At 62.5% G+C, this 201968-nt stretch carries 201 protein-coding genes and 1 tRNA gene (1 of these 202 cut by a window edge); 88 read left to right on the forward strand and 114 right to left on the reverse strand.

Going from position 1 to position 201968, the window contains the following annotated elements:
- The 4 genes from AC3WWH_RS16935 to AC3WWH_RS16950 all read left to right on the forward strand — a co-directional run.
- Positions 1 to 747, forward strand: the 3' portion of a protein-coding gene (locus AC3WWH_RS16935) for a LysR substrate-binding domain-containing protein (protein WP_057252987.1). The gene continues 168 nt to the left of window position 1, outside the view; only the last 747 of its 915 coding nucleotides appear in the window; the start codon falls outside the window, past its left edge; it ends in the stop codon at positions 745 to 747.
- Between the two features lie 73 nt (positions 748 to 820).
- Positions 821 to 2059 carry a urate hydroxylase PuuD gene (puuD, locus tag AC3WWH_RS16940; protein WP_058321177.1) on the forward strand — a complete coding sequence of 413 codons (1239 nt, stop codon included), beginning with the start codon at positions 821 to 823 and terminating at the stop codon, positions 2057 to 2059.
- Positions 2056 to 3372 (forward strand): guanine deaminase, encoded by a 1317-nt coding sequence (guaD, locus tag AC3WWH_RS16945; protein WP_058321178.1) that lies wholly within the window; start codon positions 2056 to 2058, stop codon positions 3370 to 3372. The genes puuD and guaD overlap by 4 nt, the downstream gene beginning before the upstream one ends.
- Before the next feature lie 115 nt (positions 3373 to 3487).
- The gene (locus AC3WWH_RS16950) at positions 3488 to 4624 is read left to right on the forward strand and encodes an alpha-hydroxy acid oxidase (RefSeq protein WP_057252982.1); all 1137 of its coding nucleotides are present in this window, start codon (positions 3488 to 3490) and stop codon (positions 4622 to 4624) included.
- 194 nt (positions 4625 to 4818) lie between these two features.
- Here AC3WWH_RS16950 and uraH read toward each other — a convergent pair whose 3' ends face one another.
- The 5 genes from uraH to AC3WWH_RS16975 all read right to left on the reverse strand — a co-directional run bounded on the left by uraH (position 4819) and on the right by AC3WWH_RS16975 (position 8204).
- The gene (gene uraH, locus AC3WWH_RS16955; protein ID WP_058321179.1) at positions 4819 to 5181 is read right to left on the reverse strand and encodes a hydroxyisourate hydrolase; all 363 of its coding nucleotides are present in this window, start codon (positions 5179 to 5181) and stop codon (positions 4819 to 4821) included.
- A 59-nt stretch (positions 5182 to 5240) separates the two neighbouring features.
- Positions 5241 to 5747, reverse strand: coding sequence for an ureidoglycolate lyase (locus tag AC3WWH_RS16960; protein ID WP_058321180.1), 507 nt, complete (start codon positions 5745 to 5747; stop codon positions 5241 to 5243).
- A 96-nt stretch (positions 5748 to 5843) separates the two neighbouring features.
- On the reverse strand, positions 5844 to 6347 hold the full coding sequence (gene uraD, locus AC3WWH_RS16965) for a 2-oxo-4-hydroxy-4-carboxy-5-ureidoimidazoline decarboxylase (protein ID WP_057252976.1): 504 nt from the start codon (positions 6345 to 6347) through the stop codon (positions 5844 to 5846).
- A complete protein-coding gene (gene puuE, locus AC3WWH_RS16970; RefSeq protein ID WP_057254309.1) occupies positions 6347 to 7276 on the reverse strand; it encodes an allantoinase PuuE in 930 nt (309 codons plus the stop codon). The genes uraD and puuE overlap by 1 nt, the downstream gene beginning before the upstream one ends.
- A 127-nt stretch (positions 7277 to 7403) precedes the next feature.
- Positions 7404 to 8204, reverse strand: a complete 801-nt coding sequence (locus AC3WWH_RS16975; RefSeq protein WP_058321181.1) for a DUF1045 domain-containing protein — start codon at positions 8202 to 8204, stop codon at positions 7404 to 7406.
- 266 nt (positions 8205 to 8470) lie between these two features.
- Here AC3WWH_RS16975 and AC3WWH_RS16980 point away from each other — a divergent pair, with 266 nt between their 5' ends.
- Positions 8471 to 8860: a PRC-barrel domain-containing protein gene (locus tag AC3WWH_RS16980; RefSeq protein WP_058321182.1), complete on the forward strand. Its 390-nt coding sequence runs from the start codon at positions 8471 to 8473 to the stop codon at positions 8858 to 8860.
- A gap of 169 nt (positions 8861 to 9029) precedes the next feature.
- Here the strand turns inward: AC3WWH_RS16980 and AC3WWH_RS16985 are convergent, their stop codons facing one another.
- Positions 9030 to 10169: an NAD(P)/FAD-dependent oxidoreductase gene (locus AC3WWH_RS16985; RefSeq protein WP_058321183.1), complete on the reverse strand. Its 1140-nt coding sequence runs from the start codon at positions 10167 to 10169 to the stop codon at positions 9030 to 9032.
- A 39-nt stretch (positions 10170 to 10208) separates the two neighbouring features.
- Between AC3WWH_RS16985 and mnmC2 the strand changes: the two genes are divergently transcribed.
- On the forward strand, positions 10209 to 10940 hold the full coding sequence (gene mnmC2 / locus AC3WWH_RS16990) for a tRNA (5-methylaminomethyl-2-thiouridine)(34)-methyltransferase MnmC2 (protein WP_057254308.1): 732 nt from the start codon (positions 10209 to 10211) through the stop codon (positions 10938 to 10940).
- 254 nt (positions 10941 to 11194) lie between these two features.
- On the forward strand, positions 11195 to 12781 hold the full coding sequence (locus AC3WWH_RS16995) for a trimethylamine methyltransferase family protein (protein ID WP_058321184.1): 1587 nt from the start codon (positions 11195 to 11197) through the stop codon (positions 12779 to 12781).
- 66 nt (positions 12782 to 12847) lie between these two features.
- Here AC3WWH_RS16995 and AC3WWH_RS17000 read toward each other — a convergent pair whose 3' ends face one another.
- Entirely contained in the window at positions 12848 to 13297 is a 450-nt protein-coding gene (locus AC3WWH_RS17000; protein ID WP_058321185.1) for a host attachment protein, read from the reverse strand.
- Between the two features lie 126 nt (positions 13298 to 13423).
- Complete coding sequence (locus AC3WWH_RS17005; protein ID WP_058321186.1) at positions 13424 to 14098, reverse strand: helix-turn-helix transcriptional regulator; 675 nt, start codon at positions 14096 to 14098, stop codon at positions 13424 to 13426.
- 147 nt (positions 14099 to 14245) lie between these two features.
- On the opposite strand from AC3WWH_RS17005, the gene AC3WWH_RS17010 reads away from it, so the two are divergent.
- From AC3WWH_RS17010 to AC3WWH_RS17020, 3 genes are all read left to right on the forward strand, one after another.
- The gene (locus AC3WWH_RS17010) at positions 14246 to 14545 is read left to right on the forward strand and encodes a hypothetical protein (RefSeq protein ID WP_057252963.1); all 300 of its coding nucleotides are present in this window, start codon (positions 14246 to 14248) and stop codon (positions 14543 to 14545) included.
- Positions 14546 to 14579: 34 nt separating this feature from the next.
- Positions 14580 to 15680 (forward strand): DNA alkylation repair protein, encoded by a 1101-nt coding sequence (locus AC3WWH_RS17015; RefSeq protein WP_057252961.1) that lies wholly within the window; start codon positions 14580 to 14582, stop codon positions 15678 to 15680.
- Between the two features lie 295 nt (positions 15681 to 15975).
- Positions 15976 to 17526, forward strand: a complete 1551-nt coding sequence (locus AC3WWH_RS17020) for a DEAD/DEAH box helicase (protein WP_492377119.1) — start codon at positions 15976 to 15978, stop codon at positions 17524 to 17526.
- A gap of 50 nt (positions 17527 to 17576) precedes the next feature.
- Here the strand turns inward: AC3WWH_RS17020 and AC3WWH_RS17025 are convergent, their stop codons facing one another.
- The 3 genes from AC3WWH_RS17025 to AC3WWH_RS17035 form a co-directional block, all read right to left on the reverse strand.
- On the reverse strand, positions 17577 to 18455 hold the full coding sequence (locus AC3WWH_RS17025; protein WP_058321187.1) for a DMT family transporter: 879 nt from the start codon (positions 18453 to 18455) through the stop codon (positions 17577 to 17579).
- A 183-nt stretch (positions 18456 to 18638) separates the two neighbouring features.
- On the reverse strand, positions 18639 to 19094 hold the full coding sequence (locus AC3WWH_RS17030) for a GyrI-like domain-containing protein (protein WP_057252957.1): 456 nt from the start codon (positions 19092 to 19094) through the stop codon (positions 18639 to 18641).
- 80 nt (positions 19095 to 19174) lie between these two features.
- Entirely contained in the window at positions 19175 to 20044 is an 870-nt protein-coding gene (locus AC3WWH_RS17035) for a LysR family transcriptional regulator (protein WP_057252955.1), read from the reverse strand.
- 81 nt (positions 20045 to 20125) lie between these two features.
- Here AC3WWH_RS17035 and AC3WWH_RS17040 point away from each other — a divergent pair, with 81 nt between their 5' ends.
- From AC3WWH_RS17040 to AC3WWH_RS17055, 4 genes are all read left to right on the forward strand, one after another.
- A complete protein-coding gene (locus tag AC3WWH_RS17040) occupies positions 20126 to 21211 on the forward strand; it encodes a YeiH family protein (protein WP_192494802.1) in 1086 nt (361 codons plus the stop codon).
- A gap of 235 nt (positions 21212 to 21446) precedes the next feature.
- Positions 21447 to 22841, forward strand: a complete 1395-nt coding sequence (locus AC3WWH_RS17045) for a circularly permuted type 2 ATP-grasp protein (protein ID WP_058326564.1) — start codon at positions 21447 to 21449, stop codon at positions 22839 to 22841.
- A 4-nt stretch (positions 22842 to 22845) separates the two neighbouring features.
- Positions 22846 to 23784, forward strand: coding sequence for an alpha-E domain-containing protein (locus tag AC3WWH_RS17050; protein ID WP_057252951.1), 939 nt, complete (start codon positions 22846 to 22848; stop codon positions 23782 to 23784).
- Between the two features lie 15 nt (positions 23785 to 23799).
- Positions 23800 to 24633, forward strand: a complete 834-nt coding sequence (locus AC3WWH_RS17055) for a transglutaminase family protein (RefSeq protein ID WP_057252949.1) — start codon at positions 23800 to 23802, stop codon at positions 24631 to 24633.
- A gap of 103 nt (positions 24634 to 24736) precedes the next feature.
- On the opposite strand, the gene AC3WWH_RS17060 is transcribed toward AC3WWH_RS17055, so the two are convergent.
- From AC3WWH_RS17060 to chvE, 7 genes are all read right to left on the reverse strand, one after another.
- Positions 24737 to 25324, reverse strand: coding sequence for a hypothetical protein (locus tag AC3WWH_RS17060; RefSeq protein WP_113399041.1), 588 nt, complete (start codon positions 25322 to 25324; stop codon positions 24737 to 24739).
- A gap of 232 nt (positions 25325 to 25556) precedes the next feature.
- Positions 25557 to 27302: an L-arabinonate dehydratase gene (gene araD / locus AC3WWH_RS17065; protein ID WP_057252945.1), complete on the reverse strand. Its 1746-nt coding sequence runs from the start codon at positions 27300 to 27302 to the stop codon at positions 25557 to 25559.
- 53 nt (positions 27303 to 27355) lie between these two features.
- Positions 27356 to 28789 carry an aldehyde dehydrogenase family protein gene (locus AC3WWH_RS17070; protein ID WP_492377120.1) on the reverse strand — a complete coding sequence of 478 codons (1434 nt, stop codon included), beginning with the start codon at positions 28787 to 28789 and terminating at the stop codon, positions 27356 to 27358.
- Positions 28790 to 28855: 66 nt separating this feature from the next.
- Positions 28856 to 29851: an AraD1 family protein gene (araD1, locus tag AC3WWH_RS17075; protein ID WP_058320823.1), complete on the reverse strand. Its 996-nt coding sequence runs from the start codon at positions 29849 to 29851 to the stop codon at positions 28856 to 28858.
- Positions 29852 to 30021: 170 nt separating this feature from the next.
- Complete coding sequence (gene mmsB, locus AC3WWH_RS17080) at positions 30022 to 31230, reverse strand: multiple monosaccharide ABC transporter permease (protein WP_057249119.1); 1209 nt, start codon at positions 31228 to 31230, stop codon at positions 30022 to 30024.
- On the reverse strand, positions 31230 to 32765 hold the full coding sequence (mmsA, locus tag AC3WWH_RS17085; RefSeq protein WP_057249118.1) for a multiple monosaccharide ABC transporter ATP-binding protein: 1536 nt from the start codon (positions 32763 to 32765) through the stop codon (positions 31230 to 31232). Before mmsA ends, mmsB begins: the two co-directional genes overlap by 1 nt.
- A 98-nt stretch (positions 32766 to 32863) precedes the next feature.
- Positions 32864 to 33931 (reverse strand): multiple monosaccharide ABC transporter substrate-binding protein, encoded by a 1068-nt coding sequence (chvE, locus tag AC3WWH_RS17090; protein ID WP_057249117.1) that lies wholly within the window; start codon positions 33929 to 33931, stop codon positions 32864 to 32866.
- A 284-nt stretch (positions 33932 to 34215) separates the two neighbouring features.
- Between chvE and AC3WWH_RS17095 the strand changes: the two genes are divergently transcribed.
- On the forward strand, positions 34216 to 35196 hold the full coding sequence (locus AC3WWH_RS17095; RefSeq protein ID WP_058320822.1) for a LysR family transcriptional regulator: 981 nt from the start codon (positions 34216 to 34218) through the stop codon (positions 35194 to 35196).
- 119 nt (positions 35197 to 35315) lie between these two features.
- A complete protein-coding gene (locus tag AC3WWH_RS17100) occupies positions 35316 to 35765 on the forward strand; it encodes a hypothetical protein (RefSeq protein WP_058320821.1) in 450 nt (149 codons plus the stop codon).
- 3 nt (positions 35766 to 35768) lie between these two features.
- Here the strand turns inward: AC3WWH_RS17100 and AC3WWH_RS17105 are convergent, their stop codons facing one another.
- Positions 35769 to 36023, reverse strand: coding sequence for a hypothetical protein (locus AC3WWH_RS17105; protein ID WP_058320820.1), 255 nt, complete (start codon positions 36021 to 36023; stop codon positions 35769 to 35771).
- 338 nt (positions 36024 to 36361) lie between these two features.
- On the opposite strand from AC3WWH_RS17105, the gene iolG reads away from it, so the two are divergent.
- Positions 36362 to 37354, forward strand: a complete 993-nt coding sequence (gene iolG / locus AC3WWH_RS17110; RefSeq protein WP_057249113.1) for an inositol 2-dehydrogenase — start codon at positions 36362 to 36364, stop codon at positions 37352 to 37354.
- A 98-nt stretch (positions 37355 to 37452) separates the two neighbouring features.
- Here iolG and AC3WWH_RS17115 read toward each other — a convergent pair whose 3' ends face one another.
- The gene (locus tag AC3WWH_RS17115; RefSeq protein ID WP_113399499.1) at positions 37453 to 39813 is read right to left on the reverse strand and encodes an EAL domain-containing protein; all 2361 of its coding nucleotides are present in this window, start codon (positions 39811 to 39813) and stop codon (positions 37453 to 37455) included.
- A 129-nt stretch (positions 39814 to 39942) separates the two neighbouring features.
- Positions 39943 to 41157, reverse strand: coding sequence for an ROK family transcriptional regulator (locus tag AC3WWH_RS17120; protein ID WP_058320819.1), 1215 nt, complete (start codon positions 41155 to 41157; stop codon positions 39943 to 39945).
- Between the two features lie 347 nt (positions 41158 to 41504).
- Here AC3WWH_RS17120 and xylF point away from each other — a divergent pair, with 347 nt between their 5' ends.
- The 4 genes from xylF (at position 41505) to AC3WWH_RS17140 (ending at position 45166) form a co-directional block, all read left to right on the forward strand.
- Positions 41505 to 42542 carry a D-xylose ABC transporter substrate-binding protein gene (xylF, locus tag AC3WWH_RS17125; protein ID WP_058320818.1) on the forward strand — a complete coding sequence of 346 codons (1038 nt, stop codon included), beginning with the start codon at positions 41505 to 41507 and terminating at the stop codon, positions 42540 to 42542.
- Between the two features lie 227 nt (positions 42543 to 42769).
- Complete coding sequence (locus AC3WWH_RS17130) at positions 42770 to 44095, forward strand: sugar ABC transporter permease (RefSeq protein ID WP_057249109.1); 1326 nt, start codon at positions 42770 to 42772, stop codon at positions 44093 to 44095.
- 12 nt (positions 44096 to 44107) lie between these two features.
- Positions 44108 to 44893 (forward strand): ATP-binding cassette domain-containing protein, encoded by a 786-nt coding sequence (locus tag AC3WWH_RS17135; protein WP_034793927.1) that lies wholly within the window; start codon positions 44108 to 44110, stop codon positions 44891 to 44893.
- Positions 44894 to 45089: 196 nt separating this feature from the next.
- Positions 45090 to 45166 (forward strand) — tRNA-Arg (locus AC3WWH_RS17140).
- 394 nt (positions 45167 to 45560) lie between these two features.
- On the opposite strand, the gene AC3WWH_RS17145 is transcribed toward AC3WWH_RS17140, so the two are convergent.
- Entirely contained in the window at positions 45561 to 46760 is a 1200-nt protein-coding gene (locus tag AC3WWH_RS17145) for a M14 family metallopeptidase (protein ID WP_058320817.1), read from the reverse strand.
- Between the two features lie 398 nt (positions 46761 to 47158).
- On the opposite strand from AC3WWH_RS17145, the gene AC3WWH_RS17150 reads away from it, so the two are divergent.
- Positions 47159 to 47467, forward strand: coding sequence for a hypothetical protein (locus tag AC3WWH_RS17150; protein WP_156432995.1), 309 nt, complete (start codon positions 47159 to 47161; stop codon positions 47465 to 47467).
- Positions 47468 to 47487: 20 nt separating this feature from the next.
- Positions 47488 to 47907 carry a hypothetical protein gene (locus AC3WWH_RS17155; protein ID WP_058320815.1) on the forward strand — a complete coding sequence of 140 codons (420 nt, stop codon included), beginning with the start codon at positions 47488 to 47490 and terminating at the stop codon, positions 47905 to 47907.
- 79 nt (positions 47908 to 47986) lie between these two features.
- On the opposite strand, the gene AC3WWH_RS17160 is transcribed toward AC3WWH_RS17155, so the two are convergent.
- The 5 genes from AC3WWH_RS17160 to AC3WWH_RS17180 all read right to left on the reverse strand — a co-directional run bounded on the left by AC3WWH_RS17160 (position 47987) and on the right by AC3WWH_RS17180 (position 51372).
- On the reverse strand, positions 47987 to 48541 hold the full coding sequence (locus tag AC3WWH_RS17160) for an OmpA family protein (RefSeq protein WP_058320814.1): 555 nt from the start codon (positions 48539 to 48541) through the stop codon (positions 47987 to 47989).
- A complete protein-coding gene (locus tag AC3WWH_RS17165) occupies positions 48538 to 49215 on the reverse strand; it encodes a L,D-transpeptidase (RefSeq protein ID WP_057249107.1) in 678 nt (225 codons plus the stop codon). Before AC3WWH_RS17165 ends, AC3WWH_RS17160 begins: the two co-directional genes overlap by 4 nt.
- A gap of 510 nt (positions 49216 to 49725) precedes the next feature.
- A complete protein-coding gene (locus AC3WWH_RS17170; RefSeq protein ID WP_306341285.1) occupies positions 49726 to 50196 on the reverse strand; it encodes a hypothetical protein in 471 nt (156 codons plus the stop codon).
- Between the two features lie 74 nt (positions 50197 to 50270).
- Positions 50271 to 50741, reverse strand: coding sequence for an aminoacyl-tRNA deacylase (locus tag AC3WWH_RS17175; RefSeq protein WP_057249136.1), 471 nt, complete (start codon positions 50739 to 50741; stop codon positions 50271 to 50273).
- A gap of 85 nt (positions 50742 to 50826) precedes the next feature.
- A complete protein-coding gene (locus AC3WWH_RS17180) occupies positions 50827 to 51372 on the reverse strand; it encodes a dTDP-4-dehydrorhamnose 3,5-epimerase family protein (RefSeq protein ID WP_057249106.1) in 546 nt (181 codons plus the stop codon).
- Between the two features lie 172 nt (positions 51373 to 51544).
- On the opposite strand from AC3WWH_RS17180, the gene AC3WWH_RS17185 reads away from it, so the two are divergent.
- The 7 genes from AC3WWH_RS17185 to AC3WWH_RS17215 are packed head-to-tail and all read left to right on the forward strand — an operon-like array spanning position 51545 to position 57494.
- Positions 51545 to 52300, forward strand: a complete 756-nt coding sequence (locus AC3WWH_RS17185) for a cephalosporin hydroxylase family protein (protein WP_058320813.1) — start codon at positions 51545 to 51547, stop codon at positions 52298 to 52300.
- Positions 52301 to 52359: 59 nt separating this feature from the next.
- The gene (locus AC3WWH_RS17190; protein ID WP_058320812.1) at positions 52360 to 53073 is read left to right on the forward strand and encodes a WbqC family protein; all 714 of its coding nucleotides are present in this window, start codon (positions 52360 to 52362) and stop codon (positions 53071 to 53073) included.
- Entirely contained in the window at positions 53070 to 53795 is a 726-nt protein-coding gene (locus tag AC3WWH_RS17195) for a class I SAM-dependent methyltransferase (RefSeq protein WP_058320811.1), read from the forward strand. Before AC3WWH_RS17190 ends, AC3WWH_RS17195 begins: the two co-directional genes overlap by 4 nt.
- On the forward strand, positions 53792 to 54664 hold the full coding sequence (locus tag AC3WWH_RS17200; RefSeq protein ID WP_058320810.1) for an NAD-dependent epimerase/dehydratase family protein: 873 nt from the start codon (positions 53792 to 53794) through the stop codon (positions 54662 to 54664). Before AC3WWH_RS17195 ends, AC3WWH_RS17200 begins: the two co-directional genes overlap by 4 nt.
- Positions 54661 to 55659, forward strand: a complete 999-nt coding sequence (locus AC3WWH_RS17205; RefSeq protein WP_082640678.1) for an ATP-grasp domain-containing protein — start codon at positions 54661 to 54663, stop codon at positions 55657 to 55659. The genes AC3WWH_RS17200 and AC3WWH_RS17205 overlap by 4 nt, the downstream gene beginning before the upstream one ends.
- Positions 55656 to 56366, forward strand: coding sequence for a metallophosphoesterase family protein (locus AC3WWH_RS17210; protein ID WP_058320808.1), 711 nt, complete (start codon positions 55656 to 55658; stop codon positions 56364 to 56366). The genes AC3WWH_RS17205 and AC3WWH_RS17210 overlap by 4 nt, the downstream gene beginning before the upstream one ends.
- A gap of 15 nt (positions 56367 to 56381) precedes the next feature.
- Entirely contained in the window at positions 56382 to 57494 is a 1113-nt protein-coding gene (locus AC3WWH_RS17215) for a DegT/DnrJ/EryC1/StrS family aminotransferase (protein WP_058320807.1), read from the forward strand.
- 9 nt (positions 57495 to 57503) lie between these two features.
- Here AC3WWH_RS17215 and AC3WWH_RS17220 read toward each other — a convergent pair whose 3' ends face one another.
- Complete coding sequence (locus AC3WWH_RS17220; protein ID WP_245299044.1) at positions 57504 to 58496, reverse strand: glycosyltransferase family 2 protein; 993 nt, start codon at positions 58494 to 58496, stop codon at positions 57504 to 57506.
- A gap of 75 nt (positions 58497 to 58571) precedes the next feature.
- Between AC3WWH_RS17220 and rfbF the strand changes: the two genes are divergently transcribed.
- From rfbF to AC3WWH_RS17240, 4 genes are all read left to right on the forward strand, one after another.
- A complete protein-coding gene (gene rfbF / locus AC3WWH_RS17225; RefSeq protein ID WP_057249097.1) occupies positions 58572 to 59339 on the forward strand; it encodes a glucose-1-phosphate cytidylyltransferase in 768 nt (255 codons plus the stop codon).
- Positions 59336 to 60403 (forward strand): CDP-glucose 4,6-dehydratase, encoded by a 1068-nt coding sequence (gene rfbG, locus AC3WWH_RS17230; RefSeq protein WP_058320805.1) that lies wholly within the window; start codon positions 59336 to 59338, stop codon positions 60401 to 60403. The genes rfbF and rfbG overlap by 4 nt, the downstream gene beginning before the upstream one ends.
- Before the next feature lie 8 nt (positions 60404 to 60411).
- Positions 60412 to 61644 (forward strand): class I SAM-dependent methyltransferase, encoded by a 1233-nt coding sequence (locus tag AC3WWH_RS17235; protein WP_058320804.1) that lies wholly within the window; start codon positions 60412 to 60414, stop codon positions 61642 to 61644.
- Positions 61645 to 61823: 179 nt separating this feature from the next.
- Positions 61824 to 62561, forward strand: a complete 738-nt coding sequence (locus AC3WWH_RS17240; RefSeq protein WP_245299043.1) for a hypothetical protein — start codon at positions 61824 to 61826, stop codon at positions 62559 to 62561.
- 181 nt (positions 62562 to 62742) lie between these two features.
- On the opposite strand, the gene AC3WWH_RS17245 is transcribed toward AC3WWH_RS17240, so the two are convergent.
- Genes AC3WWH_RS17245 through AC3WWH_RS17270 form a run of 6 tightly spaced genes read right to left on the reverse strand, consistent with a single transcriptional unit; the run spans position 62743 to position 69126 of the window.
- Complete coding sequence (locus tag AC3WWH_RS17245) at positions 62743 to 63510, reverse strand: ABC transporter ATP-binding protein (protein ID WP_058320803.1); 768 nt, start codon at positions 63508 to 63510, stop codon at positions 62743 to 62745.
- Positions 63507 to 64340, reverse strand: coding sequence for an ABC transporter ATP-binding protein (locus tag AC3WWH_RS17250; RefSeq protein WP_058320802.1), 834 nt, complete (start codon positions 64338 to 64340; stop codon positions 63507 to 63509). The genes AC3WWH_RS17245 and AC3WWH_RS17250 overlap by 4 nt, the downstream gene beginning before the upstream one ends.
- The gene (gene nikC / locus AC3WWH_RS17255) at positions 64337 to 65281 is read right to left on the reverse strand and encodes a nickel transporter permease (protein WP_058320801.1); all 945 of its coding nucleotides are present in this window, start codon (positions 65279 to 65281) and stop codon (positions 64337 to 64339) included. Before nikC ends, AC3WWH_RS17250 begins: the two co-directional genes overlap by 4 nt.
- Positions 65278 to 66339, reverse strand: a complete 1062-nt coding sequence (locus AC3WWH_RS17260; RefSeq protein WP_058320800.1) for an ABC transporter permease — start codon at positions 66337 to 66339, stop codon at positions 65278 to 65280. The genes nikC and AC3WWH_RS17260 overlap by 4 nt, the downstream gene beginning before the upstream one ends.
- Positions 66340 to 66381: 42 nt before the next feature.
- Positions 66382 to 68022, reverse strand: coding sequence for an ABC transporter substrate-binding protein (locus tag AC3WWH_RS17265; RefSeq protein WP_058320799.1), 1641 nt, complete (start codon positions 68020 to 68022; stop codon positions 66382 to 66384).
- A 48-nt stretch (positions 68023 to 68070) separates the two neighbouring features.
- Positions 68071 to 69126 (reverse strand): dipeptidase, encoded by a 1056-nt coding sequence (locus AC3WWH_RS17270; protein WP_057249089.1) that lies wholly within the window; start codon positions 69124 to 69126, stop codon positions 68071 to 68073.
- Positions 69127 to 69472: 346 nt separating this feature from the next.
- Here AC3WWH_RS17270 and AC3WWH_RS17275 point away from each other — a divergent pair, with 346 nt between their 5' ends.
- Positions 69473 to 70747 (forward strand): alpha/beta hydrolase, encoded by a 1275-nt coding sequence (locus AC3WWH_RS17275; protein ID WP_373419813.1) that lies wholly within the window; start codon positions 69473 to 69475, stop codon positions 70745 to 70747.
- On the opposite strand, the gene AC3WWH_RS17280 is transcribed toward AC3WWH_RS17275, so the two are convergent.
- The 6 genes from AC3WWH_RS17280 to AC3WWH_RS17305 form a co-directional block, all read right to left on the reverse strand.
- Complete coding sequence (locus AC3WWH_RS17280) at positions 70744 to 71787, reverse strand: Gfo/Idh/MocA family protein (protein ID WP_057249133.1); 1044 nt, start codon at positions 71785 to 71787, stop codon at positions 70744 to 70746. The genes AC3WWH_RS17275 and AC3WWH_RS17280 overlap by 4 nt on opposite strands.
- Positions 71788 to 71792: 5 nt before the next feature.
- On the reverse strand, positions 71793 to 72584 hold the full coding sequence (locus tag AC3WWH_RS17285) for a ThuA domain-containing protein (protein ID WP_492377121.1): 792 nt from the start codon (positions 72582 to 72584) through the stop codon (positions 71793 to 71795).
- A 94-nt stretch (positions 72585 to 72678) separates the two neighbouring features.
- Positions 72679 to 73707, reverse strand: coding sequence for an ABC transporter ATP-binding protein (locus tag AC3WWH_RS17290; RefSeq protein WP_057249088.1), 1029 nt, complete (start codon positions 73705 to 73707; stop codon positions 72679 to 72681).
- An 11-nt stretch (positions 73708 to 73718) separates the two neighbouring features.
- Entirely contained in the window at positions 73719 to 74549 is an 831-nt protein-coding gene (locus AC3WWH_RS17295) for a carbohydrate ABC transporter permease (RefSeq protein WP_058320797.1), read from the reverse strand.
- A complete protein-coding gene (locus tag AC3WWH_RS17300; protein WP_058320796.1) occupies positions 74549 to 75532 on the reverse strand; it encodes a carbohydrate ABC transporter permease in 984 nt (327 codons plus the stop codon). The genes AC3WWH_RS17295 and AC3WWH_RS17300 overlap by 1 nt, the downstream gene beginning before the upstream one ends.
- 209 nt (positions 75533 to 75741) lie before the next feature.
- The gene (locus tag AC3WWH_RS17305) at positions 75742 to 77004 is read right to left on the reverse strand and encodes an ABC transporter substrate-binding protein (RefSeq protein ID WP_058320795.1); all 1263 of its coding nucleotides are present in this window, start codon (positions 77002 to 77004) and stop codon (positions 75742 to 75744) included.
- Positions 77005 to 77366: 362 nt separating this feature from the next.
- Here AC3WWH_RS17305 and AC3WWH_RS17310 point away from each other — a divergent pair, with 362 nt between their 5' ends.
- On the forward strand, positions 77367 to 78389 hold the full coding sequence (locus tag AC3WWH_RS17310) for a substrate-binding domain-containing protein (protein WP_058320794.1): 1023 nt from the start codon (positions 77367 to 77369) through the stop codon (positions 78387 to 78389).
- 19 nt (positions 78390 to 78408) lie between these two features.
- Here the strand turns inward: AC3WWH_RS17310 and AC3WWH_RS17315 are convergent, their stop codons facing one another.
- Positions 78409 to 78750 (reverse strand): DMT family transporter, encoded by a 342-nt coding sequence (locus AC3WWH_RS17315; protein WP_058320832.1) that lies wholly within the window; start codon positions 78748 to 78750, stop codon positions 78409 to 78411.
- Between the two features lie 17 nt (positions 78751 to 78767).
- A complete protein-coding gene (locus tag AC3WWH_RS17320; protein WP_058320793.1) occupies positions 78768 to 79328 on the reverse strand; it encodes a TetR/AcrR family transcriptional regulator in 561 nt (186 codons plus the stop codon).
- A 140-nt stretch (positions 79329 to 79468) separates the two neighbouring features.
- Between AC3WWH_RS17320 and AC3WWH_RS17325 the strand changes: the two genes are divergently transcribed.
- On the forward strand, positions 79469 to 79861 hold the full coding sequence (locus AC3WWH_RS17325; RefSeq protein ID WP_057249082.1) for a globin domain-containing protein: 393 nt from the start codon (positions 79469 to 79471) through the stop codon (positions 79859 to 79861).
- Between the two features lie 5 nt (positions 79862 to 79866).
- Positions 79867 to 80235 carry a DUF423 domain-containing protein gene (locus AC3WWH_RS17330; RefSeq protein WP_058320792.1) on the forward strand — a complete coding sequence of 123 codons (369 nt, stop codon included), beginning with the start codon at positions 79867 to 79869 and terminating at the stop codon, positions 80233 to 80235.
- A gap of 94 nt (positions 80236 to 80329) precedes the next feature.
- Here the strand turns inward: AC3WWH_RS17330 and hmuQ are convergent, their stop codons facing one another.
- From hmuQ to AC3WWH_RS17355, 5 genes are all read right to left on the reverse strand, one after another.
- Entirely contained in the window at positions 80330 to 80644 is a 315-nt protein-coding gene (gene hmuQ / locus AC3WWH_RS17335) for a heme-degrading protein HmuQ (protein WP_057249080.1), read from the reverse strand.
- Positions 80645 to 80723: 79 nt separating this feature from the next.
- A complete protein-coding gene (locus tag AC3WWH_RS17340; RefSeq protein ID WP_057249079.1) occupies positions 80724 to 80990 on the reverse strand; it encodes a hypothetical protein in 267 nt (88 codons plus the stop codon).
- Between the two features lie 28 nt (positions 80991 to 81018).
- Positions 81019 to 81432, reverse strand: coding sequence for a DUF2325 domain-containing protein (locus AC3WWH_RS17345; protein ID WP_057249078.1), 414 nt, complete (start codon positions 81430 to 81432; stop codon positions 81019 to 81021).
- Between the two features lie 209 nt (positions 81433 to 81641).
- Positions 81642 to 82556 (reverse strand): cell envelope integrity protein TolA, encoded by a 915-nt coding sequence (gene tolA, locus AC3WWH_RS17350; protein ID WP_058320791.1) that lies wholly within the window; start codon positions 82554 to 82556, stop codon positions 81642 to 81644.
- Positions 82557 to 82618: 62 nt separating this feature from the next.
- Entirely contained in the window at positions 82619 to 83056 is a 438-nt protein-coding gene (locus AC3WWH_RS17355) for a hypothetical protein (RefSeq protein ID WP_058320790.1), read from the reverse strand.
- A 208-nt stretch (positions 83057 to 83264) separates the two neighbouring features.
- On the opposite strand from AC3WWH_RS17355, the gene hemP reads away from it, so the two are divergent.
- From hemP to AC3WWH_RS17390, 7 genes are all read left to right on the forward strand, one after another.
- Positions 83265 to 83444 carry a hemin uptake protein HemP gene (hemP, locus tag AC3WWH_RS17360; protein ID WP_176907420.1) on the forward strand — a complete coding sequence of 60 codons (180 nt, stop codon included), beginning with the start codon at positions 83265 to 83267 and terminating at the stop codon, positions 83442 to 83444.
- Between the two features lie 10 nt (positions 83445 to 83454).
- Positions 83455 to 84516 carry a hemin-degrading factor gene (locus AC3WWH_RS17365; RefSeq protein WP_492377122.1) on the forward strand — a complete coding sequence of 354 codons (1062 nt, stop codon included), beginning with the start codon at positions 83455 to 83457 and terminating at the stop codon, positions 84514 to 84516.
- Positions 84517 to 84536: 20 nt separating this feature from the next.
- Positions 84537 to 85487, forward strand: coding sequence for a heme/hemin ABC transporter substrate-binding protein (locus AC3WWH_RS17370; protein WP_058320788.1), 951 nt, complete (start codon positions 84537 to 84539; stop codon positions 85485 to 85487).
- Entirely contained in the window at positions 85474 to 86592 is a 1119-nt protein-coding gene (locus tag AC3WWH_RS17375) for a FecCD family ABC transporter permease (protein ID WP_058320787.1), read from the forward strand. The genes AC3WWH_RS17370 and AC3WWH_RS17375 overlap by 14 nt, the downstream gene beginning before the upstream one ends.
- A gap of 8 nt (positions 86593 to 86600) precedes the next feature.
- The gene (locus tag AC3WWH_RS17380; RefSeq protein WP_058320786.1) at positions 86601 to 87392 is read left to right on the forward strand and encodes a heme ABC transporter ATP-binding protein; all 792 of its coding nucleotides are present in this window, start codon (positions 86601 to 86603) and stop codon (positions 87390 to 87392) included.
- Between the two features lie 201 nt (positions 87393 to 87593).
- Positions 87594 to 87962 carry an ElaB/YgaM/YqjD family protein gene (locus AC3WWH_RS17385; RefSeq protein WP_058320785.1) on the forward strand — a complete coding sequence of 123 codons (369 nt, stop codon included), beginning with the start codon at positions 87594 to 87596 and terminating at the stop codon, positions 87960 to 87962.
- A gap of 129 nt (positions 87963 to 88091) precedes the next feature.
- Positions 88092 to 88523 (forward strand): hypothetical protein, encoded by a 432-nt coding sequence (locus AC3WWH_RS17390; RefSeq protein WP_058320784.1) that lies wholly within the window; start codon positions 88092 to 88094, stop codon positions 88521 to 88523.
- 43 nt (positions 88524 to 88566) lie between these two features.
- Here AC3WWH_RS17390 and AC3WWH_RS17395 read toward each other — a convergent pair whose 3' ends face one another.
- The 3 genes from AC3WWH_RS17395 to AC3WWH_RS17405 form a co-directional block, all read right to left on the reverse strand.
- The gene (locus AC3WWH_RS17395; RefSeq protein ID WP_058320783.1) at positions 88567 to 90069 is read right to left on the reverse strand and encodes a sensor histidine kinase; all 1503 of its coding nucleotides are present in this window, start codon (positions 90067 to 90069) and stop codon (positions 88567 to 88569) included.
- A 212-nt stretch (positions 90070 to 90281) separates the two neighbouring features.
- A complete protein-coding gene (locus tag AC3WWH_RS17400; protein ID WP_057249069.1) occupies positions 90282 to 90836 on the reverse strand; it encodes an RNA polymerase sigma factor in 555 nt (184 codons plus the stop codon).
- Between the two features lie 8 nt (positions 90837 to 90844).
- Positions 90845 to 91039, reverse strand: a complete 195-nt coding sequence (locus AC3WWH_RS17405) for a NepR family anti-sigma factor (protein WP_058320782.1) — start codon at positions 91037 to 91039, stop codon at positions 90845 to 90847.
- Positions 91040 to 91174: 135 nt separating this feature from the next.
- Here AC3WWH_RS17405 and AC3WWH_RS17410 point away from each other — a divergent pair, with 135 nt between their 5' ends.
- Positions 91175 to 91969 (forward strand): response regulator, encoded by a 795-nt coding sequence (locus tag AC3WWH_RS17410; RefSeq protein ID WP_057249067.1) that lies wholly within the window; start codon positions 91175 to 91177, stop codon positions 91967 to 91969.
- Positions 91970 to 92444: 475 nt separating this feature from the next.
- On the opposite strand, the gene AC3WWH_RS17415 is transcribed toward AC3WWH_RS17410, so the two are convergent.
- The 9 genes from AC3WWH_RS17415 to AC3WWH_RS17455 form a co-directional block, all read right to left on the reverse strand.
- Positions 92445 to 94028 carry an FGGY-family carbohydrate kinase gene (locus AC3WWH_RS17415; protein ID WP_058320781.1) on the reverse strand — a complete coding sequence of 528 codons (1584 nt, stop codon included), beginning with the start codon at positions 94026 to 94028 and terminating at the stop codon, positions 92445 to 92447.
- 29 nt (positions 94029 to 94057) lie between these two features.
- On the reverse strand, positions 94058 to 94726 hold the full coding sequence (locus AC3WWH_RS17420; RefSeq protein WP_058320780.1) for an HAD family hydrolase: 669 nt from the start codon (positions 94724 to 94726) through the stop codon (positions 94058 to 94060).
- A 108-nt stretch (positions 94727 to 94834) separates the two neighbouring features.
- Positions 94835 to 96319 carry a mannitol dehydrogenase family protein gene (locus AC3WWH_RS17425; RefSeq protein WP_058320779.1) on the reverse strand — a complete coding sequence of 495 codons (1485 nt, stop codon included), beginning with the start codon at positions 96317 to 96319 and terminating at the stop codon, positions 94835 to 94837.
- A 40-nt stretch (positions 96320 to 96359) separates the two neighbouring features.
- The gene (locus AC3WWH_RS17430; RefSeq protein ID WP_058320778.1) at positions 96360 to 97133 is read right to left on the reverse strand and encodes an L-iditol 2-dehydrogenase; all 774 of its coding nucleotides are present in this window, start codon (positions 97131 to 97133) and stop codon (positions 96360 to 96362) included.
- Positions 97130 to 98134: an ABC transporter ATP-binding protein gene (locus tag AC3WWH_RS17435; RefSeq protein ID WP_057249062.1), complete on the reverse strand. Its 1005-nt coding sequence runs from the start codon at positions 98132 to 98134 to the stop codon at positions 97130 to 97132. Before AC3WWH_RS17435 ends, AC3WWH_RS17430 begins: the two co-directional genes overlap by 4 nt.
- 11 nt (positions 98135 to 98145) lie before the next feature.
- Entirely contained in the window at positions 98146 to 98976 is an 831-nt protein-coding gene (locus AC3WWH_RS17440; protein ID WP_057249061.1) for a carbohydrate ABC transporter permease, read from the reverse strand.
- A 5-nt stretch (positions 98977 to 98981) separates the two neighbouring features.
- Positions 98982 to 99854, reverse strand: coding sequence for a carbohydrate ABC transporter permease (locus AC3WWH_RS17445; RefSeq protein WP_057249060.1), 873 nt, complete (start codon positions 99852 to 99854; stop codon positions 98982 to 98984).
- Positions 99855 to 99996: 142 nt separating this feature from the next.
- On the reverse strand, positions 99997 to 101307 hold the full coding sequence (locus AC3WWH_RS17450) for an ABC transporter substrate-binding protein (protein WP_057249059.1): 1311 nt from the start codon (positions 101305 to 101307) through the stop codon (positions 99997 to 99999).
- Positions 101308 to 101505: 198 nt separating this feature from the next.
- The gene (locus AC3WWH_RS17455) at positions 101506 to 102459 is read right to left on the reverse strand and encodes a sugar-binding transcriptional regulator (protein ID WP_057249058.1); all 954 of its coding nucleotides are present in this window, start codon (positions 102457 to 102459) and stop codon (positions 101506 to 101508) included.
- Between the two features lie 312 nt (positions 102460 to 102771).
- On the opposite strand from AC3WWH_RS17455, the gene AC3WWH_RS17460 reads away from it, so the two are divergent.
- Positions 102772 to 104133, forward strand: a complete 1362-nt coding sequence (locus AC3WWH_RS17460) for an NAD(P)-dependent oxidoreductase (RefSeq protein ID WP_113399580.1) — start codon at positions 102772 to 102774, stop codon at positions 104131 to 104133.
- A gap of 20 nt (positions 104134 to 104153) precedes the next feature.
- Complete coding sequence (gene preA, locus AC3WWH_RS17465) at positions 104154 to 105467, forward strand: NAD-dependent dihydropyrimidine dehydrogenase subunit PreA (RefSeq protein ID WP_058320777.1); 1314 nt, start codon at positions 104154 to 104156, stop codon at positions 105465 to 105467.
- 72 nt (positions 105468 to 105539) lie between these two features.
- Here the strand turns inward: preA and AC3WWH_RS17470 are convergent, their stop codons facing one another.
- On the reverse strand, positions 105540 to 106568 hold the full coding sequence (locus AC3WWH_RS17470) for a zinc-dependent alcohol dehydrogenase family protein (RefSeq protein WP_058320776.1): 1029 nt from the start codon (positions 106566 to 106568) through the stop codon (positions 105540 to 105542).
- 106 nt (positions 106569 to 106674) lie between these two features.
- On the opposite strand from AC3WWH_RS17470, the gene AC3WWH_RS17475 reads away from it, so the two are divergent.
- The 3 genes from AC3WWH_RS17475 (at position 106675) to AC3WWH_RS17485 (ending at position 110524) form a co-directional block, all read left to right on the forward strand.
- A complete protein-coding gene (locus tag AC3WWH_RS17475) occupies positions 106675 to 107574 on the forward strand; it encodes a LysR family transcriptional regulator (RefSeq protein ID WP_058320775.1) in 900 nt (299 codons plus the stop codon).
- 306 nt (positions 107575 to 107880) lie between these two features.
- Positions 107881 to 109557, forward strand: a complete 1677-nt coding sequence (locus AC3WWH_RS17480; RefSeq protein WP_058320830.1) for an adenylate/guanylate cyclase domain-containing protein — start codon at positions 107881 to 107883, stop codon at positions 109555 to 109557.
- Positions 109558 to 109594: 37 nt separating this feature from the next.
- Positions 109595 to 110524, forward strand: coding sequence for a DMT family transporter (locus AC3WWH_RS17485; protein WP_058320774.1), 930 nt, complete (start codon positions 109595 to 109597; stop codon positions 110522 to 110524).
- Positions 110525 to 110539: 15 nt separating this feature from the next.
- Here AC3WWH_RS17485 and rutR read toward each other — a convergent pair whose 3' ends face one another.
- Positions 110540 to 111193: an HTH-type transcriptional regulator RutR gene (gene rutR / locus AC3WWH_RS17490; protein ID WP_057249052.1), complete on the reverse strand. Its 654-nt coding sequence runs from the start codon at positions 111191 to 111193 to the stop codon at positions 110540 to 110542.
- Positions 111194 to 111476: 283 nt separating this feature from the next.
- Between rutR and AC3WWH_RS17495 the strand changes: the two genes are divergently transcribed.
- The 3 genes from AC3WWH_RS17495 (at position 111477) to AC3WWH_RS17505 (ending at position 114810) form a co-directional block, all read left to right on the forward strand.
- Complete coding sequence (locus AC3WWH_RS17495) at positions 111477 to 112727, forward strand: Zn-dependent hydrolase (protein ID WP_093234882.1); 1251 nt, start codon at positions 111477 to 111479, stop codon at positions 112725 to 112727.
- 82 nt (positions 112728 to 112809) lie between these two features.
- Complete coding sequence (gene hydA / locus AC3WWH_RS17500) at positions 112810 to 114264, forward strand: dihydropyrimidinase (RefSeq protein ID WP_058320773.1); 1455 nt, start codon at positions 112810 to 112812, stop codon at positions 114262 to 114264.
- Entirely contained in the window at positions 114265 to 114810 is a 546-nt protein-coding gene (locus AC3WWH_RS17505; protein WP_058320772.1) for a hypothetical protein, read from the forward strand.
- A 129-nt stretch (positions 114811 to 114939) separates the two neighbouring features.
- On the opposite strand, the gene AC3WWH_RS17510 is transcribed toward AC3WWH_RS17505, so the two are convergent.
- Positions 114940 to 115353 carry a cupin domain-containing protein gene (locus tag AC3WWH_RS17510; protein WP_058320771.1) on the reverse strand — a complete coding sequence of 138 codons (414 nt, stop codon included), beginning with the start codon at positions 115351 to 115353 and terminating at the stop codon, positions 114940 to 114942.
- Positions 115354 to 115474: 121 nt separating this feature from the next.
- On the opposite strand from AC3WWH_RS17510, the gene AC3WWH_RS17515 reads away from it, so the two are divergent.
- The 9 genes from AC3WWH_RS17515 (at position 115475) to AC3WWH_RS17555 (ending at position 125774) form a co-directional block, all read left to right on the forward strand.
- Positions 115475 to 116266 carry an ABC transporter ATP-binding protein gene (locus AC3WWH_RS17515; RefSeq protein WP_058320829.1) on the forward strand — a complete coding sequence of 264 codons (792 nt, stop codon included), beginning with the start codon at positions 115475 to 115477 and terminating at the stop codon, positions 116264 to 116266.
- Positions 116256 to 116720 carry a GNAT family N-acetyltransferase gene (locus AC3WWH_RS17520; RefSeq protein ID WP_058326454.1) on the forward strand — a complete coding sequence of 155 codons (465 nt, stop codon included), beginning with the start codon at positions 116256 to 116258 and terminating at the stop codon, positions 116718 to 116720. Before AC3WWH_RS17515 ends, AC3WWH_RS17520 begins: the two co-directional genes overlap by 11 nt.
- A complete protein-coding gene (locus AC3WWH_RS17525; RefSeq protein ID WP_058320769.1) occupies positions 116717 to 117052 on the forward strand; it encodes a hypothetical protein in 336 nt (111 codons plus the stop codon). Before AC3WWH_RS17520 ends, AC3WWH_RS17525 begins: the two co-directional genes overlap by 4 nt.
- A gap of 2 nt (positions 117053 to 117054) precedes the next feature.
- A complete protein-coding gene (locus AC3WWH_RS17530) occupies positions 117055 to 117939 on the forward strand; it encodes an ABC transporter permease (RefSeq protein ID WP_058320768.1) in 885 nt (294 codons plus the stop codon).
- Complete coding sequence (locus AC3WWH_RS17535) at positions 117936 to 118805, forward strand: ABC transporter permease (protein WP_058320767.1); 870 nt, start codon at positions 117936 to 117938, stop codon at positions 118803 to 118805. Before AC3WWH_RS17530 ends, AC3WWH_RS17535 begins: the two co-directional genes overlap by 4 nt.
- A 99-nt stretch (positions 118806 to 118904) precedes the next feature.
- Positions 118905 to 119897 carry an ABC transporter substrate-binding protein gene (locus AC3WWH_RS17540; protein ID WP_058320766.1) on the forward strand — a complete coding sequence of 331 codons (993 nt, stop codon included), beginning with the start codon at positions 118905 to 118907 and terminating at the stop codon, positions 119895 to 119897.
- 516 nt (positions 119898 to 120413) lie between these two features.
- On the forward strand, positions 120414 to 121601 hold the full coding sequence (locus AC3WWH_RS17545) for an efflux RND transporter periplasmic adaptor subunit (protein WP_058320828.1): 1188 nt from the start codon (positions 120414 to 120416) through the stop codon (positions 121599 to 121601).
- A gap of 14 nt (positions 121602 to 121615) precedes the next feature.
- Positions 121616 to 124933 (forward strand): efflux RND transporter permease subunit, encoded by a 3318-nt coding sequence (locus AC3WWH_RS17550; protein WP_058320765.1) that lies wholly within the window; start codon positions 121616 to 121618, stop codon positions 124931 to 124933.
- Positions 124934 to 125093: 160 nt separating this feature from the next.
- Positions 125094 to 125774: a Crp/Fnr family transcriptional regulator gene (locus tag AC3WWH_RS17555; RefSeq protein WP_058320764.1), complete on the forward strand. Its 681-nt coding sequence runs from the start codon at positions 125094 to 125096 to the stop codon at positions 125772 to 125774.
- A 39-nt stretch (positions 125775 to 125813) separates the two neighbouring features.
- Here AC3WWH_RS17555 and ureG read toward each other — a convergent pair whose 3' ends face one another.
- The 15 genes from ureG to AC3WWH_RS17630 all read right to left on the reverse strand — a co-directional run bounded on the left by ureG (position 125814) and on the right by AC3WWH_RS17630 (position 136551).
- On the reverse strand, positions 125814 to 126425 hold the full coding sequence (ureG, locus tag AC3WWH_RS17560) for an urease accessory protein UreG (protein WP_057249040.1): 612 nt from the start codon (positions 126423 to 126425) through the stop codon (positions 125814 to 125816).
- Between the two features lie 27 nt (positions 126426 to 126452).
- Positions 126453 to 127124, reverse strand: a complete 672-nt coding sequence (locus tag AC3WWH_RS17565; RefSeq protein ID WP_058320827.1) for an urease accessory protein UreF — start codon at positions 127122 to 127124, stop codon at positions 126453 to 126455.
- Positions 127117 to 127590: an urease accessory protein UreE gene (gene ureE, locus AC3WWH_RS17570; protein WP_058320763.1), complete on the reverse strand. Its 474-nt coding sequence runs from the start codon at positions 127588 to 127590 to the stop codon at positions 127117 to 127119. Before ureE ends, AC3WWH_RS17565 begins: the two co-directional genes overlap by 8 nt.
- A gap of 2 nt (positions 127591 to 127592) precedes the next feature.
- Positions 127593 to 127889 (reverse strand): putative quinol monooxygenase, encoded by a 297-nt coding sequence (locus AC3WWH_RS17575; protein ID WP_082615759.1) that lies wholly within the window; start codon positions 127887 to 127889, stop codon positions 127593 to 127595.
- A gap of 171 nt (positions 127890 to 128060) precedes the next feature.
- A complete protein-coding gene (locus tag AC3WWH_RS17580) occupies positions 128061 to 128600 on the reverse strand; it encodes a peroxiredoxin (protein WP_057249037.1) in 540 nt (179 codons plus the stop codon).
- A gap of 283 nt (positions 128601 to 128883) precedes the next feature.
- A complete protein-coding gene (locus AC3WWH_RS17585; protein ID WP_058320762.1) occupies positions 128884 to 129555 on the reverse strand; it encodes a TIGR02117 family protein in 672 nt (223 codons plus the stop codon).
- 17 nt (positions 129556 to 129572) lie between these two features.
- The gene (gene ureC / locus AC3WWH_RS17590) at positions 129573 to 131285 is read right to left on the reverse strand and encodes an urease subunit alpha (RefSeq protein ID WP_058320761.1); all 1713 of its coding nucleotides are present in this window, start codon (positions 131283 to 131285) and stop codon (positions 129573 to 129575) included.
- Positions 131286 to 131288: 3 nt separating this feature from the next.
- A complete protein-coding gene (locus AC3WWH_RS17595; RefSeq protein WP_113399582.1) occupies positions 131289 to 131933 on the reverse strand; it encodes a Urease operon accessory protein in 645 nt (214 codons plus the stop codon).
- A gap of 3 nt (positions 131934 to 131936) precedes the next feature.
- Positions 131937 to 132356, reverse strand: coding sequence for a lysozyme inhibitor LprI family protein (locus AC3WWH_RS17600; protein ID WP_058320760.1), 420 nt, complete (start codon positions 132354 to 132356; stop codon positions 131937 to 131939).
- On the reverse strand, positions 132353 to 132658 hold the full coding sequence (locus tag AC3WWH_RS17605; protein ID WP_058320759.1) for an urease subunit beta: 306 nt from the start codon (positions 132656 to 132658) through the stop codon (positions 132353 to 132355). Before AC3WWH_RS17605 ends, AC3WWH_RS17600 begins: the two co-directional genes overlap by 4 nt.
- A 10-nt stretch (positions 132659 to 132668) precedes the next feature.
- Positions 132669 to 132923 (reverse strand): DUF1272 domain-containing protein, encoded by a 255-nt coding sequence (locus AC3WWH_RS17610; RefSeq protein WP_057249032.1) that lies wholly within the window; start codon positions 132921 to 132923, stop codon positions 132669 to 132671.
- 60 nt (positions 132924 to 132983) lie between these two features.
- Positions 132984 to 133286 (reverse strand): urease subunit gamma, encoded by a 303-nt coding sequence (locus tag AC3WWH_RS17615; RefSeq protein ID WP_034794185.1) that lies wholly within the window; start codon positions 133284 to 133286, stop codon positions 132984 to 132986.
- A gap of 122 nt (positions 133287 to 133408) precedes the next feature.
- Positions 133409 to 134242, reverse strand: coding sequence for an urease accessory protein UreD (locus AC3WWH_RS17620; RefSeq protein ID WP_058320758.1), 834 nt, complete (start codon positions 134240 to 134242; stop codon positions 133409 to 133411).
- A 176-nt stretch (positions 134243 to 134418) separates the two neighbouring features.
- Complete coding sequence (locus AC3WWH_RS17625) at positions 134419 to 135393, reverse strand: 2-hydroxyacid dehydrogenase (protein ID WP_058320757.1); 975 nt, start codon at positions 135391 to 135393, stop codon at positions 134419 to 134421.
- A 141-nt stretch (positions 135394 to 135534) separates the two neighbouring features.
- Positions 135535 to 136551, reverse strand: coding sequence for an alpha/beta fold hydrolase (locus AC3WWH_RS17630; protein ID WP_492377123.1), 1017 nt, complete (start codon positions 136549 to 136551; stop codon positions 135535 to 135537).
- A 196-nt stretch (positions 136552 to 136747) separates the two neighbouring features.
- On the opposite strand from AC3WWH_RS17630, the gene AC3WWH_RS17635 reads away from it, so the two are divergent.
- Complete coding sequence (locus tag AC3WWH_RS17635) at positions 136748 to 137200, forward strand: MarR family winged helix-turn-helix transcriptional regulator (protein WP_057249027.1); 453 nt, start codon at positions 136748 to 136750, stop codon at positions 137198 to 137200.
- 155 nt (positions 137201 to 137355) lie between these two features.
- Here the strand turns inward: AC3WWH_RS17635 and AC3WWH_RS17640 are convergent, their stop codons facing one another.
- The 11 genes from AC3WWH_RS17640 to AC3WWH_RS17690 all read right to left on the reverse strand — a co-directional run bounded on the left by AC3WWH_RS17640 (position 137356) and on the right by AC3WWH_RS17690 (position 150950).
- A complete protein-coding gene (locus AC3WWH_RS17640) occupies positions 137356 to 138474 on the reverse strand; it encodes a branched-chain amino acid ABC transporter substrate-binding protein (protein ID WP_058320754.1) in 1119 nt (372 codons plus the stop codon).
- Positions 138475 to 138590: 116 nt separating this feature from the next.
- Positions 138591 to 138935 (reverse strand): DUF6867 family protein, encoded by a 345-nt coding sequence (locus AC3WWH_RS17645; protein WP_057249025.1) that lies wholly within the window; start codon positions 138933 to 138935, stop codon positions 138591 to 138593.
- Between the two features lie 24 nt (positions 138936 to 138959).
- Positions 138960 to 139685, reverse strand: a complete 726-nt coding sequence (locus AC3WWH_RS17650; protein ID WP_057249024.1) for an ABC transporter ATP-binding protein — start codon at positions 139683 to 139685, stop codon at positions 138960 to 138962.
- Positions 139682 to 140575, reverse strand: coding sequence for an ABC transporter ATP-binding protein (locus AC3WWH_RS17655; protein ID WP_057249023.1), 894 nt, complete (start codon positions 140573 to 140575; stop codon positions 139682 to 139684). Before AC3WWH_RS17655 ends, AC3WWH_RS17650 begins: the two co-directional genes overlap by 4 nt.
- Complete coding sequence (gene livM / locus AC3WWH_RS17660; RefSeq protein ID WP_057249022.1) at positions 140575 to 141960, reverse strand: high-affinity branched-chain amino acid ABC transporter permease LivM; 1386 nt, start codon at positions 141958 to 141960, stop codon at positions 140575 to 140577. Before livM ends, AC3WWH_RS17655 begins: the two co-directional genes overlap by 1 nt.
- A gap of 4 nt (positions 141961 to 141964) precedes the next feature.
- Positions 141965 to 142867, reverse strand: coding sequence for a branched-chain amino acid ABC transporter permease (locus AC3WWH_RS17665; protein ID WP_053248038.1), 903 nt, complete (start codon positions 142865 to 142867; stop codon positions 141965 to 141967).
- A gap of 290 nt (positions 142868 to 143157) precedes the next feature.
- Positions 143158 to 145584, reverse strand: coding sequence for a GcvT family protein (locus tag AC3WWH_RS17670; protein WP_058320753.1), 2427 nt, complete (start codon positions 145582 to 145584; stop codon positions 143158 to 143160).
- Between the two features lie 245 nt (positions 145585 to 145829).
- Positions 145830 to 146384 carry a sarcosine oxidase subunit gamma gene (locus tag AC3WWH_RS17675; protein WP_057249020.1) on the reverse strand — a complete coding sequence of 185 codons (555 nt, stop codon included), beginning with the start codon at positions 146382 to 146384 and terminating at the stop codon, positions 145830 to 145832.
- Positions 146385 to 146394: 10 nt separating this feature from the next.
- Positions 146395 to 149352 carry a sarcosine oxidase subunit alpha family protein gene (locus tag AC3WWH_RS17680; protein ID WP_058320752.1) on the reverse strand — a complete coding sequence of 986 codons (2958 nt, stop codon included), beginning with the start codon at positions 149350 to 149352 and terminating at the stop codon, positions 146395 to 146397.
- Complete coding sequence (locus AC3WWH_RS17685) at positions 149349 to 149627, reverse strand: sarcosine oxidase subunit delta (RefSeq protein ID WP_058320751.1); 279 nt, start codon at positions 149625 to 149627, stop codon at positions 149349 to 149351. The genes AC3WWH_RS17680 and AC3WWH_RS17685 overlap by 4 nt, the downstream gene beginning before the upstream one ends.
- A 72-nt stretch (positions 149628 to 149699) precedes the next feature.
- Positions 149700 to 150950, reverse strand: coding sequence for a sarcosine oxidase subunit beta family protein (locus AC3WWH_RS17690; protein WP_057249017.1), 1251 nt, complete (start codon positions 150948 to 150950; stop codon positions 149700 to 149702).
- 231 nt (positions 150951 to 151181) lie between these two features.
- Here AC3WWH_RS17690 and cysQ point away from each other — a divergent pair, with 231 nt between their 5' ends.
- Positions 151182 to 151958 (forward strand): 3'(2'),5'-bisphosphate nucleotidase CysQ, encoded by a 777-nt coding sequence (gene cysQ, locus AC3WWH_RS17695; protein WP_058320750.1) that lies wholly within the window; start codon positions 151182 to 151184, stop codon positions 151956 to 151958.
- Between the two features lie 19 nt (positions 151959 to 151977).
- On the opposite strand, the gene AC3WWH_RS17700 is transcribed toward cysQ, so the two are convergent.
- Entirely contained in the window at positions 151978 to 152352 is a 375-nt protein-coding gene (locus AC3WWH_RS17700; RefSeq protein WP_058320749.1) for a response regulator, read from the reverse strand.
- A 223-nt stretch (positions 152353 to 152575) separates the two neighbouring features.
- On the opposite strand from AC3WWH_RS17700, the gene AC3WWH_RS17705 reads away from it, so the two are divergent.
- Entirely contained in the window at positions 152576 to 153088 is a 513-nt protein-coding gene (locus AC3WWH_RS17705; RefSeq protein ID WP_058320748.1) for a Dps family protein, read from the forward strand.
- A 78-nt stretch (positions 153089 to 153166) separates the two neighbouring features.
- Here the strand turns inward: AC3WWH_RS17705 and AC3WWH_RS17710 are convergent, their stop codons facing one another.
- A complete protein-coding gene (locus AC3WWH_RS17710) occupies positions 153167 to 153922 on the reverse strand; it encodes a Crp/Fnr family transcriptional regulator (protein ID WP_057249124.1) in 756 nt (251 codons plus the stop codon).
- A gap of 189 nt (positions 153923 to 154111) precedes the next feature.
- Between AC3WWH_RS17710 and AC3WWH_RS17715 the strand changes: the two genes are divergently transcribed.
- Positions 154112 to 154969: an SDR family NAD(P)-dependent oxidoreductase gene (locus AC3WWH_RS17715; RefSeq protein WP_058320747.1), complete on the forward strand. Its 858-nt coding sequence runs from the start codon at positions 154112 to 154114 to the stop codon at positions 154967 to 154969.
- Positions 154970 to 155061: 92 nt separating this feature from the next.
- Positions 155062 to 156618 carry a VOC family protein gene (locus AC3WWH_RS17720; protein ID WP_058320746.1) on the forward strand — a complete coding sequence of 519 codons (1557 nt, stop codon included), beginning with the start codon at positions 155062 to 155064 and terminating at the stop codon, positions 156616 to 156618.
- Positions 156619 to 156763: 145 nt separating this feature from the next.
- Here AC3WWH_RS17720 and AC3WWH_RS17725 read toward each other — a convergent pair whose 3' ends face one another.
- From AC3WWH_RS17725 to speB, 11 genes are all read right to left on the reverse strand, one after another.
- A complete protein-coding gene (locus AC3WWH_RS17725) occupies positions 156764 to 157327 on the reverse strand; it encodes an NADPH-dependent FMN reductase (protein ID WP_058320745.1) in 564 nt (187 codons plus the stop codon).
- 221 nt (positions 157328 to 157548) lie between these two features.
- Positions 157549 to 158502, reverse strand: a complete 954-nt coding sequence (locus AC3WWH_RS17730; RefSeq protein WP_058320744.1) for a ring-cleaving dioxygenase — start codon at positions 158500 to 158502, stop codon at positions 157549 to 157551.
- Positions 158503 to 158682: 180 nt separating this feature from the next.
- A complete protein-coding gene (locus tag AC3WWH_RS17735; RefSeq protein ID WP_058320743.1) occupies positions 158683 to 159462 on the reverse strand; it encodes a carbon-nitrogen hydrolase family protein in 780 nt (259 codons plus the stop codon).
- Complete coding sequence (locus AC3WWH_RS17740) at positions 159459 to 160259, reverse strand: ABC transporter permease (protein ID WP_057249008.1); 801 nt, start codon at positions 160257 to 160259, stop codon at positions 159459 to 159461. Before AC3WWH_RS17740 ends, AC3WWH_RS17735 begins: the two co-directional genes overlap by 4 nt.
- Entirely contained in the window at positions 160256 to 161110 is an 855-nt protein-coding gene (locus AC3WWH_RS17745) for an ABC transporter permease (RefSeq protein WP_058320742.1), read from the reverse strand. Before AC3WWH_RS17745 ends, AC3WWH_RS17740 begins: the two co-directional genes overlap by 4 nt.
- Positions 161107 to 162144, reverse strand: a complete 1038-nt coding sequence (locus AC3WWH_RS17750; RefSeq protein ID WP_058320741.1) for an ABC transporter ATP-binding protein — start codon at positions 162142 to 162144, stop codon at positions 161107 to 161109. The genes AC3WWH_RS17745 and AC3WWH_RS17750 overlap by 4 nt, the downstream gene beginning before the upstream one ends.
- 120 nt (positions 162145 to 162264) lie before the next feature.
- Positions 162265 to 163344, reverse strand: a complete 1080-nt coding sequence (locus tag AC3WWH_RS17755; RefSeq protein ID WP_058320740.1) for an ABC transporter substrate-binding protein — start codon at positions 163342 to 163344, stop codon at positions 162265 to 162267.
- 111 nt (positions 163345 to 163455) lie between these two features.
- Entirely contained in the window at positions 163456 to 164103 is a 648-nt protein-coding gene (locus AC3WWH_RS17760) for an amino acid ABC transporter permease (RefSeq protein ID WP_057249004.1), read from the reverse strand.
- The gene (locus tag AC3WWH_RS17765; RefSeq protein WP_057249003.1) at positions 164100 to 164768 is read right to left on the reverse strand and encodes an amino acid ABC transporter permease; all 669 of its coding nucleotides are present in this window, start codon (positions 164766 to 164768) and stop codon (positions 164100 to 164102) included. The genes AC3WWH_RS17760 and AC3WWH_RS17765 overlap by 4 nt, the downstream gene beginning before the upstream one ends.
- Positions 164769 to 164829: 61 nt before the next feature.
- The gene (locus AC3WWH_RS17770; RefSeq protein WP_057249002.1) at positions 164830 to 165624 is read right to left on the reverse strand and encodes a transporter substrate-binding domain-containing protein; all 795 of its coding nucleotides are present in this window, start codon (positions 165622 to 165624) and stop codon (positions 164830 to 164832) included.
- Between the two features lie 86 nt (positions 165625 to 165710).
- Entirely contained in the window at positions 165711 to 166772 is a 1062-nt protein-coding gene (gene speB, locus AC3WWH_RS17775; RefSeq protein WP_057249001.1) for an agmatinase, read from the reverse strand.
- Between the two features lie 223 nt (positions 166773 to 166995).
- On the opposite strand from speB, the gene AC3WWH_RS17780 reads away from it, so the two are divergent.
- The gene (locus AC3WWH_RS17780; RefSeq protein ID WP_057249123.1) at positions 166996 to 168042 is read left to right on the forward strand and encodes a LysR substrate-binding domain-containing protein; all 1047 of its coding nucleotides are present in this window, start codon (positions 166996 to 166998) and stop codon (positions 168040 to 168042) included.
- A gap of 80 nt (positions 168043 to 168122) precedes the next feature.
- Positions 168123 to 169301, forward strand: coding sequence for an aminotransferase (locus AC3WWH_RS17785; protein WP_113398984.1), 1179 nt, complete (start codon positions 168123 to 168125; stop codon positions 169299 to 169301).
- 24 nt (positions 169302 to 169325) lie between these two features.
- Here AC3WWH_RS17785 and AC3WWH_RS17790 read toward each other — a convergent pair whose 3' ends face one another.
- From AC3WWH_RS17790 to AC3WWH_RS17820, 7 genes are all read right to left on the reverse strand, one after another.
- Entirely contained in the window at positions 169326 to 170171 is an 846-nt protein-coding gene (locus AC3WWH_RS17790) for a DMT family transporter (RefSeq protein ID WP_082615760.1), read from the reverse strand.
- Positions 170172 to 170383: 212 nt separating this feature from the next.
- Entirely contained in the window at positions 170384 to 171817 is a 1434-nt protein-coding gene (locus AC3WWH_RS17795; RefSeq protein WP_057248998.1) for an aldehyde dehydrogenase family protein, read from the reverse strand.
- 16 nt (positions 171818 to 171833) lie between these two features.
- Positions 171834 to 172568, reverse strand: coding sequence for an MBL fold metallo-hydrolase (locus AC3WWH_RS17800; protein WP_058320825.1), 735 nt, complete (start codon positions 172566 to 172568; stop codon positions 171834 to 171836).
- A gap of 4 nt (positions 172569 to 172572) precedes the next feature.
- Positions 172573 to 173673 (reverse strand): ABC transporter ATP-binding protein, encoded by a 1101-nt coding sequence (locus AC3WWH_RS17805; protein WP_057248996.1) that lies wholly within the window; start codon positions 173671 to 173673, stop codon positions 172573 to 172575.
- Positions 173670 to 174461, reverse strand: coding sequence for an ABC transporter permease (locus tag AC3WWH_RS17810; RefSeq protein ID WP_058320739.1), 792 nt, complete (start codon positions 174459 to 174461; stop codon positions 173670 to 173672). The genes AC3WWH_RS17805 and AC3WWH_RS17810 overlap by 4 nt, the downstream gene beginning before the upstream one ends.
- Positions 174462 to 174463: 2 nt before the next feature.
- Positions 174464 to 175348: an ABC transporter permease gene (locus AC3WWH_RS17815; RefSeq protein WP_058320738.1), complete on the reverse strand. Its 885-nt coding sequence runs from the start codon at positions 175346 to 175348 to the stop codon at positions 174464 to 174466.
- Positions 175349 to 175452: 104 nt separating this feature from the next.
- Positions 175453 to 176547 carry an ABC transporter substrate-binding protein gene (locus AC3WWH_RS17820; RefSeq protein WP_057249122.1) on the reverse strand — a complete coding sequence of 365 codons (1095 nt, stop codon included), beginning with the start codon at positions 176545 to 176547 and terminating at the stop codon, positions 175453 to 175455.
- 119 nt (positions 176548 to 176666) lie between these two features.
- On the opposite strand from AC3WWH_RS17820, the gene AC3WWH_RS17825 reads away from it, so the two are divergent.
- Complete coding sequence (locus tag AC3WWH_RS17825; protein ID WP_058320737.1) at positions 176667 to 177284, forward strand: TetR/AcrR family transcriptional regulator; 618 nt, start codon at positions 176667 to 176669, stop codon at positions 177282 to 177284.
- Positions 177285 to 177339: 55 nt separating this feature from the next.
- A complete protein-coding gene (locus AC3WWH_RS17830; RefSeq protein WP_058320736.1) occupies positions 177340 to 177732 on the forward strand; it encodes a YybH family protein in 393 nt (130 codons plus the stop codon).
- A gap of 298 nt (positions 177733 to 178030) precedes the next feature.
- Here the strand turns inward: AC3WWH_RS17830 and AC3WWH_RS17835 are convergent, their stop codons facing one another.
- The 3 genes from AC3WWH_RS17835 to AC3WWH_RS17845 form a co-directional block, all read right to left on the reverse strand.
- Positions 178031 to 178945, reverse strand: a complete 915-nt coding sequence (locus AC3WWH_RS17835) for a transglutaminase-like domain-containing protein (protein WP_058320735.1) — start codon at positions 178943 to 178945, stop codon at positions 178031 to 178033.
- 396 nt (positions 178946 to 179341) lie between these two features.
- Positions 179342 to 180655: an NAD(P)/FAD-dependent oxidoreductase gene (locus AC3WWH_RS17840; protein ID WP_058320734.1), complete on the reverse strand. Its 1314-nt coding sequence runs from the start codon at positions 180653 to 180655 to the stop codon at positions 179342 to 179344.
- Complete coding sequence (locus AC3WWH_RS17845) at positions 180652 to 182019, reverse strand: glutamine synthetase family protein (protein ID WP_057248989.1); 1368 nt, start codon at positions 182017 to 182019, stop codon at positions 180652 to 180654. The genes AC3WWH_RS17840 and AC3WWH_RS17845 overlap by 4 nt, the downstream gene beginning before the upstream one ends.
- 119 nt (positions 182020 to 182138) lie before the next feature.
- On the opposite strand from AC3WWH_RS17845, the gene AC3WWH_RS17850 reads away from it, so the two are divergent.
- Entirely contained in the window at positions 182139 to 182831 is a 693-nt protein-coding gene (locus AC3WWH_RS17850) for a GntR family transcriptional regulator (protein ID WP_058320733.1), read from the forward strand.
- Between the two features lie 334 nt (positions 182832 to 183165).
- Positions 183166 to 184269 carry a M24 family metallopeptidase gene (locus AC3WWH_RS17855; RefSeq protein ID WP_082640677.1) on the forward strand — a complete coding sequence of 368 codons (1104 nt, stop codon included), beginning with the start codon at positions 183166 to 183168 and terminating at the stop codon, positions 184267 to 184269.
- An 81-nt stretch (positions 184270 to 184350) separates the two neighbouring features.
- Here AC3WWH_RS17855 and AC3WWH_RS17860 read toward each other — a convergent pair whose 3' ends face one another.
- Entirely contained in the window at positions 184351 to 184611 is a 261-nt protein-coding gene (locus AC3WWH_RS17860; RefSeq protein ID WP_058320732.1) for a hypothetical protein, read from the reverse strand.
- Positions 184612 to 184749: 138 nt separating this feature from the next.
- Here AC3WWH_RS17860 and AC3WWH_RS17865 point away from each other — a divergent pair, with 138 nt between their 5' ends.
- From AC3WWH_RS17865 to AC3WWH_RS17925, 13 genes are all read left to right on the forward strand, one after another.
- Positions 184750 to 185466, forward strand: a complete 717-nt coding sequence (locus AC3WWH_RS17865; RefSeq protein ID WP_058320731.1) for a FadR/GntR family transcriptional regulator — start codon at positions 184750 to 184752, stop codon at positions 185464 to 185466.
- The gene (locus AC3WWH_RS17870) at positions 185463 to 186635 is read left to right on the forward strand and encodes a PLP-dependent transferase (RefSeq protein ID WP_058320730.1); all 1173 of its coding nucleotides are present in this window, start codon (positions 185463 to 185465) and stop codon (positions 186633 to 186635) included. The genes AC3WWH_RS17865 and AC3WWH_RS17870 overlap by 4 nt, the downstream gene beginning before the upstream one ends.
- Before the next feature lie 41 nt (positions 186636 to 186676).
- A complete protein-coding gene (locus tag AC3WWH_RS17875) occupies positions 186677 to 187939 on the forward strand; it encodes an ABC transporter substrate-binding protein (RefSeq protein WP_058320729.1) in 1263 nt (420 codons plus the stop codon).
- A gap of 149 nt (positions 187940 to 188088) precedes the next feature.
- Positions 188089 to 189024, forward strand: coding sequence for a carbohydrate ABC transporter permease (locus AC3WWH_RS17880; RefSeq protein WP_057248982.1), 936 nt, complete (start codon positions 188089 to 188091; stop codon positions 189022 to 189024).
- A 5-nt stretch (positions 189025 to 189029) separates the two neighbouring features.
- Positions 189030 to 189863 carry a carbohydrate ABC transporter permease gene (locus AC3WWH_RS17885; protein WP_058320728.1) on the forward strand — a complete coding sequence of 278 codons (834 nt, stop codon included), beginning with the start codon at positions 189030 to 189032 and terminating at the stop codon, positions 189861 to 189863.
- A gap of 11 nt (positions 189864 to 189874) precedes the next feature.
- On the forward strand, positions 189875 to 190942 hold the full coding sequence (locus tag AC3WWH_RS17890; protein WP_058320727.1) for an ABC transporter ATP-binding protein: 1068 nt from the start codon (positions 189875 to 189877) through the stop codon (positions 190940 to 190942).
- A 204-nt stretch (positions 190943 to 191146) separates the two neighbouring features.
- A complete protein-coding gene (locus AC3WWH_RS17895; protein WP_058320726.1) occupies positions 191147 to 191533 on the forward strand; it encodes a c-type cytochrome in 387 nt (128 codons plus the stop codon).
- Between the two features lie 241 nt (positions 191534 to 191774).
- On the forward strand, positions 191775 to 192617 hold the full coding sequence (locus tag AC3WWH_RS17900; RefSeq protein ID WP_057248978.1) for a cytochrome c oxidase subunit II: 843 nt from the start codon (positions 191775 to 191777) through the stop codon (positions 192615 to 192617).
- 156 nt (positions 192618 to 192773) lie between these two features.
- On the forward strand, positions 192774 to 194549 hold the full coding sequence (gene ctaD, locus AC3WWH_RS17905) for a cytochrome c oxidase subunit I (protein WP_057248977.1): 1776 nt from the start codon (positions 192774 to 192776) through the stop codon (positions 194547 to 194549).
- Positions 194546 to 195250, forward strand: coding sequence for a cytochrome c oxidase subunit 3 (locus AC3WWH_RS17910; protein ID WP_058320725.1), 705 nt, complete (start codon positions 194546 to 194548; stop codon positions 195248 to 195250). The genes ctaD and AC3WWH_RS17910 overlap by 4 nt, the downstream gene beginning before the upstream one ends.
- A gap of 11 nt (positions 195251 to 195261) precedes the next feature.
- Positions 195262 to 195984: a heme-copper oxidase subunit III family protein gene (locus tag AC3WWH_RS17915; RefSeq protein WP_058320724.1), complete on the forward strand. Its 723-nt coding sequence runs from the start codon at positions 195262 to 195264 to the stop codon at positions 195982 to 195984.
- Between the two features lie 9 nt (positions 195985 to 195993).
- The gene (locus AC3WWH_RS17920; RefSeq protein WP_057248974.1) at positions 195994 to 196371 is read left to right on the forward strand and encodes a cytochrome C oxidase subunit IV family protein; all 378 of its coding nucleotides are present in this window, start codon (positions 195994 to 195996) and stop codon (positions 196369 to 196371) included.
- A gap of 329 nt (positions 196372 to 196700) precedes the next feature.
- On the forward strand, positions 196701 to 199262 hold the full coding sequence (locus AC3WWH_RS17925; RefSeq protein WP_058320723.1) for a GcvT family protein: 2562 nt from the start codon (positions 196701 to 196703) through the stop codon (positions 199260 to 199262).
- 83 nt (positions 199263 to 199345) lie between these two features.
- On the opposite strand, the gene AC3WWH_RS17930 is transcribed toward AC3WWH_RS17925, so the two are convergent.
- Positions 199346 to 200275 (reverse strand): aldo/keto reductase, encoded by a 930-nt coding sequence (locus tag AC3WWH_RS17930; RefSeq protein WP_057248972.1) that lies wholly within the window; start codon positions 200273 to 200275, stop codon positions 199346 to 199348.
- 253 nt (positions 200276 to 200528) lie between these two features.
- Positions 200529 to 201317 (reverse strand): SDR family NAD(P)-dependent oxidoreductase, encoded by a 789-nt coding sequence (locus tag AC3WWH_RS17935; protein WP_057248971.1) that lies wholly within the window; start codon positions 201315 to 201317, stop codon positions 200529 to 200531.
- Positions 201318 to 201413: 96 nt separating this feature from the next.
- On the opposite strand from AC3WWH_RS17935, the gene AC3WWH_RS17940 reads away from it, so the two are divergent.
- Positions 201414 to 201968 (forward strand): TetR/AcrR family transcriptional regulator (locus tag AC3WWH_RS17940; protein ID WP_492377124.1); only part of this gene is annotated, 555 nt, incomplete at its 3' end.

The following is a 201968-nucleotide window of genomic DNA, read 5'->3' on the forward strand; positions in this document are numbered from 1 at the left end:
CGCCCGCGTCAGATCTCGCTGACCGACGTCGGCCAGCGGCTGGCACCGCGTGTGACCGAAGCCTTCGAGATGCTGCAGGAAGCCGTCTCCAATGCCCGCGGCGATATCGACAGCGCGCTCCTCATCAGTTCGACCCCGACCTTCGCCTCGCAATGGCTTGCCCGCAACATCGGCAGCTTCCAGCTTGCCCATCCCAACATCGCCGTGCGGCTGACGACGAGCGACTCGCTCACCGATTTTAGCCGCGAGCCCGCGGACCTCGCGATCCGCTCCGGCGGGGGCGTCTGGCCCGGCCTCGACACCCATCCGCTCATGCGCGTCGAGTTCAGCCCGATGCTGAGCCCGGCGCTCGCCGAGACCATCGGCGGCGTACACGAACCACGCGACCTCTTGAAGCTTCGCATCATCGATGCCGGCGATCCCTGGTGGCCGATGTGGTTCAAGGCCGCCGGGGTCGACGATCCCGATCTCGAGGGACGGCCGCACAGCCGGCTTGGCGCACAGACCTTCGAGGCACGCGCAGCCGTCGCCGGCCAGGGCGTCGCCATCCTGACGCCGGAATTCTATCCGGATGATGTCGCGCTCGGCCGGCTCTACCAGCCCTTTGATCTGCGCTGCAGCGACGGCTGCGACTACTGGCTTGCCTATCCGCACGCGCGCCGCAACACGCCCAAGATCCGGATTTTCCGCGACTGGATCCTCGGCGAGCTTTGTCCGCCGAGCTTCCTGCACGCAAATAGCGCTTGACGAGAGCCCTGCCCCCTTTTCCCCTCCGTCGTTTTTGCGCAAGGTGCAGCGATAGAGACAAAAGGGGATCTGAATGTACGAGTTCGCCATTGCCTGGGAATGGCTGGCCTTTGCCGTCCGCTGGCTGCACGTGATCACGGCCATCGCCTGGATCGGCTCATCCTTCTATTTCATCGCGCTCGACCTCGGCCTCACGAAGCGCGACCACCTGCCGGTCGGCGCCTATGGCGAGGAGTGGCAGGTGCATGGCGGCGGCTTCTACCACATCCAGAAATACCTGGTGGCGCCGGCCTCGATGCCTGAGCATCTCACCTGGTTCAAATGGGAATCCTACATGACGTGGCTCTCGGGCTTCGCCATGCTCTGTCTCGTCTATTACGGCGGCGCCGATCTTTTCCTGATCGACCGCCATGTGCTCGATATCTCCGCAACCACAGCGATCCTGATCTCGCTTGCCTCGCTCGGCATCGGCTGGATCTTCTACGATCTGCTCTGCAAGTCGCCGATCGGGGGCAACACCTGGGGGCTGATGGCGCTGCTCTATGTGGCGCTCGTCGTCATGGCCTGGGGCTACACCCAGGTCTTCACCGGCCGCGCCGCCTTCCTGCATCTTGGCGCGTTTACCGCGACGATCATGTCGGCCAACGTCTTCTTCATCATCATCCCCAACCAGAAGATCGTCGTCGCGGATCTCATCGCCGGGCGCACGCCGGACCCGAAGCTCGGCGCCCAGGCGAAACAGCGCTCGCTGCACAACAACTATCTGACGCTGCCGGTCATCTTCTTCATGCTGTCGAACCATTATCCGCTGGCCTTCGCGACGGCATTCAACTGGATCATCGCAGCACTCGTCTTCCTGATGGGCGTCACTATTCGCCACTGGTTCAACACCACCCATGCCCGCAAGGGCAAGCCAACCTGGACCTGGCTTGTGACTGCGCTTCTCTTCATCCTGATCATGTGGCTTTCGACCGTGCCGAAGGTGCTGACCGGCGGCGAGAAGGCCGAGGTCGCACCGGTCTTTTCGCGCTTCGCCGCGAACGCGCACTTCCCCGCCGTCAAGGATACGATCTCGACCCGCTGTTCCATGTGCCACGCGGTAGAACCCGTTTATGAGGGCATCACCCAGGCGCCGAAGGGCGTGATGCTTGAAAGCGACGCGGAGATTGCCGCCCATGCCCGCGAAATCTATATCCAGGCCGGGCGCAGCCATGCGATGCCGCCCGGCAACGTGACAGACATGACGACGGACGAGCGCCAGCTGCTGACAGCCTGGTTCGAAAGCGCCGTCGAGGAAGGCAAGACACAATGACCACCACCCTCATCCGCGGCCGATTGCTGAGCTTCCACCGCGCCCCCACGTCGATCGACGACAGCGCCGCCTATGGCTATGAGAGCGACGGCGCACTTCTGGTCGAGGGTGGCCAGATCCTTGCGAGTGGCGCTTACGCCGCGGTGAAGGCAGACGCTCCTGAAGGTGTGGCGGAAATCGATCATCGCCCGCACCTGATCGTGCCCGGCTTCATCGACACGCACCTGCATTTCCCGCAGATGCAGGTGATGGCCTCCTATGCCGCCAACCTGCTCGAATGGCTGAACACCTACACCTTCCCGGAGGAGTGCCGTTTCGTCGAAACCGCCCATGCCGAGCGGATTGCGAAGCGCTTCTTCGACGAGATGGTCCGCCATGGCACGACGACGGCGACGGCCTATTGCTCGGTGCACAAGGCGTCCGCCGACGCTTTCTTCGCCGAGGCGCTGCGCCGCGACATGCGCATGGTCGCCGGCAAGGTGATGATGGACCGCAACGCCCCGCAAGGCCTGCTCGACACGCCGCAGATGGGCTACGACGAAACCCGCGCGGTGATCCGCGAATGGCACGGCAAGGGCCGCAACCACGTGGCGATCACGCCGCGCTTCGCCATCACTTCGACGCCGGAGCAGATGGACGTTGCCAAGTCGCTCGTACGCGAGTTTCCCGACCTGCACGTACAGACCCATCTGTCGGAAAATCGCGACGAGATCACCTTCACCTGCGAGCTCTATCCGGAAGCCAAGGACTATACCGACGTCTACGCCCGCTACGGCCTGCTCGGGCCGAAAAGCCTGTTCGGCCACTGCATCCATCTGTCCGAGCGCGAGGCGGATGTCATGAGCGAGACCGGCTCGGTCGCCGTCTTCTGCCCGACCTCCAACCTCTTCCTCGGCTCCGGCCTCTTTCCGCTGCGGGCGCTTACCCGCAGGGACAAGCCGGTGCGCGCCTCGGTCGCCTCCGATATCGGCGGCGGCACCAGCTATTCCATGCTGAAGACGCTCGATGAGGCCTACAAGATCCTGCAGTTGCAGGGCGAGCGGCTGAACCCCTTCGACAGCTTCTTCATGATGACCCGCGGCAATGCCGAGGCGCTCTCGCTCGTCGACAGGATCGGCACGCTCGAAGCCGGAACCGATGCCGACTTCATCGTGCTCGACACGGCGGCGACGCCGGCAATGGCGCTTCGGGCAGAAGTGGTCAATTCGCTCGCCGACGAGCTTTTCCTGCTACAGACCATGGGCGACGACCGCGCAATCGTCGAAACCTATGTCGCCGGCAAGCCGGTGAAATCGGCACTCGCCGCCGCGTGACCGTCCAAATCCAGAGAGGTCAAGAAAATTGACCTCTCTGCGTTCTGGCTATTAACAAGCCTCCGGCAAACATGGTAATGGCTCGTTCAATATCCGTTGGACGAAGGCCGTTTTCATGACGCAAATCCTCGAAATCAGCGATCTCAAGGCGCTCGCCAAACGTCGCGTGCCGAAGCTCTTCTTCGACTACGCCGACAGCGGCGCCTGGACCGAAGGCACCTATCGCGCCAACGAGGAGGATTTCGCCAAGGTCAAGCTGCGCCAGCGGGTGCTGGTCGACATGACCGACCGGTCGCTCGAAACGACGATGATCGGTCAAAAGGTTTCGATGCCGGTGGCGCTTGCCCCAACCGGCCTCACCGGCATGCAACACGCCGATGGCGAGATGCTGGCGGCCCAGGCCGCCGAAGCCTTTGGTGTCCCCTTCACGCTCTCGACCATGAGCATCTGCTCGATCGAGGACGTCGCCTCGGTCACCACCAAGCCCTTCTGGTTCCAGCTTTACGTCATGCGCGAGCGCGAATTCGTGCTGAACCTTATCGACCGCGCCAAGGCGGCGAAGTGCTCGGCGCTGGTGCTGACGCTCGACCTGCAGATCCTCGGCCAGCGTCACAAGGACCTGCGCAACGGCCTCTCCGCGCCGCCGAAGATGACGCCGAAGCATCTCTGGCAGATGGCGACGCGCCCCGGCTGGTGCATGAAGATGCTCGGCACCAAGCGCCGCACCTTCCGCAACATCGTCGGCCACGCAAAGAGCGTTACCGATCTTTCTTCGCTCGGCGCCTGGACGGCGGAACAGTTCGACCCGCAGCTTTCGTGGAAGGACGTCGAGTGGATCAAGGAGCGTTGGGGCGGACCGCTGATCCTCAAGGGCATTCTCGATCCCGAAGACGCCAAGATGGCGGCGGCGACCGGTGCCGATGCGATTATCGTCTCCAACCATGGCGGCCGCCAGCTCGACGGCGCCCACTCCTCCATCAGCATGCTGCCGCGCATCGTCGATGCGGTTGGCCACCAGATCGAAGTGCATCTCGACGGCGGCATCCGCTCCGGCCAGGATGTGCTGAAGGCCGTCGCCATGGGCGCCAAGGGCACCTATATCGGCCGCCCCTTCCTCTATGGCCTCGGCGCCATGGGCAAGGATGGGGTGACCAAGGCGTTGGAAATCATCCGCAAGGAGATGGACATCACCATGGCGCTCTGCGGCAAACGCAACATCAACGACGTCGACCGCAGCATCCTGGCGGAATAGGCCACGGCATCAGCCACTCCCGCCCTCATTCCTGTGCTTGTCACAGGAATCTAGCCAGCCCAAGTCCTTGGGCTGAAAGGTCTTTTGACCCGACAGACTTCGGGTCGCTGGATCCCCGCCACAAGGGCGAGGATGAGGGAGCTTGGAGTGACCCTTTCGGCAAAACGCGAAGCGAGCGCAAGACCCCTTACGCCTCAGCTCCCCCGATAGGTCGAGTACCCATAGGGCGAAAGCAGCAGCGGCACGTGATAGTGGCTCGCCGGATCGGCGATGCCGAAGCGCAATGGGATGCGGTCGAGGAAGGCCGGTTCCGGCAGCGTCGCGCCTGACCGGCGCAGATAGTCGCCGGCATAAAAGACCAGCTCGTAATTGCCGACCATGAAGCCGACGCCTTCGACCATCGGCCCGTCGACGCGCCCGTCGCTGTTGGTATGAACGGTGCGGATCAACTGCCGCTCCTCGCCTTCGAGCCAGTAGAGATCGATGCGCAGCCCCTCGGCCGGCTTGCCGAGCGCGGTGTCGAGAACGTGGGTCGTCAGTCTGCCGGTGCTGCTCATCCTATCCTCTCATTCATCAGTTGGCACGGGATGGGCGCGGAAGACCGCACACGATTTCCTCATACCGCCAGATTGGGGCTCTCAATGACGAAGGGCTCGTCGTAGAAGTATTCCTCAAGATTGTTGCCCGGCCCATCGCGATCGACGATCAGGAAATCGCTGACGGCGCCGATCGACATCAGCGGGTGATGCCAGACGTTGCGGCCGTAATTGACTCCTTGCTTGCCGCTCGCTTGGAATACCCGCGGCGTGCCCGGACGCCCGTCCTCGTCTTCCGCGACGACGACGACCCAGGGGCGATCGTCGAGCGGTGAAAAGCTCTGGCTGCCGAGCGGGTGGCGCTCCATCATCGTCACCGCATAGGGAAAAGCGCGCGGCTGACCGCGGAAGATATTGATGATGACATTGGCGCCGTCGCCGACCACATCGGCGCGCGCCAGCCCGTGGAAACGTTCCGTGTTGCCGCCGTTGATGTAGCGCATCGTCGCCGGATCGGCTTCGATGATGGTTCCGAAGGGTGCAAAGGCGTCGCGCGTCAGCGGTTCGATGGTAAGCAGGCGCGACATCAGGCGTGGACCTCGCAGGTTTCCACGGCATTCGACAATGTCAACTCCAGTTCGACGGTCCTCCGAAAGAGCGAGGACGCGTATCGAACGGTTTTGTCAGGCATTTTCGTCTCCAGGAAGCATCGACTGCAGCCGCAGGCGGGCGATTTTCTCCACCTGCGCGCAAGCGGTTTCAAATTCCTCTTCGGGCGAATTGTCAATGCGGCTTTCGAAGGAGGCGAGAATCTGACCCTTGGTGAGCCCCTTCACGGCGATGATGAAGGGGAAGCCGAATTTCTTCGTGTAGGCATCGTTCAGCGCCGTGAAGCGCTGATGTTCCTCGGGCGTCAACCGATCGAGGCCAGCAGACGCCTGCTCGGCGGTCGAGTCTGCCGTAAGCTTGCCCGCGATCGCCAGCTTTCCGGCGAGATCCGGGTGGGCGCGCAGCACTTGCAGCTTTTCGCGCGGCAACGCCGCACGAAAAGCCTGGCAGAGCGCCGAATGCACGTTGCCCGCCATCAAACCCGCCGCCGCGGCGCGATCGTAAGCGCGTTCGGCCACCCAGGGCGAATGCTCGAACACGCCGCCGAAACGGGCGACGAAGGCGTCGCGGTCGGACATCAGAGCGTCCCTTCCGGCTTGTGGTGCTGGTACCAGTGGTTGGCGATGTCGATGCGCCTGGGCACCCAGACCTTATCGTGCGACATCACGTAATCGATGAACCGGGCAAGGGCTGCGGCGCGGCCAGGGCGGCCGACGAGCCGGCAGTGCAGGCCGATGTTCATCATCTTGGCATCGCCCTGACGGCCTTCCTCATAGAGCACGTCGAAGCTGTCCTTGAGATAGGTGAAGAACTGGTCGCCGGAGTTGAAGCCCTGGTTGGTGGCAAAACGCATGTCGTTGGCATCGAGCGTATAGGGGATGATCAGATGCGGCTTGTCGGCCGGCAGCCCCGGCACCCAATAGGGCAGTTCGTCGGCGTAGCTGTCGCAGGAATAGAGGAAGCCGCCCTCCTCCAGCACCAGCTTCAGCGTATTGGCCGAAGGCTTGCCCTGGTAGATGCCGAGCGGGCGCTCGCCGGTCAGTTCCGTATGCAGACGGACGACTTCGCGGATATGCTCGCGCTCGACCTCCTCCGGAAAATCCTTGTATTCCAGCCAGCGCAGGCCGTGGCTGGCGATTTCCCAGCCGGCTTCCTTCATGGCCGCAACCGCTTCCGGATTGCGCGCCATGGCGAGCGTCACGCCGTAGACCGTCAGCGGAACGTTACGGCTCGTGAACATGCGCCACAGCCGCCAGAAACCGGAGCGTGCGCCATATTCGTAGATCGATTCCATGTTGAGATTACGCTGTCCCTGCCAGGGCTGCGCGCCGACGATCTCGGACAGCAGACATTCGGACGCCGCGTCGCCATCGAGAATGCAGCTCTCGCCGCCCTCCTCGTAGTTCAGCACGAACTGCACGGCAATGCGCGCATCGCCCGGCCAGTTTGCCTTCGGCGGATTGCGGCCGTAGCCAACGAGGTCGCGCGGATACTTAGTCTCAGACATCAAATCACCCTTCGATTTTTCCAGAACGGTATCACCGCCGACCGGATTGTCGATACCGAAATCTACCCGCGAAGGGTTGCTGGGCGACGAGTTCGGAATGAGACGAAGGCTGAATTCTGCGCTCTCACTAGCGATGCGCCATCAATGCCGCGACGATGAGCGGCAAGGGCCGGATCGATCCCGAACCAAGAGAGGGATCGGCGGCAACGCGCTTGGCGCGCTCGGCGCGCGCATTCGTGGAGATCTTGCCGAGCGGGTGCTGCGAATGCACGCGCAGGGGCGCGCCGGTCTCTTGCTCGACGAAGAGGGCAAGGCTGCCGATGGCAAGCGGCGTCGCCAGGCATGGCTCGAACAGGTCGCGAAGCGGCGCCTCGACCTGGCGTATCGCGTCCGACGCGAGCGGGCCAGTCAACATCATGTGAAAGCGGTACTCGTCCATCACATGAGGATCGCCCCAGCGGTGCAGGTTGGAAAACTGCGGTGCGGTCAGCCGATCCGGATCGGAGCGCTCGATCTCGTCTTCGCTGAGTGGCGCACGAAAAGCATCGAACTCCTGAACGATATTGGCGGCCAGCAGATGCATCGCGGTGCTCGGGACCTGCGGCATCAGGCCAAAGCACCGGCCGATGCGGGCGACCTCCAGGCGATCGATTTCGAACGGTGTCTGCGCGCCGGCAAAATGCATCAGCGCCTTCAGGAGCTGTGATTCCGTCATATCCGGATGCAGACGAAACGGCGACATCATCACCGCATGGAAACCGAAGCGGCGCGGTACGGCCGTATGGTAGGCGATGTCGGCAGAGCTCAGGCCCGCAACCGAAGGCAGTTCCGTCGGTTCGCCGGAATAGACGTTGCGCCCAAGCCAGCTTGCGGCAACCGCGGAAAGCGGGTCGGCCATCGGCGGCGTAAAACAAATGGCGTAGCGCATGTCTGGCTCCGGTATCCGTTCGAGCGGGATGAGGAAAAATGCCTGCGGTTTTCCGCCCCGCTCCAATGAGATCGATCACGCTTATGAGTGCCGATCCGGCTCGGGATCATCGTGATCTATTGGCCGCGTCTTAGGTGATTTGCGTGACAGATTGACGAAGTGGATCCTGCAAAACCACGCGATCCCGCCGGCTTGCGCCGGATTTTCGGAACCATCCAGCCCAACGGCCGTTCCCTCAAGGTAACAATCAAGGATGGAGAAGAAGCGTGAGCTATCACAACGCAAACCTGCAGGATGCCCGGATCAAGGAAACCCATGACCTGATCGGAAGCGACAAGGTTGAAGGCACGAAGGTCTATGGCTCCGACAACAAGCACATCGGCTCGATCGAGCGCGTGATCATCGAAAAACGCAGCGGTCGCGTTGCCTACGCCGTGCTCGGTTTCGGCGGTTTCCTCGGCCTCGGCGAAGACCACTATCCGCTGCCCTGGGCGAAGTTGACCTATGACGAAAACCTCGGCGGCTATCGCACCGACGTGACGCGCGATCAGGTCGAGCGCGCACCGAAATATCGCGGCAACGAGGAATACAACTGGAACGAGGAAAACGGCCGTCGCGTCTACGACTACTACGGCGTACCGCCCTACTGGATGTAAGGTCGGACTTTCGAATGTCTGAATATTCGAGGCTCCGCCAGCGGCGGGGCCTTTCCTATGCCCGATCCTAGAGCGCCGTGCGTTCAAGTGAACGCACAAAGGACGCTCTAGCACTTTGAATCTAGAGCATCTTTCCGCTTCCAGTGATTCCACTTGAGAGCGGGATGCTCTAGAGATGCTTCTCGCGAAGCGCCGCAATGTGGTTCCGGCACAGGAAGGATTCCGGCAGATCGAGCGTCGGGAGACCGGCGATCTCGTCGACAACGAAGCGCGCCAACCGATGCGCAATCCCGAAGCTCACCTTGAAGCCGCCGGTCAGCACGGAAATGTTCGAATGATCAGGGTGCCGCCCGACCATGGGTTCGCGCCCCGCCGACTTTGGCCTGAGCCCGGCCCAGCGCTCGACCACCTCCGCATCCGCCAGACACGGCGCCAGCAACGTGGCGCGTCGAAGGAGATCGTCGAGCTGTTCGTCCGTGGACAGTGGATCGGCAAAGCTGTTCTCGCTGGTGCTGCCGATCGCCACATGGCCATCGTCATGAGCGATGATGTAGACGCCATCGGTGAAAATAACCGGCAGGCCTGGATCGACATCCGCCCTCAAGAGCGCGGCCTGGCCCTTGACCGCCGTGCCGCTCGTCGCTTTCAGCGGCCCCGACACAGCATCGATCAGCGGGAAACTGCCGATGCCGGCAGCGATGATGCAATGGTCGAAGCTGAGCCGGCTGCCATCGTCACGCTCGGCCCTGCCGTGCGCCGGAAGGATGCGCACGCCCGAGCCTTCATCGATCTGAACATTCTGCAACTGCAACAGGGCGGCACGCAGGGCCGACAGCGTGCGGCGCGGCGACACCCGCGCGGCCAGCGTATCGAAAACGACGCCATGCGCCGTTGCCTCCGTGCCTGGCCAACCCTGCGGGCCTTCCTCCTGGACATGCCAGAAGAATTGCCGGTCGCCCGCGCGCCATTGCTGTCGTGCGTCCTGTTCATGCCGGAGCGCAATGTCGCGTAAGTGCGGCTTGGCGAGCGGCATCAGCCGCCCGGTGCGGCGATAGCCGGTCGACACCCCCGCCTCGGCTTCGAGCTGCGCGATCTCCTCTTCGAGGGACACCAGCGCTTCGAACTGGAATTGCTTCTTGGCATTCCAGCGGTCGGGCATATGCGGCATGAGCGCGCCCAGTAGGCCGCCGCTCGCGCCGGCACCGATGGCCTGTTGCTCGACGAGCCGCACCGTCATGCCCTTGCGCGCGGCGGAAAGGGCGGCCCACAGCCCCATGATACCGCCGCCGACGACCAAAAGCTCGCTCATCGATTGACCTTCTCCGGCCGGCGGATTATCGCCTTTGCCATGACAGGACCAGCAGACCCGATCGACCCGCCAGCGCACCAAAACCTTGATTGGCACGAGGGCGATATGCCCTATTCCCGGGAGTTTGGCGATCACTTTTATTGCCGCACCGATGGGCGGCTGGAATGCGGTCACGTCTTCCTTTCGGGCAACGGCCTGCCGGAGCGCTGGGTCGGTACGGGCACCTTCCGCATCGGCGAACTGGGCTTCGGCACCGGGCTCAATTTCTGCGAGACATGGCGCCAGTGGAAGGCAACCGCTGGAGCCGGCGACCGCCTGCATTTCGTCTCATTCGAGCGATTTCCCATGGCCGCCGACGAGATTTCCCGTGCGCTCAGCCACTGGCCGGAAATCGATGCGGAACGGCTGGCCCTGGTCTCCCGCTGGCCGGCAGACCCCGACGGTGACGTCCGCATCGACTTTGGCGACGGCGTCACCCTCACGGTCGTCTGCGGTCCGGCGCTCGAAGGTGTCGCCCGCACCGAACATCCGTTCGACGCCTGGTATCTCGACGGTTTCGCCCCCTCGCGCAATCCCGACATGTGGTCGGAAGAGCTGATGCGGCACGTCTTCGAAAAAACCGCGCCCAGCGGTAGCTTCGCGACCTATGCCGCCGCCGGTTTCGTCCGCCGCAATCTTCAGGCCGCCGGCTTCGTCGTCGAAAAACGCAAGGGTTTCGCCGGCAAGCGCGAGATGCTGCGGGGCGACCGCCCCTACTGCATGTCTCCCTAAATCGACCTCGATTTAAGGACAAAGACATGCAGAAAATCAAAGTGCTACAGCGGCCTTTGCGCGTCTGATAAGACGCGCGGCGCTGTAGGCGCTCCCCCCGATTTCAACGTGTCTTGAACGGTTGCGCCATCGCCCTGCGAAAATGCGTCAGCGGGAACGATTTACTCCACAAGAGAACTGAACTGTCGCAAATGGCGGGCCATCGCGCCTGCGGATCTGCGACACAACCCCATCGGCAACACGGTGGGTCCTTCATGAACGACGATCAGTTTCCCGATGCAGCAACCGGTGATGCGGCCTCGACCCCGCTGGAGCGGCGACGCAGGCCAGGCGGCCGCGGCGCCGAGCGGTCCCGCAAGTCCGCGGGCGGAAAATACCTCAATCTTGTCAATACGCTGGCGAAGTCCACGGTGCTTTCGGAAGATGCGCTCGAAGCGATCCATGACGCGTCGCTGACCATCCTCGAAGAGATCGGCATGGACATCATCCTGCCGGAAGCACGCGACCGGATGAAGGCCGCAGGCGCCGATGTGACGCCCGGCACCGACCGGGTGCGCTTCGACCGCGGGCTGATCATGGACATGATCGCCTCCGTGCCTCCGGCCTTCACGATGCACGCCCGCAACCCGGCGCGCAACGTCGCGATCGGCGGCAACAATCTCGTCTTCGCCCAGATCGCCAGCGCGCCCTTCGTCGCCGATCGTGATGGCGGCCGCCGCACCGGCAACCATGAAGACTTCCGCAAGCTGGTAAAGCTCGCCCAGTCCTACGACATCGTGCACACGACCGGCGGCTATCCGGTCGAGCCGGTCGATCTGCATGCCTCAGTCCGCCACCTCGACTGCCTCTCCGACATGGTGAAGCTTACCGACAAGGTCTTCCACGCCTATTCGCTTGGGAAGCAGCGCAACACCGACGGCATCGAGATCGCCCGCATCGGCCGCGGCATCTCCATGGAGCAGATGGAGCGCGAGCCTTCGCTGTTCACCATCATCAACACCTCCTCTCCGCTACGCCTCGACGGACCGATGCTGCAGGGCATAATCGAGATGTCCTCGCGCAATCAGGTGGTGGTGGTCACGCCCTTCACATTGGCCGGCGCGATGGCACCGGTGACGATCGCCGGCGCACTGGTTCAGCAGAACGCCGAGGCACTTTGCGGCATCGCCTTCACCCAGATGATCAGGCGCGGCGCGCCTGTCATGTATGGCGGCTTCACCTCGAACGTCGACATGAAGACCGGCGCACCCGCCTTCGGCACGCCGGAATACATGAAGGCGGTGGTCGCCGGCGGCCAGCTCGCTCGCCGGTACAACATCCCCTACCGCACCTCGAACACCAATGCCGCCAACACGCTCGACGCTCAAGCCGCCTACGAGTCCGCCATGTCGCTCTGGGCGCTGACGCAAGGGGGCGGCAACTTCGTCATGCATGCCGCCGGCTGGACCGAGGGCGGGCTCACGGCCTCCTTCGAGAAGTTCATTCTCGACGTCGACATGCTGCAGATGGTGGCGGAGTATTTGACGCCACTCGATGTCAGCGAGGATGCGCTCGGCCTCGATGCCGTGCGCGACGTCGGGCCGGGCGGCCACTACTTCGGCACGCTGCACACGCTGCAGCGCTACGAGACCGCCTTCTATTCGCCCATCCTTTCCGACTGGCGCAACTTCGAGACCTGGACAGAAGCCGGACGGCCGACCACGTACGATCATGCCAACCGGATCTTCAAGCAGAAGCTCAACGAATATGAGCGCCCGCCGCTCGATCCTGCGATCGAAGAGGAACTTGATGCCTTTGTCGCCAGACGCAAGGCAGAGGGCGGCGTCCCGACGGACTTCTGACGGAGCGCCGCGATGGCTGATTGCACGAGCAGCCGCTAGTATGGAGGCGAGCCCTACAAGCCGGGCTCAGGGAAAGACGGCAGCCCGCGCCGTAGCGATCAGTTGATCCGTGGTTGAGGCGACACAATTGCGGTCAATCTCAGCGACCGTCCGCTCCCTGACATGCGCAGACAGGTGTTTTCTGAAATCGCCGAGGGTCCTTGGGGCGGCGCAGATCACGAGGCTGTCGAAAGCGTGGTTGGCGGCGTAGCTTTCGAGCCTTTCAGCAACGTCGGCGACGAAGCGCTGCTGCTCCTCGCGAACGGGATCGCTCTTGTATTCCATGGCGGAGCGGCCGTGCCCGTCGGACGAGTGCGCTCTGCCCGGCTTATCCGCCATGATGTCCTGAACGCGTTTCGGTTCGGTGTGAAAAGTTTCCTCGTCCGGCCGCTGGCGTTCCTCCTTCAACAGGTTCACGCCCTTGACGATGCGCGCGGTGTTGCCATCCGCGACCAGTATCCATGTCCGGTTCTGCACGATTGTCTCCCAGTGAAAGGTGTTGATCGTGGCGGGCCGAAGAGGCCCTTGAAGGAAACGCGCGAGGCTCGGTTCGGTTCCATCAAAACGCCGCTCAGCACCAATTGTTTCGGCCTGTAACGGCGATCACATCCGTGCGACATAGGCCTCGAAGCTGCGCTCCGCTGTCACCTCGTAACGCTCACGCTCGACGTGAACGGAGCTGATCCTGTCGACGCGAAAATCGCGGAAATCCGACCTCAGCTCGCACCAGCCCGTCAGCAGCCAGAAGTGGCCGAAGACGCTGAGACCGAGCGGCCAGATGATCCGCTCGGAGTGCTCGTTCTTGAGGCTGTCATAGCTGAGGCGAAGCTTGCGCCGCTCCGCGATCGCCTGGCGCAGATCGCCCAGCAGTGCCGGCGGTTCCGGCTGGAGCGCCGAGCGGAAGGCGCGAAGTGGCGCCGCCATCAGCCGCTGCCGGTGTTCGGGAGGCAAGCCGTGGGCGATCTTCTCCATCGCCTCGCGCGCCGATCGAGCAAGTCGCCCGTCGCCCAGCATCTGCACGGCCCTGGCACCGAAGGCGAGCGCTTCGAGCTGCTCGAAGGTGAAGGCGAGCGGCGGCGCGTCGAAGGCCCCGCGCAGCAGATAGCCGACACCACGCTCGCCATCGATTGGCGCACCGGAAGCGATCAGATGCTCCATGTCGCGATAGATCGTCCGCTGCGCGACCTCCATCTTCTCGGCGATCTCCCGCGCCGTCATCGCCCGGCCGGTCGCGCGCAGGAGCTGGATAATGCGAAACAGCCTGTCGGCGGGTCTCATCCGTGGTCTCCCTTCGCCATTCTCTCCCACGTTTGAAAGGGCTATAGCGACCGTCCGGCAGGCACAAGCATGCCGGTGTCGACTATGGCCATAAGGCTGTCAGTTGCCCTATGCTAAATCAAGCTCCAACAGACATGGAGCATGAACATGACCAGCGACCACATCCTTGAGCTTGCCGTTTGCATCGTTCTCGACAAACCCGCGGCGACAGCCACGCGCCGCCGGGCGATGCAGGCCGTTTCCCGCTACCCCGGGTTCGTCTCCTGGCGCGCCGTCGATTCCTGCGAGACCTCGGGCATGTTTGCGGACCTGGTCGAATGGGAGACGCTGGAGGCCGCCCAATCGGCCGGTGAGCGCGTTCGGGTCGATCCGGAGTTTGCGCCTTACGCGGCGACGATCAGCGCGGTAATGCTGGTGCAGCATTTTACCGACGGCCAGAAGATCTGAGCGGCCAGAAAAACGAGCGAAGGACTGCCGAGCGATGGCCGAGCCACTGAAGAACCTGCTGCACCCCGGCGTCGTCACCGATATCGCCGACCGGATCGCCCGTGGCGCCAGCGTCTTCGATCGGGAGAAATTCCTGCGGCTCGCGGGCGATGGCCTCGAAACGCTGGAACTGATGCAGCGTTCGCTCAAGATCCGTGATGCGCTGGTCGAAACACTGCCGCAGCCGTTCGCCGAAGCGGCCGCCATTCTTGCGGCCTGCCTGCCCCGAGACGATGCGCCCGGTCTCAGCGGCTGGGCATTGCTCCCCCTCAGCCAGTACGTCGCCTTGCGCGGCCTTGGGGAGTTCGACCTGTCGCTGTCGCTGCTGCGTGCACTGACGCCGCATTTCACCGCCGAGTTCGGCATTCGCGTCTTCATCGACCGCGATCAGGACCGCGCTCTTGCCACGATCCACTCCTGGACCCAAGACACCAACCATCACGTCCGCCGGCTGGCGAGCGAAGGCACGCGCCCGCGCCTGCCCTGGGCAATGCGGCTGCCGAAACTCATCCGCGATCCGAAGCCAATCCTGCCGATCCTGACGGCCCTTCTCGACGACCCCGAGGACTATGTGCGCCGATCGGTCGCCAACAGCCTCAACGACATCGCCAAGGACCATCCGGATCTGGTGGTGGCTTTCGTCGCGGGGCATATCGTCGACGCATCACCGGAGCGCCGCCAGTTGCTGCGCCATGCCTCGCGCACGCTCCTGAAGCAGGGCCACCCGGACGCGCTTGGCAATTTCGGCTTCGCTCCCCCGGCCGGCATCAATGCCAGGTTCTCGCTCGACCGCTCCGAGATCGTGCTCGGCGAAAGCCTCGGCCTGCGCCTGGCCGTCAGTCATGACGCCGAGACGAGCCAGAAGGTGATGATCGATTACGCCGTGCATCACCGCAAGGCGAACGGCGCGTCATCGCCGAAAGTGTTCAAATGGACCTCGGCGACGCTTGCGCCCGGCCGCTCGATCGAGATCGAAAAACGCCATGCGATCCGACCGATCACCACCCGGCGTTACTATCCGGGCGCGCACCGCATCGTCATCCTCGTCAACGGCCAGGAAGCGGCTGAAGCCGGCTTTGATCTCGCGCTGGAGTAGATCTCATTTCGCACCTGCGAAAAGATGCACCTTGACTTTTTCGCCCAAAACGACGACATGGTGCCCAGCGTCACCTTCAGGCCGCCGCGTGAGCGCGCCCTCGGCAACACAGAAAGCCGTGAAGAAGGAAAAGCGCACCCATACGCCGTAAGCGGCGACAGCACAGGCGCTTGACGACTTTTTTCTTAACCCACAAGTTCCCAATTCACGCGGGGTTCTTGACGCCAAACGACACCGGAACAGCAAGGATGCGGTTCCGGCGAATGCGTTTGGCGCCCCCAAAAGGTATATGCATTTGTCCACCTTTAAAGATCTCGGCCTCTCCGAGCACATTCTGGAGACCCTGTCCGCCAACGGCTTCGAAAAACCGACGCCGATCCAGGCGCAGGCCATTCCTCAGGTGCTGAAGGGCAACGATCTCATCGGTCTCGCCCAGACCGGCACCGGCAAGACGGCCGCCTTCGGCCTGCCGATGATCGAAAAGCTCGTTGCCGAAGGCAGGCGCCCCGATCCGCGCAACATCCGCGCCCTCGTACTTGCCCCGACCCGCGAACTGGTCAACCAGATCGCTGCCAACCTCAAGCTCTTCGTCAAGAAGTCTCCGCTGAAAATCGGCGTTGTCGTCGGCGGTGTCTCGATCAACAAGCAGACCGAGCAGCTCGCCCGCGGCGTCGACATCCTGGTCGCAACACCGGGCCGCCTGCTCGATCTCGTCAACCGCAAGGCCGTGACGCTGACGCAAGGGCGCTACCTCGTCCTTGACGAAGCCGACCAGATGCTCGACCTCGGCTTCATCCACGACCTGCGCAAGATCTCCAAGCTCGTGCCGAAGAACCGCCAGACGCTGCTGTTCTCGGCCACCATGCCGAAGCAGATTGCCGAGCTTGCCGGCGAGTACCTGACCAACCCGATCAAGGTTGAAGTCACACCTCCGGGCAAGGCCGCCGACAAGGTCGAACAGTATGTTCACTTCGTTCCCGGCAAGGACCTGAAGACGACCATCCTCAAGAAGACGCTGACCGACAATCCGGACGGCCTGTCGCTGATCTTCAGCCGCACCAAGCATGGTGCCGAGAAGCTGATGAAGCACCTCGACCACGTGGGCTTCAAGGCCGCCTCGATCCACGGCAACAAGAGCCAGGGCCAGCGCGAGCGGGCACTGAAGGCCTTCCGTGATGGCGAGATCCGCGTGCTTGTCGCCACCGACGTCGCCGCCCGCGGCATCGACATCCCCGGCGTCACCCACGTCTACAACTATGACCTGCCGGAAGTGCCTGATGCCTATGTTCACCGCATCGGCCGCACCGCGCGCGCCGGCCGCGACGGCATCGCGATTGCCTTCTGCGCTCCGGACGAAATCCGCCTGCTGCGCGACATCGAGAAGCTGATGGGCATCAACATTGCTGTTGCCAGCGGCGAAGCGCCAGCCGACCAGGCCCGCCCCTCCAAGAGCCGCAGCGGCCGAGGCAATAACGGCGCCGGCCACCGCAAGGGCAATGGCGGCGGCCAGCACCAGAACGGCGGCCGTCCCGCGCGCCGCGAACGCCCCGCCGGCGAGCCGGTGGCAGCGACCAGCGGCTTTACCGGCGACGACCTGTTGCGCGACGATCGCCGCCCGGAGCGTCAGGAGCGCCGCGACCATGGCCATCCGCAAAACGACGGCCGTGGCGAAGGCAACCGCAATCACGAAGGCAAGAAGCACCACGGACGTCCCGGCCAGAAGCAGGGCGACCGTCGCGACCGCAACCATGGCGGCCGCAACGAAAACCGTGGTGGTGGCGAGCGTCGCGAAGGCGGCCAGGGCCAGCGTCGTGGCAACGGCGGCAACCGCGGCCACCAGGGCTGATTTCTAAAAATCGCTGAAATGAACGGCGGGCCTAAGCGACCCGCCGTTTTTTATGCCCGCTGCTTGCGGTTGGTAAGATAAACGCCCGCGACGGCGATCACCGTTCCGATGACCATCGGCAGCGTCAGCGCTTCGCCGAAGAAGAGCCACGCCTGCACTGCGGCAAGCGGCGGAACCAGATAGATCAGAGACGCCGCGCGGGACACCTGGCCGCGGCGGATGAGATAGAGCAGCAGCGCAATCGCCCCCATCGAAAGCCCTAGGACCGACCAGGCGAGTGCGAGCACGACCTGGAGGTTCCAGGTGACGTGCAGATCTTCCAGCAGCAGCGCCAGCGGGATCGTCACGATCAGCGCGCCGAGATATTGCAGTGCTGCGATGCTGCGGATGTCGCCGCTCTGGAGATGGCGCTTCTGATAGAGCGTGCCATAGGTGACGGCGGCCATGCCGAGCACGTTGACGATGACAGGCAGGAGGTGGATCGGCGTCGCGCCGGTATCTATCGCCAGCACCTTCGGCAGCACGGCTAGCGCAATGCCGAAGAAACCGAGCACCAGTCCGAGCTTCTGTTGGGTCGTCAGCTTTTCGTCGATCACGAAGGCCGCCGCGACGGCAGTCATCAACGGCTGCAGGCCGGCAATGATGCCGGAGATACCGGCGGGAACACCCTCACCGATCGCCCACCAGACGGCGCCGAGATAGAGCCCGTGCAAAAACATGCCTGACACCACGGCATGGCCGGCCACCGACCAGGACTTTGGCCACCGGGCGCCGGTGACGATGCAAAACAGGATGAAGAGCGCGATCGCCAGCGTGTAACGCAAAACCAGAAAGGTCAGCGGATCCGCGTAGGCAGCCGCATATTTCGCGACGACCCAGCCGGTCGACCAGAGCAGAACGAAGATGGCGGGAGCCAGGCGGGCGAGCATGATGGGCCTATCGGATAACGGCGGCAGAGCGGCGGCGTACAGCCCGCTCAACGGAAGGCGGCCTCAAGTCGCTGAATACTCTGATCTACCGGATGATTTCGAGCCTAATCATTGCGATTTAGGCATTGAGGCAAGTAGACGCGACCACACTGATGGTCAAAGCAATTTTTCTGATGGCAAGCATCAGCCAATCGGAACCATCAGCCGGAGCGAGGAAAGCGACAGCGAAACGAAGCCGGGCTCGTACTCCTCGCGATAGTGCAGCAAGGCGGTATCGGCCGCATGTCCTTCGGCCGCCATCCAATCGAACATTTTCTGGTAATGAGCAAAGGCGTCGCCGCTTTCCGGATGATGCAAGGCGGTGACGAAACGCATGGCCGGCAGGTCGACGTGTCCAGGGTGAACCGAGGTCTCGGCCTTGTCGGCGACATAACCGACAAGATAGCGGAAGCCGTCAGGGCGATCGTTCCAGGAAATACCGACGAGAGCTGCATGGTCCCCGGGATGAAGGTGTTGGTGGTGCCCCTGCATCTCGGCGATCAGTCGGCGCACGGCCCCTTCGGCCGCCTCGCCAAAGGTACCTTCCCAAAACGAGCCGGCTATGCGCTGGGCCGGTCTTTCAACGATTTCGAACGCCATGACCACCTCATCAAACGAAGGTCCTGCAATTTTTGGCCTGTCACACGAAGGCCAATCGCAGGAGTAGAACGGAATTTGCCTCAAAGCAGTTCCACGAAGGCGCGGGCCGCGTGGCTGAACTGCCTCTCGCGATGGGTCAAGAGTTCGAAATTGCGCTCCGCCAGTTCAAACGGCAACTCGACCAGCCGGCCGCTATCAACGAAGGGCTGGGCGGCAAGCCGGGAAACGGCCGTGACGAAGGGACCGCTTTCGACCGCCGTCAGCACCGCTTCGTTCGAGGGCAACTCGAGCTCGATCTTCAACCCGTCAAGCTCCGCTCCATGATCCCCCATCGATTGCAGGAACATTGCCCGCGTGCCGGAGCCCTCTTCACGCAGCACCCAGCGCGCTGCAAGCAGCATCTCCAGATTGACCGGGGCGCCAACAAGCGGATGCGCGGGCGAAGCATAGACCGCAATGCGATCGACCGCGACGCGGCGGTGGTCGAGCTTGGCACCATCGACCCGCCCTTCGACGAAGCCGAGCTGCACTGTCCCCTCCTCTACCGCCTCGGCAACGACGGCGGTGTTGCGCACGGTGAGTTTCACGTCGACCTGCGGATATTCGTGGGTGAAGCGCGCCAAACGCGCCGGCAGCCAGTAGCTCGCAACCGTCTGGCTGGCGGCGATCGACAGTTCGCCGCGGCGAAGCTGGGATAGATCGTTGAGGCAGGCGGTGGCCGCGGCCGCCCGGGCGAGAACCGCTTTTGCCTCCGGCAGGAAGACCTTGCCGGCATCGGTCAGCGTAAGACCGCGGCCGACACGATCGAACAACCGCACGTCGTGCTGGGTTTCAAGCGCGGCGATCGCGGCACTCGCGGCCGACTGGGTGACGTTCATCGCCTCGGCGGCTTTCGTCATGTGCAGCCGCTCGGCGACCGCGACGAAGATTCTAAGCTGATCGAGTGTCATGGCAAATCAATCGCAAAAATCGATCAGAATGACAAGAATAATCCGTTAGACTGATTCATGGATCGGCGTAGGTTGCCCGCCATGTCCAGATCGCATCCCACATTTCGCTCCGCATTTTGCTCCGCCTCCTCCCGCCTGACCTGCATTCTTCCGGGCCTTTTCCTCTGCTGCCTCGTCGCGCTCGCGGCCATCGGCCTTGAATTGATCGAGTGGCGCTGGACAGGTCGCGCATGGCTGGAGGCCCTCGTTCTTGCCATTCTGCTTGGCGCCACCGTCCGCACGATCTGGACGCCCAGCGCCCGCTTCCTCTCCGGCATCCATTTCTCCGCCAAGGTTCTACTGGAGACCGCAATCGTCCTGATCGGCGCCATGCTGAGCTTCGACGCGATCGCCGAAAGCGGGCCGACCCTGCTTGTCACCGTCGTCGCCATGGTTGTCATGTCGATCGCCACCGGTTACCTGATCGCCCGTCTACTCGGCCTGCCGAAGCGGCTCGCGACCTTGATCGCCTGCGGCAACGCCATCTGCGGCAATTCGGCGATTGCCGCCGTCGCTCCGGCAATCGGCGCCCGCGGCGAAGAGGTTGCCGCCGCCATCTCCTTTACCGCCATTCTCGGCATCGCCGTCGTCCTGTCTCTGCCCTTCGTCGGCGGCTGGCTCGGCATGACGCCACAGGGCTACGGTGTCTTTGCCGGCATGACCGTCTATGCCGTGCCGCAGGTTCTCGCCGCTGCCAGCCCTTTCAGTTCGCTCTCGGTTCAGGTCGGCACGCTCGTCAAGCTCGTGCGCGTGCTGATGCTCGGCCCCGTCGTCTTCTGTTTCTCGCTGATCGGCGGCCGCGATACTGAACCTGAAGCCGCGCCGGGCGAACGCCGCACAGTGGGATCGCGTCTCGCCACGGTCGCGCACTTCGTCCCCTGGTTCATCCTCGGTTTCCTGGTCGTCGCCATTGCCCGCAATAGCGGCGTAGTCCCCGACCCGGTCGCGACAGGCGCCGTGAAGGTCTCCACCTGGCTGACCGTCATCGCCATGGCCGCTCTCGGTCTCGAGGTCGACGTCCGCACGCTCGCCAATGCCGGCCCGCGCGCCAGTGCCGCTGCCCTGCTCTCGCTTCTCGTGCTCTGCATCCTGTCAGCGCTCGCGATCGCTTGCCTTGGCCTCGGCTAGCACCGAAAACCGGCGCCCAAATTTAGAGCATATGCATATTTTGCAGCCGCTCGGCCGCCACACCTTTCGGCGGCCGGATCCCGCTGCCGGGTTGTTGGGCAGTTTTCCCCGTGAATGGGCGAGAGGATCGATGCCAATTTTCTTTTCCGGCGACTGAGCACGCTTCTTGCATTGCAACCAGCGTTGTACTCAAATGGTCAAAAATAAGGGGACCACGCCTTTGGCATTTGACGAAATGATGAATGCGGACAGCAGTCCGCGCCAGCCATATTCGACCTATCATGAATGGTATGCCAGCCAGGACAAAAATCGGCTCATAGCCAAATCCAGGGAAGCCGAGAACATATTCCGGAAAACCGGCATCACCTTCGCGGTCTACGGACACGCAGACTCATCCGAAAAGCTCATCCCCTTCGACCTCATCCCCCGCATCATTTCCGGCCGCGAATGGCGCAAGCTCGCCCAAGGCATCGAACAGCGGGTCATCGCGCTCAACGCCTTTCTCGACGACATCTACCACAAGCAGGAAATCATCCGCGCCGGACGCGTGCCGCGAGAGCTGATCGAGAAGAACGTCGCCTTCCTGCCGCAGATGATCGGCTTCAGGCCGCCGGGCGGCGTCTACACCCATATCGTCGGCACCGACATCGTGAGAACAGGTGAAGATCAGTTCTACGTGCTCGAGGACAATGCGCGCACGCCATCCGGTGTCAGCTACATGCTGGAAAACCGGGAGACGATGATGCAGATGTTCCCCGAACTCTTCCATCAGAACCGCGTGCGCCCGGTGGAGAACTACCCGAATCTCTTGCGCCAGAGCCTGGCGTCGCTGGCACCCCCCGGCTGCAGCGGCAAGCCGCGCGTCGCCGTGCTCACGCCCGGTATCTACAACTCCGCCTACTATGAACATGCCTTCCTCGCCGACATGATGGGCGTCGAACTGGTCGAGGGTTCGGATCTGCGCGTCATCGACGGCAAGGTGAAGATGCGCACCACCCGCGGCTACGAGGCGATCGACGTGCTTTACCGCCGCGTCGACGACGACTTCCTCGATCCGCTCACCTTCCGTCCGGATTCGGCGCTTGGCATTCCCGGCATCATGGATGTCTACCGCGCCGGCAACATCACAATTGCCAATGCGCCCGGCACCGGGATTTCCGACGACAAGGCGATCTATTCCTATATGCCCGAGATCGTCGAGTTCTATACTGGCCGCAAGCCACTGCTTGAAAACGTGCCGACCTGGCGCTGTTCCGAGCCACAGAGCCTGAAATACGTGCTCGAACATCTGGAAGAGCTGGTGGTCAAGGAGGTGCACGGATCCGGCGGTTACGGCATGCTGGTCGGCCCGACCGCCAGCAAGAAGGAGCGCGCCTTCTTTGCCGAAAAGCTGAAGAGCCGCCCGACCAACTACATCGCCCAGCCGACGCTTTCGCTTTCCACCGTGCCGATCCTCGTCAACAAGGGTATCGCGCCCCGGCACGTCGACCTTCGCCCCTATGTCCTCGTCTCCGACAAGGTGCAGATCATTCCCGGCGGCCTGACGCGCGTGGCACTCAAGGCTGGTTCGCTCGTCGTGAACTCCAGCCAGGGTGGCGGGACCAAGGACACCTGGGTACTGGAGGACTGAGACCATGTTGGGAAGAACTGCAAACGGTCTCTACTGGATGTTCCGCTACATCGAACGCGCCGAAAACAGCGCCCGACTGATCGATGCCGGTCTGCGCATGGCGCTGACCCGCAGCGAAGCGACGGAGGGCGACTGGGACGGCGTGCTGCAAAGTGCGGGCGTGCGCGAACTCTACGACGAAGTGCACGAGACGCTGACGAGCATCGACGCGATCGATTTCCTTTTGCGCGACCGCGCCAATCCGTCGAGCGTGATGTCGTGCATCGAGGCGGGACGCCACAATGCGCGCATGGTCCGCACGGCGCTGACGCGCGAGACTTGGGAAGCGACGAACGAATGCTACCTCGAAATGAAGACGATCCTCTCCAGGAAGGCCCGTCCGACCGACATGCCCGAGATCATCGATACGATCAAGCGCCGCGCCGGCCTCATCCGTGGTGCCTTCCACGGCACGATGCTCCGGAACGAGATCTTCAACTTCTCGCGCATCGGCACTTTCATCGAGCGAGCCGACAACACCGCCCGCATCCTCGACGTGAAATACTACGTGCTCCTGCCGGCAGTCGCCGCCGTCGGCTCGTCGATGGACAATGTTCAGTGGGAATCGATCCTGCGCTCGGTCTCGGCCCACCGCGCCTATGGCTGGGTCTATGATGCCGAGCTCCGCCCCGCCAACATCGCCGACTTCCTGATTTCCAACGGCCGCATGCCGCGCTCACTTGCCTATTGCTACGAGAAGATCGCCAGTAATCTCGGTTACCTCGAACGAGAATATGGCGAGCGCCACGCCGCCCACGACACGGCCGACCGCACGCTCGCGTCGCTGCGCAGCCAGTCGATCAAGGACATCATGGATGTGGGCTTGCACGAATATCTCGAAGACTTCATCAGCCACAACAACCGTCTGGGACAGGAAATCTCCGACGGTTACCGGTTCAACTGAGTTCGGGAGGATGGCATGCACCTGAAGATCAGCCACACGACCGAATACCACTATGACGAACCCGTGCAATACGCGCTGCAGCGCCTGCGGTTGACGCCACTGACCCAGGCCGGCCAGACCGTTCTCGGCTGGGATACCCTTGTCGATGGCGCGGCAATCGAAGTGAGCTACGACGACCACTTCGGCAACCGGGTTCATCTCGTCAGCGTCGACGGCGACCGCGACGCGATCCGCATCACCGCCTCCGGCGAGGTCCATACGGAGGACCGCGCCGGCGTCTTCGGGCCGCACCAGTCCTACGTACCGCTCTGGCTCTATGCCCGCGAAACGCCTTTGACCAAGGCCGGCAAGCTGATCCGCGAACTCGCAAAATCCGCCGAAGGCGACACCGACCTTGCCCGCATGCATGCGCTGATGGAGACAATCTACAAGGCGGTGGAATACAAGCCCGGCGAGACCCACGCGGAGACGACGGCCGAGGATGCGCTCGAAAGCGGCAGCGGCGTCTGCCAGGACCACGCCCACATCCTGATCGCAGCGGCGCGCTCGCTCGACCTGCCGGCGCGCTACATCTCGGGCTATCTGATGATGGAAGGCCAGCCGGATCAGACGGCAAGCCACGCTTGGGCCGAAGTGCATCTGAACGGGCTCGGCTGGGTCGGCTTCGACGCCGCCAACAAGATCTGCCCCGACGATCGCTACGTTCGCATTGCTTCCGGCCTCTGCTACCGCGACGCCGCGCCGATCTCCGGCCTGATCCATGGGGAGGCCAAGGAGACGCTGAAAGTTTCGGTCACCGTCGAGCAAAAGCAGCAAAGCCAGAGTCAGAGCCAGTCACAAAGCCAGTAGCCTCTGCGCCAGTAACCTCTTCGATGGGGCGCCATCGACGCCCTATCGAAAGCTGGATCTCCCGGCATGAAAGCCGCAGACACCCGCCCGGTCGTTTGTATTTCTAGCGCGAGGCGCTCGCCTGCAGGATGCGGCAGAGCGAAACCAGTCCGCCGTCATAGCCGCCACTGACCACGTCGCGGCAACGCTTGATGAGCTTGACCCGTTCGGCGCTCGACAGCTTGTTGAACGCTGTGAGCGGGGCGCCTGGAGAAACTGCGCCACCGGAACCAACACCTGCACCGCCACCGCCGGTATTGACGTCGAGGCCGGCAGTCAGGCCACGTCGGCCACCAACACTGGCGTCAACGGAAGAGTTGAGCCCGTTGTCACCGAGACCGATATCGGCATCCGCGTTGATGCCATTGCTGCCACCGACGCTCGCCTGCGCATCGGCGTTGACGCCGCGCGAACCGCCGACCGTGGCATTGGCGGCGGCGTTGACGCCGTTGGCACCGCCCAGCGACGCGTCGACGTCGGCATTCACGCCGTCCGATCCTCCGAGCCCCACACTGGTGTTCAGCCCGTTCGCTGCGCCGACGGACAGCCCGACACCGAGACCATCGCGCTCCGCGCTTTGGCCAAATGCCGGCGCGGATAACGCCACCGTCGCAAGAAGACCCAGCGACAACGCAAGCACATTCTTCCGCATGATCGTCCTCCTTCTCAAGCGTAGGGCCGGAATGACCCAGGCTAGAGGAGACGTCGGAAGATCAAGTCTGGTTGCGCTGACTCTACCGGAAGCCAAACGTTTCGGAGGTTGTAGATAATACAAACCGAAGACGTGCAAAGATTGCGCTTCTTTTTGAAACGACTGGCCGGAGCGCGAATGGAAATGCCGCACCGACGAGCGGTGCGGCATTGCACGCCAGCAAACAGAAAAGTCAGTGGCTGTCGCGGTTCATCGGGATTTCCGAGCCGCGCGGGCCGACGAGGAAGTCGAGATCCGCCCCCGTATCGGCCTGCATGACCGTCTTGACGTAGAGACCGCCATAGCCGCCGGCAAGCGGCTTGACCGGCGACACCCAGGCCGCACGACGACGGGCGAGTTCCTCGTCCGAAATGTCGAGGTGAATGGTGCGGGCCGGCACGTCGACGGCGATCATGTCGCCGTTCTCGACCAGCGCCAGCGGGCCACCATCGGCCGCTTCCGGTGCCGTGTGCAGGATGACCGTGCCATAGGCCGTGCCGGACATACGCGCGTCCGAAATGCGGATCATGTCGGTGATGCCCTTCTTCAGCACCTTCGGCGGCAGGCCCATATTGCCGACCTCGGCCATGCCCGGATAACCCTTCGGGCCACAATATTTCAGCACCATCACGCAGGTCTCGTCGATGTCGAGATCGTCGCGGTTGATGCGGGCGTGATAGTCCTCGATGCTCTCGAAGACGACCGCGCGGCCCTTGTGCTGCATCAGATGCGGCGAAGCGGCCGATGGCTTCAACACGCAGCCCTTCGGTGCCAGGTTGCCACGCAGAACAGCGATGCCGCCCGACTGCGTCAAGGCCTTTTCGCGCGGCACGATGACGTCGTCATTGTAGTTGGTGACGTCCTTGACGTCGTTCCAGATCGTGTCGCCGGTCACGGTCAAGGCATCCTTGTGCAGGAGACCCATTTCGCCGACCGCCTTGATCACGACCGGGAGACCGCCGGCGTAGTAGAACTCCTCCATCAGGTATTTGCCCGACGGCTGGAGGTTGACGATCGTCGGGACGTCGCGGCCGAGGCGATCCCAGTCATCGAGGCTGAGATCGACGCCGATGCGGCCGGCAAGCGCCAGGAGGTGCAGCACGGCGTTGGTCGAGCCGCCGACGGCGCCGTTGACGCGGATGGCATTCTCAAAGGCTTCCTTCGTCAGAATGTCGGACGGCTTCAGGTCCTCCTTCACCATGTCGACGATGCGGCGGCCGGAGAGCTGGGAGATCACTCGACGGCGTGCGTCGACGGCAGGAATGGCCGCGTTGCCGGGCAGCGTCATGCCGAGCGCTTCGGCCATCGAGGCCATGGTGGAAGCCGTGCCCATGGTCATGCAGCTTCCGGCCGAACGGGCCATGCCCTGCTCGGCGTCCATGAATTCTGCCAGCGACATCTCGCCGGACTTCACCATCTCGGAGAACTGCCAGATCGCCGTACCGGAGCCGACATCCTTGCCGCGCCATTTGCCGTTCAGCATCGGGCCGCCGGAGACGAGAATAACCGGGATATCGACGCTGGCAGCCCCCATCAGCAGGCTCGGCGTGGTCTTGTCGCAGCCGCCGAGCAGCACGACGCCATCGACCGGATTGCCGCGGATCGCCTCTTCGACGTCCATCGCTGCAAGGTTGCGGAACATCATCGCGGTCGGACGTAGCGTGCTCTCTCCGACGGAGAAGACCGGAAACTCCACCGGGAAACCGCCGGCCTCATAGACGCCACGCTTCACCCGCTCGGCGAGATCACGCAGATGCGCGTTACACGGCGTCAGCTCCGACCAGGTGTTACAGATGCCGATGATCGGCCGTCCATCGAACGTATCGGCCGGCAGACCCTGGTTCTTCATCCAGGAGCGGTGCATGATGGCATTCTTGCCGGTGCCGCCGAACCAATCCTGCGAACGCAGCTTGCGCGGCCATTCAGCTTTCTTCTTCATCTTATCCTTCCTTAGGCGGCCCGCGCAGTCATGCGGGCCTGTGACGGCGCCCGTTAAGCGAGCGTGTAGGCCGTCTTGACGGTTGTGTAGAACTCGGCGGCGTAGCGGCCCTGCTCGCGCGAGCCATGGGACGAGCCCTTGCGGCCGCCGAACGGCACGTGGAAATCGACGCCGGCCGTCGGCAGGTTGACCATCACCATGCCGGCCTCGGCATTGCGCTTGAAATGGGTCGCATGCTTGAGGCTGGTGGTGGCGATGCCCGAGGACAGGCCGAAGGGGGTGTCGTTGGCCACCGTGAGCGCCTCGTCGTAATCGCGGACGCGGATGACGGACGCCACCGGCCCGAAGATCTCTTCCCGCGAAATCCGCATCGCGTTCGTCGCCTCGGTGAACAGCGCCGGCTGCAGGTAGAAGCCGGGCGTGTCGCGCTTCAGCAGCTCGCCACCGAAGGCGAGTTTGGCGCCCTCCTGTTTGCCGATGGCGATGTAGTCGATGTCCTGGTTGAGCTGGCTCTCATCGACCACCGGGCCGATATGGGTGCCGGCCTTCAGCGCGTCGTCGATCGTCAGCCCCTTGATCCGTTCGCCCATTGCGGCCACGAAGCGATCGTGGATGCCCTCGGTGACGATGATGCGCGACGAGGCGGTGCAGCGCTGGCCGGTGGAGAAGAAGGCGGAATTGACCGCCGCCTCGACCGCCACCGACAGATCGGCATCGTCGAGCACGACGAAGGGGTTCTTGCCGCCCATCTCCAGCTGGTATTTGCGATTGTGCTCGACGGAGGCGAGCGCCACCCGTTTGCCGGTGCCGGTCGAGCCGGTGAAGGTGATGGCGTGGATATCGGGGCTGTCGAGCATCGCCTGGCCGACGACCGAGCCCTTGCCCATCACGAGGTTCAACACACCCTTCGGCAGGCCGGCGCGATGGAGGATGTCGACGATCGCCCAGGAGCTGCCGGGCACCAGTTCGGCCGGCTTGAAGACGACGGTGTTGCCGTAGCAAAGCGCCGGCGCGATCTTCCAGGCGGGAATGGCGATCGGGAAGTTCCACGGCGTGATGATGCCGACGACGCCGACCGGCTCGCGGGTGATCTCGACGCCGATATTGGGTCGCGCCGACGGCAGAACTTCGCCCGCCAGTCGCAGGCATTCGCCGGCGAAGAAGTCGAAGATCTGGCCGGCACGCACCGTCTCGCCGATGCCTTCGACAAGCGTCTTGCCTTCCTCGCGCGACAACAGCCTTCCGAGCTCGTCCTTGCGGGCAAGGATCTCGTCGGCGGTCTTCCTCAGGATCGCGTGGCGCTCGAGGATGCCGGAGCGCGACCAGGTCGGGAACGCAGCCTTGGCAGCGGCGATCGCGGCGCGGGCATCGTCGGCAGACGCACGGGCATATTCGCCCACAACGTCATTGGTGTCGGAAGGGTTGATGTTGGCAACCCCGTCACCGCCGACCCACTCGCCGGCAATCAGGTTCTGGTGCAATGTCATAGGCTTCGAGCCTCCTTCATAAACGCGCCTGACCGTCCCTCGCGAACGGTGCGCTTAGGAGATGTGTCAGAGCTGGCGAATGGCGACCTGTTCTTCCGCAGCGATCGCTAGCGTGTTGCGGAGCGGAAGGCCGAAACCATCAGCCTCGATCTCGAACACGTCGCCTCCTTCGGTGCGGATGCCGTCGCCGAAGGACAGCGTCGCCGTACCGAACATGTGAACATGAATATCGCCCGGCTGGCGGAACAGGCCGTACTTGAAATGATGGTGCTCAAGATTGGCAAAGCTGTGCGACATGTTGGCTTCGCCCGAAAGAAACGGCTTTTCCCAAAGCACTTTGCCGCCGCGCAGGATGCGAGACATGCCGCGGATGTCCTCGGGGGCGACCCCGATGCGGATTTCCGGGCCGAAGCTCGCCTGGCGCAGCTTCGAGTGCGCCAGCCAGAGATAGTTGACCCGCTCGGTCTTGTGGTCGGAAAACTCGTTGGCGACGGCGAAACCAATACGGAACGGAACGCCCGTGTCGGAGATCACGTAGATGCCGGCCATTTCCGGCTCCTCGCCGCCATCCCCAGCAAAGGCTGGCGAAACGAGTGCCGAACCTGGCGCCACGGCTGAGGTGCCGTTGCCCTTGTAGAACCACTCCGGCTGCGCGCCGGTCTCGCCGGCCTTCGGCTTGCCGCCTTCGAGCCCCATGCGGAACATCTTCATCGAGTCCGTCAGGGTTTCCTCGGCCGCCTCGCTCGTCTTCTTGTGCATGGCGTCGCGGGTTGCGGCCGAACCAAGATGGGTGAGGCCCGTGCCGGTCAGGTGCAGGTGCGCCGGATCCGGATGGGTGATCGGCGGCAGGAAACGTCCCTCCGCATAGGCCCTGTCGAGGTCGACGGCGGCGCCAAGACCCTTGGTCTCGATCGTCTCCTTCAGGCTGCGCCCGGCATTGGCCGCCTCCATCGCCAGAGCGTAGACGCTTGCAGCACCATTGACCGCATGCGCGGTTTCACCGGGCAAACGCACCGCAACCGTTATCGATCCGTCTTCGTTCCTGATCTGCGAAATCAGCACGATCCTGTCCTTCCTGTCGTCGTTCGGGTCGCGGTCCTCGCCCTTTCAAGGCAAAAGCGTCCCCGTGGCTGGCTTTCGCCACCCAATTCCGGCGGGCCAATCCGCCGATCCTGGCAGCCGCGGCTGCTGGTGAATGTTACTGGTTCGCGTCGGGTCTTATGGCTTTCGGCTCAACCCTTGTTCTTGTTGTAGACATCGAAGAACACGGCTGCGAGGAGCACGAGGCCCTTGATCAGCTGCTGGTAATCGATGCCAATGCCCATGATCGACATGCCGTTGTTCATCACGCCCATGATGAAGGCGCCGATCACCGCGCCGATGATCTTGCCGACGCCGCCGGACGCCGAGGCGCCGCCGATGAAGCATGCCGCAATGACGTCGAGTTCGAAGCCTTGGCCGGCCTTCGGCGTAGCCGAGTTGAGGCGGGCGGTGATGATCATGCCGGCGAGTGCCGCAAGCACACCCATGTTGACGAAGGTGTAGAAGGTCAGCCGTTCGGTGTTGATGCCCGAGAGCTTGGTCGCCTTGACGTTGCCGCCCATGGCGTAGATGCGGCGGCCGATGGTCGAGCGCGTGGTGATGAAGGTATAGAGCGCGATGAGAACGGCCATGGCGATCAGCACGTTCGGCAGGCCGCGATAGGTCGCCAGCTGGAAACCGATGAACAACGCCACGACGGCAATAACCGCCATCTGGATCGCGAAGAAGATGAAGGGTTCGTTCTCGGTGCCGTGCTGCTCGTTGATCCGGCGGTCGCGAATGCCGGCATAGATGGCATAGGCGACGAGCGCCACGACAGCCACGAGCGCGACCAGGTTCTGAATCATTTCCGGCGCCGGATTGAGGAAATAGAGGAAGTCGGGGACGAAACCGGTCGACAGCAGCTGGAACTCCTTCGGGAACGGTCCGATCGGACGACCGCCAAGCACCACATAGGTAAGCCCGCGGAAAACCAGCATGCCGGCGAGCGTGACGATGAACGACGGGATCTTCTGATAGGCGACCCAATAACCCTGCGCCGCACCCATGATGCCGCCGACGACGAGACAGGCGGGAATGACGACAAAGGCCGGCAGCCCCCACTTGACCAGCATGATCGCCGAGATCGCGCCGATGAAGGCGACGATCGAGCCGACCGATAGGTCGATATGGCCGGCGACGATGATCAGGAGCATGCCGAGCGCCATGATGACGATGAACGAGTTCTGCAGCACCAGGTTGGTGATGTTGACCGGCTTGAACAGCACGCCGTTGGTCACGAACTGGAAGAACAGCATGATCACCACGAGCGCGACGAGCAGGCCGTATTCGCGGATGTTGTTCTTGAGATAGTCCCCGATCGAGGGCTTGTTGTTTTGGGTGCTCGTATCGGCGACCATTAGTGTTTCTCCCCTGAACGCATGATGGCACGCATGATGGATTCCTGGCTCGCTTCCGCCTTCGAGAGCTCGGCGACGATGCGGCCCTCGTTCATGACGTAGATGCGATCGCAGGTTCCAAGCAGCTCCGGCATTTCCGATGAGATCATCAGGATGCCTTTACCCTCGGCGGCAAGCTGGTTGATGATGGTGTAGATCTCATACTTCGCGCCGATATCGATGCCGCGTGTCGGCTCGTCGAGAATGAGAACTTCCGGATTGGTGAACAGCCATTTGGACAGCACGACCTTCTGCTGGTTGCCGCCCGAGAGGTTGACCGTTTCCTGATAGATCGAGTGCGAACGGATGCGCAGCTTCGAGCGATAGTCGGAGGCGACCTTCGCTTCCTTGCGGTCGTCGATGACGCCGTTCGCGGCAACCGCCTTCAGGTTGGAGAGTGTCGTGTTCTCCTTGATGTTGTTGATCAGCACGAGGCCGAGCTGCTTGCGGTCTTCGGTGACGTAAGCGAGACCCGCATCGATCGCCCGCGGAATCGTGCTGACATCGACGGGCTTGCCGCGCATCGTCACGTCGCCGGTGATCTTGTGGCCCCAGGACTTGCCGAAGATGCTCATCGCCGTCTCGGTGCGCCCTGCCCCCATCAGCCCGGCAATGCCGACCACTTCGCCGGCGCGCACGGTGAAATTGACGTCGTGCAGGAACTGCCGGTCGCGGTGGTGCTGGTGAAAGACATTCCAGTTTTTCACCTCCAGCAGCGTCTCGCCGATCTTGGGCTCGCGCGGCGGGTAGCGGTCTTCCATAGCGCGGCCGACCATGCCTTTGATAATCCGGTCCTCGCCGACATCTTCGGTCTGACAGTCGAGCGTTTCGACGGTTCCGCCATCGCGCAGGATGGTGATTTGGTCGGCGACTTTGCGGATCTCGTTCAGCTTGTGCGAGATGATGATCGAGGTCATGCCCTGCGTGCGAAACTCCATCAGGAGCTTCAAAAGCGCATCGGAATCGGTTTCGTTGAGCGAGGCGGTCGGCTCGTCGAGGATCAAGAGCCGCACCTTCTTCGAAAGCGCCTTGGCGATCTCGACCAGTTGCTGCTTGCCGACGCCGATGTCGGTGATGAGCGTTGCCGGGCTCTCGCTGAGGCCCACCTTCTTCAGGAGCTCCTGGGTGCGGGCAAAGGTCTGCGGCCAGTGGATCACGCCGTTGCTGGCGATCTCGTTGCCGAGGAAGATGTTCTCGGCGATCGACAGCAGCGGCACCAGCGCCAGTTCCTGGTGGATGATGATGATGCCAAGGTCTTCGCTGTCGGAGATCGTCGAGAAGCGACGCGCTTCGCCACCGTAGTGGATCTCGCCTTCATAGGTGCCGGCGGGATAGACGCCGCTCAACACCTTCATCAGCGTCGACTTGCCGGCGCCGTTTTCGCCGACGAGCGCGTGGATCTCGCCTTCGCGGACCTTGAAGCTGACATTGTCCAGCGCCTTGACGCCCGGGAACGTCTTGGTGATGCCCCGCATTTCAAGAATGATATTGTCCATGTTCAGTCATTCCAGCGGCAGTCTGCGAGAGAGTACCGGCTCCGTCTTCTGGATAAAAGGGCCCGCGCGCTTGCACGGGCCCTTCCCGTTGAAAAAGATCAGTTGTTGATCTGGTCTTCGGTGTAGTAGCCCGAGCTGACGAGCACGTCCTTGACGTTGGACTTGTCGACGGCAACCGGCTTCAGCAGGTAGGACGGAACGACCTTGACGCCATTTTCATAGGTCTTGGTGTCGTTCACCTCAGGCTCCTTGCCTTCCATGATCGCGTTGACCATGCCGACCGTTACCTTGGCGAGTTCGCGCGTGTCCTTGAAGATCGACGAATACTGTTCGCCGGCAAGGATCGACTTGACCGACGGCAGCTCGGCGTCCTGGCCGGTGACAACCGGCATCGGCATGTCGCCCGAGCCGTAGCCGACGCCCTTCAGCGCCGAGATGATACCGATCGAGAGGCCGTCATAGGGCGAAAGCACGCCATCGACCTTGGCGTCGGTGTAGTTCGACGACAGCAGGTTTTCCATGCGGGCCTGGGCGACAGCACCGTCCCAACGCAGCGTGCCGACCTGGTCCATGCCCTTCTGGCCGGACTTGACGACGATCTTGCCGCTGTCGATCAGCGGCTGCAGAACCGACATCGCGCCGTCGTAGAAGAAGAAGGCGTTGTTGTCGTCAGGCGAACCACCGAAGAGCTCGATGTTCTTGGGCTCGGTTGCGCCATCGAGCTTGAGGCCCTGCACCAGCGACGTCGCCTGCTGCACGCCAACCTGGAAGTTGTCGAAGGTGGCGTAGTAGTCGACATTGCCAGAGTCACGGATCAGACGGTCATAGGCGATAACCTTGACGCCGGCGTCATGGGCCTTCTGCAGGATGTCGGAGAGCGTCGTGCCGTCGATGGCGCCGATGACCAGAACCTTGGCACCCTTGGTCACCATGTTCTCGATCTGGGCGAGCTGGTTCGGGATGTCGTCGTCAGCGAACTGCAGGTCCGGGGTGTAGCCGGCTTCCTTGAACAGCTTCTCCATCGTCTCGCCGTCGGAAATCCAGCGGGTCGACGTCTTCGTCGGCATGGAAATGCCGACCGTGCCCTTGTCCTGCGCAAATACGGGCGCAGCGAAGGACGCGATCGAAATCGCAGCGGCTGCGAGAAGCGAAGTCATCAATTTCATCAGTTCTCTCCCAAAAAAGTTGAAGCCGGCAGGCAGAGCCTTTCCGTCTATGCGCAGCAATCCGCGGACCGGGATCTCGTCTCCGGCCGCGGATCAAGGTGAAGGAGAGGCCTCCCCGCCTCGCATGCTCCTACATGCGCTGGCACATGAGCAAAAACTGGAATCAAAACATATAACTGTCAAATACAATATTACTTTGAACGCATATCAAAATTGTTATAGCACGTGCGAACAGTGTGATTTTTGAAAATATTTGAAAACCAAAAAAACCACAGGGGTTGGAAATGCGTGACCAGAAGGCAAGCGCCACCGGGACGGCCGGCGAACTCTTCGATTCAGCACTCTTTCGCTCCGGCTTGAAGATCAGCCACCTCCGGCTGATTCTTGCAATTGACGACCACAGGCGCATCAGCGCCGCCGCGGAAGCCCTCGGGACTTCGCAGCCGGCAGCCTCGCGTATGCTGTCGGAAATCGAGACGATGCTGAAGGCGCCGGTCTGCGAACGCATTGCCCGTGGCGTCGAACTGACGCCTTACGGCGAAGCGCTGGCACGGCGGGCGCGCACGATCTTTCTGGAGCTTCGAGAAGCCTCGCGCGAGATCAACGAGCTCAAGACGGGCAGCGGCGGCTCGGTCTCTCTGGGTTCCGTCACCGGCCCGGCGCTCAATCTCGCCGTCCCCGCCATTCGCCAGGTGATCACCGCCTATCCCGGCATCGAGATCAACGTCCAGATCGAAAACAGCAACGTTCTGGCAAGGGAGTTGCTTGCCGCGCGCCACGATTTCATCATCGGGCGCATCCCCGACGACCAGCCGCCGCGGCTCTTCAACATGGTGGAGATCGGGTTTGAAGAAGTCTGCCTGATCGTGCGCGACGGCCATCCGCTGCTCGACAAACCTGTGGTCGGCGCCGAGGATCTGCCCTCCTACGACTGGGTGTTCCAGCCGCCGGGCACGCTGCTCAGGCGCGCCGTCGAGGATAGTTTCGTGGCGGCCGGCGTGAGATTGCCGGCGACCGTCATCAACACCTCTTCGATCATCCTGACGCTGTCGATCGTGCGCCACACCAATGCGATCGCGCCGGTGGCGCTCGACGTCGCCAACCTGATTGCCGGCAACGGCACACCGGCCGGCGAGATCCGCATCCTCAAGACCGAAATCCCGATCCGCATCAAGCCCTATGGGCTGATCACCGCCGAGGGCCGCGCGCTGCCGCCGAGCGCCAAGCTGCTCTACGATCTCATCCTGAAGCAGGGCCGTGCGTGATCAGCCCGGCATGATCGAAACGTTCAGCCCGGCATGATCAAGTGATCAGCCCGGCATGATCATGTGATCAGCCCGGGATAACCTCCGCCTGTCATGGTTTCCTTCCAATTGGAGGCGTCATGTTTGGAATGTCGGTGTTTCAGTCGGTGCTCGAGCGACTGAAGACGGAAGAGGAAAGCGAGTTCGATGAAGAGGTCGAGGCCCGACAGGCGACGCCGCGCGTGCCGATCTTCACCGGCGCGTTCGCTGTCGAAAGCGCTGGCGTGGCGTCTTTTGGCACGGTCGAACGCGCCTACCTCGATGCGGCTTTCGTCGAGCCGCCTGCCCCGCCGGTCATGCCCGACTATCTCGATCGCACCAGTCTTGCCGAGGTTGCTGCGGAACTGGCGCTTGCCGACGACGAAACGATAATGACGCTCGCGGCAAAGCGGCGTGCCTTCGCCGCCCTGAACCATCCGGACCGCCTGCCGGCCGCTTTCCGCGCCAATGCGACCGTGCGCATGAAACTCGCCAACATGCTGATTGACGAAGCCTCGCAGCAGATACGCGCAATCAACCCGGCACCGTGATCCTCAGCCCGCGGTGCCACCCTCGTCGCTTTTGCCTTGCTCCTCGTCCGCGGCTTTTTCCTCGGCCTTCTCGCTCGGCTTGTAGAAGACCAGCAGCGCTGCCGAGGCATAGGCCGTGACCGCCAGGAAGATCATGCCCCACATCGCCTGTTCGCCCAGGAATTCGACCACCGTCCACCCGGCGCAGAAGACCACGATCAGCAGGCGGACCCATAGCGGGCGGTAAAAGGGGTGGTCCGGGTCGATGAACTTGAGCATTCTGTCCTCTGGTAACCTTTTCGTGCACCGCCCATTTACGAGAACTTCGCCTGAGACGGCAAGTCCAGCGGCGACTCACGCCCCTTGACGGAGACCACAAAAATGGAATAAAAATTCTGAAATAATCCACATCGGCTACTTCATTCCAAATGAATGGACGGGCCGACTGGGTGCGGAGGTACCAAGGGAGAGGCGCCGGCGCAGCGTTCCAACACGCGATTTTTCGTGGCAATTCTCCGATCGATTCGCGGAATCAGTGTTCCGCGGCGCCTTTGCGCGATGAGCGCCGATCATCACGCCCCTTCCCGGTCGCGAGCCGGAATTCGAGAGAAACTGAGATGACAGTCAGATTTGGTCTTCTGGGCGCCGGACGCATCGGCAAGGTTCACGCGAAAGCCGTCAGCGGCAATCCGGATGCCGTGCTCGTCGCCGTTGCCGACGCCTTCCCTGCCGCCGCCGAAACCATCGCCAAGCAATATGGCTGCGATGTGCGCACCATCGAGGCGATCGAAAAGGCTGACGACATCGACGCCGTCGTCATCTGCACCCCGACCGACACCCACGCCGACCTGATCGAGCGTTTCGCCCGCGCCGGCAAGGCGATCTTCTGCGAAAAGCCTGTCGATCTGGATGCCGAGCGCGTCAAGGCCTGCCTCAAGGTTGTCAACGAGACCAAGGCCAAGCTGATGGTCGGCTTCAACCGCCGCTTCGACCCGCATTTCATGGCCGTCAAAAAGGCGATCGACGCCGGCAAGATCGGCGACGTGGAAATGGTGACCATCACCTCGCGCGATCCGGGCGCCCCGCCGGTCGATTACATCAAGCGTTCGGGCGGTATCTTCCGCGACATGACGATCCATGACTTCGACATGGCCCGCTTCCTGCTCGGCGAGGAGCCGGTCTCCGTGACGGCAACCGCCGCCGTTCTCGTCGACAAGGCGATCGGCGAAGCCGGCGACTATGACAGCGTCTCGGTCATCCTGCAGACGGCTTCCGGCAAGCAAGCGATCATCTCCAACTCCCGCCGCGCCACCTATGGCTACGACCAGCGCATCGAGGTGCACGGCTCGAAGGGCGTCGTCTCGGCTGAAAACCAGCGTCCGGTCTCGATCGAGATCGCCAATGGCGAAGGCTACACCCGCCCGCCGCTGCACGACTTCTTCATGACGCGCTACACCGAAGCCTATGCCAACGAGATCGAGAGCTTCATCGCCGCGATCGAAAAGGGTGCGGAAATCACGCCGTCGGGCAAGGATGGTCTCGCAGCATTGGCGCTCGCCGACGCCGCCGTGAAGTCGGTTGTCGAGAAGCGTCAGATCAGCGTCGCCTGAGGCTACGGCCGGTAACACATCAAATGGAAAGGCCGGGCGCCACACGCCCGGCTTTTTTCATGCCACCACTCTGGCAAACCGGCATCCGCGCAGGTGCCTCAGCCCTCGGCGCACACCGGCATCTTCTCCCATCGCGGCGCTTCCCGGCCGGTGCTGGGCGCAGCGCCCGGTCGGCCGGAGAGATAACCTTGGATCTGCAGGCAGCCCTCCTCCGCCAGGATCTGCCTCTGCCGTTCGGTTTCGACGCCTTCGGTCACGACCGCGAGCCTGAGGCTGTGGCCGAGCGCGATGATGGCGCGGACGATCGCCTGTGCGGAAGGGTCCTTTTCGAGGGCAGCGGTGAAGCTACAATCAATCTTCAGCTTGTCGAAGGGGAAGGTCTGCAGGTTGCTCAGCGAAGAATGTCCGGTGCCGAAGTCGTCCATGACGATCCGGACGCCGAGGACGCGCAGGCGAACCAGCACCGCCAGCACATCCTCGCGATTGTGCATCAGCGCCGCCTCGGTGATTTCGAGCTCCAGCCGCCAGGGATCAAGGCCAGTCCGACGCAATATGCTCGCGACCTGGTCGAAGAGATTGGGCAGAAGGAACTGGACCGGCGAGATATTGACGGAAATCGGCAGCGGTTCATTCCATTTTGCCGCTTCCGTGCAGGCCTGTTCCAGAACCCACTCGCCGATCTGGATGATCGAGCCGCTTTCCTCTGCGATCGGGATGAACACGTCAGGGCCGATCAGCCCGCGCTGCGGATGGCTCCAGCGCAGCAGTGCCTCGTAGCCGATGATCCTGTCGCTCTGGACTTCGACCAGCGGCTGGTACTCGAGAAAGAACTGGCGGCGAAGCACCGCATGGCGCAGGTCGTTTTCGATCTGCCTGCGGGTGCGAACCGCCTCATCCATTCCCCGGTCGAAGAAGCAGGCGATGCCCTTGCCGCTCTGCTTGGCGCGGTAGAGTGCCGTGTCGGCATTGTTGCGCAACTGATCTGCCGTCTGCCCGTCGACCGGATAGAGCGCAGCACCAATGCTGACGCCGACGGCGGTCGGATCGCGATTGGTATCCATTTCCGCGGCAAACAGCGCCAGGATGCGGTCCGTCAATTGGCGCGCCGCCGCCGGCCGCTTGCCGCCCACGTGGATGATTGCGAACTCGTCACCGCCGAGCCGGGCGACCGTGTCGTGCTCTCCGGCAGCCTGGCGCAGGATATCGGCAACCTTCTTCAGGATGCGGTCGCCTTCGCCGTGGCCGAAGATATCGTTGACTGCCTTGAAGCGGTCGAGGTCGAGGCAGAGGATCGCCAACTCTTCGCCCCGCGCAGAGGCCGCCGCCAGCGTCTGGGCCAGCCTGCGGTCGAAGAAGGCGCGGTTCGGCAAATCGGTGAGCGCATCATGATGGGCCAGATGCTCGATCGTGCGCTCGGCTTCCTTCCGTGCCCTCAAGTCGCGCACGAAGATCACTTCGCATTCGCGGCCACGATACTCGATCGTCCGGCACATGAATTCCACCGGAATGGTGCGCCCATCGGCGTTGAGAAGATCGATCTCGCCGGGACCATCCCCGCGCCTGTGTCCCTCGAGCCCTTCCTCGCCGAAGACGAAGATCTCCGACGGGCGGCGCCCGGACAGATCGGAAAACGTCCGACCGGTGAGGCCGGAGAAGCGCTCGTTGGCTTCGACGATGAGGCCATCGAAAACGATCGCCATGCCTTCGAGCGAGGCGTTGGCGAGCCCTCTGAGATCGGTCAGCTGCCGATCGACGAAGAGGGCGCCGAAGGCGAGCACGATCAATGTCGTGGAGGCTGCGATGACCCCGCCGGCGAGCCAGGCGGGATGAATGGTGCCGGCGACAGCCACATTGGCCTCCGGCATGAGCGTCACGCCGCTCATCGACGTGAAGTGCATGGTGCAGATTGCCAGTACCAGCAGCAAGGACGAGACGACCAGCCGCCGGATGCTGCGCAGGGCATGAAAAGCATGAAGCGCGGCACCCGCCAGCAGCGTTCCCACGACGAGCGCCGAAACAGTCGCTTGCGGATCGTAGGTTATGTGCCCGTGAATCTCGATCGCCTGCATGCCGGTGAAATGCATCGCCGCGACGCCGGCGCCAAGCACGAAGCCGCCGCAGGACATCGAGAGACGCGAACCACCACCGAGGCCGATTGCAAAGGCGACCCACGACGCGGCTATGGCGACGACCACCGACAGAGCGGTGCCCCAGAGGCCGTAAGCAACCGGCACACCACCATCATAGGCCAGCATGGCGATGAAATGCGTCGACCAGACACCGACACCGCAGGCAAAACCGCTGGCCGCGATCCAGAGGCTGCGCTGGCTACCTTCGCTTCGCCGGGCGCGCAGCAACAGCAACATCGTTGCGACGCTACCCGCCAGGCAGACGATCGCGGCGGCCACGATAAGGCGCCAGTCATGGTCATCGCGTATGCATGCAATCACTGAAAACATGAGTGTCTCCCGCGTCACGGCCACATTGACAAGGAGTCGCTAAATAACTGTAAATTGTATTACTGGAGGTGCTCACCTTCGATACAACCCCAAAAAAGGTTGCGTCAGGCGTTGCACTTCAACCGCGCATCAGGAAACGCCGGTGGCGGTAATATCGCCGTCGATCGCGCCCAGCGCCCGCTCCAGATGTCCCTCGAAGACGAGGCGTTGCTCGTCGGGCGCGACCGATATTTCGGGAGCGCCCTGAAGGCGGACCTGCATGGACTGGGCAAGTCCTTCTTCGATCCCCGGCAGCATGAGATCGAAGTATCGGATGCCGGGCCCGGTGACGTGGACAGGCATGCGCTCGTAAAGGCTCAGCATGCGCGAGATGCCGTTGCCGAGCGCAATGCCCGCCTGGCGGAACGCGTAGCCGGCCATGCGATGTCCCTGCCGCGCGCTGGCCGCGATCTTGTCGAGCTCGGCGACGGGAACGAACTTGGCGGGGATGGTATCCGCCGGCACCTCGAAGGCGGCACGCAGAATCCCATAGAACCCGGCTGCCGCCTCGATGCAGCCATAGGCGCCGCAACGGCAAAGGCCCGCCGACGGCGCGTGCAGCATATGGCCGAAATTCGGCGCGCTGACATCCATCTCGCCGCTCTGGCTCTTGCGGGCAACGCCAAGGCCGATGCTGTGGCCGAGAGAGATCGCCGCAAGCGCCCTGAACCCACCTTCCGGCTTGCGTTCGGCTTGTGCTGCAAGCGCCTGCGCAACCAGCAGCGTCTCATTGCTGAGCATGACTTTCGCGCGCCATTGCGGCGCAAGCAGTGCTGCGAAATCCAGCTCTTCCCGACCGAAGACCGGCGACCACAAAAGCCGCGCCGTGTCGCTGTCGACCAGCCCCTTGCTGCTGATCGAAACGGCGAGCACGCGATCCCGCTCCAGCCTTGAGCGCTGCAGCAGACGTTCGAGCGCATCCACGAATGCGCGGGCGAAAGGGACCGTGCCGCGCTCGTCGTGGTTTCGCGATTCGTCGAAGCGGTCGAGAAGCGTGCCGCCGTAATCGATCAGCGAATATTGCACGATGTCGGAGGAGATCCTGACGACCACAAGATGGCCGTAGTCGCGCCGCGGCGTGAAGAGCACACGCGGCCGCCCTCGCCCACCCTGCACCTGGTGCTCGGCCTTGGCGAGCACCCCCGCCTTTTCCAACTCCGCCGTGATCGCGGAAACGGTCGCCGAGGCAAGCCCCGTATCAGCAGAAATTTCCGTATGGGAGAGATTGCCGGCGCGCCTGAGCGCCGCAAGGACCAGCGCGCTGTTTTGCTGACGCACGAGCTCAGTGCTGGACTTGGTCAGCATGAGACGTCCCTGTCAGTGGCGGATCCTTCGAACACATGCCCCTCCCAAAGCATCTGTTGAACGGCAAGACAAGGCGCCGGGCGCCTTGTCGACAGCCTTGTGGCACGGATTTTATCGGCGGCCGAGAAACAACGGACGCGACCGCTCGCGAAGCACTTTGTTGATGCCGCAACCACCGCATTCACGCCGTGTTGACAGCCTCAAAAATCCATGACATTCATTTTCTCGACTGTCGAGAAAATAATTCCGCACGGTGTAGCGGCACGATCTACGACAGCGTTCCAAGGCTGGCGGAGGATGGTGCGGGAGGTTCGCACGCTCGGCCGGCCCTCACTCGGGAGGATGAAATGAAATCCGTTTTGAAGCTGATGGCAGGTGTTGCCGTCATCGTTTCCCTGCATTCCGTTGCCCAGGCAAAGGACCTGGTCGTCGGCGTTTCCTGGTCCAACTTCCAGGAAGAGCGTTGGAAAACCGACGAAGCCGCCATCAAGGCCGCACTCGAAGCCTCCGGCGACAAGTACATCTCCGCTGACGCACAGTCGTCCGCCGCCAAGCAGCTGACCGACATCGAGTCGCTGATCGCCCAGGGCGCCAATGCACTGATCGTGCTTGCCCAGGACAGCGACGCCATCGGCCCGGCGATCGAAAAGGCCGCTGCCGAAGGCATTCCGGTCGTCGGCTACGACCGCCTGATCGAAAACCCGGCCGCCTTCTACATCACCTTCGACAACAAGGAAGTCGGCCGCATGCAGGCCCGCGAAGTGTTCAAGGTGAAGCCGGAAGGCAACTACGTCTTCATCAAGGGTTCTTCGGCTGACCCGAACGCCGACTTCCTCTTCTCCGGACAGATGGAAGTGCTGAAGGAAGCCGTCGATGCCGGCAAGATCAAGAATGTCGGCGAAGCCTACACGGATGGCTGGAAGCCTGAAAACGCCCAGAAGAACATGGAGCAGTTCCTGACCGCCAACGACAACAAGGTCGATGCGGTCGTCGCCTCCAACGACGGCACCGCGGGCGGCGCGATCGCTGCCCTCGATGCGCAGGGTCTCGCAGGCTCGGTTCCGGTCTCCGGCCAGGACGCCGACAAGGCGGCGCTGAACCGCGTTGCCTTGGGCACGCAGACCGTTTCGGTCTGGAAGGATAGCCGTGAACTCGGCAAGCGCGCCGCAGAAGTCGCCGTCGAACTTGCCGGCGGCAAGAAGATGGAAGAAGTCGCCAGCGTCACCACCTTCAACGGCGGGCCGAAGGGCGTGGCCATGCAGTCGGTCTTCCTCGCACCGCTGCCGATCACCAAGGACAACCTGAACGTCGTGATCGACGCAGGCTGGATCTCCAAGGAAGAAGCCTGCCAGGGCGTCAAGGGCGACGTCGCGGCTTGCAAATAAACCGCATCAGCAGAACTGAGCGCTGACTTCAGACAAGCGCCGCAACGCAACCCGTTGCGGCGCTTGCGCAAGGTGTGTGCCGGGCGGACAATGCCAGATGCACAACCAGCGCAGCTCAACGAAAACGCTCGATCTCTGCCGTCGCACCGGACTTGTCGCGTCGATCCCGGCTCTTGGTGCCGCCTGACGCGACGACATCAACACAAAAAGTGGGGGAAGGCACGTCCATGGCCGACATCACACAAGGCAATACGCAGGGCGCACAAGCAAACCGCGCCCGCACAGCGGACGAAAACCCGGTGAAGCGCTTCTTCCGCGCCACCGAAATCGACACCCGGCTGCTCGGCATGGTCGGCGCGCTCGTCATCATCTGGATCGGCTTTCAGATCATGACCGGCGGCCTGTTCCTGACGCCGCGCAACCTGTGGAACCTGACGGTCCAGACGTCTTCCGTCGCCGTGATGGCGACCGGCATGGTGCTGATCATCGTCACCCGCAACATCGACCTTTCCGTCGGCTCCGTGCTGGGCTTCTGCGGTATGGTCATGGGCGTCATGCAGGTAAAATTCCTGCCGCAGTATCTCGGCCTGGAACATCCGGCCATCTGGATCATCACGCTTTTGAGCGGCATCGCCGTCGGTGCCGCCATCGGCGCCCTCCAGGGCTCGATCGTCGCCTTCCTCAACGTGCCCGCCTTCATCGTCACGCTCGGAGGCCTGCTCGTCTGGCGCGGCGCCACCTGGTTCGTGACCAGCGGCCAGACGGTTGCGCCGATGAATACCACCTTCCGCCTGATGGGCGGCGGCACCGAAGGCTCGATCGGCGCAACGGCAAGCTGGATCGTCGGCATCCTCGCCTGCATTGCCATCGTCGCTGCCATCCTCAATTCGCGAAAGCAGCGCAAGCGCTTCCGCTTCCCGCTGCGCCCGGTCTGGGCGGAGTACTTCCTGGCGATCCTCGGTTGTATCCTGGTGCTGGGCGCAATCACCGTCGCCAATAGCTACTACTGGCCGACCAACATCGCCCGCAAATATGCCGACGCCAACGGCATCGCCTGGCCGGAAGGCGGACTGCAGATCTCGCACGGCATCGCCATTCCGGTTCTCGTCGCCATCGCCGTCGGCATCGTCATGACCTTCATCGCCACACGGCTGCGCTTCGGCCGCTACGTCTTCGCGCTCGGCGGCAACCCGGAAGCAGCCGAACTTGCCGGCATCAAGACGCGCTGGGTCACCGTCAAGATCTTCACGCTGATGGGCATTCTGTGCGCCATTGCCGCGGCAATCTCGACCGCCCGCCTCAATGCGGCGACCAATGCGCAAGGGGAACTCGACGAGCTCTACACGATCGCCGCCGCGGTCATCGGCGGCACCTCGCTTGCCGGCGGCGTCGGCACGATCGCCGGCGCCATGATCGGCGCGCTCGTCATGCAATCACTACAGTCGGGCATGGTGCTCCTGGGGATCGACAGTCCGTTCCAGCGCATCGTCGTCGGCGTGGTTCTCGTCGTCGCCGTCTGGCTCGACACCATCTACCGCGCCCGCGCCAAGTAAGGAGTACGATCCATGAAAGACCAACGCACTCCGCTCGTGGAAATGAAGAACATTTCCATCTCCTTCGGCGGCATCCACGCGGTGGACAACGCCTCCGTCGATCTCTACCCCGGCGAAGTCGTGGCGCTGCTCGGCCACAACGGCGCCGGCAAGTCGACCCTGATCAAGATCCTCTCCGGCGCCTACAAGCGCGATGCCGGCGAGATCCTGATCAATGGCGAGGCTGCGGACATCAACAACCCGCGCGACGCCAAGAAATACGGTATCGAGACGATCTACCAGACGCTCGCCGTCGCCGACAATGTCGATGCCGCCGCCAATCTCTATCTCGGTCGCGAGCTCAGGACCCCCTGGGGCACGCTCGACGACGTGGCGATGGAGGCCAAGGCCCGCGAGGTCATGGGACGCCTCAACCCCAACTTCCAGCGCTTCAAGGAGCCGGTGAAGGCGCTCTCCGGCGGTCAACGGCAATCGGTGGCGATCGCGCGCGCGATCCTCTTCGACGCCCGCATCCTGATCATGGACGAGCCAACGGCAGCGCTCGGGCCACAGGAAACCGCCCAGGTCGGCGACCTCATCAAGCAACTGAAGCGCGAAGGCATCGGCATCTTCCTGATCAGCCACGACATCCACGACGTCTTCGACCTCGCCGACCGCGTCTCGGTGATGAAGAACGGCCAGGTCGTCGGCCAGGCCCGCACCGAAGACGTGACCAAGGACGAGGTGCTCGGCATGATCATCATGGGCAAGGTACCCCCGAAAGCGATCCCCGGCCCCGGCGCCATGCAGGTGGCGTGACCCCTCACTCGGCGGCGCGCCTAACCGGCCCGCCGCCGAGCACGTTTGTCGACCGGCAGAGACAGGGCACGCGGTTGCATTTTCAGCAACAACCGCAAATTCCCCTGCGAACTCCGCCTTTTCACCATTGATGCGGCGCCAAAGCTAAGCTATGAACCGCTCACAGCCTACTTCGGCGGCCCTGCCGCCAACGGATGCACCCGTAGCTCAGCTGGATAGAGTGTTGGATTCCGATTCCAAAGGTCACAGGTTCGAATCCTGTCGGGTGCGCCATTTCCAAACAATTTGCCGTGGTGGCTCCGGTCTTGGTCACGGATTGGTCCATTCGCGTGGTGCTAGGTAGGCTGGCGCTGTGTCGCAACGAAATCTCCTCGACTGCACCCCACCGCTCTTACCGCCGCTTCTGAACACGGTATTTTTGAAGACTTTGGGATTCGCGCAAATCCGCCACGGCTGCCGCCTTCGACCTGGACAGACTGGGAATCGAAGGAGAACAACGCAATGCACTCCCGCAGGAACTTTCTCGGGCGCGAGAGCCGGGACACTGCTTGCGGTCGGGGACCGTTCAATGTGGCCGTCGAGATTGCCGAGACCGCAAAAGACGGGTTAGCCGTCGTGAACCGCCACATTGAAAGCCGCGTCACCGGCCTTGAGGTCGAGGCGGCGACTACTCAGGATAGGCTTGAACGTCCTCCGGCTCCGGCTTGTTGAACAGGATGAATACCAAGGGGTTGCCGGGCTCGGACATTGCATCGCTGCGCAGGCCGGTTATCTCTCCGGCCACGCCGCTTGCATACTCCGCAACCACCTCGCCGAAGCTATCGCGCTGGACGGCAACCTTCTGTCCAGCTCCGACCTTGTCGTTGAGTTTGACCAGATGCTCAACGAGCCCGCCCGCGGTCGCCAGGATCGGGAATGCGCTGTTGCCGACAAAGACAGTCACGTCCTTGCCTGTACGTCCCATTGGCCCGGCGACGATACCGTGATGCTTGAGGACGTTCATTGTGCCTTCGACGAAGAGCGAGATCATCTCGGGGCTCAGGACGCGCGCAGCGCCGATTTCCGGCGTGAAGGACGGGATGCCCACGTCCATAAATGCGTTGTGCAGGACACCGGGATAGACATGATTGTCGAAGATCTGGCCGACGGGATACAGCTCCATCATCGCCTTGACCTCGGGCACATCCATGCCGCCAATATTGAATGCAGTGACTTCAAATCCGGTTGTCCCGGTGTGGAAGTCGATCGCGAAGTCGGCGTTCGGCCGCAGCAGCCGGTTGAACAGAAGTCCGGCGTGTCGGCTGGGTGCGGTGGCGCCGTTCTCGTTCCCGGGCCACTCCCGGTTCATATCGATCAGATCGATACCTCTGCCCTGGTTGGGCCATCTGCGCTGCATGCTTTCCAGGGCCGGGCGCGACACGTCCGTGACCGCCATTACCGTGCCCGACATCTGCGCCGGGTCGAGCTGGTTCATCACGGTGTGGACCGTATGCACAGAACTCATCTCGTCGCCATGCACGCCACTGGTCAGGACACCGCGCTTGCCCGGCTTTGCTCCCTTGGCGACCGTCACGGACACATACCAGTGCTGTCCGGTCGGCATCTCAACGCCCTGGAAATACAAAAGGTGCTTTTTGCCGGGATCAAGGTCGTTGACGTCGAGCGCGCTGACGACCTTTTTGCCTTCGATAACATCGCCGGTATAGACCGTTCCTGATGTCGGATTGGCAGGAGGTTTCGCTGCGTCCTGGGCATGCGCAGCACCAGCGTTGACGGTGACAGCGGCCGCGGCTGCGGCGCCGACCGTGGCAATGGATGCCATTATCAGATCGCGGCGATCAATACCTTTCGCAGACTTGTCCGGCATGATGGGGTCCTTTGTGATTGTCAAAGGCACGTTCGTACGATGGCACGGCGCACATCGGTCGCAAAATCCCGAGAGACTTAAAATACGGGTATGCCGCTGAACTCGCAAGGTTGCATAATTTCTACGGGAACCATGTCCGGGCTTGCGATCTTGCGGTGTCGTATGCCCAGGGGCCAGAGACGGTGCAATGCAGAACTGCCGCTCAAAAGTCGGCAGCGATAACAATTACATACGAGTTCGCCGTTTCATCTCGTCCGGTGCGCCATTATTTTCAATTGCTTCATCAAGCCGATTTCAGACGCGACGATTCTGCGTGTTGTCTTGACTCGCGCGTGTAGCATGGCACCTTGCAAGGAGAAGTTTTAGCAAAAGGCGCCTGAGCTTTGCGGGAGACAACAATGGCGAGGTTTGTAGCGAGAATACTTTTGGCCGGCCTGTGCGCAGGCGCAACAGTGGGGGCTGCCTCCGCGCGCAGTTGGCACTCGGACGATACGGCGGCACTGGTCGGAGGGTTGCTTCTCGGCGGCGTCGCAGCGGCTGCATCCTCCCATGACCACCACCATCAGAACCAATATATTGCGCCCCGGCCAGCCTATGGCGGCGCACCCTTCAGCCCTTCCACCGGCGTGATTTGCTACCCGAACCAAGTCGCCTGCTACAACAACAACGGGACCTACCTTCCTGCCTGGACGAGCCGCGTATTCTGACCCTGTCGAAGGATTCCACCATGAAGTTCTGGCTGTCACTCGCCGTTGGCGCCTTCCTCTATCTGCCTTCGGTCCACGCAAGCGCCAAGGATCCCGCGACGAGCTTTGTGCGATTGCACGCCATCGACCTGTTGGAAGGCGCGCTGAATGCAGACCAAACCGCGAAACTGCAACTCATAGCACACCAAGCCGCCATCGCCGCTGTGTGCGATGGGTTCACCCTGGACGACAAGAAAGTCTCAAAGGCCTTCGAAGCACTCGCACCTGTCGGTGCTGACAAGATGACTGCAGAGCAGAAGGATTATCATGACAAGCACATCCTTGTCATATACGGGATGCTGGTCGGCGGAGAGCTGACGGCGATGTCCGAGGGCGCCTGCAAGCTGGCCGAGCAGTCAAAGGCTGACCCCGACTTCGCGAAGGAAATGGTGTGGCAATAGCATTTCGGCCATCGCATTCATTTGCCGGCTCCGGCCGCCTGTCGATGGGCCGCAAAAGCCGGTAGACCCGCTGCGTCTATCAAATCGCGTCGCGCTCCGTGCGCAGATTGGAGACGACGCGGCGGTTCTGTACCTTGCAGGAGCGCTCCGTGCAGTCGCGCACCTCGCGGTCGTTTCCATACCCCTTGGCCCACATGCGGTTTGGGTCCACGCCCTTCGAGGCGAGATAGGCCATCGCTGCATCGGCGCGCTGCTGCGACAACGTCGCCATCTTCGATGCGGAGCCGCTGTCGTCGGAAAAGCCCTGCAGCTTGACGAGCCAGCGCGGGTTGGTGTTGAGCCAGATGGCCTGCTTGTCCAAGGTTGCCTTGGCGACGGGATCGAGCGTGGCCGAGTCCTGGGTGAAATAGGTCCGGCGGCCGACATTGAGGATGAAATCCTCTTCGCTGCCGGCCGAGACAGTCTCGAAGCCGGGCGCCGGATCGTCGGTTTTTCCGGTCATCGGCACCACGGTCGGTTCTTCGACCGCGGCAATCTCGGTGGTGTTGCAGGCGGTCAGCGTCAGCAGAATGGCCGCAGCAGAAAGCAGCCTCGTATATCCGGGCGTAGCGGGCATCGGGGTGGTATTCCTCATTCGACCTGGGTTGCGACCGGGGTTGCTTGGCTGACCTCGGGGGCCTTGTCGGCAATGTGCGGCAGGACTTGCACGGCGGTGCCGATGGGGCACCGCTGATAAAGATCGATCGCGTCCTCGTTGAACATGCGGATGCAGCCGCTGGAAGCGTCCTTGCCGATGCTGCCCGGCTCCAGCGTACCGTGGAAGCGATAGCCGGTATCGACGCCATCACGAAGCAGGTACATGGCGCGCGGGCCAAGCGGGTTCTTCGGCGAGCCTCCCTCGACGAACTCAGGCAGTTCGGGGTGACGCTCGCGCATTTCCGGCGGCGGCGTCCAGCGCGGCCAGAGCGATTTGCGGTCGATCGTAGCGCGGCCATACCATTTGAAGCCCTCGCGCCCGACGCCGACGCCATAGCGGATAGCTGTCTTGTTCTCCATGATCAGGTAGAGAAAATGGTGCCGGGTATCGACGACGACCGTGCCGATCGGCTCGGTGCTGAAATACTTGACGACCTGACGCTGCCATTTCCTGTCGATCTTGGCGAAATTCGTGCTTCGGTAGGTCACGCCATTATCGACTGCGGGGTCGGAAAAATAGGACGCCGCGGCAGCGAAGGCCGGTTTCTGGGCTGCGCCTGCGCTAAGCAGCGCCAAACCACCAAGCATAATATCCCTGCGGGTGCATTCCATCGGCAATATCCCCCGAAAAGCCAAGCAGCGAGCCGCAGTAAATCAGATTTTTCATTTGCCACAACGGAAAATTATCAGGCACCGATTCTTTCAATGACTGTTTTGCAAGAAGCGTTTCGCCGATAGTTGCAGACTATCACGCGATTTTGCCTGCTCTGCAGGTCTAGGGGATAGGGTCTATCGCCGGATCGATCGCCCCCGTGAGCAACACCGGCAAGTGACGCTTGCGAAGCGCCATAATCGATTGGCTCTTCTCAGTAGTCGCAACAATGGCACATTGGTTATTGTCGAATTTCACAACATTGGGTGACGACAATTGGGCGAACATACCCTCGCGGCATCTTGGGAACCAAGGCAGCGGTTGTCGATCATGTCACCTGCAACAGGCTCGTTGGCGAGCGCGGTCCTAAAGCCTGTCGCGCAAAAGTGCGCAGCGGTTTTGCGATAACGACACGCGAAATATCAAAAACTTAAAGCGCAAGGAGCGAATCTGAAAGATCGCGACGCGCTTTAGTTGGCCCTGATGTCCCGCGCCTGGCCCGATTCTCTCAGCTCTTCGACCGTCTTGCCGAGGCAGCTTCCGCCCTGTTCGGTGCCCACGGCCTTTGCCCCTCCGCCCAGGGTAATCGTCCCGGCGAAGTTGTCCGAGGCCAAGTAGGTCGCCGTGCCATCGGCCGTTACCTTCGACAGGTAAAAGGCATGCTGCGTGCCCTTGTATTCGCAGGCGACAGCGAACGGAAACTGATCGAACAGATTGCCCTCCGCGAGGGCAACGGATCCGAAAGCTGGAGCGCTGGCCGCAACCAGCAGCAGTGTCAGAGACTTGGACATATTCGTAGAGCGTATGCGCACCATCGATCCCCCCAACCCGGTATAGATAAGGTGTCCGTCGAAAAGGATGGTGACGCCAAGCCCCCGCTTTGACAAGCCCGACAGGCTGCATTCGAACTCGGCAATGTTCGACCGCAGGTGGGCTGTCATCTCCGACCCAAGAGAACGGCGCGCGAAGGCGGCCGCCGGCGAACCGCCGGCTTGGCATATTCTCTGAGCGGCCGTCAGGCCGGGTGGCTGAAGCGGGCGATCTGCGCACCCTTCATCAGGTTGCGGAAGTTCGATCCGCTCATGTGCACCAGCGTCCTGTGGTCGCCGCCCTCGAAGTAGACGTCGTTTACGTCGCCCAGACTTTCGTCGAGCAACACCGGCACGTCATAGGCCGAGCCGATCGGCGGCACCGCGCCGATATCGCAATCGGCGAAGAGGTTGCAGACTTCCTCTTCCGAAGCGAGACCGAGGCGCCGGTCCATCACGTCCTGCAAGGTGGAGAGCTCAACCCGGTGCGTGCTCGGCACAACGGCAAGCACGTACCCCATCTCGTGGTGAACGACCACGGACTTGGCAAGCCTGCTGCCGGGCACATGTGCCGCTCTCGCCGTCTGGCTGGTGGTGGCTGTGCGGTGATGGGCGACGGTGTCATAGGCGACACCCGCACCATCGATATAGTCTTGTAGTTTTCTGGCGATCGTCATCGTCGACACCCCTTCTTCCGTGGTGGCGCGGAAAGGTTATTGTCCTCCCATCCACCACGAAGTCAACGACGGACGGGACCGACGATCAGCGCTCGTCCTTCAGCATCGCGAAGGCCTGGTCACGCGCCGACATCTGGGCCACCGGCAACGGCCAGGCGATCGCGAGCCTCGGATCCAGGGCATTGAGCCCGCCCTCGGCATCGGGCGCATGGGGCTTGTCGTGCAAATAAATCAGCTCACAATCAGCGGAAAGCGTCTGGAACCCGTGCGCGAAACCGCCGGGGATCATCATCGACCGGCCGTTTTCAGCGCTCAGGACCTCGCCATGCCACTGAAGATAGGTCAGGGAGTCCGGCCGCATGTCGACGGCGACATCGAAGATTGTGCCCGCGAGACAGGAGACAAATTTCGTCTCGTCATGCGGCGCGCGCTGGAAATGCATGCCGCGAACCGTGCCTGCCACCCGCGTAAGCGTATGATTGATCTGGGCAATAGAGCCGCCGGCGCCAAAATCGGCGAGTTCCTCGCGGCAGAAGAAACGTGAAAAGAAGCCGCGATCGTCGCCAAAGCGCTGGCGTTCGACAACAACGAGACCCGACAGGGGTGTAGGAATACGGTCAAAACGCGACATTGAAACTTCCACGAGTGAGCGAGGCGCCCCCGCTTTCCCCCCTTAAGAAACCGGCCTTGACCGTATTTGCAATTGTCGACATGAAAGCGTTCACAGGAAAGCGTTACGAATCGACGAGGCTGCAAGATCGCGAATCGTGACCTGCGGCGTATCCGAATAAAGGGTAGCAGTTATGGCAGCAGCAGACGATCGTCTCGCATTCGAGGCTCACAAGAAGGAAATGTCGCTCGCGCTCGGCAAGGACGAGGACGCCTTTCGCCAGTCGCTCGAGACATTGGTGACGCTCGACAAATACGACTATGCCTATCTCTGGTCGTTCATGGGCGTGCCGATCATCCAGATGCCGGCCGATGTCATGGCAACCCAGGAAGTGATCTGGAACAGCAAGCCGGACGTCATCATCGAAACGGGCGTCGCCCGCGGCGGTTCGGTGATCTTCATGGCCGCGATGCTGCAACTGATCGGCAAGGGCAAGGTCATCGGCGTCGATATCGACATCCGTGCGCACAATCGGGATTCGATCGAAAAGCATCCGATGTCGTCGCGCATCACACTGATCGAAGGCCCCTCGACGGCGGCCGAGACGCTGGCGAAGGTGAAGGCGGAAATTCCTGAGGGCGCCTCGGTCATGGTCGTGCTCGACAGCGACCACAGCCGCGACCACGTGCTGGATGAACTGCGCACCTATGGCCCGCTGGTCACCGAAGGCCAGTACATGGTGGTGGCGGATACGGTCCTTGGATGGGCCGATTCATCGCAAACACCCACCAAACGCTCGAAAATCTGGCGCGCCGGCGACGAGCCCTATGCGGCGCTCAAGGCGTATATGGAAGAATCGACCCGCTTCGAGACCGATGAGGCCCTGAACGGCAAGCTTGTCCTTTCAAGTTCGCCGCGCGGCTATCTTCGCTGCATCAAGGCCGCCTGACAACGGCAACTTTGGCCAAGGAAACCATCCCGACAGCAAGGCTAACGAACGAACAGCTCATGGACCGCACCATCGTTGTCTCGCAATCTATGTATTTCCCGTGGGTTGGGCTGCTTGAACAAGTCCGCCTCGCGGATGTCTTTGTGCACTACGACGATGTTCAATTTGCCCGAGGCTTCTTCAATCGGGTGCAGGTGAAAACCAGTGGCGGTCGGAACTGGATTACGGTTCCGTTGCGGGACCATCACCAGGGTGACCTGATCGACGAGGTCATCATCGATGACCGAGAGGACTGGCGAAGCAAGCACCGAAAGGTCCTGCAGCACGCCTACCAAAAGGCGCCATTCCGCGACGACATGCTGAAGATTGTGGACAAGGTCTTCAATCAGAAGGCACCGACCTTGGCCGAACTCGCCCGTCATTCGATCCTTGAACTTGTGCGCTATTTCGATCTCCCGGCCCCCGAGTTCTTGAACGCGCGCGCGCTCGGCATCGGCGGCTCAGGTAGCCAGAGGCTTTACGATATCGTCACCCGGCTCGACGGAACCATCTACGTCACGGGCCACGGGGCAAAAAACTATCTCGACCACGAACTCTTCGAGAGTAACGGCATCAACGTGCGCTACATGAGCTACGAGCTCACACCCTACCCGCAGCTCTATGGCGAATTCACCCCTTATGTCACCGGCCTGGATCTGGTTGCCAATTGTGGGCCGGAAGGTGCAAGTGTTGTGCGGTCGGGAGCGATCGATTGGAAGGAATTTACGCAATGACCTCCGAGAACCTAGATGCGGTCGCATCGGAATACCTTCCGAATGCACCGACCGCGATCGAAAACGACCTGATCCTCAACTGGTATCCGCAGCGTGTGGTCAAGCGGTTCGGGTCCTGCCATTCGTTGCTGGATCTCGGCATCGGCCATGGCTACACCCCGCATCTCTTCAATGCGGTTTGCGAGCGTCATTTAATCGTCGAAGGATCGCAGCTGGTGATCGACCTCTTCAAGGAGAAGAGCCCCGATTTTGCCGGTGAAATCGTCTTCTCCTACTTCGAGAATTTCGACACGGACGAGCGCTTCGATGTCATCGTGATGGGCTTCATCCTCGAGCACGTGGACGATCCCGGCTTCGTGCTGGATCGCTTCAGGCGCTTCCTCAAGCCTGGCGGTCGGCTGTTTGCTGCCGTGCCAAACGCAAAGTCCCTGAACCGCCGGCTCGGCCTAGAGCTCGGCAAGATCGATGACATATATAGCTTGAACGCCAACGATCTCGCGCTCGGACACAAGCGCCAGTACTGCCGCGACACGTTCCGCTCCGAGTTGCAAAATCATGGGTTCCGGGTCGTGCATGAGGAAGGTATCTATCTGAAGCCGTTACCGCTGCCCGTTCTTCAGACACTTCCCGACTTCCAAGCTAATCTGCAAGCCATGCTGCAGGTCGGCATAGAATTCCCGGATCTATGCGTCGGCCTTCTGATGGAAGCCGAGCCGGTATGAAGAAGGCTGCGGTCATCGGCGCACGATCGATGCTTGGCAGCCAGGTGGTTGCACAGCTTCGAGCGTGCGGCGTTGAAGCGCTAAGCGTCGGGCGTTCTCCCGAGGACGATCTCTTCTTTGATCTAGAAGGCGCTCTCGCCAGTACCTCCGACATGTCCGTCGATGTCGTATTCCACTGCGCTTCGAGCTTTGGCGACGACAGCGACGCCGGCCTGAGGCAGAATTACGCGACGAACACCACGAGTTCCCTGGGTGTTGCCGAACTCGTCCTTCGACTGAATGCCAGAGCCCTCGTTTATGCCGGCTCGATCTGGTCCTATGACGACGCGAACCGAGACAGGTTCACTTCCTATGGGCTCACCAAAGCGCTCGCCGAGCAGATGTTGAGCTGGCAGTTGCAAAAACAGGGCAAGCTCTTCTGCAGTCTTCGACTTTCACAACTGTACGATACCGAGGGTCGCTGCCGCGCACATCAGCCGTGGTTCGGCCGGATCATCGCCTACGCCTCTCGCGGTGCAACCATTCGGATGCCGGAATCGCGAGGCCCTCAAAATTTCCTCCATGTCGGCGATGCCGCAGATCTGATGATACGTGCGGTGGAAAAGGGGCTATCGGGAGTCCATGCTGCGGTACACTCCGATCCCTTGAGCTACCGCGATATCGCCAATATCGCTTACGACGTGTTCGGCCTCGGCGGAATGGTCGAAATCGCACCTGAAAAGACGCCCTTCCGGCCTGTTGACGCACCCGACGCGGCGGAAACGCTGAGGTCGTTGGGGAAGCGATATTTGATCACAATGCGCGAAGGCATCAGCGGCATCCGGGATGCCGGTACGGCCGGCGCATTCGGACCGATGGACGTGAAATGATGGACAAAGGCGGCAAGCAGTCGCAACGGACGATCACGGTTGTCGTAACGGCAGTCGGTGCGATCATCGGCCAAGGCATAGCCGCATCGCTACGAAAGCTGGATGCCCCGATTCGCATCATCGGCGTCGACAGGGACGCCGATGGCATCGGTCGGCATTGGTGCGACCATTTCGTTGCGAAGCCGGACTGCGATGAGGCTTCACCGGAGTATCTCGATTTCTGGCTGGAACTGCTGCTGCGCGAAGACGTCGCGTTGGTGCTGCCCGGCCTGGAACACGATGTACTGTTTTTCAACAACCATCGCGCCCAGTTCGACATGATGGCGACACGCATAGCGTTGAACACGGCCGACCTTATCGTCCTCGCCCAGGACAAATGGGATATGGGCACGGTACTGTCGCAGGCGGGACTTCCGGCAATCCCCAGCACGCTCAACCGCAACCTGGCCGACTGTGTAAACGAATTGGGCCCTTTGCCATTGCTCTTGAAGCCTCGCCGCGGAAATGGCTCGCGGGGCATCGTGTTGCTCCGTGACAAGGCGGATTTCGACTACTGGACGCACAAGAGCGCCGACGATTTCCTCATTCAAAAGCGTGTCGGCACGGACGATCAAGAGTACACCGTTGGCGCATTCGGCTTTGGGGACGGCACGATAGTGCCACCGATTGTCTTCCGTCGGAGATTGTCGGTTGCCGGCAACACGCAATACGCCGAGGTCGTCGACGCTCCCATTATCACGGGAGCGGTTCGAAAGCTCGCCGAACTCTTCAAGCCGCTCGGACCGACGAACTATCAGTTCCGGCTGGAAGGCACGATCCCCTACCTGCTCGAAATCAATCCTCGTTTCTCGAGCAGTACGTCCCTGCGTGCCGCCTTCGGCTACAACGAGGCGGCGATGGCGCTCGACTACTATGTTTACGGGAGAAAACCCGAGGCGCCCGAGATCAAGAGGGGCCGGGCCTGGCGCTACTCCGAGGATCTGGTGGTTCTATGATTGCCATCATTTCCGATATTCATGGCAACCTTCCCGCGCTCGAGGCGGTACTCGCCCGCATCGAAGAACTCGGCTGCAGCTCGATCCTGTCGCTGGGTGACGTCGTCGGATACTACGCTCAGCCGGGCGAGTGCGTCGACGTGCTGAAAGCACGCGGCATTGCGAACATCCTGGGCAATCACGATTATTACATCGTCAGCGGAGAAGGCTGCCCGCGATCGAAGATGGTCAATGACATCATCGAGTACCAGAGGGGCATCATTTCGGCCGATCAACGCGCCTGGCTCGCCGGATCGCAAACCTGCGTCGTCGATGGATCGACCTATTTCGTTCACGGCAGCTGGCAGGATCCGATCGACGAATATCTCTACAAGGTCTCGCAGGCGCAGTTTCCCGACGGCTGCGAACGGCTTTTTGCCGGACACACCCATGTGCAGGTGCGCCTGCAAATCGGCGGCAAGGTCTTCTGCAATCCCGGCTCGGTCGGGCAGCCGCGCGACGGCGACCCGCGCGCCGCCTTTGCGACGCTCTCGCCGACAGGCATCGAACTCCACCGTGTCGCCTACGACATCGACAGGACGGCCCACCACATGCGGCAGGCGGGCTTTCCGGAGCGCTTCTACGAAAACCTCTATCTCGGCGCGCAGATCGGCGGCCGGATTGACAAGATCGTTGCCGCAGACGCAACCAACGACCGATCGGCTTGAGCACAGGCGACCCACATGACGAAACCGCGCATTCTCTACACCAAGCCCTCAATCACCGAACGCGAAGTCGCCTATGCCACCGATGCAGCCGCGAACGGCTGGGGCGAGCGCTGCTACGATTACATCAATCGCTTCGAGTCCGCCTTTGCCGCACATCTCGATGTCACCCATGCGATTTCGACATCGAGCTGCACCGGCGCGCTGCACATGGGGCTTGCCGCCCTCGGCGTCGGGCCGGGTGATGAAGTCATCCTCGCAGACACGAACTGGACCGCATCCGCCGCCCCGATCGTCCACCTCGGCGCAAAACCGGTCTTCGTCGATGTGCTCGCCGACAGCTGGTGCATCGACCCGGACAAGGCCGAGGCGGCCATCACGCCGAAGACCAAGGTGATCATGGCCGTGCATATCTACGGCAATCTCTGCGACATGGATCGCCTGCTCGAAATCGGCGCGCGGCACAACATTCCCATTGTCGAAGACGCAGCCGAAGCACTCGGATCGGAATGGCGCGGACGCAAGGCCGGTTCGCTCGGTGCCTTCGGCGCATTTTCCTTCCACGGCACCAAGACCGTGACGACGGGCGAAGGCGGCATGTTCGTCACCAGCGACAGCAAGCTCTATGAAAAGGTGCTGACCCTTTCCAATCACGGCCGGGCACGCGGACAAAAGAAACAGTTCTGGCCGGACGAGGTCGGGTTCAAGTACAAGATGTCGAACCTTCAGGCGGCCGTCGGCCTGGCGCAGATCGAGCGCGTCAGCGAACTGGTCGAGCGCAAGCGCGAGATCTTCTACGCCTACCGGGAACAGCTCGCGGGCGTGAACGCCATCTCCATGAATCCGGAACCGGAAGACACGAAGAACGGCTTCTGGATGCCGACGGTCGTCTTCGCGCCAGAAACCGACGTCACGCGGGAGAAGCTTCAGGGTGCGTTCGCCGCCGAAAACATCGACGCCCGCGTCTTCTTCTGGCCGCTGAGTTCGCTGCCCCCCTTCGAGGGCGTGCCGGCAAACACTGTTGCCTATGACCTTCCCGGCCGGGCGATCAATTTGCCGAGCTATCACGACATGACGTCCGAAGAGATCACGCGGGTGGTGCAGGTATTGCGCGACTGCGCAGCACAGTGAGGGGCGAACTCAGCGAAGCGACAGGACTGATCGGAGCTTCTGTCGGAGCGCCCGTTTGTGCGTCTTGAACCATGGAGCGACCCGGCGGTCCATGTGCAGCTCAAGCGCGCGCTTCATTGCCTTCAGTTCGGCGGCCGACCATTGTCGTTCTGCAATCATCTCAAGTGCAATTCGTTTGTAGCGCCTGCGTGCTTCCAGCATGTCGAGCGGCGGCAGGTGGTAGTCGGCCTTGCGCTTGATGCGCTGAATGAAACGCCCTTCCGGTGACAGGGCGACTGCATTGTCGAAAATCGCAGGCAGCAGCGCGAGATGGTCCGCAGCCCACGCGAACCCGTAGTCGGGAAGACGCCGCAGTGCCATGGATGTGGCTTCTCGGCGCCATAGGCCGTAGAACCAGCTCGGGTGGCAACCGAGCAGGATGTCGCGGATGCGTAGCGCTCGCTCCCCCGATAGCTGAGACGGCAGGCCGTAAAGTCGCTCGATCCGCTCCGGCAACTCCACTATCCTCAACACCGGCGAAACGGCAAGCGAGGCATGCGGCTCCCTGTCCAACGCCGCGACGAGACCGGAAATGTGGTTCGGATCGGCAAGGTCATCGTCGGCACGCCAGCAGAAATAAGGAGCGCTGCTCATAGCGTGCGCTCTGTGGAAGTTCTCAGTTGCCGAAACCGTCTCCCGGTAGAACACATGCCGAAAGCGTGCGTCGGTCTTTGCGAAATCGGCACAGATGTCGGACGTGCCGTCGGTCGATCCATTGTCCGAAATGAAGACCTCAAAATCCTCGAACGTTTGGTCCCGAAGGCAGGCGAGGCACTCAGCGATGAAATCCGCGCCGTTATACGTTGGCAGCCCGATACCCACCCGCGCCATTTCCGTGTCCTTCCCGGCAATTGATTGAGCCGGCAAATCGTGCAATGAACCGTGCGCGTCCGCCCCGAAAGTCGCGTTTCCGGCTGTGATAATTCGATCGCCTGGATTGTCAACATCGCACGAGCGATCCACGCGCAAGGTAGCATGGGTTATCTCAACGGGAGGAATGCGTCGCGCGGCGTACGCGCGCCACTATGAGGTAGCTGCATGAAAGTCGTCATACTCGCCGGTGGTTACGGCACGCGCATCTCGGAAGAGAGCCATCTGAGACCCAAGCCGATGATCGAAATCGGCGGGCGGCCGATCCTCTGGCACATCATGAAGATCTATAGCCACTACGGGTTTTCGGATTTCGTGATCTGCCTCGGCTACCGCGGCTACATGATCAAGGAATACTTCTCCAACTACATCCTGCACTCTTCCGACGTCACCTATGACATGGCGACCGGCGAGACGCTGTTCCACTCCAACAAGGCCGAGCCGTGGCGCGTGACGCTGGTCGACACCGGCACGGATTCCATGACCGGCGGGCGCCTGAAGCGCGTCGCCGATCACCTGGGCGATACTTTCTGCCTCACCTACGGCGATGGCGTTGCCGACGTGAACATCAAGGCGCTTACCGATTTCCATCGCAGTCACGGCCGCGAAGCGACCGTGACCAGCGTGGTTCCGCCGGGACGTTACGGCGCGCTCGCCGTCAGCGACGGGCGGGTTCAGAGTTTCATCGAGAAGCCCGCCGGCGACAACAATCGCATCAATGGCGGCTTCTTCGTCCTCAACCGGTCCGTGCTCGACCGCATCGAGGGCGACCACACCTCGTTCGAAACCACGCCGCTCGAAGGCCTGGCCAGCGATGGCCAGTTGATGGCCTTCCCGCATGACGGTTTCTGGCGACCGATGGACACGCTGCGCGACAAGAACCAGCTCGAAGAACTCTGGCAACACGGTTCGGCGCCCTGGAAAGTCTGGTCATGAGCCGGCTTGCCAACCCCGCCTTCTGGGCCGGCAAGCGCGTGCTTCTGACGGGCCATACCGGCTTCAAGGGAAGCTGGGCGCGGCTCTGGCTGGCGCAGATGGGCGCCCGCGTTGCCGGCTATGCCTTGCCGCCTGCCGCTGAGCCGTCTCTGCACGCCCTGCTCGGGCCAGGCGAAACCGCAGGCGAACATCTGAGCGATATCCGCGACGGCGAAACGCTCGCGACGGCCATCCGACAGTTCGATCCGGAAATCATCCTGCATATGGCGGCCCAGCCGCTGGTACGCGAAAGCTACCGGACGCCGGCCGAGACCTTCGATGTCAACGTTATGGGCACGGTGCGGCTGCTGGAAGCCGCGCGCACGGCGCCCGCGGTCAAGACGATTGTCGTGGTGACCACCGACAAGGTCTACCGCAACGACGAAAGCGGCCGGCATTTTCCGGAAGAGGCCGTGCTTGGCGGCCATGACCCCTATTCCGGCTCGAAGGCGGCCTGCGAATTGGTCGTTTCGACCTGGCGGGATTCGTTCCTGCGCGAGCGCGGCATCCGGGTCGCGACCGCCCGCGGCGGCAATGTGCTGGGCGGTGGGGACTTCTCCGTCGACCGACTGGTCCCCGATATCGTCCGAGCTGCACTCTCGGGCGAGATGCTCGATATCCGCAGCCCCATGGCGACCCGGCCCTGGCAGCACGTGCTCGATTGCCTCAACGGTTACTTCGTCTATGCCGAAGCGCTGCACGAGGGCCAAACCGATGTTGCAGCACTGAATTTCGGCCCCTCCCCCGCAGAACGGCAGATCCCCGTGCGCGATGTCGCCGGCGCAATCCAGATCGCCATGGGTCTGCCGACGGAATGGCGCGACCGCTCGTCTGAGGATCGGCCGCGCGAGATGCAGGCGCTCGGCCTCGACCCCGCGCTTGCGCTGAAGGCCTTGTCCTGGACCGCGCGGCTCTCGCAGGATCAGGCGATCGCCTGGACCGCGCACTGGTATGACGGCTGGCGTCGCGGTGGCTCCGCCCGCGACCTGACGCTCGGCCAAATCGACGCTTTCATGAGAGGCTAACGACTTCGATGCCCTACAACTGCCGTTTCTGTTCGACGCCGCTCACGACCGTCGTCGCCGACCTGGGATCGACGCCCTGGTCGAATTCGTTCCTGGAGCCGACAGAGGAAGCGATCGCGCGCGAACGTTCGTTTCCGCTGAAGGCCATGGTCTGCTCCGAATGCCTGCTGGTGCAGACGACGGAGACCGTGCCGGCCGACGAGATCTTCACCGACGGCTACGCCTATCTCTCGTCGTTCTCGACCAGTTGGCTGGAGCACGCCCGCCGCTACGCCGAGACCATGACCGAGCGCTTCGGACTCGGGAACGCGTCGCAGGTCGTTGAGATCGCCTCGAATGACGGCTACCTGCTGCAATATTTCGTCGCCAAGGGCGTGCCCGTGCTCGGTGTCGAGCCCGCCGCCAATGCGGCACGGATCGCCGAAGACCGCAACGTTCCAACCGAGGTGGCCTTCTTCGGCCGCGAAACCGCGACGGCGCTCGTCAATCGCGGCATCCGCGCCGACCTGACGGCCGCCAACAACGTGCTGGCGCATGTGCCCGATATCGCGGATTTCGTCGGCGGCTTCGCCATCCTGTTGAAGCCTGACGGCGTGGCGACGTTCGAGTTCCCGCATCTGCTGCGCCTCATGGAAGGCGTGCAGTTCGACACGATCTACCACGAGCATTATTCCTATCTGTCGCTGGCCGCCGTCGAGCGCATCTTCGAAAACGCTGGCCTGAAGGTCTTCGACGTCGAGGAACTCACGACCCACGGCGGTTCGCTGCGTGTTTTTGCTCAACTTGCCTCCGGTGCGCGCGAAGCGACCGAAAGGCTCGCGGCCGTCCGCGAGAAGGAAGCCGCTGCCGGCCTGATGCGGATGGAAACCTATGCTGCCTTCGACGACCGGATCGCCGCCGTCTGCAAAGGGTTTCAGGAGTTCCTGGCGCGTGCCAAGGCCGAAGGCAAGACGGTGGCCGCCTATGGCGCCGCCGCCAAGGGAAACACCTTCCTCAATGTCTGCGGCGTGAAGCCGGGCGACATTGCCTTCGCGGTCGACCGCAACGATCTGAAGCAGGGCAAGCTGTTACCGGGCACCCATATCCCGGTGCACGCACCGGCCCACCTGCAGGTTGCGAAGCCCGATTATCTCGTCATCCTGCCGTGGAACCTGACCACGGAAATCGTTGCGGACAATGCCGCAATCCGCGACTGGGACGGACAGTTCGTCGTTGCAATTCCGGAGCTGAAAATCTTCTGATTCCCGGCGCCGGGCGGAGAAAATGTGGACATACTTCCGCCCGGACCGCACACGAAGCAGCGAAAATCCATAATGTATATCGCCTGGGGTTGGTCTGCCCCAAATTTGACGTGTTCAGATTGAAATTCGGCGATGGCGTGGGTTCCAACAGTTGCAAATTAGCACCCTAAGGAGGTGCAATGTCCACTATTGACCTATGCCTTGTCGCCACCCGGCGACCGGACCTGCTTGCCCAGACCCTGGCCAGCTTCCGGGACAAGATCTTTCTCACGCTCAAGCTGCGCGGCGCCTATCTCAACCTTGATCCGATCTTCGGATCGCCCGAGGATCACAGCGCTTGCGTCGAGATCTTCCGCAGCCACTTCCCCGACGGCATCGTCTTCCAGCCAGAGAACCCCAGCTTCTGCGCGGCTGTCGCGCCACTCTGGTCGGCGACCAGCGCCGACTGGGTCTTCCATCTTGAGGACGACTGGATCGTGCTGAGGGACATGGGAGAGGAATTGCTGGCACCCTTTGCCGATCCGGCGATCACCCAGGTGTCATTCCATACGGCGGACCAGAACTGGGATATCCGCCGCAAGGGTCACTTCCACCGGCGAAACGAGTATGCGCGTTTCCTCGGGATCAGGATCCCGCTGTTTCGCACCTTCCCGAAATTCACAACGTCTCCCTCCATCCTTCGCGGCGGCTTTGCGCGCCATTGCGCCGGGCTGATGGATTTTTCTCGTGACCCCGAGAAGCAGTTCTATTCCGGCGTAAATCCGGCAATGGAAACCTACGTCGCCCGGTGCCGGAACTACATCTTCTCGCCTGAGGCCCGCCCGGTCATCAAGGACATCGGACGGGAATGGCGCGAACAGCGCCGCATCCGGAAGGTGATCACCGACTCGGCCTCGAACTGGCGGCAAAGCGCGTAAACGTGCCGGCTCTACTGCATGTTTCCTTCAATCGTACCCGATTAAAGGACAAAAACATGCAGCACTTAAAAGTGCTACAGCGACCTTTGCGCGTCTGATAAGACGCGCGGCGCTGTAGGGCGCGGTTCCCCCTATCAAGGGTTACGCAAGCGGGACGCTCGTCCCGCTTGCGCTGGTGCCGTCACGCGGTCGCGGCAGCGTCCTTGCGCTGGAACCCCTTGCTCGCCACCATCAGGCTGCGCGTATAGTCCTCGCCGATGCGCCCGGCGACGAGATCGCCGGAAGACAGGTACTCGACGACGCGCCCGCCCTGCATGACCGCCAGCCGGTCGCACATATGGGTGACGACGCCGAGGTCATGGCTGACCATGATGAAGGTGAGCTTGCGGTCGCGCCTGACCTGCTCCAGCAGGTTCAGGACCTCTGCCTGCACCGAAGCGTCGAGCGCCGACGTCGGTTCGTCGAGAAGCAGGATCGAGGGCTCGAGGATCAGCGCCCGGGCAATGGCGATACGCTGGCGCTGCCCACCAGAAAGCTGATGCGGATAGCGGAAGCGGAACCCCGACCCGAGGCCGACTTCGTCGAGCGCCTTGAGGATGCGGCGTTCGCCGTCCGTCACGCCGTGGATCGCCAAAGGCTCAAGCAGTTGCCGGTCGATCGTCTGGCGCGGGTGCAGCGAGCCGTAGGGATCCTGGAACACCATCTGCACGGCGCGATAGAAGGCCTTGTCGCGCTTGGCCCCCTTGAGCACACGATCATGGACCCGGATGGTGCCGCCCGTGACCGGCGCAAGACCGGCGATTGCCCGGAGCAGCGTCGACTTGCCCGATCCGGACTCGCCGACGAGGCCGAAAGATTCGCCCGGCGCAATCTCGACGCTGACGTCGTTCAGCGCCTTGAACTCGTCATAGGTGACGGTGAGGTTCGAAACGGAAACAGCTGACGTCATTGAGCCCACTCCGGCTTGCGGTCGAGAACCGGCAGAGGATGGCGATCGGAGCCGATCGCCGGCATGCAGTTCAGCAAGCCTTGCGTATAGGGATGCTTGGCATTGGCGAGCTCGGACGCCGCCAGTTCCTCGACGATCCTGCCGGCATACATGACGATCACCCGGTCACAGAAGGACGAGACGAGCCTGAGATCGTGCGAGACGAAAATCAGGCCCATGCCGCGCTCGGCAACCAGCTTGTCGAGGATACCAAGCACTTCGAGCTGCACCGTCACGTCGAGCGCCGATGTCGGTTCGTCGGCGATCAGCAGTTCCGGCCCCGCAACCAGCATCATGGCGATCATCGCCCGCTGCCCCATGCCGCCCGACACCTCGTGCGGATAGAGATCGTAGACGCGCTTCGGATCGCGGATCTGCACGGCCGCCAGCATGTCGAGCGCCCGCTCCCGGGCTTCGCCGCGGCTGACACTCTCATGCTGCCTGAGCGTCTCGACGATCTGCCGGCCGATGCTCATGACCGGGTTCAGCGAATATTTCGGGTCCTGCAGGATCATCGCGATGCGCTTGCCCCGGAGGTCCCGACGGACCTTTGGCGATGCGGAGAGCAAATCGATACCGTCGAAGGACAGTTGCTTGGCCGTCACCTGCGCATAGCCCGGCGTCAACCCCATGATCGCCCGGCCCGTCTGCGACTTGCCGGAGCCGCTTTCGCCGACGATGCCGAGGCGTTCGCGGCCCAGTGTAAAGGAGACGCCACGCACCGCCTCGATGAGGCCGGTACGGGTCGGGAACGAGACCTTCAGGTCTTCTACCGTCAGAAGCGTACTCATTGGCCGCTCTCCCGGGGATCGAGCGCGTCGCGCAGGCCGTCGCCGAGCAGGTTGAAGCCGAGGCTGACGATCAGGATCGCAATGCCGGGCATGGTTGCAAGCCACCACTGATCAAGGATGAAGCGGCGGCCCGAGGCGATCATCGCACCCCACTCCGGCAAAGGCGGCTGGGCACCGAGGCCGAGGAAGCCGAGGCCAGCGGCCGTCAGAATGATGCCGGCCATGTCGAGCGTGACGCGCACGATCAGCGACGACATGCACATCGGCATCACGTGCCGGAAGACGATGCGGATCGGCGACGCGCCCATGAGCTGCACCGCCGAGATATAGTCCGAGTTGCGAACCGTCAGCGTCTCGGCGCGGGCAATGCGTGCATAGGGCGGCCAGGAGGTGATCGCGATCGCGATGACAGCGTTTTCGATCCCCGGTCCGAGCGCCGCGACGAAGGCGAGCGCCAGCACCAGCTTCGGGAAGGCAAGGAAGATATCGGTGATGCGCATCAGCACCGCATCGACCCAGCCACCGGCATAGCCGGCGACCGCGCCGACGATCAGGCCGATCGGCGCTGCAATAACAGCGACCAGCAGCACGACGGCAAGCGTCAGCCGCGAACCATGGATCAGCCGCGAAAGGATGTCGCGACCGAGATCGTCGGTGCCGAGCAGGTAGCCGGGGCTTCCTGGTGGCTGCAGCCGGGCGTTGGCAAGATCGCCGATATAGGGCGAGTGCGGCGCCAGGACATCGGCGAAGGCCGCAACGAAGACCAGCGCCAGCAGGATGATGAGGCCTAGAACGGCAAGCCTGTTGGCGGCAAAGCGCTGCCAGGTCATGTAGGCGCGGCCGAGACGGGCCTGGGTGCGCGACTGCGGGCGATCGGACAGCAGCCATTCGCGCCGCGTCATCGGGCGTGTCGGGGGACGTGTTTCGGTAACGGTGCTCATCGCTGGCGCGTCCTCGGGTCGAGCGTCCGGTAGAGAAGATCGGACAAAAGATTGATGCCGATGAAGACCGAACCGATGACGATGGTGCCACCAAGGACGGCGTTCATGTCGGCATTCTGCAGCGAGTTGGTGATGTAGAGGCCAAGGCCCGGCCAGGCGAAGACGGTTTCCGTCAGCACCGAGCCCTCAAGCAGGCCGGCATAGGAAAGCGCGATGACGGTCACGAGCGGCACGGCTGCGTTTCGCAGCGCATGTCCCCAGATGATGCGGGTCTCCGACAGGCCCTTGGCGCGCGCGGCGACGATATATTCCTGCTGCAGCTCATTGAGCATGAAGCTGCGCGTCATGCGGCTGATATAGGCGAGCGAGAAGTAGCCGAGCAGCGAGGCCGGCAGGATGATGTGGCGGAACACATCCCAGAGCACGTCCCACTGCCGCTGCCAGAGCGCGTCGAACAGGTAGAAGCCTGTGATCGGCGTGAACGTGTACTCGAAAACGATATCGATACGGCCGGGATAGGCGACCCACTTCAGCCGCGCGTAGAACACCAGCAGCGACAGCAGCGCCAGCCAGAAGATCGGCACGGAATAGCCGACGAGGCCGATGACGCGCACGATCTGGTCGGCAATGCTGCCGCGCTTGACGGCCGCAAGTACGCCGAGCGGAACGCCGAACAGGGCGCCGATGAGCGTGCCGAGCGTCGCGAGCTCCATGGTCGCCGGGAAGACGCGGCGGATGTCGGTCATGACGGGGTTCGTGGTCAGCACCGAAACGCCGAAATCGCCGGTCAGCGCCTGGCGGACATAGATGAAGAATTGTTGGTAGAGGGGCAGGTTCAGCCCCATCGCCTCGCGCGTCCTTTCGACGACGTGCGTCGGCGCCCGGTCGCCGAGGACGGCCAGAACCGGGTCGATCGGGATCACCCGGCCGATGAAGAAGGTGACGGCCAGAAGGCCGAGATAGGTGGTGACGACAACGACAAGAAAGCGCAGCACCGCTGCCACGATCTTACCGGGACGGGCGCGTTTGCGCCCGCCCACTGTCCCTGTTGCGCTCATGCTCAAGGGAACGATCCTTTCGGTTTATTCCTTCGAGACGGCTTATTCTTTGGTGATGCCGGCGACGAAGTTGGTGTCGAAGCTCGGACCGAGCTTCAGGCCCTTGACGTTGCCGCGGTAGCCGGCGACTTCGGTCTGCTGGAAGATGATGACGAACGGGCTTTCGCCCAGAACGGTCTTCTGCAGTTCCTTGTAGGTCTCGGCACGCTTGGCGCTGTCGCGCTCAAGCAGGGCGTCCTTGGTCTTCTTCGTCAGCTCCGGAACGTCCCAGGCATTGCGCCAGGCAAGCGTCTTGTTCTTGCCTTCGTCGGAATTGTCAGGGTTGCTGGTGAAGGTTTCAGCGTTGGAGTTCGGATCGAAATAGTCCATGCCCCACTGGCCGATATACATGTCGTGGTTACGAGCACGATACTTCGTCAGCGTCTGCTTGCCGTCGCCCGGGATGATTTCGAGCTTCACCCCGGCCTGGCCGAGCGTCTGCTGGAAGGATTCGGCAATACCGGTGACCGGCTGGCCGTTGCGAACGTCCATGGTGACGGTGAAGCCGTCGGCAAGGCCGGCCTTCGTCAGCAGTTCCTTCGCCTTGGCGACGTCGAGCTTGTAGGGGTTCTCGTCGAGGGCACCCAGAACGCCCTTCGGCAGGAAGCTCTGGTGGATCTCGCCGATGCCCTTGATGAGCGTCGAGCCGATCGCATCATAGTCGACCAGATACTTGAAGGCTTCACGCACTTCAGGCTTGGCGAGGTTGGCGTTCTTCTGGTTGAGGCTGATGTAGTAGACCGTGCCCTTCGGCGCATTCGTCGTGGCGAGGTCGGCGTTCTTCGAAACGGCGTCGTAATCGCCCGGCTCGAGGTTGCGTGCGACGTCGATATCGCCCGCTTCGAGCGCCAGGCGCTGGCCCGAGCTTTCCTTCATGTGGCGATAGATGACGCGGGCGAGCTTGGCCTGTTCGCCATAGTAGTTGTCGTTGCGCTCGAGCACGATAACCTCGTTGGCGCGCCACTCGCGCAGCTTGAACGGACCGGAGCCGGCGTAGCCGGTCTTCAGCCATTCGTTGCCGAAGTCGTTGTCGTACTTGAAGTCGTCGCTCGGCGTGACCGCTTTGACGTGTTCGAGAACGAGTTTCTTGTCGAGGACTGCGCCCACGGTCGCCGTCAGGCAATTCAGAACAAAGCTCGGAGCATAGGGCTGGTCGACGGTAAAGACGAAGGTCGTCTCGTCGGTAGCCTTGGCCTTTTCCGTCACGTTGTCGCCGTTGAGGCCAAACTGGGTGAGGATAAAGGCGGGGCTCTTGTCGAGCTTGACGGCGCGCTCGAACGACCAGGCGACGTCCTCGGCGGTTACCGGGTTGCCGGAGGCGAACTTAAGGCCGGACTTCAGCTTGAACGTATAGGTCAGGCCGTCATCGGACACGGTCCAGCTGTCGGCGAGGTCGCCGACGACCTTGGTTGTGTCGTTGATGTCGAGGCGCACCAGCATGCTGTAGGTGTTGCCGGTGATTTCGGCCGCGGTCAGCTCGAAGGCTTCGCCCGGATCCATGGAGATGACGTCGTCGATCGCAAAGGCTTCGACCAGCGTGTCCTTCGGCGTTTCGGCAAAGGCCGGTGCGGTCGCGGCCATCACCATGGCAAGCGCCGCAGAAGCGGTCAGAAGACGAAGACGTCCATTGAGCTTGTGCATCATTTTTTGCAGTTCCCTCGTTTGCGCCCTTTTGGGCCCTTCTTCATGGGTTCAGGCGGCCTCGTGCCAAGCCTGCCCCAGAACTCTCCACCAGTTCTCCCGGCATATCTTTGCCAGTTCGGCGTCACCATATCCGGCGCCTCTCAACGCAGTAACGAGCGCATGGTTACCGGCTGCGTCAGCGATCCCCACGGGGATCGTTGCGCCATCGAAATCCGATCCGAGCGCCACGCATTCGATGCCCATGCGCTCGACCATGTAGTCGACATGGCGAACCATGTCGGAAAGCGGCGTCGCGGCATTTTCCTGGCCGTCTGCGCGCAGCATCGTTGTCGCATAGTTGAGCCCGACGAGCCCCTTGCTTTCGCGGATGGCGTCCAGCTGCTTGTCCGTCAGGTTGCGCGCAACCGGCGTCAGCGCATGCGCGTTCGAATGGCTGGCAACCAGCGGCTGGTCCGTGGTTTTCGCGACGTCCCAGAAGCCCTGCTCTGTGATGTGGGCGAGGTCGATCAGGATGCCCAGCCGGTTGCAGGCACGCACGAGTTCGAAACCCGCATCCGTCAGCCCCGGCGCTGTGTCCGGCGACTTCGGATAGGAGAACGGCACGCCATGGCCGAAGACGTTGTGGCGGCTCCAGACCGGCCCAAGCGAGCGCAGGCCGGCGGCATAGAAGGTTTCGAGCGCCGACAGATCCGCACCAATCGCCTCGCAGCCTTCCATGTGGAGCACCGAGGCGAAGACACCTTTCTCGACCGCTCCGCGGATTTCGGCGGTCGAGCGGCAAAGCTTCCAGGCCCCTGCCCGGTCGAGGCGAACGGCGATGTCGGCGAGCTCGATGGCGATCGCCAGCGACGGCAAGTGTTCGAGGGGCGCGGAGAGCGGCGTTTCGTAATGGCCGTTTTCATCCGGCGGCTGCAGGACCAGATCGCCCGAGGGCACGTAGATCGCCGAAATGCCGCCGATGAGGCCGCCCGCTTTGGCGCGCGGCGCGTCGATGTGGCCCTCGCCGATACCGTCGACGAATTCGCGGACCGGGTCAGCCCCCTTTCGGGCGTTCTGCCACAGGCGCAGAAGCACGTCGTTATGGCCATCGAAAACCGCCTGCATTCCTGAATTCCTTCATCATTTCAGGGAGATCGAACGGAGCACCTACGGCCGCGTCCGGGGAAAGGTTGTGGCGATGCTAGTGAAAGGCCAAAGCCTTTTCAATGAATATCAGGGGGTTTTACCCAGGGCTGCCTGTAGCGAAATGTTGCATGATTGTCGCAATCTCGCCGTCAAACACAGCGGCGACAGGTGTGCAATGCCGATCAAGGGATGAAAATCTGGCGTTTCTAATGCAAGGAATTGGCTCGGTCCCGCTCGCAGGGATGTCGCACCGCATGATGCGGTACTGGGGGTTTGGTTGCTGCGTCCGTTTTCACTCGCAGGTTCGCAAGGGCATTGGAGCCGCATCGCCGCCACGCTCCTCCTCGCCGTAACCCTTGCGGCCTGTGCCGGCCGGCCGGTCGGCGTGCTCGTTCCTTCGGGCACGACGGGTGGCGCCTCCCAGGTCGACCTGATGGTCGCGACAACGCGCGCGCCCACGGCGGAACCGGGCGTGCTTTTCAGCGGCGAACGGTCGGACCAGCTTTCCCTGACGGAAATCGTCGTTTCAATTCCGCCGGAGAAAAACCGGCAAGTCGGCCAGGTGCAATGGCCGAAGAAGCTTCCGGCCAATCCGGAGCGCGACTTCTCCACGGTCAGCGTCACGCCATTGCGTGAGGGCAACGACGTCCAAAGCTGGCTGAAGGGTAACCTGCCGAAGAGCCGGCGCGTGCTGATCTTCGTTCACGGTTTCAACAACCGCTACGAGGACGCGGTCTACCGCTTTGCCCAGATCGTCCACGATAGCGGCACGGACGTCGCCCCCGTCATCTTCACCTGGCCCTCGCGGGCCAGCATCTTCGACTACAATTACGACAAGGAAAGCACCAACTATTCGCGTGACGCGCTGGAGGAACTGCTTCGGCGTGCGTCGAGCAATCCTCAGGTCGGCGAAATCACCGTCATGGCCCATTCGATGGGCTCATGGGTGACGGTCGAAGCTCTGCGCCAGATGGCGATCCGCGACGGACGCATCGCGCCCAAGATCACCGACGTCATCCTGGCCTCGCCCGATCTCGACGTCGACGTCTTCGGCCAGCAGATCCGCGCCATGGGCGACAAGCGCCCGAAATTCACGCTGTTCGTGTCGCGCGACGACCGGGCGCTGACGCTCTCCAGGCGCATTTCCGGCAATGTCGACCGTCTTGGCCAGATCGATCCGACCGCCGAGCCCTATAGCACACAACTCGAACAGGCAGGTATCAGCGTCATCGATCTGACGGCGCTGAAGGGCGGCGACAAGCTGAACCATGGCAAGTTCGCCGAAAGCCCGGAAGTCGTGCGCCTGCTTGGCAACCGGCTGATCGCCGGCCAGACCGTGACCGATTCCGATGTCGGGCTCGGCGAACGTCTGGGCGCCGTCACGCTCGGCGCAACGCAGACCGTCGGCAGTGCCGCAAGTCTCGCGGTCTCGACGCCGATCATGATCTTCGATCCCAACACCCGCAAGAACTACGACGCGCAGCTGCGCCGTCTGGGTCAATCGATGGAAAACACCGTCGGCTCGGCAGTGACCCCTTGGGTACCGCCGGAGGGCGGTGAAGCTGCCAAAAGCAGCTCCCCCGACCGTCACTCACGTTAGACGGGCAGCTCGCGCCGCTCGGCTTCCGTCACCATCGCGAGGTCGAGCACCTTCTGCAGGTTCGCCGCGTGACGAAACCCGGGCTCTTCGGTCTTGCCCTCGCGGACTGCCGCAACGAAGCGCTCATAGTTGGTCAGAACCGTACCCGCGTCGACATCGCGCCAAGTCGCGGTTTCAACGTCAGTGCCGAGGCAGGCCCGGAGCGTCGAGCCATCGGGCGTGTGCACCACTTCGAGCGCACCCTTGTCGCCGTGCAGCCTGAGCCTGAGCTCGTTCAAGTGCCCGGTCGCCCATCGGCTGGCATGGACGACGCCCATGGCGCCGTTGCCGAACTCCGCCGTCATGACGAAGCTGTCATTGGCATCGAGATCATACTCGCCGATGCGGTTATCAGGTGCCTTGTCGAAGGTCTTCAGACGGGCGAAAACCCGCGACGCGTCGGTGCCGGCGCCGTAGCCGGCGAAGTCGAGAATGTGGATGCCGACATCGCCGAGCACGCCGTTCGAGCCGTGCTTGGTCGAAAGTCGCCACAGCCATTGCGATTCCGTTGCCCAGTCGCCCCAGGCCTTGGAGACGAGCCAGCTCTGCAGATAGGACGCCTCCAGATGCCGCAACTGGCCGACATCACCTGCGAGCACCATCGCCCGTGCCTTCTGCAGCGGCGCGACATTGCGATAGGTGAGGTTCACCATCGTCACCAGGCCGGAACGCTCGGCCGCGTCCGCCATCTCCGCCGCCTTGGCGTAGTTTTCCGCAAGCGGCTTTTCGCAAAGCACGTGCTTGCCGGCGGCAAGCAATGCTAGCGTCGTCGGGTGGTGCGCCTTGTCGGGCGTCACGTTCGTCGCCGCATCGAACTTGCCCCAAGCGATCGCCTCGTCGAGCGAGGTGAAGGTCTCGGCAATGCCGTGCTTGTCGGCAAAGGCACGCGCACGCTTGGGGTCGACATCGACCGCGCCGACCATCTCGACGCCTTCGATTTTGGCAAAGGCCTGGGCATGGCTGTTCGCCATGCCGCCGGTTCCAACTACAAGAAGACGCATGATGCTCACCTGTATCCTGCTTCGCCGGCCTGGTGCAGCCGGGGGCCACGCTCGACGATCGGCTCCAGCGCCTTTTCGACCGGCACGTTCGGCGCATCGTGGATCGCCGTGTAGCGGTTATCGGCGTTGTAGGCCCACTTCACCGAATTGCGCAGCACCTTCTGGACATTGGCGTCGTGATAGGTCGGGTAGGTCTCATGACCGGGGCGGAAATAGAAGATGTTGCCGGCGCCACGGCGCCAGGTGAGCCCCGAACGGAACACTTCGCCGCCGGCAAACCAGGAGATGAACACGGTTTCGAGCGGCTCGGGCACCGAGAACTGCTCGCCATACATCTCCTCGTTCTCAAGTACGAAGTTCTCGTCAAGCCCCTCGGCGATCGGATGGCGCGGGTTGATCGCCCAGACGCGCTCGCGTTCGCCTGCCTCGCGCCACTTCAGTGCGCAGGGCGTTCCCATCAGGCGCTTGAAGATCTTGGAGAAGTGGCCGGAATGCAGCACGATCAGACCCATGCCTTCCCAGACGCGCTTGGCGACCCGCTCGACGATTTCGTCGCTGACGGCGCCGTGGTCCTTGTGACCCCACCACAGAAGCACATCGGTATTGGCAAGGCGCTCGACACTCAAACCATGCTCCGGCTCCTGCAGCGTCGCCGTCGTCGCCTCGATCGCGCTTTCCGTGTTCAGCGCCGCCGCGATCGTGTTGTGCATCCCGTTCGGATAGATGCTGCGGACCACCTCGTTGGTCTGCTCGTGGACATTCTCGCCCCAAACAACTGTTCTGATAGGCACGTTCATTCTCCTTAGCGTTTGCCCTCACGGGCATGTCGTCCTGCGATTGATGGGGTCGCCAGGAATTGGCGACCCCGAAGCTCCAGGTTCGCCTGAGCTTTCAGGCAGCCCCTCTCATGGGCGCACGACCCAAAGCCAGCCCCGCCGCATCGAAGCGGTGAATGTTGTCGCCGACCGGCGAGATCTGCACTGTGTCTCCCGGCTGGTGGTGCGAGGTGCCGCCTTCCCGGACGATGACCGGTTCCGCGGCACCGATGTCGAGATAGATATAACTGTCGGATCCCAGCATCTCGGAGTGCACCACCGTCCCTGACCACCTGCCGTCGCCCGACCTGATCTCCAGATGCTCGGCCCTGATGCCGATCGTGTGGGCGTCATAGGGAGCAGCAAGAGCACCAGAGAGAAAGTTCATCTTCGGCGAACCGATGAAGCCGGCGACGAAGACCGAGTTCGGGCTCTCGTAGAGTTCGAGCGGCGTGCCAATCTGTTCGACCCGGCCATCTCGTAGCACGCAAATGCGATCAGCCAGTGTCATCGCCTCGACCTGGTCGTGGGTGACATAGATCATCGTCGTGTTGTGCATGCTGCGATGCAGTTTCGCGATCTCGATCCGGGTCGCAACCCTAAGCGCTGCATCGAGATTGGAGAGCGGCTCGTCGAAGAGAAAGACCTTGGGATCGCGTACGATCGCACGACCGATGGCGACGCGCTGGCGCTGGCCACCCGAGAGCTGCCGCGGCAGCCGCTGGAGATAGGGGGTCAGTTGCAGCATCTCCGCTGCCGCCTCGACGCGTTTCCTGCACTGCTCCTTATCCTTGCCGGCGAGTTGCATGCCGAAGGACATGTTCTCGAAGACGGTCATATGCGGGTAAAGCGCATAGGACTGAAACACCATCGCGATGCCGCGCTTGGACGGCGTCAACTGATTGACCACCTGTCCGTCGAAGGAAAGCGTGCCCGAAGAGATGTCTTCAAGCCCGGCGATCAGGCGCAGCAGCGTGGACTTGCCGCAGCCGGAAGGTCCGACGAAGACCATGAACTCGCCGGCCCGGATATCCATGCTGACGCCCTTGATCACCTCGAAGGCACCGAAGGACTTGCGGATGTTGCGCAATTGAAGCTCTGCCATGTTTTTTCCCTTTATCCTTTGACGCCGCCGGCCGTGAGCCCGGATATGATCCGCCGCTGAAAGATCAGCACGAGGATAACCAGTGGCACGGTGACGATGATCGATGCGGCCATGATGTTGCCCCAAGGGACTTCGTACTCACTGCTGCCGGACAACAGCGCGATCGCGACCGGCACGGTGCGCTGGCTGTCTGATGACGTGAAGGTCAGCGCGAACAGGAACTCGTTCCAAGCGGCGATGAAGGCGAGCAGCCCCGTCGTCACCAGTGCCGGCCACATCAGCGGCATGAACACGCGCGTGATGATCACCCAGGGCGTCGCACCATCGACGATCGCCGCCTCCTCGATCTCGACCGGCAGATCGCGCATGAAGGTGGTCAGCACCCAGACGGTGAAGGGCAGCGTGAAGATCATGTAGGAAAAGATCAGCGCCAGGGGGGTGTTGAAGATGCCGACGGCGCGGATCAACTCGAACAGGCCGGCAAGCACCGCAATCTGCGGAAACATCGACACCGACAGGATCGTCAGGAGCAGAAGTCCGCGGCCGCGGAACCGCACCCGCGCCAAGGCATAGGCGGCTGTAACCGCAAGCAGCAGCGACACCGCGACGACAACAGTCGCAACCATCAGCGAATTGGCAAGGTTGCGCAGGAAGCCGCTGCTCGTGACGATACCTGCATAGTTGTCGAAGGATATTTCCGTCGGCCAGTAATCGACCCGGAACAATGCCGTTCCGGATTTGAAGCTCGTCAGCACCGCGTAGTAGAACGGGAACACGGCCATGATGATGATGGCAGCGACAAGGGCGTAGAACGCCGTGCGCTTGGCAAGGGTGGCAACCATCAGCGCTCTCCCTCAAGATTGACGCGGCCGAACCACATGTAGGCGACGGTGATCGCCGCAATGATCAGGAACAGCATCGTCGAGGCGGTGGCGCCATAGGCGAACTTGTCGAAGTCGAACAGGTTCTCGCGCGCCAGCACCGACATCGTCTTGGTCTGGGCGTTGTTGGGCGTCAGCACGTAAATGAGATCGAAGATGCGCAGCGCATCAAGCATGCGGAAGATCACGGCGACCATCAGCGCTGGCCGGATCAACGGCAGCGTCAGCCGCCAGAAGACCTTCAGCGGATGCACGCCGTCGATCTTGGCCGCCTCGTAAATATCCGTTGGCACCATCTGCAGGCCGGCAAGGATGAGCAGCGCCATGAACGGCGTCGTCTTCCAGACGTCGACGATCAGCACCGCGACCATCGCGGTCTCCGGATTGGCCGTCCAGGCGATCTTCTGGCTGATCAGGCCGAGGCCGAGCAAAAGATCGTTGAGAATGCCGAACTGGTCGTTGAGCATCCAGGCCCACATCTTGGCGGAAACGATGGTCGGGATTGCCCAGGGAATGAGGATCGCGGCGCGCACCAGCCCGCGGCCCGGGAAATGGGCGTTCAGCACCAGAGCAACGATCAGGCCGAGCACCGTCTCGATGGTGACGGAGACGGCGGAAAACTTCAGCGTGTTCCAGACGGCATTCCACCAGGCCGGATCGGCAAGCAGCCCGTTATAGACCGTGCGCCCGCTCTTCAGCGTGATCCAGCTCAGATAATTCTTGAAGCCGACGAACTCGGCACCCTCGAGGTTGGTCAGCGACGCGTTGGTGAAGCTGAAATAGACGGTGCGTATGAGCGGCCACCCGGCGACGAGCGCGAGCACCAGCAAGGTCGGCGCGAGAAAGATCCAGGCGGAGCGAATGCGGCTGGCGTTGAGGTCGGAACGGATCCCTGCCTGTTGTCCGAGGACGGAAGGGGGATCTGCGAGTGAAAGATCGGTCATTGTCTTGGCTCACTCTTGCCATTCGGCGCGCGGCCGAGCGGTTGGCCCGAGAGGAACGACGCCACCAGGCAATTCCAGGAAAGTGTGAAGCGTTTTCCCATCCAGAATTGCTTGCTTTCAAAGCACTTGTTCAGAGCGCTGGGCGTCGTCGGCGATTGCTCGGTGGAGCGAGGGAAGGCCCGGAGGCGCTCCCCTCGCCCCCGGGAGGATTACCAGCTATCGCCCTTCATCTCGGTGAGCTCGACTTCGAGCAGTTCCAGGTTTTCCGCAGCCGTGCCGTTGCCGGAGAGCGAGTTATGGACCGCATTCCAGAACTTGGCCGAAACCTCGTTGTACTTGACCTTGGTGACCGCCGACGGGCGCGGCACGGCGCTCTCGAAGATCGGCTTCCATGCCGGCATGAACGGCTGGGCCTTGGCGACCTCCGCGTCGTCGTAGAGTGCGGCAATCGTCGGCAGATTGGAGAGCTCGATCGCTCGGCGCTTCTGCACCTCTGCCGAGGAGAGGAATTTGGCAAGCGCGATCGCTGCTTCCTGGTCGTCGGAATATTTGGAGACGGCGACGTTCCAGCCGCCGAGCGTCGAGGACGGCTGATCGCCATCGGTCGCCGTCGGCAGCGGCGTCACGGCAAACTTGCCTTTCACCGCGCTGTCGTCGCCATTGCCGAGCGCATAGGCATAGGGCCAATTGCGCATGAAGACGGCGTTGCCGGTCTGCCAGACGCCGCGTGATTCCTCTTCCTGATAGGCGAGCACGCCCTGCGGCGAAATCGTGCCGACCCACCCCTTGATGCGGTCGATAGCTGCGGCCGCCTTCTCGTTGTTGATCGAGATCGTGCCATCGGGCTCGACGATCTGGCCGCCGCCGGACGATTTGATCCATTCGAGCGCATTGCAGGTCAGCCCTTCATAGGCGTTGCCCTGGAAGACGTAGCCCCAGAGGTCGGCCTGGCCGGAGGCACGTTCCTTCTCCTGGATTTCCTTGGCGGTCGTCGCCAGTTCATCCCAGGTCTTCGGCGGCGCCTTGCCGTACTTTTCCAGGAGGTCTTTGCGATAGAAGAGCGCCGGCGCATCGGTGAAAGCAGGCAGGGCCACGAGACGGCCGTTGACCGTCTGCGAGGCGATGATCGACGGGAAGTGCTGTCCGGCGACATCCTTCGCCGCCTCCGTCAAGTCGACGAACTGGTCGGCAAGCTGCGGCGCCCAGACGACGTCGGTCTGGTAGACGTCCACATCCTTGTTTCCGGCGGCGAGCCATAGACGGTACTGGCTGAACTGCTCGCTGCTCGACGGCGGCATGGTGACCAGGCTCACCTTGTGCCCCGTCTGCTTCTCGAAGATGGCGAGCTGCTCGCGGATGAAATTGACGTTCTTGCCGGTCGTGTTGGCGGCGAGCGAGAGCTCGGCGGCGCTGGCCGTTCCGGCTGCAACGATTGCGGCACAAAAACTCAGGGCATTGAGCATGGTTGTCATTGGGTCGACTCCTCCTGTTCCCCCTCCACCGCACGAAAGCTCCTCAGCAAATTCGAAAGCGGTTTGGATTGAAAAAAGTTGGCAGAAGACGGAAAAACTGTCAATCCATGGATCAGAAAAAGTCGTTCGGCCGTGAATAATTTAAAATAATTATTTAATTTCAATATTATAACGGATGAGGAGAAATTTCACCCGCACCTAACAACAACCCATAAAATCAAAGGGGAACTGCATTAATTTAAAACGGTTTGGTAAAATTCCATCGTGGTTCGAGGCGCTGCATGCACGCGACAAACCGATTGTTACCGGCAACGAAGGTGTATACTTCTGGGACCGGGCTAGGCTGAGGAAACGCATACCGAATGAAACTGAGGGAGTTCGCACAACAACTGGGCCTTTCGCCGACCACCGTCAGCCGAGCGCTGAGCGGCTATCCCGAGGTCAGCGAAAAGACGCGCAAGCGCGTGGCCGAAGAGGCAACTCGCCTTGGCTATCGTCCGAACATCAATGCCGTGAGGCTCGCTACCGGTCGCGCCGGTGCGATCGGCGTCGTCATGGGGCGCTCCGGCGAATTCCATTTCTCCGAATTCATGGGCGGCCTGGCCGAGCGGCTCGGCACCGAGGACATCGACATCCTCGTCAGCCCGATGGATGACAAGAACCCTACGGGCGAAATCCAGCTTTACAGCCGGCTCGCCGTCAGCGGCCGCGTCGACGCCGTGATCGTGCATTCTCCCGAGCCGAACGACGAACGCATCGCCCTCCTGCACAAGCTCGGCATGCCCTTTCTCGTCCACGGTCGATCCGATATCGACGTGCCGCATGCGTGGCTCGATATCGACAATGAGGGCGCCATCCGCCGCGCGACCTCGCATCTCATCGATCTCGGCCATCGCCGCATCGCCATGATCAACGGCCGGCAAGGACGCACCTTCTCGCTTCACCGCGACAAGGGCTACCGCGACGCGCTCCAGGCGCGCGGGCTCCCGTTCGATCCGCGCCTCGTTGCCCACGGCAACTTCACCGACGAACTCGGCTTCCGCTTCGCACGCTCCTTCCTGGAACAAACGCCGCGGCCGACGGCCTTCGTCGCAGGCTCGATGATGACGGCCCTCGGCATCTATCGGGCGGCGCGGTCCATAGGCCTGGAAATCGGTCGCGAAGTCTCGGTCATCGCCCATGATGACGTGTTCCCCTACCTGACGGCGGAAAACATGGTGCCGTCGCTCTCGGCGACGCGCTCTTCGATGCGCGCGGCCGGCGCACGCTCGGCCGATCTCGTGCTGCAGCTTCTCTCGGGCAGGCCGACCGAAGAGGTTCACGAACTCTGGCCGGTGGAACTGATCCTGCGGGAATCGACCGCACCCCCGCCAGAGGGCGCCTGAGGACTGGCCGCCGACCGCCTCAATGGAAGGTGGACTTGGAGAACAGGTTGAGCACAACCACGCCGGATATGATGAGGCCCAGCCCCAGGATCGCCGCCAGGTCGAGTTTCTGCCCAAAGGCGAAGTAACCGACGAGCGAAATCAAGACGATGCCGAGCCCGCTCCAGACCGCATAGGCGATGCCAACAGGGATGAAGCGCAGCGTATAGGACAGGAAGAAAAAGGCGATCGCGTAGCAGACGACCATGATCACCGTCGGCCCCAGCCGGGTGAAGTGCTGGGCCGCCTGCATCGCCGAGGTGCCGAGCACTTCAAAGACGATCGCTGCAACCAGGACGGTGTAGAGCATGGCGGGGTTCATGACGGACTCCATCCGGGTTACTGCGCCGAAAGCGCTTTGAGGTTTTCAACAAGGCCGACCCGCGCCGCCGCATCGAGATCGTGGCTCTGCATCAGATCCGCCAGCCAGACGCCGTCGCAGGCAAAGCGGGCAAGCACGCAGCCGGTCGAGGCGTCCGTTTCTGCGAACTCCGTTGATCGCCGGCGGACCCAGTCGCGCCAGCGGCTCTTCAGATGCGGCTCGGCAATGAGGGCGATCGTCAGCATGCGCCAGCCCGGTACGTCGGTCGCCGGGTCGAGCGCGAAGCAGACGTCGATATAGGCACGGGTAAAGCGCCCCTTCGCCACCGGATCGTGCGCCATCGCCGCCTCGATCTCACGATCGAACCGCGTCACCAGGTCGTCGAACAGGCCGTCGAGCAAAGCGAGCTTGTTCGGGAAGTGGTGCAGCAGCCCACCCTTGCTGACGCCCGCCGCCTGCGACACGGCGTCGAGCGTGATGCCCGCAACGCCTTGCTCATGCGAAAGGCGTGCGGCAACCTCCAACAATTGCTGGCGCACCTGTTCCGGCTGTTTCTTGCGACGATGAGCTTCGGTCATGCTCCATAAAGATACCGTCTGGACGGTTTGTCAAGAGGGAACTTGGTCGACCGCGATGAAACGCCGCAAACCGGTGCTCTGAAAATCGTTGTCCGCCCCGTCGCCGCACGCTAGGACCGCAGGGAATGAAGGACGCGAGCATGGCGGAAACGGAAACCACGACCCTCTACGAAGCGATCGGCGGCGACCCGACAGTTCGCGCGCTGACCCGCCGCTTCTACGAGTTGATGGACACGCTGCCGGAAGCGGCACGATGCCGCGCCGTGCATCCGCCCGACCTTTCGGGCAGTGAAGAGAAATTCTACGAGTACCTGACCGGCTGGCTTGGCGGACCGCCTATTTATGTCGAGAAGCGCGGCCATCCGATGCTGCGCCGCCGCCATTTCGTCGCTGAGATCGGCCCCGAGGAGCGTGACGAATGGCTGCTCTGCTTTACCCGAGCGCTTGAAGAAGCGATCGCCCATCCGAAGCTGAGGCAGATCATTCTCGACCCGATCACCCGCCTCGCCCTTCATATGCAGAACAAGGAATAGCCGTGATGTCGCACAGCGGATTTCGCGCAACGACGCTTTTTGTTGCCGGTTTGATGGGCCTGACCGGCGTTGTCAGCGCGGCCGCCGCTTCGCACGGCGACGATCCAAGATTGCTCGCCGGCATTTCCGCGATGTGCCTGGCGCATGCCCCGGCCTTGATCGCGCTCTACGCAGCCTGGCCGAGCTTTCGCACGGCGGCCGCCGCGGCCTTGCTGATTGCAGTTGGAACGGCGCTGTTCTCGGCGGATCTCGCCATGCGCCACATCTCGGGTCACGGCCTGTTCCCGATGTCCGCTCCGCTCGGCGGCACGACGATCATGGCGGGCTGGCTTGCCGTTTCCCTCGGCGCCTTCCTGCCGCGAAAGACAGCCTGAGAAAAAAATTCACCTCCCGAATGGACCCATTTGGGAGGTAAATGGCATGTAAAATCAAAACATTACGCGGCAGATCGCGCGCGAGGCCGCCTGATCAGGCGCCTTCGACTGCCGAAAAACCTTCGAACTTCGGCGGACCGAGATACATCGCCTTGTTCTCGCCGGCATTCCTGTGCGCCGCGCGAAAATTCTCCGACTTCGTCCAGGCTGAAAACGAATCCCTGTCCTTCCAGACCGAATTCGAAACGAAGAGTGTGTAGCCCTCCTCCGGCACGCTGTCGCCGCGCAGCAGGTGGAAGGAAACGAAACCGGGCATCTCAGACAGGCTGGAATCGCGCCCTTTCCACACGGCCTCGAAGGCCTCTTCATGGCCGATGGCGATACGGAAACGATTCATGGCTACGAACATCATGCTCTCCTACAGCGACCTTTGAACTACTGCATAATTCCGGACGGAAAACCGCTTCGCACTTTTCCTGGAGCTGCTCTTAGGCGCTTTCCCTCTTGCGGGCGGCATCGTTTGCAGCCCGCGGAAAGGCGAGAATAGTTCCTTCCTTCGGCTCTGCAAGACCGAGAGGGTCGCGAACCGGCGGGCGCGTCTGCCAGGTTGGAAACTCGGCGACGTTGGCGTCGTCCAGCATGCGCGCGCGGCGCGTCAGGATCTCGTAGAGTTCAGGCACCAGGCCATCGCCATGCTGCGCCGCCAGCTTGTGCAGACCGATCATCATGCACAGGTCAGGACGTTCTTCGTTCATTGCAAACTCTCGTCTTGTCTTGGGAGGGTTACCGCTCGTCGCGGCTGGCGGTGAGGTCCTGAAGTGCCCGCTCCAGGCTCGATTTCGAGCCGTTGCGCAGCGGCACGAAGGCCTTGCCCCACTTCTTGCAGCCGGTCTTCACGCGAAGACACGCGTCATGGCTGATGCAGTCTATCGGGCAGAAGACGCAGTCGACCGACGGCAGCACCCGGTCGATACGGGAAACGGCTTCGCGCAGGCCGCCATCATGGTGAAGCAGCTCGGCGCCAAACGAGCTGGCGATTTCGCGTAAGTGCGCCACCTGACAATCGCGGCCGCCGACATAGAGAAAACTGCGCCCTTCGAGCGTTGCCTTGCCGGCCTCCTGGCGGGCTTCGGTCGGTTCTGAACCCGAACGACCCTTGCCATTCTTCGCCGCATTCTGGTGACGCTTGCCGCGCATGCAATCCTCTCCGCCTGATCGTGCGACAAGGGCCTTCACAGGCAGCCGGTCGCATCGGGACATCATCTCGACACACACCCTTAGGCTGCGTGACGAGCGCAACCTATTAAACTTGATAAACGGAGTAAAGTATAAACATGAGTTTTTTCATCATATTTTTTCAACCAAATCCCGGCCCGCACAAATGAGCATACGGAACGGCGCCCGCCTCAGCGGACGCTGGCAACCATCGGAACGATGAAGGATTTGGAGCTCGGCCCCCCGGCAGGAAAGGCCGGGAACGGCGCCGCATTGCGCACGGCATCGACGGCTGCGTCGTCGATGGCGGGAGAACCTGAGCTGCCGGCGACGTTTACCCGCGTCAATTCACCGTTGGCGGTCAATGTGAAGCGGACGGTCGCCGTGCCGGAAACGCCTTCGCGCCTTGCCGAAGACGGCACCTTGAATCTCCGCATGATCTTCCTGCGGACCTTGCCGTCATAATTTTCCATATTGGCATTGCCGACCTCGGATGCGCGGCTATTGCCGGTCGCGGCTGCGAAACTGCCGTTTTCCTGGCCGTCCTGCTTGCCCTTGACCTGGTTCTGCGCCTGCTCGCCCTTGTCACCCGTCTTCTTGCGGGTCACTTTCTTCTTCTTGACCGGCTCCTTCTTCGGTTCCGGCTTTTCAACCTTCTCCTTCTTGGGCTCTTCGATCTCGGGCTTTTCTTCAGGCACCACGGTTTCGACCGGCGCAACACTCGCCGTCACGACGGCCTCGGCGACCTGAAGGGTCGGCATCTCTTCAGCCGGCAAAATCACGTCTGCCTCGGTCGCGGTCAGATCATGCGGCTGTTTGGCAACGATTTCCTGAGTTGTCGACGTGAGATCTTCGACGGGCGATATCTCCTCCGGCTTGACCTCATCCGGAACGTCCTCGGTCGGCTCGACGATCTCCGCAGGATCGCCGGATTGTAGCGACTCTTCAAAGGCATCGCCAAGGATCGCGACCTCGGTCGCCTCTCCGCCGAGCATGAGGGCATGCTCTTTTTCCGGCGGCCCTGGGCCAAACAAGGTAGCAAGCACGACGCCATGCGTTGCAAGCGAGATGATGGCGGCCCCAGCCCAGATGACGATACGCTTCATTACAGCCTTACCTTCGCCGCACCGGGCGGCGCAAACTTCACGCTCCGAAGGAGCGGCCTCACTTAGCCCTTGAGTTCCACCGCCGATTTCGAGCCGGTCTTGATCCCGCTCATGCAGGCGCCGGGCTGCACGCCGTTGCCGACGCAGGCCGGCGCATCATTGATCAACAGGCTCTTCACCGCATCGCAGTTGGTGCCGGGGAGATCAAACTGGCGAACCTTGGTCTTGCCGGCGGGCAGATCGCGGAAGTCAAGCACGGCCATGCGCTCGACGAGGCCCTTCTGGTCGAAGATCACGAACTCGAAGGAAACCTTGCTCAGCGACTGCGCAAGCGCGTTGCCGGCGACGAAGGTGAGCTTGCAACCCTTCTGCGACGGCGCAACGTCGTTCAACTCGATCGTCAGCCCGGCGGTGGGCACAGCCTCCTGGGCGTTGACACTGCCCGCAGCGATAAGGGCCGCAAGAGCAGCGGAAACAACTGGAAGGCTGGAAAACTTCATATCGACATCACCCCAAAGGTTGCAGCGAACCACCGAACGAGACCCGCACGCCCTTGTCCACAAGCCGGCAATAACTAACTTGAGTGCAGAAGTCCGGTATTGCGTCCATAAATAAATATGAGTAATGAAGTCAAGATAGTAAACGAATTGCACGGCAGGAAATGCTGGAAAAACAGCGCGGCCTGCCCTCTCGAAACGGCCAAACGCAGTGACCAACGACAGTGACCTTGCACGCCCATCCGAGCCGCCGATCCAGGCCGGGCGCGCGCAGCGGATTATCGAAAGTCGCGAACTTTTCGGCAGCGAAAACGAGATCCTCATTTCCCACGACGGCGCGATCTACCGCATGAAGATCACCCGCCAAGGCAAACTGATCCTGAACAAATAGGCAGATGAAAATGACCGAGAGCCTCCGCCCCACTCCTTCCGAGATCCGCGCCTACCGCGCAGAAAACCCGAAGATGCGCGAGCGTGATATCGCAGCCCAGCTCGGTGTTTCCGAAGCCGCTCTCGTTGCTGCCGAATATGGGCTGACCGCCGTGCGCATCGATGCCGACGCCAACCGCTTCCTGTCGCGCGTCGAGGAACTCGGCGAAGTCATGGCGCTGACCCGCAACGAAAGCGCGGTCCACGAGAAGATCGGCGTTTACGAGAAGATCACCACCGGCGAGATGGCGAGCATCGTGCTCGGCGAGCAGATCGACCTCCGGGTCTTCCCGAGCGCCTGGGCACACGCTTTCGCCGTGACGAAGACCGACGATCAGGGTGAAGCCCGCAAGAGCCTGCAGTTCTTCGACAAGTGGGGCAATGCCGTGCACAAGGTGCATCTGCGCCCGGAATCGGATGTTGCGGCCTATGACAAGATCGTCTCGGACTTCCGCCTTGCCGACCAGACGCAGGACTTCAGCGCCGACGTGAGCGTGCCGGCAGCCGACGACAAGCCGGAAACCGTGGTCGATGTCGTCGAACTGCGCGACCGCTGGACGAAGATGACGGACACGCACCAGTTCCACGGCATGCTGCGCAAGCTGAAGATCGGCCGTCGCCAGGCGCTCAGCAACATCGGCGAGGATTTCGCCTGGCAGCTCGACCCCTCCAGCATCGAAGCGATGATGCGCGCGAGCGCCGAAATCGAACTGCCGATCATGTGCTTTGTCGGCAACCGCGGCATGATCCAGATCCATTCCGGTCCGATTGCCAAGATCGCGCCGATGGGCCCGTGGCTGAACGTCATGGACCCGACTTTCCATCTGCATCTGCGCACCGATCACATCGCCGAACTCTGGGCCGTACGCAAGCCGACGGCCGACGGCCATGTCACTTCGATCGAGGCGCTCGACGCCAAGGGCGAGATGATCATCCAGTTCTTCGGCAAGCGGAAAGAGGGTCTCGCGGAACGGCCGGAATGGCGCTCCATCGCCGAAGGCCTGCCGCGTCTCGACACGACTGTCGCCGCCTGAGGACAGGATAGGACACTCAGATGATCAAGGGTCTCGACTTCCGTCGCCTTCGCCGCTGGGAACTGGCGCTCGCCGCCTTCGCGCTTTCGGCTCCCTTCCTGTTGCCAGCGGTGGCACCCGGTGCCCCCTCCTTCATCCGGCCGGCGATGGCCGAGGACATGCAGAAGGCCGACGTCTCGCGCGTCGTATCGGTCGGCGGAGCGATAACCGAGATCATCTATGCGCTCGGCGAGGAAGGTCGCCTCGTCGGTCGCGATTCCACCAGCACCTATCCGGAAGCGGCAAAGGCGCTGCCGGATGTCGGCTACATGCGCCAGCTCGCACCGGAAGGCATCATCGCTGCCAACCCGAGCGCAATCATCGCCGTCGAAGGCAGCGGTCCGCCGGAGGCGTTGGCGGTGCTAAAGGAAGCGAACATCGCCTTTACCAGCGTGCCCGAGGCCTTTGACAAGGCCGGCATCCCCGCCAAGATCCGTGCGGTCGGCACCTTCCTCGGTGTCGAGGAAAAGGCCGAAACCCTGGCAAAGAGCGTCGAAGCCGATCTCGATGCGGCAGTCTCCGAGAATGCCGCCCGTCCGGAAGCCGAACGCAAGCGTGTGCTCTTCATCCTGAGCACGCAGGGCGGCAAGGTCATGGCATCGGGACAGGGAACCGCGGCCAACGGCATCATCGAGCTCTCGGGCGCCATCAACGCGGTCGGCACCTTCCCCGGCTACAAGGCCCTGACCGACGAGGCGATAATCGAGGCCAAGCCAGATGTCGTCCTGATGATGGACCGCGGCGGCGAACATTCCGCCGAGGCGGACGAACTCTTCGCCCTGCCGGCGCTCAGCCTTACCCCTGCCGCCAAGAACAAGGCGCTGATCCGCATGGACGGCCTGCACCTGCTCGGCTTCGGCCCGCGCACCGCAAGCGCCGTCCGCGAACTGAATGCCGCAATCTACGGGAAGAAGGCCAATGCCTCGCAGTGAGGCATTGGCCCGCGGCATGCGCCTGACCGCTTTTGCCGCCGATATCCGCAACGAGTGGCGCTCGGGCAACCGGTCCCGGCTGGCACGTCTCGTCATCGTCGCCCTCATCGCGCTTGCGGTCGCGACCTTCGTCGGCTCGATCATGACCGGTGCCGCCGATGCATCGCTCGCCAACGTCTGGCGCTGGCTGATGGGTGAGGCCGATCAGGCCCTGAGCATCCGCGACCGCATCATCATTCTCGATATCCGCCTGCCGCGCGCCGTGCTCGGCATGCTCGTCGGCGCTTCGCTCGCGGTTTCCGGCGTCGTCATGCAGGGCCTTTTCCGCAATCCGCTGGCCGATCCCGGCCTCGTCGGTGTGTCCTCAGGCGCGAGCCTCGGCGCCGTGCTGCTGATCGTGCTTGGAACCGCCGCCTTCGGGCCGCTCTTCGCGCTGTTCGGCTTCTATGCGTTGCCGGTAGCAGCCTTCGTCGGCGGCCTCGTCACGACGCTGCTGCTCTACCGTATCGCCACCCGCGGCGGCCAGACGTCGATTGCCACGCTGCTGCTTGCCGGCATTGCGCTCGGCGCGCTGACCGGTGCGGTCACCGGCGTTCTCGTCTTCAGAGCCGACGACAAGCAATTGCGCGACCTGACCTTCTGGGGGCTCGGTTCGCTCGCCGGCGCCAACTGGACAAAGATCCTGGCTGCAGCGCCGATCATCGCCGCTTCGCTCGCCGTTACCCCTTTCCTGGCGCGCGGGCTGAATGCCATCACGCTCGGCGAAGCCGCCGCCTTCCATATGGGCATTCCCGTCCAGCGGCTGAAGAACATTGCGATCGTCAGTGTCGCCGCGGCAACCGGCGCATCCGTTGCGGTCAGCGGGGGCATCGGCTTCGTCGGGATCGTGGTTCCGCACCTGCTGCGTCTCGTCATCGGCCCCGATCATCGCTACCTGCTGCCCGCCTCGGCGCTGCTCGGCGGCACGCTGTTGATCCTCGCCGACATGATCGCCCGCACCATTGTCTCTCCGGCGGAACTGCCGATCGGCATCGTTACCGCCTTTATCGGCGCGCCGTTCTTCCTCTGGATCCTGCTGCGCGGCCGTTCGAACATGGGACTCTGAGCGAAACCATGATCAACGTTTCCAATCTCTCCGTTCGCCTTGGCGGGCGACCTGTCATCCACGGCGTCTCGCTCGAGGCGCTGCCCGGCGCACTGACCGCCATCGTCGGCCCGAACGGCTCCGGCAAGACCACGACGCTGAAGGCGATCTCCGGGGAGCTGTCGCCGTCGAGCGGAACGATCCGCATCAATGGCCGCGACCTGCGCGGGCTGAAGCCATGGGAGCTCGCGCTGATGCGCGGCGTGCTGCCCCAGTCTACGGTCATCTCCTTCCCCTTCACCGTGCGCGAGGTCGTGAGATTGGGTCTTGCCGCCGGTGCCAATGTGGATCCCGCCGTGCACGACCGGGTCACGGCCGAGGCGTTGGAAGCGGTGGATCTGGCCGGCTTTGTCGGACGCTTCTACCAGGAACTGTCAGGCGGCGAGCAGCAGCGCGTGCAGCTTGCCCGCGTCCTCTGCCAGATCACCGATCCGTTCATCGACGGCGAGCCGCGCTACCTGCTGCTCGACGAACCCGTTTCGAGCCTCGATATCCGCCACCAGCTCGGGATCATGCAGCTCGCCCGCAAGTTCTGCGAGCGCGGCGGGGGGGTCGTCGCAGTGATGCACGACCTCAACCTGACGGCCATGTTCGCTGACCGAATGGTGATGATGAAGGCCGGCAAGGTCCGCGCCAGCGGTGCACCTCGCGAGGTCCTGACCGACGAGACGATGGAAGCCGTCTTCGGCTGCCGCATGCAGGTGGGTGTCGCACCGGCGCCGCACGTTCCGTTCGTCCTGCCGCAGACAGCATCGCTCTGACGCCACGCCCGCGGATCCGGTAGATGCCTGTTGGGGCGTCCGGATTTCTCAAGCGTCAACACCAAGATTTATCGAAACAATTTCCGCACTTGTGCGTTGTTCTCCCGAAGCGCCGGCAAGGGCCTCTAGTTGTGCCCGCCGGTACCGTCAGACAGCGCCGACCGTTCGCGGCCGGCGCATGCGTGAAAGGGAGTATCCATCATGGCGCCTAGCCTCTTCTCCGGCTCGAGCTCGCGATCGACAAAAAGCAACGGCAAGCTCGCCGATATCTCCATCGAAGAACAACTGGGCGAGTTGCGCAGTGATGTGGCAACGCTCGTCGCATTGCTGGCCGATCGTGGAGCGGCCGCCTCAAAGCAGGCACGTGGCAAGGCACAGGACGCCCGTGAACAGGCCGAAGCCGGCATCAGCGAATTGCTGGCAAGCGGCGAAGACCTGCTGGCCGAACTTCGCGACCGTTATGCCGGCACAGAAAAACAGGTCCGCCACGCCATTCGCGAGCATCCCCTCGCCACGCTCGGCGCCGCCGCCCTGATTGGGCTCGCGGTGGCGGCGCTGCTTCGGCGCTGACTTGCGGTCGGTCGAACCGGACCCGCGGGCAACGGCTCGCGGTTTCGAACGAGATGAGAAAAAGCATATAGGTTTTCCGCCCGTATCCCGACCTAGCCTAAGAGGCCCTATCACGACGGGGAGTAACGCATGGGACCATTGACGGCCGCCCTGGCCAGCCTCTTGGCCGCCGATATCAGCGCCGCCGCCTCTCGTGTGAAGCGCAACGCAGCCCTATGGAGCGTCATAGGGCTGTTGCTCGTCACCGCCTATGTCTTCGCGCTAGCCGCCGCCTTTCTTTATCTCAGCGCGCGCTATTCCCCGGTCGCGGCCGCGGCTGCAATCGCCGGGGCGCTTGTCGCCACCGCGCTGGTGCTGGTTGGCATCCTCATCTCTCTGCAGAACCGTGACCGGCGGCGCCAGGAAGAACGCCGCCGTCGCACGCAAATGCAGACCAATCTGACCCTGCTCGCGGCCGCCGGCATCCTGCGCAAACAGCCGCTTCTCGCCGTCGCGACGGCTGTTGCGATCGGCGCGCTTCTCGGCGCCGGCAAGCGACGCGGACGCAAACACGACGACTGATGCACGCAGCAAGCCAGTCGTCTCAATGGCGGGTGCGATCCCGTTAGAGCGGCAACCGGATCAGCGCCGTGACCCCGGCGGGGAGATACTCCACCTTCACCGAACTACCCAGCACCTTGTCGAGGCTGCGCTCGATGAGGATGGAGCCGAAGCCGCGCCGCTTTGGCTCGCGCACCGGCGGCCCACCAACCTCGGTCCAGGTGAGATGAAGAACGGTGTCGCCGTCTTCGACGACGTTTCGCGCCGTCAATACCACCTTGCCTTTCGGCACCGACAGCGATCCGTATTTCACGGCGTTGGTTGCAAGCTCGTGCAGGACCAGCCCGAGGCCGACGGCCTGGTCGGGACCAAGCGACACTTCGTCCTTGTGCAGTTCGATCTGGTCCGCATAGGCGCTCACATGCGGCAGCAGTTGCTTGGCGATCAGGTCGGCAAGCCGGATGGTGCCCCACTCGTGATCAGAGAGCAGACCATGCGCCTCGGAGATCGCCTGCAAGCGGCCGGCAAACGCGGTCATGAATTCGGCCGGGTCGCTCGTCTGGCGAAGCGTCTGGCGCGCAAGCGATTGCAGCATGGCCAGTGTGTTCTTGACCCGATGATTGAGCTCCTTGAGCAGGAGCCGAGTGCGCTGCGCCGAAGCCTGCTGGTCGGTGACATCGATCGTCACGCCGATGAACGTAAGCGGATTGCCCTTGCCGTCACGGTCGTGCACGCGGCCGCGGCCAAGCAGCCAGCGACCGGTATCGCCAATGCGGAACATGCCGTCATATTCATCGTCAGCCTTCATCGCCTGGCGAAGCTTGGCGAAAGTCGCGCCGCGGTCGTCGACGTGGATCGCGCCGAAGATGTCCCGGACGCCAACCGAACGCTCGGCCGAAAGTCCGAACATACGTTTCAATGCGCTGTTGCCGGCGATCGCACCTGAGCGGATATCCCAAAGCCAGCTGCCGATGTTGGCCGCTTCGAGCGCCATCGCGTGCCGCTGCTCCTCGCGCGACAACGCCGCCTCCTTTAGAGCGCGCCGACGGGCTTCGTCCTTGACCTTGAAGAGCGAGGCTGCGAGCGCGGCAAGCCGGCATAATTGGTGGATGAGCGGTTGCGACACCTCAGCGCGCGGCTTGTCGTCGAACACACAAACCGTGCCCACTGCCTGCCCGTCGAGCACGATCGGCGCACCGGCATAGAAGCGCAGAAATGGCGGCCCCTTGACCTGTCGGTGACGCGCGAACCGCGGATCGGTCGAAGCGTCGAGCACGACGAGGCTGGAGTCGGCCGCAGCGGTCACATGCGGGCAAAACGCGTCTTCGGATGGGGCACGGGTCTCATCGGTGCCGACAGCCGCCTTGAACCACTGCCATTCGCGGTCGATCAGCGTCACCAGTGCGATCTGAGCGTCGAAAAGCCCGGCAGCAATTTCGACGATCCCGTCGAAATCCCGATCCGGGATGGCCATGTCGGGGACGGTCGCATGCAGAACGCCAAGACGCTCGGGCGCGTCGAGCAGCTTCGTCACGGGCGGGTCCGTTTTCTCTGTCCTCACGTGCATACGGTCTCAATTCTCAATCTGAACGAGATGAGGAAGCCCTGGCGATCCACCCGCATCCCGCTCGATTCTGGAGCGTCTCGCCCCAAAATCGTCATCACTGCGCATTCGTCAGTCGATGCCAGCCGTCACGGCGTGTCCCCCTTGGGCTCAAGCCGCCAGTGAAAGCAGGACACCGCCACTTTTGCAACGGTGTCCTGCCCGAAATTCTTCCCTCAGGAGATGAAGGCCCGCGACGTGATCGGAGCCGAGGTTTCATCCGGCCCGTAGTCGTTTTCACCCTTCACCTGCAGGATATCCTGCAGCCGCTGACGCGCGCGGTTGACCCGGCTCTTGATCGTGCCAAGGGCACAGCCGCAGATCGTCGCCGCCTCCTCGTAGGAGAAGCCGGAAGCTCCGACCAGGATGATCGCTTCGCGCTGGTCCGGCGGCAGCATCTCGAGCGCGCGCCGGAAATCCTGCAGGTCGAGCGAGCCGTATTGCTCGGGATGATGGGCCAGCGACTCGGTGAAGTGACCGTCGGTGTCCTGCACCTCGCGCCCGCGCTTGCGCATCTGGCTGTAGAGCTCGTTGCGCAGGATCGTGAAGAGCCAGGCCTTCATATTGGTGCCCATCTCGAAATGGTCCTGCTTCGCCCAGGCCTTCATGATCGTGTCCTGCACCAGATCGTCGGCACGGTCGTGGCGACCGATCAACGACATGGCGAAGGCACGCAGGCTCGGCAAGGCGGCAAGCATCTCTCGCTTGAAATCATTTTTTTCGGACGACATTCTGGCACTTACTCCCTGCCCTGCAGCGCCGATTGCTGCTCGGCTGCGTCGAGCTTTTCCAGAAGATCGAGAAAACGCGCGGGTATCGCCTCTTCCTGCACGGACTGATAAAGCGCTTTCAGCTTTGCTGCGATCTGCGCATTTGGGTCTTCTGTCCATAAGGTCGTGCCGGTAGTCCGCCCTGCCCCTGTTTTATATTTCATTGTCAAACTGTCGCCTTCGAGTGTCCATAGCCGCCATAACGCAGCAGAAAATTGAAATGTTCCCTCGCGGAACCTTTTTTTACGTCCGGCGTTCTCGCAACGTCACCGTAGAAAGATACCCGAGGGAGTTCCCCTATGACATTGTCCACGCGGATAGCACCGCTTCTGCCGTATCTGCGCCGCTATTCGCGCGCGCTGACCGGCTCGCAGACATCAGGCGACGCCTATGTCGCTGCCGTTCTCGAAGCGCTGATCGCCGACACGTCGATTTTCCCGGAAGCGAGCAATGATCGCGTTGGCCTGTTCCGGCTCTTCACCTCACTTTTCGGTTCCTCGTCCGTGCTTGTGCCGGAACCGATCTCGCCTTTTGCCTGGGAACAGCGCGCATCGATCAATCTCGCAACCGTTTCGCCCCTTGCCCGCCAGGCCTTCCTGCTGGTCTCGGTCGAAGGTTTCCGTCCCGAGGAAGCCGCCGAGGTTCTCGACGTGTCCACCGATAAGGTCGGCAGCCTGCTCGACCGCGCCTCGCAGGAAATTTCGCGCCAGGTCGCGACCGATATCATGATCATCGAGGACGAACCGCTGATCGCCATCGATATCGAACAGATGGTCGAGAGCCTCGGCCATCGGGTCACCGGCATCGCCCGGACGCGCGACGAAGCGATCGCCCTCTACAAGAGGACGCGGCCAAGCATGGTGCTTGCCGATATCCAGCTCGCCGACGGCAGCTCGGGCATCGACGCGGTCAACGACATCCTGAAGACGAGCGCCATTCCGGTGATCTTCATCACCGCTTTCCCGGAACGGCTCCTGACTGGCGAGCGGCCGGAACCGACCTTCCTGGTCACCAAGCCGTTCAACCCGGATATGGTCAAGGCACTGATCAGTCAGGCGTTGTTCTTCAACGAATCGACCAAGGCGGCGGCCTGAGTGCAACCTGCATGTTTCCTTTGACCGCAGCCGGTCAAAGGCAAGAACATGCAGGTCATTCAATGTGCTACAGCGTCGCGCGTCACAAAGGGCCGCGACGCCGTAGTCCATTTTACCGTTTCGTCGAAGCGGCGAAATAATGACCGGCTTTCCCAGCCGTTCCCGATATTTCCGCCAGTTCCCGATATTCGCGCGGAGGCACACTCGCCGGCGCGACTTCATGTCAACCGGCCTCATCCCGCCGTTTCACATTTCCCGCAGCATCTCTTTGGCTTACCCCGGAAACACGACAGCCAGTGCCGAGGGAAGGCACTGGCTGGTATGTGCAACTCACTCGGGGAGTGTGAGTTGTAGGCCGGCGGTCTGCCTCCGGCGCGGCATTGGGGGCTATGCGCGCCACCGTCCGGTCGCAAGCAGAATGCGCGACGGGGCAAAAGGTTCCAAACGCCCGCCCTGACCGCCTCGGCCTACCGCTTCACTGCATCTTGTCGAGTTCATCACGATGGCGGTAGAGCGCCAGGAAGCGGCGGTAATCGCGGTCATAGGTGCCGCGAACACTTGTATTCGGCAGGCGCTCGTGCCCCTCCGACGCCATTCCTGCCCCTGCGGCGGCGAGATCCCGGTGGATGCCGCCGGCAACCGCAGCCGCCATCGCCGTACCGAGCAACACCGCGTCCGGCGCCTGCGGCGCAACCACACGGCAGCCGGTGACATCGCAGTAGAGCTCCATCAGAAGCGCGTTGCGCACGTGGCCGCCGGTGACGTGCAGCGTGTCGAGCTGGTAGCCGACCTCCCGCATCATCTCCAGGATGTGACGGATGCCGAGCGCGATCGCGACGCAGGTGCGCCAGTAGAGACGGCAGAGCGCATCGAAGGAGGAATCGAGCGGCAAGCCGCTGATAACCCCGAGCCCGTGCGGGTCAGCGAGCGGCGAGCGGTTGCCATGGAAATCAGGAAGCACATGCAGGCGATCGGCAAAAGCGGCGCCCTGTTCGGCGCGCAGTTCCTGCACCCGGGCGATGATCCGGCCGTGGGTCTCGGCCGTCGGTTCAAGGCCGCCGCCATGCAGCCGCACGATATGGTCGAGCAGCGCACCTGTCGCCGATTGCCCGCCCTCGATCAGCCAGGCGCCCGGAAGAACCGCTTCGTAATAGGGGCCCCACATGCCGAAGCCCGGCTTCATGTCCTTGGAAAAGGCGACGATGCAGCTCGATGTACCGGCGATCAGCGCGAGTTGTTTTTCAAGCTTCTCCGGCTTCCCGATGAACCCGCCGACGACACCAAGCGCACCGGCATAGGCGTCAATCAGGCCCGGCGCCACCTGGCAGGCTTCGTCGAGCCCAAGCTCTGCGGCGGCCGCAGCGCTCAAATGACCGACCGAGCTTCCGATCGGCAGTGTCTCTTCCGGCAACCCGCCGCTTTCGATGAGATCTTCAAGCCCGATCTTTTCGAGATAGTCCGGCTGCCAGCCGCGCTTCTCATGCGCCAGATAATTCCACTTCGCCGTCAGCGTGCAGCGCGAACGCGCAGCGCTCCCCGTCGCCCGCCAGGAAAGATAGTCGGCCAGATCGAAGAAGAAACCCGCCTTCTGCCATTGTTGCGGCAGATTGCGCTTCAGCCACATCAGCTTTGGCATTTCCATTTCCGGCGACATGACGCGGCCGGAGAAGTCGAGCACCGGATGGCCGGTCGCCGTGCAGAAATCTGCCTCGGCGAGCGCCCGATGGTCGAGCCAGACGATCGTGTCCCAGCGCGCCTCGCCCTTGCGGTTGACGGATAGCGGCTCGCCTTCGCGGTCGCGCACCACCAACGAGCAGGTGGCGTCGAAGCCGATCGCGGCAACGCTTTCAGCGGCGATCCCGGCCTTGTCCTTGGCCGCCTGGACCGCACCGCAGACGGCACGCCAGATATCTTCGGAATCGTGTTCGGCGTGGTTTTCTTCCGGCCGGTTCATAGCGATGGGCAAATCGGCACGCGCAAGCAGCGTGCCCTTCCGGTCAAAGATACCGGCGCGCGCACTGCCGGTGCCGACATCGACCGCAACGACGAATTCACGCATCAATGAAAGTCCCGCCCCTCTTGTCCCTGCTATCGGCGGACAAACTGTAACAATTCGCCCATGTCGTCAAACAGCACGTCGGGACCGAGATTCGCGAGACTTTGGCGGTGCCTGTCGGATCGGGCATGGCTGCCGCCGGCAAAGGCGAAGACCCGCATGCCCGCCGCCTTCGCCGCTTCGATACCCGCCGGACTGTCCTCGACGACGACGCAATCCCTGGGCGCGAAACCCATTTCGCGGCTCGCATGCAGGAAGAGATCAGGCGCCGGCTTGCCATGTTTCACCATGGTGGCGGAGAAGATATTGGGCTCGAAGAGGTCGATAAGCCCGGTGACGGTTAGCGACAGGCGGATGCGTTCCGGCTGGCTGGACGAGGCGACGCAGCACGCGCCCTCGAGCCCTTCGACCGCTTCGCGAATTCCTGCAATCGGCTGCAATTCGGTGCGAAACCGCTGATAAAGACGAAGGCGCATGCCCTCGAGGAAGGCATCGTCGGTGGCGAGACCATATTCGTCGTGGAGGATCGCCGACATGCTTTTCAGGCTACGCCCGAGAAATCGCTCCGTCGCTTCCTCGGCGGTCATCGGAACGCCAGCGGCCGAGAGCACGTCCACGAGCACTTCCAGCGAGATCGGCTCGCTATCGACAAGCACGCCGTCGCAATCGAAAATCACCAGCCTGGACGCAGCGTCCGCCATCGCACCCTACCCCTTACAGCGCCGCGCGACATTCAAGGCGCGCCAAGGTCGCTGTAACACTTTGAATTGGCGCATAATCTGGCCCTGGGTCGATTTGATCCAGGGGAATTATGCGGTGAGCTTGTCGTCCAGATAAAGCTGGAGCGTAGCGCGCGTACCCTTTTCCCAGAGGGTTTTCAATGCATGGCTGAAACGGCGGCGGAAGAGATCGGAGCGCGCGACATCGCCGAAGATATCGCCGAGCTCCAGGAAGGCGACCGGATCGTTCTTGGCAGCAAGCGCCGCCTTGCTCAGCCGGTCAGCGCTCTGGTCGTTGAAGACAATCGCCTTGCCGCTGTCGGACGTGCCGGCGAAGTAGCGGCACCACAGTGCCGAAACCAGCGATAGGCCGACGACATCTTCGCCGCGCGCGAGCCGATCGGCCGTCGAGGGCAGGATGAATTTCGGCTGGCGGTTGGAACCGTCCTGCGCCAGCCGCGGGATCGTGTCACCGATCTTCGGATTGGAGAAGCGCGTCTCGATCAGCTTGTAGTAATGGCCAAGATCGGTGTTTGGCACGGGTGGAATGACCGGAATGATCTCGTCATGTTCAAGCTTGGCAAGGAAGGCACGGATAAGCGGCTCTTCCATCGCCTCATGCACGAAATGGATGTCGAGCAGAGCCGCCGGGTAGGCGATCGCTGCATGACCGCCGTTGAGGATGCGGATCTTCATGTGCTCGTACGGCGCGACGTCGGGCACGAACTGGACGCCGACCTTCTCCAGCGCCGGACGGCCGAGCGGAAAATGGTCTTCAAGCACCCATTGCTTGAACTCCTCGCAGAACACCGGCCAGGCGTCCTCTATGCCGTAGTCGTCGGCGACAATGCCGATTTCACGCGTGCCGGTTGCCGGCGTGATCCGGTCCACCATGCCGTTCGGGAAAGCGACATTGGCATCGATCCAATCGGCAAATGCCGGATCGACGAGCCGTGCGAGGCCCGCAACCGCCGCATGGGTGACTTCGCCATTGCCTGGGATGTTGTCGCAGGACATCACGGTGAAGGGCGGAACGTTCTTGTCGCGGCGCGCTTTCAGGCCGGCGACGATCAGTCCGAATACCGTCTTCGGAGCAGCCGGGTTCTGCGCGTCGGCGACGATTGCCGGATGGGTCGGGTTGAATACACCCGACGCCGGATCGATGAAATAACCGCCTTCGGTGATCGTCAGCGACACGATGCGGATCGCCGGATCGGTCAGCCTCGCGACGATCGCCGGGATGTCGCCTGGTTCCAGATAGTCGATCATCGCGCCGGTGATATGGGCGCCGGTGCGGTTGTTGTCCTGCTCGACGACCGTCGTCAGGAAATCCTGTGCCGCGAGCTTCGCGCGCATCGTCGCGTCGGAGGCAAGTACGCCGGCACCGATGATGGCCCAGTCCCGATCGTGGCCGGCATTGAAGAGATCGTCGAGATAGACGGCCTGGTGCGCCCTGTGGAAGTTGCCGACGCCGAAATGCACGATGCCCGCCGTCAATTGCGACCGGTCGTACTTCGGCACGCCGGCCTTGGCCTTGATCGTGTCGAGGGCGGCAAGTGAGAGTTTGGTCGTCATGATCCCGTATCCTTTCGAGGCTTCACCGGCTGGCGCAGGCTCAGCTCATCCAGTTGCCGCCGTCGACGTTGTAGGTCTGCGAGACGACGTAGTCGCTCTCGGCTGACGCGAGGAAGATCGCCATTCCGGTCAGGTCCTCGGCCGTTCCCATGCGGCCGAAGGGCACCTCCGCGCCAACCAGCTTCTTCTTTTCGCCGAGCGGGCGGTTCTCGTATTTCGCAAACAGCGCATCGACGCCGTCCCAGTGCTCGCCGTCGACCACACCGGGCGCGATAGCGTTGACGTTGATGCCATGCTTGATGAGGTTGAGGCCGGCCGACTGGGTAAGGCTGATGACCGCCGCCTTGGTGGCGCAATAGATCGCGACCAACGCTTCGCCGCGGCGTCCCGCCTGGCTCGCCATGTTGATGATCTTGCCGCCCCTGCCCTGGGCGATCATCTGCTTTGCGGCCGCCTGCAGTGCGAACAGCGTGCCGGCAACATTGATCGAAAACAGCCGGTCATAGCTTTCGCGGGTGATTTCGACGATCGGCGCAAGGTCGAAGAGTGCTGCATTGTTGACGAGGATATCGAGACCGCCCGCTTGCCTGACGACCGCCGCGATCGCAGCATCGATCGATGCCTGCTGCGTCACGTCCATCTCGACCGCGTAGGCGCCGGCACCGATCTCGGAGGCCGTCTGCCGCGCCCGTTCGATATTGATGTCGGCGATCGCGACCGTGGCGCCTTCGCGGATATAAGCCTCCGCGAAGGCACGGCCGATCCCCCGCGCAGACCCGGTGATCAGCGCGCTTTTACCTTCGAGCCTTCTCATCGCACTGCCAACCCCTTGTCGTCGAACCTGTGGACGCGCTGTGGGTCCGGCGTCAGGAACACGCGATCGCCGTGGGTGACGGCAAAGTCGCCGCTGACGCGCGCCGTCACCGTGCCGATGCCGTCGTCGACATTGACGTGCAGGAAGGTGTCGGAGCCGAGGTGTTCGGCGACGCCGACCGTGCCCTGCCAGCTGCCACTATCTTTGGAGAGCGCCAGATGCTCGGGGCGGATGCCCATCGTATGCGCCTGATAGGCAGAAGCCGCAGGACCAGTGACGATATTCATGCGCGGCGAACCGATGAAGCCCGCGACGAACAGATTGTCCGGCTTGTGGTAGAGGTCGAGCGGCGAGCCGACCTGCTCGATGCGCCCACGATTGAGCACCACGATCTTGTCGGCCATGGTCATGGCCTCCACCTGATCGTGGGTGACGTAAATCATCGTCGTCTTCAGGTCCTGGTGCAGCTGGCTGATCTCCAGCCGCATGTTGACGCGAAGCGCTGCATCGAGGTTCGACAGCGGCTCGTCGAACAGGAAGGCCTTCGGCTGGCGCACGATCGCCCGGCCGATCGCGACGCGCTGGCGCTGACCGCCGGAAAGCTGCCGCGGCTTGCGGTCGAGATAATCGGTAAGGTTCAGCACGCGCGCCGCATCCGACACCTTCTTGTCGATGACGGCCTTGTCCTCGCCCGCCATCTTCAGCGGAAAGGCGATGTTCGAGCGCACGCTCATGTGCGGATAGAGCGCGTAGGACTGGAACACCATCGACAGGCCGCGCTGTGCCGGCGGCAGTTCGGTGGCGTTCTTGCCATCGATGACGATGTCGCCGTCGCTGACATCTTCCAGGCCGGCGATCAGCCTGAGCAGCGTCGACTTTCCGCAACCGGACGGGCCGACGAAGACGACGAACTCGCCATTGTTGATGTCGAGGTCGATCGAGGGGATGACGGCATGGGCGCCGAAGACCTTCGAAACCTTGCTGAGTGTAATGCTTCCCATTGTCGTATCCCTTATTTGACCGCGCCGAAGGTGAGGCCGCGTACGAGCTGTTTCTGCGAGAACCAGCCGAGTATGAGGATGGGGGCGATCGCCATGGTCGAGGCGGCCGAGAGCTTGGCGTAGAACAGGCCTTCGGGGCTCGAATAGGAGGCGATGAAGGCAGTCAGCGGCGCGGCTTTCGCGGCACTGAGGTTCAGCGTCCAGAACGCCTCGTTCCAGGCGAGGATGATGTTGAGCAGAAGCGTCGAGGCGATGCCGGGGATCGCCATCGGCGTCAGCACATAGATGATCTCCTTGGAGAGCGAGGCGCCGTCCATGCGGGCGGCCTCCAGGATTTCGCCGGGGATCTCCTTAAAGTAGGTGTAGAGCATCCAGATGATGATCGGCAGGTTGATCAGCGTCAGCACAATGACGAGGCCGGTACGGGTGTCGAGCAGGCCGGTGTTGCGGAACATCAGATACATCGGCACCAGCACGCCGACCGACGGCATCATCTTGGTGGAGAGCATCCACATCAGGACGTCCTTGGTGCGCTTGGTCGGCGAGAACGCCATCGCCCAGGCGGACGGAATGGCGATGATCAGGCCGATCAGCGTCGAGCCGAAGGAGACGACGACCGAGTTCATGAAGTGCAGGAAGTAATTCGATCGGCTCTGCACCTCGTGATAGTTCTCCGTCGTCCAGTCGAAGAAGAACAGGGACGGCGGCGAGGCGATCGCCTCGGCCTCGGTCTTGAAGCTCGTCAGGAACGTCCAGAGGATCGGGAAGAAGATCAGGATGCCGATCGTCCAGGCGACGACGGTAACGACGATCTTTCTTTGGGTGGAGACATTGCGTGCCATGGTTCTCAAGCCTCCAGCGTCTTGCCGATCATGCGCATCAGGAAGAATGCGACGATGTTGGCGAGGATGACGGCGATGATGCCGCCGGCGGATGCGCCGCCCACGTCGAACTGCAGCAGGGCCTGCGCATAGACGAGGAAGGTGAGGTTCGTGCTCTGCGTACCCGGCCCGCCATTGGTCGTCACCAGGATCTCGGCGAAGACCGAGAGCAGGAAGATCGTCTGGATCAGGATCACCACGGTGATGGCGCGCGAGAGATGCGGCAGCACCAGATAGATGAAGCGGCTCCAGGCGCCGGCGCCGTCCATCTGTGCGGCTTCCTTCTGCTCTTCATCGAGCGACTGCAGGGCCGTCAGAAGGATCAGCGTCGCAAAGGGCAGCCATTGCCAGGCGACGATCAGGATCACCGACATCAGCGGTGCATTGGCGAGAAAGTCGAAGGGCTGCAGCCCGAAGAGCTTGGCCACCCAGGCGAAGAGCCCGTTGACCGGATTCATGAACATGTTCTTCCAGACGAGTGCGGCGACCGTCGGCATGATCAGGAACGGCGCGATCACCAGGATGCGCACGATCCCCTGCCCGAACATCGGCTGGTCGAGCAACAGCGCCAGTGCGATGCCGCCGACGACGGTGATGAACAGCACACCGAGCACGATCGCGAGCGTGTTGAAGATCGCCTGGAAGAAGGCGGGATCGGTGAGGAAGTAGCTGTAGTTCGAAAAGCCGGCGAACTCCTCCATCCCCGGCATCAACAGATTGTAGCGCAGGAACGAGAAGTAGATGGTCATGGCCAGCGGAACGATCATCCAGGCCAGAAGCAGAAGCACCGAAGGCGCGATCATCAGCCGCGCGGCGGAGCGGGTGTGCAAGGTCGCCATGGCGTCCCCCCAATGAAGGAATTCAATGCTGTTTCGAGATCGGGCCGGGCCGGCGCGTTTGTCCGCACGAGCCCAGTGGCCGCCTCCGGGAATTACCGGGGCGCCAGCCATTTGCGGCCGGCACCCCGGGCCCTTGGGAGCGCTATTTGATGTAACCGGCCTTGGTCATTTCGCGTTCGGTCAGCTTCTGGGCGCTGGCAAGCGCATCGTCGACGCTCATCTGACCGGCAAGGGCCGCCGAGAACTGCTGGCCGACCGCCGTGCCGAGACCCTGGAATTCAGGGATCGCCACGAACTGCACGCCGACATAGGGCACCGGCTTGACGGCCGGGTTCTTCGGATCGGCCGCGTTGATCGAGTCGAGCGTCATCTTCGCGAACGGCGCCGCCTTCTGGTACTCGGGGTTGGCGTAGAGCGAGGTTCGCGTGCCCGGAGGTACGTTCGCCCAGCCTTCCTTGTCAGCCACGAGCTTCAGATAGTCCTTGCCGGTTGCCCAGGCGATGAACTTCTCGGCCGAAGCGACCTTCTGCGAGCCGGCGGGGATCGCGAGGTTCCAGGCCCAGAGCCAGTTGCCGCGCTTGCCGAGGCCGGTGTCCGGAGCGAGCGCGAAGCCGACCTTGTCGGCAACGGTCGATTCCTTCGGGTTGGTGACGAAGGAGGCCGCAACCGTCGCATCGATCCACATGCCGCACTTGCCGGTCTGGAACAGCGACAGGTTTTCGTTGAAGCCGTTCGAGGAAGCGCCGGGCGGTCCGGCGTCGTTCATCAGCTTGACGTAGAAGTCGAGTGCGTTCTTCCATTCCGGCTGATCGAACTGCGGCTTCCAGTTCTCGTCGAACCAGCGGGCGCCGAAGGCGTTCGCGGTCGCCGTCAGGAAGGCCATGTTCTCGCCCCAGCCGGCCTTGCCGCGCAGGCAGATGCCGTAGAGTTCGTTGTTCTTGTCGGTGATCTTGCGCGCCGCGTCGGCGATGAAGTCCCAGGTCGGCGCGTCGGGCATGGTGAGCCCCGCCTTCTCGAACAGGTCCTTGCGGTACATCACCATCGAGCTTTCGCCGTAGAACGGCGCAGCATAGAGCTTGCCGTCGATGGTCAGGCCGGAGCGGATCGCCGGCAGGAGGTCGTCGACGTCGTAGTCGGCGCCGAGATTGTCGAGCGGCAGCAGCCAGCCCTGCTTCGCCCAGATCGGCACTTCATAGGTGCCGATCGTCATGATGTCGTACTGGCCGCCCTTGGTGGCGATGTCGGTCGTCACGCGCTGGCGCAGCACGTTTTCCTCGAGCGTCACCCACTCGAGTTGAATGTCCGGATTCTTGGACGTGAAATCCTCCGTCAGCTTCTGCATCCGGATCATGTCGCCGTTGTTCACGGTCGCGATCGTCAGGGTTTCTGCTTGGGCCAGACCCGACAGCGCGACTGCCGAGCACGTGCCCAGCAGGAAAGTTCTCAAGTTCATCGACTTCCTCCCAGAAGAATTGAGCATTTGCCTCGCTCATGGGCAATTACTCACTTCTCATGACAAATTGTCAATGCGCAATCGTTGCTGCGCCGCACACAGAAACATTAGAAGATTGTTTTGATTGCCGATTTTTTCTTTACGCAAGTGCGAAAGGCCGGCGCTGGGCCGGCCTTTTAACGGACGCGCTCTTTGCGATCAGGCGTTGAGCAGATAGCGCGCCGTCGCCTCATCGGTGATAAGACCGTTGATGATTCCACCCTTCACGGCCGCCCACAGCGCTTCGTACTTGCGCCGCCCCTTGGCAAGGCCGATCACCGACGCCTTGTCCCGCGAGGGAAGCGGCACCGAAGCGACGCGTTCGTTGAAGCTGCCGGAGAGCAATACGCCGTCATGGTCGAACATCCAGCCGCAGATTTCGCCGGCCGCGCCAGCTCTGGTAAGACCGGCCATCTCGTCCTGCGCCAGGAACCCGTCCTGGCAAAGCGGCGCGTCCGGGCCGAGTTCGCCGACGCCGACGAAGGCGACATTGGCTTCTGCGCCGAGCTTCAGGGCCACCTGAACCAGGCTCTGGCTGTGCAGCACTTCCCTCTCCTCCGGCGAGGCGGCGAGCACGGGCAGCGGCATCGGAAAATGCCGCGCCTTGACCGCATCGGCCATGCTGAAGATGACGTTGTAATAGGCGGCCGAGCCGTCGAGGCCGATATTGCCGGTTAGCGAAACGATGCGGTGCTGCGGACATTCCATCGGCGGCAGCTGGTCGACCGCCGCCTTCAGCGTGCGTCCGGTACCGATCGCCAACACCTGCGGCTCCGGCAACTTCAGCCAGCGCTCGATTTCGGCAGCACCCGCCTCGGCAATGCCGACGGTCGTCGAGGTCGACCCCGGATCGCTCGGCACGACCTCCACATGCTTCAGCCCGTATCTGTCGCGCAGGCCCGCCGCCGCCTCCAGACATGCGGCGATCGGATGGTCGAGCCGAACCTTGATCAGCCGCTCGGACATGGCGAGAGAAACGAGCCGCTGCGCCGATTGGCGCGAAATCCCCATGACGGTCGCGATCTCGTCCTGGGTGCGGCCGGCGACATAGTATAGCCAGCCCGCCCGGGCGGCATCATCAAGCCTGTTGTTCGCCTCGCCCCTGCGCGCCATGCCTGTTCTCCGTTCCCCCGAATGACGATGATTTTGGGTCGAACTCCCCAAAGACATCGTGATCGATTCTCTTAAGTTAGAGCGGGGAGCGGCCGAAAAACCGCAAACACCATTCCTCATCCCGCTCTAATTTGCTGCCACTATTTGTCCTGTCCTGTCAAACATCGGCCAAGAACAATGGCTTGGCGCGCCGGCAGAAAAGCCCGGGATCACAAGGCTTTCCGGTGATTTCGACCGCAAACTTTTACCGTTTGATAAAAAAATAAAGCGTGTTACCGTTCCATCATCCTGAGAAAACATTGGGAGCCAAAAATGGGAACGACACAATCTGGGATCCTCGGCGGCCGCCTGCCGCTCGGGGAGTACGAGAGCAATTTCTCCGACCTCCATCCGCCGCTCGACAAGCACGAGGCCCTCGTCGCTTCCGACCGCTGTTATTTCTGTCATGACGCGCCGTGCATGACAGCCTGTCCCACCTCCATCGATATCCCGCTGTTCATTCGGCAGATATCGACTGGAAACCCGATCGGATCGGCCAAGACGATCTTCGACCAGAACATCCTGGGCGGCATGTGCGCCCGCGTCTGTCCCACCGAAACGCTCTGCGAACAGGCCTGCGTTCGCAACACCGCCGAGGAGCGCCCGGTCGAGATCGGCCGCCTGCAGCGCTATGCGACCGACGTGGCGATGAAGGAGAACAAGCAGTTCTACACCCGCGCCGCTTCCTCCGGCCGTAAGGTCGCCGTCGTCGGCGCCGGACCGGCGGGACTGGCGGCGGCCCATCGGCTCGCCGTCAAGGGCCACGACGTCGTGATCTACGACGCCCGTCCGAAGTCGGGCGGCCTCAACGAATACGGCATTGCCGCCTACAAGTCGGTCGACGACTTCGCCCAGAAGGAAGTCGACTACGTGCTGTCGATCGGCGGCATCGAGGTTCGCAACGGCCAGGCACTCGGCCGGGAGTTCAGCCTTGCCGAGCTTTCCGAGCAGTATGACGCCGTCTTCCTCGGTCTCGGCCTCGTCGGCGTCAATGCCCTGCGCATGGAAGGCGAAAACGCCGAGGGCGTCGAAGATGCCGTCGACTTCATCGCAGCGCTGCGTCAGTCGAAGACGAAGGCCGACATCCCCGTCGGGCGCCGTGTCGTCGTCCTCGGCGGCGGCATGACCGCGATCGACGCCGCCGTCCAGGCAAAGCTGCTCGGCGCCGAAGAGGTAACGATCTGTTATCGCCGCGGCAAGGAGCACATGAACGCCTCCGGGTTCGAGCAGGATCTCGCCACCTCCAAGGGCGTCACCATCCGCCATTGGCTGCAGCCGAAGCGCATTGCCGAAAAGGACGGCAAGGTCGCAGGCATCGAGCTGGAATACACCACGCTTGAAGACGGAAAGCTGACGGCGATCGGCGAAACGGGTATCATTGCCGCCGACCAGATCTTCAAGGCAATCGGCCAGAGCTTCCTCGGAAGCGGCCTTGGCGCCCTGCAGCTTGAAGGCGGCCGTATCGTCACCGATGCCGAAGGGCGAACCTCGATCGACAACGTCTGGGCCGGTGGCGACTGCGTGCTCGGCGGCGAAGACCTCACCGTCTCGGCCGTCGCCATGGGCCGCGATGCGGCTGAATCGATCAACCAGGCCCTCGCCGCGGCAGCGCCGCATGCGAGCGCAGTTGCCTAAAGGATCGGGAGGAGAAACCAATGGCTGATCTTCGCAATAACTTCGTCGGCATCAAATCCCCGAATCCGTTCTGGCTGGCATCCGCGCCGCCGACGGACAAGGCCTATAACGTCGAGCGCGCCTTCAAGGCGGGCTGGGGCGGCGTCGTCTGGAAGACGCTCGGCGAAGAAGGACCGCCGGTCGTCAACGTCAACGGACCGCGCTACGGCGCGATCTGGGGTGCCGACCGCCGGCTGCTGGGCTTCAACAATATCGAGCTCATCACCGACCGCGACCTTTATGTGAACCTGCGCGAAATGAAGCAGGTCAAGATGAACTGGCCGGACCGGGCCCTGATCGCCTCGATCATGGTGCCCTGCGAGGAAGAGGCGTGGAAGGCGATCCTGCCGCTGGTGGAAGAAACCGGCGCCGACGGCATCGAGCTCAACTTCGGCTGTCCGCACGGCATGTCCGAGCGCGGTATGGGCGCTGCCGTCGGCCAGGTGCCGGAATATATCGAGATGGTCGTGCGCTGGTGCAAGCAGTACACGCGCATGCCTGTCATCACCAAGCTGACGCCGAATATCACCGACATCCGCAAGCCGGCCCGCGCCGCCAAGGCCGGCGGCACCGACGCCGTGTCGCTGATCAACACGATCAACTCGATCGTGTCAGTCGATCTCGACAACTTCGCCCCGAACCCGACGGTTGGCGGCAAGGGCACTCATGGCGGCTATTGCGGCCCGGCGGTCAAGCCGATCGCACTCAACATGGTCGCCGAAATCGCCCGCGATCCCGAAACCTATGGCCTGCCGATCTCCGGCATCGGTGGCATAACCACCTGGCGCGACGCGGCCGAATTCCTGGTGCTTGGCGCCGGCAACGTGCAGGTCTGCACCGCGGCGATGACCTACGGCTTCAAGATTGTCCAGGAAATGATCTCCGGCCTTTCCGACTGGATGGATGCCAAGGGTCACCGCGACCTCGACGACATCACCGGCCGCGCCGTGCCGAATGTCACCGACTGGCAGTATCTGAACCTCAACTATATCGCCAAGGCCAAGATCGATCAGGATTCCTGCATCAAGTGCGGCCGCTGTCACATCGTCTGCGAGGACACCTCGCACCAGGCGATCACCCAGTTCGTCAATGGCGTGCGCCACTTCGAGGTAATGGAAGACGAGTGCGTCGGCTGCAACCTCTGCGTCAGCGTCTGTCCGGTCGAGAACTGCATCACCATGGAAGAACTGCCGGCCGGCACGATCGACCAGCGCACCGGCAAGCCGGTCGACCCGAACTACGCCAACTGGACGACCCACCCGAACAACCCGATGGCCCGCCAGGCCGCGGAGTAAGGGCGCCCAAGCGGGTTCGCCCGCGATTGCATCAAGCAAAGCCGCCGGACATCCATCCGGCGGCTTTGTCTTTCAACCCTGGAACTCGACGACCACCTTGCCGAACGGCCCGCGATCGAGATGCGTCAGCGCCTTGGGCAACTCTGCGAACCGGTAGCGGGCATCGATGACCGGCCTGATCCCGGTCCGGTCGATGGCGCCGACCAGATCTTCCAGCGCCCGGCGATGGCCGACGCCGATGCCCTGGATGACCGGCGACTTCAACAGGACAAACGGCGCCGGCGCCGAGATCTCGCCGCCTTCGAGCACGCCGATGATAGAGATCCGCCCCTGCACGGCCACCGCTTGCAACGACTTGCCGAGATTGGCGCCACCGGCGAGCTCGAGGATATGGTCAGCGCCATCATCGCCGGTAATCTCGAGAACACGCTCCGCCCAGTCTTCCGACAGCCGGTTTACGCCATGATCGGCTCCAAGCGCGCGCGCACGTTCGAGCTTTTCCTGACTGGCTGATGTCACGATCACTTCGGCCCCGTGCGCCTTGGCGATCTGCAGCCCGAACAGTGAAACACCGCCGGTCCCCTGCACGACGACGCGGTCGCCGGCTTTCGGATGTCCCCTCTCGACCAGAGCGAACCAGGCGGTCAGACCGGCGCAGGGCAAGGTACTCGCCTCGCCATCGTCGAGGCTCTCAGGTGCCTTCACGAACCAGTCCTCTGGGAAGGCGACATATTCGGAGGCAACACCCGGGTTGAGGCCCCCAAGCGCAAACGACGTCGGATGACGGGCGGTCCCCGGCTTCTGACCGTCGATCCAGGTCGGATCGAAGACGGAAATCACGCGATCGCCCGGCTGAAAACGTGTGACGTCGCGGCCGACCGCTTCGACCACGCCGGCCATGTCGGACCCAGGCACGAAGGGGAAGACGAGCGGCATGCCCATGCCGTTTTCCAGCACCAGCTTGTCGCGAAAGTTGAGCGACAAGGCGGTGGTGCGAACGAGCACCTCGCCCGCACCCGGCTCAGGAACGCGCCGCTCGGTGACCTTCAGGTTCGAGGCGCCGAACGTATCGATCGTCCATTCCTTCATCAGTCTTGCCATGGTCTTTCCTTTCATCGGTTTGATCTGATGAAGAAACCATAGCGTTGAATTTATCTCTCCAGTTGCGATATCATTTCGCCATATTGGTTCCACTAGGGATACAAATATGAGCTACCTGAACGGAGTTTCGGTGTTCGTGGAAGCGGCCGAAGCCGGCGGCTTTTCTGCAGCGGCCGAAAGGCTCAACCTGTCGCGCTCGGCAGTCGGCAAAACGGTCGCCAAGCTGGAACAGAGGCTGGGCGTTCGCCTCTTCCATCGCACTACCCGCACCCAGAGCCTGACCGACGAAGGCCAGCTCTTCTACGAAAACTGCCTGAGGGCGCTCGGCGAAATCAAAGCCGGAGAGGCGCTGCTGGAATCGGGCAAACAGGAGATCCAGGGCCGCCTGCGCCTGTCGATGCCTGTGCATTTCGGCCGCCAATGCATCATGCCGCTGCTGTCGGAACTGCTGCGGCTGCACCCGCGCCTGGAATTCGACCTCAACTTCAGTGATCGCAACGTCGACCTGGTCGAGGACGGCTTCGATCTTGCCATCCGCACCGGTCCACTGCGTAGCGAACCCGAACTGATGACGCGAAAGATCGCCGACCAGCGGATGACCGTGTGCGCCTCACCGGCCTATCTTGAAGCAAACGGCACGCCTGGAACGATCGATGACCTGATGTCGCATCAGGCGATCCTCTATCGGCGCAGCGGACAGCCGCTCGCTTGGTCCTTTCCAGTAAAGACGGGTCAGGTGCGGACCATCACGCCGCCGGCGCGGCTGCGGCTCGACGATCTGACGTCAATCGCCGATGCCGCAGCCGACGGCTTCGGCATCGCCTGGCTGCCATGCTGGCTCGCGGGCAATCGCATCGTCTCAGGCTCGCTGGTGCGGATTCTCGCCGATGCGCCGGCGCTCTCCTATGGCGCCTATGTCGTCTGGCCGAAAACCCAATACATGCCGCCAAAGCTGCGGCTGCTCATCGATACGCTTGCCGCACGCCTGCCGGCCATGATGGAATGAAGCAAGCGGTGGCCGCTGTTTCCGGCGCCGCCATCACAAGCCAAAAGCATGAGGAGTTCGACATGCAGGCCAACCCGATCGAACTCCGGCACCGAACCCCGCTGAATAGCGTTCCCCGCCGATAACGAACAGGACACGAAAACGAAACAGATTGTGTAAAAATGGTAAGTTGTCGGCCCGCGCGATCTGGATAATAAGGGAGAACTCACACGGGGGTGCGCGACGTTCGATCAGGGATTGGCGACGCATCTTCCGACGGTTTTGAAACTGCGGCCGGACAAAGCTCCGGCAGAGCCGGACTTTTGCTTGACGATCATTTCGGCCAACCGACGCAAGCGAATGCACCTCGTCTCCGGGGCGATACTCGGTTCGTTCGTGCTGGCCCATTTCTTCAACCATTCGCTCGGTCTCATTTCCATCGAAGCGATGGAAACCGCCCGCAAGGCCTTCAATCTCATCTGGCACAGCGTCCCCGGCACGGTGCTCCTCTACGGCGCCCTGCTGCTGCATTTCGCCATGGCGCTTGAAAGCATCTACCGCCGGCAGACCCTCAGAATGCCGGCGCGCGAAGCGCTGAAGATCATCTTCGGTCTCAGCCTGCCGTTTCTGCTGATCGGCCATGTTACCGCCGCGCGCGTCGAACCGCTCTTCACAGGCGTCGATACGGATTACCCGGACATGCTCCGGATTCTCTGGTCGAACTCGGTTAACGCCATCAGGCAATCGGTCGCCCTCTTGCTCGTCTGGGGCCATGGTTGCCTCGGCGCCTGGTTCTGGATGCGCGGTCGCCCCTGGTTCCCGCGCTATGAAATCCTGCTTTACACGGTCGCAATCCTCGTGCCGATCTTCGCGCTGCTCGGCTTCGTCAGCGGCGCCCGCTCGATCGAGAGCAACTATGAAGAACACGGTGGCTACGGCGACAGGGCCTACACCAAGCCGGCGGTCGATCTCACGCTTCTCGAGGACATCCGCCTCGGTCTCTATCTCGGTTTCGGTGGGCTGATCGGTGGCACCTTCCTGCTGCGGGCCATGCCGAAGGGTGGCCGCATTCGCGTCCGTTATCCAGATGGCCGGACCGCGACCGTCAATCTCGGCTTCAGCGTTCTGGAAGCAAGCCGCGCCGCCGGTATCCCGCATGTCTCGGTCTGCGGCGGCCGCGGGCGTTGCTCGACCTGCCGCGTCCGCGTCATCCAGGGATTGGAAGACCAGCCTGCCCCTGAGGACGCCGAGCTTGCGACGCTGACCCGTATCGGCGCGCCCGACAATGTCCGTCTCGCCTGCCAGTTCCGCCCTGTGCACAACGTGACCGTCGTGCCGATCCTCGACAGCGACAGCCTCGGTATCAAGAAACAGATCGGACGCGAGGGCGGCGAAGGCCGGGAGCGACGCATCGCCGTGCTCTTCTGCGATATGCGCGGCTTTACCAGCATTGCCGAACACAAGCTGCCCTTCGACACAGTGTTCCTGCTCAACCGCTACTTCGAGATGGTGGGCGAAGCGGTCGAGGATTCCGGCGGCGTCATCGACAAGTTCATCGGCGATGGCGCGCTCGCGATCTTCGGCCTCAAGAGCTCCTATACCGAGGCCTGCCGGCAGTCGCTCGCCGCCGCCGTGCGCATATCCAAGGGTATCGAGACGCTCAATCAGACCTTCCGCGGCGAACTCGACGAACCGCTGCGCATCGCGATGGGGCTGCACTCCGGCCCCGCCATCATCGGTGAGATCGGCTATGGCCAGGCGACGTCGCTGACGGCCGTCGGCGACACGATCAACACCGCCAGCCGCTTGGAGGGCCTCGCCAAAGAGCATGACGTGCAGCTCGCCGTCTCCGCCGAACTCGTCAACCGGGCGGGTCTCGTGATCGAAGGCCATGAGCGGCTGGACATCGGCCTGCGCGGCCGGCAGGCGACGCTCGAAACCTGGATCGTCGAGGATGCCGCACGAATCTCCGCGGCCTTGCAACCAACGCCGTCAAACGCTTAGGTTGGTATCCCCGCCCTCATACTCCCCGGAATCGTGAATGAAGCAGGACGTATCCCCGAAAACGCCCCATCAGGTTCACGCCAAAGGCATCGAGAAGCTGAGGGCACATCTGGCGATGATGAGCTTTGCCATTTTGATCGCCGGTTCCTTCTCTTTCGGTGGTCTTGCAACCCAGCACATGGGCGCCGGACCGCTGACGCTCTGGCGCTATCTGCTGACTGTCATCGTGCTGGGGCTGATGACCTTCGGCTATGCGCGCGTGCCTTTTCACTTCCCCAAGCAATCGTGGCGCTTCGTGATCCTCGGCGGCCTGATCGCCGTCTACATGCTGACGATGTTCAAGGCGCTGGAATTCACCAACCCGGTTTCCACCGGCGCGGTCTTCACCCTGATGCCGTTGCTCAGCGCCGGTTTCGCCTATCTGCTGCTCGGCCAGCGCACGCGCCCGGGCGTGCTCGCGGGCCTCATCATCGCAGCCCTCGGCGCCGTCTGGGTGATCTTCCGCGCCAATATCCAGGCGATCCTTGCCTTCGATATCGGCCAGGGCGAGCTAATCTTCTTCGTCGGCGTCGTCTGCCACGCGATCTATGTGCCGCTGATCCGCAAGTTCGGCCGACAGGAAAACCCCTTCGCCTTCGGCTTCTGGGTCGCGGTCTTCACCGTGCCCTGGCTGCTGGTGCCCGGTGGCATCGGTCTCATCACCACGGACTTTACAGCGCTTCCCGCGATCGTCTGGGTCGCCGTCCTCTATCTCGCCGTCGTCACCACCGCCATCACCTTCCTGCTGCTGCAATATGCTTCGATGCGGCTGCCGGCATCCAAGGTGCTCGGCTATGGCTATTTGACGCCGAGCTTCATCATTCTGCTCGAAGGGCTGCTCGGCCACGGCTGGACCAGCCTGCCGGTTCTGGCCGGCGCGCTGACCACGGCCTGCGGCCTGCTCCTGATGGCGCTGCTGCCCGATTGAAGATGTGCGGGCGGCTCAGGCCGCCGGCTGCTCGCTGACCTGCAGCCCGTCGACAAAGAGCCGCTCCAAAAAGCGCGCTGCGTCTTCGAACCGTCCCTCGCCGGCATTGCCCTGGCCAAGCACGGCGCGTACCTGCACGTCGAAGTCGGCATAATGCTGGGTCGTTGACCAGATCGCAAAGATCAGGTGGTAGGGGTCGCATTTGGCGATCTTGCCGGCTTTCGCCCAGGCGCGGATCACCTCCGCCTTCTCGTCGACCAGCGCCTTCAACGGCCCCTTGAGCTCGTCCTCGATATGCGGAGCACCCTGCAGCACCTCGTTGGCGAAGAGCCGGCTTTCGCGCGGATAGTCGCGGGCCATTTCGAGCTTGCGCCGGATGTAGCTGCGGATCTCGGCGACCGGATTTCCCTCGGCATTGAACTCGCGCAGGGGATCGAGCCAGGTATCGAGCACCCGGTCGATCAGCGCCCGGTGCATCGCTTCCTTCGTGCGGAAATAATAAAGCAAATTGGGCTTCGACATGCCCGCCACTTCGGCGATCTGGTCGACGGTCGCGCCGCGGAAACCATTGGCGGAGAAGACTTCAAGCGCCGCTTCCAGAATGCGCTCTTCTTTCTCTTCCTGGATGCGTGTCCGCCTCTGGGTCCTGGCCGCTCTCGGTAGTACCATCTGTCCCCCTGGCGATCCCCGCGCGCCTCGCCGCGCAAGAACCGATCTGCCCAATTTCCGGCCTCGCCATCTTCTTGGGCAACAACTTCGTTTTTTTGCTTTTCCGGCTTGAGTGCCGCAATGGAAGTTGTAATGTTTACCAACCGGTCAAATTATCAGCCAGTTCACCGCCAAAGGCAACGGCTGATCGAAGGGCACCAGAAAAAACCAAGCCTGGATTTGACCAAGGGAACATAAGGGCGCGCCGATTGAGGCAAGGCCCTGAAAAGATGAGGAGACCGCCGTGGCTGCACCTGGCGAGAACATGCGTGTCAATGCCGACCGCCTGTGGGATTCACTTATGGAAATGGCCAAGATCGGCCCTGGCGTTGCTGGCGGCAATAACCGCCAGACATTGACCGACGCGGACGCCGAAGGGCGCCGGTTGTTCGAGTCCTGGTGCGAGACGGCCGGCCTCACCATGGGCGTCGATAGTATGGGCAACATGTTCTTCACACGCGCCGGCACCGACCCGGACGCTCTGCCCGTCTATGTCGGTTCGCATCTCGACACCCAGCCGACCGGCGGCAAGTTCGACGGTGTGTTGGGCGTGCTCTCCGGCCTCGAAGTCATTCGCTCGATGAACGACCTCGGCATCAAGACCAAGCACCCGGTCGTCGTTACCAACTGGACGAACGAGGAAGGCGCACGCTTCGCGCCGGCCATGCTCGCCTCCGGCGTCTTTGCCGGCGTGCACAGCCAGGACTTCGCCTATGGCCGCAAGGATCCGGAAGGAAAGACCTTCGGCGATGAATTGAAACGCATCGGCTGGGTCGGCGACGAAGAGGTCGGCGCCCGCAGGATGCATGCCTATTTCGAATACCATATCGAGCAGGGCCCGATCCTCGAAGCCGAGGGGAAGGACATCGGCGTCGTCACCCACTGTCAGGGCCTCTGGTGGCTGGAGTTCACGCTGACGGGACGCGAAGCCCATACCGGCTCGACGCCGATGAACATGCGCGTCAATGCCGGCCTCGCCATGGCCCGCATCATGGAAATGGTCCAGAGTGTTGCCATGGTGAACCAGCCGGGTGCCGTCGGTGGCGTCGGCCAGGTGGTCTTCTCCCCCAATTCCCGCAACGTTCTGCCGGGCAAGGTGGTCTTCACCGTTGATATCCGCTCGCCCGACAAGGAGAAGCTCGATCGCATGCGCGCCAGGATCGAGGCCGAAGCGCCAAAGATCACCGAGCCGCTCGGCGTCGGCTGTTCCATCGAGGCGATCGGCCACTTCGAACCGGTGACCTTCGACCCGAAACTGGTTACCGCCGTGCGCGATGCCGCCGAACGGCTCGGCTACAGCCACATGAACATCATCTCGGGCGCCGGCCACGACGCCTGCTGGGCCGCCAAGGTGGCGCCGACGACGATGATCATGTGCCCTTGCGTCGGTGGCCTCAGCCACAACGAGGCGGAGGATATCTCCAAGGAGTGGGCCAGCGCCGGCGCCGACGTCCTCTTCCACGCCGTCGTCGAAACGGCCGAAATCGTCGAATGAGTTTGTGGGCGGGACGAAAGTTCCGCCCTTTTTCGTGGCGGCCGTGTGGGCGCCGGAAGCGCAATCGCGAGGATCAAGTACCATGAGCACTGTCATCAAGGGTGGAACCATCGTCACGGCCGACCTGACCTACAAGGCCGACGTCAAGATCGAGGGCGGCAGGATCGTCGAGATCGGCCCCAATCTTTCCGGTGACGAGACGCTGGATGCGAGCGGCTGTTTCATCATGCCCGGCGGCATCGACCCGCACACCCATCTCGAAATGCCCTTCATGGGCACCTATTCCTCGGACGATTTCGAAAGCGGCACGCGTGCGGCACTTGCCGGCGGCACGACCATGGTGGTCGATTTCGCGCTGCCCTCCCCCAACCAGTCGCTGCTCGAAGCGCTCACCATGTGGGACAACAAGTCTACCCGCGCCAACTGCGACTATTCCTTCCACATGGCGATCACCTGGTGGAGCGAGCAGGTCTTCAACGAGATGGAGACCATCGTTAAGGATAAGGGCATCAACACCTTCAAGCACTTCATGGCCTATAAGGGCGCGCTGATGGTCGACGACGACGAGATGTTCTCGTCCTTCCAGCGCTGCGCAGCCCTCGGCGCGCTGCCGCTCGTGCACGCGGAAAACGGCGATGTCGTCGCCCAGCTCCAGGCGAAGCTGCTTGCCGAAGGCAACAACGGTCCGGAGGCACACGCCTATTCGCGGCCGGCCGAAGTCGAGGGCGAAGCAACCAACCGCGCGATCATGATCGCCGACATGGCCGGCTGCCCGATCTATATCGTGCACACCTCCTGCGAGCAGGCGCATGAGGCGATCCGCCGGGCCCGCGCCAAGGGCATGCGCGTCTTCGGCGAGCCGCTGATCCAGCATCTGACGCTCGACGAAACCGAGTATTTCAACAAGGACTGGGATCATGCGGCCCGCCGCGTGATGTCGCCACCCTTCCGCAACAAGCTGCATCAGGACTCACTCTGGGCGGGCCTCGCCTCGGGCTCGCTGCAGGTGGTGGCGACCGACCATTGCGCTTTCACGAGCGAACAGAAACGCTCCGGCCTCGGCGACTTCACCAAGATCCCCAACGGCACCGGCGGTCTCGAAGACCGCATGCCGATGCTCTGGACCCATGGCGTCAACACGGGCCGCATCACCATGAACGAGTTCGTGGCGGTGACCTCGACCAACATCGCCAAGATCCTCAACATCTACCCGAAGAAGGGCGCGATCCTCGTCGGCGCCGATGCCGATCTCGTCGTCTGGGACCCGAAGCGCACCAAGACCATCTCCGCCAAGTCCCAGCAATCGGCGATCGACTACAACGTCTTCGAGGGCAAGGAAGTGAAGGGCCTGCCGCGCTACACGCTGACCCGCGGCGTCGTCGCGATCGAGGAAGGCGCGATCAAGACCCGCGAAGGCCACGGCGAATTCGTCCGCCGCGATCCGTTCCCGGCCGTCAGCTCCGCGCTTTCGACCTGGAAGGAAGTCACGGCACCGCGCGCCGTCCAGCGCACCGGCATTCCGGCGACCGGGGTTTGAATGAAGGAGAACCCGAACAAGGTTTTACCGATGCCTGCCTATCAGCGCGAGAATGGGTTCCCGCAGCTGCATGCCGCGGCTGCCCTCGCCGGCACATATACGGCATCTGCACTGCTGGTGATCGTTGATCCCAAATCGGTTGCCGGCGTCCCTTTGCAGGTTCTCATTCCCGCCGGTATCCTTTTGCCTTTCTGCGCATCTTTCATCGCATTGGTCGCCTTTGCTCCGGCGAGTTTCGGCCTTTACTGGCTCATGGAGCGGCTTGAGCGACGCGACTTGCACCATCATTGCCTTGCGGGTGTTGTCTGCGTCGCGGTGACGTTCGCAGCATTTCTCTTCGCGGGATATGTGGCGTCGCTGCTTCAAGGCGCCCCCGAACACGTGGAAGCAACGGGTCTCTTTGGCGAGGCAGGGAGTCGATCGGATCAATTGTTTCTGGGCGGCTGTGCGATCTGCGGCATGTTCGGAGGAGTAGCCTTCTACTTCGCGCGCAAGGTCGGGAGATCCGGTGTTTCTGTAGAGACGGCAGGCGGAGGGCGATCATAGATGGCCCAAAAGCTGCCGGCCCGATCGCTGCGTCTGCCTCCATCCGTCAGCCTTGCTGACATTCCGCCAAAGCTCTGTCCCACCGGACATGTCCTGCCAGATCGGCGGGGCACTTCGGCGCGGGTGGCGTCAGGCAGGCACGAGCGCGTCGAGCTCGGGCAGAAGCACGACGCTTTCCAATTGCTTTGGGTCCGTGCGCGCAATGACGGCCGAACAGGGCTCATTCGAACGGTTCTCCGGCAGGTGCGGCATGCCGGCGGGGATATAGACCATGTCGCCGGCCCGGGCGACGACGTGTTCCTCCAGCTTCTCGCCAAACCAGGTCCAGGCCTCGCCAGAAAGCACGTAGATCGCCGTCTCGTGGCTCTCGTGCAGATGCGCCTTGGCGCGCGCGCCGGGCGGGATCGTGACGATATGCATGCAGAGGCCAGTCGCACCTACGGTCTCCGCCGCAATGCCCTCGAAATAGTTGAGCCCCTGCTGGCCGGTCGTCATGCCTGCGGGACGAACCACGCGACAGCCCGGATTGGATGATCGAGACATGACTGTTCTCCAGAATTCCCTGAAAAACCAGCAACAAACGGCTCCGCACCCAAATCCGCGATTGCATGTTGCCGGTCCGGATAGCAGTCTGACACAGACCAGCCAGAATGAGTATTCGCCGATGACGTCCAATACCGCATCCGTGGTTTCGGCCCGGGACCTCTGCCTGACTTTCGAAACCGCCGATGGACCGGTCCATGCGCTGACCGGCGTCAATCTGGACGTCGCCAAAGGTGACTTCGTTTCCTTCATCGGCCCTTCCGGCTGCGGCAAGACGACGTTTCTCAGAGTGATCGCCGATCTCGAAAAGGCGAGCTCGGGCAAGATCAACGTCAACGGCATGACGCCCGAGGAGGCGCGCAAACAGCGCGCCTATGGCTACGTGTTCCAGGCGCCAGCGCTTTATCCCTGGCGCACGATCGAGAACAACATCGCCCTGCCGCTGGAGATCATGGGCTATTCGAGGGAAGAGAAGAAGGCGCGCATCGAGCGCACGCTCGACCTCGTCAACCTCACGGGCTTCGGCAAGAAATATCCCTGGCAGCTGTCTGGCGGCATGCAGCAGCGCGCCTCGATCGCCCGTGCACTCGCCTTCGATGCCGATCTGCTTTTGATGGACGAACCCTTCGGCGCGCTCGACGAGATCGTCCGCGATCACCTCAACGAACAGCTGTTGAAGCTCTGGGCCCGCACCAACAAGACGATCTGTTTCGTTACCCACTCGATCCCCGAGGCCGTCTACCTCTCAACCAAGATCGTGGTGATGAGCCCGCGTCCCGGCCGCGTCACCGACGTCATCGAATCGACGCTGCCGCGCGAACGCCCGCTCGGCATTCGCGAGACGCCGGAATTCCTGGAGATTGCCCATCGCGTTCGCGAGGGCCTGCGCGCGGGACACAGCTATGACGAATAGTGCCGTGATCCGCCCGGCCGAACGGACCGACATGGCCGCCTGCGCCGGCATCCTCAACCGCTGGATCGACGCAACACCGTGGATGCCGCGCGTGCACGATCATGCCGACGTCGAGCGCTACTACGCCGACACGGTGTTTGCCGAACGCAGGGTGATCGTGGCGGAGCGGAAGAACGACGTCGCCGGCTTCCTTGCGCTTTCCGACGACCGCTACGTCACGGCGCTCTACATCGACGCGCCTCACCGCGGCGCCGGCATCGGCTCGCAGCTCGTGCAGGCCGCCAAGGACTTGTCTCCGGAAGAACTCAATCTCTGGACCTTCGAACACAATCGTGACGCCCAGCGCTTCTACCAGCACCAGGGCTTCGAAGTCGTGCGGCGCACGGACGGCGACAACGAAGAGAAGCTGCCGGATATCCACTATCGCTGGCAGGCCAAGGAGATGCAGGCATGAACCTCGCCTTTGGCCTCTGGATGCTCTTGGCAACGACGATCTTTCTCGGCGGCGCGACCGCCTCGCGCGCCTATGTTTCGAACAATCACCTCGGCATGCTCTTCCTCGCGCTTGGGCTCTACGTGATCGGCAATATCATCATGGTGAAGCTGATGCGCGAAGGTGGTCTCGGCCTTGCAATCTCGCTTTCGGCGATCGTGCAACTCGTGCTCGTCAACATCATCGCCTTTGCGGTCTTTGGTGAACGGTTGAGCCTCACACAGGCCGCCGGTGTCCTTCTCGGCATCCTCGCCATGGGCCTGATGTTGTTCCCCGCAAGCGGAAAGGCGTGACGATGCAGGAACCAAGCTTTCTCAGGGACAAGTTGCTGCCGGTCGGCACCGTCGTCGTGCTGCTGATCGCGCTCTGGTACGTCGCAGTCGTGTTCCTGAACGCGCCCTTCGAGCGCGACACGGCGGCGCGCGCCGGGACCGAAATCACCTTCTCCGAGATCATGCGCAACACCATGGCGCAGGAGCGACCGGTGCTGCCGGCGCCGCACCAGGTGATCGCCGAGATCTGGGATACGACGTTCAACAAGGCAATCACGTCGAAACGCAGCCTCGTCTACCACGCCTGGATCACGCTCTCGGCAACCCTGCTCGGCTTCGGCATCGGTGCAGCGCTCGGCATCCTGCTCGCGGTCGGCATCGTGCACAACCGCGCCATGGATCGTTCGCTGATGCCGTGGGTGATCGCCAGCCAGACGATCCCGATCCTCGCCATCGCGCCGATGATCATCGTCGTGCTCAACGCCATCGGTATCTCTGGCCTGCTGCCGAAGGCGCTGATTTCCACTTACCTTTCCTTCTTCCCCGTCGTCGTCGGCATGGTGAAGGGGCTACGCAGTCCGGAGACGATCCAGCTCGACCTGATGCACACCTACCACGCCTCATCGGCACAGACCTTCTGGAAGCTGCGCTGGCCATCGTCGATGCCCTATCTCTTCACCTCGCTGAAGGTCGCCGTTGCCATTTCGCTGGTCGGCGCGATCGTCGGCGAGCTGCCGACCGGCGCCGTCGCCGGCCTCGGCGCCCGCCTGCTCGCCGGCTCCTATTACGGCCAGACCGTGCAGATCTGGGCGGCGCTCTTCATGGCGGCAGCCCTTGCCGCAGTCCTCGTCATGATCGTCGGCTTCGCCCATACGGCCGTCCTGAAGCGCATGGGAGCCAAGCCATGAATTTGCCTGTCCTTGCCGCTGCGATCGTCTTCTGGCTCGCCGCCTGGGCCTTCAACGAATGGCTGGTGCGCCAGAACTTCCAGAACCAGGCCGCCAGGAGCGCCGCGCGCTTTGCCGTCCCGCTGATCTTCGGCATCACCATCCTGGTCCTCTGGGAAGGCGTTGTGCGCGGCTTCTCGGTCCCCTCGGTGCTACTGCCGGCGCCGTCGATGATCTGGCAGAAGCTGATCAATTCGTTGCCGACGCTTGGCGCCGACTTCCGCCAGACCTTCCTGAAGGCGGTGCTGATCGGCTACGCGCTCGGCTGCGGCCTCGGCTTTGCCGTCGCGATCCTCATCGACCGCTCGCCGTTCCTGCAGAAGGGCCTCTTGCCGCTCGGCAACTTCGTCTCCGCCCTCCCCGTCATCGGCGTCGCGCCGATCATGGTCATGTGGTTCGGCTTCGACTGGCAGTCGAAGGTCGCGGTCGTCGTCATCATGACCTTCTTCCCGATGCTGGTGAACACGGTCGCCGGCCTTGCCGCCGCTAGCCATATGGAGCGCGACCTGATGCGCACCTATGCGGCGTCCTGGTGGCAGACGCTCGTCAAGCTGCGCCTGCCGGCCGCCTGGCCGTTCATCTTCAACGCGCTCAAGATCAACTCGACGCTGGCGCTGATCGGCGCCATCGTCGCCGAGTTCTTCGGAACCCCCATCGTCGGCATGGGGTTCCGGATTTCCACGGAAGTGGGACGCATGAATGTCGACATGGTCTGGGCCGAGATCGCCGTCGCGGCGGTCGCAGGCTCCGCCTTCTACGGGGTAGTCGCGCTCATCGAGCGTGCTGTCACCTTCTGGCATCCTTCCATCCGCGGAGGGCGCGCCTGACGCATACTGCCTGAGCAATTCCAGGAAAAGTGTGAAACGGTTTTCCGTCCGGAATTGCGCAGTTGAAAGAAAATGAAACAAAAACAAGAGGGAACTGACATGAACAAAAGACTTGCATCGCTTCTCGCCGCAGGCGTCTTTTCGCTGGCAGCGTTCCAGGCTGAGGCCGCCGAGAAGGTGACGCTGCAGCTGAAATGGGTGACCCAGGCGCAATTTGCCGGCTACTACGTCGCCAAGGACAAGGGCTATTACGAGGAGGAAGGTCTCGACGTCGACATCAAGCCCGGCGGTCCTGATATCGCACCGGCACAGGTGATCGCCGGCGGTGGCGCCGATGTGATCGTCGACTGGATGCCCTCTGCCCTCGCCACCCGCGAAAAGGGTGTCGCGCTCGTCAACATCGCCCAGCCCTTCAAGAAATCGGGCATGATGCTGACCTGCCTCAAGGAAACCGGCGTCACCAGCCCTGACAAGTTCAAGGGCCAGACCCTCGGCGTCTGGTTCTTCGGCAACGAGTATCCGTTCCTCTCCTGGATGGCGCATCTGAAGATCCCGACGGATGGCGGCCCGAACGGCGTCACGGTCCTGAAACAGGGCTTCAACGTCGATCCGCTGATCCAGAAGCAGGCCGCCTGCATCTCGACCATGACCTATAACGAATACTGGCAAGTCATCGATGCCGGCATCAAGGCGGATGATCTCGTTACCTTCAAGTACGAAGACCAGGGTGTCGCGACGCTCGAAGACGGTCTCTACGTGCTGGAAGACAAGCTCAAGGACGCCGCCTTCAAGGAAAAGATGGTCAAGTTCGTGCGCGCCTCGATGAAAGGCTGGAAATTCGCGGAAGAGAACCCGGATGAAGCCGCAGGCATCGTGCTCGAAAACGACTCCACCGGCGCCCAGACGGAAAAACACCAGAAGCGCATGATGGGCGAAGTGGCCAAGCTCACGGCCGGCTCGAACGGCGCGCTGGATGAGGCCGACTACAAGCGCACGGTGCAATCGCTGCTCGCGGGCGGCTCCGATCCCGTGATCTCCAAGGAGCCGGAAGGCGCCTGGACGCACGAGATCACCGATGCCGCACTGAAGTAGACATCGCCAAATCGTCAGAAGAGGGTCGCACGATCGTGCGGCCCTCTTCCGTTTTCTCGGCGGCCGTTCGCATCCGCCAAGTTGCTGCCGGGTACCGGGCGTGGGGGTGGTAACCCTGGAAGCAACGGCGCTACCCTTGCTTGCCATTGTCAAGATCGTGTCAAGATCGCAACCATAACCGCAGAACAGGTCGAATATTGAGGCACCATCGCTTCATGCGCACTTGTAAGCGTCGAAGGCCGAGATTACATAGGCCCCGATGTTTGTTGGAGGCAGGCATGGTGGAGGGCACCCTTTTCCCGATGTTTTGCCTGCGGTAACCGGTCCCAGTTCCGCCCGCGTCTACGGTCTGATACCGTGCACGCGGAGCGCGAAATGAGGAAAGCGCAGTCTCCTGTCCCCGCGCAATCCGCCGGGGCGAGATGTCGGCGTGATAAAATCGCCTGATTGCCCGTGGATCCTGCATCGAGCGGTGATCCGCTCGATGTTGTTTCCATTGCCGGGACTGTGAAGCCGATGGCTCTAAAAGTACTGCCCGTTCTCAGCGTGTGCGCTGCGATGACCTTTGGTTCGCTTTCGTCCGCCTGGGCGGAGGAAGCGACGCAACCGAAGCCGACGCAAAACCTCCCCTCCATCGTTGTCACCACAGCGGTCGACCAGTCGATCAGCGACCGCGTCGTTGCGACCGGCACCATCCAGGCGGTCGAGCAGGTCTATGTCGCCCCCATGGTCGACGGCCTTTCCATCCGGACGCTCAATGTCGATGTCGGCGACAAGGTCGAAGCCGGCAGCGTGCTCGTGGTCCTGAACGACGACGCGCTTCGCCTGCAAAAGAGCGAACTCGAAGCGTCGCTTGCCAAGGCGGAGGCCGGGCTTGCTCAACTGAACGCACAGCTCAGCGAAACCAGGGCGAACGCTGACGAGGCCAAACGCGTCAGCGACCGCGCTGCGGGACTTTCGAAGAACGGCACGGTTTCGACGGCTGAGGCCGACCGAGTGCGGGCGCTCGCGATTGCGACGCAGGCCCGCGTCCTTTCCGCGGAGCAGGCCGTCGCCGTCGCCAATGCCGACATCAAGGTGGCCGAAGCGCAGATCGACGACATCGACCTTCGCCTCGCCCGTACCGAGGTCAAGGCGCCCGTCGCCGGCGTGATCTCCGCCAAGAACGCCAAGGTCGGCGCGATCGCCACCGGCAATAGCGAACCGCTCTTCGCCATGATCCGCGATGGCGCGATCGAGATGAAGGCCGACGTCGCCGAAGCCGACATCATCAAGCTCGCTGTAGGCCAGCCGGCAACCGTGACGCTCGCCGGCGGCAACACCAAGGTCGAGGGCACCATCCGCCTGATCGCCCCGACCGTCGATCCCGTCAGCCGCCTCGGAACCGTCTTCATCAACCTGGCGGATACCGAGAAGGCACGCGCCGGCATGTATGCAAGCGCGCTGATCACCGCCCAACAGAAGCAGACAGTGGTCCTGCCGCAAACGGCCGTTACCAATGAGAATGGCCGCACGATCGTCCGCAAGGTCGAAAACGGCGTCATCCGCATCCTGCCAGTCAAGACAGGGATTTCCGACGGCAAGTTCATCGAAGTCCTCGAAGGCTTGAAGGCTGGCGAGGAAGTGGTGGCGAGGGCCGGAGCCTATGTCCGCGACGGCGACCGCATCAACCCCGTCAAGTCCGCTGAACCAGCGACCAACTGACAGGAACCGTGACCATGAACTTCTCAGCCTGGTCCATACGCAATCCGATCGCACCGATCCTTGCCTTCGTCGTTCTGATGGTGCTCGGCTATCAGTCCTTCGTATCGCTGCCGATCACCCGCTTCCCCAACATCGATGTGCCGATCGTCTCGATCAACGTGACGCAGAGCGGCGCATCGCCGGCCGAGCTTGAAACGCAGGTCACCAAGGAAATCGAGGACGCGGTCGCGAGCGTCACCGGCGTCGACCATATCCAGTCGACGATCAATGACGGCACGTCGACGACCGCCGTCATCTTCCGCATGGAAGTGCCGACGACCCAGGCGGTGCAGGACGTCAAGGACGCGATCGACCGCATCCGCAGCGATCTCCCCACCTCGATCGAGGAGCCGATCGTCTCCAAGGTCGACGTCGAGGGCCAGGCGATCCAGACCTTCTCCGTCTCCGCCCCCGGCATGTCGCTGGAAGAGCTCTCCTGGTTCGTGGATGACGTCATCAAGCGCGAGATCCAGGGCAAGAAGGGCATCGGCCGTGTCGACCGCTATGGTGGCGCCGACCGCGAGGTTCGCGTCGAGCTCAACGAAGACAAGCTGAATTCGCTCGGTATCACCGCCGCCGACGTCAACGGCCAGCTCCGCCGCATGAACATGGACCTCGGCTCCGGCCGCGGCCAGGTCGGCGGCAGCGAGCAGGCCATCCGCACCCTCGGCGACACCCGCAATGTCGACCAGCTCGCCAACACGATGATCTCGGTGCCGAGCGGCCGCTTCGTTCGCCTTTCCGATCTCGGCACGGTCACCGACACCTATGAGGAGCCACGCTCCTTCTCGCGCTTCAATGGCAATCCCGGCGTGACCTTTGCGGTCTTCCGCGCCAAGGGCGCCAGCGAAGTGAGCGTCGCGGAGACCGTCGCCAAATCGCTCGAAAAGATCCGTGCTGCCAATCCCGATGTCACCATCGAGATGGTCGACGATTCCGTCTACTTCACCTACGGCAACTACGAGGCAGCGCTGCACACGCTGATGGAGGGCGCACTGCTCGCCGTCATCGTCGTCATGCTGTTCCTGCGCAATTGGCGCGCCACGCTGATCTCGGCCGTGGCGCTGCCGCTCTCGGCGATCCCGACCTTCTGGATCATGGACCTGCTCGGCTTCTCGCTGAACCTCGTCAGCTTCCTCGCGATGACGCTCGCAACCGGTATCCTCGTCGACGACGCGATCGTCGAGATCGAGAACATCGAGCGGCACATCCACATGGGCAAATCGCCCTATCGCGCCGCGATCGAGGCGGCGGATGAGATCGGTCTGGCGGTTATCGCGACGACCTTCACGATCATCGCGGTCTTCGTGCCTGTGTCCTTCATGCCGGGCATTCCGGGCCAGTACTTCATCCAGTTCGGTCTGACGGTTGCCGTTGCGGTGTTCTTCTCGCTGCTCGTCGCCCGCCTGATCACGCCGGTCATGGCGGCCTACCTGATGCGTCCCTCGGACGCAGGCAGCGGTCACCACGACGAAGACGGCTTCATGATGCGCAACTACACGCGTCTCGTGCGCGCCACGACACACTACTGGTACACGCGCTACCTGACGCTGCTTGCCGCGATCGCCTTCTCCGTTGGGTCGGTATTCGCGCTGATCCTCTATGTGCCCGGCAGTTTCCTGCCGCCGGAAGACGCCTCGCGCGTCAGCCTGTCGATCGAGCTGCCGCCGGACGCCATGCTCGAGGACACCGACCGCACGACCACGGAGATCTACAACCGGGTCAAGAATATCGAAGGGGTTGATAACATATTCGTCCTTGGCGGCGCTTCTCCGAAGGGCGACCTGGAATTGCGCCGCGCGACCGTGACGGTGCTTCTGAAAAAGCTCGACCATTCGCTCGTAAACAAGATCGTCAACGACGTCATCGGCCGCACGCCACTGATCGGCCCCTACCTACCGAAGATGGCCCCCGCTGGTCGCATCATCCCGCAGTCGCAGATCGAGAAGGAAATCTTCGCCCGCGTCCGTGACATACCGGACGTCCGGGTCATCAAGCTCAACGACCGCGGTGAGCGCGATCTCTCCTTCAACCTGCTCTCCAACAACGAGGCCGAACTCGACCAGGCGGTGGCGACGTTGGAAGGCAAGCTGCGGAGCGACCCTCTGCTGGCCAATGTCAGCCCGGACGGGGCGCTTCCGCGCCCGGAACTGCAGATCCGCCCGCGTGACGAGCAGATGTCGCGCCTCGGCATCACCACGGCGCAGATTTCCGAGGTGATCCGTGTGGCCACCATCGGCGATATCGATGCGGCTTTGACCAAGATCGCGCTCGACGGCCGCCTGATCCCGATCCGCGTTCAGATCAACCGCGATTTCCGCACGGATATCGCCGCCATCCGCAACCTGAAGATCACCACCGCTTCAGGCACGACGGTGCCGCTCTCGAGCGTCGCCGACATCAACTATTCGGAAGGTCCGAGCTCGATCAAGCGATACGATCGCAACCGCGTCGTGACGCTTGGGGCGGACCTGCCGGTCGGCGTCGCACTGAATACCGCCTCGGACCGCTTCAAGCAGATCGCCGGCCAGGCCGGTTTGCCGAAGTCCGTCGAATTCCTCGAAAGCGGTGACGCTGAGGTTCAGGCGGAGATGCAGCAGAGCTTCGGCAACGCCATGCTGCTTGGCCTGATGCTGGTGCTCGTGGTGCTGATCCTGCTGTTCAAGGATGTGATCCAGCCGTTCACCATCCTGTTCTCGCTGCCACTCGCGATCGGCGGCGTTGCTGCGGCGCTGATCCTGACGCAGAACGCGCTGTCGATGCCGGTTCTGATCGGCATCCTGATGCTGATGGGCATCGTCACCAAGAACGCGATCCTGCTCGTCGATTTCGGCATTGAGATGATGCACCACGGCATGGACCGCCAGATGGCCATGATCGAGGCCGGCCGCAAACGCGCCCGTCCGATCATCATGACCTCGATCGCCATGTCGGCGGGCATGCTGCCCTCCGCGCTCGGCGTCGGCGAAGGCGGCTCGTTCCGCGCGCCGATGGCGACCGCCGTGATCGGCGGCATCATCGTTTCGACGGTGCTGAGCCTGGTGATCGTGCCGTCGTTCTTCCTGATCATGGACGACCTCTCGCGGCTGCTCGCCCGCATCTTCGGGAGCTTCGTCGGCCAGAAGGACGAGGAAAACCTTCCGCTCGACCGCGAAGCCCTGACCGGTCTGGTGCACGAGCAGAGCAAGACGATCGAAGGCCTGGACGACCGGCTGAAGACGCTGGAATCGGACCAGAGCAAGGGACGACCCGGCGGCAAGGTCATCAACCATCCGGCACTCGCCGCCGAATAGGCCAGGTCCGAAGCGGAGCTTCGCCCGGAACTGTCACAATCCAGGAACGAGCCCGCGCCCTGCAAGCGCGGGCTTTTTGTCATTCTTATTTGATCGAGGTCAAACCACCTTCCGCCAAGCTTTATTACCTTGCACTTGGATCTTACTCAGGACGGGTGTGATGAAGACGTTGCGATTGAACTCGAACGATAGGGCGGTGCTGCTCGGTTCTTGCTTCTTCGGGAAGCTGCCGATGGCGGCAACGAACGCAATTCTGGAGGATGTGGTCGTTTCAACCCACGAGGAGCACGACATCCTCTTTGGCCAGGGCGAGCCGCTCGATCACGTCTTTTTCGTTCTTTCCGGCCTGGTGCGTCTCTACCGGCTGGGCAAGGACGGACGCGAGGCGGATATCGCCGTGTTTCCGCGAGGTGAGCTTTTCGGTGAAAGCGCCATGTTCCTTGGCAACCGCGCCACAGCCAACGCCCAGACGATCGAGACGACGATGCTTGCCCGGATCGACAGCCGCAAGCTGCGCAAACTCGCCGAGCAAACGCCTGAAGTCGCCGACGCGTTGATGCAGCTCCTGTGCCGGCACGCGCAAATGGCGGAAGATTGCCTGGCGGAAGACCGGCTGCTGACGGCGCCGCAGCGGGTCGCGAGCTATATTCTCGGGAACTGCCCGGACGGCATCACGAACTTTTCCTTCCGCCTGCCCTTCCAGAAGAATGTGCTGGCCGGCAAGCTTGGCCTGGCGCCGGAAGCACTCTCGCGCGCTTTCTCGGCACTTCGCCGCTCGGGCGTCACGGTCAAGGGCCGCGTGATCGAAATCCACGACCGGCAGGCGCTCGAACGCTTCTGACGCGCCGACCAAGGTTCGGCTGTCAGAAGCCTGGCGGCATCACAGCCCGCCGTGCAGCGTCAGGAAATCGACGATCCGGTTGATGCCGTCGCCGCGTTTCATGTCCGTGAACACGAAGGGCTTTTCCGCCCGCATCCGCGTCGCATCCCGCTGCATGACGTCGAGATCGGCCCCGACATAGGGAGCAAGATCCTTCTTGTTGATGACGAGCAGATCGGACTTCGTGATGCCCGGCCCGCCCTTGCGCGGGATCTCCTCGCCCTGGCAGACGGAAATGACATAGATCGTCAGATCGGCAAGGTCGGGCGAAAAGGTCGCCGCGAGATTGTCGCCGCCGGATTCGATGAAGACGACATCGAGGTCGGGAATGCGCCGGTTGAGGTCGGCGATTGCCTGCAGGTTGATCGTGGCGTCCTCGCGGATCGCCGTGTGCGGGCAGCCGCCGGTCTCGACGCCGACGATGCGGTCGGACGGCAGGGCCTGCATGCGCACCAATGCTTCGGCATCTTCCTTGGTATAGATATCGTTGGTGACGACGGCGACGGAATATTTCTCCCGCATCGCCTTGCAGAGCTTGTCGGTCAGCGCCGTCTTGCCCGAGCCCACCGGCCCGCCGATGCCGATGCGAAGGGGACCGTTCTTCGATGCCATCTGGATGTCCTTTCAAGGGGTCTCTTCCTAGGATCGGAAGAGCCGAGAATGCAGGGTTTCGTGTTTCAAAGCCGAAATATCCGCCATGATCGTGGCCGAGCCCAGATCGTCGAGCGAGGCGCTGGCCGCTTTGCCTGCCGCCGCCGCGATGATCGGTTCGAGCGCCGCGATGACACCGACGCCATCCCGCTGGCCGGTGACGCCGCAGCGGATCGCCACCGAAACGGCATTCGAAACGGCGGCGTTGAGAAAGGCGGCAAGCGCAGGCTCGAGGCCCGTTTCATGGGCGCCGGCCACGGCACCGACCGCCACCGGATAGGCGACGGTTTCCGGGAGCACATCAAGAACCGCGTGCGGCCACGACTGTGCGGCCGCCAGAAACGCCTGGCCCTGCAGCATGGTTTCCGTATGCCGCTCGCGGCTTCCCGCCAGAGCTTCGGCAAGGTCTGCGACCGCAGCCAACCGGCCGCTGTCATTCACGGCACGATAACTCTCGGCAAAAAGCAGGGCATCGTTCCAGCCGGAGCCGTGGCAGAGGACTGTCTCCAACCAGGATCGAAGCTCCACCGCATCGGTGACGAGCCGATCGTGAACCGCCTGTTCAAGTCCGCTGGAATAGGAGAAGGCACCGACCGGGAAGGCCGGGGACATCCAGGTGACCAGGCGAAGCAGAGCTTGCGTATCGAGCCGCTCAGCCATGATGGTGATGGCTGTGGCCATGGTTGTGACCGCCGGCGTGGTAGGCGCCGCGCAGCGGCTGGAAGGGTTCCGAAACCTCGCTCACCTGCGCGCCCAAGCCTTCGAGCATCTGGCGGATGACCGGATCGCGGGTAATCAGAATGCGGTTCGGCTCGATCTGCGCAGGCAGATGGCGATTGCCGAGATGCCAGGCGAGTTCGATGAGATGCAGCGGATCACGCGGACAGATTTCGAAGAGCATTTCTGGTGCGGCAACGATCCGGATATAGCCGCCGCCTTCGAGCACCAGAAGGTCGCCATCGGCGAGCATCACCGCTTCCTTGAGGTCGAGCATCACCACATCGTCGTTTTCGAGGTGCAGCAACTTGCGGCGAAGATGACGGGCGTCGTGCGCAAGCGTCACGCTGTGAAGCGGAGTCGTGCCGGCTGGGCCCGGCGAAAGCACCTGGGTGGAGCGGTACGGCATCTTCAGAGCACCTCGACCTTTTCCGGCGACACAAGCTCGATGCGCGCCTCGATGAGCAGATCGGCCATGGCTGCCTGGAAGGCTTTCAGATGCGGCTCTTCGAAATGCGCATCGACAGCCGCCTTGTCCTTCCAGGTCTCGACGAACACCAGCGCGTCCGGATCGGCAGGCTTGCGGTAGAGGTCGTAGCTGATGCAGCCGGCCTCGCGGCGCGTGGCCTCGATCAGCGGTGCTGCCAGCGACACGACGTCATCTCCCTTGCCCTTGTGCGCGGTCAGGTAGGCGATAATGTAAACCATTGAACCCTCGATATCTTTTGTGCCCGCCAGTGTATCAAGAATTCGCTTCTGCGCCAGTCGCAGAGCCGGTTTTCAACCATCTGGCATGCAGCTCCCGAACAACAAAAAGCCCGAAGACCGGATCCGATATTCGGGCTTTTTCAATTCAGAAAAAGAAGCGTTCTGGCCGCATCAGGCAGCAAGCTTCTGAGACTTCAGCGTCTCCAGAATGTTCTGCGGCGAGGAAACGCCGTAGGGGTCGCTGTCGCAATTGTCGGAGTAGCCTTCTTCCTCGAACCACTGCTCCACGACGCCGTTGTTGACGACGGCGGCGTAGCGCCAGGAGCGCATGCCGAAGCCGAGATTGTCCTTGGCAACGAGCATGCCCATCTTGCGGGTGAACTCGCCCGAACCGTCCGGGATCAGCTTGACGTTTTCGAGGCCCTGCGACTTGCCCCAGGCATTCATGACGAAGGCGTCGTTGACCGAGATGCAGTAGATTTCGTCAATGCCTTCGGCGCGGAAGTCGGCCGTCAGCTTTTCGAAATCAGGCAACTGGTAGGTCGAGCAGGTCGGCGTGAACGCGCCCGGCAGCGAGAACAGCACGACGCGCTTGCCGGCGAAGTAATTGTCGGAGGACACGTCCTCCCAGCGGAACGGATTCGGGCCGCCAACGGCCTCGTCGCGAACGCGGGTGCGGAACGTTACAGCGGGTACTTTTCTGCCAAGCATCGTCATCTCCTTTGGATCACGATGAATTTGGACCGGCTCGACCCAAAACCATGAACGTGATCACATCCATCAAGTTAGAGCGGGATGCCGGCGGAAAACCGCAAACACGTTTCCGCATCCCGCTCTCGTTCGGCTCTCGGTCGGCAGGTCTTGGGAGGATTTCTGACAACCGAGAACGATCAGCCGCTTTCCTATCGGATATTGCGCTGCGGCGCAGCACGAAAGGCCTCGATTCACATGCGGGCATGGCAGCCATGCGATGATCGCATGGCTGCGTGACACCTCAATTGTGGATGCGCAAGGATAGTCCGAGGCTCGGCGGAACCGGGTTCCATAGGCCGGTTCTCAAGCCCGCCTCACGCAGCGCCCGCGCTGTCCATGTGTTGCAGCCGAAGAGCGCGTTGAACCTGCCCTCGGCTTCGAAGAAGCGGTCATTGCCATTGTAGGAGAAGCCGTCGACCGGAACGACAGTCCCGGCGTCGCGTATGAAACTCTCGGCAATGAAGCCAAGCAGTCGTTCATATCCGGCCGCGTCCAGTTCGAAGCTGGCAACGGAGGCCTGCGGCTCAACGATCCGGCCGGCGATATCCACATGCATCACCGAGCGATCGAGCGTCAGCGCCTTGAAGACCGGCATGGCCTTCAGCTCCGACCAGGTCGGCGTTTCCAGATAGAAGGAGCGCCCGCCCCAGCCGAAGATCAGCCATTGTGCCTGCGGATGATTGAGCGGCACGCCGGCCGCTTCGATGAAGCCGAACCGCGCCCTCGTTTCCTCCGTCAAGGGCACGGCGATATCGGTGTGGATGGGGCCCGAGAGCACCAGGATGCGCGTCGCGCCCGCCCCGGCCGCAGAGGCGGAAACCGGCAAGAGCGGCCGCGGCAGCAGCGTTCCGAGAACGACCGCCAGGACCGCAGCCAGCAGGCCGAAGAAGGCCCATTTCAGGCCGCGTTTCATCCTCCGTCTCTGCTTGCTCAAAACAGGAAATAGCGCTGCGCCATCGGCACGATCGTCGCTGGCTCGCAGGTCAGCAACTCGCCGTCGGCGCGTACCTCATAAGTCTCCGGATCAACCTCGATATGCGGCGTCAGGCTGTTGTGGATCATCGACGCCTTGCCGATACCGCCGCGGGTGTTCCTGACGGCCACCAACTGCTTTGCAACGCCGAGCTTGGCGGCAAGACCCGCATCGAGCGAGGCCTGCGACACGAAGGTGACTGACGAACTCGTGCGGTTCTTGCCGTAGGCGGCAAACATCGGCCGGTAATGTACCGGCTGCGGCGTCGGGATGGAGGCATTCGGATCGCCCATCGGCGCCATGGCGATCGAGCCGCCGAGCAGCACGAAGTCCGGCTTCACGCCAAAGAAGGCCGGGTTCCAGATGACGAGATCGGCGCGCTTGCCAACCTCCAGCGAACCGATCTCGTGGCTGAGACCATGGGCGATCGCCGGGTTAATCGTGTATTTGGCGATGTAGCGCTTCACCCGGAAATTGTCGTTGTCGCCGGTTTCCTGCGGTAAGGGCCCACGCTGGCGCTTCATCTTGTCGGCGGTCTGCCAGGTGCGGATCGCCACCTCACCGACGCGGCCCATCGCCTGGCTGTCGGAGGAGATGATCGAGAAGGCGCCGATATCGTGCAGGATGTCTTCGGCGGCGATCGTTTCCTTGCGGATGCGGCTTTCGGCAAAGGCGATATCTTCGGGGATCGACGGCGACAGGTGATGGCAGACCATCAGCATGTCCAGGTGTTCGGCGAGCGTATTCTTGGTGTAGGGCCGCGTCGGATTGGTCGAGGACGGAATGACGTTCGGCTGGCCGCAGATCTTGATGATGTCAGGCGCGTGGCCGCCGCCGGCGCCTTCGGTGTGGAAGGCATGGATCGTGCGGCCCTTGATCGCCGCGATCGTATCTTCGACGAAACCGCTCTCGTTCAATGTGTCGGTGTGGATCATCACCTGCACGTCGTATTCGTCGGCGACCCCGAGGCAGCAATCGATCGCCGCCGGCGTCGAGCCCCAATCCTCGTGCAGCTTCAGCGAGGTGGCACCGGCAAGCACCATCTCGACCAGCGCGCCCGGGCGCGAGGCATTGCCCTTGCCGGCAAAAGCGATGTTCATCGGGAAGCCGTCGGCCGCCTCGATCATGCGGGCGAGATGCCACGGGCCGGAGGTGCAGGTGGTGGCGAGCGTGCCATGCCCCGGCCCGGCGCCGCCGCCGAGCATGCAGGTGAGCCCGCTCACCAGCGCTTCCTCGATCTGCTGCGGGCATATGAAGTGGATGTGGCTGTCCATGCCGCCGGCGGTGACGATCTTGCCCTCACCCGCGATCACCTCGGTCCCGGGACCGACGACGATGGTGACACCCGGCTGCGTATCCGGATTGCCGGCCTTGCCGATCCCCGCAATCCGCCCGTCCTTGAGGCCTATGTCCGCTTTCACGATACCCCAGTGGTCGACGATCAGCGCATTGGTGATGACCGTATCGACGGCGCCCTCGGCGCGCGTTGCCTGGCTCTGGCCCATGCCGTCGCGAATGACCTTGCCACCCCCGAACTTCACCTCCTCGCCATAGGTGGTGAAGTCCTTCTCCACCTCGATGAAGAGCTCGGTGTCCGCAAGCCGCACCTTGTCACCGACCGTCGGGCCGAACATGTTGGCATAGGCCGCGCGCGACATCTTGTAGGGCATGGTTCAGGCTCCTTGGGACGAAGAAGAAAGTGGGTGGAGGCGGCGAAGGCGACCGCTCGCCGCCAGCGCGTCGACATAGCGGCGCTCGGCGGCAAAGGGATGCCATTGCCACCCGACATGGCCGAAGCCGGCAACAACGACGTCGTCACCGGCCATCGCGATATTGGACAGGATATCGGCAATGACGATCAGGCCGCTGGATGGGACGACGTAGGGATCCGGCGCGAAGCCGGCGAGCTCAAGGTCCACCTGATCATGCGCCGCCACCGGAACGACGCGAAAACCGCGGTTGGTCGAGCGGCTGAAACTTTCGAAACCGACGGTGTAGTCGTCACAGAAATCGTCGAGATCCGGATGTGTTTCGGCGAGCCCGACCCGCATCGCGGCGAACTTCGCACCGGATCGGACGCACCAGATTTCGCGCGCCTGACGCACCGGCGCACTCGTCTTCCAGCGACCGCCGCCGAGCATGGAGAGACCGGGGCGACCGGTGTTGCAGACGGCGACGATATTGGTCTTGTGGCCTCCGGGGCCGACGGAACGGCAATCGTTGAAACGCACGACGATATCGGCGGCATCGATCACCGCGCCAGCTCCGTCAGGCACTTCGCCATTGCCCACGATCATGATGATGCGGCCGCCGCTCAAGGTCTAGTTTCCGTCAGGCTCGACAATGGCCTGGAGTTCCTTGGTCCGGGCCCTGGTCAATTCGGTGAGGCAACCGGAGACGAGCATCGGCTCCATCGAGCCACCGCGGGCTTCGAAGCCCGAAAGCTCGCATTGGCCGTCACGGTAACCGATCCAGGCGCGCTGCGCCTTTTTCAGGGCCTCTTCCGCGCCAACGTAGTTCGCATCGATCTCGGCGAGTTCCTTGTCCTGCTGCTTTGTCGCTGCCAGTGCCAGCTTGTAGACCTTGTTCAGTTCCGTGTCGGCCGCCTCGTAGTCCTTGTTGGCGCAGATGTTCATGTCCATCTGCGTCACCGCATTCTGGCAGTCGACCTTGTCCTCCTGCGCCAAAGCCGGCGCAAACGGCAGAACGAGAGCGATGGCAAGTACAGCGAGGCGCTTCATAGCTTGCCCATCACCTGCTGGCGGAAGCCATAGACTTCGCGCTTGCCGCAAAGAGGGATCAGCGTCACCTGACGCGTCTGCCCCGGTTCGAACCGCACGGCGGTGCCAGCCGGAATGTCGAGCCGTTGGCCGTAGGCGGCCTTCCGGTCAAACTTCAGCCCGGCATTGGTTTCGGCGAAATGGTAGTGGCTGCCGACCTGGATCGGGCGGTCACCGGTATTGGCAACCTCGATGGTTGTCGTGTCGAGGCCGGCGTTGAGCTCGATCTCTCCGGCAGCCGCGATGATTTCTCCTGGGATCATGGTTCGCTCCTCAAGCCGCCTTCGAACCGGCGCAGCCCTGCGGTTTCAGCACCCGCTCGGTTGAGGCCGGATATTTTTCAAGCAGGGCCGCCGGGCGCACCGGCCGGCTGGTGAATTCGCCGCCGCAATTCGGGCAGGTGCCACCGAGCTTTCCGTCGACACAATCGACGCAGAAGGTGCATTCGAAAGTACAGATCATCGCCTCGCGGCTATCCGGCGGCAGATCCTTGTCGCAGCACTCGCAATTGGGGCGCAAAGCCAGCATGCTTGCCTCCTGAGATCAGGGTTGGAGGGATACGGCCGGAAAGGGCCGCGTTTCCTTCGTTTAGCGGATCGGTTCGTGAACGGTGACGAGCTTGGTACCGTCGGGGAACGTCGCTTCGATCTGGATGTCGTGGATCATCTCGGGGATGCCCTCCATCACCTGATCGCGCGTCAGCACCTGGGCGCCCGCCTCCATCAGCTCGGCAACCGAGCGCCCGTCGCGGGCGCCTTCCACGACGAAATCGGTGATCAGCGCGATCGCCTCGGGATGGTTGAGTTTCACGCCGCGCTCCAGGCGCCGGCGCGCGACCATGGCCGCCATGGAAATCAGCAATTTGTCCTTTTCGCGCGGAGTAAGATTCATGCGTCGCCACCGGTTGTTCGTGAAGCAATTCCCAGGAAATCTGCGAAGCGATTTTCCGCCAGGACTTACAAAGTTTCAACGTGTTAGATCATTTCACTGTTTCAGTAAAAATATGAAATGACCTAGAGAACCCAGACTTTCGGCACTGTCTTCTGCTTGCGCAAGTGCGAAATAACGGGGATGAGGATTTTTCTGAGCGCGAACCCATCCGGCGCCACGAAGCGGGCAACCAGCTTGTCGCGGCCATCAACCTGAAAATGGCTGATGCCGACGCCAGCCTCGCCGTCAATGAGCGATCGAAGACGCGGCAACAAGGGCTCGCAATCGGGGCCGACATAGAGGAGCGTGGCAAAGGCGGCTGCGCCATCGAGCACCGCCCGGCGCTGGCCGAGACTGGCGATCTCTCCGGCAAGCGCCAGATTGTCCGCATGCAGCAGCTTGCCTTCGGCGCGGATGCGCCAGCGATCGCGGAAGAGCCCGGTTTGCACCACCTCGCCCATCGCCTTGCGGCCAAGCAGAACCGCTTCCACCGCCAGGAATGTCGCGTCCGCGGCAAGCTCCACCTCCAGCGAACGCGACAACGAGGCGCGGTCGAAGAGGATCGTCTCCTGCGGCAGCCAGTCGACGCGCGCGCCGGCGGCAACCTCGATACGCGTGGCCACCTCGACCGTATCGGCACTCGCCTTATAGATCTTCTCGCAGGCCTGCGTCGTCACCGTCACATCGGTTCCGGCCCTTGCCGCAACCTCCCAGACCATGCGGTCGCCGCCGGTGAGGCCGCCGGAGGAATTGATCAGCACCGCTTCCATGGAGGCGTCGAAGGTCTTCGGCAACCGGATCTTTGCGCAGCCTTCCTGATAGAGTTCGGCAATGCGGCTTTGGCCGAGCGCCGTCTTGGCGACCAGCCGGCCCTTACCCCAGGCCCGTTGCGGGGCGATGCTTGCTGCCTTGTTCATGTTTCGACCGCCGAGCGGTGTCCTTCGATTCCTGGCGCTACACCCATAGGGCCGATCGCCTTGCCTCCGCGCTATCGTCCGCATCGCGGAACGACAAGTCAAGTTATTGTTTTGCAAAGAAAATCGCCAGCATGCTACATTTCCATGCAGGCACTGCGCAGAAAACAGGCAGCCGCTTACGCCACGCGATCCGGAGGCTCGCGGCCCTCGAAGAAAGCGGTGACGTTGGCGACCACCTTCATACCCATGGCAACCCGCGTTTCCTCCGTGGCACTGCCGAGATGCGGGAGCAGCACGACATTTTCGAGCCTGCGCAGACGCTCCGGCACATTCGGCTCCGCCTCGAAGACATCAAGGCCGGCACCGCGAATGACGCCGTTTTCGAGAGCGGCAACCAAGGCCGCTTCATCAATGACATCGCCGCGCGCCGTATTGATGAGGTAAGCACCCGGTTTCATCAGCGCCAAGCGTTCCGCATTGATCAGATGCCGGTTTTCGCCACCACCGGGGCAATGCAACGACACGAAGTCCGAAGCTCTCAGCACATCCTCGACGGTGTCCAATTGCCGGGCGCCGTAGCGGCTCGCTTCCGCCGGGTCGATGCGCGAGCGGTTGTAGAAGACGACATCCATGTCGAAGCCGAAATGACAGCGTTTGGCCATCGCCTTGCCGATGCGGCCAAAGCCGATGATGCCGAGCGTCTTGCCGGTGACCTTGCTGCCGATCATGTGGGTCGGGCGCCATCCGGTCCATTCGCCGGCCCGAACCTGGCGCTCCCCCTCGCCCGCCCGGCGCGCGACTGCAAGCAGCAGCGTCATGGCAATGTCGGCGGTGCAGTCGGTCAGAACACCCGGTGTGTTGGTCACGACGATATTGGCGGCCTTGGCGGCCGCGACGTCGATGTGGTTGTAGCCGACGCCATAATTTCCAAGGATCTTCGCCCGGAGGCCGCCGCCGGCGAAGAGTTCGGCCGGAAGCCGATCGGAAACGGTTGGAAGTACTGCGTCATAGGTCCGGAGCGCATCGGCCAGCCCTTCGGCCGTCATCGGCACGTCGCCTTCGTTCAAGGTGACGTCGAACCGCTCTGCAAGCACCTGTTCCACGGCCGCCGGCCAGCGACGGGTGACGAGAATGCGGGGTTTCGAGCTCATGCCTGCCTCCGGAACAGAATCGTCGGGAGATAGTGCACGAAACGGCGCGACACGACAGCCATCTCGACAAGCGAAACACCTATCACGAAAAGCGAGAAGGAGGCGCCGTTGCAGGCGCCTCTTCCCGTGACTTCAGACACATCAGGCCTTGGCAAACGCGAGCAGGTCGGCGTTGAGCTGGTCCTTGTGCGTGTCGGTGATGCCGTGCGGCGCACCGGCATAGACCTTGAACTCGGCATGCGGGACGAGTTTCTTCGAGGCCCGTGCGGCCGCGTCGATCGGCACGATCTGGTCGTCGTCGCCATGGATGATCAGCGTTGGCACGTCGAACGTCTTCAGGTCTTCGGTAAAGTCGGTCTGCGAGAAGGCGACGATCGAGTCGTAGGTGTTCTTGTGGCCGCCCATCATACCCTGCAGCCAGAAGCTGTCGATCATGCCTTGGGAAGCAACCGCACCCGGGCGGTTGAAGCCGAAGAACGGACCCGAGGCGATATCGCGGTAGAGCTTCGAGCGATCCTTGAGGCTTGCCGCCTGCAGCCCGTCGAACACCTCCTTCGGCAGGCCGCCGGGATTGTTGTCGGTCTTGACCATCAGCGGCGGCACTGCCGAGATCAACCCGGCCTTGGCGATCCGGCCCGTGCCGTGGCGGCCGATATAACGGCTGATCTCGCCGCCGCCGGTGGAGAAGCCGGCAAGGAAGATGGCCTTCAGATCGAGCGCATTGATAAGGTCGGCCAGGTCGTCGGCATAGTGATCCATGTCGTTGCCGTCCCAGGGCTGCGACGAGCGGCCGTGGCCACGGCGGTCATGGGTGATGACGCGGAAGCCATTGTTGGCGAGATGGAAGGCCTGCGCTTCCCAGCTGTCCGATGACAGCGGCCAGCCGTGGCTGAGCACGACGACCGGGCCATCCTTTGGACCCCAGTCCTTGTAGTAGATCTCGACACCATCGCGGGTGATGATGCGGCTGCCCGAAATCCCCCCACCTTGCGAACCGGCGCTCGACTGGTTGTTGCTTGCCGCTGACGCGTCGGCGGCCTTGGCCGGGCTGTTGGCGGCCGATAGGGCTGCAGCGGTCGCCGCAGCGCCGAAAGCGGCCGAGAGGACATCACGGCGGGAGATGCTGCTGGTTTCGGTCTTGCTGACTGCCTTGCTCATGGAAACGCTCCTTCTTGCCTGCGGTCATGCCGCGCTGCCGGTAAATAACTAGCGATTAAATCGTGCGCGATATATTCGCATTTAAATCGCCATCGATTAGATCGTGCACAACTTTTTATATTGTGATCGCACACCTGTCAATGCCTTGCGATTATATCGCGAACGATTTATTTTAAGGAAATGACAGGAGAGAACGATGACTGGCACCGAACTCAAAGATGACGATGCGATGCTGACGCTCGATAGTTTCCTCTGCTTTGCAGTCTATTCCGCAAACCACGCCTTGACGCGCATCTACAAGCCTCTGCTGGAGGAACTCGACCTCACCTACCCGCAATATCTCGTGATGGTGCTGCTGTGGGAAAAGGACGACCAGACCGTCGGCAGCCTCGGCGAACGGCTCTTCCTGGAATCGAGCACACTCACCCCGATGCTGAAACGCCTCGAAGCGGCCGGCTACATCGCCCGCGTGCGGGATAAGACGGACGAGCGGCAGGTCCGGGTACAATTGACCGACATGGGCAAGGCACTGCGCCGGAAGGCGGTCGATGTGCCGCGCGGCCTCACGGAGGCAACAAAACTCGGCGCCGATGATCTCGAGCGGTTGCGCGCCGAAGTCTCGTCACTGCGAGACACCTTGCTGAAATAGCCAATCGCTGCGCCAAAGCCCCATCGCTTAGATGAGCATCCTTCCGCTTCCAGCAGTTCCACTTGAAAGCGTTATGCTCTCGGCCTCGCCAAAAAGAAAAGCCCGGCGATCGCTCGCCGGGCCCAACAGATCGGACGCAAGGTCCGAAATCAGAACTACTCGTTCTGGAAGTAGGTGTACTTGCCGTCGTCGCCCTTCTTCCAGGTGTACATGACGTAGTCCGGGCGGGTGATGTCGCCCTTTTCGTCATAGCCGAGCTCGCCGATCGCGGTCTTGAACGGACCCTTGGCCTTGATCGCTTCGGCAACAGCCTGCGCATCGGTCGTGCCGCCAGCCTTCGCAGCTTCTGCGATGACCTGGAGAGCGGCGTAGGAATAGAGCGTATAGGCTTCCGGCTCGAAGCCGGCAGCACGGAACTTCTCGACGAGTTCCTTGGAAGCGGGGTTCTTGCGCGGATCCGGCGCGAAGGTCATCAGCGTGCCGTCGACGGCGTCGCCGGCGATCGAGGCCAGTTCGTTCGAAACGATACCGTCACCCGACATCATCGTTGCCTTCAGGCCCTGGTCCTTCATCTGGCGCATGATCAGGCCGGCCTCGGTGTGCAGACCGCCCCAGTAGACGACCGAAACGCCGGCTTCCTTCATCTTGGCGATCAGAGCCGAGAAGTCCTTGTCGCCGATGTTGACACCTTCATAGAGGGCCTCGGTGAGGCCGGCTTCGTTCATCGACTTCTTGGTTTCATCAGCAAGACCCTGACCATAGGGGGTCTTGTCATGAATGACGGCGATCTTCGCGTCCTTGAAGTTGGCGGCAAGGTAGGCACCGGCTACTGCGCCCTGCTGGTCGTCACGGCCGCAGGTGCGGAACGTGTTCCACATACCGCGCTCGGTGAACTGCGGGTTGGTCGCAGACGGCGTGATCTCCAGGATGCCGTTTTCGGCATAGACTTCCGATGCCGGGATCGACACACCGGAGTTGAAGTGACCAACGACGAACTTCACACCGTCAGCGACGAACTTGTTGGCGACCGAGATGCCCTGCTTCGGGTCCGAAACGTCGTCGCCGAGCACAAGCTTGATCTGTTCCCCGTTGATACCGCCAGCGGCGTTGATGTCGGCAGCGGCCTGTTCGGCACCTTTCTGGAGCTGCGCACCGAAGGCGGCGTTCGGGCCAGTCAGCGGGCCGGCGACACCAACGAGAATATCAGCCCAGGCGGTGCCGCTGAAGGCGACCATCGCCGTCAGCGCAACGGCCGACAGAAGAGATTTTTTCATTCTTGTTACTCCCAAATATTCGAGCGGGTCTCGTTATCAACCTGCGCAATGCCCACCATAGTTGCGCCGGTGTTTCCTTCGCACCGGCCGCGGCGGACCGGCACGCGCTGTTCCCTTTATTTGGTCTTCCAGGAGAAAGGTGAAGCCTTCTCGTAGAGCCAATAGTAGATTTTGGTCATTTGCTTGGTCCGGTAGTACCGGAAAGCTACGGTAGCAAACAACAAAAGCACGATCGTGTCCACGATATAGTATTGCAGGCTGAACATCGTGCCGCCGAAGAGGGCGTGATGGATGAAACGGATCGCCAGCCCGAGCAACGCCACGTAGAGCAGCAGCCGCGGAACGTTATGCCAACTTTCGGCCACGCTCTTGCCTGTGCGCCAGGCGGTCCAGCCGCCAAGCACGCAGCTTATGAAAAGAAACTGCCAGATCGACGCTTCTTCGTAGAGAATTCCCTGCATGTCACTTGCTCCAGATGCGGCCGATCAATGACGGCCGCCTTCGAGATAGGCCGCGCGCACTTCCGGATTGGCGAGCAGATCCCTGCCGCTGCCGCTCATCGTCACCCGTCCGTTGACCATCACATAGCCGCGGTCCGAAAGCTTGAGCGCGCCGAAGGCGTTCTGCTCGACGAGGAAGACGGTCAGGCCTTCCTCCTTGTTGAGTTTCTTGATCGCTTCGAAGATGCCCTTGACGATCAGCGGCGCGAGACCAAGCGACGGCTCGTCGAGAAGCAACAGCTTCGGCCGGGCCATCAGCGCGCGGCCGATCGAGAGCATCTGCTGCTCGCCGCCTGACAGCGTGCCGCCGCGCTGCGCCTTACGCTCCTTGAGCCGGGGAAAGAGCCTGAAGATCTTTTCCACGTCCTCGTCGAAATGCTTCAGGTTGTCGAGGCTCGCCCCCATCTGCAGGTTTTCGAAAACCGTCATGCGCGGGAAGATGCGGCGGCCTTCCGGCGACTGGGCAATCCTCATACGCGCGATTTCGTGGGTCGGCAGGCGCGTGATGTCATGGCCGTCGAACATCACCGTGCCGGTGCGCGCCTGCGGGCTGCCGCAGATCGTCATCATCAATGTCGACTTGCCCGCGCCGTTGGCACCGATCAGCGAAACGATTTCTCCGCGATGGACCTCGACATCGACGCCGCTCAGCGCCCGAATGTTGCCGTAGTAGGTTTCGACGGCTTTCACTTGCAGCAGCGGCGCAGTCATTGCTTGGTGCCTCCCTGCCCGCCTTCGATTTCCTCGATTTGTTCGATCACCTGTTCAACCTCTTCATCCTCGACACCCAGATAGGCCGCGATGACCCTTGGATCGTTCTTCACGAAATCCGGGGTGCCGTCGGAGATCTTCTGCCCATATTCGAGCACGACGACATGGTCCGATATCTCCATGACCACGGACATGTCATGCTCGATCAGCAGGATGGAGGTGCCGGTGTCGCTGCGGATGCCCTGCAACAGTTCATTGAGGGCATGCGATTCGCGCGGATTGAGGCCAGCCGCAGGCTCATCGAGGCACAGCAACTCCGGTCCCGTGCACATGGCACGAGCAATCTCCAACCGCCGCTGCGCGCCGTAGGGCAAGTCCCCGGCAGGGTCGTCTGCCCGGTCGATCAGCGATGCCTTTTCGAGCCAATGCTTGGCGAGTTCAGTCGCCTCCCTGGAGGCCTGCCGGTAGGCAGGAAATCCAAGGAGCCCGAGCACGGTATAGCCCGACGCCAGCATCAGTTTGTTGTGCTGCGCGACCAGCAGGTTCTCGAGCACGGTCATGCCGGAGAACATCCGGATGTTCTGGAACGTACGCGCCACCTTTGCATGCTTGGTGATCTCGAAGTCCGGCAGCCGCTCGAGGAGATACTCCTTTCCGGACTTCTGCTTCATCGTGATCATACCCATCGTCGGCTTGTAGAAACCGGTGATGCAGTTGAATACCGTCGTCTTACCTGCCCCGTTCGGGCCGATCAGCGCGGTGATGTCGCCGCGATAGGCCTCGAAAGAGAAGTCGTTGATGGCCATCAGACCGCCGAAGCGCATCGACAGGTGCTCAACCTTGAGAATGGGGTCTTGTGTCATTGTCATCGTCGTGGTCTCGAGGGCCATCAGCCATGCCCTTCCTTGGTAAAGCTGCCGGAGACGGCCTTGCGTTCGCGCAGGAACGCGGTCGGTTCACGCGATCCAACGAAGCCGCGCGGCTTCCAGACCATGACGACGACCATGGCCAGGCCAAAGATCAGCATGCGGTAGAGTTCCGGCGTGAAGTTCGGTCCGAAGACGGCCTTCAGGAAGTCAAGCTCACGCAGAATTTCGGTACCGCCGATCATGACGATCGCTGCGATCGCAATGCCGGTTAGCGACCCCATGCCGCCGAGGACGACGATCGCGAGGATCACTGCCGATTCGAGGAACACGAAGGATTCGGGCGACACGAAGCCCTGGCGTACCGCGAAGAAGGACCCGGCGATGCCGCCGAACATGGCGCCCATGGCGAAAGCCGTCAGCTTGGTGGTAACCGTGTTGATGCCAAGCGACTTGCAAGCGATCTCATCTTCGCGCAGCGCTTCCCAGGCGCGCCCGATCGGCATCCGACGCATGCGGATCGTCACGAAAGCCGTGATCAAGCAAAGACCGAGGATCAGGTAGAATAGGAAGATCTTGTAGTAGACCGACGAGATCGGCAGCCCCATCAATGCGGCAAAGCCATCCTTGGAGGCATCGAACTTGATGCCGAACAGCGTTGCCTTGGCAATGCCGGACACGCCGAACGTACCTTTGGTGACCTCGGTCCAGTTGATCAGGACAAGACGGATGATTTCGCCGAAGGCAAGCGTGACGATCGCCAGATAGTCTCCGCGCAGACGAAGCACCGGGAAGCCGAGGACCACGCCCCAGCAGGCGGCGAGGAGGCCGGCCACCGGCAACAACACCCAGAAGGACAGGCCCAGATAGGTGGAGAGCAGCGCGTAGGAATAGGCACCGACTGCGTAGAAAGCGACGTAACCGAGGTCCAGCAGGCCGGCGAGGCCGACGACGATGTTCAGGCCCCAGGCGAGCATCACATAGATCAGGATCTGGATGCCGAAATTGTCCACCCATTTCAGCGAGCCCTGAACACCGGTTAGCGCGACGATGACCGGCGGATAAAGGATCAAGGCAAGTATCGCAATCGTCGAGAAATTGCGGCTGAAGAAGCTTTCCTCCTTGGCAACTTCCGGCGCCGCCGCTTTGGCAGCCTTTCGCTGGGCAAGCCGCGGCTGGACATAGGCGACCATGAGGAAGCGGCCAACCATGGCGATGATCACGAAGATCGCCAGCAGGCCCCAACGTTGTGTCAGGATCAGCTCGTTGCGGATGTTCTGGTCGGTCTTGAGGCCGACGAACAGTACGAACAGTCCGAGCGTGATGAGGCCCGCGAAGACAGACTCGCGCAGGGCCCGCGCCGTCACCTCAGTGCCGGCGCTTGCAGTTGTAGAAGCAATGTTTGCCATTGAATTATACCTTCTCGACTTCCGGTCGTCCGAGAATACCCGACGGCTTGAAGATCAGAACGATTGCGAGAATGGAGAATGTCGCAACGTCCTTGTAGTCGATGGTGAAATAGGCCGACCACAGGGACTCGATCAGGCCGATCAGAAGTCCGCCCAAAACAGCGCCCGGCAGCGAGCCAATGCCTCCGAGAACGGCGGCGGTGAATGCCTTGACCCCGGGAACGAAGCCGTCGGTAAAAACGACCACGCCGTAATACATCAGGTACATGGTTCCCGCGACAGCAGCGAGTGCCGCACCCATGATGAAGGTCACCGAGATGGTGCGGTCGACGTCGACGCCGAGCAGAGCCGCCATCTTGCGATCCTGCTCGGTGGCGCGCTGTGCACGACCAAGCGGCGTCCTGTTGACGATGTACCAGAAGACGGAAAGCAGGATCGCCGTGATGATGATGATGATGATCTGCTTCAGCGAAATGGAGATGCCGAAAACCTCATAGACGGACGAGACGAGCGGCGGGATCGGCTTGTTGCGCGGTCCCTGCGTCACCTGGATGAAGTTCGACAACACGATCGACATGCCGATTGCGGTGATCAGCGGCGCCAGCCGGAATGACCCGCGAAGTGGCCGGTAGGCCACCTTCTCGATCGTCCAGTTCCACAGCGACGCCGCGAGCATAGCCACGACCATCATAAGCAAAAGCGCAAGTACAACCGGCACGCCTGCTATAAATGAGGTGAGAAGCAGAAAGACAATCAAAGCGGCGAAACCGCCAAGCATGAAGATATCGCCGTGGGCGAAGTTGATCATGCCAATGATGCCGTAGACCATGGTATAACCAATTGCGATCATACCATAAATAGACCCAAGAGTCAGCCCGTTGACGAGCTGCTGGACGAAATACTCCATCAATCTTCCCCTGGACCAGATCCTTAAAGGTCCGGTCTCTTGTTTTTTAAGCTCATTGTTGAGCACTGTGTTTGGTCGATTCCATACCTCTTTCAAACGAAAAGGAAAGCTAAAAAACGCGACTTCGCCAAAAACTTCCTCGATAAAATCGATTTGACGCTTTTAGAGCCAGAAAAACCAAAACTTCCGCAGCTTCCGCCCGCAAAATCATCAACTTTAGTCGCAAATGCGCGGGGGATCCGCGTGGCAGCCTGGCCACCGAATGGCCAGGCTGGGCGCTGCTTCGCCGCTCAGGTGCGCATCCGCTGCCCGTTTGCGTCGAACAAGGGATTCGGCTGGAGGCGTGCCGGCAGAATCTCACCCAGGAGTTCGATCGACCAGCCATCGCTGCGATCAGCGATCTCCTTCGGTACGTAACCCATGGCCACCGAAACGCCGCTCGTGTGCGCATAACCGCCCGATGTCACCCATCCGCGCACGACGCCGTCGAGATAGATCGGCTCGTCACCGATGACGTCGGCATCCCTGGCCCCGAGGACGAAGGTCCTGAGACGCAGCGCACCACCGTCCGCCTTCTCCTTCATTGCAGCCACCTTGCCGATAAAGTCCGCGTCCTTGCCGGTCGCGATGAAGCGGCCGAGGCCGGCCTCGACCGGGCCATAGAGCGGACGGTACTCGCGCGCCCAGCTGCCGAAGGATTTCTCGACGCGCAGCGCATTCAGCGCCCTGAGGCCGAACAGCCGGATCCCGGACGCTGCCCCCTTCTCCATCAGCAGCTCGAAGAGATAGCGCTGGTATTCGGGCTTCATCCAGATCTCGTAGCCGAGATCGCCGGTGTAGCTCACACGGCCGACGATCACGGGCGCCATGCCGAGGTCCATCCGGCGGATGTCCAGGAATGGAAAGGCGGCGTCGGAGACGTCGAGATGGGTGAGACCGGCAAGCACGTCGCGCGCCTTCGGCCCGGCGATCGACAGGCCAACCAGTTCCAGCTTCAGCGCCTTCAGCGAAACCGAGCCGTCCTCAGGCAGATGCGCCTCGAACCAGCGCATGTGATAGTCCTCGGCGATGCCGGAGCCGATCAGCAGGAAGTCTTCCTCCCCGAGCTTGGCAAGCGTGAAGTCGCCGATCAGCTTGCCGTCGTCCTTCAGCATTGGCGCCAGCGTCATGCGCCCCACCTGCGGAATACGGCAGGCGAGCAGCCGGTCGAGCCAGGCTTCAGCGCCCTCACCCGTGATCGCATATTTGGCAAAGCCCGATGTCTCCATCAGGCCGACGCCTTCGCGCACGGCCCGGGCCTCCGCGCCCACCGTCTCGAAGTCGGTCGAGCGCCGCCAGGAGAAGGCGTCCTTGACGCCTTCGGGTGCAAACCACAGCGGCGTTTCAAGCCCGTAGGACGCGCCGAAGACGGCGCCGGCAGCCTTCAGCCGGTCGTAGATCGGCGTCGTCAGCAGCGGCCTTGCCGCCGGCAGCTCCTCGTTCGGATAACGGATCGAGAAGCGACGTGAGTAGTTCTCGCGCACCTTGGCATTGGTATAGGCAAGCGTGGCGAAATCGCCGTAGCGCGAGACGTCCATGGCAAAGACGTCGAAGCCGGGGTCGCCATGGATCATCCAGTTGGCAAGCGCCAGCCCAACGCCGCCGCCCTGGCTGAAGCCGGCCATGACGGCGCAGGCCGACCAGAAATTCCTCAAGCCCCGCACCGGGCCGACGAGCGGGTTACCGTCCGGCGAGAAGGTGAAAGGGCCGTTGATGATCTTCTTGATGCCGGCTTTGTTGAAGGCCGGGAAATGCCTGAAGCCGACTTCGAGTTCCGGCGAAATGCGGTCGATATCCTCTGCCAGCAGCTCATGGCCAAAATCCCAGGGCGTGGAGATCGGCGACCACGGACGGCACGCCTTCTCATAGGTGCCCATCAGCATGCCCTGACGTTCCTGGCGCAAGTAGATTTCGCCATCAAAATCGACGCAGTGCATCAGCTCCTTGCCGCGCGTCTGGTTGAACTCGATGACCTCTGGCATATCCTCGGTGATGAGATACATGTGCTCCATAGCGAGCACCGGGAGTTCCAGCCCCACCATGCGCCCCACCTCGCGGGCCCAGAGGCCGGCGGCGTTGACGACGTGTTCGGCGACAATCTCGCCCTGGTTGGTGATGACCCGCCAGCAACCGTCTTCCCGCTGCACCAGATCCTCGACCTTGGTGTGCAGATAGATCTCCGCACCGTTCTTCTTCGCCGATTTGGCATAGGCATGCGTCGTGCCATAGGGGTCGAGATGCCCCTCGACCGGATCGAATACCGCACCGACGAACTGGTCTGGATCGAGCAGCGGCATCAGGTCGTGCGCTTCCTTGGGCGTCAGCAGCTCGGCCTCGAGCCCCATGTAGCGCCCCTTGGCGAGGATCGACTTCATCCAGTCGAAGCGCTCCTTGGTGGCCGCCAGCATCATGCCCGATGTCATGTGCAGGCCGACGTCCTGACCGGAATACTCCTCAATCTCCTTGTAGAGCTCGACCGTATATTTCTGCAGCTTGGCGACGTTCGGGTCACCGTTGATCGTGTGCATGCCGCCGGCCGCATGCCAGGTGGAGCCGGACGTGAGCTCCGACCGTTCGAGCAGGACAGCATCGGTCCAGCCGAACTTCGTCAGATGATAGAGCACCGAGCAACCGACGACACCGCCTCCGATAACGACGACCTTGGCATGGCTTTTCATGCGTACACTCCGTCTTTCCATGCTCCGGCGGAGGCATGGCCAAATTGTCAGGAAGAAAATCAAGACCGCTTACCTTCCGGACAGAAGCGCAGGCGGCGAATGGTGGCAGCCTAGTCAGAAAGGCGGCGCCGATAAAGACACGGCTGCGAAGGGCGCTTGTCCATTTCCGCCGTTTGCTGGCGGATCGGCGACCCGATTGCGGCATTTCATGCCGCATTTGTTTTCAGCCTCACGAAAGAGGCTGTTCAGTCTGAAAAAGCGGCGGTGAGATCGAACGCCCGCCCCATCCGCATCAGGTCGTCGAAGAGCGATTCGGCGTAGCTTCGCGGCACGATCAGTTCAAACGTATCCTCGTCCGTCCGGGCGAGATTGACCGGGATGTGGCCGCACAGAACATTGGCACTCCCCCCAAGCGAGAAGGTGGCGGGATGGACGTCGAGGCCGATACCTTTGGCAAGGATGCTGCGCACGTTCGGGCCGGTGAGGCGGAAGACGACGCGCCCGTCGCTTTGGTCGACGACATAGGCGCCCCCGTCGCAGAGCTCTTCGAGGCGACGCACGAGCCCGCTCGGCGCCTCCACCTCGGAGACCACCAGCCATTCCCCGGGGCCTGAGAAACGGAGCGACAGCTCGGGCACCGAAGCAATCGACTGCCGCACTGCCTCCGCCTGCCCGGCACGGGCAAGAACCGTCGCCATCGCACGCCAATGGCCGACCATCAGGTGATCGGCGGCCGCGGGCCTCGGTGCAGAGCGCAGTTTCTGTTCCAGTGCGTGGCGGTTGTTGTAGTCGCGAACCATCGCCGCCTCCTCAGGCCTTCAGCTTTGCGTTTTGCGGATCGACGAAGACCGGATCGCAGACCTCGGCGACGATCTCCTGATCGCGCAGCTTGTCGAAAACGATGACCTTCTCGCCGTACCGCTCACGCCCGGACTTCAGGAAGGCAAGTGCGATGGCATGCCCCAGGACCGGCGAGAAGCCGGCCGAGCTTACCCAACCCTGATCGTTCAGCGTCGAGGGCTTCGTACCTTCCTTCAGGAGATGGGCGCCGGCGCGCATGTCCTTGTCGGCATCGACGGGCTTCAGCCCGACGAGCTGCATGCGATCGGCGGCCGTCAGCCCGTAGCGCGTCGACAGCCGCTTGCCGATGAAGTCGACTTTCTGCATCGACAGCATGCGGCCAAGGCCGGCGTCGTCGGGTGTCACGCGACCGTCGAATTCGGCATGCGTCAGCAGTCCCTTCTCGAGCCGCAGCACATTGAGCGCCTCGACGCCATAGGCGCAGATATCGTGGGGCCGGCCGGCCTCCATGATCTGGTCCGCCACCGCTTCGCCGTTGCCGGCCGGCACGGCCAGTTCGAAGGCGAGTTCCCCGGAGAAGGAGATGCGGAAGAGCCGCGCGGCCACGCCGCTTTTCAGAACAATCTTCCGGGCGGAAAGGAACGGAAATGCGCCGTCGGAAATGTCGCCGTCGACAATCTGCTGCAACACCGCGCGTGCCTTCGGGCCGGCGATCGCCATCTGCGCCCATTGGTCGGTCGACGAGGTGAAACGGACTTCGAGTTCCGGCCAGAGCGCCTGGGCGCAATATTCCATGTGCGCCATGACCGGGCCGGCCATCGCCGTCGTCGTGGTGACGAAGAAATGCGCCTCGTCGAACCGGCTCACCGTGCCGTCGTCGAAGACGAACCCGTCCTCGCGCAGCATCAGGCCATAGCGCGCCTTGCCGACCGGCAGCTTCAAGACCGGGTTGCAGTAGAGCCGGTTGAGGAACTCCGCGGCGTCGGGGCCGAAAACCTCGATCTTGCCGAGCGTCGAGACGTCGCAGAGGCCGACATTGGCTCGCACGTTCAGCACTTCGCGATCGACGCTTTCGCGCCAGGTCTTCTCGCCGGCGCGCGGGAACCACGCCGAGCGATGCCAGAGCCCCGCCTCGACGAAGGTCGCACCGTTTTTCATCGCCCAGCCATGCAGCGGTGACTTCCGTGCCGGCGCCGCGTGTTCGTCGCGTGCCGTCCCGGCAAGCGCACCAAGGGAGACCGGTGTGTAGAAAGGCCGGAAGGTCGTGGTGCCGACCTCCGCCGGGCTGACACCGCGCATGCCCGCGAGAATGCCGACAGCGTTGATGTTGGAAAGCTTGCCCTGGTCGGTCGCCATGCCGTTGGTGGTGTAGCGCTTGGCATGCTCCACATGGCCGAAGCCTTCGCGAAGCGCGAGGCCAAGATCCTTCGCATGCACGTCGTTCTGGAAATCGACGAAGGCCTTCGACTTGGCACCCGGGACATACCAGAGCGCAGTGAAGGAAGAGGCTTCTTCACCGTCAACGACGGGCATCGCGGCCGAGGTGGCGCTGAAACCGAGATCCGCGGCAATCGCTGCGGCCTTGTCCGCACCATCAGACAGACAGCCGGCGAGCGTATAGATACCGTTGGCAGCACCGACGGGGCGCAGACCGCCACCGACATCGGGGGCAGCGAATGCCTTCAACTCCTCCGACCAGACCGGTCTTGCACCCCGCTGGCAGGCAAGATGCACGACCGGGCTCCAGCCGCCGGACATGCCGAGGGCATCGCAGGCGATCAGTTCCTCGAAACCGGAGCGCTCGACGACGATGCCCTTGAGACGCTTGCTGCCCTTGGTATCGACGATGGAGGCCGAACGGATGACCCTGATGCCATCGGGCGCCTGATCGCCGGATTCCGCACGGGCATCGACGATCGCTGCGATCGCGACGCCTTTCGCAGAAAGCGCCCGCGCCGTGCGATAGCCGGCGCTGCCGCTGGTGAAGATCGCGACCGTCTTGCCTGCGCCCACGCCGTAGCGTTCGGCATAGGTGGTCATGGCACCGGCCATCATCACGCCGGGGCGATCGTTGCCGCCGAAGACCAGCGGCCGTTCCTCGGCACCGGTTGCGAGCAGCGCGCGCTTGGCAACGATGCGCCAGACGCGCTCGCTTGCAAGCTTCGACGACGGCTCGGCGACGTGTTTCTGCACGCGCTCGACCGCGCCGAAGACGTTGTCGTCGTACCAGCCAAAGACGGTGGTGCGCGAAAGCAGCGTGACGTTGGGTAGCGATTGCAGTTCCGCGACCGTGCGGTCGGCGAAGACTGATGCCGGGGCACCGTCGATGGTCTCGCTGGTCGAAAGCAGGGAACCGCCGAGCCGGAAATCCTCGTCTGCAACGATGACGCGGAGGCCGGCGCGGCCGGCCGTCAGCGCCGCCATCAGTCCGGTGGGACCGGCACCGACGACGAGCAGATCGCAGAAAGCCCAGGATTTCTCATAAGCCTCGGGGTCGCGCTCGAGCACCGCCCGGCCGAGGCCGGCAGCACGGCGAATGAAGGGTTCGTAGATCCGCTCCCAGAACTGCTTCGGCCACATGAAGGTCTTATAGTAGAAGCCGGCGCCGAGGAAGGGCGACAGCAAGCCGTTGCCCGCGCCGATATCGAAGCCCAGCGACGGCCAACGGTTCTGGCTTCGCGCCGTCAGCCCGCCATAGAGTTCGGCGACGGTCGCCTTGGTGTTCGCATCGGTGCGGGCACCGGAGCCGATGGTGACGAGCGCGTTCGGCTCAGAGGGCCCGGCGCTGACAATGCCGCGCGGCCGATGGTACTTGAAGCTGCGGCCGACGAGCAGTTGGTCGTTGGCAAGGAGCGCCGAGGCCAGCGTATCGCCCGCAAAGCCGCGCAACGGCCGTCCATCGAAAGTGAAGCTCAGCGTTTTGCTGCGATCGATCAGACCGCCGGAGGAGAGACGATAGCCGCTCATCGCTCAACCCTCCGCGCGAACTCGGCGGCATCGACGACGGAATAGACCTCGTGGGTGGCCGTATCACGCTCGACCACCAGGAAGCGGCGACAGCCGGCAACGTGATGCCAGTGCTCGAAGGTCCGGCCGCGCGGGTTCACGCGCACATAGACATAGTCGTGCCAGGCTTCGTCAGAGTCCATCGGTTCGGGGCGGCCGCGCGAGGCATCGCCGCGGACCGCGAATTCTTCCTTCGGTCGAACCCCGCAATGCGGGCAGGTAATCAGGCTTGCCATTGTCTTCCGTATCCTGAAGCCGACCTCGGCCCCCGTTCATTCCGTACTGCCGGGCGGGCCGGCAAAGTGCTGTCAGTGAAGGTTGGGCTGTGGGCCGGCGCCGGCCTCGTCAACGGCATAGCCGCGCGCGAAGCGATCGAGCCTGAGGGCGCGCGCCACCGGATGGGTATCGTTCCTGGCGATCAGATGAGCGAAGCAATAACCGGAGGCCGGCGTCGCCTTGAAGCCGCCGTAGCACCAGCCGCAGTTCAGGTAGAGATTGTCGATCGAGGTGCGGTCGATGATCGGCGAACCGTCCATGCTCATGTCCATGACCCCGCCCCAGGCGCGCAGCACCCGAACGCGTGACAGGCCGGGGATCATCGTCACCCCCTCCTCCATCACATGCTCGGCGGTCGCAAGATTGCCGCGCTGAGCATAGGAGGAGTAGCCGTCGATCTCGGCGCCGAAGACGAGGCCGCCCTTGTCCGACTGCGAGATGTAGAAGTGGCCGCCGCCATAGACGATCACGTGGTCGATGCAGGGCTTCAGCCCCTCTGTCACGAAGGCCTGAAGTACATGGCTTTCGAGCGGCAGCTTGAGGTCCGCCATCTCGCCGACGCGCGAGGAATTGCCGGCCGCAGCCAGCGCCAGCTTGCCGCAGCCGATGAAGCCCTTGGTCGTTTCGACCCCGGTGACGACGCCGTTTTCGCGGCGGATGCCGGTCACTTCGCAATGCTCGATGATGTCGACGCCATGCCGGTCGGCACCGCGGGCATAGCCCCAGGCGACCGCATCGTGTCTCGCCGTGCCGGCGCGCCGCTGCAACAGCCCACCAAGGATCGGATAACGGGCGTGGTCGTAATTGAGAAAGGGGATCATCTTCTTCAATTGTTCACGCTCGATGAGCTCGGCCGCCACGCCTTCCATCCACATCGCGTTTCCGCGCCTGATATAGGCGTCGCGCTGGGCGTCGCTGTGATAGAGCATGATGACGCCGCGTTGCGACAGCATCACATTGTAGTTGAGATCCTGCTCCAGCCCTTCCCAGAGCTTCATCGAAAACTCGTAGAAGGGTTCGTTGCCGGGCAGCATGTAGTTGGAGCGCACGATCGTCGTGTTGCGCCCGACATTGCCCGAGCCGAGATAGCCCTTCTCCAGCACCGCGACGTTCTTCACGCCGAATTCCTTGGCGAGGTAGTAGGCGGTCGAAAGACCGTGCCCGCCGCCGCCGACGATGATCACGTCGTAATGCGGTTTCGGCTGGGGCTGGCGCCATTGCGGCTTCCAATTCAGGTTTCCGGAAAGGGCGTTCCTGACGAGCGAGAAGGCGGAATAACGCATGAAGGCATCCAGGTGAGTTGCGTCGGCACATTTGCACAGCCGTGAGGCGGAAGCCAAGACGCAAGCCTGGCGCAGGTGCAAAAAACCGTTCGCTGGCTCATCGTGCACTTCGCTGCGCAGCGGAGTGGATCGATGTTCGTCTCCAATCGAATGCGCCTACCGCCAAAAGCACGGGTACCATCCTGTTCCCGATATGCTATGGGCTTGGTGATGGACGGAAAGTAAGGGCGAATGCTGGAGATACTGCAACAATCGGCGATATCAGCGGGTCGGGCCATTCTCGACATCTACAACGCAGGCCCGGCGGTCACCTACAAGCCGGACTTTTCGCCGGTCACCGACGCCGATGCCTGCGCCGAGCGCATCATCCTGGCGGACCTCGCCCGCGCCTTCCCGGAGGTGCCTGTGGTCGCCGAAGAGGCTGTCGCCGCAGGCTTCGTGCCTGACATCGCCGGCAAATCCTTCTTCCTTGTCGATCCGCTCGACGGCACGAAGGAATTCATCGGCCGGCATGACGACTTTACCGTCAATATCGCGTTGATCGAAAACGGCGCGCCCGTGGCCGGCGTCGTTTACGCACCGGCGCTCGGCATCCTCTATGCGGCGAACCACGGCAAGGCAGTGAAGGCGGTCATCGACGAGACCTTTCGCCTCGACCATGAAACGATCATTGGCTGCCGCAGTTGCGGCGATCGCATGGTGGGTCTAGCCAGCCGTTCGCACAACAGCGCCGAGACGATCGCCTACCTCGCCGAGCACGGCATAGCCGACTACAGAGCGGTCGGCTCGTCCCTCAAGTTCTGCCTTCTCGCCGAGGGGCTCGCCGACGTCTATCCGCGCTTCAGCCGCACGATGGAATGGGACACGGCCGCGGGCGATGCCATCCTCCGGGCGGCTGGCGGCGAAACACTGACGATGGACGGTGCGCCGCTCACCTACGGCAAACGCAACCAAAAGAACGACAGCGACTTCGCCAACCCCTGGTTCGTTTCGCGCGGCAAGCCGTAAGGACCCCGCCGGGAACCCATCACTCTTGCCGAATTCCGGCCGCGATCAGCTGGCCGAGCGTCCTCTCGTTGAACGGCTTGTCTATCCGCGGGACGTCCCGCAGATGCCCTGGGAAAAGCTCCATGTCGCTGTAGCCGCTGGTGAACCCAAACGGCATGCCGCGTGCAAGCATCGCATCGGCAACGCCGAAGCTCGTATGGTTATCGAGACGGACGTCGAGGATTGCAAAGTCAAAGCTCTGTCGAGACAGGATCTCCATCGCCTGGTCCGCATTCGCCGCGATCGTCACCTCGGCAATACCGAGCGACGTCAGGATTTCTTCGGCATCCGATGCAATGAGGAAATTGTCTTCGAGAACAAGAACGGTCCGGACCTGCGGCGGAACTTCGTCCATCCAGCTTACTCCACCTTTTGCGCGCACCGACAGGGCATTTGCGCCGATAAGAGCAAGCTATAGGCGCCTCGAGGCGGCCCGGCATTTAAATAAGACATGTAGCGTCGATTGGGGCCAAGCGCGGAACAACCGACCGGTACTGACGTTCAACACCGGTACGCGGATCACGATCGCAAGCGATCGCTGTTTCGCGGCTTTCTCAAGATAGAACGGGAGCAGGAGAATGAAGCAGACAGCCTCCGTGCTTAAACCGAAGGTCAAGGACGAAGAATTCGACATCGGCCTGACCAGGGCCTACCGTCAGCAGATGGCAGCGGCACTGTCCGACATCCTTGCCGATACCTACAAGCTGGTGATCAAGAGCCACATCTACCATTGGAATGTGGTCGGCCCATTGTTCAAGCCGCTGCACGAATTGACGGAAGAGCACTACAACACGCTCTTTCAGGCGACTGACGTGATTGCCGAGCGGATACGTGCACTGGGTCACCTCGCCCCAGCCAAACTCACCGAGGCGGCGGCATTTGCCCCGAGCGGCGGCTCCGTCAACCACGCGAGCGCGGCCGACATGGTGGCCGACCTGATTGCCGATCACGAGGCGGCCGTGCGCCGCATGCGCGATGCCGGCACCAAGGCGGACGAGAACGACGACCTTGTCACCACGGACATGCTGACCGATCGCCTCAACTTCCACGAAAAGGCGCTTTGGATGCTGCGAGCGATCGTCGCAGCCTGATCCTATCGGGGTCCGGCATCGATGCGGCGACGTTCGCCGCATCGGAAAGGAAAGGATACGGCGCCCTTCAACGGCATTTCAGATGAAGGGCCGCTTGGGTTCATTCAACCCTTCCCAGCCCGAAATCGCAAGCAATCCATCGATATCGCGGACATTGCAGCCCTTGTCCGCCCAGCGGATCAGGTCGCGCTCGGCAAGCTTCTTCAACGTCTTGTTGGTATGGACGATCGAAAGACCCAGCGTATCGGCCACATGCTGCTGCGTGACCGGAATGGCGACGCGACTGCTGCTGAAAAGGTCGAGTGCCTTTGCACGCTGGTAGAGAAAGGCAAGCAGGTAGGCGGCCCGTTCCAGCGCCGAGCGGCGACCGATGCTCAGGAGGTTCTCATCCAGAATGCGCTCCTCGCGCGCCGCGATCCAGGTGAGGTCATAGGCGAGTTCGGGATAGTTGGCGAACAGGCGGTTCAGCTTGCCGCGCTCGAAAACGCAAAGGGTCACCGGCGACAGCGCTTCAATCGAATGCTGCATCTCCCCCATCAGGCTGCCCTGCAGGCCGATCAGATCACCCGGCATCACATAATTCAGGATCTGGCGGCGTCCGTCATCGAGCATCTTGTAGCGAAAGCCCCAGCCGGAAAGCACCGTGAAGAGGTGGGCGCTGTGCGCGCCTTCAACGAGGATGGTTGCGCCGCCATCGACTGCGAGTTCACCGGTCTTGAATTGCGACACAAAGGCGAGTTCTTCATTTGTGAAGGCGCGAAAATGGTCGAGCTTCCGCAATGGACAGCTTTCGCAAGGTGTGCGTTTTTCGTTTCGAGTTGCAGTTCCGTTCATCGTTCCATCCGCGAAAATGCCTTCGGCCACGCGTTCAATGCAAAACTGCAAGTAGCGCCGGAGCTGCCCGGGACAAGGGACGGCCTTGAAAACACATGGTTTTCAGGAGCCTCTTGCCGAGACGCCAATGGACAGGCCGTCCTTGGCGCCCTATCTCTTGCATTCGATCCCACCGCTGGAGCTTCCGCCATGCTGCACCCCGCCTTCGCCCCCAACAATGTTGCCGTCGTCACCGGCGCCGCCTCCGGCATTGGATTGGCAGCATCGCGCCATTTCGCCTCGCTCGGCCTGCGCGTCGTGCTCGCCGACCTCGCAGGCGAGAGATTGGACAAAGCGGCCGCCGAGGTCGCTGCCGTCGCGCCGGCGGGTGCGCAGCACGTCGTTGCGGTCCCGACTGATGTCTCGCGCCTCGAAGATCTGGAAGCGCTCGAACGCGAGACGCGTCGACGGTTCGGCGAGGTGCACGTACTCATGAACAATGCCGGTATCCAGCCCGGCAGCGACATACTCGGTGCGTTGGCAGCCTGGGAGGCGACGATCGGCGTCAATCTCTGGGGTGTCATCAATGGTGCCCGCACCTTCGCGCCGGGCATGGTCGCCCATGGCAAGGCGGCGGTCATCATCAACACCGGCTCGAAGCAGGGCATCACCACGCCGCCGGGCGACCCGGCCTACAATGTCTCGAAGGCGGGTGTGAAGGTCTTCACCGAAGCGCTGGAACACGAGTTGCGCAACACCGCCGGCAGCCAGGTTCACGCCCACCTCCTGATCCCCGGCTTCGTCTATACGTCGCTGACGGCCCATGGCCGCACCGAGAAGCCCGCCGGCGCCTGGACGGCCGAGCAGACCGTCGACTTCATGATGGAAAGTCTCGCCCGCGGCGATTTCTATATCCTCTGCCCCGACAACGACGTCGCCCGCGCCACCGATGAGCGACGCATTCTCTGGGCTGCCGGCGACATCGTCGAGAACCGGCCGCCGCTGTCTCGCTGGCATCCGAAGTACGGGGAAGCGTTCAAGGCGTTCCTCGAAAAGGATCGCGACTGATCCCCGGACGTAAACACAGCGTTCGCCGCAGCGCTTCTGGTGCTGGCGCCGCGCTCCGTGTTTTGTGAGCAGAGACCAATGAGGAATCAAGAATGACGAGCGGCATCCACCACATCACCCTGATTGCCCGGAAGGTCCAGGCAAACGTCGATTTCTATGTGGGGTTCCTGGGTTTGCGCCTCGTCAAGCGGACGGGCGGATACGAAGACGCCAACCAGCTGCACCTCTTTTATGGTGACGCCGAGGGCTCGCCCGGATCGCTCGTCACCTTCCTGATGTGGGAGGACGGCGGTCGCGGCCGGGTGGGCCACAGCCAGCCGAGCGAAATCGCCTTCGCTATCCGGCCGGAGAGCATCGGCTTCTGGCTGACTCGGGCGCTGCAATTCAACATCGCCACCTCAGGGCCGTCGCAGGAGTTCGGCGAACCGGTGCTGCGCCTCAAGGATCCGGACGGCGTCATCGTCAAGCTCGTCGGCACCGAGGCGGTTTCGGCCACGGCTCCCTGGAGCACGCGCGATATCCCGGAAGAGGATGCGATCCGACGCCTGCGCGGCGCCACAATCCTTACCGAGAAGCCGGCAGAATCCGTTCGCTTCCTGAAGACCCATTTCGGTTACAGTGAAACGGCCTCCAGCGATACCATCCGTCGCCTCACCTCCGCCTCCGGCGACGTTATCGACGTGCGCGACGCGACTGGCTTCTGGACGTCTGCGCCTGGAACCGGAACGATCGACCACATTGCTTTCCGCGCGCCGGATCGGGCTGCCGTGGAACAAGTGGGGGTCGACCTGCGACGCGATGGCGCCGGCGCCATCAACGCGCATGACCGCAAATACTTCTATTCGCTCTACGTGCGCGAGCCCGGCGGCTCGCTCTACGAACTGGCAAGCGACGTGCCCGGCTTCACGGTTGACGAACCCGAGGAAACCCTCGGCACCGAACTCTTCGTCCCCGCACATTTCGGCGCCGCCAGGGAAGAATTGCTGCTCGCCATGCCGCAGTTCGCACTGCCGGGAGAACCGCGCCTGACGCAAAGGGATCTGCCCTTCGTGCACCGTTTCTACCATCCGGAGCACCTGAACGACCGCACCTTCATGCTGCTTCACGGCAGCGGCGCCAACGAGACGCAGCTCCTCCATCTTGCGCACCAGGTCGACCGCGAAGCGACACTCGTCGGCATTCGTGGCCGGGCGAACGAAGAAGGTTTGCCGCGCTGGTTCCGCCGCTATTCACCGACGACCTTCGACCAGAAGGACGTGCGCGCGGAGGCCGATGCCTTCGCTGCCTTCGTCGAGGGAGCCGAAGACGGCTACCGCATCGATCTCGAGAAGACCGTCTTCATCGGCTACTCCAACGGCGCCAACCTGCTGGTCGCGCTGATGCTCCTGCATCCGGGACTGATCCGCAACGTCGTGCTGATGCGCTCGATGCTCGTGCTCGACGATGTGCCGCCTCCTGATCTCTCGGGCACGAACATCCTGCTGCTGACGGGCCAGCACGACAGCTACGGAGAATTCGCGCCTCGCCTGAAGGCGGAGCTGTCACGCACCGGCGCGGATCTGACGACGACAGAACTCGACATGGGGCATGAGATCGGCGCACCTGATATTGCTGCGATCCAGCAATGGCTGGAGGACAAGGGGCTGTAAGGCCCCCCGCCCCGCCTCCGACTGTCGGGCACCCCCTCTGGTCGGGCTTCACCCGAGCATCCATTGCCAAGCCGGTGCCGCATCGTGGATCCTCGGGTCGAACCCGAGGATGACGAGAGCGTCGCGTTACGACGATGTCTGCCGCCTACGATTCTTTTTCCGCCCTGGCAAAATCCGCGAACGCCTTGACGAAGGCTGCCAGTCGGTCGCAAGCAGCGGCATCCGTCAGCGTCCCCTCGTCATCGAAAAGCGTGTCCGCCTTGGGCAGCATCAGCCGCTTGCCCGACCAGAGCTCGGCACCGAGCGTGCGCATGACGGGCAGCCAGGCATTCTGACTGAGAATGGTGCCGAAATTGCCGGGCGAGGCGCCGGCGAGCGCGAAGGGCCGATTGCGAAACACCTTGGCGATATCGGCCGATGGCCGGCTCAACCAGTCGATCGCGTTCTTGAACACGCCGGGAATGGAGTTGTTGTATTCAGGCGTGAACAGGATGACGCCGTCGGCGGCCATCACCTGCCGCTTCAGAACCGTCACAGCCGGCGGAATACCGCTCTCTTTTTCGATATCGCCATCATAGAGCGGAATACCGTGCAGGGTCGCGGTGTCGAATTTGACGTCATCCGGCAGATTTTCCGCGGCCGCCCGCATCAGGCCGGTGTTGAACGACGCTTTGCGCAGGCTCCCGGATATGCCGAGGATTTTCGTCATGAGATCTGATCCTTCCTACTCTACAGGTCCTTGCGGGCGCGCCTCGATAAAGTGAGGGCGGGATACGGGCGGAAAGCCGCACATGTTTTCCTCACCCGCTCTGATGCAGAACGCGACAACCGTCATGATGTGTCCGTGCGCGGCCGATGTCCAACAGGACCAGAGGGATAGAGACAAAAAAGCCGAGGACGAATCCCCGGCTTGTCGTTCGGACCAGACTGTTAGACCAGCGGCTTCAGCCGTGCCTCGATCTGGGCGCGCTTCGGCTCCAGGAACGGCGGCAGCGACAGGCTCTCGCCGAGCGTTTCCATCGGCTCGTCGACGGCGAAACCGGGACCATCGGTCGCGATCTCGAAGAGAACGCCATTCGGCTCGCGGAAATAGAGCGAGCGGAAATAGAAGCGTTCGACCTCGCCGCTCGACGGCAGGCGGAAGCCATTGAGACGTTCGGTCCATTCCGTCAGCGCCGCATTGTCGGGCGCCCGGAAGGCGACGTGATGCACCGCACCAGCGCCCTGCCGGGCAATCGGCAGACCCGGCTGGACCGCGACATGCAGTTCCGCCGCAGGACCGCCTTCGCCCATCGTGAAGACATGGACCTCACCCTCACCATCCGGCGACGGATAGGTCCGCGCCGCGCTCATGTTCATCACATGAGTCAAAACCAGTTCTGTGTTGGTGATGTCGGGCACGCTGATCGTGATCGGCCCGAGGCCCTTGATCTGATGTTCGGCCGGAACCGGACTCTTTTTCCAGGGATGCGAGGGCTGAAGTCCGCCATCGTCGATCAACCGGAAGCGCTGGCCTTCGCCGTCCTCGAAATCAAGCGAGATGCGGCCATCGATCTCGATGACGTCTCCGGCCGTAACCTTGAGTTCGTCGAAACGACGCTTCCACCAGCGCACGCTTTCCGCGCTACCAACCCGCAGACCCGTGCGCGAAATGCTGTGTGTGCCGCGGCCTTCGGGCCCGACCGGCCAGTCGAAGAAGGTCAGGTCCGTTCCGGGCGTGGCACGGCCGTCAGCGTAGAAAAGGTGATAGGCGGTTGTATCGTCCTGGTTGACGGTCTTCTTGACCAGCCGCAGCCCGAGCGTCTCGGTGTAGAAGCTGAGGTTCTCCGGCGCATTCGCGGTGATCGCCGTCAGGTGATGGATCCCAGTCAGTTGCAAGCTCATGATTGCCTCCAATGCGTGGCATTTCTGTTGAGCACCATATGGGATGTCGGATCGTTTCCGACAGTGGATCAATTAAGAACGGAACGTTCCCTCACGGTGAACGATCACCCCCGCATCGTCGCTGAAAAAGCACCTAGTTCATGGTTGCCACCAGCGAGATCGGGCGCAACCCGCACACCCTCAACGCCGATTGAGATCGCCGAGATAGGTGTTTTCAAGGCGGGAGATTGCATAGGCCCGCGGGTCGATCTCGACCAGCAGCATGGTTTCCTGCCCTGCCCCCGCCTTGGCGAGCAACTGCCCGTCGGGTGCCGCAATGCGCGACAGGCCGGCGAAGGAAAACAGCGGATCCGAGCCGTGATGATTGATGTAGGCGACGAACACCTGGTTTTCGAAGGCGCGCGTCTGGATCATGTGCTCGGCGATGAAATCTCCGGACCAGCCGGCCGGCAGCGCCGTCGGCACCAGAACCGCTTCGGCACCGGCCAGCGCCAGTCGCCGGACGTTCTCCGGAAACTCGACGTCGTAGCAGATCAGCATGCCGCAGGTGACGCCGCGGTGCACGAAGAGCCGGGTCGACGGTTCCGGCGCCCGGAAGATCGCACGCTCGTAGTCTCCGTAGAGATGGGACTTGCGGTAGACGACCGGTGTCGCCGCGCCATCGACATAGACGGCGCTGTTATAGACGTCGGTGCCGTCGCGCTCGGCAAAACCGGCGATGATCGCAATGCCGGTCTCCGCCGATATCGCCTTGAGACGCTGAACGATCGCACCGTCTGCGGGCTCGGCGAGCGCCGTCAGCGCCTCACCGGCGCCATAACCGGTGACGCCGAGCTCCGGCGTCAGCAGCAGCGTCGCGCCTTCGGCCGCAGCATCCCTGGCGGCGCGCGCGATGCGGTCGAGATTGGCGACAACGTCACCCGCCGCCGACTGCATCTGGAGAGCGGCAAGCTTCATCATTTTCCATCCGACGACATGGCGCCGAGCAGCTTCGGCAGGTCGCCGAAGCGGGCGACGAGGCCGAAGATCACCGCAGCCGTCGTGACGAAGAGAACCGTCACCGAAGCCATGGTCGGCGTGTAGCCGTAGCGCAGCGCGTTGAAGATCTTGATCGGCAGCGTTTCCACGGTAAAACCGACGGTCATGTAGGCAACGATGTATTCGTTCAGCGACAGCACGAAGGCGAAGGCGTAGCCCGAGACGATATAGGGCAGGATCAGCGGCAGCACGACAGTGCGGAAGATCGTGCGCTCGTCGGCCCCCATGGTCGAGGCTGCCTCGACCAGCGAACGGTCGATCGAGGTAAAGCCGAGCGAAAGGGTCACCAGCGGCAGCGTCACGAAGAAGATCGCGTGGCTGACCACCGCCGTCCAGGGCTGGCCGTAGAAGCCGACCGTCGCCCAGAAGGTGAGCATGCCGAGCGCGGTAATGACCGGCGGCAGCGTGAAGGGGGCGACGCCGAGAAGCTGGAAGATGTTCGCCCAGGGCGCGATACGCCGCCACAGAAACCAGGAGAGCGGGAGCGCGATCGCAACCGCAAGCGCTGCCGAAAGCACCGCCAGCGTCACCGAGGCAAAAAGGGCGTTCCGCCATTCCGGATTGAGGAAGATCTCGCCGTACCAGGAGAGCGAAAAGCCCTGGGGTGGAAAGGCGAGCGTCTGCTTCTGATTGACCGAGACACCGGCAACGACGATCAGCGGCAACGACAGGAACAGGCCGATCAGGAAGAAATAGGCCTTGCGGAAGATCGAGGTCATGCCGCTTCTCCCTTGCGTCCGGCAATCACGGTGAGTGCCACGAGCCCGAGCGTCACGAGCACGAGGAAAACGGCCATGGCGGCGGCGAACGGCATGTTCGATTGGTAGATCGCCTGGTCGGTGATCAGCACCGACAACGTCCAGTGCTGCGGCCGGCCGAGCAGCTGCGGCAACAGGTAGGAACCGAGCGCGAAGATAAAGACCATGATCAAAGTGGCTGTGATGGTGTTGCGAAGAGCCGGCACGACCACGGTGAAGAAGGCTTTGAGCGGCGAGGCGCCGAGCGTGCGCGCCGCTTCCGTCAGCGTCGGGTCGAGGCGCACGAGTGCCGGGAAAAGCACGAGAACCGTATAGGGGAAGGCCTGATAGACCATGCCCGTCAGCACCGCACCGAAACTCGGCGTTAACGCCTTGGCCTCGGCCATGATGCCGAGCGCGACCAGGATATTGGTGATGCCGGCGGTGCGCGAAAACAGCGTCGACCAGGCAAAGCCGATGATGACTTCCGACAGCGACAGGATCGACAGAAGCGCCACCAGCCAGACGACCTGCACCTTCCGCGCCATGCGCGTCAGCATGTAAGTGAAGGGCAAGGCGAGCACGACGCAACAGATCGCCACGATGATGGCGAGCATCAGCGAGAAGCCGAGCACCCCGCCGAAGAAGACGGAGAGGAAGCGGGCGTAATTGTCGAAGACGAAGGCCGGCGTGTAGAAGCCGCCCTGCTGGCGCTGGAAGAAGCTGACGGCGATCATCGTGCCGAAGGGCACGACGAAGAAGATCGTCAGCATCGCTGCAGGAAAGAGGAGCGGCGCGTAGTCGCCGAGGGTCTGGGGCGGTTCGCGTCTCATTTCTTCAGCACCACGCAGACATCGGGAGTAAGCGCGATGCCGACCTCCTGGCCGACCGAAACGTCGGGCCGGGCGCGCGGCGTGGAGACGGCGACGATCTGATATCCGGCGATGTCGACGAAGGTTTCGATCGTGCCGCCGAGATCACGCACGAAGGTGACCTTGCCGGTGAGCGCGCCGGCGCCAGGGGCAGTCAGGTGCACGTCTTCCGGGCGCACCGACAGGGTGCCCTTGGCGGCACCGGCCGGCAATTCAAGGCCGGGGACCGCCTGGCCGAGAACGACGGCGCGGCCAGAGCTGTCGCCCGTAACATCGAGCAGGTTCGTCTGGCCGATGAAGTCGGCGACGAAGCTGTCGGCTGGTCGGCGATAAATCTCGATCGGCGACGCGGCCTGGCGGATTTCGCCACCGCTCATGACGACGACGGTATCGGCCATGGTCATCGCTTCGCGCTGGTCGTGGGTGACGACGATGGTGGTGATGCCGAGCTTCTGCTGAAGCTGGCGAAGTTCCACCTGCATCGCCTCGCGCAGCTTGGCGTCGAGCGCCGACAGCGGCTCGTCGAGCAGGAACAGTTTCGGCGAGATCGACAGTGCGCGCGCGATCGCCACGCGCTGGCGCTGGCCGCCGGAAAGCTTGGCGACGGGACGGTCGGCATAACCAGAGAGATGGATCATCGAGAGAAGCTCGTCGACGCGCTTCTTCTGGTCTTCCTTTGCCGCACCGCGGATGCGCAAGGGATAGGCGATGTTTTCGCCGACGGTCAGATGCGGGAACAGCGCCAGCGACTGGAACACCATGCCGAGATTGCGCTTGTGCGTCGGAACCCGGGTAATGTCCTCGCCGTCGAGCCGGATCGCCCCACCGGTCGGCAGGTCGAGACCGGCGATCATCCTGAGGAGTGTGGTCTTGCCGCAGCCGGACGGTCCGAGCATGCAGACGAAGGTGCCGTGCGGCACCGTCAGGTCGACATTGTTGACGGCCCTGAAGGTTCCGAATTCCTTGACGACGTTTTGAAGGGCAAGTCCGGACATTGTTTCTCCACGGAAAAGTCCCCTCCACCTCATGGGAGGGTTTCGGGCGGAGAGCGGCCGCAAGGCCTCTCCCCGTCGTTAGGTCGGTGGTTCTCCCCGATGACCGGGGAGCAGGCAGGATCAGCCGACGATCAGCTCGGTCCACTTCTGATTCAGCCAATCCGACTTCGTCTGGTAGAGGTCGTAGCGCGGCACGATCGGCTCGATGTCGGACGAAACGGCTGCGAATTCCTTGTCGGTCAGATCCGTGACTTCGCGCTTGACGGTCGGCGACGTCCCGACCTTACGCGACAGCGTCGCCTGGATCGAGGGCTGGCACATATAGTCGATGAAGATATGGGCCTCTTCCGACTTCTGCGAGGCACGCGACAGCGCCCAGCAACCGGAATCCTGAATGCCGCCTTCCTTCGGGAAGGTCGAACGAACAGGATGGCCGTCGGCGGCGGCAAGGCCGGTCACGTCGTGATAGTACTGGCCCATCGGGATTTCGCCCGACTTCAGCGACTGCTCGAACTGCGCCTCATCGCGGTACCACAGGCGGACGTTCGGCTTCACTTCTGCGAGCTTCTCGAACGCCTTGAGCAGGCCCTCTTCCGTGTCGAGCGCGTTGGTGCCGCCCATGAAGGTCTTGGCCGTCACTTCGAGCAGGAACGAGTTGGAAACGAGTGCTAGAAGGCCGAGCTTGTCGGCATTCGCCGGATCCCAGAAGGCGGACCAGGAAGTCGGCGCTTCCTTGTAGACGTCGGTGTTGGTCACCAGCGTGATGTACCACGAGACGGCGCCGATGCCGGCAATGCGGCCATCCGGGTATTTGTTGACGAAGCGATCGAGCAGGTCCGACGCGTTCTTGATCTTCGCCGTATCGATCGGCGTCCAGAGATCGGTCGACTGGCCTTTCAGCATTGCCACCTGCGACATCATCGAGACGTCGGCCGGCGCCTGGCCGGCGCGGGCGGCCTGTTCGAGCTGGACCAGCCAGGCTTCACCGGTCGGCTCGGCGATCGATTCGACCGCAATGCCGGTCGCCTTGGTGAATTCCGGGAAGATGTTCTTGTCGAACGAATCCTTGAAGTAGCCGCCATAGACGCCGACCTTCAGCGACTTGTCCTGCGCCCTGAGGATCGACGGCATCGCCAGCATGGAAGCGCCGGCAAGACCGGCGCCAAGCAGCGTGCGGCGCTTGATGGGAGTGGTGATCATTCTCGTTCTCCTTTTTTGTTTCGGCGTTGCCCGCCTCGTTCCCTGTTGTATTTGATTCCTTACATGTTTTCAGTCCGGGGCGCGATCAGGAGGCGCCCCAAAATCCGTGGCCTAGTGCGCCGGCGCCCTCCGCTCGAGCATGCGCGCATATTGCGTCAGCGGATAACACAGCACGAAGAAGATCACCGCAACCAGCCCATAGACCGTGAAAGGTTCGAAGGTTGCATTATTGATCGCATTGGCGGTTCTGAGAAGCTCCTCGAAGCCGATGATCGAGGTGAGCGCGGTGCTCTTGATCAACTGCACGAGGAAGCCGACGGCGGCCGGCCGGGTAATGGCGAAGGCCTGCGGCAGGATCACGAGGCGCAACTCCTGAAGCCGATGCAGCCCGAGGCTTGCACCGGCATCCCATTGCCCGCGCGGCAGCGCTTCCACGCCGCCACGCCAGATCTCGGCGAGGTAGGCGCTGGCATAGAAAGTGAGCCCGAGTGCGGCTGCCGTCCAGGGTTCGATGCGGAAGCCCAGCATCGGCAGTCCGAAGAACATCAGGAAGAGCTGCATCAAGAGCGGCGTGCCCTGGAAGAGCGCGATGTAACCGGAACCGAAGCGGCGCAGCCACGGACGTTCCGAGATGCGCGCCGCGAGGATCGCGAGCCCGACCGCGGCACCGCCGGCGAAGGCGACGGCCGACAGAAGAGCGGTCCAGCGGGTGGCGAAGATCAGGTTGCGCAGGATGTCCCAGAAGGTGAATTCGATCATGACACGCCGGCTCCCAGCACACGCCGGCCGCCGGCAACGAAGAGCCGCCGGACGGCCATCGAGAGGGCGAGGTAAATCAGCGTGACGACGAAATAGGTCTCGAACGAGCGGAAGGTACGCGCCTGCAGGAGATCCGCTTCGTGCGCCAGTTCCCGCACCGCGATCTGCGAGACGACCGCCGATTCCAGCATCATGATGATGACCTGGCTGGTGAGCGCCGGGAAGATCACCTTCAGCGCCTGCGGCAGGATGATCTTGATGAAGACCTGTCGCGGTTTCAGCCCGAGCGCAAATGCCGCCTCGCTCTGCCCCTTCGGCACCGCATCGAGCCCGGCCCCGACGATCTCGGTCGTATAGGCGGCCATGTTGAGCGTCATCGCCACGATCGCCGCGACGATCGGGTCGAGGCGGATACCGAGGCTCGGCAGGCCGAAATAGATGAAGAACAACTGCACCAGAAACGGCGTGTTCCTGACGACTTCGACATAGACGGCCACGGCCTTGCGCAGCACGGCATAGCGGCTGCGGCGGGCGGCCGCGAAGAGAATGCTGATCAGGATGCCGAGCACCGTCGTGCAGGCGATCAGAAACACGGTCATAGCCGCGCCATGGGCGATTGCGCCCGCGGCGTCCTTGAGCCAACCGAAGCTGAGGCCGTAGCCCATCGTCGCAACCTTTCGAACAGGTCCGCGAGAAGCAGGGCTCCTCGCGGCCATCAGGCTCTAATTAGTCCTTGAGGTTGTCGGGGTTGAGCGGCGTCTTCAGCCAGGACTCGGAACTCGCGTTCAGCTTGCCATCGGCAAGCATCTTGGCGACCACGTCGTTGACCGCCTTCTTCAGGCCGTCTTCGTTCTTGTTGAGGCCGATATGCGACGGCGAAGTCAGAAGCTGGAACTTCTGCTCCGGCTTCAGCGCCTCCTGGCGCGCCAGCACCTGGGCGCCGACGTCGTTGCCGACGACCATCAGCTGGGCCTGGCCGGAGATGAAGGCCTGGATCACGGCATTGTAGTTGTCGAAGCGCTGAATGTCGGCGTTGGCGGGAGCCGCCTCGGTGAGCGAGGTGTCCTCGAGCGTGCCGCGGTTGACGGCAATGGTCTTCTCGGCAAGGTCTTCCTTACCGGCGACCTTGAGCTCGGCCGGACCGATGACGGCGATGTAGTAAGGTGCGTAGGCGGCGGCGAAGTCGATCACCTCGGCGCGTTCCTTGGAGAAGCCGACGCTCATCAGGATGTCAACGCGCTTGTCGTTGAGATAGGGAATGCGGTTCTGGCCGGTGACGCTGACGAGGTTGAGCTTGACGCCGAGGTCGTCGGCGATCTGCTGGGCGACATCGACGTCATAGCCCTTGATGCTCATGTCGGCGCTGGCCGAGGAGAAGGGCGGGAAGTCGGAGAAGATGCCGACATTGATCTGGCCGGCGGACTTGATATCGGCAAGCGCATCGGCCTTAGCGATGCCGGCGGCCGCACCGAGCATCAGGGCGGCAGCGAATGCTGTCTTCAGTTTTGCATGGATCGTCATGGTTATTCCCCTACCCGGAAGCTTTGTGATTGTGCAGTCTGGTGGTCGGCCGCCGTTTCCGGTCCGGCAGCCGACAAACGTTTGTGTCAGGCGGACTTGCCGGTAATGGCCGGGCTATAGACCATCAGGCTCAAAATCTCGAAGAGCACCTGCGCGCCGGCATGGGCCGTGTTGGTCGTCGAATCGTATTGCGGCGCCACTTCGACGACGTCGCCGCCGACGAGGTTGATGCCCTTGAGGCCGCGGATCAGTTCCAGTACCTCGCGGGTCGTGAGACCGCCCACTTCCGGTGTGCCGGTGCCCGGCGCAAAGCTCGGATCGAGGCTGTCGATGTCGAAGGAGAGATAGGTCGGGCCGTCGCCGACGATCTTCTTCGCCTTCTCGATGATCGCGGGAATGCCGAGGCCGGTCACTTCTTCGGCGTGGACGACGGTCATGCCGGACTCGTAGGAGAACTCCCAGAGATATTCGGCCGAGCCGCGGATACCGATCTGCACGACGCGGGTCGGATCGAGCACGCCGTCGAGCACGGCGTTGCGGAACGGACCGCCATGGTGGAACTTGGTAAGATCGTAGGCGCCGCCGGTGTCGCAATGGGCGTCGATGTGGATCATGCCGACCGGACGCTTCTTGCCGACCGCCTTCAGGATCGGATGGGTGATCGAATGGTCGCCGCCGACCGAGAGCGGAAGAACGCCGGCATCAACGATCTGGTTGATGCGCTTTTCGATATCCTCATGGCTGAGCTCCAGCCGGTAGCGGCTCTGGAACGGTACGTCACCGATATCGGCGACACGCAGTTCCTGCACCGGCGTGCAGCCGAGCACATGGTTATAGGGACCGATGCGCTCGATCGAACGTAGCGCCCGCGGTCCAAAGCGGGAGCCCGGGCGGTTGGTGACGCCGAGGTCCATGGGAATGCCGACGATCGCCACCTGAAGGTTGCCGAAATCCGGGTTTTCCGCATCGACCGGCATGTGCGGCGCGGTCAGGAAGGTCGGGATGCCGGAATAGGGAGCAAGGCGCGTGCCGCTCTTGTTGAAGATCTTGTCGGCAACCTTGCGGAAGGTGGGGTCGAACAGCTCGCCGCCATGGCTTTCGCCGTATTTCGCCTTCAGTTCGGCAAGCTTGTTGTCGTCCCAGGCCATCGGTTCAATCCTCCGTCATCCATAGCCCGAGGCATGCGCGCGAGGCGCCACAGAATTTTGTCTGCGGATGGGGCCGGCTCATCCGGCGCGATCATGTTCCCCAGGCTTTTTCGCCTTTGTTGACGATTATTAGGCGGCAATTCCCCTAGAAAATCAATTGACATTGTTATAGCGTTTCGTGTGAGAAAAATTCACATAACAGCAATTGCCGGAACCGCTCGATTTGTCCAGCCGCCTGCCGCCCTTGAACCCTTTGCGAGCCTTCGAAGCGACGGCGCGACGGGGCTCCGTATCGGCTGCCGCGCGTGAGCTGAACGTCACTCACGGTGCGATCAGCCACCAGATCCGCGCGCTTGAACTCTCGGTCAAGGCGGCCCTCTTTGAACGGGGCGGCAAGCGGCTGAAGCTGACGCCGCAGGGCGCGCTGCTCCTGCCGGCCGTCACCCATGCCTTTGCCGAGATCGCCGCGGCGACGGCGGCGATGACGCGTCCGACGACGAGCGGCGAACTGCGCATTACCTGCGTTCCCGCACTTCTCTCCTTCTGGCTGATCCCGCGACTGCATCTCTTCACCGAACAATATCCGGACGTGCGCCTGACGCTGATCGCTTCCAATGACGAGGCCTATCTGCATTCGCCCGATGTCGACGTCTGCCTGATCTATGGCGATGGCAACTGGTCGGGCGCCTGGGCGAAGCTCTGGAGCCGGCTGGAGCTTTTTCCGGTGGTGAGCCCGACACTGCTCAACATGCGGCCGCTGCGCTCCGTGCGCGACCTGCGCGACCACGTCATGCTGCATGGCGACGATGGACGCGAGTGGAACACCTGGCTCGCCGCAGCCGATGCCAGTGACCTGCAGCGCGGGCGGCAGCATTTCATGAGCGATGCGCGGCTCTCGACCGAAGCCGCGCTGCACAATCAGGGCGTGGCACTCGGCGACACTATCACCGCCGGCAGCCTGATCGCGCGCGGCGAACTGATCGCCCCCTTCGACCTGACCGTGCCTGCCAACGACGCCTTCTTCGTCGCCTGCCGCAACGAGGTGCTGGCCGCCCCGATCGTGCGCATCTTCATCGACTGGATGTTTTCGACGCTCGAAAGCGACCCTATGCCGGAACTGCAGACTTCGGCCCGCACGATTATTCGCAGCCGGGCCTCGAAATTGGAGCCAACAGATCGTAAATCGGGCAAGGACAGCTTTCAGCCGGTCTCGGCGCCGAGCCGCGCCCGCCGCGCCGATCGCCCGCAGAAACGTAAAGCCAAGGCCTGAGGCAGGATGAGGAAAATGTACGCGGTTTTCCGCCCGCATCCTGCTTCAAACCATCGTGATCTAACGCAGGAACACCCGCCATGCCGCATTTCAACCCGCTCGTCGAAAAGCTCTCGCCGCCGCCCGTGCCCTCGGTGCTGGCCTGGGCGAAGTCCTACGACGGCTCCCGTGGCCCGCTGATCGACCTGTCGCAGGCCGTGCCCGGCTATCCTGCGCATCCGGATATGCTGGCATGGCTCGGCGAGACCGCCGCCTCCACCGCCTATACCGGCTATGGCGCGATCGAGGGCGAAGCAGTGCTGCGCGAAGCCTATGCGGCTCATGTCGCCGGGCTCTATGGCGCGGCGGTGACGGCCGACAACATTCACATCACCTCGGGCTGCAACCAGGCCTTCATCTGCACGGCGATGGCGATTGCCGGCGCGGGCGATACGATCCTGATGACCAACCCCTACTACTTCAACCAGGAAACCACGCTTTCGATGCTCGGCATCAATGTCGAGCTCGTACCCTGCGACGCCGGTGCCGGCTTCCTGCCCGAGGTCGACGCGATTTCTGCAGCGCTTCGCCCCGGCATCCGGGCACTTGCGCTGGTCTCGCCCAACAACCCGACCGGCGCCGTCTATCCGCCGGAGCTGCTCGCCCGCATCCACGAGGCCTGCCGCGCCAAGGGTGTCTGGCTGATCCTCGACGAGACCTATCGCGACTTCCTGCCCGACGCGTCCGTCGCGCCGCACGGCCTGCTTTCGAGCGAAGGCTGGCAGGAGAGCTTCATCGGCCTCTACAGCTTCTCCAAGTCCTTCTGCATACCCGGCCATCGCCTCGGTGCCATCACCGCCGGCCCTGCTGTCATCGAGCAGGTGACGAAGATCATGGACAACCTGCAGATCTGCGCGCCGCGCTCGGCCCAGGCCGCCGTCGCCAAGGCCATCCCCGCGCTTGCCGACTGGCGCCAGGCCAACCGCGCCGAGATTGCCGCGCGCGCCGATGCGCTGCGCGATGTCATGAGCCGGTTGCCGAAATGGAAGCTGCAGGCGGTCGGCGCTTATTTCGCCTACGTCCGCCACCCCTTCCCCGATATCGACTCACAGTTCATTGCCGAGAAGCTCGCAAAGCTCGCCGGCGTCGTCTGCCTACCGGGCGATTATTTCGGCGAAGGCCAAGAGAACTACCTGCGCTTCGCCTTTGCCAATGCGGACGCCGAGACGATCCGCAAGCTCGAAGAGCGGCTGGCAAATTTCACACCGCCGGGCCTCTAAGAAGTCAGCAGAAAGCGCGCGGCGTTATCCGCGCCGCGCAATGAGGATGCCGATCAATACGATCGCCCCGCCGATCGCCTGCATCAGGCCGACCGGCTCGGCAAGCAGTATCCAGGCGAGGATCGCCGCCACCACCGGCTGCAAGAGCAGGGTTAGCGACGAAAAAGCAGGCGGCAGATACGCGAGCGCATAGGTGATCGCCACCTGCCCGCCGGCATGGCTGACGAAGGCGAGTCCGAAGAGCATCGCCCAGCCGAAGGCCGTCACCGGGAACAGCGACTGTTCGAAGACAACCGCCATCGGCAGCATGCAGATCGCCGCCGAAGCGGTGCTCCAGATCATGATGCGCACGGTGCCAAAGAGGCTGCGCAGCCGGCCGATCGCCAGGATATAGCCGGCATAGAACATCGCCGCGACGACGGCGACGCCGTCGCCGACGAGGTTGCCCTCGCCCAGCGCCATCGGGCCACCCTTGAGGGTCACCACCCCGGCAACGGCCGTCACGAGGCCAATGACGAAGACGGTGCTAATACGCGCCCGAAACAGAAGCCAGCTTGCGAGCGTCACGAAGACGGGCGCGAGGTTAGCAAGCAGCGTGGCATTGGCGACCGACGTCTTGGTCAGCGCATAGTGCCAGGCCGCAAGATCGATCGCGAGAAACACGCCGGGCAGAATGAGCAGCGCATATTCCGAGAGCTTTTGCGGGCGCCGGTCATTGGCACTCTCCCCGCGAAACCACGACCACGCGAGCAGCGGGATCAGCGCCAGCGCCACCCGCCAGAAAGCGGTCGCCATCGGCCCCACCTCCGACAGCCGCACGAAGATCGGCGAACCGCCGATTGCAGCGCCGCCGATGAGGAGTGCCGCCATGGCAACGCGATTGTGGGCTGTGGAATGCGATGCGTGGGTCACGGGAGATATCCGGAAGGGGCTTGGTAGCCAGAGGCAAGAGGCCCTGAGCGCTTCGCAGCTATCAGATGGGCGCGGCCGGCGACAACCCCTGCTACCACAAAGCCCGAAAGAAAAAACGGCCGCCGCTGGATGCGACGGCCGATTTTCAATGCGTGGCGCTCCACCGCCGCTCAGGCAGCGTCCGGAACGTGCACGGTCTTCACTTCGAGGAAGTCCTCAAGACCGAACATGCCGCCCTCACGACCATTGCCCGACTGCTTGTAGCCGCCGAATGGGCTGCCGTAGCGGTGCGGTCCGCCATTGATATGCACCATCCCGGCCCGCAGGCGTGCAGCGACGCGCTCCGCCCGCTTCGGGTCGCCCGTCTGCACATAGGCGGCGAGACCGTAATTGGTGTCGTTGGCAACGGCGATCGCTTCCTCCTCGGTGTCGAAGGGGATGATCGCAAGCACCGGCCCGAAGACCTCCTCACGGGCGATGCGCATGTCATTGTTGACGTCGGCAAAGATCGTCGGCTTGACGAAGTAGCCGGTCTCGAAGCCCTCCGGCTTGCCGGCACCGCCGACGAGCAGACGCGCGCCCTCGGCAATGCCCGCCTCGATCAGCGCCTGCACCCGGCCAAACTGGACGTGGCTGACGAGCGGGCCGATATGGCTGCCTTCCTTGGTCGGATCGCCCACATTTGCCTCGCGGCCGACGCGCTTGGCGATCTCGACCACCTGGTCGTAGACGCTGCGCTCGACCAGCATGCGGGTCGGCGCGTCGCAGGATTGGCCGGAATTGTTGAAGCATTCGAGCACACTGCCGGTCACGCGATCTTCGAGATCGGCATCGGCAAAGACGATGTTCGGCGACTTGCCGCCAAGTTCCAGCGTCACGCGTTTGACGGTCTCGGCCGCATCCTTGCTGACGGCGATGCCCGCGCGCGTCGAGCCGGTGAACGACATCATGTCGATGTCGCGGTGCTTGGAAAGGGCAGCACCCGCATTGATACCGTCGCCGTTGACGAGGTTGAAGACGCCGGCGGGGAAGCCCGCCTCATCGATCATCTCGGCATAGAGCATGGCGTTGAGTGGCGTGAATTCGCTCGGCTTCAAGACGCAGGTCGAACCGGTCGCAAGCGCCGGCACCACCTTCAGCGCGATCTGGTTGATCGGCCAGTTCCACGGCGTGATCAGGCCGCAGACGCCGATCGGCTCGCGCAGGATCACGTCGCCGTTCGGCAGCCGGTCGCGGGTCTTCAGGCGCTTCAGCGCATCGATGAAGCCTTGCAGGTGGCCGACGCCGACATCGGCCTGCTGCTCGCGGGTCATGGTCTTCGGCGCGCCGAGTTCCATGGTGATGGTGTCGACCATCTCGTCATAACGGCGCGTGTAGACGGCGAGCAGTTTTTCGAGCAGCGCCAGCCGTTCTTCGACGCTTGTCTGGCTATAGGTGACAAAGGCCTTCTTGGCGGCGGCCACGGCCCGGTCAATGTCTTCGGCCGTGCCCATCGAGATCACCGCAACAGGCTTTTCCGTCGCCGGGTTCAGGACCTCGAGGTCGTTGGCGACGATGGGATCCACCCAGGCGCCATTGATGTAGAACTTGCGTTTGTCGAGCATTCGCTCCTCCTTCCCGTCAGTTTGTCTTTTGTTTTTCAGCAAGCCAGTCGCGGATAAGCGCTCTGTAACGCTCGCCGGAAAAGCTCGGAAAATGTCCGCCGTGAACGATACGCGCGGGTACCTTCAGCAGCCGTTCCATCGACGCCAGGTAGTCGTCGGCATTGGAATGATAGGTGTCCTCGATCAGCGGCCCATCGTAGAGGATGTCGCCGGAGAACATGATGCCGGTCTTCGCCTCGAAGAGCGCGATACCGCCGGGCGAATGGCCAGGCGTATGGATCACGTCGAAGACCCGGTCGCCGAGATCGATATGATCGCCGTCTTCCAAAAGCCGCGTCGCCGGCGCCGCCTTCACCGCGTAGGTGGTGGAGGCATAGGGTTCGGGCGGCAGCGCGTCAAAGATCTCGTCGGCGACGTAAGGGTCGGCGAGCGTGTTCTTGCGCGTCGGATGGGCGAGAAGCTGCGCTTCCGCCGCGTGCACGCAGCGGCAGTCGAACTCGTGATGGCAGCCGATATGGTCGAAGTGGGTGTGGCTGGCGACGGCGGTCAGCGGACGCTCGGTGACGAGCGGCACCCATTCCCTCAGCGACACCACGCCCATGCCGCTATCAACAAGCATGTCGCGGTCGCGGCCGCGCACGTGCCAGATGTTGCAGCGATAGAATTCCTGGATATAGGGCTCGTCGATGGCGGTGACGTCGTCGTCGAGCCGCCGCACGCGATACCAGTCCTTGGGGGCAATTCTCTGCATGGTGCTACGCATGTCCGCCTGTCGCGGGCAAGGCTACGACGTCGGCAGCGCGCACTGCAAGTGGCACGATCTCGCCTTCGCGCACGCTTGCCGATTGCGGCAGATGCGCCACCAGCGCCCTGGTATCCGTGGCACAGGGCTGCAGATGGCAGCGATAATGGGTGCCGAAAAAGGCGCTGCCGGCGACCCGTGCCTCGCCGAGCGCCACGGTCGGTCCTTCCGCCCGGTCGTCGGCGCGGAAATGCTCCGGCCGGATGGTGAGCGTGATGCGGTCACCGGCCTTCGGCGACGATGCCGTGAAATTCTGAGCAGGCAGCGCCAGGCTGCCGAGCGCGGTCTCAACCCGGGCGGAGCTCGCATCCGCCGCCGCAACACGGCCGGAAACGAAGTTGACCTCGCCCATGAAGCCCGCGGAAAACAGCGAACGCGGCCGCATGTAGACCTCCGAGGGCGGGCCGAAATCCTCGATCCGCCCCTGGTTCATCACCACGATGCGGTCGGCGATCGCCATCGCCTCTTCCTGGTCGTGGGTCACGTGCACGAAGGTCGTGCCGACCCGCTTCTGGATCGCCTTCAGTTCGTCCTGCATCTGGCGACGGAGTTTGAGATCGAGCGCGCCAAGCGGCTCGTCGAGCAGAAGCACATCCGGGTCGACGGCAAGCGCCCGAGCCAGGGCTACACGCTGGCGCTGGCCGCCCGAGAGTTCATGCGGCCTCTTGCCGGCGGACGCCTTTAAGCCCACGAGGTCGAGGAAGCCCAGTGCCTTTTCGTCACGCTCGGCCTTGGCAAGGCCGCGCATTCTGAGGCCGAAGCCGACATTGTCGACGAGGCGCATATGCGGAAACAGCGCATAGTCCTGGAACATCGTCGTCGTCGGGCGCTTAGACGGCGCCACATAGGTCATGTCCTGCCCGCCGATCGTCACCCGACCCGAGCTTGGCGACAGAAAGCCGCCGAGGATCGACAAGAGCGTGGTCTTGCCGCAGCCGGACGGCCCGAGCAGGACGATGAATTCGCCGGCCCGGATGTCGAGGGAGACGTTGTCCAACGCCGTGAAGGCGCCGAAGATCTTGCTGACGTTTTCGATCGTGACGGAAGCGGTCATTGTTTTTTCGTCCTTCCGAACAGGGAAAGCTCAAGGATGAGGAGCACGGCGACGGAGGCGAGAAACACCAGCGAACCGATGGCATTGGTCTTGGGGTTGAGGCCAGAGCGCAGCATGCTCCAGATCTCGACAGGCAACGTCACGTCGAAGCGCGACAAGAGAAAGGCAATGATGAACTCGTCCCAGCTGAAGGTGACGGAGAGGAAGAAGGCGGCGAGCATCGACGGCATCAGCATCGGCGCCGTCACCAACGCCATCACCTTGAAATCGTTGGCGCCGAGGTCACGCGCCGCCCGCTCGATGTTGATGTGATGGTCGCCCATCGAGGCGTAGATGATGGCAAAGCAGAGCGGCAGGTTGATCACCACATGGCCGATCCCGACCGTCATCAGCGACAAGGGAACGTGCAGTGCATTGAGCACTGACAGCAGCCCAAGCGCGATGATCAGGTAGCTGACCGTCATCGGCGCGATCAGCAAGCCGCGCTGCAGGGCCGAGCCCGGCAGCTTGTAGCGCGCCAGCGCATAGGCCGCGAGGAAGCCGAGCAGCACCGAGATGACCGAGGAGGCAAGCGCCACGACCATTGAGTTGCCGAGCGCTGCCATCAGCTTGCGGTCGGCGAAAACCGCCTCGTACCACTGCAGCGAAAAGCCGTTGAAGGGCGGCACCGGCAGCCGGCCGTCCTGGAACGAAAAGAGCACCAGCACGGCAACCGGCAGGAAGATGAAGGCGTAGACGAGGACGAGATAGGTCCAGGACAGAACGCTTGCGGAGATCTTGCGCAACATCGTCAGGCCCTCTCGATCTTCAGCCAGCGGGCGCAGGCAACGTAGGCGACGGTGACGGCGAGCATCAGCACGATCGACAGCGCCGCCGCCATCGGGAAGTCCGCGCGGCGCCCAAGCTGCAACATGATGATCTGCGGCAGCACCAGTTCGTTGTTGCCGCCGAGGATCTGCGGCGTGACATAGTCGCCGATGCAGAGCACGAAGGTGAGAAACGCGCCGGTCATGATGCCGGGCAGGGTCAAGGGCAGCACCACGTGCCAGAAGGTCTGGAAGGCATTGGCGCCAAGGTCGGCGGCCGCGCGGCGGTAGCTGGGCGACAGCTGGATCAGGTTGGAATAGATCGTCAGCGTCAAAAGCATGACGAAGAAATGTACGAAGCCGATGACCGTCGCCGTGCGGGTGCTGGCAAGCTCCAGCGGCTCGGAAATCAGCCCGATGTTCATGAACATCTGATTGATCACGCCGTTCTTCGACAGAACCAGCAGCCAGGAATAGGAGCGGACCACGTAGGAGGTCCAGAACGGCAGGATGGCCAGGATCAGCGCCATGCGCTGCAGCCGCTTCGGCACCCGCTCGGCGATGATCCAGGCGAGCGGATAGGCAAGCAGCACCGAGATCACCGTCACGATGACGGTGATTTCCAGCGAATTGACCAGCCCCTGGAACAGCGCGTTCTCGGAGAAGAAGCGCGCGTAGTTGTCGAAGTTCCAGACGCGGACGAGCTCCCGCCCTTCCCGCTTCCAGAGGCTCATCGCCGCCATGAAGGCGAAGGGCACGACGAAGAAGGCGGCGGTCCAGAGCAGCGCCGGGGCAACGAAGCCCCAGGCCTTGCGCCGGTCGGCGTCTTCGAGCGCTGTCGCTGATGTCAGGGTTCCGGCGTCTGCCATGGCTATCCCGGGGCTCAAGGGTTGCGGGGCATGGTTTGCCCTCGTTCGCCGCCAAGGCGGCGTTGATCAGGCGAACGCGATGCCGATCGCATCCGCCCTTGTCGTTACTGCTGCAGCATCTCCGTCCAGGCGTCCTGGAACTGCTGGTCGAGTTCGGCCGACGGGATCGGATAGAGCTGCGTCTTCTTCAGGTATTCGGCCTGCTCGCTGAAGCGCAGCGCCGTCTTCTGCTGGTCGTTCAGGAATTCACCCGCCTTGGCGTTGGCCGGCATCGCCCAGTAGCAGGACGAGGTCGCAAGCCGCGCCTGGCCTTCCGGACTCAAGATGTACTGCACGAATTTCAGCGCCAGATCCTGCTTGGTCGAATCCTTCATGACGCCGATCGATTGCGCCCAGCGCACCGCACCCTGCTCCGGAATGGTCCAGTCGAGGCTCGGCTTGTCGGCCGAGAGAACCGCGGTGATCCACTCGCCGCCGCCGACGAGAATGTCGACTTCACCGGTCGCAAGCGCCGTCTGCGAGGACACGACGTCGCTCACCTGTTTCGACACGGCGCGCATCGCCGCAAGCTTTTCCTTGATCGCCGGCATGTCCGCTTCGGTCAGCTCGGAGGTCTTCTTGCCGAGGCCAAGCCCGACGAGACCGATCATCGGCAGATAGTAGTCATAAAGCGCGATGCGGCCCTTGTACTTGTCCGACCAGATGACCGACAGGTCCTGCATGTCCTTCGGGTCGACCTTGGTCTTGTCGTAGGAAATCGTGTTGTAGCCGAACTTCTCGGTGACGGCGTAGGTCTTCCCGTCCTTGGTGTTGTTGGCCTCCATGCGGACTTCCGGGAAGATGTCGGCGGTCGGCAGCGCATCGGCAGGCATTTCGGCGAGAAGATCGAGATCGATGGCGCGGTGCACATCAACGCCGTCGATGACGAGCACGTCCCAGTCGCCGGGCTGCGATTGGTCGAGGATCGAGAGCCCTGCCCCGGTGCCCTCATAGACCTTGACGTTGACCTTGACGTCATTGGCCTTCTCGAACGGCTCGAGCAGCGCCGGATCGGTGTGGTCGCACCAGACGAGCGCATTGAGCTCTTCCTGGGCGAAGACGGGTGCAGGCGCTGCAACCGCCGACAGCGTGGTGATCGCGATTGCGGCGCTGGAGGAGAGAAAACGGCGCAGGGGCGCACCGTCACGAACTGACTGCATCATGCTGTTGCCCTCATGGTTTTGACGCTCGTTTCGGCGTCTTCAAAAAAAGATTGAATGAATTCATTTTTTAAGTCAATCTCAATTTTGAACCAATTCATAATTCGGGGAAACATCAGATGACGGGACTGCGCGCACGGCAAAAAGCCGATCGGAACCGGCGGATTCTTGACGCCGCCGCCGTGCTTTTTCGCGAAGTCGGCTATGACAGCGCGCGCATCGAGGACATCGCCGAGCGCGCCGAGATCTCGGTCGGAACCTTTTACAACTATTATGAAAACAAGGGCGACATCCTGCTTGCCACCGTGTCGATGGAAGTCGAGGAAGTGCTCACTGCCGGCCGCTCGATCGTCGACAACCCGCCCGCCTCCGTCATGGGTGCCCTGGACGCGCTGATCGGCGAATACTACGACCACTCGCTCTTCTATCTCAGCAAGGAGATGTGGCGCACCGCCATGGCAATTGCCATCCAGCAGCCCGATAGCCCGTTCAGCAAGCGCTATACGGAACTCGACCGCCGGCTCTGCGATCAGATCTCGACCCTGATCCTCAAGCTGAAGGCCAAGGGTGTCGTCGCGCTCGATATCGACGCCGAGGCGGTCGGCGAGATGTTCTTCAACAATCTCAATATGATGTTCACCGAGTTCGCCAAGCGCGAACCAATGACGCTCGACGACCTGAAAGCCCGCGTTTCCCGCCAGAACCGTCCGCTCGCGACACTGATCTCGGCCCGCTGACCATCACAAAAACACGACCGGAGCAAATCTGCGCCCGGATAAAAGAGGAAACACGATGCAGGATCTCGAACAGTCGGTGCTTTCCGCCGCCGACCGGCTGGTTGCCGCCTTCGCGCGGCACGACCGCACTTCCTACTTTTCGGCCTTCGCGCCGGATGCCACCTTCATCTTCCACACGCTGGATCGGCCGCTTCTGAGCCGTGCGGCTTATGAGGCGGAATGGGCCCTCTGGGAGGAACGGGATGGTTTTCGGGTGCGCGCCTGCCGGTCGAGCGAACGGCATGTCCAGGCGGTGGGTGATGTCGCGGTCTTCACGCACCGCGTCGAGACGGAACTGGAATTCAATGGCGAACCGGCGACGGCGGACGAACGGGAAACGATCGTGTTCCGGCGGGCATCGACAGGCGATTGGATCGCCGTGCACGAACATCTGTCTCGCCAAAGCTGAATTAAGAAAGATCAGAAAGCGCCCACGACGACGGCGCTGACGAAGGAGAATGCGGCCACGATCGCAATTGCGTGCGGGACCAGATGGACGAACGACCGGCGCTGGGGTGCTGATGCATAAGCCGCGTATCGGGATTGGACCATCGGCCTCGAAGCGTTCATCGCGTCTCTCCGTCATTCACTCGCGGGATTTAGTCCGCCTTCTCTCTTGTTCTCCTATATTATCGATTGAGTTTATAGATATTATTTTCCGCTAAATGCGCATGTCGTAAAAAATCGGTTCGGCGAAACCGCCGTCGTTAATGGCGATTGCGGTCGCGGTCCAGGAGGTGTTTCGACCAGGTTTCGCTGAACCACGGGGTCAGCAACGAAACATCGGAGCCGTGATGCGAGCGCGTAAGCGCACTGTCGGCCTCGACACAGGTCCAGACGGTGAAGGCCGTCAGTTCGTGTTTGCCGAAAGTCTGGATCAGCGGAATGTCGGCCGCGTCACGGCCACGGGCGACCGCAATCCGCCCTGCCCGTCGCTGATTGTTCTTGGCGTCGAACGTATGCCAGCGATCCCCAAGAAAGACTTCGAACCACGCGTTGAAATCCATCGGCGCCGGATGATCGCTCTTCGGGATGTCGGCCATGTAGCCGTTCACATAGCGCGCCGGCATGTTCATGCAACGGCAGAAGGTGATCGCCAGATGCGCATAGTCGCGGCTGACGCCGACGCGATCCTCATGGGCTTCGAGTGCGGTGCGCATCGCCTGGGCATAGCCGTAGCTGAAGACCAGGCGCTCATGCACATAGTCGCAAATCGCCTGCACGCGCTGCCAACCGGCAGGCACACCTCCGAACAGTCGCCACGCGAGCGTACCGAGCCGATCCGTTTCGCAGTAACGGCTCGCCGCGAGATAGGGTAGCCAAGCGGCCGGCAGGTTTTCGACCGGCACAGCATCCGCCAGCGGATCGGAGGCGTCGAGCCTGCCCTCATCCTCGATCACCGCGTCATAGGAGAGCTTGAAGTCGCCTTCGGGCACGGTCATCCGGAAACATGTATTGCCATGCGGATCGGTGATCTCTTCCATCTTCACGATTGGCATGGAAACCGGCCCATGTTCGCGCCGAAGAGTTGCGCGCCGTTCCGGCACGACGGAAAGATAGGTCATCATCGGGGTCGGCTGCGGGCAACGAATGCCGATTTCATAGCCAAAGCGCACGAACATCTCGAGGCCTCCCAGGAAATCAATCGGGAGTCATATGCTCCCCGCCTGCCGTGCCCGCAGAAATGCGGGCCCTCCTTGGTATCCGTTTGCACGCGAGCACCGCTCCCACGGACTGGCCGCATGCCAAAGATGCAACGGGCCCTTCGAACGGGCAAGCCGATGCCCTACAGCGCCGCGCGTCTTATCGGACGCGCAAAGGTCACTGTAGCACTTTTGATTTTCTGCATCCTCAAATCGGCGACGATTTGAGGAACCCTGCAGTAAGGGATTAATACTAGCGCATCAGCCGGCAAGGCGGAATTACACTCCGCGGGAAATCGACCATTCGACTCGCGTGCAAGGGGCGCGGCCGCCTTTATGGCAAGCCACCCCATCGCAAGGCATCGGCTTTTTGCCCTACAATCCGACCGCATCCTTGAACTGGTACCACCAAGAACCGATCGTCGAATATTGCGCCCGGAACATGCGCCCGCCCGGGAACGGATACCAGGGCAGCTTTTCGAAGACGTCGTAGCGCGTGGTGTCGCCATCGATCGCCTCGGCGAGCGTGCGGCCAAAGAGATGCGATCCGGTGACCCCATGGCCGCTGTAGCCGTGGGCGAAATAGGTGTTGGAGCCGATCCGGCCCATCTGCGGCACGCGCGTGAAGGAGAGCGCGAAATTGCCGCTCCACGCATAGTCGATCTTCACGCCCTTGAGCTCAGGGAACACCTTTTCAAGATTGGGCTTCAGCTTGGCGACCACATCGGCCGGATCGGTGCCACCATAGACGGTGCCGCCGCCGAAGATCATCCGCTTGTCGGCGGAAAGCCGGAAGTAGTCGAGAATATAGCGCACATCCTCGACGCACATGTCGCTCGGAATCAGCGAATGGGCCAGCTCTTCGCCGAGCGGCGCCGTCGTGATCATCTGCGTCGAAACAGGCATGACCCGGGAGACGAGCTTTGGCACCGCGTCGCCGAGATAGGCATTGCCGCAAAGCACGACGATACGTGCCGACACCTCGCCGCCTTCGGTATAGACGGTCGGCCGCGCCGCCTCGTGGTCGACCCGCGTCACGGGCGACTGTTCGTAGATCGTGCCGCCGACGCTTTCGAGCGCGCGCGCCTCGCCGAGCACGAGATTGAGCGGATGCATGTGCCCACCGGTCGTGTCGAGCATGCCGCCGCAATAGGCATCCGACGTGACGAGTTTGCGAAGCGCGTCACGATCGAGAAGCTGGTGATCGTCCATGCCGTATTTGCGCCAGAGCGCCTGCTTGGCTTCGAGTTCCTTCATGTGCGCCGGCGTATAGGCGGCGTAGATGTTGCCCGGCTTCAGGTCGCATTCAATCTGATACTGGCTGACGAGGCGCCGAATGATCTTGCCGCCTTCCTGCACCAGTCCGCCGATGAAGCGCGCGGCATCGTCGCCATAGCGGCGCTGGATCGTTGAAAGGCTGGCATTGAGACCATTGACGACCTGGCCGCCGTTGCGGCCGGATGCGCCCCAACCGACCTGCGCACCTTCGATGACAACAACCTTGTAGCCCTTCTCGACAAGGTGGATCGCCGTCGACAGGCCGGAGTAACCGGCACCGACAACGCACACGTCGGTCTCGACGCGGCCCTGAAGCCGGACCGGCGTGCGGATGATGTTGCGGGATGCGGCGTAGTAGCTGGTCGGGTAGCTGCCGTCACCGGCATAGGAGTTCTGTTTCGTGAGCATCAGACAATTTCCAGATAGGCGCTGAATTCGTAATCCGTGACCTGCTCGGCAAAGCCTGCGATCTCCTGGCGTTTGCAGGCGATCAGCATCGAGCGCAGCACGGGATCGAAAATTTCGGCGGCAATCGGTCCGGCCTCGAAGCTATCGACCGCTTGCCCCCATTCGGAGGGAATTTTGGGCAATTTCTCCGCTGCATAGGCCCGACCCGAAACAGGCGCCGGCGGCTTCCACTTGTTGCGGATGCCGACCAAAGCAGCGCCAAGGATCGCGGCGATGACGAGATAGGGATTGGCGTCGGCGCCGGCGACGCGATGCTCGATGCGGCGCGCGGCCGGATTGCCGCCTGGAATGCGGATTGCCGAGGTGCGGTTCTCATAGCCCCAGCAGACGGCCGTCGGCGCATGCGTATCCGGCCGCAAGCGCCGGTAGGAATTGAAATGCGGCGCAAACAGCAGCGTCGTCTCGGCCATGCCGCGCAGGAGCCCGGCAACGGCGTTCTTCAGCATCGGCGAGCCTTCGTCACTGCCGTCGTTGAAGACGTTGTTGCCCTCCTCGTCGAGCAGGCTGAAATGGATATGCATACCGTTGCCCGACCGCGTGCCGTAGGGCTTGGCCATGAAGGTGGCGGCGAGGCCATGTTTGCGCGCGACACCCTTGACGATGCGCTTGAAGAAGATGGCGTCGTCGGCCGCCTTCAGCGGGTCGTCGGTGTGCAACAGGTTGATCTCGAACTGGCCGATGCCGTTCTCAGCGATCGCCGCGTCCGCCGGTACATTCTGCCGGGCACATTCCTTGTAGACGTCCGAGAAGAACTCGCCGAAATCGTCGAGCTCGTCGATCGACAGGATCGCATCGGAATCGAGCCGCTTGCCGGTATAGGGAGAGATCGGCGGCACCGCGCTGTCGGGCTCCGGATCGATCAGGTAGAATTCCAGCTCGGTCGCGACGACGGGGCGAAGGCCGAGTTCCTGATATTCACGCACGACCGCCGCCAAGGCCTGGCGCGGATCGGCGAGGAACGGCTTGCCGTCTTCGAGCTGCAGCCAGAGCGGCACCAAGGCACTCGGCCGCGAGGTCCAGTTGACCGGCAGCGCGCCGCGGCCGGTGACGCCGCAGATACCGTCGCGGTCACCGCTCGCAAACACCTGCTCGCTGTTGATGATGTCCTCGCCCCAGACATCGACGCCGACGATCGAGAGCGGCATGCGGATGCCGCCGCCGAGCACTTTCGCCGCCTGCTCCACCGGCACGCGTTTGCCCCGCATGATGCCGTTGAGGTCGCAGACCACCGCCTGGATGCTTTCGATCGGCCCGTTCTGCTCGAGCCATGCCTTGAATGCGCTGGGGTCTTCCGCGTCGAGCGACATATCGCAAATCTCTTTTTGTGATCACATTTTGTGATAGTTGACATAATTCAGGAGTTGGAGTCAAGCATGGGCAATGGTATCAGGCGCATGAAGGACGCCAGGCAGAAGGACATGCGATCGTGAAACCCCTTGTTTTGCCGCCACTTGCCCGACCCGACGGCATGACCACGCATGACTATGCCTTCAACCGGCTGCGCCAGGCGATCATGGTCGGCGCTTTCCGCCCCGGCACATCCGTCACCATCCGCGGCCTTGCCGAAGCGCTCGAAAGCAGCCCGACGCCGGTACGCGAGGCGCTACGTCAGCTGACGTCGATCGGCGCGCTGCAATTCCTTGAGAACCGCCGTATCGTCGTGCCGCACATCACGCCCGCGCGGTTCGAGGAACTGATCTTGCTCCGCATCGCGCTCGAAAGCCATGCCGCCCGCCGGGCCGTCGCCCATCTCTCCGAGCGCCAGATCGAGAAAATTACGGCAGTCGATGACAGTATCGAGACGGAAATCCGCAAGGGGAACAAGGTGGCGGCGCTGATTGCCAACCAGTCGTTTCATCGGATGATCTACACGGCCAATCCCGATCCGGTCGCCATGCCGCTGATCGAGAGCGTCTGGCTGCAGCTCGGCCCCATCCTCGGCATCGCCATGGAGCATGTCACCGAGCTCTATGTCGTTGACCGCCATCGCGAGGCGATCGATGCCCTTAGGCGGCGCGACGAGGAGGCCGTTGCCGATGCGATCGCCGCCGACATCCGGGAGGGGATCGGCGGCTTCGATCAGCAGGCGGTCGCGCGCCTTCTGCGGCTGGCGGCCTGAGCCGACGGCAGGCCACGGCCTCATAAATTTTAGTGTGACTAAAATTCCGTATTGACAACGCTCAGGCACGGCACCAAAGTCGTGAAAATACAGATGCATAGCGACGGGAGGCGCGAGCCTTCCTGCCCAATGCCCGCGCATTCGAGGGGGGAGGAGTCCGCTTGAAGAGCCAAAGATTCTCAGCCTGGGGCAACACCTGCGCCGGCCTATAGCATTCCCCAAAACCGCCACATCACGTCGGTCCGCCCGGCCACCCCATCCGCCCGTCGATGAGCGCTACACTCGCGTGAATGGCGAGCGCATCTCATTTCCTCAAGCCAGAACTGGAAACACCATGAACGAACTCACCAAGAGCCGTTTTGCTGCGCTCCGCCGCAAGATGGCCGAAAGCAAAGTCGGCCTTGTCGCGCTCGCGCCCGGATCGCACATGGATTGGCTGATCGGCTACCATCCGCATCCGGACGAGCGCCCCTGCCTGCTTCTGATCGGCCCGGAAAGAGAAGCCTTCCTGATGCCGGCGCTCAACGCCGAGGGCACGCGCGAACATACCGACATCGCCTTCCACAACTGGGCCGATGATGCCGGCCCGGCCGACGCACTGACCTCGGCCCTCGCCGATGTCGGCGCGGCTGCACCTGGCCGCGTCGTGCTCGACGAGACCATGCGCGCCGATTTCGCCCTGCTGCTGATCGATGCGCTGCCGGAGGATACCGCCCGCGAATTCACCCCGGCAACGCTCGGCGCCCTGCGCATGCGCAAGGACAAGAGCGAATACGCGCTTTTGAAGATGAATGCCGGCATTGCCGACCGCGCCATGCAAGCGGCCTTTTCCAAGATCCGTCCGGGCATGACCGAAAAAGAACTGGCCGCCGAGATCCGCGGACACTTTTCCTCGGAAGGTGCGGCACCGGCCTTCTGGATCGTCGGCGCCGGCGGCAATGGCGCCTTCCCGCACCACTCGGCGAGCGAACGGGTGATCGAGGAAGGCGATGCCGTGGTCATCGATATCGGCGGCCGCAAGCAGGGTTTTCCGAGCGACATCACCCGCATGGCAATCGTCGGCCGCGCCCCGGAGGGATACGGCCAGATCCACACCATCGTGGAAAGGGCCGTGCAGGCAGCGTTGAAGGCCGCCCGTCCCGGCGTACTCGCCAAGGATGTCGACGCCGCCGCCCGCAAGGTGATCAGCGATGCCGGCTACGGCGAATACTTCGTCCACCGCACTGGTCACGGCATGGGCATCGACGGCCATGAGCCGCCCTACATCACCGCGACCTCGGAAACCGTCCTGGAAGAAGGCATGGTCTTCTCGATCGAGCCCGGCATCTATCTTCCCGGCCGCTTCGGCATCCGGCTGGAAGATATCGTCATCCTGCGCGAGGACGGGCCGGAGGTTCTCTCTTCGCTCCCCCGCGACGTGCACGTCGCCACAGCCTGATCAAACAAGGTCTGATCAAAGCTGCGGCGCTCTCGGGCGCCGCTTCTCTTTGAGCTATTCGTTTGGCAGCAGGCCGCTGGCCTATTGAACCGGCCGCTTGCGGGGCTTCGGCCGTTCACTTACTGCACCGTCTTTGCCGGGGCGTGGCCCATAAACCTGCTCGCGCTGCTCAACCGGCGGCCAGATCCAGTAGTGACCATAGGGCTTGCGCTGGACGCCTTCGTAATACTCGCCCTTCCTTGTGCGCATCTGCGCTTCCGCATCGCCCGCGACAGCCATCACGGCAATGACCGCGCCCACCGTGGCGATGGCAAACAGATATCCCGATTTCAACATCTTCAAGCTCCTTGCCTCCTGTCTACGCCGGAAGCGTGCGAGGTCAACCACCGTCGCGTTCCATCAGTTCCTGCTTGACGACCTCCCTCGCCTTATCCATAGTGCTCAGATGTCAGACCAATTTGGCCTCATGGAGCAAGCCGAATGAGTGAACCGGCAAGAGCGGCGCTGATGCCCCTGCCCCCGGCGGACCGGGCCCAGCAGGTCATTGCCGCGTTGGCTGACTACATCGAACAATCGGGGCTTAAGCCCGGCGAACGCCTGCCAGCTGAACGCGAACTGATGACGGCGCTTGCCGTCGGTCGGTCGACTATTCGCGAAGTCATCCGCCACTTTCAGGCGCTCGGCGTCGTCGAGGCGCGCAAGGGCAGCGGCACCTATCTCTTGCGCATGATCACGGGCGCCACCGTCCATATGCCGCTTACCCTCGACGCAGCGCATCTGCGCGACGTGCTTTTGATGACGCTCGAAGTTCGCCGCGGCATCGAGGTCGAGGCCAACATGGTTGCCGCCCGCCGACGTACCGAGGAAGACCTTGATATCATCGAAGTGAAGCTCAACGAGATGGAGCGGGTGCATATCGCCAAGGGCACGTCAGGTCCGGAAGACCTTGCCTTCCATCTGGCGATCTACGATGCCACCCACAATCCGCTCTTCCGCCAGCTGCTCGAACAGATGCGCGAGGCCTTCGAGCGCTTCTGGGAGGAGCCGTTCGATCGGTCGGACTTCGCCCGCCGCTCCTTCCCGTTCCACCGTACTCTCTTCAACGCGATCGCAGCCCAGGATCCTGACACCGCGCGCGAAGAAACGCTGAAAATCCTCGCGATCGTCGAGGAAGACATCAAGGAAATGTCCAAATGACCAACGGCCTCGATCCGTTCGACCACGCCTCGCTGATCGTCGCGCATGACGAAGGCCACGCCTTCGATGCCGTCGTGCCGCCGATCGTTCAGACCTCGCTCTTTACCTTCAAGGATTACGACGACATGGTCGCGTCCTACCGGGGCGAGCGTGTGCGGCCGATCTACACCCGCGGTCTCAACCCGACCGTGCGCATGTTCGAGGAGATGCTGGCGAAGCTCGAAGGCGGCGAAGACGCGATCGGTTTTGCCAGCGGCATGTCGGCGATCTCCTCGACCGTGCTGTCCTTCGTCGAGCCGGGCGACCGCATCGTCGCCGTCAATCATGTCTATCCCGACGCCTTCCGCCTGTTCGGCACGCATCTGAAGCGCATGAAGATCGAGGTGACCTACGTCGACGGTCGCGACGAGGAAGCGGTCGCCAAGGCGCTTCCCGGCGCCAAGCTCTTCTACATGGAAAGCCCGACAAGCTGGGTGATGGACACCCACGACGTCGCCTCGCTCGCCCGCCTCGCCAAGGACCAGGGCATCATCACCGCGATCGACAACAGCTGGGCAAGCCCGATCTTCCAGCAGCCGATCTCGCTCGGCGTCGATCTCGTCATCCATTCCGCTTCGAAGTATCTCGGCGGACACAGCGATGTGGTTGCTGGCGTGGTTACCGGCTCGAAGGAACTGATCGGCCGCATCCGCTCGGAAGCCTACCCTTATCTCGGCGGCAAGCTCTCGCCCTTCGATGCCTGGCTCCTGATCCGGGGCTTACGCACCCTGCCCATCCGCATGAAGTCGCACGAGCGCTCGGCGCTTGAAGTCGCGCGGCGGCTGCAGGCCCATCCACTGGTCGAGACCGTCTGCCACCCCGGCCTCGGCAACACGCTGCCGCCGGGCCTTTCGGGCACATCCGGCCTGTTCTCCTTCATCTTCCGCGAAGGCGTCGACGTCAGGCGCTTCGCGGATCATCTCGAACTCTTCAAGCTCGGCGTTTCCTGGGGTGGACATGAAAGCCTCATCGTGCCGGGCGAAGTCGTGCTGTCGCAGAAAGCCCAGCCCAATTCCGCGGCCGCCTTCGGCATCTCGCCGCGGTCGGTACGGCTCCATGTCGGCCTGGAGGGAACGGAGGCCCTCTGGAGCGATCTCGAAGCGGCGCTCGCCGTCGCCTCGACTGGCTGACGAAATTTCGAACCAACCAACGAAGAAAAGAGGGAACAAGAATGAAGAAACTGATCACTGCAACGCTTCTCGCCAGCCTGATGGCCGGAAGCGCACTCGCCGATACCAAGCTGAAGCTCGTCGAGGTCATCACCAGCCCCGAGCGCACCGAGACGCTGAAATCGATCGTCGCCAAGTTCGAAGCTGCCAACCCCGGCACGTCAGTCGAGATCATCTCGCTGCCCTGGGGCGAAGCTTTCCAGAAGTTCGCGACCATGGTTTCGGCCGGTGAGCTTCCCGACGTGATGGAAATGCCCGACACCTGGCTTTCGCTCTATGCCAACAACGGCATGCTCGAAAGCCTGGAGCCCTATCTCGCCAAGTGGGAGCACACGGGTGGCCTGACGGAACGTGCGCTCGAACTCGGCCGCGACGTCAACGACACCGCCTACATGCTGCCCTACGGCTTCTATCTGCGGGCGATGTTCTACAACAAGAAGCTGCTATTGGAAGCCGGCGTCAGCGAACCGCCGAAGACCATGGACGATTTCGTCAAGGCGTCCGAGGCCGTGTCGAAGCTTCCGGGCAAGTCCGGCTACTGCCTGCGGGGCGGCCCGGGCGGCCTCAATGGCTGGGTGATGTTCGGCGCGACCATGGCCGGAAGCAACACCTTCTTCAACGAGGACGGCACCTCGACCATGAACAGCGAAGGCTGGGTCAAGGGCCTGACCTGGGTGATCGACCTCTACAAGAAGGGTCTGGCACCGAAGGACAGCGTCAACTGGGGCTTCAACGAGATCGTCGCCGGTTTCTACAGCGGCACCTGCGCCTTCCTCGACCAGGATCCGGACGCGTTGATCGCGATTGCCGAGCGCATGAAATCCGAAGATTTCGGCGTCACCACCATGCCGAAGGGCCCGAGCGGCAAGGCGTTTACCACCATCGGCTTTGCCGGCTGGTCGATGCTGTCGGCAAGCCAGAACAAGGACCTCTCCTGGAAGCTGATCGAAACGCTCGAAGGGCCGGAAGGCAACATCGAGTGGAACAAGCGCACGGGCGCGCTGCCGGTGCACAAGTCGGCCGAGAAGGATCCCTTCTATGCGAGCGCCCAGTTCAAGGGCTGGTTCGACGAGCTTGCCGACAAGGACGTCGTGTTGACGGTGATGCCGACCTACCTCGAGGAATTCGCCTTCTTCAAGGATTCGCTCGCCATCAAGACGACGCAGGAAGCCCTGCTCGGCGACATCACGCCGGAAGAGCTCGCCAACCAGTGGGCCGACTACCTCACCAAGGCGCAGCAGAAGTTCCTCGCCAGCAAGAAGTAAGCCTTCGGCCGGCGGCGGTTCGCCGCCGCCGGCCCTCGTGACATTGAGCGGAATGACGTGGGCGCGGTCTCCGCCCGCATCCCGCTCCGACTGAACGAAAACGAGGCACGTCGAAAAAACCGGCGGCCGCACAGGGGAAATTTCGATCGATGGACCATGTCGCCCGCCAAAGCGGCCTGCCGGCAGGCAGGACGCCGCTGAAGAAGCGCATCGCCGACGGCGCCGCGCCCTATCTCTATAGCGCGCCGGCGCTGATCCTGATCGTCACCGTCATGCTGGTGCCGCTGGTGCTTGGCGTTTCCTACGCCTTCCGCGACATCCAGCTCTTAAACCCGTTCTCCGGTGCCTATATCGGCCTTGATCATTTCCGCGCGCTTGCCGAGGACCAGGCCTTCTATCGGGCGCTGCGCAACACGCTGTGGTGGACCGGCGCTTCGGTGTTCTTTCAGTTCGTCTTTGGCCTGATCCTGGCATTGCTGCTCGACAAGCCCTTCTACGGCCGCGGCCTTGCCCAGGCGCTCGTCTTCCTGCCCTGGGCGGTGCCGAGCTTCCTTGCCGGCCTCAACTGGGCCTGGCTTTTCAATCCGGTCGTTGGTCCCTTGCCGCATTGGCTCTATGCGCTCGGCATCATGAGTGAGCCGAACAACATCCTCTCGGACCCGCAGCTTGCCATGTGGGGGCCGATCATCGCCAATGTCTGGTGGGGCATTCCCTTCTTCGCGATCACCCTGCTCGCAGCGCTTCAGGCGATCCCGCGCGACCTCTATGAGGCCGCGAGCATCGACGGCGCCGGCCCGGTACAGCGATTTCTCTCGATCACGCTGCCGTTCCTGGCGCCGACCATCGCCATCACCATCCTCCTGCGCACCGTCTGGATCTCGAACTTCGCCGACCTGATCATCGTCATGACCAATGGCGGACCGGCCGACCGCACCCAGATCGTCGCCAGCTATATCTTCACCCAGGCCTTCAAGCGGCTGGATTTCGGTTACGCCTCGGCGATCGCGCTGGTGCTTCTGGCACTGCTGCTCGCCTATTCGATGCTGATCGTCATCCTGCGGCAATGGCTGTTGAGCAAGGATTGAGACCGATGCGCGCCAAACCGCTTTTCCTCATGATCGCGCACCGATCGGCCATCCTTGCCTACATCGCCTTCGCGCTCTTCCCGCTCTATTGGCTGTTGAAGGTTGCAGTCACGCCCAACGACCTGCTCTACTCGGAAGGCATTCGAATGTGGCCGTCGCGCGCCAGCCTCGAACATTTCGATTTCGTGCTGCGCCACAGCGCCTTTCCGGTGTTCTTCAAGAACAGCCTGATCGTCGCCGGCTCCACCGCCGTTATCGTCACCATCCTCGCCTCGCTCTCGGGCTATGCGCTGTCGCGCTTCAACTTCCGCGGCAAGTACTGGCTGGTGGCGCTGATGCTTTTGACGCAGATGTTCCCGCTCGTCATGCTGGTGGCGCCGATCTTCAAGATCCTCTCACCGCTCGGCCTCACCAACAGCCTGACCGGCCTCGTCATCGTCTACACCGCCTTCAACGTGCCCTTCGCCACCTTCCTGATGCAGTCCTTCTTCGACGGCATCCCGAAGGATCTGGAAGAGGCGGCGATGATCGACGGCGCCACCCAATTCGTCGCCTTCCGCCAGATCATCCTGCCGCTGACGCTGCCCGGCATTGCCGCAACGCTCGGCTTCGTCTTTACCGCCGCCTGGAGCGAACTTCTGTTCTCGCTGATGCTGATCTCCGGCAACGACCAGGCGACCTTCCCCGTTGGATTGCTGTCCTTCGTGTCGAAGTTCTCCGTCGACTTCGGGCAGATGATGGCCGCCGGCGTGCTCGCGCTCATCCCCGCCTGCCTCTTCTTCCTGCTCATTCAACGTTATCTCGTCCAGGGCCTCACGGCCGGCGCGGTCAAAGGCTGAGGATTGCTCTCATGGCTTCCATCGATATCGCCAACATCCAGAAATCCTACGGCATCCACCCGGTCCTGCACGATGTCGATCTCAAGATCGGCGACGGCGAATTCGTGGTGCTCGTCGGCCCATCCGGCTGCGGCAAGTCTACGCTTCTGCGCATGATCGCCGGGCTTGAAAGCGTCACCTCGGGCGAGATCCGCATCGCGGGAAAACGCGTCAACGAGCTGGCGCCGAAGGACCGCGACATCGCCATGGTGTTCCAGTCCTATGCGCTCTATCCGCATATGTCCGTCGCCAAGAACATGAGCTATAGCCTCAGGCTCCGGAAGACGGCCAAGGAGAAGATCGCGAGCATCGTTTCAGGGGCCGCCGCCAAGCTCGGCCTCGACCCGCTGCTCGAACGGCGGCCGCGTGCACTCTCCGGCGGCCAGCGCCAGCGCGTCGCCATGGGCCGGGCCATCGTGCGCGAGCCCAAGGCGTTTCTCTTCGACGAGCCGCTGTCGAACCTCGATGCCCGCCTGCGCGAGCAGATGCGGGCCGAAATCAAGAAGCTGCACAAGGACCTCGGCGCCACCTCGATCTACGTGACCCACGACCAGATCGAGGCGATGACGCTTGCCGACCGCATCGTCGCCATGAACGGCGGCTTCGTCCAGCAGGTCGGCAGCCCGCTCGATCTCTACGACCGTCCCGCAAACCTCTTCGTCGCCGGCTTCATCGGCTCGCCCGGCATGAACTTCTTCGAGGGCACCTACCTGAACGGCACCGCCCCGCGATTCGAGACGGAAGGCGGCGTTGTCATCCCGGCACAACCGCATCCGCCGCTCGCCGACGGCGCCCGCGCCACCCTCGGCATTCGCCCGGAACATGTGGAGATCGGCGTCGAAGGGCCGGATGTGCTGAGCGCCAATGTCGACCTGGTCGAGCCGACCGGGTTCGGCATCATCCTGCATCTCTCCTTCGGCCACGCCGGCTTCAAGGCCTTTACCAACGACCGCCGGTTCCTCACCGCTTCGGGTTCGCTTGCCGTGCGCCTGCCGGTCGACAGGCTGCATTTCTTCGACGCCGCCGGCAATCGGGTCTAATCGCGCGCACCGTCCCTGGTGAAAATTTAGGCGCAACCGGCGACCTGCCGGCTGCGCCGGTTGACTTCCACAAGGCGAGGCGTACGGTCGTCCTGTCGCAAGTATCAACCGCCGTGGCGCCAACTTAAGAGAAGCAAGCACCGCCAAAACGACAGATTGACGATAGCCTTCCTTGCCTGCGCCCGGCGATTTTGAGGAAGTGTCATGCGAATTCTTGTTGTTGCCCTTGCCTTTTCGACAACGATGCTCTGTCCGTTCGCAACCCTCGCGCAAGAGGGCGATGCCGCAGCCGGAGCCACCGTCTTCAAGAAATGCGCTGTCTGTCATGTTGCCGACAGCGATACCAACAAGGTTGGACCATCACTCAACCATCTGTTCGGACGAACGGCCGGCACCCACGCCGACTTCAGCTACTCGCCGGCGATGATCGATGCGGGCAAGGGTGGGCTCGTCTGGGACGAGGCGCATCTGCGCGACTATCTGCACAATCCAAAGACCAAGGTGAAAGGCACGAAAATGGCCTTTGCCGGGCTGAAGGACGACACGGATATCTCCAACCTCATTGCCTACCTCAAGCAGTATTCGCAGTAGGCTGAAAAGACTAAAGGCAAGCGCCGTCCGCACGGAGACGGCGAATTGCGACTATTCAACGTTCGTGCAATTATTGCAGGTACAGCGCCGCGCGTCGTATCAGACGCGCAAAGGTCGCTGTAGAACTTTGAATTCCTGCATGTTTTTGTCCTTTAATCGGAGACGATTAAAGGAAACATGCAGCAGGCTCTACGGATTGCGTATTCATGCCCACAGCCGCCAGCGGCGAGGAGGGACAGAAATGGCCGTGGTAGTTATTCTGGTTTTGTTGGCCGTTGGGTCGGTGTTGTTCCATCTGTTGAGCCCGTGGTGGTGGACGCCGATCGCGTCCAACTGGAATTACATAGACAATACGCTCATCATCACCTTCTGGATTACCGGCGTCGTCTTCGTCGCCGTGGTGCTTTTCATGGCCTATTGCGTCCTGCGTTTTCGGCATCGCCCGGGAAACCGGGCGGCCTATGAACCGGAAAACAGGAAGCTCGAAGGGTGGCTTGCCGGCGGCACGACGCTCGGCGTCGCCGCCATGCTGACCCCCGGCCTCTTCGTCTGGCACCAGTTCGTGACCGTGCCGGATGGCGCAACGGAGGTCGAGGTCGTCGGCCAGCAGTGGTTGTGGAGCTTCCGGCTCCCAGGCGCGGACGGCAAGCTCGGCACCTCCGAGACCCGCGACATCACCCCGGAGAATTCGCTCGGCCTCAACCGCAATGACGCAGCGGCGCTTGACGATTACGTCATCGAAGGCGGCGAGCTGCATCTGGAAGTCGGAAAGCCGGTCAAGATGCTCCTGCGCTCGGTCGACGTGCTGCACGATTTCTACGTGCCGGAGTTCCGCGCCAAGATGGACATGGTGCCGGGCATGGTCACCTATTTCTGGCTGACGCCGACACGGACTGGCACGTTCGAGGTCTTGTGCGCCGAACTCTGCGGCGTCGGTCACCCACAGATGCGCGGCACCGTCGTCGTCGACAGTGCCGCCGACTACCAGGCTTGGCTTTCGCAGCAGCAGACCTTCTCGCAGCTGCAGGCAAAGGCAGGGACGAAAGAAACGGCGCAGGCAGGAAATGCCGCCCCGGCGCAGTAAGAAGCGCCCCGACGGCCAAAGCGGGATGAGGAAAAGTGCTTGCGGTTTTCCGCTCGCATCCCGCTCGTGAGCGAAAGCAATTCCAGCGTTGGTGTCCGGAATTGCGTGGTTCAAAGCGTTGGATCGAAATGATCCGGTGTTGGGAGGTTCTCGCAGATGGTCGACATCCGGCATAGCACGGGCGAACCGATAGGCGCCGCGGAAGTGGAGGACGTCGAGCTTTATCATCCCCATAGCTGGTGGACGCGCTACGTCTTCAGCCAGGATGCCAAGATCATCGCCGTGCAATATGCCTCGACCGCGATCGCCATCGGCATGGTCGCCCTGGTGCTCTCCTGGCTGATGCGGCTGCAGCTCGGCTTTCCCGGCGCCTTCGCCTTCATCGACGCCGAGCGCTACTACCAGTTCATCACCATGCACGGCATGATCATGGTGATCTACCTGCTGACAGCTCTCTTCCTTGGTGGCTTTGGCAACTACCTGATCCCGCTGATGCTTGGCGCGCGCGATATGGTCTTCCCCTATGCCAACATGCTGAGCTACTGGCTTTACCTGCTCGCTGTGCTCGTGCTCGTCGCCAGCTTCTTCGCCCCCGGGGGCCCGACCGGCGCCGGCTGGACGCTCTACCCACCCCAGGCGGTTCTCTCTGGCACGCCCGGCGGCAAGGACTGGGGCATCATCCTGATGCTCTCCTCGCTCATCCTCTTCATCATCGGCTTCACCATGGGCGGCCTCAACTATGTCGTCACCGTGCTGCAGGGCCGCACCCGCGGCATGACGCTGATGCGCATGCCGCTCACCGTCTGGGGCATCTTCACCGCGACGGTCATGGCGCTGCTTGCCTTCCCCGCCCTCTTCGTCGCCTGCGTCATGATGCTGTTCGACCGGGTGCTCGGCACCAGCTTCTTCATGCCGGCGATCGTCGAGATGGGCGAGCAGCTGCAGCACGGCGGCGGCAGCCCGATCCTGTTCCAGCACCTCTTCTGGTTCTTCGGCCACCCGGAGGTCTATATCGTCGCGCTGCCGGCCTTCGGCATCGTGTCGGATCTGATCAGTACCCATGCCCGCAAGAACATCTTCGGCTACCGCATGATGGTCTGGGCGATCGTCATCATCGGCGCGCTTTCCTTCATCGTCTGGGCGCACCACATGTATGTCAGCGGTATGAACCCCTATTTCGGTTTCTTCTTCGCGACGACCACGCTGATCATCGCCGTGCCGACGGCGATCAAGGTCTACAACTGGGTGCTGACGCTCTGGCGCGGCGATATCCACCTGACGCTGCCAATGCTGTTTGCGCTCGCCTTCATCGTCACCTTCGTCAATGGCGGGCTGACCGGCCTCTTCCTCGGCAACGTCGTCGTCGACGTGCCGCTCTCCGACACGATGTTCGTCGTTGCGCATTTCCATATGGTCATGGGCGTGGCGCCGATCCTCGTCATCTTCGGCGCGATCTATCACTGGTATCCGAAGATCACCGGCCGCATGCTCAACGAGGTGATGGGCCAGATCCATTTCTGGGTGACCTTCGTCGGTGCCTATCTGATTTTCTTCCCGATGCACTATCTCGGCCTCATCGGCATGCCGCGGCGCTATTATGAAATGGGCGAAACCGCCTTCGTCCCGGCCTCTGCCCATACGCTCAACGAGTTCATCACCATCATGGCGCTGGTCGTCGGCGCCGCTCAGCTCCTCTTCCTCTTCAATCTCATCTGGAGCATTCGCCATGGTCGTGAGGCCGGTGGCAATCCCTGGCGGGCAACAACGCTCGAATGGCAGACACCGGAGACGCCGCCACGCCACGGCAACTGGAAGGAACTGCCGGTCGTCTACCGCTGGCCCTATGACTACAGCGTGCCGGGAGCGGCCGAGGATTTCATTCCGCAGAACCAGCCGGGCTCCGCAGGTCATGCGCCGGAGGGTGCCTCATGAACGTCACCTTGATCCTGCTGGCCGTGATTCTCACGATCGCCGGCTGGTGGCTCAGCCGGCAGCGGCTCTTCTCAAAGCCCTGGCTGGAGGTCGGTCACGCGTTTGACCCGCGTCCAGATGGTCGTCCTTCGATCCCACCCGCAAAAATCGGCCTCGGCGTCTTCCTCGCCGTCGTCGCCGCACTCTTCTCGCTTTTCATCAGCGCCTATTTCATGCGCATGGCATCGACCGACTGGTGGTCGACGCCAATGCCGAAAGTCCTCTGGCTGAACACCGCCATCCTCGGGCTCGGCAGCCTCTTGCTTCACGCTGCGCGCGTGACGGCCGAGAACCACCGTGACGAGGCAAGCCGAACGGCCCTGATCGCCGCGCTTGCCGCGGGGCTCGCCTTCCTCGCGGGCCAGGTCTTCGCCTGGCGCGAACTGACCGAGGCCGGCTTTCTCATCGCCGACAACCCGGCCAACAGCTTCTTCTACATGATATCAGGCATGCATGGCCTGCACATCCTCGGCGGCCTCTTCGCGCTCACCCGAGTGATCGTGAGAACGCGCGCCGGCCCGATGGACGAGAGGGCCGTGCTGTCGATCACGCTCTGCGCCACCTATTGGCATTTCATGCTGGCCGTTTGGCTGGTGCTTTTCGCGCTCTTTTCCGGCTGGGCCAACGACTTCGTCGAGCTCTGCCGGCAACTCTTGACCTAAGGAGCCAAGGCATGTCCGTCGAGACACATTCGCCTGTCCGAGAACCGCTCCACCGCCCGGCGGGACTTGCCGGTTTCGCCGCCGACTGGGCTTCGGATCAAAGGACGTTCAAGAACGTCTCCTGGGGCAAGGCGATGATGTGGATCTTCCTCCTCAGCGACACCTTCATCTTCGGTTGTTTCCTCATCGCCTACATGTCGGCGCGCATGTCGACGGCCGTTCCGTGGCCCAATCCGAGCGAGGTCTTCGCGCTGCACATCGGCGGTTCCGACGTGCCGCTGATCCTGATCGCCATCATGACCTTCGTGCTGATCACCTCGAGCGGCACAATGGCCATGGCCGTCAACTTCGGCTACCGCCAGGATCGAAAGAAAACCGCTTTGCTCATGGTGGTGACGGCGCTCTTCGGCGCCACCTTCGTCGGCATGCAGGCCTTCGAGTGGACCAAGCTGATCACCGAAGGCGTACGCCCCTGGGGCAACCCTTGGGGTGCGGCGCAATTCGGCTCGACCTTCTTCATGATCACCGGCTTCCACGGCACCCACGTCACGATCGGCGTCATCTTCCTGCTGATCATCGCCCGCAAGGTCTGGCGTGGCGACTTCGACACCGGCAGGCGCGGCTTCTTCACGAGCCGCAAGGGGCAATACGAGATCGTCGAGATCACCGGCCTCTACTGGCACTTCGTCGACCTCGTCTGGGTCTTCATCTTCGCATTCTTCTATCTGTGGTGAGGCATGGCCATGACCGAAACGACGGCACACACCGACACGATACCGCAGGCAGGGTCGCGGGCACCGGCGCATGAACAACACCAGCAGCATCCGATCGGCCTCTACCTGGTCGTCTGGGTGCTGCTGTTCGTGCTCAGCACCTTCTCCTATCTCGTCGACTATGTCGGGCTGCAGGGCTATCTCAGATGGTCGCTGATCCTGCTCTTCATGGTGCTGAAGGCCGGCCTGATCGTCGCGATCTTCATGCACATGGCCTGGGAACGACTGGCACTGATCTACGCGATCCTGCTGCCGCCGCTGCTGGTGCTGGTCTTCGTGGCGCTGATGGTCTCGGAATCGCACTACGTGCTCTTCACCCGCCTCGCCTTCTTCGGCGCCGCACCCTGATCGCCAGGTCGCAGAGCATGCCGGGACACCCCAGGTAAATCACCTGCGTCGGAGGGGGCGGCGTCGCCGCAAAACCGACATTCGTGCCCCATGCGATGACGCATTCGAATGCGCCCGCGTCTTCTGTATGCTAAGAGAAATCGCTTCGATGTTCCTCGGCGCTTTTTCTCACGAAATCAGTGGCATGACCGTCCCGATAGCTCTCGTTCCACGATCCACAGATTGCTCGGCTCTGGTCGTGCAGTTTGATGATTATGTCGTAGACAGGCTCTAGTCGGGGCGTCTCAAGCCGTAAAATCCGGCATCCAATCCAACTAGGGTCGCAAGCAATGGCAGAGTTTCCGCAAAAGGCGAAGGTCGTAATCATCGGGCTGGGTGGCATCGTGGGTGCCTCGATCGCGCACCACCTGATCGAGCGCGGCTGGGACGATATCGTCGGCATCGACAAGTCAGGTGTGCCGACCGACATCGGCTCGACGGCGCATGCCTCGGACTTCTGCTACACCACCAGCCACGATTATCTTTCGGTCTGGACGACGCAGTATTCGATCGATTTCTTCGAGAAGATGGGCCACTACGCCCGCATCGGCGGCCTGGAAGTCGCCCGCACCGGCGATGATGTCTGGATGGAGGAGATCAAGCGCAAGCTTTCTTCCGCCAAGGCCTTCGGCACCCGCGCGCACTATGTCTCGCCGGCCGAAATCAAGAAGATGTTCCCTCTGATCGAAGAGGACCAGGTGATGGGCGGCATGTTCGACCCGGATGCCGGCCTCGTCATCCCGCGCTCGCAGACGGTTGCTGGCAAGCTGGTCGATGCGGCCGAAAAGTCCGGCAAGCTGCAGGTCTACGGCAACACGCCGGCAAAGTCGCTTATCGTCGAGAACGGCCGCATCAAGGGCGTCGTCACCCACCGCGGCACGATCATGGCCGACCACGTCATCGTCTGCGCCGGCATCTGGGGCCGCTTGATCGCCGAAATGGTCGGCGAGGATCTGCCGGTCATGCCGGTCGACCATCCGCTCACCTTCTTCGGCCCGTATAACGAGTTCGAAGGCACCGGCAAGGAAATCGGTTTCCCGCTGCTGCGCGACCAGGGCAACTCCGCCTATATGCGCGACACCGGCGACCCGAAGACCACCGAAGGCGGCCAGATCGAGTGGGGTTATTACGAGACCACCAATCCGCGCCTCTGCCATCCCCGGCATATTCTCGAAAAGCACGAAGCGCGCCTGTCGCCGTCACAGCGCGACCTCGAGATGGAGCAGATCATCGAGCCGCTCGAGCGCGCCATGGAGCTGACGCCGATCCTCGGCGAGCTTGGCTATAACGAGAGCCACTCGTTCAACGGCTTGCTTCAGGTATCGGCCGCCGGCGGCCCCTCCTGCGGCGAGAGCCAGAAGGTGCGCGGCCTCTGGTACTGCGTCGCCATCTGGGTGAAGGACGGCCCCGGCTACGGCAAGCTGATCGCCGACTGGATGACCGACGGCCGCACCGAGATCGACCATGCCTCGATCGACTATTCCCGCTTCTACCCGCACCAGCTCGAGGAGACGTTCATCGAGGGCCGCTGCTTCGAGGCGGCGCAGAAGATCTATTACCCCGCCGTGCACACGCGCGAACCCTATGCCAGCGGCCGCAACGTCAAGCGCTCGCCCTTCTACGAGCGCGAGAAGGAGCTCGGCGGCTACTTCATGGAACTCGGCGGCTGGGAGCGCGCGCACGGCTACGCCGCCAACGAACATCTTCTCGAAAAATACGGCGACCGCGTTCCGGTGCGCGAGAACGAGTGGGACAGCCGCCATTTCTGGCGCGTGTCCAACGCCGAACATCTGGCGATGAGCGAGGATTGCGGCATCGTCAACCTGTCGCACTTCCACATGGTCGACATCGAAGGTCCTGACCATGTCGAACTGCTCGAGTGGCTTTGCGCCGCCAAGATCGGTGGCGACGGCAACATCGGCAAGGGCATCTACACCCACTTCCTCGATGACGAGGGCATGGTGCGGGCCGACTTCACCGTCTTCCGCATGGCCGACCGCTGCCGTCTCGTGAACGGCGCCGATGCCGGACCGCGCGACTTCCAGTACATGCGCCGCGTCGCGGAAGACCGCGGCCTTGACGTCACCATCACCGACGTTTCGGAAAAATTCATCACCATCGGCATCTGGGGGCCCAATGCCCGCCAAACGCTGAAGAAGGTGGTTGCCGATCCGGCGGGCCTCGATCTCGAGAACTTCGCCTTCGCCGCCATCAAGCCGATCGAAATCGCCGGCAAAAAGGTCACCGCCTTCCGCATCTCCTATGTCGGCGAGCAGGGCTGGGAACTGCATATGAAGTACGAGGACGGCCTTGCCGTCTGGGACGCGCTACGCGCCACCGGCGTCATGGCCTTCGGCGTCGAAACCTATGCCAACTCGCGCCGCATGGAAAAGAGCCTGCGCCTGCAGAACGCCGATCTTCTCACCCAGTACAACCTGATCGAGGCCGACCTTGCCCGTCCGAAGGTCAAGGACGTCGACTTCCGCGGCAAGGCCAAGCACCTCGAATACAAGGCGCGCGAACACCAGCCCGCCATGCTCTGCACGCTCGTTCTGACGGAGAATACCGACAAGAATGGCGTGAAGCGCTACCCGGTCGGCACCCTGCCGGTGATGGATCCGGAAACCGGCAAGGTGCTGGTCGACGAACTCGGCCGCCGCTCCTACACCACCTCGATCGCCTTCGGGCCGACGATCGGCAAGAACATCGCGCTTGCCTATCTGCCCTGGTCCCATTGCCAGGTCGGCCGCAAGTTGAACGTCGAATACTTCGCCGAGACCTATCCGGTCGAAGTCGTCGGCATCGGCTACAAGCCGCTCTACGACCCCGAGAACCTGAAGCCGCGCACCTGATCGATCGGCACCAGAACCAAAAACGAAAAGGCCCGCTCACATCCGAGCGGGCCTTTTTACTGTCCGGCGCACCAAAATCGCCGTCAGGGCAGCACGTGCCCGGCCGCAGTAAAGAGGCGGTACCAGTCTTCGCGCGACAGCGTGGTATCCGCGCCGGGCGCGATGTCTGCCAGCCGTTCCGGGCTCGTCGTTCCAAGGACCACCTGGATGTTGGCCGGATGCCGGGCGATCCAGGCGTAGGCGATGGCCGACGGCGACACCGCATATTTGCCGGAGAGTTCGTCGAGCACCCGGTTGAGTTCGGGAAAATTGGTTTCGTCGCCGACGAAGACACCGCCGAAAAAGCCCTGCTGGAACGGTGACCAGGCCTGCAGCGTCATGCGGTTGATCCGCGAATAGACGACCACCTCGCCGTCGCGGTCGATCGACTGCTCGAGACCCGCCATGTTCGCGGCAATCCCAAACGCGACCGAGGGGGCGTGGGCAATGCTCAGCTGGATCTGATTGGCGACGAGCGGCTGGCGCACGGCCGTCTTCAGGAGATCGATCTGCCGCGGCGTATGGTTCGACACGCCGAAATGCCTGACCTTGCCGCCCGCCTGCAGTTTGTCGAAGGCATCGGCCACTTCCTCCGGCTCCACCAGGGCATCCGGGCGATGCAGCAGCAAAAGATCGAGATAGTCGGTCTTCAGTGCCGCAAGCGAGCGGTCGACGGACTGGAGGATATGGTCGCGGGAGAAATCGAAGTAGCCGCGCCGGATACCGCACTTGCTCTGGATAACGATCTGTTCACGCTCGGCAGGCTTCAGCCGCAACGCATCGCCGAACCGACGCTCGCAGGCATGCAGTTCGCCGCCATAAATGTCGGCGTGATCGAAGACGTTGATGCCGACGTCCCGCGCCTTGCCATAAAGCCGGGCAATGGCGTCATCACTGAGATCGGCGATCCGCATCAGGCCGAGAACGGCGGATGAAACGGAGAGATCGGTTGTTCCCAGGTTGAATTTTCTCATCGGATTATGCTCGCACCGTCAACATTGTTTCGAAGGAGGATTTCCGCCCGCAGGCGCAACTGGCTGCGGTAGCGAATCTTTGATCCTCAATCTCTACCAGCCCGAGGGCGCTTGGCAAACGCCCGAGCATTATCGACGATCGTGCGAAGCGGGTAGCGATGACGAGCAATGCGCCGGGTCGCCCGCCAGCGCTTTGCTGTCCTATTGTCGTGGGAGCCGACACGGTCGTCCGCTCCCACGGCCAGCGGTTTGATCAGGCAGCCGACCGATAACGCTCAGCCGGCTCGGATTGTGCGAAATTCGGCAGCATCGCCTGGCGCGCGGCGTCGAACGTATGCCACTGGCCGGCGTCCGGCAGCGGCGGGATCGTCACCAACTCGCGGCGATCAAAGCCGACTAGTGCCGCATCGACGAGATCGCCGGCCTCCATCACGCCCGCAAGCGTTTCGACATCGACGCCCGCATGATCCCAGATCTCGGTGCGCGTCGCAGCCGGCAGCACCGCCTGCACATAGACGCCCTTGGGCGCCAGCTCGACGTTCAGCCCCTGGGAAAGGAACAGCACGAAGGCCTTCGTCGCGCCATAGACAGTAGCACCCATCTCCGGCGCAAGGCCGACGACGGAAGCGATGTTGACGATCGCCCCCTCACCCCTCTCGGCAAAACGCGGCGCTACGGCATGGGCCAGCCTGGTGACGGCAGTAATATTGAGCGAGATGAGCTTCGAAATGTCCTCGCCCTTTTGCTGAAGGAAGCCGCGCGGGATCGATGTGCCGGCATTGTTGACCAGAACACCAATACGCTGATCCTCGCGCAGGCGCTGCTCGACCTTGGCCAGATCCTGCTCGTCCGTCAGGTCGGCGGGCACAACGTCGACATTCACGCCGGTTTCGCTCCGCAGCCGCTCGGCAAGCTCTGCCATGCGCACCGCATTGCGTGCGACCAGAATGAGATCGTGACCGCGGCGCGCAAATCGCTCCGCATAGACGGCGCCGATACCGGTGGAAGCACCGGTTACGAGGACTGCAGACTTCTTGCTCATCGGGTGTGCTCCTTTGATTTATTCATGATAGTCATCATGTATTTGGATATATGACGGCCATCATGTATAATGTCAATCGAAATTTAGGAGACGGTGATGCGCGTGAGCCGACAGCAGGTCGAAGACAACAAGCGAACCATTCTGGAGGCGGCTGGTCGGCTGTTCCGGGAGCGTGGTTTCGAGTCCGTCACAGTGACGGATGTGATGAAGTCGGCCGGGCTCACCCACGGCGGCTTCTACGGCTACTTCAAGTCCAAGGATGATCTGATTGCCCAGACCCTGGCCGGACTCCGGGGAGAAGCCGAGCCAAAGTCGACGGACTTGGCCGCCGTCGCACAGCGCTATCTTTCAGCGGAGCATCGAGACGATTTCGCACATGGCTGCCCGCTTGCCGCCCTGGCGTCGGAAGTGAGCCGGCAACCCCAGGGAGCACGCACGGAAATGACAGCGTTTCTCAAACGTCAGTTCGAGCGCCTGGGTAAAATAGCGCCGGGCCTGGACGAAAAGCAGAGGCGCCGTGCCGCGATCGGCAATTCGGCGAGCATGATCGGCGCGCTGATCCTGGCCAGGATGACCGACGATCCGGCCCTGTCGAACGAGATCCTCGAGGCGACGCGCGGCTGGCTTTCGGCGGGGGATGGCGAAGGGGCC

It is taken from the genome of Ensifer sp. EB106-03-01-XG145 (assembly GCF_058792075.1).

Excerpts from the sequence above, each read along its gene's own strand:
- AC3WWH_RS17250 (WP_058320802.1), bottom strand. The coding sequence starts at position 64,340 with ATGAGTACGCTTCTGACGGTAGAAGACCTGAAGGTCTCGTTCCCGACC.
- AC3WWH_RS17745 (WP_058320742.1), bottom strand. The coding sequence starts at position 161,110 with ATGAGACGCGAACCGCCCCAGACCCTCGGCGACTACGCGCCGCTCCTC.
- AC3WWH_RS17805 (WP_057248996.1), bottom strand. The coding sequence starts at position 173,673 with ATGACCGCTTCCGTCACGATCGAAAACGTCAGCAAGATCTTCGGCGCC.
- AC3WWH_RS17120 (WP_058320819.1), bottom strand. The coding sequence starts at position 41,157 with ATGCTGACCAAGTCCAGCACTGAGCTCGTGCGTCAGCAAAACAGCGCG.
- AC3WWH_RS17135 (WP_034793927.1), top strand. The coding sequence starts at position 44,108 with ATGAAAGACCAACGCACTCCGCTCGTGGAAATGAAGAACATTTCCATC.
- AC3WWH_RS17755 (WP_058320740.1), bottom strand. The coding sequence starts at position 163,344 with ATGATCACCACTCCCATCAAGCGCCGCACGCTGCTTGGCGCCGGTCTT.
- AC3WWH_RS17620 (WP_058320758.1), bottom strand. The coding sequence starts at position 134,242 with ATGAACAAGGCAGCAAGCATCGCCCCGCAACGGGCCTGGGGTAAGGGC.
- AC3WWH_RS17630 (WP_492377123.1), bottom strand. The coding sequence starts at position 136,551 with ATGAGCAAGGCAGTCAGCAAGACCGAAACCAGCAGCATCTCCCGCCGT.
- AC3WWH_RS17790 (WP_082615760.1), bottom strand. The coding sequence starts at position 170,171 with ATGGCGGCACTCCTCATCGGCGGCGCTGCAATCGGCGGTTCGCCGATC.
- AC3WWH_RS17355 (WP_058320790.1), bottom strand. The coding sequence starts at position 83,056 with ATGAAGTTTTCCAGCCTTCCAGTTGTTTCCGCTGCTCTTGCGGCCCTT.
- AC3WWH_RS17210 (WP_058320808.1), top strand. The coding sequence starts at position 55,656 with ATGATTGCCATCATTTCCGATATTCATGGCAACCTTCCCGCGCTCGAG.
- AC3WWH_RS17380 (WP_058320786.1), top strand. The coding sequence starts at position 86,601 with ATGATCAACGTTTCCAATCTCTCCGTTCGCCTTGGCGGGCGACCTGTC.
- iolG (WP_057249113.1), top strand. The coding sequence starts at position 36,362 with ATGACAGTCAGATTTGGTCTTCTGGGCGCCGGACGCATCGGCAAGGTT.
- AC3WWH_RS17740 (WP_057249008.1), bottom strand. The coding sequence starts at position 160,259 with ATGACCTCGATCTTCCGCAAGGCCTATTTCTTCCTGATCGGCCTGTTC.
- AC3WWH_RS17315 (WP_058320832.1), bottom strand. The coding sequence starts at position 78,750 with ATGAACCCCGCCATGCTCTACACCGTCCTGGTTGCAGCGATCGTCTTT.
- AC3WWH_RS17420 (WP_058320780.1), bottom strand. The coding sequence starts at position 94,726 with ATGGCGGACGCTGCGTCCAGGCTGGTGATTTTCGATTGCGACGGCGTG.
- AC3WWH_RS17515 (WP_058320829.1), top strand. The coding sequence starts at position 115,475 with ATGACGTCCAATACCGCATCCGTGGTTTCGGCCCGGGACCTCTGCCTG.
- AC3WWH_RS17675 (WP_057249020.1), bottom strand. The coding sequence starts at position 146,384 with ATGGTTCGCGACTACAACAACCGCCACGCACTGGAACAGAAACTGCGC.
- AC3WWH_RS17215 (WP_058320807.1), top strand. The coding sequence starts at position 56,382 with ATGACGAAACCGCGCATTCTCTACACCAAGCCCTCAATCACCGAACGC.
- AC3WWH_RS17310 (WP_058320794.1), top strand. The coding sequence starts at position 77,367 with ATGAAACTGAGGGAGTTCGCACAACAACTGGGCCTTTCGCCGACCACC.
- AC3WWH_RS17145 (WP_058320817.1), bottom strand. The coding sequence starts at position 46,760 with ATGCCGGACAAGTCTGCGAAAGGTATTGATCGCCGCGATCTGATAATG.
- AC3WWH_RS17645 (WP_057249025.1), bottom strand. The coding sequence starts at position 138,935 with ATGCAGGGAATTCTCTACGAAGAAGCGTCGATCTGGCAGTTTCTTTTC.
- AC3WWH_RS17600 (WP_058320760.1), bottom strand. The coding sequence starts at position 132,356 with ATGAAGCGCCTCGCTGTACTTGCCATCGCTCTCGTTCTGCCGTTTGCG.
- AC3WWH_RS17690 (WP_057249017.1), bottom strand. The coding sequence starts at position 150,950 with ATGCGTTATTCCGCCTTCTCGCTCGTCAGGAACGCCCTTTCCGGAAAC.
- AC3WWH_RS17875 (WP_058320729.1), top strand. The coding sequence starts at position 186,677 with ATGAAGAAACTGATCACTGCAACGCTTCTCGCCAGCCTGATGGCCGGA.
- AC3WWH_RS17545 (WP_058320828.1), top strand. The coding sequence starts at position 120,414 with ATGGCTCTAAAAGTACTGCCCGTTCTCAGCGTGTGCGCTGCGATGACC.
- AC3WWH_RS17580 (WP_057249037.1), bottom strand. The coding sequence starts at position 128,600 with ATGCTTGGCAGAAAAGTACCCGCTGTAACGTTCCGCACCCGCGTTCGC.
- AC3WWH_RS17880 (WP_057248982.1), top strand. The coding sequence starts at position 188,089 with ATGGACCATGTCGCCCGCCAAAGCGGCCTGCCGGCAGGCAGGACGCCG.
- AC3WWH_RS17400 (WP_057249069.1), bottom strand. The coding sequence starts at position 90,836 with ATGTCGTCCGAAAAAAATGATTTCAAGCGAGAGATGCTTGCCGCCTTG.
- AC3WWH_RS17915 (WP_058320724.1), top strand. The coding sequence starts at position 195,262 with ATGTCCGTCGAGACACATTCGCCTGTCCGAGAACCGCTCCACCGCCCG.
- livM (WP_057249022.1), bottom strand. The coding sequence starts at position 141,960 with ATGGCAAACATTGCTTCTACAACTGCAAGCGCCGGCACTGAGGTGACG.
- AC3WWH_RS17385 (WP_058320785.1), top strand. The coding sequence starts at position 87,594 with ATGGCGCCTAGCCTCTTCTCCGGCTCGAGCTCGCGATCGACAAAAAGC.
- AC3WWH_RS17195 (WP_058320811.1), top strand. The coding sequence starts at position 53,070 with ATGACCTCCGAGAACCTAGATGCGGTCGCATCGGAATACCTTCCGAAT.
- AC3WWH_RS17540 (WP_058320766.1), top strand. The coding sequence starts at position 118,905 with ATGAACAAAAGACTTGCATCGCTTCTCGCCGCAGGCGTCTTTTCGCTG.
- AC3WWH_RS17130 (WP_057249109.1), top strand. The coding sequence starts at position 42,770 with ATGGCCGACATCACACAAGGCAATACGCAGGGCGCACAAGCAAACCGC.
- guaD (WP_058321178.1), top strand. The coding sequence starts at position 2,056 with ATGACCACCACCCTCATCCGCGGCCGATTGCTGAGCTTCCACCGCGCC.
- AC3WWH_RS17290 (WP_057249088.1), bottom strand. The coding sequence starts at position 73,707 with ATGGCAGAGCTTCAATTGCGCAACATCCGCAAGTCCTTCGGTGCCTTC.
- AC3WWH_RS17555 (WP_058320764.1), top strand. The coding sequence starts at position 125,094 with ATGAAGACGTTGCGATTGAACTCGAACGATAGGGCGGTGCTGCTCGGT.
- AC3WWH_RS17930 (WP_057248972.1), bottom strand. The coding sequence starts at position 200,275 with ATGAGAAAATTCAACCTGGGAACAACCGATCTCTCCGTTTCATCCGCC.
- AC3WWH_RS17460 (WP_113399580.1), top strand. The coding sequence starts at position 102,772 with ATGGGAACGACACAATCTGGGATCCTCGGCGGCCGCCTGCCGCTCGGG.
- AC3WWH_RS17045 (WP_058326564.1), top strand. The coding sequence starts at position 21,447 with ATGATGAATGCGGACAGCAGTCCGCGCCAGCCATATTCGACCTATCAT.
- AC3WWH_RS17565 (WP_058320827.1), bottom strand. The coding sequence starts at position 127,124 with ATGGCTGAGCGGCTCGATACGCAAGCTCTGCTTCGCCTGGTCACCTGG.
- AC3WWH_RS17415 (WP_058320781.1), bottom strand. The coding sequence starts at position 94,028 with ATGCGTGAATTCGTCGTTGCGGTCGATGTCGGCACCGGCAGTGCGCGC.
- AC3WWH_RS17900 (WP_057248978.1), top strand. The coding sequence starts at position 191,775 with ATGGCCGTGGTAGTTATTCTGGTTTTGTTGGCCGTTGGGTCGGTGTTG.
- AC3WWH_RS16975 (WP_058321181.1), bottom strand. The coding sequence starts at position 8,204 with ATGCGCTACGCCATTTGTTTTACGCCGCCGATGGCCGACCCGCTTTCC.
- AC3WWH_RS17365 (WP_492377122.1), top strand. The coding sequence starts at position 83,455 with ATGACCGAGAGCCTCCGCCCCACTCCTTCCGAGATCCGCGCCTACCGC.
- AC3WWH_RS17885 (WP_058320728.1), top strand. The coding sequence starts at position 189,030 with ATGCGCGCCAAACCGCTTTTCCTCATGATCGCGCACCGATCGGCCATC.
- AC3WWH_RS17670 (WP_058320753.1), bottom strand. The coding sequence starts at position 145,584 with ATGAAAAGCCATGCCAAGGTCGTCGTTATCGGAGGCGGTGTCGTCGGT.
- AC3WWH_RS17115 (WP_113399499.1), bottom strand. The coding sequence starts at position 39,813 with ATGTTTTCAGTGATTGCATGCATACGCGATGACCATGACTGGCGCCTT.
- AC3WWH_RS17765 (WP_057249003.1), bottom strand. The coding sequence starts at position 164,768 with ATGGGCTACGGCCTCAGCTTCGGTTGGCTCAAGGACGCCGCGGGCGCA.
- AC3WWH_RS17095 (WP_058320822.1), top strand. The coding sequence starts at position 34,216 with ATGCGTGACCAGAAGGCAAGCGCCACCGGGACGGCCGGCGAACTCTTC.
- AC3WWH_RS17705 (WP_058320748.1), top strand. The coding sequence starts at position 152,576 with ATGAAGCAGACAGCCTCCGTGCTTAAACCGAAGGTCAAGGACGAAGAA.
- AC3WWH_RS17505 (WP_058320772.1), top strand. The coding sequence starts at position 114,265 with ATGAAGGAGAACCCGAACAAGGTTTTACCGATGCCTGCCTATCAGCGC.
- AC3WWH_RS17305 (WP_058320795.1), bottom strand. The coding sequence starts at position 77,004 with ATGACAACCATGCTCAATGCCCTGAGTTTTTGTGCCGCAATCGTTGCA.
- AC3WWH_RS17665 (WP_053248038.1), bottom strand. The coding sequence starts at position 142,867 with ATGGAGTATTTCGTCCAGCAGCTCGTCAACGGGCTGACTCTTGGGTCT.
- araD (WP_057252945.1), bottom strand. The coding sequence starts at position 27,302 with ATGAAGAAGAAAGCTGAATGGCCGCGCAAGCTGCGTTCGCAGGATTGG.
- AC3WWH_RS17375 (WP_058320787.1), top strand. The coding sequence starts at position 85,474 with ATGCCTCGCAGTGAGGCATTGGCCCGCGGCATGCGCCTGACCGCTTTT.
- mnmC2 (WP_057254308.1), top strand. The coding sequence starts at position 10,209 with ATGACAGGACCAGCAGACCCGATCGACCCGCCAGCGCACCAAAACCTT.
- AC3WWH_RS17405 (WP_058320782.1), bottom strand. The coding sequence starts at position 91,039 with ATGAAATATAAAACAGGGGCAGGGCGGACTACCGGCACGACCTTATGG.
- AC3WWH_RS17450 (WP_057249059.1), bottom strand. The coding sequence starts at position 101,307 with ATGAACTTGAGAACTTTCCTGCTGGGCACGTGCTCGGCAGTCGCGCTG.
- AC3WWH_RS17190 (WP_058320812.1), top strand. The coding sequence starts at position 52,360 with ATGGACCGCACCATCGTTGTCTCGCAATCTATGTATTTCCCGTGGGTT.
- mmsB (WP_057249119.1), bottom strand. The coding sequence starts at position 31,230 with ATGGTCGCCGATACGAGCACCCAAAACAACAAGCCCTCGATCGGGGAC.
- AC3WWH_RS17425 (WP_058320779.1), bottom strand. The coding sequence starts at position 96,319 with ATGACGACCAAACTCTCACTTGCCGCCCTCGACACGATCAAGGCCAAG.
- AC3WWH_RS17925 (WP_058320723.1), top strand. The coding sequence starts at position 196,701 with ATGGCAGAGTTTCCGCAAAAGGCGAAGGTCGTAATCATCGGGCTGGGT.
- AC3WWH_RS17010 (WP_057252963.1), top strand. The coding sequence starts at position 14,246 with ATGACCAGCGACCACATCCTTGAGCTTGCCGTTTGCATCGTTCTCGAC.
- AC3WWH_RS17455 (WP_057249058.1), bottom strand. The coding sequence starts at position 102,459 with ATGGCGCGCAGGGGCGAGGCGAACAACAGGCTTGATGATGCCGCCCGG.
- AC3WWH_RS17910 (WP_058320725.1), top strand. The coding sequence starts at position 194,546 with ATGAACGTCACCTTGATCCTGCTGGCCGTGATTCTCACGATCGCCGGC.
- AC3WWH_RS16985 (WP_058321183.1), bottom strand. The coding sequence starts at position 10,169 with ATGAGCGAGCTTTTGGTCGTCGGCGGCGGTATCATGGGGCTGTGGGCC.
- AC3WWH_RS17895 (WP_058320726.1), top strand. The coding sequence starts at position 191,147 with ATGCGAATTCTTGTTGTTGCCCTTGCCTTTTCGACAACGATGCTCTGT.
- AC3WWH_RS17810 (WP_058320739.1), bottom strand. The coding sequence starts at position 174,461 with ATGTTGCGCAAGATCTCCGCAAGCGTTCTGTCCTGGACCTATCTCGTC.
- AC3WWH_RS17205 (WP_082640678.1), top strand. The coding sequence starts at position 54,661 with ATGATGGACAAAGGCGGCAAGCAGTCGCAACGGACGATCACGGTTGTC.
- AC3WWH_RS17845 (WP_057248989.1), bottom strand. The coding sequence starts at position 182,019 with ATGTCGCTCGACGCGGAAGACCCCAGCGCATTCAAGGCATGGCTCGAG.
- AC3WWH_RS17370 (WP_058320788.1), top strand. The coding sequence starts at position 84,537 with ATGATCAAGGGTCTCGACTTCCGTCGCCTTCGCCGCTGGGAACTGGCG.
- AC3WWH_RS17340 (WP_057249079.1), bottom strand. The coding sequence starts at position 80,990 with ATGAACGAAGAACGTCCTGACCTGTGCATGATGATCGGTCTGCACAAG.
- AC3WWH_RS17280 (WP_057249133.1), bottom strand. The coding sequence starts at position 71,787 with ATGCGTCTTCTTGTAGTTGGAACCGGCGGCATGGCGAACAGCCATGCC.
- AC3WWH_RS17200 (WP_058320810.1), top strand. The coding sequence starts at position 53,792 with ATGAAGAAGGCTGCGGTCATCGGCGCACGATCGATGCTTGGCAGCCAG.
- AC3WWH_RS17180 (WP_057249106.1), bottom strand. The coding sequence starts at position 51,372 with ATGTCGCGTTTTGACCGTATTCCTACACCCCTGTCGGGTCTCGTTGTT.
- AC3WWH_RS17825 (WP_058320737.1), top strand. The coding sequence starts at position 176,667 with ATGACGGGACTGCGCGCACGGCAAAAAGCCGATCGGAACCGGCGGATT.
- speB (WP_057249001.1), bottom strand. The coding sequence starts at position 166,772 with ATGGCCTGGGACGACAACAAGCTTGCCGAACTGAAGGCGAAATACGGC.
- ctaD (WP_057248977.1), top strand. The coding sequence starts at position 192,774 with ATGGTCGACATCCGGCATAGCACGGGCGAACCGATAGGCGCCGCGGAA.
- AC3WWH_RS17835 (WP_058320735.1), bottom strand. The coding sequence starts at position 178,945 with ATGTTCGTGCGCTTTGGCTATGAAATCGGCATTCGTTGCCCGCAGCCG.
- AC3WWH_RS17050 (WP_057252951.1), top strand. The coding sequence starts at position 22,846 with ATGTTGGGAAGAACTGCAAACGGTCTCTACTGGATGTTCCGCTACATC.
- AC3WWH_RS17245 (WP_058320803.1), bottom strand. The coding sequence starts at position 63,510 with ATGACGTCAGCTGTTTCCGTTTCGAACCTCACCGTCACCTATGACGAG.
- AC3WWH_RS17175 (WP_057249136.1), bottom strand. The coding sequence starts at position 50,741 with ATGACGATCGCCAGAAAACTACAAGACTATATCGATGGTGCGGGTGTC.
- AC3WWH_RS17150 (WP_156432995.1), top strand. The coding sequence starts at position 47,159 with ATGGCGAGGTTTGTAGCGAGAATACTTTTGGCCGGCCTGTGCGCAGGC.
- AC3WWH_RS17475 (WP_058320775.1), top strand. The coding sequence starts at position 106,675 with ATGAGCTACCTGAACGGAGTTTCGGTGTTCGTGGAAGCGGCCGAAGCC.
- AC3WWH_RS17530 (WP_058320768.1), top strand. The coding sequence starts at position 117,055 with ATGCAGGAACCAAGCTTTCTCAGGGACAAGTTGCTGCCGGTCGGCACC.
- AC3WWH_RS17820 (WP_057249122.1), bottom strand. The coding sequence starts at position 176,547 with ATGCAGTCAGTTCGTGACGGTGCGCCCCTGCGCCGTTTTCTCTCCTCC.
- AC3WWH_RS17575 (WP_082615759.1), bottom strand. The coding sequence starts at position 127,889 with ATGGTTTACATTATCGCCTACCTGACCGCGCACAAGGGCAAGGGAGAT.
- rfbF (WP_057249097.1), top strand. The coding sequence starts at position 58,572 with ATGAAAGTCGTCATACTCGCCGGTGGTTACGGCACGCGCATCTCGGAA.
- AC3WWH_RS17345 (WP_057249078.1), bottom strand. The coding sequence starts at position 81,432 with ATGCGCGGCAAGCGTCACCAGAATGCGGCGAAGAATGGCAAGGGTCGT.
- AC3WWH_RS17025 (WP_058321187.1), bottom strand. The coding sequence starts at position 18,455 with ATGCTCGCCCGCCTGGCTCCCGCCATCTTCGTTCTGCTCTGGTCGACC.
- hmuQ (WP_057249080.1), bottom strand. The coding sequence starts at position 80,644 with ATGTTCGTAGCCATGAATCGTTTCCGTATCGCCATCGGCCATGAAGAG.
- AC3WWH_RS17105 (WP_058320820.1), bottom strand. The coding sequence starts at position 36,023 with ATGCTCAAGTTCATCGACCCGGACCACCCCTTTTACCGCCCGCTATGG.
- AC3WWH_RS17170 (WP_306341285.1), bottom strand. The coding sequence starts at position 50,196 with ATGACAGCCCACCTGCGGTCGAACATTGCCGAGTTCGAATGCAGCCTG.
- ureE (WP_058320763.1), bottom strand. The coding sequence starts at position 127,590 with ATGCCGTACCGCTCCACCCAGGTGCTTTCGCCGGGCCCAGCCGGCACG.
- AC3WWH_RS17550 (WP_058320765.1), top strand. The coding sequence starts at position 121,616 with ATGAACTTCTCAGCCTGGTCCATACGCAATCCGATCGCACCGATCCTT.
- AC3WWH_RS17785 (WP_113398984.1), top strand. The coding sequence starts at position 168,123 with ATGCCGCATTTCAACCCGCTCGTCGAAAAGCTCTCGCCGCCGCCCGTG.
- AC3WWH_RS17030 (WP_057252957.1), bottom strand. The coding sequence starts at position 19,094 with ATGGCGTTCGAAATCGTTGAAAGACCGGCCCAGCGCATAGCCGGCTCG.
- AC3WWH_RS17240 (WP_245299043.1), top strand. The coding sequence starts at position 61,824 with ATGTCCACTATTGACCTATGCCTTGTCGCCACCCGGCGACCGGACCTG.
- AC3WWH_RS17585 (WP_058320762.1), bottom strand. The coding sequence starts at position 129,555 with ATGAAACGCGGCCTGAAATGGGCCTTCTTCGGCCTGCTGGCTGCGGTC.
- AC3WWH_RS17055 (WP_057252949.1), top strand. The coding sequence starts at position 23,800 with ATGCACCTGAAGATCAGCCACACGACCGAATACCACTATGACGAACCC.
- AC3WWH_RS17625 (WP_058320757.1), bottom strand. The coding sequence starts at position 135,393 with ATGAGCTCGAAACCCCGCATTCTCGTCACCCGTCGCTGGCCGGCGGCC.
- tolA (WP_058320791.1), bottom strand. The coding sequence starts at position 82,556 with ATGAAGCGTATCGTCATCTGGGCTGGGGCCGCCATCATCTCGCTTGCA.
- AC3WWH_RS17685 (WP_058320751.1), bottom strand. The coding sequence starts at position 149,627 with ATGGCAAGCCTGATTACCTGCCCGCATTGCGGGGTTCGACCGAAGGAA.
- AC3WWH_RS17770 (WP_057249002.1), bottom strand. The coding sequence starts at position 165,624 with ATGACGATCCATGCAAAACTGAAGACAGCATTCGCTGCCGCCCTGATG.
- AC3WWH_RS17830 (WP_058320736.1), top strand. The coding sequence starts at position 177,340 with ATGCAGGATCTCGAACAGTCGGTGCTTTCCGCCGCCGACCGGCTGGTT.
- ureC (WP_058320761.1), bottom strand. The coding sequence starts at position 131,285 with ATGCCCTACAAGATGTCGCGCGCGGCCTATGCCAACATGTTCGGCCCG.
- AC3WWH_RS17720 (WP_058320746.1), top strand. The coding sequence starts at position 155,062 with ATGACGAGCGGCATCCACCACATCACCCTGATTGCCCGGAAGGTCCAG.
- uraD (WP_057252976.1), bottom strand. The coding sequence starts at position 6,347 with ATGTCCGACCGCGACGCCTTCGTCGCCCGTTTCGGCGGCGTGTTCGAG.
- AC3WWH_RS17235 (WP_058320804.1), top strand. The coding sequence starts at position 60,412 with ATGCCCTACAACTGCCGTTTCTGTTCGACGCCGCTCACGACCGTCGTC.
- AC3WWH_RS17640 (WP_058320754.1), bottom strand. The coding sequence starts at position 138,474 with ATGAAAAAATCTCTTCTGTCGGCCGTTGCGCTGACGGCGATGGTCGCC.
- AC3WWH_RS17615 (WP_034794185.1), bottom strand. The coding sequence starts at position 133,286 with ATGAATCTTACTCCGCGCGAAAAGGACAAATTGCTGATTTCCATGGCG.
- AC3WWH_RS17285 (WP_492377121.1), bottom strand. The coding sequence starts at position 72,584 with ATGAACGTGCCTATCAGAACAGTTGTTTGGGGCGAGAATGTCCACGAG.
- AC3WWH_RS17185 (WP_058320813.1), top strand. The coding sequence starts at position 51,545 with ATGGCAGCAGCAGACGATCGTCTCGCATTCGAGGCTCACAAGAAGGAA.
- AC3WWH_RS17445 (WP_057249060.1), bottom strand. The coding sequence starts at position 99,854 with ATGGCGACCTTGCACACCCGCTCCGCCGCGCGGCTGATGATCGCGCCT.
- AC3WWH_RS17920 (WP_057248974.1), top strand. The coding sequence starts at position 195,994 with ATGACCGAAACGACGGCACACACCGACACGATACCGCAGGCAGGGTCG.
- AC3WWH_RS17440 (WP_057249061.1), bottom strand. The coding sequence starts at position 98,976 with ATGGCACGCAATGTCTCCACCCAAAGAAAGATCGTCGTTACCGTCGTC.
- AC3WWH_RS17735 (WP_058320743.1), bottom strand. The coding sequence starts at position 159,462 with ATGATGAAGCTTGCCGCTCTCCAGATGCAGTCGGCGGCGGGTGACGTT.
- AC3WWH_RS17100 (WP_058320821.1), top strand. The coding sequence starts at position 35,316 with ATGTTTGGAATGTCGGTGTTTCAGTCGGTGCTCGAGCGACTGAAGACG.
- AC3WWH_RS17435 (WP_057249062.1), bottom strand. The coding sequence starts at position 98,134 with ATGGGAAGCATTACACTCAGCAAGGTTTCGAAGGTCTTCGGCGCCCAT.
- AC3WWH_RS17610 (WP_057249032.1), bottom strand. The coding sequence starts at position 132,923 with ATGCTGGCTTTGCGCCCCAATTGCGAGTGCTGCGACAAGGATCTGCCG.
- AC3WWH_RS17035 (WP_057252955.1), bottom strand. The coding sequence starts at position 20,044 with ATGACACTCGATCAGCTTAGAATCTTCGTCGCGGTCGCCGAGCGGCTG.
- AC3WWH_RS17160 (WP_058320814.1), bottom strand. The coding sequence starts at position 48,541 with ATGAGGAATACCACCCCGATGCCCGCTACGCCCGGATATACGAGGCTG.
- AC3WWH_RS17535 (WP_058320767.1), top strand. The coding sequence starts at position 117,936 with ATGAATTTGCCTGTCCTTGCCGCTGCGATCGTCTTCTGGCTCGCCGCC.
- AC3WWH_RS17430 (WP_058320778.1), bottom strand. The coding sequence starts at position 97,133 with ATGAGAAGGCTCGAAGGTAAAAGCGCGCTGATCACCGGGTCTGCGCGG.
- AC3WWH_RS17395 (WP_058320783.1), bottom strand. The coding sequence starts at position 90,069 with ATGCACGTGAGGACAGAGAAAACGGACCCGCCCGTGACGAAGCTGCTC.
- AC3WWH_RS17725 (WP_058320745.1), bottom strand. The coding sequence starts at position 157,327 with ATGACGAAAATCCTCGGCATATCCGGGAGCCTGCGCAAAGCGTCGTTC.
- AC3WWH_RS17710 (WP_057249124.1), bottom strand. The coding sequence starts at position 153,922 with ATGAACGGAACTGCAACTCGAAACGAAAAACGCACACCTTGCGAAAGC.
- uraH (WP_058321179.1), bottom strand. The coding sequence starts at position 5,181 with ATGAGCAGCACCGGCAGACTGACGACCCACGTTCTCGACACCGCGCTC.
- puuE (WP_057254309.1), bottom strand. The coding sequence starts at position 7,276 with ATGTCTGAGACTAAGTATCCGCGCGACCTCGTTGGCTACGGCCGCAAT.
- AC3WWH_RS17300 (WP_058320796.1), bottom strand. The coding sequence starts at position 75,532 with ATGACCGATCTTTCACTCGCAGATCCCCCTTCCGTCCTCGGACAACAG.
- nikC (WP_058320801.1), bottom strand. The coding sequence starts at position 65,281 with ATGAGCACCGTTACCGAAACACGTCCCCCGACACGCCCGATGACGCGG.
- AC3WWH_RS17260 (WP_058320800.1), bottom strand. The coding sequence starts at position 66,339 with ATGAGCGCAACAGGGACAGTGGGCGGGCGCAAACGCGCCCGTCCCGGT.
- AC3WWH_RS17005 (WP_058321186.1), bottom strand. The coding sequence starts at position 14,098 with ATGAGACCCGCCGACAGGCTGTTTCGCATTATCCAGCTCCTGCGCGCG.
- AC3WWH_RS17330 (WP_058320792.1), top strand. The coding sequence starts at position 79,867 with ATGTCGCACAGCGGATTTCGCGCAACGACGCTTTTTGTTGCCGGTTTG.
- AC3WWH_RS16995 (WP_058321184.1), top strand. The coding sequence starts at position 11,195 with ATGAACGACGATCAGTTTCCCGATGCAGCAACCGGTGATGCGGCCTCG.
- AC3WWH_RS17325 (WP_057249082.1), top strand. The coding sequence starts at position 79,469 with ATGGCGGAAACGGAAACCACGACCCTCTACGAAGCGATCGGCGGCGAC.
- AC3WWH_RS17510 (WP_058320771.1), bottom strand. The coding sequence starts at position 115,353 with ATGTCTCGATCATCCAATCCGGGCTGTCGCGTGGTTCGTCCCGCAGGC.
- AC3WWH_RS17525 (WP_058320769.1), top strand. The coding sequence starts at position 116,717 with ATGAACCTCGCCTTTGGCCTCTGGATGCTCTTGGCAACGACGATCTTT.
- AC3WWH_RS17295 (WP_058320797.1), bottom strand. The coding sequence starts at position 74,549 with ATGGTTGCCACCCTTGCCAAGCGCACGGCGTTCTACGCCCTTGTCGCT.
- AC3WWH_RS16950 (WP_057252982.1), top strand. The coding sequence starts at position 3,488 with ATGACGCAAATCCTCGAAATCAGCGATCTCAAGGCGCTCGCCAAACGT.
- AC3WWH_RS17040 (WP_192494802.1), top strand. The coding sequence starts at position 20,126 with ATGTCCAGATCGCATCCCACATTTCGCTCCGCATTTTGCTCCGCCTCC.
- AC3WWH_RS17015 (WP_057252961.1), top strand. The coding sequence starts at position 14,580 with ATGGCCGAGCCACTGAAGAACCTGCTGCACCCCGGCGTCGTCACCGAT.
- AC3WWH_RS17700 (WP_058320749.1), bottom strand. The coding sequence starts at position 152,352 with ATGGACGAAGTTCCGCCGCAGGTCCGGACCGTTCTTGTTCTCGAAGAC.
- puuD (WP_058321177.1), top strand. The coding sequence starts at position 821 with ATGTACGAGTTCGCCATTGCCTGGGAATGGCTGGCCTTTGCCGTCCGC.
- AC3WWH_RS17730 (WP_058320744.1), bottom strand. The coding sequence starts at position 158,502 with ATGAGCTTGCAACTGACTGGGATCCATCACCTGACGGCGATCACCGCG.
- AC3WWH_RS17655 (WP_057249023.1), bottom strand. The coding sequence starts at position 140,575 with ATGGCCCTCGAGACCACGACGATGACAATGACACAAGACCCCATTCTC.
- AC3WWH_RS17760 (WP_057249004.1), bottom strand. The coding sequence starts at position 164,103 with ATGATCGAATTCACCTTCTGGGACATCCTGCGCAACCTGATCTTCGCC.
- AC3WWH_RS17070 (WP_492377120.1), bottom strand. The coding sequence starts at position 28,789 with ATGACATTGCACCAGAACCTGATTGCCGGCGAGTGGGTCGGCGGTGAC.
- AC3WWH_RS17715 (WP_058320747.1), top strand. The coding sequence starts at position 154,112 with ATGCTGCACCCCGCCTTCGCCCCCAACAATGTTGCCGTCGTCACCGGC.
- AC3WWH_RS17485 (WP_058320774.1), top strand. The coding sequence starts at position 109,595 with ATGAAGCAGGACGTATCCCCGAAAACGCCCCATCAGGTTCACGCCAAA.
- cysQ (WP_058320750.1), top strand. The coding sequence starts at position 151,182 with ATGCTGGAGATACTGCAACAATCGGCGATATCAGCGGGTCGGGCCATT.
- ureG (WP_057249040.1), bottom strand. The coding sequence starts at position 126,425 with ATGGCATCGAAGAACGGTCCCCTTCGCATCGGCATCGGCGGGCCGGTG.
- AC3WWH_RS17635 (WP_057249027.1), top strand. The coding sequence starts at position 136,748 with ATGACTGGCACCGAACTCAAAGATGACGATGCGATGCTGACGCTCGAT.
- rutR (WP_057249052.1), bottom strand. The coding sequence starts at position 111,193 with ATGGTACTACCGAGAGCGGCCAGGACCCAGAGGCGGACACGCATCCAG.
- AC3WWH_RS17470 (WP_058320776.1), bottom strand. The coding sequence starts at position 106,568 with ATGGCAAGACTGATGAAGGAATGGACGATCGATACGTTCGGCGCCTCG.
- AC3WWH_RS17265 (WP_058320799.1), bottom strand. The coding sequence starts at position 68,022 with ATGATGCACAAGCTCAATGGACGTCTTCGTCTTCTGACCGCTTCTGCG.
- AC3WWH_RS17155 (WP_058320815.1), top strand. The coding sequence starts at position 47,488 with ATGAAGTTCTGGCTGTCACTCGCCGTTGGCGCCTTCCTCTATCTGCCT.
- mmsA (WP_057249118.1), bottom strand. The coding sequence starts at position 32,765 with ATGGACAATATCATTCTTGAAATGCGGGGCATCACCAAGACGTTCCCG.
- AC3WWH_RS17410 (WP_057249067.1), top strand. The coding sequence starts at position 91,175 with ATGACATTGTCCACGCGGATAGCACCGCTTCTGCCGTATCTGCGCCGC.
- AC3WWH_RS17270 (WP_057249089.1), bottom strand. The coding sequence starts at position 69,126 with ATGCAGGCGGTTTTCGATGGCCATAACGACGTGCTTCTGCGCCTGTGG.
- xylF (WP_058320818.1), top strand. The coding sequence starts at position 41,505 with ATGAAATCCGTTTTGAAGCTGATGGCAGGTGTTGCCGTCATCGTTTCC.
- chvE (WP_057249117.1), bottom strand. The coding sequence starts at position 33,931 with ATGAAATTGATGACTTCGCTTCTCGCAGCCGCTGCGATTTCGATCGCG.
- AC3WWH_RS17865 (WP_058320731.1), top strand. The coding sequence starts at position 184,750 with ATGAGTGAACCGGCAAGAGCGGCGCTGATGCCCCTGCCCCCGGCGGAC.
- AC3WWH_RS17390 (WP_058320784.1), top strand. The coding sequence starts at position 88,092 with ATGGGACCATTGACGGCCGCCCTGGCCAGCCTCTTGGCCGCCGATATC.
- AC3WWH_RS17650 (WP_057249024.1), bottom strand. The coding sequence starts at position 139,685 with ATGACTGCGCCGCTGCTGCAAGTGAAAGCCGTCGAAACCTACTACGGC.
- AC3WWH_RS17870 (WP_058320730.1), top strand. The coding sequence starts at position 185,463 with ATGACCAACGGCCTCGATCCGTTCGACCACGCCTCGCTGATCGTCGCG.
- AC3WWH_RS17680 (WP_058320752.1), bottom strand. The coding sequence starts at position 149,352 with ATGAGCGGCTATCGTCTCTCCTCCGGCGGTCTGATCGATCGCAGCAAA.
- AC3WWH_RS17855 (WP_082640677.1), top strand. The coding sequence starts at position 183,166 with ATGAACGAACTCACCAAGAGCCGTTTTGCTGCGCTCCGCCGCAAGATG.
- AC3WWH_RS17320 (WP_058320793.1), bottom strand. The coding sequence starts at position 79,328 with ATGACCGAAGCTCATCGTCGCAAGAAACAGCCGGAACAGGTGCGCCAG.
- AC3WWH_RS17060 (WP_113399041.1), bottom strand. The coding sequence starts at position 25,324 with ATGCGGAAGAATGTGCTTGCGTTGTCGCTGGGTCTTCTTGCGACGGTG.
- AC3WWH_RS17935 (WP_057248971.1), bottom strand. The coding sequence starts at position 201,317 with ATGAGCAAGAAGTCTGCAGTCCTCGTAACCGGTGCTTCCACCGGTATC.
- AC3WWH_RS17890 (WP_058320727.1), top strand. The coding sequence starts at position 189,875 with ATGGCTTCCATCGATATCGCCAACATCCAGAAATCCTACGGCATCCAC.
- AC3WWH_RS17520 (WP_058326454.1), top strand. The coding sequence starts at position 116,256 with ATGACGAATAGTGCCGTGATCCGCCCGGCCGAACGGACCGACATGGCC.
- rfbG (WP_058320805.1), top strand. The coding sequence starts at position 59,336 with ATGAGCCGGCTTGCCAACCCCGCCTTCTGGGCCGGCAAGCGCGTGCTT.
- AC3WWH_RS17815 (WP_058320738.1), bottom strand. The coding sequence starts at position 175,348 with ATGGCAGACGCCGGAACCCTGACATCAGCGACAGCGCTCGAAGACGCC.
- AC3WWH_RS17750 (WP_058320741.1), bottom strand. The coding sequence starts at position 162,144 with ATGTCCGGACTTGCCCTTCAAAACGTCGTCAAGGAATTCGGAACCTTC.
- preA (WP_058320777.1), top strand. The coding sequence starts at position 104,154 with ATGGCTGATCTTCGCAATAACTTCGTCGGCATCAAATCCCCGAATCCG.
- AC3WWH_RS17165 (WP_057249107.1), bottom strand. The coding sequence starts at position 49,215 with ATGGAATGCACCCGCAGGGATATTATGCTTGGTGGTTTGGCGCTGCTT.
- AC3WWH_RS17800 (WP_058320825.1), bottom strand. The coding sequence starts at position 172,568 with ATGCAGAGAATTGCCCCCAAGGACTGGTATCGCGTGCGGCGGCTCGAC.
- hydA (WP_058320773.1), top strand. The coding sequence starts at position 112,810 with ATGAGCACTGTCATCAAGGGTGGAACCATCGTCACGGCCGACCTGACC.
- AC3WWH_RS16960 (WP_058321180.1), bottom strand. The coding sequence starts at position 5,747 with ATGTCGCGCCTGCTTACCATCGAACCGCTGACGCGCGACGCCTTTGCA.
- AC3WWH_RS17605 (WP_058320759.1), bottom strand. The coding sequence starts at position 132,658 with ATGATCCCAGGAGAAATCATCGCGGCTGCCGGAGAGATCGAGCTCAAC.
- AC3WWH_RS17795 (WP_057248998.1), bottom strand. The coding sequence starts at position 171,817 with ATGCTCGACAAACGCAAGTTCTACATCAATGGCGCCTGGGTGGATCCC.